207 protein-coding genes, 4 tRNA genes and 5 pseudogenes (2 of these 216 cut by a window edge) are annotated in these 230,686 nt (G+C 69.0%); 59 read left to right on the forward strand and 157 right to left on the reverse strand.

The features are described from left to right. The 9 genes from G6N14_RS08265 to mutA all read right to left on the reverse strand — a co-directional run. Positions 1–2,701: the 5' portion of a type I polyketide synthase gene (locus G6N14_RS08265; protein ID WP_085137931.1), read on the reverse strand. Its footprint begins 2,066 nt before the window's first position; only the first 2,701 of its 4,767 coding nucleotides appear in the window; the start codon lies at positions 2,699–2,701; its stop codon lies beyond the left edge, outside the window. A gap of 19 nt (positions 2,702–2,720) precedes the next feature. Then, complete coding sequence (locus G6N14_RS08270) at positions 2,721–3,515, reverse strand: beta-ketoacyl reductase (RefSeq protein ID WP_163787098.1); 795 nt, start codon at positions 3,513–3,515, stop codon at positions 2,721–2,723. A gap of 69 nt (positions 3,516–3,584) precedes the next feature. Continuing rightward, complete coding sequence (locus tag G6N14_RS08275; protein WP_163787100.1) at positions 3,585–7,964, reverse strand: type I polyketide synthase; 4,380 nt, start codon at positions 7,962–7,964, stop codon at positions 3,585–3,587. A 40-nt stretch (positions 7,965–8,004) separates the two neighbouring features. After that, positions 8,005–9,762: an AMP-binding protein gene (locus tag G6N14_RS08280; protein WP_085134654.1), complete on the reverse strand. Its 1,758-nt coding sequence runs from the start codon at positions 9,760–9,762 to the stop codon at positions 8,005–8,007. Positions 9,763–10,310: 548 nt separating this feature from the next. Continuing rightward, positions 10,311–11,027 (reverse strand): thioesterase II family protein, encoded by a 717-nt coding sequence (locus G6N14_RS08285; RefSeq protein WP_085134630.1) that lies wholly within the window; start codon positions 11,025–11,027, stop codon positions 10,311–10,313. 75 nt (positions 11,028–11,102) lie between these two features. Next, positions 11,103–12,368: an esterase/beta-lactamase LipL gene (gene lipL / locus G6N14_RS08290; RefSeq protein WP_085134629.1), complete on the reverse strand. Its 1,266-nt coding sequence runs from the start codon at positions 12,366–12,368 to the stop codon at positions 11,103–11,105. 76 nt (positions 12,369–12,444) lie between these two features. Beyond that, positions 12,445–13,434, reverse strand: a complete 990-nt coding sequence (gene meaB / locus G6N14_RS08295) for a methylmalonyl Co-A mutase-associated GTPase MeaB (protein ID WP_085134628.1) — start codon at positions 13,432–13,434, stop codon at positions 12,445–12,447. Then, positions 13,435–15,735, reverse strand: coding sequence for a methylmalonyl-CoA mutase (scpA, locus tag G6N14_RS08300; RefSeq protein ID WP_085134627.1), 2,301 nt, complete (start codon positions 15,733–15,735; stop codon positions 13,435–13,437). Positions 15,736–15,740: 5 nt separating this feature from the next. Further along, positions 15,741–17,645, reverse strand: coding sequence for a methylmalonyl-CoA mutase small subunit (mutA, locus tag G6N14_RS08305; RefSeq protein WP_085134626.1), 1,905 nt, complete (start codon positions 17,643–17,645; stop codon positions 15,741–15,743). Between the two features lie 164 nt (positions 17,646–17,809). Here mutA and G6N14_RS08310 point away from each other — a divergent pair, with 164 nt between their 5' ends. Further along, a complete protein-coding gene (locus G6N14_RS08310) occupies positions 17,810–18,592 on the forward strand; it encodes a TVP38/TMEM64 family protein (RefSeq protein ID WP_234808826.1) in 783 nt (260 codons plus the stop codon). Positions 18,593–18,777: 185 nt separating this feature from the next. After that, on the forward strand, positions 18,778–19,458 hold the full coding sequence (locus G6N14_RS08315) for an MIP/aquaporin family protein (RefSeq protein WP_085134624.1): 681 nt from the start codon (positions 18,778–18,780) through the stop codon (positions 19,456–19,458). 10 nt (positions 19,459–19,468) lie between these two features. Here G6N14_RS08315 and G6N14_RS08320 read toward each other — a convergent pair whose 3' ends face one another. The 3 genes from G6N14_RS08320 to G6N14_RS08330 are packed head-to-tail and all read right to left on the reverse strand — an operon-like array spanning position 19,469 to position 21,446. Continuing rightward, positions 19,469–19,852: a DoxX family protein gene (locus G6N14_RS08320; RefSeq protein ID WP_085134623.1), complete on the reverse strand. Its 384-nt coding sequence runs from the start codon at positions 19,850–19,852 to the stop codon at positions 19,469–19,471. Next, the gene (locus G6N14_RS08325; RefSeq protein ID WP_085134622.1) at positions 19,849–20,997 is read right to left on the reverse strand and encodes an SPFH domain-containing protein; all 1,149 of its coding nucleotides are present in this window, start codon (positions 20,995–20,997) and stop codon (positions 19,849–19,851) included. The genes G6N14_RS08320 and G6N14_RS08325 overlap by 4 nt, the downstream gene beginning before the upstream one ends. Before the next feature lie 14 nt (positions 20,998–21,011). Further along, positions 21,012–21,446, reverse strand: coding sequence for an NfeD family protein (locus tag G6N14_RS08330; RefSeq protein ID WP_085134621.1), 435 nt, complete (start codon positions 21,444–21,446; stop codon positions 21,012–21,014). Between the two features lie 79 nt (positions 21,447–21,525). Between G6N14_RS08330 and G6N14_RS08335 the strand changes: the two genes are divergently transcribed. After that, positions 21,526–22,356: an Rv1486c family protein gene (locus G6N14_RS08335; RefSeq protein ID WP_085134620.1), complete on the forward strand. Its 831-nt coding sequence runs from the start codon at positions 21,526–21,528 to the stop codon at positions 22,354–22,356. A 12-nt stretch (positions 22,357–22,368) separates the two neighbouring features. Here G6N14_RS08335 and G6N14_RS08340 read toward each other — a convergent pair whose 3' ends face one another. The 9 genes from G6N14_RS08340 to G6N14_RS08380 all read right to left on the reverse strand — a co-directional run bounded on the left by G6N14_RS08340 (position 22,369) and on the right by G6N14_RS08380 (position 31,249). Further along, complete coding sequence (locus G6N14_RS08340; RefSeq protein WP_085134619.1) at positions 22,369–23,397, reverse strand: ferrochelatase; 1,029 nt, start codon at positions 23,395–23,397, stop codon at positions 22,369–22,371. 12 nt (positions 23,398–23,409) lie between these two features. Then, positions 23,410–24,219 carry an NADH-dependent enoyl-ACP reductase InhA gene (inhA, locus tag G6N14_RS08345; RefSeq protein ID WP_085134618.1) on the reverse strand — a complete coding sequence of 270 codons (810 nt, stop codon included), beginning with the start codon at positions 24,217–24,219 and terminating at the stop codon, positions 23,410–23,412. Positions 24,220–24,251: 32 nt separating this feature from the next. After that, the gene (gene fabG1, locus G6N14_RS08350) at positions 24,252–24,995 is read right to left on the reverse strand and encodes a 3-oxoacyl-ACP reductase FabG1 (protein WP_407663089.1); all 744 of its coding nucleotides are present in this window, start codon (positions 24,993–24,995) and stop codon (positions 24,252–24,254) included. 97 nt (positions 24,996–25,092) lie between these two features. After that, positions 25,093–26,100, reverse strand: a complete 1,008-nt coding sequence (locus G6N14_RS08355; protein ID WP_085134616.1) for a VWA domain-containing protein — start codon at positions 26,098–26,100, stop codon at positions 25,093–25,095. A gap of 28 nt (positions 26,101–26,128) precedes the next feature. Continuing rightward, positions 26,129–27,040, reverse strand: a complete 912-nt coding sequence (locus tag G6N14_RS08360; RefSeq protein ID WP_085134615.1) for a DUF58 domain-containing protein — start codon at positions 27,038–27,040, stop codon at positions 26,129–26,131. A gap of 62 nt (positions 27,041–27,102) precedes the next feature. Further along, positions 27,103–28,218 (reverse strand): chaperone MoxR1, encoded by a 1,116-nt coding sequence (moxR1, locus tag G6N14_RS08365; RefSeq protein WP_085134653.1) that lies wholly within the window; start codon positions 28,216–28,218, stop codon positions 27,103–27,105. 133 nt (positions 28,219–28,351) lie between these two features. Then, the gene (ripB, locus tag G6N14_RS08370; RefSeq protein ID WP_109559722.1) at positions 28,352–29,053 is read right to left on the reverse strand and encodes an NlpC/P60 family peptidoglycan endopeptidase RipB; all 702 of its coding nucleotides are present in this window, start codon (positions 29,051–29,053) and stop codon (positions 28,352–28,354) included. A 10-nt stretch (positions 29,054–29,063) separates the two neighbouring features. Continuing rightward, on the reverse strand, positions 29,064–30,494 hold the full coding sequence (gene ripA / locus G6N14_RS08375) for an NlpC/P60 family peptidoglycan endopeptidase RipA (protein WP_085134614.1): 1,431 nt from the start codon (positions 30,492–30,494) through the stop codon (positions 29,064–29,066). Positions 30,495–30,742: 248 nt separating this feature from the next. Continuing rightward, the gene (locus G6N14_RS08380; RefSeq protein ID WP_308214859.1) at positions 30,743–31,249 is read right to left on the reverse strand and encodes an Rv1476 family membrane protein; all 507 of its coding nucleotides are present in this window, start codon (positions 31,247–31,249) and stop codon (positions 30,743–30,745) included. Between the two features lie 177 nt (positions 31,250–31,426). On the opposite strand from G6N14_RS08380, the gene G6N14_RS08385 reads away from it, so the two are divergent. Next, positions 31,427–34,261, forward strand: a complete 2,835-nt coding sequence (locus tag G6N14_RS08385) for an aconitate hydratase (protein ID WP_179960818.1) — start codon at positions 31,427–31,429, stop codon at positions 34,259–34,261. Positions 34,262–34,273: 12 nt separating this feature from the next. Further along, positions 34,274–34,837, forward strand: a complete 564-nt coding sequence (locus G6N14_RS08390) for a TetR/AcrR family transcriptional regulator (RefSeq protein ID WP_085128862.1) — start codon at positions 34,274–34,276, stop codon at positions 34,835–34,837. A 65-nt stretch (positions 34,838–34,902) separates the two neighbouring features. Here the strand turns inward: G6N14_RS08390 and G6N14_RS08395 are convergent, their stop codons facing one another. The 4 genes from G6N14_RS08395 to trxA all read right to left on the reverse strand — a co-directional run bounded on the left by G6N14_RS08395 (position 34,903) and on the right by trxA (position 38,099). Further along, positions 34,903–35,103, reverse strand: coding sequence for a helix-turn-helix domain-containing protein (locus G6N14_RS08395; RefSeq protein WP_085134612.1), 201 nt, complete (start codon positions 35,101–35,103; stop codon positions 34,903–34,905). Between the two features lie 115 nt (positions 35,104–35,218). After that, positions 35,219–36,856 carry an ABC-F family ATP-binding cassette domain-containing protein gene (locus G6N14_RS08400; protein ID WP_085134611.1) on the reverse strand — a complete coding sequence of 546 codons (1,638 nt, stop codon included), beginning with the start codon at positions 36,854–36,856 and terminating at the stop codon, positions 35,219–35,221. A 20-nt stretch (positions 36,857–36,876) separates the two neighbouring features. Then, positions 36,877–37,698, reverse strand: a complete 822-nt coding sequence (locus G6N14_RS08405; protein ID WP_085134610.1) for an enoyl-CoA hydratase — start codon at positions 37,696–37,698, stop codon at positions 36,877–36,879. A 26-nt stretch (positions 37,699–37,724) separates the two neighbouring features. Beyond that, on the reverse strand, positions 37,725–38,099 hold the full coding sequence (trxA, locus tag G6N14_RS08410; protein WP_085134609.1) for a thioredoxin: 375 nt from the start codon (positions 38,097–38,099) through the stop codon (positions 37,725–37,727). A 156-nt stretch (positions 38,100–38,255) separates the two neighbouring features. Between trxA and G6N14_RS08415 the strand changes: the two genes are divergently transcribed. Together G6N14_RS08415 and G6N14_RS08420 are read left to right on the forward strand one after the other, a co-directional pair. Then, positions 38,256–38,897 carry a DUF5666 domain-containing protein gene (locus G6N14_RS08415; protein ID WP_085134608.1) on the forward strand — a complete coding sequence of 214 codons (642 nt, stop codon included), beginning with the start codon at positions 38,256–38,258 and terminating at the stop codon, positions 38,895–38,897. 307 nt (positions 38,898–39,204) lie between these two features. Beyond that, positions 39,205–39,414, forward strand: coding sequence for a hypothetical protein (locus tag G6N14_RS08420; protein WP_085134607.1), 210 nt, complete (start codon positions 39,205–39,207; stop codon positions 39,412–39,414). A 105-nt stretch (positions 39,415–39,519) separates the two neighbouring features. Here G6N14_RS08420 and G6N14_RS08425 read toward each other — a convergent pair whose 3' ends face one another. From G6N14_RS08425 to G6N14_RS08460, 8 genes are all read right to left on the reverse strand, one after another. After that, positions 39,520–40,344, reverse strand: coding sequence for an MBL fold metallo-hydrolase (locus G6N14_RS08425; protein ID WP_179960819.1), 825 nt, complete (start codon positions 40,342–40,344; stop codon positions 39,520–39,522). A 2-nt stretch (positions 40,345–40,346) separates the two neighbouring features. Beyond that, positions 40,347–40,688 carry a metal-sulfur cluster assembly factor gene (locus G6N14_RS08430; RefSeq protein WP_085134606.1) on the reverse strand — a complete coding sequence of 114 codons (342 nt, stop codon included), beginning with the start codon at positions 40,686–40,688 and terminating at the stop codon, positions 40,347–40,349. Continuing rightward, on the reverse strand, positions 40,685–41,224 hold the full coding sequence (sufU, locus tag G6N14_RS08435) for a Fe-S cluster assembly sulfur transfer protein SufU (RefSeq protein ID WP_109559720.1): 540 nt from the start codon (positions 41,222–41,224) through the stop codon (positions 40,685–40,687). The genes G6N14_RS08430 and sufU overlap by 4 nt, the downstream gene beginning before the upstream one ends. Further along, positions 41,187–42,464, reverse strand: a complete 1,278-nt coding sequence (locus G6N14_RS08440) for a cysteine desulfurase (protein WP_085134604.1) — start codon at positions 42,462–42,464, stop codon at positions 41,187–41,189. The genes sufU and G6N14_RS08440 overlap by 38 nt, the downstream gene beginning before the upstream one ends. Position 42,465: 1 nt before the next feature. Next, the gene (sufC, locus tag G6N14_RS08445; protein WP_085134603.1) at positions 42,466–43,257 is read right to left on the reverse strand and encodes a Fe-S cluster assembly ATPase SufC; all 792 of its coding nucleotides are present in this window, start codon (positions 43,255–43,257) and stop codon (positions 42,466–42,468) included. Positions 43,258–43,291: 34 nt separating this feature from the next. Further along, a complete protein-coding gene (gene sufD / locus G6N14_RS08450; protein WP_085134649.1) occupies positions 43,292–44,413 on the reverse strand; it encodes a Fe-S cluster assembly protein SufD in 1,122 nt (373 codons plus the stop codon). 71 nt (positions 44,414–44,484) lie between these two features. Then, positions 44,485–45,927: a Fe-S cluster assembly protein SufB gene (gene sufB / locus G6N14_RS08455; protein ID WP_085134602.1), complete on the reverse strand. Its 1,443-nt coding sequence runs from the start codon at positions 45,925–45,927 to the stop codon at positions 44,485–44,487. Positions 45,928–45,994: 67 nt separating this feature from the next. Then, a complete protein-coding gene (locus tag G6N14_RS08460) occupies positions 45,995–46,810 on the reverse strand; it encodes a helix-turn-helix transcriptional regulator (RefSeq protein WP_085134601.1) in 816 nt (271 codons plus the stop codon). A 139-nt stretch (positions 46,811–46,949) separates the two neighbouring features. Here G6N14_RS08460 and mptB point away from each other — a divergent pair, with 139 nt between their 5' ends. The 4 genes from mptB to G6N14_RS08480 are packed head-to-tail and all read left to right on the forward strand — an operon-like array spanning position 46,950 to position 51,426. After that, complete coding sequence (mptB, locus tag G6N14_RS08465) at positions 46,950–48,704, forward strand: polyprenol phosphomannose-dependent alpha 1,6 mannosyltransferase MptB (RefSeq protein WP_085134600.1); 1,755 nt, start codon at positions 46,950–46,952, stop codon at positions 48,702–48,704. After that, complete coding sequence (locus G6N14_RS08470) at positions 48,701–49,639, forward strand: ABC transporter ATP-binding protein (protein WP_109559719.1); 939 nt, start codon at positions 48,701–48,703, stop codon at positions 49,637–49,639. The genes mptB and G6N14_RS08470 overlap by 4 nt, the downstream gene beginning before the upstream one ends. Beyond that, the gene (locus G6N14_RS08475; RefSeq protein ID WP_085134599.1) at positions 49,636–50,433 is read left to right on the forward strand and encodes an ABC transporter permease; all 798 of its coding nucleotides are present in this window, start codon (positions 49,636–49,638) and stop codon (positions 50,431–50,433) included. Before G6N14_RS08470 ends, G6N14_RS08475 begins: the two co-directional genes overlap by 4 nt. 57 nt (positions 50,434–50,490) lie before the next feature. Further along, the gene (locus tag G6N14_RS08480; RefSeq protein WP_085134647.1) at positions 50,491–51,426 is read left to right on the forward strand and encodes a COX15/CtaA family protein; all 936 of its coding nucleotides are present in this window, start codon (positions 50,491–50,493) and stop codon (positions 51,424–51,426) included. Here G6N14_RS08480 and G6N14_RS08485 read toward each other — a convergent pair. Next, a complete protein-coding gene (locus G6N14_RS08485) occupies positions 51,382–52,092 on the reverse strand; it encodes a DcsG N-terminal domain-containing protein (RefSeq protein WP_085134598.1) in 711 nt (236 codons plus the stop codon). The genes G6N14_RS08480 and G6N14_RS08485 overlap by 45 nt on opposite strands. Before the next feature lie 31 nt (positions 52,093–52,123). Between G6N14_RS08485 and G6N14_RS08490 the strand changes: the two genes are divergently transcribed. Further along, positions 52,124–53,107 (forward strand): quinone oxidoreductase family protein, encoded by a 984-nt coding sequence (locus G6N14_RS08490; protein ID WP_085134646.1) that lies wholly within the window; start codon positions 52,124–52,126, stop codon positions 53,105–53,107. On the opposite strand, the gene G6N14_RS08495 is transcribed toward G6N14_RS08490, so the two are convergent. Together G6N14_RS08495 and G6N14_RS08500 are read right to left on the reverse strand one after the other, a co-directional pair. Then, the gene (locus G6N14_RS08495) at positions 53,104–54,714 is read right to left on the reverse strand and encodes a PPE domain-containing protein (RefSeq protein WP_085134597.1); all 1,611 of its coding nucleotides are present in this window, start codon (positions 54,712–54,714) and stop codon (positions 53,104–53,106) included. The two genes, G6N14_RS08490 and G6N14_RS08495, sit on opposite strands and share 4 nt — an antisense overlap. A gap of 83 nt (positions 54,715–54,797) precedes the next feature. Further along, complete coding sequence (locus G6N14_RS08500; protein WP_085134596.1) at positions 54,798–55,721, reverse strand: heme o synthase; 924 nt, start codon at positions 55,719–55,721, stop codon at positions 54,798–54,800. A 207-nt stretch (positions 55,722–55,928) separates the two neighbouring features. Between G6N14_RS08500 and tkt the strand changes: the two genes are divergently transcribed. From tkt to G6N14_RS08540, 8 genes are all read left to right on the forward strand, one after another. Next, positions 55,929–58,025 (forward strand): transketolase, encoded by a 2,097-nt coding sequence (gene tkt / locus G6N14_RS08505; RefSeq protein WP_085134595.1) that lies wholly within the window; start codon positions 55,929–55,931, stop codon positions 58,023–58,025. Positions 58,026–58,067: 42 nt separating this feature from the next. Next, complete coding sequence (gene tal, locus G6N14_RS08510; RefSeq protein ID WP_085134594.1) at positions 58,068–59,180, forward strand: transaldolase; 1,113 nt, start codon at positions 58,068–58,070, stop codon at positions 59,178–59,180. A gap of 4 nt (positions 59,181–59,184) precedes the next feature. Then, on the forward strand, positions 59,185–60,741 hold the full coding sequence (gene zwf / locus G6N14_RS08515; protein ID WP_085134593.1) for a glucose-6-phosphate dehydrogenase: 1,557 nt from the start codon (positions 59,185–59,187) through the stop codon (positions 60,739–60,741). Continuing rightward, positions 60,738–61,649, forward strand: coding sequence for a glucose-6-phosphate dehydrogenase assembly protein OpcA (gene opcA / locus G6N14_RS08520; protein ID WP_085134645.1), 912 nt, complete (start codon positions 60,738–60,740; stop codon positions 61,647–61,649). Before zwf ends, opcA begins: the two co-directional genes overlap by 4 nt. Then, a complete protein-coding gene (gene pgl, locus G6N14_RS08525; protein WP_085134592.1) occupies positions 61,646–62,392 on the forward strand; it encodes a 6-phosphogluconolactonase in 747 nt (248 codons plus the stop codon). Before opcA ends, pgl begins: the two co-directional genes overlap by 4 nt. Positions 62,393–62,469: 77 nt before the next feature. After that, the gene (locus G6N14_RS08530) at positions 62,470–62,865 is read left to right on the forward strand and encodes an ATPase (RefSeq protein WP_085134591.1); all 396 of its coding nucleotides are present in this window, start codon (positions 62,470–62,472) and stop codon (positions 62,863–62,865) included. 100 nt (positions 62,866–62,965) lie between these two features. Continuing rightward, positions 62,966–63,592 carry a TetR/AcrR family transcriptional regulator gene (locus tag G6N14_RS08535; protein WP_234808825.1) on the forward strand — a complete coding sequence of 209 codons (627 nt, stop codon included), beginning with the start codon at positions 62,966–62,968 and terminating at the stop codon, positions 63,590–63,592. Positions 63,593–63,616: 24 nt separating this feature from the next. After that, on the forward strand, positions 63,617–64,735 hold the full coding sequence (locus G6N14_RS08540; RefSeq protein WP_085134589.1) for an oxygenase MpaB family protein: 1,119 nt from the start codon (positions 63,617–63,619) through the stop codon (positions 64,733–64,735). A 34-nt stretch (positions 64,736–64,769) separates the two neighbouring features. Here G6N14_RS08540 and secG read toward each other — a convergent pair whose 3' ends face one another. The 5 genes from secG to G6N14_RS08565 form a co-directional block, all read right to left on the reverse strand. Next, a complete protein-coding gene (secG, locus tag G6N14_RS08545) occupies positions 64,770–65,003 on the reverse strand; it encodes a preprotein translocase subunit SecG (protein WP_085134588.1) in 234 nt (77 codons plus the stop codon). Between the two features lie 43 nt (positions 65,004–65,046). Then, positions 65,047–65,832, reverse strand: a complete 786-nt coding sequence (tpiA, locus tag G6N14_RS08550; protein ID WP_085134587.1) for a triose-phosphate isomerase — start codon at positions 65,830–65,832, stop codon at positions 65,047–65,049. Further along, positions 65,829–67,076 carry a phosphoglycerate kinase gene (locus G6N14_RS08555; protein WP_085134586.1) on the reverse strand — a complete coding sequence of 416 codons (1,248 nt, stop codon included), beginning with the start codon at positions 67,074–67,076 and terminating at the stop codon, positions 65,829–65,831. Before G6N14_RS08555 ends, tpiA begins: the two co-directional genes overlap by 4 nt. Positions 67,077–67,083: 7 nt before the next feature. Beyond that, entirely contained in the window at positions 67,084–68,106 is a 1,023-nt protein-coding gene (gene gap / locus G6N14_RS08560) for a type I glyceraldehyde-3-phosphate dehydrogenase (RefSeq protein WP_085134585.1), read from the reverse strand. A gap of 103 nt (positions 68,107–68,209) precedes the next feature. Continuing rightward, complete coding sequence (locus G6N14_RS08565; RefSeq protein ID WP_085134584.1) at positions 68,210–68,818, reverse strand: hypothetical protein; 609 nt, start codon at positions 68,816–68,818, stop codon at positions 68,210–68,212. A 118-nt stretch (positions 68,819–68,936) separates the two neighbouring features. Between G6N14_RS08565 and G6N14_RS08570 the strand changes: the two genes are divergently transcribed. Next, on the forward strand, positions 68,937–69,512 hold the full coding sequence (locus G6N14_RS08570; RefSeq protein WP_085134583.1) for a TetR/AcrR family transcriptional regulator: 576 nt from the start codon (positions 68,937–68,939) through the stop codon (positions 69,510–69,512). A gap of 29 nt (positions 69,513–69,541) precedes the next feature. On the opposite strand, the gene G6N14_RS08575 is transcribed toward G6N14_RS08570, so the two are convergent. From G6N14_RS08575 to G6N14_RS08615, 9 genes are all read right to left on the reverse strand, one after another. Further along, on the reverse strand, positions 69,542–71,269 hold the full coding sequence (locus G6N14_RS08575) for a DUF3556 domain-containing protein (protein ID WP_085134582.1): 1,728 nt from the start codon (positions 71,267–71,269) through the stop codon (positions 69,542–69,544). Between the two features lie 128 nt (positions 71,270–71,397). Beyond that, positions 71,398–72,375 (reverse strand): DNA-binding protein WhiA, encoded by a 978-nt coding sequence (gene whiA, locus G6N14_RS08580; protein ID WP_109559723.1) that lies wholly within the window; start codon positions 72,373–72,375, stop codon positions 71,398–71,400. After that, the gene (locus G6N14_RS08585) at positions 72,372–73,445 is read right to left on the reverse strand and encodes a YvcK family protein (RefSeq protein ID WP_085134580.1); all 1,074 of its coding nucleotides are present in this window, start codon (positions 73,443–73,445) and stop codon (positions 72,372–72,374) included. The genes whiA and G6N14_RS08585 overlap by 4 nt, the downstream gene beginning before the upstream one ends. 58 nt (positions 73,446–73,503) lie before the next feature. After that, the gene (gene rapZ / locus G6N14_RS08590) at positions 73,504–74,439 is read right to left on the reverse strand and encodes an RNase adapter RapZ (RefSeq protein ID WP_085127795.1); all 936 of its coding nucleotides are present in this window, start codon (positions 74,437–74,439) and stop codon (positions 73,504–73,506) included. Then, on the reverse strand, positions 74,436–76,397 hold the full coding sequence (gene uvrC / locus G6N14_RS08595; RefSeq protein ID WP_085134579.1) for an excinuclease ABC subunit UvrC: 1,962 nt from the start codon (positions 76,395–76,397) through the stop codon (positions 74,436–74,438). The genes rapZ and uvrC overlap by 4 nt, the downstream gene beginning before the upstream one ends. Before the next feature lie 63 nt (positions 76,398–76,460). Next, positions 76,461–76,949 (reverse strand): PH domain-containing protein, encoded by a 489-nt coding sequence (locus G6N14_RS08600; protein WP_407663090.1) that lies wholly within the window; start codon positions 76,947–76,949, stop codon positions 76,461–76,463. Beyond that, complete coding sequence (ribH, locus tag G6N14_RS08605) at positions 76,946–77,428, reverse strand: 6,7-dimethyl-8-ribityllumazine synthase (RefSeq protein ID WP_085134578.1); 483 nt, start codon at positions 77,426–77,428, stop codon at positions 76,946–76,948. The genes G6N14_RS08600 and ribH overlap by 4 nt, the downstream gene beginning before the upstream one ends. After that, positions 77,429–78,706 (reverse strand): bifunctional 3,4-dihydroxy-2-butanone-4-phosphate synthase/GTP cyclohydrolase II, encoded by a 1,278-nt coding sequence (locus G6N14_RS08610; protein ID WP_085134643.1) that lies wholly within the window; start codon positions 78,704–78,706, stop codon positions 77,429–77,431. A 95-nt stretch (positions 78,707–78,801) separates the two neighbouring features. Next, positions 78,802–79,419 carry a riboflavin synthase gene (locus G6N14_RS08615; protein ID WP_085134577.1) on the reverse strand — a complete coding sequence of 206 codons (618 nt, stop codon included), beginning with the start codon at positions 79,417–79,419 and terminating at the stop codon, positions 78,802–78,804. A gap of 96 nt (positions 79,420–79,515) precedes the next feature. On the opposite strand from G6N14_RS08615, the gene G6N14_RS08620 reads away from it, so the two are divergent. Both G6N14_RS08620 and G6N14_RS08625 read left to right on the forward strand, forming a co-directional pair. Further along, complete coding sequence (locus tag G6N14_RS08620; protein ID WP_085134576.1) at positions 79,516–80,214, forward strand: LppX_LprAFG lipoprotein; 699 nt, start codon at positions 79,516–79,518, stop codon at positions 80,212–80,214. Next, complete coding sequence (locus G6N14_RS08625) at positions 80,214–81,767, forward strand: MFS transporter (RefSeq protein ID WP_085134575.1); 1,554 nt, start codon at positions 80,214–80,216, stop codon at positions 81,765–81,767. Before G6N14_RS08620 ends, G6N14_RS08625 begins: the two co-directional genes overlap by 1 nt. Before the next feature lie 11 nt (positions 81,768–81,778). Here G6N14_RS08625 and ribD read toward each other — a convergent pair whose 3' ends face one another. From ribD to G6N14_RS08660, 7 genes and pseudogenes are all read right to left on the reverse strand, one after another. Next, complete coding sequence (gene ribD / locus G6N14_RS08630; protein ID WP_085134574.1) at positions 81,779–82,810, reverse strand: bifunctional diaminohydroxyphosphoribosylaminopyrimidine deaminase/5-amino-6-(5-phosphoribosylamino)uracil reductase RibD; 1,032 nt, start codon at positions 82,808–82,810, stop codon at positions 81,779–81,781. Next, positions 82,807–83,484, reverse strand: coding sequence for a ribulose-phosphate 3-epimerase (gene rpe, locus G6N14_RS08635; protein ID WP_179960820.1), 678 nt, complete (start codon positions 83,482–83,484; stop codon positions 82,807–82,809). The genes ribD and rpe overlap by 4 nt, the downstream gene beginning before the upstream one ends. A gap of 5 nt (positions 83,485–83,489) precedes the next feature. After that, the gene (locus G6N14_RS08640) at positions 83,490–84,905 is read right to left on the reverse strand and encodes an RsmB/NOP family class I SAM-dependent RNA methyltransferase (protein ID WP_085134573.1); all 1,416 of its coding nucleotides are present in this window, start codon (positions 84,903–84,905) and stop codon (positions 83,490–83,492) included. Further along, positions 84,902–85,843, reverse strand: coding sequence for a methionyl-tRNA formyltransferase (gene fmt, locus G6N14_RS08645; RefSeq protein WP_085134572.1), 942 nt, complete (start codon positions 85,841–85,843; stop codon positions 84,902–84,904). Before fmt ends, G6N14_RS08640 begins: the two co-directional genes overlap by 4 nt. A 49-nt stretch (positions 85,844–85,892) precedes the next feature. Continuing rightward, positions 85,893–87,311: a bifunctional aminoglycoside phosphotransferase/ATP-binding protein gene (locus tag G6N14_RS08650; RefSeq protein ID WP_085134641.1), complete on the reverse strand. Its 1,419-nt coding sequence runs from the start codon at positions 87,309–87,311 to the stop codon at positions 85,893–85,895. Positions 87,312–87,406: 95 nt separating this feature from the next. Beyond that, positions 87,407–88,294 carry a universal stress protein gene (locus tag G6N14_RS08655; RefSeq protein ID WP_085134640.1) on the reverse strand — a complete coding sequence of 296 codons (888 nt, stop codon included), beginning with the start codon at positions 88,292–88,294 and terminating at the stop codon, positions 87,407–87,409. A gap of 228 nt (positions 88,295–88,522) precedes the next feature. Then, positions 88,523–89,046: pseudogene (locus tag G6N14_RS08660) on the reverse strand (PEP/pyruvate-binding domain-containing protein); the annotation flags it as partial. 129 nt (positions 89,047–89,175) lie between these two features. Between G6N14_RS08660 and G6N14_RS08665 the strand changes: the two are divergent. Further along, the gene (locus G6N14_RS08665) at positions 89,176–89,979 is read left to right on the forward strand and encodes a universal stress protein (RefSeq protein WP_163787102.1); all 804 of its coding nucleotides are present in this window, start codon (positions 89,176–89,178) and stop codon (positions 89,977–89,979) included. A gap of 6 nt (positions 89,980–89,985) precedes the next feature. Here G6N14_RS08665 and G6N14_RS08670 read toward each other — a convergent pair whose 3' ends face one another. From G6N14_RS08670 to G6N14_RS08680, 3 genes are all read right to left on the reverse strand, one after another. Further along, positions 89,986–91,707: a sensor histidine kinase gene (locus G6N14_RS08670; RefSeq protein WP_085134570.1), complete on the reverse strand. Its 1,722-nt coding sequence runs from the start codon at positions 91,705–91,707 to the stop codon at positions 89,986–89,988. A 165-nt stretch (positions 91,708–91,872) separates the two neighbouring features. Further along, positions 91,873–92,718, reverse strand: coding sequence for a 1-phosphofructokinase family hexose kinase (locus G6N14_RS08675; RefSeq protein ID WP_085134569.1), 846 nt, complete (start codon positions 92,716–92,718; stop codon positions 91,873–91,875). Between the two features lie 29 nt (positions 92,719–92,747). Then, a complete protein-coding gene (locus G6N14_RS08680) occupies positions 92,748–94,784 on the reverse strand; it encodes an erythromycin esterase family protein (RefSeq protein ID WP_085134568.1) in 2,037 nt (678 codons plus the stop codon). Between the two features lie 303 nt (positions 94,785–95,087). On the opposite strand from G6N14_RS08680, the gene G6N14_RS08685 reads away from it, so the two are divergent. The 4 genes from G6N14_RS08685 (at position 95,088) to G6N14_RS08700 (ending at position 98,255) form a co-directional block, all read left to right on the forward strand. Then, entirely contained in the window at positions 95,088–95,525 is a 438-nt protein-coding gene (locus tag G6N14_RS08685; protein WP_407663164.1) for an Hsp20/alpha crystallin family protein, read from the forward strand. Between the two features lie 217 nt (positions 95,526–95,742). Further along, a complete protein-coding gene (locus G6N14_RS08690) occupies positions 95,743–96,726 on the forward strand; it encodes an Acg family FMN-binding oxidoreductase (RefSeq protein WP_085134566.1) in 984 nt (327 codons plus the stop codon). Positions 96,727–96,735: 9 nt separating this feature from the next. Next, positions 96,736–97,587 carry a universal stress protein gene (locus tag G6N14_RS08695; protein ID WP_085134565.1) on the forward strand — a complete coding sequence of 284 codons (852 nt, stop codon included), beginning with the start codon at positions 96,736–96,738 and terminating at the stop codon, positions 97,585–97,587. Positions 97,588–97,625: 38 nt separating this feature from the next. Next, entirely contained in the window at positions 97,626–98,255 is a 630-nt protein-coding gene (locus G6N14_RS08700) for a response regulator transcription factor (protein WP_085134639.1), read from the forward strand. A 5-nt stretch (positions 98,256–98,260) separates the two neighbouring features. Here the strand turns inward: G6N14_RS08700 and G6N14_RS08705 are convergent, their stop codons facing one another. Then, positions 98,261–100,204, reverse strand: a complete 1,944-nt coding sequence (locus tag G6N14_RS08705; protein ID WP_085134638.1) for a primosomal protein N' — start codon at positions 100,202–100,204, stop codon at positions 98,261–98,263. A gap of 176 nt (positions 100,205–100,380) precedes the next feature. Between G6N14_RS08705 and G6N14_RS08710 the strand changes: the two genes are divergently transcribed. Then, positions 100,381–101,727 (forward strand): alpha/beta hydrolase, encoded by a 1,347-nt coding sequence (locus G6N14_RS08710; RefSeq protein WP_085134564.1) that lies wholly within the window; start codon positions 100,381–100,383, stop codon positions 101,725–101,727. A gap of 13 nt (positions 101,728–101,740) precedes the next feature. Here G6N14_RS08710 and G6N14_RS08715 read toward each other — a convergent pair whose 3' ends face one another. Beyond that, positions 101,741–102,481: a lysoplasmalogenase gene (locus tag G6N14_RS08715; RefSeq protein ID WP_234808824.1), complete on the reverse strand. Its 741-nt coding sequence runs from the start codon at positions 102,479–102,481 to the stop codon at positions 101,741–101,743. Here G6N14_RS08715 and G6N14_RS08720 point away from each other — a divergent pair. From G6N14_RS08720 to G6N14_RS08730, 3 genes are all read left to right on the forward strand, one after another. Further along, positions 102,462–103,397 carry an alpha/beta hydrolase gene (locus G6N14_RS08720; RefSeq protein WP_085134562.1) on the forward strand — a complete coding sequence of 312 codons (936 nt, stop codon included), beginning with the start codon at positions 102,462–102,464 and terminating at the stop codon, positions 103,395–103,397. The two genes, G6N14_RS08715 and G6N14_RS08720, sit on opposite strands and share 20 nt — an antisense overlap. Positions 103,398–103,404: 7 nt before the next feature. Continuing rightward, on the forward strand, positions 103,405–103,791 hold the full coding sequence (locus tag G6N14_RS08725) for a VOC family protein (RefSeq protein ID WP_085134561.1): 387 nt from the start codon (positions 103,405–103,407) through the stop codon (positions 103,789–103,791). Between the two features lie 71 nt (positions 103,792–103,862). Next, positions 103,863–105,356: a flavin-containing monooxygenase gene (locus G6N14_RS08730; protein WP_234808823.1), complete on the forward strand. Its 1,494-nt coding sequence runs from the start codon at positions 103,863–103,865 to the stop codon at positions 105,354–105,356. A 27-nt stretch (positions 105,357–105,383) separates the two neighbouring features. Here the strand turns inward: G6N14_RS08730 and metK are convergent, their stop codons facing one another. The 14 genes from metK to pyrR form a co-directional block, all read right to left on the reverse strand. Then, on the reverse strand, positions 105,384–106,595 hold the full coding sequence (gene metK / locus G6N14_RS08735; RefSeq protein WP_085134637.1) for a methionine adenosyltransferase: 1,212 nt from the start codon (positions 106,593–106,595) through the stop codon (positions 105,384–105,386). 205 nt (positions 106,596–106,800) lie between these two features. Next, positions 106,801–107,403 carry a TetR/AcrR family transcriptional regulator gene (locus G6N14_RS08740; protein WP_085134559.1) on the reverse strand — a complete coding sequence of 201 codons (603 nt, stop codon included), beginning with the start codon at positions 107,401–107,403 and terminating at the stop codon, positions 106,801–106,803. Then, positions 107,400–108,764 (reverse strand): hydroxysqualene dehydroxylase HpnE, encoded by a 1,365-nt coding sequence (hpnE, locus tag G6N14_RS08745; protein ID WP_085134558.1) that lies wholly within the window; start codon positions 108,762–108,764, stop codon positions 107,400–107,402. The genes G6N14_RS08740 and hpnE overlap by 4 nt, the downstream gene beginning before the upstream one ends. 96 nt (positions 108,765–108,860) lie before the next feature. Continuing rightward, positions 108,861–110,108 carry a bifunctional phosphopantothenoylcysteine decarboxylase/phosphopantothenate--cysteine ligase CoaBC gene (gene coaBC, locus G6N14_RS08750; RefSeq protein ID WP_085134636.1) on the reverse strand — a complete coding sequence of 416 codons (1,248 nt, stop codon included), beginning with the start codon at positions 110,106–110,108 and terminating at the stop codon, positions 108,861–108,863. 28 nt (positions 110,109–110,136) lie between these two features. After that, complete coding sequence (rpoZ, locus tag G6N14_RS08755) at positions 110,137–110,457, reverse strand: DNA-directed RNA polymerase subunit omega (protein WP_046315229.1); 321 nt, start codon at positions 110,455–110,457, stop codon at positions 110,137–110,139. A gap of 67 nt (positions 110,458–110,524) precedes the next feature. Continuing rightward, complete coding sequence (gene gmk / locus G6N14_RS08760; protein WP_046315231.1) at positions 110,525–111,127, reverse strand: guanylate kinase; 603 nt, start codon at positions 111,125–111,127, stop codon at positions 110,525–110,527. A 7-nt stretch (positions 111,128–111,134) separates the two neighbouring features. Beyond that, complete coding sequence (mihF, locus tag G6N14_RS08765) at positions 111,135–111,452, reverse strand: integration host factor, actinobacterial type (RefSeq protein WP_003932123.1); 318 nt, start codon at positions 111,450–111,452, stop codon at positions 111,135–111,137. Positions 111,453–111,916: 464 nt separating this feature from the next. After that, entirely contained in the window at positions 111,917–112,750 is an 834-nt protein-coding gene (gene pyrF / locus G6N14_RS08770; RefSeq protein ID WP_085134557.1) for an orotidine-5'-phosphate decarboxylase, read from the reverse strand. After that, positions 112,750–116,091, reverse strand: coding sequence for a carbamoyl-phosphate synthase large subunit (gene carB, locus G6N14_RS08775; protein WP_085134556.1), 3,342 nt, complete (start codon positions 116,089–116,091; stop codon positions 112,750–112,752). Before carB ends, pyrF begins: the two co-directional genes overlap by 1 nt. Next, positions 116,091–117,215 (reverse strand): glutamine-hydrolyzing carbamoyl-phosphate synthase small subunit, encoded by a 1,125-nt coding sequence (carA, locus tag G6N14_RS08780; protein WP_085134635.1) that lies wholly within the window; start codon positions 117,213–117,215, stop codon positions 116,091–116,093. The genes carB and carA overlap by 1 nt, the downstream gene beginning before the upstream one ends. A gap of 78 nt (positions 117,216–117,293) precedes the next feature. After that, positions 117,294–117,812, reverse strand: a complete 519-nt coding sequence (locus tag G6N14_RS08785) for a PH-like domain-containing protein (protein WP_085134555.1) — start codon at positions 117,810–117,812, stop codon at positions 117,294–117,296. Further along, positions 117,809–119,101 (reverse strand): dihydroorotase, encoded by a 1,293-nt coding sequence (locus tag G6N14_RS08790; protein ID WP_085134554.1) that lies wholly within the window; start codon positions 119,099–119,101, stop codon positions 117,809–117,811. The genes G6N14_RS08785 and G6N14_RS08790 overlap by 4 nt, the downstream gene beginning before the upstream one ends. Further along, positions 119,098–120,093 carry an aspartate carbamoyltransferase catalytic subunit gene (locus tag G6N14_RS08795; protein WP_085134553.1) on the reverse strand — a complete coding sequence of 332 codons (996 nt, stop codon included), beginning with the start codon at positions 120,091–120,093 and terminating at the stop codon, positions 119,098–119,100. The genes G6N14_RS08790 and G6N14_RS08795 overlap by 4 nt, the downstream gene beginning before the upstream one ends. Continuing rightward, a complete protein-coding gene (gene pyrR / locus G6N14_RS08800; RefSeq protein ID WP_085134552.1) occupies positions 120,090–120,662 on the reverse strand; it encodes a bifunctional pyr operon transcriptional regulator/uracil phosphoribosyltransferase PyrR in 573 nt (190 codons plus the stop codon). The genes G6N14_RS08795 and pyrR overlap by 4 nt, the downstream gene beginning before the upstream one ends. A gap of 355 nt (positions 120,663–121,017) precedes the next feature. Between pyrR and G6N14_RS08805 the strand changes: the two genes are divergently transcribed. After that, a complete protein-coding gene (locus G6N14_RS08805) occupies positions 121,018–121,281 on the forward strand; it encodes a DUF7199 family protein (protein ID WP_085134551.1) in 264 nt (87 codons plus the stop codon). Between the two features lie 142 nt (positions 121,282–121,423). Beyond that, positions 121,424–122,626: a serine hydrolase domain-containing protein gene (locus G6N14_RS08810; RefSeq protein WP_085134550.1), complete on the forward strand. Its 1,203-nt coding sequence runs from the start codon at positions 121,424–121,426 to the stop codon at positions 122,624–122,626. Positions 122,627–122,633: 7 nt separating this feature from the next. On the opposite strand, the gene G6N14_RS08815 is transcribed toward G6N14_RS08810, so the two are convergent. From G6N14_RS08815 to G6N14_RS08845, 7 genes are all read right to left on the reverse strand, one after another. Further along, on the reverse strand, positions 122,634–123,272 hold the full coding sequence (locus G6N14_RS08815; RefSeq protein WP_085134549.1) for an FMN-dependent NADH-azoreductase: 639 nt from the start codon (positions 123,270–123,272) through the stop codon (positions 122,634–122,636). A gap of 2 nt (positions 123,273–123,274) precedes the next feature. Beyond that, entirely contained in the window at positions 123,275–124,435 is a 1,161-nt protein-coding gene (locus G6N14_RS08820) for an acyl-CoA dehydrogenase family protein (RefSeq protein ID WP_085134548.1), read from the reverse strand. 33 nt (positions 124,436–124,468) lie between these two features. Then, positions 124,469–125,038, reverse strand: coding sequence for a TetR/AcrR family transcriptional regulator (locus G6N14_RS08825; RefSeq protein ID WP_085134547.1), 570 nt, complete (start codon positions 125,036–125,038; stop codon positions 124,469–124,471). 81 nt (positions 125,039–125,119) lie between these two features. Continuing rightward, complete coding sequence (locus G6N14_RS08830; RefSeq protein WP_085134546.1) at positions 125,120–127,861, reverse strand: aminotransferase class I/II-fold pyridoxal phosphate-dependent enzyme; 2,742 nt, start codon at positions 127,859–127,861, stop codon at positions 125,120–125,122. A 74-nt stretch (positions 127,862–127,935) separates the two neighbouring features. Further along, the gene (gene nusB / locus G6N14_RS08835) at positions 127,936–128,472 is read right to left on the reverse strand and encodes a transcription antitermination factor NusB (protein WP_085134545.1); all 537 of its coding nucleotides are present in this window, start codon (positions 128,470–128,472) and stop codon (positions 127,936–127,938) included. 2 nt (positions 128,473–128,474) lie between these two features. Further along, a complete protein-coding gene (efp, locus tag G6N14_RS08840; protein ID WP_085127836.1) occupies positions 128,475–129,038 on the reverse strand; it encodes an elongation factor P in 564 nt (187 codons plus the stop codon). 13 nt (positions 129,039–129,051) lie between these two features. After that, positions 129,052–130,173, reverse strand: a complete 1,122-nt coding sequence (locus G6N14_RS08845; RefSeq protein ID WP_085134544.1) for an aminopeptidase P family protein — start codon at positions 130,171–130,173, stop codon at positions 129,052–129,054. Between the two features lie 33 nt (positions 130,174–130,206). On the opposite strand from G6N14_RS08845, the gene G6N14_RS20650 reads away from it, so the two are divergent. Beyond that, positions 130,207–130,914 carry a B-4DMT family transporter gene (locus G6N14_RS20650; protein ID WP_109559717.1) on the forward strand — a complete coding sequence of 236 codons (708 nt, stop codon included), beginning with the start codon at positions 130,207–130,209 and terminating at the stop codon, positions 130,912–130,914. On the opposite strand, the gene aroQ is transcribed toward G6N14_RS20650, so the two are convergent. From aroQ to G6N14_RS08920, 14 genes are all read right to left on the reverse strand, one after another. Continuing rightward, positions 130,875–131,324 carry a type II 3-dehydroquinate dehydratase gene (gene aroQ, locus G6N14_RS08855; protein ID WP_085134543.1) on the reverse strand — a complete coding sequence of 150 codons (450 nt, stop codon included), beginning with the start codon at positions 131,322–131,324 and terminating at the stop codon, positions 130,875–130,877. The two genes, G6N14_RS20650 and aroQ, sit on opposite strands and share 40 nt — an antisense overlap. Then, entirely contained in the window at positions 131,321–132,418 is a 1,098-nt protein-coding gene (aroB, locus tag G6N14_RS08860) for a 3-dehydroquinate synthase (protein ID WP_085134634.1), read from the reverse strand. Before aroB ends, aroQ begins: the two co-directional genes overlap by 4 nt. A gap of 5 nt (positions 132,419–132,423) precedes the next feature. Continuing rightward, entirely contained in the window at positions 132,424–133,029 is a 606-nt protein-coding gene (locus G6N14_RS08865; protein WP_109559716.1) for a shikimate kinase, read from the reverse strand. Positions 133,030–133,084: 55 nt separating this feature from the next. Next, positions 133,085–134,311, reverse strand: coding sequence for a chorismate synthase (gene aroC, locus G6N14_RS08870; RefSeq protein WP_179960822.1), 1,227 nt, complete (start codon positions 134,309–134,311; stop codon positions 133,085–133,087). Positions 134,312–134,422: 111 nt separating this feature from the next. Continuing rightward, positions 134,423–134,803: a hypothetical protein gene (locus G6N14_RS08875; RefSeq protein ID WP_085134542.1), complete on the reverse strand. Its 381-nt coding sequence runs from the start codon at positions 134,801–134,803 to the stop codon at positions 134,423–134,425. A 185-nt stretch (positions 134,804–134,988) separates the two neighbouring features. Beyond that, entirely contained in the window at positions 134,989–135,408 is a 420-nt protein-coding gene (locus G6N14_RS08880; protein WP_085134541.1) for a prepilin peptidase, read from the reverse strand. Positions 135,409–135,418: 10 nt separating this feature from the next. Beyond that, on the reverse strand, positions 135,419–136,255 hold the full coding sequence (locus G6N14_RS08885; RefSeq protein ID WP_085134540.1) for a shikimate dehydrogenase: 837 nt from the start codon (positions 136,253–136,255) through the stop codon (positions 135,419–135,421). Continuing rightward, positions 136,233–137,486: an endolytic transglycosylase MltG gene (locus G6N14_RS08890; RefSeq protein ID WP_085134539.1), complete on the reverse strand. Its 1,254-nt coding sequence runs from the start codon at positions 137,484–137,486 to the stop codon at positions 136,233–136,235. Before G6N14_RS08890 ends, G6N14_RS08885 begins: the two co-directional genes overlap by 23 nt. Continuing rightward, positions 137,479–138,006 carry a Holliday junction resolvase RuvX gene (ruvX, locus tag G6N14_RS08895; RefSeq protein ID WP_085134538.1) on the reverse strand — a complete coding sequence of 176 codons (528 nt, stop codon included), beginning with the start codon at positions 138,004–138,006 and terminating at the stop codon, positions 137,479–137,481. Before ruvX ends, G6N14_RS08890 begins: the two co-directional genes overlap by 8 nt. Further along, positions 138,003–140,699: an alanine--tRNA ligase gene (alaS, locus tag G6N14_RS08900; protein WP_085134537.1), complete on the reverse strand. Its 2,697-nt coding sequence runs from the start codon at positions 140,697–140,699 to the stop codon at positions 138,003–138,005. The genes ruvX and alaS overlap by 4 nt, the downstream gene beginning before the upstream one ends. An 85-nt stretch (positions 140,700–140,784) precedes the next feature. Further along, positions 140,785–141,195 (reverse strand): secondary thiamine-phosphate synthase enzyme YjbQ, encoded by a 411-nt coding sequence (locus tag G6N14_RS08905; RefSeq protein ID WP_085134536.1) that lies wholly within the window; start codon positions 141,193–141,195, stop codon positions 140,785–140,787. A 56-nt stretch (positions 141,196–141,251) separates the two neighbouring features. Then, positions 141,252–142,196 (reverse strand): HpcH/HpaI aldolase/citrate lyase family protein, encoded by a 945-nt coding sequence (locus G6N14_RS08910; protein ID WP_085134535.1) that lies wholly within the window; start codon positions 142,194–142,196, stop codon positions 141,252–141,254. A gap of 15 nt (positions 142,197–142,211) precedes the next feature. Then, positions 142,212–143,396, reverse strand: coding sequence for a CaiB/BaiF CoA transferase family protein (locus G6N14_RS08915; protein WP_085134632.1), 1,185 nt, complete (start codon positions 143,394–143,396; stop codon positions 142,212–142,214). An 8-nt stretch (positions 143,397–143,404) separates the two neighbouring features. Further along, positions 143,405–144,763: an LLM class flavin-dependent oxidoreductase gene (locus tag G6N14_RS08920; protein WP_085134534.1), complete on the reverse strand. Its 1,359-nt coding sequence runs from the start codon at positions 144,761–144,763 to the stop codon at positions 143,405–143,407. Positions 144,764–144,831: 68 nt separating this feature from the next. On the opposite strand from G6N14_RS08920, the gene G6N14_RS08925 reads away from it, so the two are divergent. Beyond that, positions 144,832–145,491: a GntR family transcriptional regulator gene (locus tag G6N14_RS08925; protein ID WP_085134533.1), complete on the forward strand. Its 660-nt coding sequence runs from the start codon at positions 144,832–144,834 to the stop codon at positions 145,489–145,491. A 26-nt stretch (positions 145,492–145,517) separates the two neighbouring features. Here the strand turns inward: G6N14_RS08925 and G6N14_RS08930 are convergent. The 3 genes and pseudogenes from G6N14_RS08930 to G6N14_RS08940 all read right to left on the reverse strand — a co-directional run bounded on the left by G6N14_RS08930 (position 145,518) and on the right by G6N14_RS08940 (position 149,032). Further along, positions 145,518–146,839, reverse strand: a pseudogene (locus G6N14_RS08930) (replication-associated recombination protein A). A 51-nt stretch (positions 146,840–146,890) separates the two neighbouring features. Beyond that, positions 146,891–148,001 (reverse strand): annotated as a pseudogene (locus tag G6N14_RS08935) (NDMA-dependent alcohol dehydrogenase). 188 nt (positions 148,002–148,189) lie between these two features. Continuing rightward, the gene (locus tag G6N14_RS08940; protein ID WP_085134532.1) at positions 148,190–149,032 is read right to left on the reverse strand and encodes a DUF3097 domain-containing protein; all 843 of its coding nucleotides are present in this window, start codon (positions 149,030–149,032) and stop codon (positions 148,190–148,192) included. A gap of 436 nt (positions 149,033–149,468) precedes the next feature. Between G6N14_RS08940 and G6N14_RS20845 the strand changes: the two genes are divergently transcribed. Continuing rightward, positions 149,469–149,810, forward strand: a complete 342-nt coding sequence (locus G6N14_RS20845) for a transglycosylase family protein (protein WP_163787304.1) — start codon at positions 149,469–149,471, stop codon at positions 149,808–149,810. A 6-nt stretch (positions 149,811–149,816) separates the two neighbouring features. On the opposite strand, the gene G6N14_RS08950 is transcribed toward G6N14_RS20845, so the two are convergent. Beyond that, positions 149,817–150,230: a PaaI family thioesterase gene (locus G6N14_RS08950; RefSeq protein ID WP_085127850.1), complete on the reverse strand. Its 414-nt coding sequence runs from the start codon at positions 150,228–150,230 to the stop codon at positions 149,817–149,819. 46 nt (positions 150,231–150,276) lie between these two features. Continuing rightward, positions 150,277–152,046: an aspartate--tRNA ligase gene (aspS, locus tag G6N14_RS08955; RefSeq protein WP_085127851.1), complete on the reverse strand. Its 1,770-nt coding sequence runs from the start codon at positions 152,044–152,046 to the stop codon at positions 150,277–150,279. A gap of 108 nt (positions 152,047–152,154) precedes the next feature. Between aspS and G6N14_RS08960 the strand changes: the two genes are divergently transcribed. Both G6N14_RS08960 and G6N14_RS08965 read left to right on the forward strand, forming a co-directional pair. After that, positions 152,155–153,249, forward strand: a complete 1,095-nt coding sequence (locus G6N14_RS08960; protein ID WP_085134530.1) for an ESX-1 system-associated protein — start codon at positions 152,155–152,157, stop codon at positions 153,247–153,249. A 122-nt stretch (positions 153,250–153,371) separates the two neighbouring features. Beyond that, positions 153,372–154,287: pseudogene (locus G6N14_RS08965) on the forward strand (IS481 family transposase). A gap of 205 nt (positions 154,288–154,492) precedes the next feature. On the opposite strand, the gene G6N14_RS08970 reads toward G6N14_RS08965, so the two are convergent. From G6N14_RS08970 to G6N14_RS08985, 4 genes are all read right to left on the reverse strand, one after another. Continuing rightward, entirely contained in the window at positions 154,493–154,777 is a 285-nt protein-coding gene (locus tag G6N14_RS08970; RefSeq protein ID WP_163787104.1) for a WXG100 family type VII secretion target, read from the reverse strand. A gap of 22 nt (positions 154,778–154,799) precedes the next feature. Then, positions 154,800–155,099, reverse strand: coding sequence for a WXG100 family type VII secretion target (locus G6N14_RS08975; protein WP_085133792.1), 300 nt, complete (start codon positions 155,097–155,099; stop codon positions 154,800–154,802). Positions 155,100–155,185: 86 nt separating this feature from the next. Next, positions 155,186–156,379 carry a PPE family protein gene (locus G6N14_RS08980; protein ID WP_085133793.1) on the reverse strand — a complete coding sequence of 398 codons (1,194 nt, stop codon included), beginning with the start codon at positions 156,377–156,379 and terminating at the stop codon, positions 155,186–155,188. 14 nt (positions 156,380–156,393) lie between these two features. Continuing rightward, positions 156,394–156,693: a PE family protein gene (locus tag G6N14_RS08985; protein WP_085133794.1), complete on the reverse strand. Its 300-nt coding sequence runs from the start codon at positions 156,691–156,693 to the stop codon at positions 156,394–156,396. Positions 156,694–157,183: 490 nt separating this feature from the next. Between G6N14_RS08985 and ypfJ the strand changes: the two genes are divergently transcribed. Both ypfJ and G6N14_RS08995 read left to right on the forward strand, forming a co-directional pair. After that, complete coding sequence (gene ypfJ, locus G6N14_RS08990; RefSeq protein WP_085133795.1) at positions 157,184–158,059, forward strand: KPN_02809 family neutral zinc metallopeptidase; 876 nt, start codon at positions 157,184–157,186, stop codon at positions 158,057–158,059. Positions 158,060–158,116: 57 nt separating this feature from the next. Beyond that, the gene (locus G6N14_RS08995) at positions 158,117–158,470 is read left to right on the forward strand and encodes a gamma-glutamylcyclotransferase family protein (RefSeq protein ID WP_085133796.1); all 354 of its coding nucleotides are present in this window, start codon (positions 158,117–158,119) and stop codon (positions 158,468–158,470) included. 12 nt (positions 158,471–158,482) lie between these two features. On the opposite strand, the gene G6N14_RS21360 is transcribed toward G6N14_RS08995, so the two are convergent. The 3 genes from G6N14_RS21360 to G6N14_RS09010 form a co-directional block, all read right to left on the reverse strand. Then, complete coding sequence (locus G6N14_RS21360) at positions 158,483–158,812, reverse strand: Rv2576c family protein (protein WP_085133809.1); 330 nt, start codon at positions 158,810–158,812, stop codon at positions 158,483–158,485. 309 nt (positions 158,813–159,121) lie between these two features. Then, complete coding sequence (hisS, locus tag G6N14_RS09005) at positions 159,122–160,387, reverse strand: histidine--tRNA ligase (protein ID WP_085133797.1); 1,266 nt, start codon at positions 160,385–160,387, stop codon at positions 159,122–159,124. After that, positions 160,384–161,061, reverse strand: a complete 678-nt coding sequence (locus G6N14_RS09010; RefSeq protein WP_046320610.1) for an MBL fold metallo-hydrolase — start codon at positions 161,059–161,061, stop codon at positions 160,384–160,386. Before G6N14_RS09010 ends, hisS begins: the two co-directional genes overlap by 4 nt. Positions 161,062–161,170: 109 nt before the next feature. Between G6N14_RS09010 and G6N14_RS09015 the strand changes: the two genes are divergently transcribed. Then, the gene (locus G6N14_RS09015; RefSeq protein WP_085133798.1) at positions 161,171–162,046 is read left to right on the forward strand and encodes a peptidylprolyl isomerase; all 876 of its coding nucleotides are present in this window, start codon (positions 161,171–161,173) and stop codon (positions 162,044–162,046) included. Between the two features lie 85 nt (positions 162,047–162,131). Here G6N14_RS09015 and G6N14_RS09020 read toward each other — a convergent pair whose 3' ends face one another. The 6 genes from G6N14_RS09020 to yajC all read right to left on the reverse strand — a co-directional run bounded on the left by G6N14_RS09020 (position 162,132) and on the right by yajC (position 170,718). Continuing rightward, positions 162,132–164,456, reverse strand: a complete 2,325-nt coding sequence (locus G6N14_RS09020; protein ID WP_085133810.1) for a RelA/SpoT family protein — start codon at positions 164,454–164,456, stop codon at positions 162,132–162,134. Positions 164,457–164,567: 111 nt separating this feature from the next. Further along, entirely contained in the window at positions 164,568–165,110 is a 543-nt protein-coding gene (locus G6N14_RS09025) for an adenine phosphoribosyltransferase (RefSeq protein WP_085133799.1), read from the reverse strand. Further along, positions 165,107–166,765 carry an ABC transporter substrate-binding protein gene (locus tag G6N14_RS09030; RefSeq protein WP_085133800.1) on the reverse strand — a complete coding sequence of 553 codons (1,659 nt, stop codon included), beginning with the start codon at positions 166,763–166,765 and terminating at the stop codon, positions 165,107–165,109. The genes G6N14_RS09025 and G6N14_RS09030 overlap by 4 nt, the downstream gene beginning before the upstream one ends. 6 nt (positions 166,766–166,771) lie before the next feature. Further along, a complete protein-coding gene (secF, locus tag G6N14_RS09035; protein ID WP_085133801.1) occupies positions 166,772–168,064 on the reverse strand; it encodes a protein translocase subunit SecF in 1,293 nt (430 codons plus the stop codon). A 4-nt stretch (positions 168,065–168,068) separates the two neighbouring features. Further along, entirely contained in the window at positions 168,069–170,177 is a 2,109-nt protein-coding gene (gene secD, locus G6N14_RS09040; protein ID WP_085133802.1) for a protein translocase subunit SecD, read from the reverse strand. Between the two features lie 232 nt (positions 170,178–170,409). After that, positions 170,410–170,718 carry a preprotein translocase subunit YajC gene (gene yajC, locus G6N14_RS09045; protein WP_085133803.1) on the reverse strand — a complete coding sequence of 103 codons (309 nt, stop codon included), beginning with the start codon at positions 170,716–170,718 and terminating at the stop codon, positions 170,410–170,412. A 174-nt stretch (positions 170,719–170,892) separates the two neighbouring features. Here yajC and G6N14_RS09050 point away from each other — a divergent pair, with 174 nt between their 5' ends. Further along, the gene (locus tag G6N14_RS09050; RefSeq protein WP_085133804.1) at positions 170,893–171,213 is read left to right on the forward strand and encodes a hypothetical protein; all 321 of its coding nucleotides are present in this window, start codon (positions 170,893–170,895) and stop codon (positions 171,211–171,213) included. A gap of 35 nt (positions 171,214–171,248) precedes the next feature. Further along, entirely contained in the window at positions 171,249–172,592 is a 1,344-nt protein-coding gene (gene gabT, locus G6N14_RS09055) for a 4-aminobutyrate--2-oxoglutarate transaminase (RefSeq protein WP_085133805.1), read from the forward strand. A 9-nt stretch (positions 172,593–172,601) separates the two neighbouring features. Here the strand turns inward: gabT and ruvB are convergent, their stop codons facing one another. From ruvB to G6N14_RS09075, 4 genes are all read right to left on the reverse strand, one after another. Continuing rightward, on the reverse strand, positions 172,602–173,651 hold the full coding sequence (ruvB, locus tag G6N14_RS09060) for a Holliday junction branch migration DNA helicase RuvB (RefSeq protein WP_085133806.1): 1,050 nt from the start codon (positions 173,649–173,651) through the stop codon (positions 172,602–172,604). After that, entirely contained in the window at positions 173,648–174,238 is a 591-nt protein-coding gene (gene ruvA / locus G6N14_RS09065) for a Holliday junction branch migration protein RuvA (RefSeq protein ID WP_085133807.1), read from the reverse strand. Before ruvA ends, ruvB begins: the two co-directional genes overlap by 4 nt. Then, a complete protein-coding gene (gene ruvC / locus G6N14_RS09070; protein ID WP_085133808.1) occupies positions 174,235–174,792 on the reverse strand; it encodes a crossover junction endodeoxyribonuclease RuvC in 558 nt (185 codons plus the stop codon). Before ruvC ends, ruvA begins: the two co-directional genes overlap by 4 nt. Before the next feature lie 130 nt (positions 174,793–174,922). Next, on the reverse strand, positions 174,923–175,678 hold the full coding sequence (locus G6N14_RS09075; RefSeq protein WP_163787107.1) for a YebC/PmpR family DNA-binding transcriptional regulator: 756 nt from the start codon (positions 175,676–175,678) through the stop codon (positions 174,923–174,925). Between the two features lie 670 nt (positions 175,679–176,348). Between G6N14_RS09075 and G6N14_RS09080 the strand changes: the two genes are divergently transcribed. Together G6N14_RS09080 and G6N14_RS09085 are read left to right on the forward strand one after the other, a co-directional pair. Then, positions 176,349–177,287 (forward strand): bile acid:sodium symporter family protein, encoded by a 939-nt coding sequence (locus G6N14_RS09080; RefSeq protein WP_085136859.1) that lies wholly within the window; start codon positions 176,349–176,351, stop codon positions 177,285–177,287. Beyond that, on the forward strand, positions 177,284–179,509 hold the full coding sequence (locus tag G6N14_RS09085; protein WP_085136860.1) for an arylsulfatase: 2,226 nt from the start codon (positions 177,284–177,286) through the stop codon (positions 179,507–179,509). Before G6N14_RS09080 ends, G6N14_RS09085 begins: the two co-directional genes overlap by 4 nt. Positions 179,510–179,726: 217 nt before the next feature. Here G6N14_RS09085 and G6N14_RS09090 read toward each other — a convergent pair. From G6N14_RS09090 to G6N14_RS09215, 26 genes and pseudogenes are all read right to left on the reverse strand, one after another. Next, a pseudogene (locus tag G6N14_RS09090) lies at positions 179,727–180,576 on the reverse strand (IS481 family transposase). A 108-nt stretch (positions 180,577–180,684) separates the two neighbouring features. Continuing rightward, on the reverse strand, positions 180,685–181,683 hold the full coding sequence (eccE, locus tag G6N14_RS09095; protein ID WP_085133735.1) for a type VII secretion protein EccE: 999 nt from the start codon (positions 181,681–181,683) through the stop codon (positions 180,685–180,687). Further along, a complete protein-coding gene (mycP, locus tag G6N14_RS09100; RefSeq protein WP_085133736.1) occupies positions 181,680–183,092 on the reverse strand; it encodes a type VII secretion-associated serine protease mycosin in 1,413 nt (470 codons plus the stop codon). The genes eccE and mycP overlap by 4 nt, the downstream gene beginning before the upstream one ends. Continuing rightward, positions 183,089–184,486, reverse strand: a complete 1,398-nt coding sequence (eccD, locus tag G6N14_RS09105; protein WP_109559635.1) for a type VII secretion integral membrane protein EccD — start codon at positions 184,484–184,486, stop codon at positions 183,089–183,091. The genes mycP and eccD overlap by 4 nt, the downstream gene beginning before the upstream one ends. A 40-nt stretch (positions 184,487–184,526) precedes the next feature. Next, positions 184,527–188,492, reverse strand: a complete 3,966-nt coding sequence (eccCa, locus tag G6N14_RS09110; protein WP_163787109.1) for a type VII secretion protein EccCa — start codon at positions 188,490–188,492, stop codon at positions 184,527–184,529. Beyond that, positions 188,489–190,099: a type VII secretion protein EccB gene (eccB, locus tag G6N14_RS09115; RefSeq protein WP_085135940.1), complete on the reverse strand. Its 1,611-nt coding sequence runs from the start codon at positions 190,097–190,099 to the stop codon at positions 188,489–188,491. Before eccB ends, eccCa begins: the two co-directional genes overlap by 4 nt. Continuing rightward, positions 190,096–191,937, reverse strand: a complete 1,842-nt coding sequence (gene eccA / locus G6N14_RS09120; protein ID WP_085135939.1) for a type VII secretion AAA-ATPase EccA — start codon at positions 191,935–191,937, stop codon at positions 190,096–190,098. Before eccA ends, eccB begins: the two co-directional genes overlap by 4 nt. A 50-nt stretch (positions 191,938–191,987) precedes the next feature. Next, positions 191,988–192,953: a TauD/TfdA dioxygenase family protein gene (locus tag G6N14_RS09125; RefSeq protein WP_085135938.1), complete on the reverse strand. Its 966-nt coding sequence runs from the start codon at positions 192,951–192,953 to the stop codon at positions 191,988–191,990. Positions 192,954–193,077: 124 nt separating this feature from the next. Further along, a complete protein-coding gene (locus tag G6N14_RS09130) occupies positions 193,078–193,365 on the reverse strand; it encodes a WXG100 family type VII secretion target (RefSeq protein ID WP_085135937.1) in 288 nt (95 codons plus the stop codon). Between the two features lie 17 nt (positions 193,366–193,382). After that, a complete protein-coding gene (locus tag G6N14_RS09135) occupies positions 193,383–193,676 on the reverse strand; it encodes a type VII secretion protein EsxS (RefSeq protein ID WP_085135936.1) in 294 nt (97 codons plus the stop codon). A 44-nt stretch (positions 193,677–193,720) separates the two neighbouring features. Then, the gene (locus G6N14_RS09140; RefSeq protein ID WP_085135935.1) at positions 193,721–195,310 is read right to left on the reverse strand and encodes a PPE domain-containing protein; all 1,590 of its coding nucleotides are present in this window, start codon (positions 195,308–195,310) and stop codon (positions 193,721–193,723) included. A 143-nt stretch (positions 195,311–195,453) separates the two neighbouring features. After that, positions 195,454–197,037 carry a PPE domain-containing protein gene (locus G6N14_RS09145; protein ID WP_085135934.1) on the reverse strand — a complete coding sequence of 528 codons (1,584 nt, stop codon included), beginning with the start codon at positions 197,035–197,037 and terminating at the stop codon, positions 195,454–195,456. A gap of 1 nt (position 197,038) precedes the next feature. Beyond that, positions 197,039–197,347: a PE family protein gene (locus G6N14_RS09150; protein ID WP_085135933.1), complete on the reverse strand. Its 309-nt coding sequence runs from the start codon at positions 197,345–197,347 to the stop codon at positions 197,039–197,041. A gap of 1,258 nt (positions 197,348–198,605) precedes the next feature. Next, complete coding sequence (locus tag G6N14_RS09155) at positions 198,606–199,361, reverse strand: YebC/PmpR family DNA-binding transcriptional regulator (protein WP_163787107.1); 756 nt, start codon at positions 199,359–199,361, stop codon at positions 198,606–198,608. Positions 199,362–199,412: 51 nt separating this feature from the next. Next, the gene (locus G6N14_RS09160) at positions 199,413–200,774 is read right to left on the reverse strand and encodes an ABC1 kinase family protein (RefSeq protein ID WP_085134398.1); all 1,362 of its coding nucleotides are present in this window, start codon (positions 200,772–200,774) and stop codon (positions 199,413–199,415) included. 77 nt (positions 200,775–200,851) lie between these two features. Further along, entirely contained in the window at positions 200,852–201,448 is a 597-nt protein-coding gene (pdxT, locus tag G6N14_RS09165) for a pyridoxal 5'-phosphate synthase glutaminase subunit PdxT (protein ID WP_085134399.1), read from the reverse strand. Further along, positions 201,445–202,290: an acyl-CoA thioesterase II gene (gene tesB, locus G6N14_RS09170; protein ID WP_085134400.1), complete on the reverse strand. Its 846-nt coding sequence runs from the start codon at positions 202,288–202,290 to the stop codon at positions 201,445–201,447. Before tesB ends, pdxT begins: the two co-directional genes overlap by 4 nt. Positions 202,291–202,297: 7 nt before the next feature. Next, positions 202,298–203,215, reverse strand: a complete 918-nt coding sequence (gene pdxS / locus G6N14_RS09175) for a pyridoxal 5'-phosphate synthase lyase subunit PdxS (protein WP_085134401.1) — start codon at positions 203,213–203,215, stop codon at positions 202,298–202,300. A 105-nt stretch (positions 203,216–203,320) separates the two neighbouring features. Beyond that, positions 203,321–204,334, reverse strand: coding sequence for an alcohol dehydrogenase catalytic domain-containing protein (locus G6N14_RS09180; RefSeq protein WP_085134402.1), 1,014 nt, complete (start codon positions 204,332–204,334; stop codon positions 203,321–203,323). A 62-nt stretch (positions 204,335–204,396) separates the two neighbouring features. Then, on the reverse strand, positions 204,397–205,446 hold the full coding sequence (locus G6N14_RS09185; RefSeq protein ID WP_085134403.1) for an NUDIX hydrolase: 1,050 nt from the start codon (positions 205,444–205,446) through the stop codon (positions 204,397–204,399). Continuing rightward, positions 205,446–206,570, reverse strand: coding sequence for a glycosyltransferase family 4 protein (locus G6N14_RS09190; RefSeq protein WP_085134404.1), 1,125 nt, complete (start codon positions 206,568–206,570; stop codon positions 205,446–205,448). Before G6N14_RS09190 ends, G6N14_RS09185 begins: the two co-directional genes overlap by 1 nt. Continuing rightward, positions 206,570–207,514: a phosphatidylinositol mannoside acyltransferase gene (locus G6N14_RS09195; protein ID WP_085134405.1), complete on the reverse strand. Its 945-nt coding sequence runs from the start codon at positions 207,512–207,514 to the stop codon at positions 206,570–206,572. The genes G6N14_RS09190 and G6N14_RS09195 overlap by 1 nt, the downstream gene beginning before the upstream one ends. Further along, the gene (gene pgsA, locus G6N14_RS09200; protein WP_085134406.1) at positions 207,511–208,176 is read right to left on the reverse strand and encodes a phosphatidylinositol phosphate synthase; all 666 of its coding nucleotides are present in this window, start codon (positions 208,174–208,176) and stop codon (positions 207,511–207,513) included. The genes G6N14_RS09195 and pgsA overlap by 4 nt, the downstream gene beginning before the upstream one ends. Next, positions 208,173–208,754: an ATP adenylyltransferase gene (locus G6N14_RS09205; RefSeq protein ID WP_085134407.1), complete on the reverse strand. Its 582-nt coding sequence runs from the start codon at positions 208,752–208,754 to the stop codon at positions 208,173–208,175. The genes pgsA and G6N14_RS09205 overlap by 4 nt, the downstream gene beginning before the upstream one ends. Next, a complete protein-coding gene (thrS, locus tag G6N14_RS09210; protein WP_085134408.1) occupies positions 208,751–210,817 on the reverse strand; it encodes a threonine--tRNA ligase in 2,067 nt (688 codons plus the stop codon). Before thrS ends, G6N14_RS09205 begins: the two co-directional genes overlap by 4 nt. A 93-nt stretch (positions 210,818–210,910) precedes the next feature. Further along, the gene (locus G6N14_RS09215; RefSeq protein WP_085134409.1) at positions 210,911–211,525 is read right to left on the reverse strand and encodes a PaaI family thioesterase; all 615 of its coding nucleotides are present in this window, start codon (positions 211,523–211,525) and stop codon (positions 210,911–210,913) included. A 64-nt stretch (positions 211,526–211,589) separates the two neighbouring features. Here G6N14_RS09215 and G6N14_RS09220 point away from each other — a divergent pair, with 64 nt between their 5' ends. Next, the gene (locus G6N14_RS09220; protein WP_085134410.1) at positions 211,590–212,093 is read left to right on the forward strand and encodes a DUF1990 domain-containing protein; all 504 of its coding nucleotides are present in this window, start codon (positions 211,590–211,592) and stop codon (positions 212,091–212,093) included. A gap of 4 nt (positions 212,094–212,097) precedes the next feature. On the opposite strand, the gene G6N14_RS09225 is transcribed toward G6N14_RS09220, so the two are convergent. The 5 genes from G6N14_RS09225 to fdxA form a co-directional block, all read right to left on the reverse strand. Further along, positions 212,098–212,988, reverse strand: coding sequence for an NAD(P)H-dependent flavin oxidoreductase (locus G6N14_RS09225; RefSeq protein ID WP_085134507.1), 891 nt, complete (start codon positions 212,986–212,988; stop codon positions 212,098–212,100). A 65-nt stretch (positions 212,989–213,053) separates the two neighbouring features. Continuing rightward, positions 213,054–213,392: a cupin domain-containing protein gene (locus tag G6N14_RS09230; protein WP_085134411.1), complete on the reverse strand. Its 339-nt coding sequence runs from the start codon at positions 213,390–213,392 to the stop codon at positions 213,054–213,056. Between the two features lie 45 nt (positions 213,393–213,437). Next, a complete protein-coding gene (locus G6N14_RS09235; protein ID WP_085134412.1) occupies positions 213,438–213,863 on the reverse strand; it encodes a hypothetical protein in 426 nt (141 codons plus the stop codon). Then, positions 213,860–214,594: a helix-turn-helix transcriptional regulator gene (locus tag G6N14_RS09240; protein WP_085134413.1), complete on the reverse strand. Its 735-nt coding sequence runs from the start codon at positions 214,592–214,594 to the stop codon at positions 213,860–213,862. Before G6N14_RS09240 ends, G6N14_RS09235 begins: the two co-directional genes overlap by 4 nt. Further along, entirely contained in the window at positions 214,591–214,935 is a 345-nt protein-coding gene (gene fdxA, locus G6N14_RS09245) for a ferredoxin (RefSeq protein ID WP_085134414.1), read from the reverse strand. Before fdxA ends, G6N14_RS09240 begins: the two co-directional genes overlap by 4 nt. A 232-nt stretch (positions 214,936–215,167) precedes the next feature. Here fdxA and G6N14_RS09250 point away from each other — a divergent pair, with 232 nt between their 5' ends. Then, positions 215,168–215,974 (forward strand): enoyl-CoA hydratase/isomerase family protein, encoded by an 807-nt coding sequence (locus G6N14_RS09250; RefSeq protein WP_085134508.1) that lies wholly within the window; start codon positions 215,168–215,170, stop codon positions 215,972–215,974. Between the two features lies 1 nt (position 215,975). On the opposite strand, the gene G6N14_RS09255 is transcribed toward G6N14_RS09250, so the two are convergent. Beyond that, on the reverse strand, positions 215,976–217,661 hold the full coding sequence (locus G6N14_RS09255) for an acyl-CoA synthetase (RefSeq protein WP_085134415.1): 1,686 nt from the start codon (positions 217,659–217,661) through the stop codon (positions 215,976–215,978). 123 nt (positions 217,662–217,784) lie between these two features. Here G6N14_RS09255 and G6N14_RS09260 point away from each other — a divergent pair, with 123 nt between their 5' ends. Further along, positions 217,785–218,441, forward strand: a complete 657-nt coding sequence (locus G6N14_RS09260) for a DedA family protein (protein ID WP_085134509.1) — start codon at positions 217,785–217,787, stop codon at positions 218,439–218,441. A 107-nt stretch (positions 218,442–218,548) separates the two neighbouring features. Further along, positions 218,549–219,169 carry a hypothetical protein gene (locus G6N14_RS09265; protein WP_085134416.1) on the forward strand — a complete coding sequence of 207 codons (621 nt, stop codon included), beginning with the start codon at positions 218,549–218,551 and terminating at the stop codon, positions 219,167–219,169. A gap of 14 nt (positions 219,170–219,183) precedes the next feature. Here G6N14_RS09265 and G6N14_RS09270 read toward each other — a convergent pair whose 3' ends face one another. Together G6N14_RS09270 and G6N14_RS09275 are read right to left on the reverse strand one after the other, a co-directional pair. Next, positions 219,184–220,686, reverse strand: coding sequence for a carotenoid oxygenase family protein (locus G6N14_RS09270; RefSeq protein ID WP_234808812.1), 1,503 nt, complete (start codon positions 220,684–220,686; stop codon positions 219,184–219,186). Positions 220,687–220,898: 212 nt separating this feature from the next. Further along, positions 220,899–220,970, reverse strand: a tRNA-Val gene (locus tag G6N14_RS09275). A 159-nt stretch (positions 220,971–221,129) separates the two neighbouring features. Between G6N14_RS09275 and G6N14_RS09280 the strand changes: the two genes are divergently transcribed. The 5 genes from G6N14_RS09280 to G6N14_RS09300 all read left to right on the forward strand — a co-directional run bounded on the left by G6N14_RS09280 (position 221,130) and on the right by G6N14_RS09300 (position 223,181). Beyond that, positions 221,130–221,202 (forward strand) — tRNA-Gly (locus G6N14_RS09280). Between the two features lie 30 nt (positions 221,203–221,232). After that, positions 221,233–221,303: transfer RNA gene (locus tag G6N14_RS09285), tRNA-Cys, on the forward strand. A 17-nt stretch (positions 221,304–221,320) separates the two neighbouring features. Beyond that, positions 221,321–221,395, forward strand: a tRNA-Val gene (locus G6N14_RS09290). Positions 221,396–221,816: 421 nt separating this feature from the next. Next, positions 221,817–222,566, forward strand: coding sequence for a Clp protease N-terminal domain-containing protein (locus G6N14_RS09295; protein WP_085134418.1), 750 nt, complete (start codon positions 221,817–221,819; stop codon positions 222,564–222,566). A 78-nt stretch (positions 222,567–222,644) separates the two neighbouring features. Then, positions 222,645–223,181: a hypothetical protein gene (locus G6N14_RS09300; RefSeq protein WP_085134510.1), complete on the forward strand. Its 537-nt coding sequence runs from the start codon at positions 222,645–222,647 to the stop codon at positions 223,179–223,181. A gap of 1 nt (position 223,182) precedes the next feature. On the opposite strand, the gene zapE is transcribed toward G6N14_RS09300, so the two are convergent. Continuing rightward, entirely contained in the window at positions 223,183–224,274 is a 1,092-nt protein-coding gene (gene zapE, locus G6N14_RS09305; RefSeq protein ID WP_085134419.1) for a cell division protein ZapE, read from the reverse strand. Between zapE and G6N14_RS09310 the strand changes: the two genes are divergently transcribed. The 4 genes from G6N14_RS09310 (at position 224,273) to msrB (ending at position 228,439) form a co-directional block, all read left to right on the forward strand. Further along, entirely contained in the window at positions 224,273–225,055 is a 783-nt protein-coding gene (locus G6N14_RS09310) for a pyrimidine reductase family protein (RefSeq protein ID WP_085134420.1), read from the forward strand. The genes zapE and G6N14_RS09310 overlap by 2 nt on opposite strands. Before the next feature lie 40 nt (positions 225,056–225,095). Then, positions 225,096–226,649 carry an alpha/beta fold hydrolase gene (locus G6N14_RS09315; protein WP_109559708.1) on the forward strand — a complete coding sequence of 518 codons (1,554 nt, stop codon included), beginning with the start codon at positions 225,096–225,098 and terminating at the stop codon, positions 226,647–226,649. Between the two features lie 65 nt (positions 226,650–226,714). Further along, a complete protein-coding gene (gene aftC / locus G6N14_RS09320; protein WP_085134511.1) occupies positions 226,715–227,989 on the forward strand; it encodes an arabinofuranan 3-O-arabinosyltransferase in 1,275 nt (424 codons plus the stop codon). A gap of 42 nt (positions 227,990–228,031) precedes the next feature. Beyond that, a complete protein-coding gene (gene msrB / locus G6N14_RS09325) occupies positions 228,032–228,439 on the forward strand; it encodes a peptide-methionine (R)-S-oxide reductase MsrB (RefSeq protein ID WP_085134422.1) in 408 nt (135 codons plus the stop codon). A 7-nt stretch (positions 228,440–228,446) separates the two neighbouring features. On the opposite strand, the gene hemQ is transcribed toward msrB, so the two are convergent. The 3 genes in view from hemQ to hemE are tightly spaced (at most 34 nt apart) and all read right to left on the reverse strand, a layout consistent with a single transcriptional unit that may run on beyond the window. Then, positions 228,447–229,148, reverse strand: coding sequence for a hydrogen peroxide-dependent heme synthase (hemQ, locus tag G6N14_RS09330; RefSeq protein WP_085134423.1), 702 nt, complete (start codon positions 229,146–229,148; stop codon positions 228,447–228,449). A 34-nt stretch (positions 229,149–229,182) separates the two neighbouring features. Beyond that, a complete protein-coding gene (locus G6N14_RS09335; RefSeq protein WP_085134513.1) occupies positions 229,183–230,547 on the reverse strand; it encodes a protoporphyrinogen oxidase in 1,365 nt (454 codons plus the stop codon). Next, a protein-coding gene (gene hemE, locus G6N14_RS09340; RefSeq protein WP_085134512.1) for a uroporphyrinogen decarboxylase crosses the window boundary here: on the reverse strand, positions 230,541–230,686 show its final stretch. Its footprint extends 916 nt past the window's final position; the window shows 146 of its 1,062 coding nt (coding positions 917–1,062); its start codon lies off the right edge, out of view; its stop codon occupies positions 230,541–230,543. The genes G6N14_RS09335 and hemE overlap by 7 nt, the downstream gene beginning before the upstream one ends.

Genomic DNA, 230,686 nt, shown 5'->3' on the forward strand with positions numbered 1-230,686 from the left:
GGGCGCTGACCTCGACGAACGTCGTGTAGTCGGCTGCCGCGGCCGCGACTGCCTGAGTCAGCATCGCCGGCTTGCGGACATTGTCCACCCAGTAGTCGGCGTCCAGGATCGGCATGCCACCGGCCGGCATGGCGGCTTCGGTCACGGTCGAATAGAACGGGATGGTGGCGACTTCGGGCGTCAGGTGCTCCAGTGCCGCGCGCAGCTCCGGCAGGATCGGGTCCATCAACGCGGTGTGCGAGGCCACCTCCATGTTGACCCGCCGGGCGAACTTGTTCTGGCCGCTCACCGCGGCGATGACGGCATCTACCGGCGACACCGGCCCGGCCACGACGGTCTGCTTCGGTGACAGGTATCCCGCCACGCTGACATCCGGGTAGCCGGCCAGCAGCTCCTCGGTGGTCGCAGCGTCCAGGTTCAACGAGGCCACCGCGCCCTGCCCGGCCTGCCGCGACATCAGCGTCGAACGGGCGGCGATGACCCGGAATCCGTCGGCCGGGCTCAACGCACCGGCCACCACCGCGGCCGTGACTTCGCCCATGGAGTGACCGATGACGGCGTCGGGGTGCACGCCGTAGGAGCGCCACAGCTCGGTCAGCGCCAATTGCAGCGCCATCAGGACGGGCTGCACCTGCGCGTCTCCGCTGACCGGTTCGCCGCCGGAGATCACCTCCCACAGCGAGAACCCGACGTGTTCGACGAACGCCGGTTCCAGCACGGCCAGCGCCCGGGCGAACGCCGGCTCGTCGGTGAGCAGTTGCCGGCCCATGCCGGCCCAATGGGAGCCCTGGCCGGAGTAGACGAACACCGTACCGGGGCCGCACGGGCCGTCGTGCGGACCGACGACGCCGCACCCCGGCTCGTCGAGCGAGCTGCCGTCGGCCAGTGCCCGCAACCCGCGGATCGCCGCATCGCGGTCGCGGGCGCATACCGTGCCGAACAACGGTTGCCGGGCGCGGTGATGGTTGAGCGTGTGCGCGACGTCGGCAAGTGCCACCCCGGAGCCGTCGCCGGCCAGCCAGTCGGCCAGCTCGCGTGCGGTCGCCGAGATCCGTTCGGGGGTGCGCCCGGAGACCACCAGGGTGGTGACCGCCGGGTCTGCTTCGCGCGCGGCGACCCGAGCGGTCGGAGCCTGCTCGATGACCACGTGGGCGTTGGTGCCACCGAACCCGAAGGATGAGATCCCGGCCCGCCGCGGGTGATCCGATGACGGCCAGTCCTGCTGTTCGGCAACGACCTTCAAGCGCATCTGGTCGAAGGTGATGTGCGGGTTCGGCGTGTTGAAGTGCAGGTTCTTCGGAATCGTCCCGCGCTGCACCGCCAGCACCGCCTTGATGAAGCCCACCATGCCCGCAGCGGCCTCGAGGTGGCCCATGTTCGACTTCGCCGCCCCGATCAGCAGCGGGGACCCCGGGGAGCGACCCCGTCCCAACACGGTTCCCAGCGCCTTCGCCTCGATCGGATCACCCAGCAGGGTTCCGGTTCCATGGGTTTCGACGTAGTCGACCTCCTGCGGCGCGATCCCGGCGTCGGCATAGGCCGACCGCAACACCGCCATCTGGGCAGCCGGGTTCGGCGCGAGCAGACCGTTGGAGTGTCCGTCCTGGTTGACAGCCGAACCCCGCACCACGGCCAGCACCCGGTCGCCGTCGCGGCGGGCATCGGACAAGCGCTTGAGCACCACCACGCCGCAGCCCTCGCCGCGCACGAATCCGTCGGCGTCGGCGTCGAACGCGTGGCACGCCCCCGTGGTCGAGAGCGCCCCGCTCTGGTCGAAGCCCCGGAACACCGCCGGGGACATGAGCAGGTTCACCCCGCCGGCGATCGCGGTCTCGCTTTCCCCGCTACGCAGACTCCGGCACGCCAGGTGCAGTGCGACCAGCGAGGACGAGCACGCGGTGTCCACCGTCACCGACGGACCACGCAGATCCAGGAAGTAGGACAGCCGGTTGGCGATGATGCTCAGCGCCCCGCCGGCGTTGCTCCAGGCGTCCACGCCGGTCAGGTCGGCCGACGCGTGGCAGCCGTACTCGGTGATGCTGGCGCCGACGTACACGCCGGTCTGGCTTCGGCGCAACGAGGTCGCCGGAATGCCGGCGTGCTCCAGGGCTTCCCACGCGACTTCGAGCAGAAGTCGCTGCTGCGGGTCCATCTTGACCGCTTCGCGGCTGGAGATCTCGAAGAAGTCGGCGTCGAACGCGGCGATGTCGCGCAGAAACGATCCCCAGCGGGTGGTGCGGGCGATCGCGTTGCCGGTCTCCGGCGAGCCGTCGTCGAAGGGCTCCCAGCGATCGGCGGGCACTTCGGTCACCGCATTGCCGCCGTCGATGAGGAACTGCCAGAAGGCGTCCGGTGAGTTGATGTCGCCGGGGAACCGGCAACCCAGGCCGATCACGGCAATGGGCTCGTCGGTGCCGACGCGGCCGGGTTCGGGGGTCCACTCTTCGTCTGCGGCTTCGGGCTCCAGCAGGAACCTGGCCAGTTCCGCCACCGACGGGTGCTGCCACAGTTCCACCGGCGACACTTTGCGGCCGAGAACTTCGGACAGTTCGCCGCAGAGCACCACCGCATCACGGGAACCGACGCCCAGGTCGTTGAGCGACGCGTCGAAATCGATGTCCTCGAGGCTGCAGCCGATGTTGGTGACCAGGTAGTCGGCCAGCCAGTGGCGCAGGCCCTCTTCGTCAAACGCTGCGGTCATGCGGAGAACTCGATTCCCACTAGATCCCGTCCCATCCGGCCGGAGCCGACTCCACGCTGTCGAACAGCTCATCCAACACACTGTCGGCAGAGTCTGGCAGGTCGTCGTCGGCGGGGGCCACGCCACCGCCGGAATCCTCCTGCGGAACCAGCTTGCCGGCCAGGTGCGCTGCCAGCGCCGCGGTTGTCGGGTGGTTCCACAACATGGTCGCCGACAGCTCCAACCCCACCAGCGCTTCGATGTCGCGCCGCACCGACATGGCCATCACGGAGTTCAGACCGAGTTCGGCGAACGGCCGGTCGAGCTGCAGTTCAGCCTCCGACATGCGAAGTTCCCGTGCCAGGATGGCGCGCAGCTCGACCTCCAGCTCGCTGACGACTTCGTCGGCGGACAGCTGGGCCCAGTCACGGACCGGTCCGCCGGCAGGATCGGACGCGCCCGACTGTCCCACCGAGGGCAGCGGCACCATCACGACCTGGGCGAGGTCGTAGTGCTCGGCGTGATCCCAGGCGGCGAACGCCTCCGCGGGAGTGATGGGCCGCGAGCCCATCCGCTCGAGTTCGTGCAGCACCACATGGGCCTCGGCACCGAAGCCCAAGCCCTTCCAGGCCACCCAGTCCAGGCTGACGCTGTGGCAGCCGCGCTGGTGGCGGGCACGGGCGAGCCCGTCCAGATAGGCGTTGGCACTGGCGTAGGCGCCCTGGCCGGGCACCCCGAAGACGGCGCCCGCGGCCGCGGTCATGTAGAAGAAGTCCAGGCTCTTGGGCGGGAAGAGCTCGTGCAGCACCTGGGCACCGGCGACCTTGGGCCACATGGTGTCCTGGCCTCGACCTCGGCGGAGCAGCCGCGGCCGGCTCGGCCCGGCCTGGTGCCGCGGTCCGGGTCAGCGGCCGAGCCGGGAGCCGAGTCGACCGCCCACCTCGGTGACGCCTCCACGGTGACGCCGGCGGTGCCGGATCGCGAGTGGCGGCCGGCCCCAGTCCGGCGGGCGGGCAGGGCTGCGGCGGCGCAGGCGCCGGGCGCCGCGGTCGGCCAACCACCCGGCCATCAACAGGCCGAGTGCGCCCATTCCGCCGGTGATCAGATAGGTGCCGTCGGGCTGGCACACCGTGGGTTCGCGCTGCGCCGGGCCGGAGATCGGGGTGAACGCCGTGCTGCGGATCTGGCCGTCGCGCAGCACCAGGATGGACTTGGCCGGCGTGCGCAGAATGCCCGACAGCACCGCGGCGTCGCCGGCGGAGACGTCTGCGGCGGCCAGGTCCACCAGCCCGCCGCACAGTTGCGGTTGCTCCGCCCGGATCACCCCGGCCATACCCCACAGGCAGCTTTGCCGCACGGCCGCATGCGAGGCCGCCTCGTAGACGCCGCGGGTGACGATCCACAGAGCGGGCGGGCGGGTGTCGCGCTGCGCCAGGGCCGCCACCAGTTCGGCGACCTCGCCGGCCAGCCGCGAGGCGCAGTCCAGATCGGATTCGCCGGCAGGGCCCGGGTCCGCGACGTAGACGACGGCCTGGGCCTCGGCGAGCCCGGCTGCCTGGTGCCCGGCCGCGGTCAGTGCGTCACGCAGGCCGGTGGCGGCGGCGCTGTCGCCGATCACCGTCAGGGTGCCCGGTTCAGCCGGGTTCTCCGGTGCGGCATCCCAGGGCTGCCAGTCGATTGCGTGGGCGATCGAACTCGGGTCGTCGGCTGGCCGCGCCGCACTGAGCGCGGTGTAGCGCAGCCCGCGCACGTCGATGCATCCCGTGCCGTCGCCGGTGGTGAGGGCGATGTCGACGACAAGCTCACCGGTGCCGCTGTCACGGCGATGCACGGTGACTCCGGCCCGGCCGTCGGCGGGCGCTGTGCGGAAACGGATGGCGTCGACCGTGGCGGGCACCATCAGTTCGGGATCGGCGTCGTCGACCATGCGGGCGACGTGCAGTGCGGCGTCGAGCATCGCGACCGTGGGGGTCTGCTCGGCCGTGAGGTCGGCCCGCAGTTGCCCGGAGGTGGATCGACCGGACGTCACCGTCCACTGGAACGGCCGGCCTTCGCTGCCCCAGGTGAGCCAGAACGCACTCACCGCGGCGTCGTCGAATTCCGTTCCGCTGTGACCATTGCTGAGGGCGGAATCGGCCGGGGACCAGTCTGATTCGTCGCCTGCGGTGATCCGTGCACTGAGGTGCCTGACCCAGCGTGCCTGTGGGTCGTCGCTCACCGCTCTCGACGACACCGTCACGGTTTCGGCGTCGGCGACCACCTGGACGGTCCGTGGCCGGTCGAGCACGATCGGGTGTTCGAAGCGAATGTCGCTGACCGCCGATTGCCCGCTGACGTGCAACGCGGCATCCGAAACCGTCTGCAGCAGGACCGATGCCGGCACCAGCTCGACCCCGTTGTTGCGATGGCTGCCGGGGTAGGGCTTGTTCTCCGGCGACAGCCGGGCTTGCCACAGGTGCACCGCCGGCGTGCTGCCGATCGCGATGTGGGTGCCGAGCAGCACACCGGGCGCTGGCGCAGATTCGGCTGCGGTGACGGCGTTTTCGAGGTCCAGCCAGTGCCGGGTGTGCCGCCACGGCGTGGCCGGCAGCGCCGGGTAGGGCCCGGCCGGGTGCGGCAGGTCCCGTGGGCTGACCGGGTGTGCGCTGTTGAGGTGCTGATGGAAGACGACGGTGTCGTCGCCGTCGCGCACCAGAGTCGCGATGCTGCAGTGCGGCACCGCGTCCAGGATCTCGTCGATGGTGTGGGTCAGCAGGGGGTGCGGGCTGATCTCGATGAACGTGCCGTACTTGTCCCCCGCGGCGGCGACGGCCTGGTTGACCAGTGCGGGTTTGCGCACGTTGGCCGCCCAGTAGTCCGCATCGAGCACCGGTGTGGGACCGGCCGGGTCGACGACGGTGGAATAGAAGGGAATCTGCGGGACCTGCGGCCGCAACCCGGCCAATTCGGCCCGCAACTCCGCGAGAATCGGGTCCATGAACGCGGTATGCGAGGCCACCTCCATATTGACCCGCCGCGCAAACCGCTCGGCACCGGCCACCGCAGCGATCACCGCATCCACCTGCGCAGGAGCACCGGCCACCACCGTCTGCCGCGGCGACAGATACCCCGCCACCTCCACACCGGGATAACCGGCCAACACCTCCTGGGCGGCTGCGGCATCCAACTCCAGCAACGCCACCGCACCCTGACCGGCCTGCCGCGACATCAACGACGACCGCACCCCGATCACCTGCAAACCCTGCTCGGGCGTCAGCGCCCCGGCCACCACCGCCGCCGACACCTCCCCCATGGAATGCCCGATCACCGCATCCGGAACCACCCCATAGGCACGCCACAACGCCGCCAACGCCAACTGCAGCCCCATGATCACCGGCTGCACCTGAGCATCACCGGAAATCTCCCGGCCCTGCTCAAGCACCTCACACAGCGAAAAACCCACCTGCCGGACAAAAACCGGCTCCAACTCCGCCACCGCGGCAGCAAACGCCGGCTCCTCGGCCAACAACCGACGACCCATCCCCACCCAATGCGAACCCTGACCCGAAAACACAAACACGGTTCCCGGTCCCGGCAGTACCGCCGCGGGTTCCACCACGCCCGGCGCGGACTCGCCTGCTGCCAGCGCGTTGAGCCCCGCGATGGCCTGCTCGGTGTCCCGGGCGGCAACGGTGGCGAATTTCTGGTGGCGGGTCCGATGGTGGTTGAGCGCGTGTGCGACGTCGGCCAGGGTGGCGTCGGCGCCGTCGGTGGCCAACCACTGCGCCAGCACCCCCGCGGTCGCCGCGATCCGCGCCGGCGACTTACCCGAGACCACCAACGTCGTCACCGGCCCCGAAGCCACCGACTCCCCACCAACACACCCCGACCCCGGCGGAGCCTGCTCCACAATCACATGCGCATTAGTGCCCGACACCCCAAACGACGACACCCCCGCCCGACGCGGACGCGACACCGCAGGCCACGCCATCGCCTGCCCAGCAACCTCAAACTTCGACGCCCCCACACCCGCATTCGGCGTCAACTCCGAAAAATTCAGATGCCGCGGGATAAAACCCCGCTGCACCGACAACACCGTCTTAATGAACCCCGCCACACCCGAAGCCGACTCCAGATGCCCCACATTGGTCTTCACCGACCCCAACACCAACGGCGCCGACGAACCCCGCTCACCAAACACCGCCGCCAACGCATCCAACTCAATCGGATCACCCAACGCGGTACCGGTCCCATGCGCCTCGACATAGTCGATATCACCGGGCTCCAACCGCGCCGCCGCCAACGCAGCCCGCACCACCTTCTGCTGCGCCGGACCCGACGGCACCGTCTGACCACTCGACGGCCCATCCTGATTCACCGCCGAACCCCGCACCACCGCCAGAACCCGATCACCATCACGCTGCGCATCCGACAACCGCTTGAGCACCACCACCCCAGCACCCTCAGACCGCACATACCCATCGGCAGCAGCATCAAAAGTCTTGCACCGCCCATCCGGCGCCAACATCCCCCACCGCGACGTCGCAATACTGTTCTGCGGAGCCAAAATCAAATTCACCCCGGCAGCCAACGCCTGATCCGACTCCCGACGCCGCAAACTCGCACACGCCAAATGAATCGTCACCAACGACGACGAACACGCCGTATCCACCATCAACGCCGGACCATGCACACCCAAGAAATACGACAACCGACCCGCCGCAAAATTCGGCGCATTACCGAACGAAAAATACGGATCAGCATCACGCGGCCCCAACCGCTCCGCAGCCAACACCGCATAATCACTGGTCGTCACACCCACAAACACACCAGTGGACGTACCGCGAATAGCCTCCCGGGTAATCCCGGCATGCTCCAACGCCTCCCAGGTCACCTCCATCAACAACCGCTGCTGCGGATCCATCGCATCAGCCTCACGCGGCGAAATACCAAAAAACTCCGCGTCAAACTCCGACGGATGCCACCCCGACAAAAACCCGCCCTCACGAGAACAAATCGTCCCCGGCACCGAATGATCCGACGAAAACAACGCATCGGCATCCCAGCGATCCGCCGGAACCCCAACAATCCCCGAACCCTCATCACACAACAACTGCCACAACGCCGCCGGACCATCCACCCCACCCGGCAGACGACACCCCAAACCCACCACCGCGATCGGCTCGCTGTCCCCCGCCTCGGCAACAGCCAACCGCGCCGTCAGATCATCAATCTTGCGCAGCGCCTCAGCAACAATCGCCCGACGATCCGGACCCCCCACCGACGCAGCACTCTTCTCGCTCAACTCAACCTCCCCGTGAGCCACGCGAGCAGCTCGTCATCTGTCATACAGACCGAGCAGTCGCATCCAGTCGCTCGAACCCATCCCGCTGATAGATCTCCACACAGCTGGAGCGACGAATCTTTCCGCTGGTGGTGATCGGGATGGCGCCCGGCGGAACCAGGACCAGGTCCCCGCTCACCAAGCCGTGCGCCTTGGACAGCGCGGCGGTGACCTTACGTCGAACCTCGGTCAGCCGATCCAGGATTTCCTCCTCGGATCCCCCCTTGTTCTTCAACTCGGCGATCGTGACGAGCTGCTCAGACTCGCTGTTCGGGATCGAGATGGCCGCGACGCGCCCCCCGGTGATCTCCTGGACGGTGGCCTCGATGTCGTCCGGATAGTGGTTGCGCCCATCCACGATCAGCAGGTCCTTGATTCGCCCGACGATGTACAGTTCGCCGCCGGAGATGACGCCGAGGTCACCGGTCATCAGCCAGGGTCCCTGCGGCGTCCCGGGCGACGGGTTGACCAGCTTGCCGCCGAAGGTCGCCTCGGTGGCTTGCTGGTTGTGCCAATAGCCGGCCGCGACGTTGGGGCCGTGCGCCCAGATCTCGCCTACCTTCCCCTCGGGGTTCTCGGTCTGGGTTTCCGGGTCCACGATACGCACGGTGCACGCGCGTGGCACCCCGCAGCTGACCAGTTCGACCCCGCCTTCGGCCCCACCCGGCTCGGCCGTGCCGGCCGCCAGCTTGGTGTAGTCGAAGCGCGCGGTCGGCGGCGGGTTGCCGGGAGCGTTGGAGGTGAGGTAGACGCTGGCCTCGGCCAGCCCGTATCCGGGCCGCAGCGCCGCCGGGTTCAGGTCGAACTTGGCGAACCGGTCGACGAACCGGCGCAGCGTCGCGGCGTGAATCCGCTCGGCTCCGAAGCAGAAGGTGTGCACGTTGCCCAGGGTGAGCCCGGCCATGTCCTCGTCCGAGGTCCGCCGCACGGCCAGCTCATAGGCGAAGTTCGGCCCGCCGGTGAAACCGACCGGGGCCTTGGCCAGCTCTTGCATCCACCGGGAGGGCTTGGCCAAAAACGCCATGGGGCTCATGTGCACCGTGTGCACCTGCAGCACCATCGGGTAGATGACGGTGCCGAGCAGACCCAGGTCGTGGTAGAAGGGCATCCACGACACCACGTTGAGCTCCGGCGGTGCCATGCCGCCGGTCAGCTCGAAGGTGTCCGAAGCCATTTGCACCATGTTCGAGACGGCGTTGGTGTGCGTGACCATGACACCGGCCGGGGTACGAGTCGAGCCGGACGTGTACTGCAGGAACGCGACCTTGGTGTGCGCGGTCGCCGACGGCGCGAACGCCGGCTCGGAGTCCAGGTCCAGGGCGTCGATCTCGATGACCACCGGAGTCTTGCCGGCCAGGCCCTTGATGGAGCTGGCGATGTCGCCGACAGCCGCCGTCGTCGTCAGGATCGCCGTCGGCGAGCTGTCGCGCAGGGCCGCCGACACCCGCTCGTCGTGCACGCCGAACATCGGCACCGGCAACGGCACGGCGATCATGCCCGCCTCGAGCGCACCGTAGAATCCGACGACGTACTCCAGGCTCTGCGGGGCCAGGATCGCGACCCGGTCGCCCGGCGACGCGCAGGTCGCGAGTTCGGCAGCAACCACGCGCACCCGGTTGCGCAGCTGGGACCACGTCAGGGTCTCCCGGTAGCCGGCAGGGTCGACGTCGTAGTCGATGAAGGTGTAGGCCGCGGCGTCCGGCTTGTCCCGTTCCAGGTTCGCCAACAGGGTCGGGATGTGCGTCTCATATGCCGACATTGCGTTGTCTTCTCCTTGTGCTGTCAGGTCCGTGACCCCCACCTGCGGAGCGCTTCGCCCCGCAAAGGTGTCCGAGCTGACGGTTTCGCTGTGCACGGTCCCTGCACAACGGGGGTATGCAATTGGGTGAGCGACATTTAGGGATGCTTCCCCCGCGAGATCAGACGTTGCGAGCACCCCAAACGGAATTGCTCAGCTGAATACGTCAACCCCAGCGCAGGTCGGTTGCTGGCCGTGCCGAGCCAAGACGGGGGCGGGGACCTCCAGGCGCCGAGATCGCCCGGCAGCCATGGCCGGTGCGGAGGATTCGATCATCGACACGGGTACCCCTTCTGGATGTTGGAACCTTCGCAAGAACTCCTTGGACCCCGACATCCCAGGTGTTTCCCTCCCGCGGAGGCTATCACGGACGCACAGCTGACAGGCAATTTGTGGCTGCCGAGCAGCGCAGATACAGCAGTCCGCCATAGTAGCGGAGAACTCATTACCGCACCACCGATGTCGCCCGTGACGGCGGCGAATCCGGGACTGCGTGCCGGGCTGAAATGTCAGCGCTCAAGCAGTCGCGCGAGCTTGTCCTCGATGTCGCCGACCAGTTCGGGCAGGTGTTCGTTGAGGTAGAAGTGGTGACCGGGCGCGGTGAAAACTCGCGCACTGAACTCCCCGGTGGTGCGCTGCGCCCAGGGCCCCACTTTTTCGTCGGTCGCGACGTCGTCTTCGTCACCATGGAAGGCGAAAATGGGGCACGACACCTGCGCCTCCGGCGGGCAGTCGTAGTTCGCGATGGCTTTGAGGCCGCGCAGGGTGGGCAGAATCTTGGCCGCGAACTCCTCGTTCTCCAGGAACTCGGGGTTGACCCCCGTCATCGAGCTCATCGCATCCAGCAGGCCCCGGTCGGACTCGGGGATGTTGTCGTAGCCCGCCCGACCCGGAGCACCGGCGGCCGAGACGAACAGGGCGGCGATCCGGTGGCCGTCCGCCTCGAACCGGCGCGCGACCTCGAACGCCAGCAGCGCGCCCATGCTGTGTCCGAAGAAGACCACCGGCCCGTCGGAGGCCGTGGGCGGCGCGACGGTCTTGCAGACCTGGTCGGCGAGGTCTTCGATGCTGGTGAAAGCGCCGAGGTCATGCGTTCCGCCCTTGCCGGGGTACTGCACGCCGATCCGTTTGACGTCGGTGGTGAACGCCTTGGAGAACCCGACATAGTACTGCGGCGATCCGCCGGCGTGCGGGAAGATATAGAGCTTCGGCGTGCGGTCAGTCACGCGCCAACCCTACCGGCGGCCCGCCGTACCTCCGGGACTCCCCGGCCCTGGACCGGCCCACCCGGGGCGAGGGCGCTAGCCGGTTGCGGCGTCGCGCTGCGCGAACGGCTCCCCCAACTGCGGCACCGGGGTGTAGCCCTTCCGGCGTGCCTGGGCCGCGCCCCGGCGAATCAGCGCCGCGGTGGCCACGAAACCGCCGTGGTCGACGCCGATGAACGGGGTCAGCAGCCGGTTGTGCACGAAACCGATCGCCAGCCCGGACGCCGGGTCGGCCCAGCCCATCGAACCGCCCAGCCCGACGTGGCCGTAGCCGGGCAGCGCCGAACCGAACGGAACCGCGTGATAGCCCAGGTGGAACGCCAGCGGGATCACGACCGTGCGGTCCAGCTGCAAGGAGCGCCGGCCGCTCAGGCCGTCCACGATCCGCCGCGACAACAACTGGGTGCCGTCGATCTGGCCGCCGTTGGCCAGTGCGCCGTACAGGCGGGCCAAGCCGCGCGCGGTGGCCACCCCGTTGACGGCGGCGGCTTCGGTGTCCAGCAGCGGGATGTCGCCGCGCACCGCGTCCATCACGCCGGGGAAATAGATCGCGCCGAAACCCCCGTAGGGCAGCAGCGCGGCGGCCTTGGGCGCCAGCAGGTTCACCACCCGGTTCGATCGGCTGCGCTGGGGCATGATGATCTCCGCGGCCCGGGTCGGCGCGTCGACCGGCGGACGGCCCAGGTGCAATCCGTCGATTCCCAGCGGCCCGGCGAGCTCGGAGCGGAACAGCTCCCGCATGCTCATACCGGTGACGCCCCGGGCCAGCCCCGACAGCAGCCACCCATAGGTCAATGCGTGATAGGCGGGCTTTCCGCGTTCGGGCCCCGGGGCCGCCGCGGCCATCCGCGCCTCCATCGCCCGGTGGTCCAACAGGTCCGCCCTGCTGACACCGTTGAGGTGGGTCAGCCCGGCCCGGTGCCCCATCAGCTCGCGCACCGTGATCGCGGCCTTACCCCGGGCCGCGAACTCCGGCCAGTACCGGGCGACCGGCATGTCGTAGTCGATGAGGCCGCGGTCGACCAGCCGGTGGATCACCGTCGAGGCCGCGCCTTTGGTGGCCGAGAAGACCATCGCTCCGGTGTCGGCCGACCAGGGAACCCGTCCCGCCCGGTCCGCCCAACCGGTCCAGACGTCCACCACCGGCTTACCGTCCAGGTACACAGCCAAGGCGCCGCCGCCGAAGCGCCGGCCCGGGAACGCCGCCGCGAAGGCACGCACCGCCCAGGAGAAGTTCGGGTCGGCCGCGCCGCGTATGTTCGCCGGCAAACCTGCGGCAGAGCCCTGGAAAAACTGTGTCATAGCTGGCAATCTACTCCGCCGGAAGGCTGCCATAAGTCGAATTACCGCAACCGACAGATAGATTCGTCTGCGACGCCTAGTCCCAGACCGCCTCGAGGATGCGCTGGGCCGCCAGCGCGGGGGTCAGCTCCCCGCTGAGTACTTGTTGTTCCACTTCGGTCCGCACTGCGCGCACCGCGGGGGCGGACAGCGCGCGTTCGAGCACCGCGTCGCGCACCAGCTGGTGTGTCCACTCGACCTGCTGCGCCCGTCGCCGGGCATCGAACTCGCCGGCGTCGATCAGCGTCTGCCGGTGCCGCTCCACCGTCTCCCAGAATTCCGCCACCCCGGTGCCCTCGATTGCGCTCATGGTCAGCACCGGAGGTCGCCAGAGCGTCTCACGCGGGTAGATGAGCCGGATCGCTGCCGACAATTCCCGGGCGGCGGCCCGCGCCTCGGTGAGGTGGTGGCCGTCGGCCTTGTTGACCACCACGATGTCGGCAAGTTCCAGGACACCCTTTTTGATGCCCTGCAACTGGTCCCCGGTGCGGGCCAACGTCAAAAAGACGAAGGTGTCGACCATGTTGGCGACGGTGACCTCGGACTGGCCGACTCCGACGGTCTCGATCAGGATCACGTCGAAACCGGCGGCCTCCAACAGCACCACCGTCTCGCGGGTGGCCTTGGCGACCCCGCCCAGGGTTCCCGAGGTCGGTGACGGCCGGATGTAGGCGCGTTCGTGCGCCCCGAGCCGCTGCATGCGGGTTTTGTCCCCGAGGATCGACCCGCCGGTACGCGTCGACGACGGGTCGACGGCCAGCACCGCCACCCGGTGCCCCGCTTCGACGAGGTGCATTCCGAGCGCTTCGATGGTGGTGGACTTACCCACACCGGGAACACCGGTGATGCCCACTCGACGTGCCCCGCCGGCATCCGGCAGCAGAGCCAGCAGCAGTTCCTGCGCCTGCTGACGGTGGTCGGGCCGGGTCGACTCGACCAGGGTGATAGCCCGGGGAAGCACGGAGCGGTCCCCGGCACGCACCGCCGCCGCCAGCTCGGCGACGGTGTCGGACATGTTGTCGGCCATCTACGCGTGGTCTGCGGCCGGTCCTGCCGGGTCGGAGAGCTCATAGCCCCGCCGGGCCGCGAGCGTGTGCAGCAGGTCCACCGCGGCGTCGGCGATCACCGTGCCGGGCGGGAAGATCGCGGTCGCCCCGGCGGCATAGAGCTCGTCGAAGTCTCCGGGCGGGATGACCCCGCCGACCACGATCATGATGTCGGGCCGGCCCACCTGCGCCAGTGCGTCACGCAACGCCGGCACCAACGTCAGATGGCCGGCGGCCAGCGACGACACCCCGACCACGTGCACGTCGTTGTCGGCGGCCTGGCGTGCCACCTCGTCGGGGGTGGAGAACAGCGCGCCCACGTCGACGTCGAACCCGATGTCGGCGAACGCGGTGGCGATCACCTTCTGGCCACGGTCGTGCCCGTCCTGGCCCATCTTGGCCACCAGGATGCGGGGCCGGCGGCCGTCGGCCTCGGCGAACTTCTCGACCAGGGCGGTTGCGCTTGCGATGTTGCTGCCCTTCCCCACTTCGTCACGGTAGACGCCGGAAATCGTCCGGATCTCGGCCTGGTGGCGACCGTAGACCTTTTCCAGCGCGTCGGAGATCTCTCCGAGTGTCGCCTTGGCCCGGGCGGCGTCGATGGCCAGCGCCAGCAGGTTGTTGCCCAGGCCGTCTGGGTCTTCAGCCCCGGCCTGCCCCGAACTGGTGCCGGCCGCGCGGGTCAATTCGGCCAGCGCGGCCTGGCAGGCCGCCTCGTCGCGTTCGGCGCGCAGCTGCTCGAGCTTGGCCAGCTGTTCGGCGCGCACCCGGCTGTTCTCGACCTTGAGCACCTCGATCTCTTGGTCCTCGGCCACCTGGTACTTGTTGACCCCGATCAACGGCTGGCGCCCCGAGTCGATGCGGGCCTGGGTACGCGCCGCGGCCTCCTCGATACGCAGCTTCGGGATGCCGTCGCTGATGGCCTGCGCCATTCCGCCGTGCGCCTCGACCTCGGCGATGTGGGCCCGGGCCCGCTGGGCCAGCTGATGGGTCAGCCACTCCACGTAGTAGGACCCGCCCCACGGGTCGATCGGCCGGGTGGTGCCCGACTCCTGCTGCAGCAGCAGCTGGGTGTTGCGGGCAATCCGGGCGGAGAAGTCGGTGGGCAGCGCCAACGCCTCGTCGAGGGCGTTGGTGTGCAGCGACTGGGTGTGGCCCTGCGTGGCGGCCATCGCCTCGATGCAGGTTCGGGCGACGTTGTTGAAGACGTCCTGGGCCGTCAGCGACCATCCCGAGGTCTGGGAATGCGTCCGCAGCGACAACGATTTCGCGCTCTTGGGGTCAAAGCGGGCGACCAGCTCGCTCCACAGCAGCCGGCCCGCACGCAGCTTGGCGACCTCCATGAAGAAGTTCATCCCGATGCCCCAGAAGAACGACAGCCGGGGCGCGAACTTGTCGATGTCCAGGCCGGCGTCCAGACCGGCCTTGATGTAGTCCACGCCGTCGGCCAGCGTGTAGGCCAACTCCAGATCGGCCGTGGCGCCCGCTTCCTGGATGTGGTAGCCGGAGATCGAGATCGAGTTGAACTTCGGCATCTTGGCGCTGGTGTAGGCGAAGATGTCGGAGATGATCCGCATCGAGGGTTTCGGCGGGTAGATGTAGGTGTTGCGCACCATGAACTCTTTGAGGATGTCGTTCTGGATGGTGCCGGCCAGTTTCTCCGGCGGTACACCCTGCTCCTCGGCGGCAACCACGTACAGCGCCAGAATCGGCAGCACCGCACCGTTCATGGTCATCGAGACGCTCACCGCGCTCAGGTCGATCCCGTCGAACAGCTGCCGCATGTCCAGAATGGAATCGATTGCCACTCCGGCCATTCCGACGTCACCCTGGACCCGCGGGTGGTCCGAGTCGTAGCCCCGGTGGGTGGCCAGGTCGAAGGCCACCGACAGACCCTTCTGGCCGGCCGCGAGGTTGCGGCGGTAGAAGGCGTTGGAGTCCGCCGCGGTGGAGAATCCGGCGTACTGACGGATGGTCCAGGGCTGGTTGACGTACATCGTCGGGTAGGGCCCGCGCACGAACGGGGCGTCGCCGGGGAAGCTGTCCAGCGGGTAGCCCTGCGCAACCGCGGCGGCCCGGTCGGCGGCGGTGTACACCGGCTTGACCGCGATACCCTCCGGGGTGTCCCATTCCAGCTGTTCGGGAGCATAGCCGTGTGCGGCCGCGGCGCCCGCGACGTACTCGGCGACCGCTTCGGCGGTAACCGGGTCGGCGGTGCGCTCGCCGTGCAGGGCGACGTCGGCGAAGCTGCCCAGGGTGTTGTGCGAAGTGCTGGCGGTCATGGCGCTCAGGCCCCCAATCGGGTCAGTAGGTCCGACAACACCGCTACGGCATCGACCTTCATCGTCAGGTAGTCGTCCGGCCGGTTTTCCGGATCGCCCTGGTCTGCCACGGCCTTCGCCGGGCCGGCCAGGTAGACCCGGCCGATGCCGGCGGCTCGCGCCGCCCCGACCACCGCGGCGGCTTCGTCGCCGTAGCGGGCGTCGCTGCCGCACAGCACCGCCACATCCGGCGAGCCGGCCTGCGCCGCAGCCGCGGCCACCTGCTCGGCGCCGACCGTTCCGGGGTTGATCGCCGCGATGCCGCCGGACGCCAGCAGGTTGGTGGCGAAGGTGGTCCGGATGTTGTGTTCGGCCATGGGCCCCAGCGGCAGCAGCAGCACCTGCGGCCGGGCACCGGTGCGCGCCAGGTAGGCGTCGGAGCGGTCGCGCAGAGCCTCGAACTGCGCCGCGTAACGCCGCAGGGCCGCCGGGTCGGCGGTGGCTGCCGCGGCCGGCAACGGCGGCTCGTCGAGGTTGGGGTACTCGTTGACCCCGGTGATGGCGCTGCGCCGGTGGGCCACGTTCTCGGCCCGGGCGGCGGCGACTGCAGCGATCCGCTCGCCGAGGTGCTCGCGGGCGGCCTGGAATCCGCCGAGTGCCTCGATCTCCTGGAACTGCCGCCACGCCTGCTGCGCCAACTGCTCGGTGAGGTCTTCGACGAACCAGGATCCGCCGGCGGGGTCCAGCACCTGGCCCAGGTGCGACTCCTCCAGGAGCAGCAGTTGGGTGTTGCGCGCGATCCGCCGGGAGAACGTCGCCGAGGTGCCCGGCTGCCCGCCGGGGATCGCGGTGTCGAACGGCCAGACCAGCACGGTGTCCGCGCCGCCGACACCGGCGCCGAAGGCGGCCAAGGTGGTGCGCAGCATGTTCACCCAGGGGTCGCGCTGCGTCATCATCGCCAGTGAGGTCTCGGCATGAATCAGGGCGCCACCGGCTTCCGGTGCTCCGGCCACCTCCGCGACCCGCGCCCAAAGCTGGCGCGCCGCACGGATTTTGGCGATGGTGATGAACTGGTCATCGTCGGCGGCGATCCGGAAGCTGATCTGGCGGGCGGCGTCGGCCACCGTCAGGCCGGCTTCGGTGAGCAGACGCAGGTACGCGACCGCCGCGGCCAGTGCGCCCGCCAGCTCGTCTGCGGCACCGGCGCCCAGGTTGTGCAGGCCGGGACCGTTGACGGCGATGGCCCGCACGCCCTGGCGCTCGGCGCAACGCGTCGCCACCGCGACCACGTCGTCGGTCGACGGCGCCGGACGCTGCGTCAGCGGCGCGGTCAGCGGATCGGCACCCAGGTCCACCGACAGGTTGGCCCGATCGCCCGGTTCCAGCGCGTCGACCAGGGCCAGCATGGTCTCGGCCGCGGCGGTGTAATCGCCGGCGCCCGCTCCGTCGAGGAGCACCGGCACCAGGCCCAGGTAGACGTCGTCGAAGACCTGCCGCAGCTCCGCGGCCGGCACGCCCTCCTCGCCGACCCGCAGGACCAGGGCGCTGGCGCCCTCGGTCAGCGCCGTCAGGACTGCCGCGTTGGTGTCGGCGGCAGAACCCGAGCCATGGGGAAAGGCCTCGGCGACCTTCCATCCGGTGTTGACGTCGCGGGTGGGGTCGGCGCCGCGTACGAAGGGCCACTGGCCGGGCAGGGGCTGCTCGGGCAGCGCGTCGAACGAGGTGTAGAGCGGACGAATGGCGAATCCGCCGTCGCCCGCCAGCCCCTCGACAGGGGTGTCCAGCAGCCGTTCGGGCTCACCGCCGGTCTCCGCCTCGATGTCGGCGGCTTCGCGGCGCGTGCTCTTGGCCAGCACACCGGCAACAGCGGCACGCCAGCGGGCCCGGGCCTGCTCCATACCGGCGGGGTCGGCGGACACGTCGATTGACACCGGAAACTCCTGTGGTTACTTGCGGGTAACTCTCGAAGTGCTACCCGACATGTGTCAACCAGGCTAAATGATCCCGATCGGCCGACACGGACGAGGTATGCCCACCGGCGAAACTCCATTTGAGCGACGCAATGCGTTCACCGACGGCCCGTAGTCTTGCTGCCGTGAGGACCGCCGCGACCCGATTCCCACACGTGCTGCGCGGCGCGTGGTCGACCTTCATCGCCACCGCGCGCCAGGTCGCCCTGCGGCGGCTGGCGCTGACGACGGCGGTGGTTGTGAGCCTGCTGGCGGTGGCCTGGCTGGTTCCGGTGCCGACCGCGGTCCAGCTGCGCGACTGGGCGCAGACGCTGGGGCCGTGGTTCCCGGCGGCGTTCCTGGTGGCGCACACCGTCGTCACGGTCTTCCCGTTCCCCCGGACCGCCTTCACGCTGGCCGCCGGTCTGCTGTTCGGACCCTGGCTGGGAGTCGTCCTGGCCGTGGTGGCCAGCGCACTCAGCGCCGTGGGAGTGCTGATCCTCATGCGTGTCTTCGGCTGGCAGCTGAGCCGGGTGGTCAACCATCCCCGCCTCGACTCGCTGGACGCCCGGTTGCGCCGGCGCGGCTGGCCGGCGGTCATATCGCTGCGCCTGATTCCGGCGATCCCGTTCTCGGTGATCAACTACGCCGCGGGCGCCTCGGCGGTGCGGCTGGTGCCCTACACCCTGGCCACCCTGGTCGGGCTGCTGCCGGGGACGGCCGCGGTGGTGGTGCTCGGGGATGCCCTGACCGGAGACGTCAGCCCGGTGCTGTTCGCGGTGTCGGCGTGCACCGCCGCGGTCGGGGTGTCGCTGCTGGTCTATGAGGTGCGCGCGCACCGGCGGGAGCAACCGGCCGGGCCGGGCGCTCCGGTCGATGCTGCGGCGGGAAGCGATGCCCCGGTGACCTGTCCGTCGGGCCACCGCTGAACCCCGGCAGCCGGCCGGGCCGGGGGAAACAACACGGGGCGCTGCGCATTCCGGCAACAATTCGGTGTAAGGCCGTCCGGCTGTGATCGCCGGCAGTACCCGCCGTCGTTACAGTCGATTACGTGCCCTGGGCCGGCACGACAGCAATTCGCAATGTGCTCGACGCAACTGAAGGGACCGGATCAATGGCTGATCGCAGCGCTGCGGTGCGTAAATATCTGACCGAAATGATCGGGACGTTCGTATTCATGTTCGCGGTGCTGGGAATCGTCTTGTCCGGCACCGACTGCGTTGCCGCCACCGCACTGGGCATCGGCTCGGTGCTGATGGTGATGGTCTACGCCAGCGGGCACATCTCCGGTGGCCATCTGAACCCCGCCGTCTCGGTTGCGGCGTATCTGCGGGGCGCCCTGCCACTGTCAGACCTGGGCCCCTACATCGTTGCGCAGCTGGTCGGCGCGCTGGCCGCGTTCAGTGTGGGCTTCGGGCTCTGGCACGACAAATATGCCGGCGGGGCACTTGACCTGACCGGCAACCTGTGGCCGGCGTTCCTGGCCGAACTGGTCTTCACCTTCGCGCTGTGTTACGTGGTGCTGCACACCGCCACCAGCAAAGACAGCGCCGGCAACAGCTTCTACGGCCTGGCGATCGGGTTCGTGGTGGCGGTCGGCGTGATTGCGGTGGGCGCCATCTCCGGCGGCGCATTCAACCCCGCCATCACCTTCGGCCTGATGCTGTCGGGGGTCTTCGCCTGGAAGTACCTCTGGGTTTACCTGATCGCCCAGCTTCTCGGCGCGGTCGCGGCCGCCTACGCCTACAAGGCCACCACCCTCGACGAGCACACCGCCGCAACCCGGCGGGGATAACCGCCCGAACCTAGGGCTCGACGGCTCGGACCCCGCCACCGGTGGGGTGCGGGCCCTGGATCGTCATCGCGGCGAACACCATCAGCAGCAGCACCGCGGGAACGATGTTGGCGATGCGGTTGCGCACCCGCAGGTGGATGCCGAGCGCCCCGGCGAAGTACAGGGCCAGCAACCCGGTGGTGAGCCGCGCGACGGCCGGGAAACGGAACACCGCCGCCAGCCCCAGCGCGGTGGCCGCCTTGGCCACCGGAACCGCCCAGCGGACCTCGGCGGGAATCCGCATCGCATCCATGTTTTTGGCCACATACGGCACCGGAACCGCCGACGCGACCGCATCGCCGGCGAGAAACGCCGCCAGCGCTGCGTAGCTCGACCGCGCCGTCAGCGCCCTCACGCCAGACCGGGATCGAGTTGTGGCGGCAGCACGCCACCCTCGACCGGCTTGCGGGCATCGGCCTCGGCCTTGGCGACCGCCTGGGCGATCGCCGGATCGGTCTTGGTGGTGAACCAGTCGGCGACCTCGTCGCTGTCGTCCTCGTGCCGATTCGAATGATCGTCGACGGGGGACGGCTGGTAGCGGAAGACGCCGTCTTCGCCGGGTGCGCCGAGCAGTTTGGTGAAGCCCTGCAGGGCGGTGCCGAAATCACTGGGCACCACCCACACCTTGTTGGCCCCACCTCGCGCCATCTCCGGCAGCACCTGCAGGTACTGGTAGGCCAGCAGTTCCGGGGTGGGCCGGCCGGCCTTGATCGCCGCGAACGTCTTCTCGATCGCTTTAGCCTGTCCTTGGGCCTGCAGGTAGGCGGCGGCCCGCTCACCCTGGGCCCGCAGCATCCGGGACTGCCGTTCACCTTCGGCGGCCAGTATCGCGGCCTGCTTGGCACCTTCGGCGGTCAGGATCTCGGACTGCTTCTGACCCTCGGCCTGCTTGATCGCCGCCTCGCGCTGGCCCTCGGCGGTCAGGATCATGGCCCGCTTCTCGCGGTCGGCCTTCATCTGCTTCTCCATCGACGCCTGGATCGACGGCGGCGGATCGATGCTGCGCAGCTCCACCCGGGCCACCCGCAGGCCCCAGCGGCCGGTCGCCTCGTCGAGCACCCCGCGCAGCTGGCTGTTGATCACCTCGCGCGAGGTCAACGTCTGCTCCAGCGTCATCCCGCCGACCACGTTGCGCAGCGTGGTGGTGGTCAGCTGCTCCACGCCGACGATGTAGTTGCTGATCTCATACACCGCGGCCTTGGGATTGGTGACCTGGAAGTAGACGACGGTGTCGATGTTCAGAGTCAGGTTGTCCTCGGTGATCACCGGTTGTGGTGGGAACGAGACCACCCGCTCGCGGAGGTCGATGCGGGCCCGCACCCGGTCGATGAACGGGACCAAAAGGGTCAGCTGACCGCTCACGGTGCGGCTGTAGCGGCCCAGGCGTTCGATCACCGCCGCCTCGGCCTGCGGGATCAGGGCGACCGATTTGGCCACCACGATCACCGCGAACACCACCAGCACGGCCAGCAATAACAGCCCGGTTGTGACGCCTTCCATGACGATTCCTTTCGTTACACGATCTTGCCGACCACCGCGGTGGCCCCGTCGATGTGCATCACGGTGACCTGCTCCCCCGGTTCGAATACGTCACCGTCGGTGAGCGCTCGGGCGGTCCACACCTCACCGTTCAACTTCACCCGGCCGGCGTGCAGTTCGACACGGTCGAGTACCAGGGCGGTCTTGCCCTGCAGCGCCAGCACCCCGGTTTCGTCACCCGTTCCCACCCACATCCGGCGGCGCAGCGCGGGCCGTACCAGCACCAGCAACAGCACCGATACCACCAAGAACACGGCGCCGTCGGTCCACAGCGGCCAGTCGGTCAACGCACTGGCGACCGCCGCCGAGAGCGCACCGCCGGAGAGCATCAGCAGGAACATGTCACCCGTGAGGGCCTCGGCTCCCGCGAGCCCAAGTGCGAAGACCAACCAGATCAGGGCAGTCGGCATGCGGTCAGAATAGCCCGAGAACCAGCCGAACCTGTGCGGTCCGACAGGGACGAACCAGACAACTACACTGCGGTGCATCATGTGGTGCCCGAGTACTTCGCTGGCGGTGTGGGCCAACGCCTGGCTGGCGGGCCTGGCCGCCCCCGATGACGTGTTGGACGCCCTCTCGGCGTGGGCACCGATGCAGGCGGTGTCGACCTGTGACGTGATCAGCATCGGCGAGGCCGCGGTGCCCTGGGCCGGGGGCGCCGGTGGCGGCGCGGCCGCACTGCTGCAATTGGTGCGGGGCGCCGGCACCGCGGCCGGCGACGGCATCCGGCCGGTGTTTCCGGTACCCGGCGATGTCCGGGGGCTGCCGGCCGGGACGTCGTTTCAGCGCGAGGCGATTCTCGCCGGTGAGGCCGTTGTGATCGGTTCGGCCGACGCCGCGCCCCCGATCGGTCTGGTGCCGGCCTACTACGAAGACGCCGACGACGAGTCCGCCGCCGAACTGTGCTGGACCGCCTTCCCGCTGACCGGCATGCCGGCCGCCGAACACCACGATCTGGGCGAGGCCGAGTACGGGCTGCGGTCTGCCATACGCAGCGCCACCGAGGTGCTGGGATCCACCGGTTCGCGGTGGGCCGACTACGGCGTGGAGGACCCACGACTGCAGGTCGAACAGTTGGTCGAAGCCGTACTGCTGCACCGGATTCCCGAGCACGCCCCACCTCGTGCGGTCCGCGTTCTGCACAGCGCCGCGCACGTCGAGGCGATCCTGACCGTCAGTGCCGATCTGCTTACCGCGAGCGCACAGTCGGCCGCCGCGGTCCAGCGCGCCGTGGATGCGGTTGCGCCGCTGACCGCCGTGGTTCGTTCGGCGCGCAGCGCCGCGGTGACGGCGATCCTGCACTCGGCCTGGCAGCGGTAGCCGCCCGGGCGATCAGCTGTCCGGCGCCACGATCGCGGCGCAGTGCGCCGAACCGCACGACGCGCCGTTGACCCCGAACCCGCAGCCCAGGCCTTCTGAACCCGCGGCCCGTTGCGGCCCGGCACCGTCGCGCAGCTCCTCGATCAGGCTTCGGGCAAGCCGGGCCAGCCGGTTGTCCGCGTTCGGGGTGGCCGCCCGTGCGTAGGCGATACCGGCCGCCTGCGCCTGGGCCCGGACCTGCGTGTCGAGGTCCCACACCACCTCGATGTTGTCGCTGAGAAAGCCGATCGGGCACAGGATCACCGCAGGGACACCGGAATCGGCCAACGTCGCCAGGTGCGCCTCGACGTCGGGCTCCAGCCAGGGCACCTGCGGCGGGCCGGACCGCGACTGCCACACCTGGTCGTATTCGGGATAACCCGCAGCCGCGGCGACCAGCCGCGTGGCGTGTGCGACCTGGCGGCTGTAGAGCTGCGGACCGTAGCGCTGGTCGGCGCGCACCGGGATCGAATGCGCGGTGAACACGAGCCGGGCGCCCGGTCGCAGCTCCGCGGGCAGGCTGTCGGCGGCGACGGCGATCGCCTCGGCGAACATCGCCACGAACAACGGGTGATCGAAGTACTGGCGCAGCTTCACCAGCTCCGGGGCGCCCTCGCCGGCAGCCCGCCGCGCTCGGGCGATGTCCTCGGCGTACTGCTCGCAGCCGGAATATCCGCCCCACGCCGAGGTCGCAAACACCGCGGCGCGCCGCACGCCGTCGGCGGCCATCGCAGCCACCGTGTCCTCGACATAGGGCTCCCAGTTGCGGTTGCCGAAATACACCGGCAACCCGGGCAGTTCGGCGCGCAGCTCGTCGGCCAACGCCCGGTTGATGCCGTTGATCGGCGAGACACCGCCGAAGTGCAGGTAGTGCTCGGCGACGGCGTCGAGCCGGGCCGGGGGCACACCACGCCCCCGGGTGACGTTCTCGAGAAACGGCCGCACCTGCTCCGGGCCTTCGGGACCGCCGAATGAGAGGAGTAAGACGGCGCCTACATCCATCCGCCGTCCTATCTACAGCAACTGGGTGTGCGCGCCGCCGTCGGCGTAGACAACCGTTCCGGTGGTGGCCGGCAGCCAGTCGGACATCAGTGCGCACACCGTCTTGGCCACCGGTGTCGGGTCTTTCATGTCCCAGCCGATCGGGGCCCGCTGGTCCCAACCCTCTTCGAGCAGGCGGATCTGCTCACCGGCGCCTTCGCCGAGCGCCCCGCCCACGATCGCGCTCATGGCCAAGGTCCGGATCGGCCCGGCGGCAACGAGATTCGAACGCACACCGAGGGGTCCTGCTTCTCGCGCGACGAAGCGATTCACCGACTCCAGGGCGCTCTTGGCCACCGTCATCCAGTTGTAGGCCGGCATCGCCCGGGTCGGATCGAAGTCCATGCCCACGATGGAGCCGCCCGCGTTCATGATCGGCAGCACCGCTTTGGCCAGCGACGCATAGGAATACGCCGAGATGTGGATGCCCTTGGCCACGTCCTCGTAGGGCGCGTCGAAGAACGGGTTGACGCCCATGCCGGTCTGCGGCATGAATCCGATGGAGTGCACCACGCCGTCGAGCTTGTTGCCCTCCCCGATCACCTCGGTGACGCGTGCGGCCAGCGTGTCGAGGTGCTCGTTGTTCTGCACGTCGAGTTCCAGCAGCGGCGCCGGCTCCGGAAGCCGGTCGATGATGCGCTGGATGAGCCGCAGCCGGTCGAACCCGGTGCAGACCAGCTGGGCGCCGGCCTCCTGGGCGACCTTGGCGATGTGAAACGCGATCGAGGAGTCGGTGATGATCCCGGTGACCAGGATCCGCTTGCCTTCGAGAATGCCTGCCATTGAAGTTCCCTATCTTGGTCTCTGAACGGTTCTTAGTGGCCCATGCCCATGCCGCCGTCCACGGGGATGACCGCGCCGGCGATGTAGCCGGCGTCCTCCGAGGCCAGGAAGCTCACCGCCCCGGCGACCTCCTCGGCGGTGCCGACGCGCTTAGCCGGGATGAACTCCAGGGCGCCGGCCTGAATCCGTTCATCGAGCGCGCGGGTCATCTCGGTGTCGATGTAGCCGGGGGCAACGACGTTGGCGGTCACGCCTGCCTTGGACAGCTCCCGCGAAATCGAGCGGGCCATACCGATCAGGCCGGCCTTGGCGGCCGCATAGTTGGCCTGATTGCCGATGCCCCACATGCCCGACACCGACCCGATGAAGATGATCCGGCCGAAGCGCTTGCGCTGCATGCTGCGCGACGCGCGCTGAGCCACCCGGAACGCCCCGGTCAGGTTCGCGTCGATGACTTCGGTGAACCGCTCCTCGGTCATCCGCATCAGGAAGGCGTCCTTTGAGATACCGGCGTTGGAGACCAGCACCTCCACCGGACCCTGGTGCTCTTCGACTTCCTTGAACGCACGGTCCACGGCGTCGTTGTCGGTGACGTCGCACACGACCCCGAACAGTCCCTCGGGGGCCCCGGAGCCGCGGTGGGTGACCGCCACCTTGTGGCCGTCGGCGGCGAGCCGCTGCGCGATCGCCAAGCCGATGCCCCGGTTTCCGCCGGTCACGAGGACCGAACGAGACACGAATGGCGGCTTTCCGGTGGGCGTTTCACTGTCAGTCACCGGCATAACCTATCAGTGCCCTCGCTTGACTCTGCGCTCACCAAAGCGCCCACTCGCACTTTTGCCTGGTGGCCGCAGAGTCAACGAGGAGGTGGGGTCAGGCGGGCAGCCGGCGGTTGAGCAGCAGCGCCGCCAGCGCGGCCAGCGCCAGGACGAACGTGCCCAACCGCAGCCAGCCGGTGCTGGCATCGCCGCGGATGGTCTCGAAGCCGATCTGGTCCTGCAAGGTGGCGTAAACCTCTTTGAGCTGGGCCAGGCTGGAGGCGGTGTAGGCGGTGCCGCCGGACAGATCGGCGATCTTCTTCAACGAGTCGTCATCGACCGGGACCGGCTGGCGCTGCTCGTTGATCTCGACATAGCCGTAAGCCGTGCCGAACGAGATCGTCGAGACCGGCACCCCTTGATCCTTGGCTGTGCGCGCCGCGGTGAACGCCCCCTTGGGGTTGTCGGGATTGGACGGCACCGTCTCCTTGCCGTCGGACAGCAGCACGATCCGGGCCGGCGGCGGGGTGTCGCCCCCGCCGATGACGGCCCCCACGGTGGCGATCGCCTGCAGCGCGGTGAAGATGCCTTCGCCGGTCGCGGTCCGGTCCGCCAGTTGCAGTTTGTCGATCGCGGCCTTGGTCGCCTCGCGGTTGGTCGTCGGTGAGGTCAGCACGGTCGCGGTGCCGGCGTAGGCGATCAGGCCCAGGTTGATGCCGGCGGTCAGCTCGTCGGCGAACTGCTTGCCGGCTTCCTGCGCGGCGGCCAGCCGGCTGGGCGAGACATCGGTGGCCCGCATCGACTGCGAGACGTCGATCACCAACATCACCACCGCGCGGTTGCGCGGAATCCGGACGTCGTGCGTGGGGCCGGCCATGGCGATGGTGAACAGCACCATCGAGGTGACCAGCAGGATCGCCGACAGGTGCCGCCAGCGCGTCGGCGTCTTGGGCGCCACGCTTTCCAGCAACTCCATGTTGGCGAATCGCAGAATCCGGCGGTGCCGCGCCACCTGCATGACGACGTACAGCGCGACCAGACCCAGGATCACGAGCAGGAACAGGAAGAACCACGGGTGCGCGAAGCCCGACAGCGTCATCGGCCCCAGGAGCGGCAATGTCATAGCAGACCTGTCTGGTTACGGGTCGAGGTCACGGTGTACCCGCCAGCGCGCCGCGCCGGCGTGACTCGACGAATCGGACAATGTCGGCGATCCAGTCCCGGTCCGTCCGCAGGCTCAACAGCGGTGCGCCGCAACTGCGGAGCGCACGCGCGACGTCGGCGCGGTGGGCCACGGCTGCCCGGGCGAAATCGTCCCGCAGCTTGGCGTCGATGGTGAACTCGCGGGTGATCCCGGTTTCGGTGTCCTGCAGCACCACGTCGCCGACGTCGGGCAGTTCCACGTCGCGCGGGTCGAGCACCTCGACGCCCAGCACCTCGTGCCGGGCGGCGACCGCCCGCAACGGGCGCATCCAGTTGATGGGGCCCAGGAAGTCGCTGATGATCACCGCCATGCCCCGCCGCCGCTCGGGCCGGCGCAGCGCGTCGATGGCCGCCGCCAGGTCGCCGCGAACCCCCATCGGGGCCCGGGGTGTCGTGGCGATGGCGCGCAACAGGGTCTGCTCGTGGTTGCGCCCGGACCGTGCAGGCACCCGTACCACGCGCTCGCCGTTGGCCACCAGCGCTCCCAGCCGGTTGCCGCCACCGCTGTTGAGATAGACGATGGCCGCTGCCGCGGCCACGGCCAGATCACGCTTCTCGCACCCGGCGGTGCCGAAGTCCATGCTGGCCGACATGTCCACCACCAGCCAGGTCTCCAGCTCGCGGTCGGCGATCATCTGCCGGACGTGCGGATGGGTGGTGCGGGCCGTGACCGACCAGTCCATCCGTCGCACGTCGTCGCCCGGCTGATACAGCCGGGATTCGCCGGGCTCGGAACCGGGGCCGGGAATCAAGCCCAGGTGGTCGCCGTGCAGAACGCCGTCGAGCTTGCGCTTGACGGTCAGTTCCAGGGTGCGCAGTGCCGCCCCCAGCTTGGGGTCGCGGATCTCTCCGCGCAGCATCGACGGCGGAGCGGTGCTGGTTCCGGCAGGCTGCGACGATCCAGCCCCGGTGTCGGGCTCGCTCACCGACCGCCGGCCACAGCCGCCGCGGTCGGGGCACCCGGTGCCGGCGAGTGCTGCTGCGGAACGGCGTTCACCTGCGGCAACGGCACCGTCTGCAGCAACCGGTTGATGACGATCTCCGGGGTGATCTCATCGGCGAGCGCGTCGTAGGACAGGACCAGCCGGTGCCGGAGCACATCTGGAATGACCTCGATGACGTCCTGCGGGATCACGTAGTCGCGACCGCGGACCAGGGCCAGCGCCCGGGACGCGGCGATGATGCCCAGCGAGGCGCGCGGCGACGCGCCGAACGACAGCCAGTTCTTCACATCCGGCATGCCGAACTGCTCGGGTTGGCGCGTCGCGGTGATCACCCGCACCACGTAGTCCACCAGGGCGTGGTGCACGAAGTTGTTGGCCGCCAGGGTCTGCAGCCGCACCAGGTCGCCGGTCCCGAGGATCTGCTTGGGCTCCGGCGGCGTGACGCCCATCCGGTAGATGATCTCGCGCTCTTCCTCCGGCGAGGGGTAACTCACGTTGATCTTGAACAGGAAGCGGTCGCGCTGGGCCTCGGGCAGCGGGTAGACGCCCTCGTGCTCAATCGGGTTCTGCGTCGCCATCACCAGGAACGGGTTGGGCAGCGGGAACCTCTTGCCGCCGATGGACACCTGACGCTCTTGCATGACCTCCAGCAGCGCCGACTGCACCTTGGCCGGCGCCCGGTTGATCTCGTCGGCCAGCAGGAAGTTGGCCATCACCGGACCGAGTTCGGTGTCGAACTCCTCCCGGCCCTGCCGGTAGATTCGGGTGCCGATGATGTCGGTGGGGACCAGGTCCGGGGTGAACTGGATGCGCGCGAAGGAGCCGCCGACCACGCGGGCGAATGTCTCCACGGCCAGGGTCTTGGCGACGCCGGGCACACCTTCGAGCAGCACGTGCCCCTTGGCGAGCAGGCCGACCAGGATGCGCTCGACGAGCTGGTCCTGGCCGACGATGACGCGCTTGACCTCGAAGATGGCCCGCTCCAGCGTGTGTACGTCGGCGGCGAGCCCGCTACCGCCGACTGTGCCTGGCTCGGCACCGGCCGAGCCGGGGAAACCGCTGGCGCCCGCGGGCGTCCCATCCGATGACGTCATCGACAAATCCTCCACAAAGGTCGGTCAGACACAACTGCTTGCACGGCACACCGCCGAGGGGGCGGCGTTGTGCCCTCGTTTCACTATTCCAGGGTTCGAAGCATCCGTCGACGCCAAGCCCGGTCCCGGCGCGTCAGTACTCGATGATCCGGGTCAGATACGGCGTCATCCCGGAGGTCCGCACCGGGCTGACGACCACCTTGCCGGCACTGCCGGAGGCCTCCAGCATCTTTCCGCCGCCCAGGTACATGGTGACGTGCTGGCCGCCGCCGGGGCCGTAGAACATCAGGTCGCCACGGCGGGCCTGGCTGGGCGGAATGTGCCGGCCGGCGTTGTACTGGTCGCCCGAGTACCGCGGGATGAGGACCCCGACACCGGCGAATGCGTAGCGCATCAGGCCCGAGCAGTCGAAACCGACCGTGCCCGCGCCGGAGTCGACGCCCTTGCTGGGACCGGTGAGCGAGCCACCGCCCCAGGAATAGGGCACCCCCATCTGCGCTCCGCCGCGACGGATGACGTACTCGATGGCCTGCTTGCCCTGCACCCGCTTACCGGGCGCCACATTGCCGGTGGCTTCGTCGCCGACATTGAACCCGAGGCCGGCCAGGAACTTGCGGCCCAGGTCCATGGTGGTCTGGGTGGCCTGGGCGGTGGCCTGCAGCGACGCGTTGGCGATCGCCAGCGGATCACCGGGTGCCCCGGCGCTGATCGTCGCCGGCAGCGTCGGGTCCCAGCCGGGATCGGCCGCCGCGGGCCCGGCCAGACCCAGCATCACCGGGATCGCCACCACCAGCGATCCGATCAGACGAGATAGACGTAGTGCACTCAATCGCATTGCTCCGCCGTCAGTATTCGATGTATCGGACTACGAAGGGCGTCATGCCGCTCTTGCGCACCGGCGATACCTTCACCACCTGGCCCACGTCCGGGGCCTCGAGCATCAGGCCGTTGCCGAGGTACAGCGTGACGTGCTGGCTGCCGCCGGGACCATAGAAGATGACGTCGCCGCGCCGCGCCATCGCCGAGGGGATCTGGCGGCCCATCTTGTACTGCGAACCGGAGTAGTGCGGCAGCTTGATGCCCACTCCGGCGAACGCGTAGAGGATCAGACCGGAGCAGTCGAAACCGACCGTGCCGGAACCCGAGCCGATACCGCGGCCGGGTCCCGCGGCGGTGCCACCGCCCCACGAGTACGGCACGCCACGCTGCGAGAGGGCGCGGCGGATCACGTATTCGGAGGCCTGCTTGCCGTATACCCGCGGGATCTTGCCGTTGTTGATACCGGTGTCGTCGGGCTTGGCCAGGCCCAGCGACTGCAAGAATTTCTGGCCCAGGTTCGCCGTCACCTGCGCCGAGGTCTGCGAGATACCCAGCACCTGGTTGATGACCGCGATCGGGTCGCCGGGGATGTTCGCGCTGGGGATCATCGGCAGGGTCGGGTCCCAGGGGCCGTCCCACCGCTGGGGCTGTTGGGTGTTCGCCGGGCCGCCGCCGGGCGCGCCGGGATTGCCCCACCGGTCACCGGCGGGGGCGCCGGCCGGCGCCTCGGGTTGCGCGTGACCACGGGCGGCCACGAGCTTGGCCTGGGCCTCGGAGCGGCGTGCCGCCAGCCGGTCTATCTCCTGCTGTTGTTCGGCGAACTTGCGCTGGGTGCCGGTGAGCGCTGCCACCGCGGCATCCTGGCTGGACTGCGCCTGCGCCACCGCCTGGTCGGCATTCTGCTTGGCCAGCCGGGCAGCCGACTCCTTGTTGACCTGCTCGGTGCGGGCCCGTTTGAGGTTGTCCAGCGCCTGCTCGGAACTGAGCGCGAGCAGCTGGCCGGCCGCCGCCGTGGCGATCATGTCGGTGGGGTTGGCGGCGGTCAGATAGCTGTCCGAGGGGCCGTTGACGTAGGTCGAGGCGGCGAAGGTGTTGAACCGGCGTTGCGCGGCGGCGATGGCGGCGTCGGCGTCGGCGATCGCGCGGTGGCCTGCCTCCACCTCCTGCTTAGCGGCGTCGGCTTCCTCGCGCGCGGTCTGCAGATCCACCAGCGCTTTGTTGACGCCTTCCTTCTCCTCGGCGATCTGCGCGCCCAGGTTCTGCAGCTGCTGGTTGGCGTCGGCGACGTCGGCGATCAGCGCGGCGATGCCGTCGGGGTCACGGGCGGGTTGCGCGGCTGCCAGCCCCGGGGTGCCCAGCAGGATGGCAGCACTGAGCACCGACACCGTCAAGGGTCGGGCGAACCGGGCCACCCGCGGGAATGCAGAGCCATCGGAGCCACAGCGGATGCGTCTCATTCGGCTTGGATCTCCTCGGACTCAGGCAGGCGCCGTGCTTCCACCGGCGGTACAAGCACAGGAGCAACACCTACATCAGTTGCGCCTTTTGAGACCATACGTCACATCAGTCACGGGAGAACCGTTCGTAACAAACTACATTATTGTAATTAAGCGGCTTGTGACCATTTAGTGACCTGAGGCATTTTCAAGGCCGCCGGCACAGCACAATTCCCCACCCGGGGCGGGGCGGGGCGCAGGGGTTACCGCTACTGCGCGGCGGTGGGGCGCTCGGCAGCTTTTCTGCTGCGTCGCTGCAGGAATCGGGTGCCGACGGCCGCGGCCGCCACCCCGATCAGCAGGACCACCGTCATCCCCGTCCAGGGCAGGTCGGGGGTGGTCAATTCGTGCAGGAAATTCTGCGCCGACGTAACCGGGTCGCCGGTTTTGGCGTGATCTTCGGCGGCCTCCAGTTTTGCCCGGTGAAACTGGCCGCTGTAACTGCCGACATAGTTATTACTGAGCACCAGGACGGTGGCGTCGGGATAGTCATAGCCCACCACGGTGGCCACGTCGCGCAGTGCGGTGTCCATCCCCGGGTTGCGCGCCACCTCGATGATCTTGAGGTCGATCCCGTCGTGGGCGGCCTGCGCCACCACCTCGCGCAGCGCCGGCACATCGGCCGCCGGCGCGCTCACACCGTCGGCCGCCACGGCCACCTTGACCAGCGCCATGCAGTCATCGGGCGGGGTGGCGGGGTCGAGTCCGACGGTGATGCAGAGCTCGCCGGGGATGTAGGCCGGCGGGTGCTGGATCGTCACGGAAGATGACGGTATCAACCCCCGTCAGGTGAGGTGTACCTTACTTTATACAGGACAATCGTACTGTTAGAGTTGTCCCGCCCGTCGGCGCGGACCCGTCGATGGATGAGGACTCGATCTCGGGGAGTTGAAGTGAGCAGCAAAGATTCGGTGAATTCGTTCGGGGCGCGCGACACTCTCACCGTCGGCGACCAGAACTACGAAATCTTCCGCCTCGACGCCGTGCCCGGCACCGAGAAGCTGCCCTACAGCCTTAAAGTGCTCGCCGAGAACCTGTTGCGCACCGAGGACGGCGCCAACATCACCAAGGATCACATCACCGCGATCGCCAACTGGGACCCGGCCGCAGAGCCCAGCATCGAGATCCAGTTCACCCCGGCCCGGGTGATCATGCAGGACTTCACCGGGGTGCCCTGCGTCGTGGACCTGGCCACCATGCGTGAGGCCGTCACCGCCCTGGGCGGCGACCCCAACAAGGTCAACCCGCTCTCGCCCGCCGAGATGGTCATCGACCACTCCGTGATCCTCGACGTCTTCGGCACCGCCGACGCCTTCGAGCGCAACGTCGAGTTGGAGTACCAGCGCAACGCCGAGCGCTATCAGTTCCTGCGCTGGGGTCAGGGCGCCTTCGACGACTTCAAGGTCGTCCCGCCGGGCACCGGCATCGTGCACCAGGTCAACATCGAGTACCTGGCGCGGACCGTCATGGTGCGTGACGGGAAGGCCTACCCGGACACCTGCGTGGGCACCGACAGCCACACCACCATGCAGAACGGCCTGGGTGTGCTGGGCTGGGGCGTCGGCGGTATCGAGGCCGAGGCCGCCATGCTGGGCCAGCCGGTGTCGATGCTGATCCCCCGCGTCGTCGGCTTCAGGCTGACCGGCGAGATCCAGCCGGGCGTCACCGCCACCGACGTGGTGCTCACCGTCACCGAGATGCTGCGTAAGCACGGCGTGGTCGGCAAGTTCGTCGAGTTCTACGGCAAGGGCGTCGCCGAGGTGCCCCTGGCCAACCGCGCCACCCTGGGCAACATGAGCCCCGAATTCGGTTCGACCTGTGCGATCTTCCCGATCGACGGCGAGACCATCAACTACCTGCGCCTGACCGGCCGCAGCGACGAGCAGCTCGCGCTGGTCGAGGCCTACGCCAAGGCGCAGGGTATGTGGCACAACCCCGACCACGAGCCGGCCTTCTCCGAGTACCTTGAGCTGGACCTGTCCACCGTGGTCCCCTCGATCGCCGGCCCCAAGCGTCCGCAGGACCGGATCCTGTTGTCGGAGAGCAAGACCGCCTTCCGCAAAGACATCCACAACTACGTCGAGGAACAGCACCCGGCGCCGGAGACCAAGCTCGATGAAGCCCTCGAGGAGTCCTTCCCGGCATCCGACCCGGCCTCGCTGTCCTTCGCCGACGACGGTGCCGTGGACGTGCAGTCCGCCGCCAACGGCGCCGAGGGCCGGCCGAGCAAGCCGATTCGGGTCACCGGCGAGCGCGGCGAGTTCATCCTCGACCACGGCGCCGTCGCGGTCGCAGGTATCACCTCCTGCACCAACACCTCCAACCCCTCGGTGATGATCGGCGCCGCGCTGCTGGCCCGCAACGCCGTCGAGAAGGGCTTGTCCTCCAAGCCGTGGGTCAAGACCAACATGGCCCCCGGCTCGCAGGTCGTCACCGACTACTACGAGAAGGCCGGCCTGTGGCCCTACCTGGAGAAGCTCGGCTTCTACCTGGGCGGTTACGGCTGCACCACCTGTATCGGCAACACCGGCCCGCTGCCCGAGGAGATCTCCAAGGCGGTCAACGAAGAAGACCTGACCGTCACCGCGGTGCTGTCGGGTAACCGCAACTTCGAGGGCCGCATCTCCCCCGACGTCAAGATGAACTACCTGGCCTCCCCGCCGCTGGTGATCGCCTACGCCCTGGCCGGCACCATGGACTTCGACTTCGAAACCGACTCCCTGGGCAAAGACAAAGACGGCAACGACGTCTACCTGCGCGACATCTGGCCCTCGGCCCAGGAGATCGACGACACCATCAAGTCCGCGATCAACCAGGACATGTTCCGCAAGTCCTACGCCGACGTGTTCGCCGGCGACGACAACTGGCGCAACCTGCCGACCCCGGACGGCGACACCTTCGCCTGGGACGAGTCCTCGACCTACGTGCGCAAGGCCCCCTACTTCGACGGCATGGGCCTGGAGCCCGAGCCGGTCTCCGACATCAAGGGCGCCCGGGTGATGGCGCTGCTGGGCGACTCGGTCACCACCGACCACATCAGCCCGGCCGGCCCGATCAAGCCCGGCACCCCGGCCGCGGACTATCTCGACGCCCACGGTGTGGCCCGCAAGGACTACAACTCGCTGGGCAGCCGCCGCGGCAACCACGAGGTCATGGTTCGCGGCACCTTCGCCAACATCCGCCTGCAGAACCGCCTGCTGGACACCATCGGCCTGGAGGGCACCCAGGGCGGCTACACCCGGGACTTCACCCAGGAGGGCGGCCCGAAGGAGTTCATCTACAACGCCTGCATGAACTACCAGAAGGCCGGCATCCCGCTGGTGGTGCTGGGCGGCAAGGAGTACGGCTCCGGCTCGTCACGCGACTGGGCGGCCAAGGGCACCACGCTGCTGGGCGTCAAGGCGGTCATCACCGAGTCCTTCGAGCGCATCCACCGCTCGAACCTGATCGGCATGGGTGTGATCCCGCTGCAGTTCCCGGCCGGCGAGTCCGCCGCGTCGCTGGGTCTGGACGGCACCGAGATCTTCGACATCGTCGGGATCGAAGAGCTCAACGCCGGTAAGACGCCGAAGACGGTCAAGGTCACCGCCACCAAGGACAGTGGCGAGAAGGTCGAATTCGACGCGGTGGTGCGCATCGACACTCCTGGTGAGGCCGACTACTACCGCAACGGCGGCATCCTGCAGTACGTGCTGCGCAACATGCTGAAGTCGGCCAAGACCGCGTAGTCGGCGATCACCATGCCCAGGGTCAGCGAGGATCACCTGGCGGCCCGGCGCCGCCAGATCCTCGATGGCGCCCGGCGCTGCTTCGCCGCCTACGGCTACGACCAGGCGACGGTGCGGCGACTCGAGCAGACCATTGGGCTGTCGCGCGGGGCGATATTTCATCACTTCCGCGACAAGGACACGCTGTTTTTCGAACTGGCGCGCGAGGATGCGCAGCGCATGGCCGATCTGGCTTCCCGCGAGGGCCTGATCGGCGTCATGCGGGACATGCTCGCCGCACCGGAGCAGTTCGACTGGCTGGCCACCCGGCTCGAGATCGCCCGCAAGCTGCGCCACGATCCGGAGTTCGGCCGCGGCTGGGCGGAGCGGTCAGCCGAATTGGCCGCTGCCACAACGGATCGCCTGCACCGTCAGAAGCAGGCCGGCCGACTGCGCGACGACGTTGCCGGCGACGTCTTGCACTGCTACCTGGACCTCGTGCTCGATGGGCTGGTTGCGCGGCTGGCCTCCGGCGAGGATCCGCAGCGCCTGTCGGCGGTCCTCGACCTGGTCGAGGACTCGGTGCGCCAGAGCTGATTTCGGCTACCGGACGCAGGCAGCGCCCCCCCGCCCGCGGAAAGCCGCCCGCCGGCCCGCTCGGGTCAGCGCGAGCGCGTCCGGTGGTTGGGACCACCGCGACTGCGCATCACCGCGCCGGACTCCCGCAGCATGCTGTGTATCGATCCGTACGAGCGCCCGGTCGACGCCGCCAGCGTGCGGATGCTCGCCCCCCGCTCGTAGGCGTTGCGCAACTCGACCAGCTGACGGTCACGTAGCTTGTTGGATCTCGTCGTCGTTGCCACGTCCCCACACCATCCCCTCGCCGCCTTGACCACTTCAGCGTAGGAAGACAGCCCGGCGCGGGGGCGGGTTTGGCACAAATGCGGGCAATCGGCACGGCCGGGCCCAGACGGGGCGCTAGGCCAGCTCGATCAGGTCGCGGTAGTCGGCCGACCAGTGGTCCTCGGTGCCGTCGGGCAACAGCACCACCCGCTGGGGGTCCAGCGCTTCCGCCGCTCCCGGGTCGTGGGTGACCAGCACCACCGCGCCGGCGTAGCTGCGCAGGGCGTCGAGCACCTGCTCGCGCGACGCGGGGTCGAGGTTGTTGGTCGGCTCGTCGAGCAGCAGAACGTTTGCGGTGGACGCCACCAGCCCCGCCAGTGCCAGCCGGGTCTTCTCGCCGCCGGAGAGCGTGCCGGCCGGCTGGTCCAGCTGCGGCCCGGTGAACATGAACGCGCCCAAGAGCCCACGCAGATCCTGCTCGGAGGTGTCCGGGGCCGCATGGACGATGTTCTCCCACACGGTTGCGGCGTTGTCGATGGTGTCGTGTTCCTGGGCGAAGTAACCGATCTTGCATCCGTGACCGGGCTCGAGCTGGCCGGCTTCGGGCGTTTCGACACCGGCCAGCACGCGCAGCAGCGTGGTCTTCCCGGCGCCGTTGAGCCCCAGCACCACGACCCGCGAACCGCGGTCGATGGCCAGGTCGACACCGGTGAACACCTCCAGCGACCCATACATCTTGGTCAGACCACTGGCCATCAGCGGAGTCTTGCCACACGGGGCCGGGGTGGGGAACTTGATCCTGGCGACCTTGTCGGCCACCCGTTCCTCATCGAGGGCTGCCAGCATCCGGTCGGCGCGACGCAGCATATTCTGCGCCGCAACCGCTTTGGTGGCTTTGGCGCCCAACTTCGCGGCTTGGCTGCGCAGCGCGGCGACCTTGCGTTCGGCGTTGGCGCGCTCCCGGCGGCGGCGTTGCTCATCGGTGGCTCGCGCGTCGAGGTACTTCTGCCAGCCCATGTTGTAGACATCGGCTTCGCCGCGCACCGCGTCCAGGAACCACACCCGGTTGACCACGTCGGCCAGCAGGTCCACGTCGTGACTGATCAGCACCAGTCCCCCGCCGTGGTTCTTCAGAAAGTCACGCAACCAGCCGATCGAGTCCGCATCCAGGTGGTTGGTCGGTTCGTCGAGCAGCAGGGTGGTGTTCGAGCCCGCTCCACCGGAACCGCCCTCGCCGGCAGCGAACAGGATCCGGGCCAGCTCCACCCGGCGGCGCTGGCCGCCGGACAGGGTCCGCAGCGGCTGGGTCAGCACCCGGTCGGGCAGGCCGAGGCTGGTGCAGATCCGGCCCGCCTCGCTCTCGGCGGCGTACCCGCCGAGCGCGGCGAAGCGCTCTTCGAGCTGGCCGTAGCGACGGATGGCCCGGTCGCGCTCGGCGTCGTCGACGACCTCGGCCATCAGGACCTGCTGCTTTTCCAGGTCGACCAGGATGGTGTCGAGGCCCCGCGCCGACAGGACCCGATCGCGGGCCAGCACCTCGAGGTTGCCTTCCCGGGGGTCCTGCGGCAGATAGCCGACTTCCCCGGTACGGGTGATGGTGCCGGCGTAGGGCTCACCCTCGCCGGCCAGGATGCGCAGCGTGGTGGTCTTGCCGGCCCCGTTGCGGCCGACCAGGCCGATCCGGTCGCCGGGCTGCACGCGCAGCACCGAGCCGACCGCGTCGAGCAGGGTGCGCGCTCCGGCGCGGACCTCCAGGTCCGTTGCGGTGATCACGCATCACTCCTGTCGTGCTGTTACTTGTCGTCGGTGAAGACCGGTGGGCGCTTTTCGGCGCGCGCAGCGACGGCTTCCTCGAAATTGCTGGTCAGCAGGCGCACGTAGAGCTGCCCAAGCCCCTCGGCCTGCATGTGCCCCTCCAGACTACCGGCGTCGAGTCCGCTCCAGAGCGTCCGCTTGGTCAATTCCACCCCGGGCCGGGAGAAACCGGCGATCCGCTCGGCCATGGCGTAGCAGGTGTCGAGCAGATCCGGCAGGTCCACCACCTGGGAGACCAGCCCGATTCGCTGCGCCTCGGCGGCATCGACGTCGCGGCCGGTGAGCATGATCTCGAATGCCCGCGACGCTCCGATCGCCCGGGGCAACAGATAGCTCAGCCCCAGCTCACTGGCTGTGAGCCCGTTGTTGATGCCGGCGGCCCGGAAATAGGCGTCCGATGCGGCGACCCGGATATCGGCGGCCAGGGCCAGGCACAGACCACCCCCGATGGCCGCCCCGTTGACCGCGGCGATCACCGGCTGGTGCAGGCGCCGCAGCGCCAGGATGATGTCGTCGAGCACTTCCATGGATCGCAAGCCGAACGCCGGCCGGGTCAGCCCGGCCACGTGCGGCACCGATCCCGCGGACTTGTGGTCGGCACCGGAGGAGAATCCCCGGCCCGCCCCGGTGAGCACCACCACCCGCACCGAGTTGTCGTAGCTGATTTCGGCGAGCGTTTCGCGTAGCGGAACCATGACGTCAAACGCCATGGAGTTCATCCGCTCCGGGCGGTTGAGCGTGATCAGGGCGACGTGCGGGCGCGGACGGTCGACGACGACGAACTCGGATGCGGTAGCCACCGGTGCACGCTATCGCGTGCGGGCGCTCACACCTGGTCGGGCTTGCTCTGGGCGGCCTGCTCGGCCAGGGCTGCTTCCACGTCGAGATCCTTGACCTGCTGCACCAAGTTCTCCAGCGCGGCGGCCGGGAGCGCGCCGGCCTGGTTGAACACCAGCGTGCCGTTCTTGAACGCCATCAGGGTGGGGATGGAACGGATCTGGGCGGCAGCCGCCAGCTGCTGCTCGGCTTCGGTGTCCACTTTGGCGAATACCACGTCGGGGTGCTTCTCGGACACGGCCGCGAAGGTCGGTGCGAAGGACCGGCACGGGCCACACCAGGAAGCCCAGAAGTCGACAAGGACGATGTCGTTGTCGGCGATGGTCTCTTGGAACTTTGCTGCGGTGAGGTCTTGGGTTGCCATGCATGGGTCAACGCCGGGACACCCCGCCGTGTTCCCGCCCCGCCGCGGCCCTGATCACACCGGTCCACAGCGGGCTCACAGCATGGATATAGCTGCCCGCTAACTCCACCGTCGACGGTGATAGCACTGCCCGATGTCAACGAACGGAGATCGCCGATGTCCCCTCGCCCGAGCACCCCTGGTCCGACGATCCGCGCCCTGGCCGGCGCGACGGCACTGTTCGCCGGGGCATTGTTCGTCCCCGCGCTGGCACACGCGCAGGGCGACCGGGTGATGGGCACGGTTTCGTCGGCTTCGGGCACCGGCTTCGAGGTGACCGGGCCGAACGGCCCGACCGCCGTGGCGGTGACCGACAGCACCTCGGTCTACGAGTCGGTGCCGGCCCAGCGCGGCGAGATCACCGTCGGCAGCTGCATCAAGGCCGGCGGTGCCGCCGCCGACGAGGGCCCCCTCACCGCGAAGTTCGTCTCGATCAGCACCACCGTCGACGGCGCGTGCCCGCAGCGGCCCGCGGCCGCGGGCGACGGCACCGCGCATCCGGCATCGCATCGCGGCGTGCGCGGTGTGGTCGAGTCCATCTCCGGTGACACGCTCACCGTCAGCGGCCCGTCCGGGCCCGCCACGGTGACCGTCGACGACGCCACCCGCTTCCGCAGGACGGTTGCGGTCAGCGCGCCGTCGATCAGCGCGGGCAAGTGCGTCGCGGCCGGCGGGACCACCGACGACCAGGGCGTGCTGCAGGCCAAGCGGGTCACCGTGTGGGCGGCCAACGGCGACTGCCTCGAGCGGCCGGCGTAGCGGCCGGCCGCAGGTACTCGGTGGCGGGCTCGCGCGCGCCGGACCGCCGTTACCTCGTCATGGTGCATACCGGGTCAGACAACGTCCGAGATGCCTGATTGACGAAGGTCTGCGGGCTGCACGTTACCGCCACTGCTTACCCGGCACCTTCCACGCTCCGCGCCGCCGGTGGTCTGGCGTCCACAAAACGCGCCTATGCCATCCCTAACAGTTCCCCGTTATCGAATTGTGAACTACGGTTCCGATAACGGGAGGGGTGTTTCGTTGAGGGACCAGGGCGAAGCCGCCGGGCGCCAGGCCGCCCACGGTGCATAACGTCGCAGCGATCGTGGCCATCGTCTCCTTTTCGGGGCCGGGCCTGCTGCTCGTCGGGGGCGCGTCGGTGGTCATGCTGATGGAGCTCCGGCAGCGGCGGCGTGCGGCGTCGCGGCGAGGTGTCGCACCGGAGAAGACCGACCGCACCGGAGACTTCGACGCGCTGCCCGATCACCGCGACACCCCCAGAGCCGCCGAGTAGTGGCACCCGGACGAACTGATCGGGCCGGATGGCCCCGACGTGTTCGATCCGGGGCGTCAGTCGGCTTCGCCAGCACGCCGGCTGGTCGTCACGTGTCCGACCGCGTCAGGTGAGGTCGTCGTGGTCGCCCCGCGCCCACGCTGCGTGTCGGTCTGCCGAGAACCGGACTGCGGCCACCGCATCGGTGTCAATGGTGTTGGTGTGCAGCCCGTAGATGCGGTCGAAGCGCAACTGCTCCATCGTTGCGGCCATCCGCTGGGCGACCGCAGCCGACAGCGGAACCCGGTTCGGATAGCTGCGCAGGAACGCCACGGTGCGCCGATCGGGGTTCGGGAAGACGGTATCGCCGACCAACAGCACCCCGCGCCCGTCGGCACCGGCGTCCCAGCACGCGACGGAACTCCCCGGAAAGTGGCCGCCGACCTGAATCACGGTCAACCCGGGTGCGAGCTCGAGGCGCCCGGACCAGTATCGGATCGACGGATCCGGACGCATCACCCATTCTTTGTCCGCGGCGTTGACGTACACCGGTACCCCGCCGAGTCGCCGGCCCCATTCCACCTGCGCCCCGAACATGTGCGGGTGGCTGGCGACGACACCGAGCACCGGGCCCTGCTCGAGAGCAGCGGCGACCGCGGCGTCATCGACGAATCCCGAAGGATCCCAGAGCATGTTGCCGCTGGGCGTGCACACCAGCTTGCCCAGCTGACCGATACCCAGCGGCGGGTTGCTGCCGATCCCGATCAGCCCGGGTTCCAGTTCAAAGGCGTAGGACTGCATCCCCTCGGCGACCAAACCGTCCAACGTGGCCCAGTGTTGACCGTCCGCCGGCACCCATTGCCGATCGTCTGCACAGATCGCGCACACCTGCGGCGTGGCATCGTGCTCGACACCGCAGGTCCGGCACAGCCAGAACTCGGATGTCGGCACGCTCAGACCGTGAAACCGACTGCGCGCATCATCTCGCGGCCCTCATCGGTGATCTTGTCCGGTCCCCAGGCCGGCTCCCAGACCCAGGACAGATCCACCTTCTTGACCAGACCGGAGCCCACGGTGGCGTTCTCGATCTGCTCGGCGATCATGTCCTGCAGCGGGCAGGCCGGCGACGTGAGCGTCATGGTGACCACGGCGGCCGCGCCGTCGTCGTCCTGGCGGATCGACAGGTCGTACATCAGCCCCAGGTCGACGACGTTGATGCCGATCTCGGGGTCGATGACGTCATGCATCGCTTCCTCGACTTCGGCGAGCAACTCGTCCGGTCCCAATTCGCTCATCGATTCATCTCCTGGGTTGAGACACTGACAGATGCCAACGTCTGTTCTTCTGTCTTCGAAAGCGTTTGTGCCAATGCATCTTTGAACGCCATCCAGCCGAGCAGAGCGCACTTGACCCGCGCCGGGTACTTGGCCACCCCGGCGAAAGCGATGCCGTCGCCGAGCACCTCCTCGTCGCCTTCCACGGTGCCCCGCGAGGACACCATCTCGTGGAAGGCGTCGAACGTCGCCAACGCCTGCGGCACGGTCAGACCGATCACCTGCGAGGCCAGCACCGAGGTGGCCGCCTGCGAGATCGAGCAGCCCTGCCCGTCATAGGAGACGTCGGCGATGCGTTCACCGTCGGATGACAGCGCCACCCGCAGGGTCAGCTCGTCGCCGCAGGTGGGGTTGACGTGGTGCACCTGGGCGCCGAACGGCTCCCGCAGGCCGCGGTGCTGCGGATGCTTGTAGTGATCGAGGATCACCTCTTGGTAGAACTGCTCAAGCCGCAAGGTCTCACACTCCCCCGAAGAATTCCACGGCCCGGCGAACACCCGCCAGCAGGCGCTCCACCTCCTCGCCGGTGTTGTACACCGCGAAGGACGCTCGGGCAGTGGCCGCCACGTTGAACTTGCGATGCAGCGGCATGGCGCAATGGTGGCCCACCCGGACCGCGACGCCGTCGTCGTCGAGCACCTGACCGACGTCGTGCGCGTGCACCCCGTCGATCACGAACGACACCGGCGAACCGCGATCGAGCGTGGTCGCCGGCCCGACGATGTGTACGCCGGGGATCTCGGCGAGCCCCTCGAGTGTGGCGGCCACCAGCTGCTGCTCGTGGGCCGCCACCACGTCCATTCCGATGGCGTCGAGGTAACGAGCGGCCGCGGCCAGCCCCACCACCTGCGAGGTCATCGGCGTACCGGCTTCGAAGCGTTGCGGGGCAGGGGCGTAGGTGCTCGAGGCCATGGTGACCGTCTCGATCATCGACCCACCGGTGAGAAACGGAGGCAGTGCCGCCACGAGCTCACGCCGCCCGTAAAGCACACCGATCCCGTTGGGACCCAGCATCTTATGCCCGGAGAACGCCGCGAAGTCGACGCCCAGGGCATGGAAGTCGACCGGCTGGTGCGGAACGGACTGGCAGGCATCGAGCACCGTGAAGGCGCCGACGGCGCGGGCCCGCGAGACCAGTTCGGCGACCGGGGCCAGCGCGCCGGTCACATTGGAGTGATGGGTGAAAGCAACAACTTTGACGCGCTCGTCGAGCTGCAGCGAATCCAAGTCGATGCGCCCGTCCGGTGTCGCCTCATACCAGCGCAGTGTCGCACCGGTGCGTCGTGCCAGCTCCTGCCAGGGAATCAGGTTGGCGTGGTGTTCCAGCTCCGTGGTGACGATCACATCGCCGGGGCCGACGGCCTGCTCGAAGCGGTTGTCGCCGAGCACATAGGACACCAGGTTGAGCGACTCCGTGGCGTTCTTGGTGAAAACCAGCTCGTCGGGATGGGCGCCGACAAAGCGGGCGATCGCCGACCGGCCGTCCTCGTAGGCGTCGGTGGCCTCTTCCATCAGCTGGTGCGCCCCACGGTGCACCGCACCGTTGGAGGTCAGCAGGAACTCCCGCTCGGCGTCGAGCACCGGCAGCGGACGCTGCGAGGTGGCGCCGGAGTCCAGATAGGCCAGCCGGCTTCCGCCACGCATGACCCGGTTCAGGATCGGGAAATCGGCCCTGATCGCCTCCAGGTCCGGCGCCGCAGGACCCCTGACCGACAACGTCGTTTCCGACGCCGTCATGTCAGGCTCCCGCCCCTGCCGCCGGTTCGTGAGTGAAGCGCTCGTAGCCGTTCTCCTCCAGCTCGTCGGCCAGCTCGGGGCCACCGGACTCGACGATCCGCCCGCCGGCGAAGACGTGCACGAACTGCGGCTGGATGTAACGCAGGATTCGGGTGTAGTGGGTGATGACCAGCACGCCGCCGTGCTCGGTCTCCTGGTAACGGTTGACCCCTGCGCTGACCACCCGCAGCGCGTCGACGTCCAGACCGGAGTCGGTCTCGTCGAGGATCGCGATCTTGGGCTTGAGCAGGCTCAACTGGAGGATCTCGTGGCGCTTCTTCTCGCCACCGGAGAAGCCCTCGTTGACGTTGCGTTCGGCGAACGCGGAGTCGATGCCCAGCTCGGCGAACGCCGCGCGCTGCTCCTTGATCCAGGTCCGCAGCTTCGGTGCCTCTCCGCGCACGGCGGTCACCGCGGTCCGCAGGAAGTTCGACATCGACACCCCCGGCACCTCGACCGGATACTGCATGGCCAGGAACAGCCCCGCGCGCGCACGCTCATCGACGGTCATCGCCAGCACGTCCTGGCCGTCGAGGGTGATCGACCCGGACGTCACGGTGTACTTGGGGTGGCCGGCGATCGCGTAGGACAGCGTGGACTTGCCCGACCCGTTCGGCCCCATCAGGGCATGCGTCTCACCGGAGTTCACCGTCAGGTCCACACCGTGCAGGATCGGAATGTCGGCCACGCTGTCGTCGCCGGCGCCGCCGGGCGACACACTCACATGCAGGCCCTTGATTTCCAGTGTGCTCATTGCTGATTCGTGTCCTTAGCTGATGCGTTGAGATTTATTTGTTCTCGGTGACCGCGAGTTCACGCTCGACGGCTTCGGTGAGGCGCTCCTGCACGGCCGGAACCGGGATCTTGGCGATGATCTCGCCGAAGAAACCGCGGACGATCAGGCGCCGGGCCTGTTCTTCGGGGATGCCGCGGGCCTGCAGGTAGAACAACTGGAGGTCGTCGAATCGTCCGGTCGCACTGGCGTGTCCGGCCTGCACGATCTCCCCGGTCTCGATCTCCAGGTTGGGTATCGAATCGGCCCGGGCGCCGTCGGCCAGCACCAGGTTGCGGTTCACCTCGAAGGTGTCGGTGCCGACCCCGCTCGCGCGGATCAGCACGTCGCCGACCCAGACGGTGTGGGCGTCGGGCAGTCCGGAGCCGGCATCGCCCTGCAGGGCTCCTTTGTAGAGCACGTTGGACCGGCAGTGCGGCTGAGCGTGGTCGACCAGTAGCCGCGATTCGAGGTGCTGACCGGCGTCGGCGAAGTACAGGCCGAGCAGTTCGGCGTCCCCGCCCGGGCCGTCGAACCGGACCCGTCCGCTCAGCCGCACCAGTTCCCCACCCAACAGCACGGCGCTGTGCCGCAACACGGCATCTTTGCCCAGCGCCGCGTGGTGGGCGCTGACATGCACCAGGTCCGCGGCGCCGTCGGCGATCCACACCACGGTCAGCTGCGCGCCGTCGCCGACCACGAATTCGACGTTGTCGGCGTAGGTTCCGCTGCCCCGCACGTCGATCACGACGGTGGCCCGCGACAGTTCCTCGGCGCGCAGCTGCAGGTGGCCGTAGGCCGTCGCTGCCGTGCCGGGGCCCGTGACGGTGATCGCGATGGGCTCCTCGACGTCCGCACCCTTGGGCACGGTCACCACGGTTGCATCGCGGAACGACGAGAATGCTTGTGCGGCGACCCTGTCCGCTGGAACGCCCGCCGCGCCGAGCCGGTCGTCGCCGCGCGGGACGATCTCGGTCCGCGCCACGCCGGCGCCCTGGACTTCGATTCCGGCGGAGGCGTCGGCGGCCGCGGAGCCGTCGTGCAGCCCGCGCAGCCGGCGCAGCGGCGTGAAGCGCCAGGCCTCGTCGCGGCCCTGCGGCACCTCGAAGGCCGCCACGTCGAAGGAGGTGAACTGCATTCCCTTGTGGACGCCTTCGGCCGCGGCGGTCAGGCCGCCCGGCGAGGCGGGCCGTACTTCAGTCGAGGCCACTAGCCCACCGAGCCTTCCATCTGCAGCTGGATCAGCTTGTTGAGTTCCAGCGCGTACTCCATCGGGAGCTCCTTGGCGATCGGCTCGATGAACCCGCGCACCACCATCGCCATCGCCTCGTCCTCGGTCAGACCGCGACTCATCAGGTAGAACAGCTGGTTCTCGCTGACCTTGGACACGGTCGCCTCATGGCCGACGGTGACGTCGTCCTCACGGATGTCGACGTAGGGGTAGGTGTCGCTGCGGCTGACGTTGTCCACCAGCAGCGCATCGCATTTCACGCTCGACTTCGCCCCGTGTGCGCCCTTGTGGATCTCCACCAGCCCGCGGTAGGAAGACCGGCCGCCGGCGCGCGACACCGACTTGGAGACGATGTTGCTCGAGGTGTTCGGCGCCAGGTGCAGCATCTTGGCGCCGGTGTCCTGGTGCTGGTCCTCGCCGGCGAATGCCACCGAGAGCACCTCGCCCTTGGCGTGCTCGCCGGTCATCCAGACCGCCGGGTACTTCATGGTGACCTTCGAACCGATGTTGCCGTCGACCCATTCCATGGTTGCGCCCGCCTCGGCCCGGGCCCGCTTGGTGACCAGGTTGTAGACGTTGACCGACCAGTTCTGGATGGTGGTGTAGCGGCAGCGGCCGCCCGGCTTGACCACGATCTCCACCACCGCGGAGTGCAGCGAGTCCGAGGTGTACACCGGCGCGGTGCAGCCCTCGATGTAGTGCACGTAGGCGTCTTCGTCGATGATCATCAGCGTGCGCTCGAACTGGCCCATGTTCTCGGTGTTGATCCGGAAGTAGGCCTGCAGCGGGATGTCGACGTGTACCCCCTTGGGCACGTAGATGAACGATCCCCCGCTCCACACGGCGGTGTTGAGCGCGGAGAACTTGTTGTCGCCGGCCGGGATCACCGTGCCGAAGTACTCGCGGAACAGCTCCTCGTGCTCCCGCAGTGCGGTGTCGGTGTCGAGGAAGATGACGCCTTGTTCCTCAAGGTCTTCGCGGATCTTGTGGTAGACGACCTCGGACTCGTACTGGGCCGCCACACCGCCGATGTAGCGCTGCTTCTCCGCCTCCGGGATGCCCAGCCGGTCATAGGTGTTGCGGATGTCGTCGGGCAGGTCGTCCCAGGTCTGGGCCTGCTTCTCGGTGGAACGCACGAAGTACTTGATGTTCTCGAAGTCGATGCCGGACAGATCCGAGCCCCAATGGGGCATCGGCTTCTTCATGAAGGTCCGGTAGGCCCGCAGCCGGGCCTGCAGCATCCATTCCGGCTCGTTCTTCTTCGCCGAGATGTCGCGCACCACGTCCTCGGACAGGCCACGCTGGGCGGCGGCGCCCGCGACATCGGTGTCGGCCCAGCCGTATTCGTACCGGCCCAGCGACGCGATCGTCTCGTCCTGGGTCGGCTCCGCTGCGGCGGTGGCCTCCGGTGTGAGTGTCATGATGACGCTCCTTCGGTGCTCGTGATGGCTTCGGCGCAGGGTGTGCGGCGAAGGTCGATCGGTGCTGCTAATGCTGTTTTGTGACGGCCCCGACCGCGCTGGACTTGCCGGCCTTTCCAGCTTTGGCGTTGCGGTTGGTCAGCGGTACATGCGTGGTGCAGACGTAGCCGCCGTCGGCGATGGTTGCCAGCCGTTGCACGTGCGTGCCCAGGACCTCGGCCATCGCCTGTCGCTCGGCGCGGCACAACTCCGGGAACTCCTTGGCGACGTTGGCCACCGGGCAGTGGTGCTGCAGAATCTGCACGCCGGGAACCCCGCCCTGAACCCGTGCGGTGGTGGCGGCGTACCCGGCCTCGGTCAACGCACCGGCGATACGTTGCGCGGTGGCTTCCAGGTCGCCGTCGTCTTCGGCGCCGTCAGTTGCCGCGGCCGCAACATTGCCCAGGATCGCGTCGATGCGCTGCCGGGCGAAGTCGACAACCGCGTCCTCCCCGCCGATCTCGCGCAGTTGGCGCATGGCCGCCACCGCAAGGTCGTCGTAGCGGTGCCCCAGCTTGCTGCGACCGGCCTCGGTGAGCTGAAACCGCTTCGCCGGCCGCCCGCGGCCCACTTGCTGCCAGGATGCCGCCGCATGTGCCTCGGCGTCGCCCAGCTCGATCAGGGCGTCGAGGTGGCGGCGTACCCCTGCCGCCGACAGGCCCAACCGGGCCCCGATCTCGCCCGCGGTGATCGATCCGGACTCCATGAGCAGGCGCACCACCGCGTGCCGGGTGTCATGGCCGCCCGCGAGTTCGGCGGCCACCGGGTCGCCTATCGCAACCGCATCGCCGGAGCCGGCCCCGGCGGCATCGGTTGCGGCCTTCACCCCGGCCTCGAATTTCACAACACCAGTGTGACGCAATTCCAGGGCTCGGTCTACAAAGGGTTGCCTCAGTTCGGCCCCGCTCGGCCGTTGCGCTGGTCACACTGCGCCCGCAGCCCGGCGGGCCCGGTCATGGCAGGGCGGCCGTTACGCTGCTGGGATGGCAGCCCGACGGCATTCGTTGAGCTCGTCGATCGCGCATCTGCACGGCGACGAGCGCACCGTGGGCTCCCCGCTCAACTCCGCCGAGCTGGTCGCACTCCGACGAACCCGGCTCTTCGGCGCCACCGGAACGGTCCTGATGGCGATCGGGGCGCTGGGCGCCGGGGCGCGGCCGGTGATGCAGGACCCGACTTTTGGGGTCCGGCTGCTCAACCTGCCCTCGCGGCTGCAGACCGTGGCCCTGACCATGACCACCACCGGCGCGGTGATGATGACGCTGGCGTGGCTGATGCTCGGCCGGTTCGCCCTGTCTTCTTCGCCGGACTCCTCCGCACCTCGTACCTCGGTGCATCGTCGTCCGACGGGGGGCAACCGACGGATGTCGCGCAGCCAACTCGATCGCACCCTGCTGCTGTGGATACTGCCGCTGCTGGTCGCCCCGCCGATGTACAGCAAGGACGTCTACTCCTACCTGGCCCAGAGCCAGATCTCCCGGCTGGGCCTGGACCCCTACCGCGTGGGCCCGGCACCGGCCCTGGGGCTCGACCACGTGTTCACGCTGTCGGTGCCCAGCCTCTGGCGGGAGACCCCGGCGCCCTACGGGCCGCTGTTCTTGTGGATCGGCCGGGGAATCTCGGCGCTGACCGGCGAGAACATCGTCACCGCGGTGTTGTGCCACCGGGTGGTGGTGCTGATCGGGGTCGGCATGATCATGTGGGCGGTGCCCAGGCTGGCGGCGCGCTGCGGGGTGGCCGAGGTCAGCGCACTGTGGCTCGGCGCCGCCAATCCGCTGCTGCTCATGCACCTGGTCGCCGGGATCCACAACGAGGCCCTGATGCTCGGCCTGATGCTCACCGGCACGGAATTCGCCCTGCGCGGGATCACCACCGCCCAGCCGCTGCTGCCGCGCCCGACCCAGGCAGTCCCGCTGACCCTGCGGGACTGGGTGCCACTGGCCGAACTTGTCACCGGCGCCGTGCTGATCGCGCTGTCGTCGCAGGTCAAACTGCCGTCACTGCTGGCGCTGGGCTTCGTCACGATGGCGCTGGGCTGGCGGCTGGGCGGCGATCTCCGCGCGTTCGTGCTGGCCAGCACCAGCATGACCACCCTGGCCGCGGCGGTGATGGGTTTGATCGGCTGGGCCAGCGGGCTGGGTTTCGGTTGGGTCTTCACGCTCGGCACCGCCAACGTGGTGCGCAGCTGGATGTCCCCACCGACGCTGATCGCCCTCGGCACCGGTCAAGTCGGCATCCTGCTGGGCCTGGGCGACCACACCACCGCAGTGCTGTCGCTGACCCGTGCCATCGGCGTGCTGATCATCGGGGTGCTGGTGGTGTGGCTACTGCTGGTGGTGTTCCACGGCCGGCTGCATCCGGTGGGCGGGCTCGGCGTCGCACTGGGCATCACGGTCCTGCTGTTCCCGGTCGTGCAACCGTGGTATCTGCTCTGGGCGATCATCCCGCTGGCCGCCTGGGCGACCCGGCCGAACTTCCGGATCGCCGTGATCGCAGTCACGCTGGTGGTGGGCATCTTCGGCCCGACGGCCAACGGCGATCGCTTTGCGCTGTTCCAGATCCTGGACGCCACCGTGGCCAGCGCAGTCGTGGTGCTGGTGTTGTTGCTGTCGACCTACCGGCGACTGCCGTGGCGTGAGTTGCCGGCCCAAGCCGAACGCCCGAAGGACGACGCACCGGCCGTGGAGCCCACCCCGCGCCCGGCCGCTGTCACCGACGCCTACGCTGATTCTCCGTGAACTCAGCTGTCGCGGTGCGCTTATGCGGGGTGCGCAAGCGCTACGGGGCCGGTCCGTCTGCGATCGAAGCGGTCGCCGGCCTGGATTTCGAGGTCCGGACCGCCGAAGTGTTCGCCCTGCTCGGGCCCAACGGTGCCGGCAAGACGACCACGGTCGAGATGTGCGAGGGCTTCGTCCGCCCCGACGCCGGGACCATCGAGGTACTCGGCCTGGACCCGGTGGCCGACAACGACCGGCTTCGCGCACGCATCGGGGTCATGCTGCAAGGCGGCGGCGCTTACCCGGCCGCCCGCGCCGGCGAGATGCTCAAGCTGGTGGCGTCATATTCGGCCAACCCGCTCGATCCGCAATGGCTGCTGGACACCCTCGGCCTGACCGATGCGGCGCGCACCACCTACCGGCGGCTCTCCGGAGGCCAACAGCAACGACTCGCCTTGGCCTGCGCCCTGGTCGGCCGCCCGGAGCTGGTGTTTCTCGACGAGCCGACCGCAGGCATGGACGCCCACGCCCGCCTGCTGGTGTGGGAGCTGATCGACGCGTTGCGCCGCGACGGCGTGACGGTGGTGCTGACCACACACCATCTGCGCGAGGCCGAAGAACTGGCCGACCGGCTGCTGATCATCGACCACGGCGCCGTGGTTGCCGCAGGCACCCCGGCGGAGTTGACGCGCAGCGGCGCCCAGGGACAGCTGCGGTTCACCGCACCGCCGCGGTTGGATCTGTCGTTGCTGGCCACGGCATTGCCGGAGGGTTATCGGGCCAGCGAAGTGCTGCCCGGCGAATACCTCGTCGAGGGGTCGGTGGACCCCCAGGTGCTCGCCACGGTGACGTCCTGGTGCGCCCGGCTGGACGTGCTGGCCACCCAGCTGCGGGTGGAGCAGCGCAGCCTGGAGGACGTGTTCTTGGAACTGACCGGACGGGAGCTGCGCCCATGAGTCGCACGAACACCGAACAGGTCTTCGCGCCGGGCACCTTCGCCCCCGACCCGCGTCCGGCCGCCGTGCCCGCGATGCTGGCCGCACAGTTCCGGTTGGAGCTGACCCTGCTGCTGCGCAACGGCGAGCAGCTGCTGTTGACCATGTTCATCCCGATCACGCTGCTGATCGGACTCACCGTGCTGCCGCTGGGCCCGTTCGGCGAGGGACACGCCCAGCGCGCCACCACCGTGCTGCCGGTGATCATGTCGCTGGCGGTGATCGCCACCGCGTTCACCGGGCAGGCGATCGCGGTGGCATTCGACCGGCGTTACGGGGCCCTCAAACGTCTGGGCGCCACCGCGCTGCCGGTGTGGGGCATCATCGCCGGCAAGTCCCTGTCGGTGGCCACCGTGGTCCTGCTGCAATCCGTGCTGCTCGGGGCCATCGGCGCCATCTTGGGCTGGCGGCCGACGGTGGCGGGCCTGTGCCTGGGGGCGGTGATCATCGCCCTGGGGACCGCCTGCTTTGCCGCCCTGGGTCTGCTGCTCGGCGGCAGCCTGCGTGCCGAGATCGTGCTGGCCGGTGCCAACTTGATGTGGTTCGTGTTCGGCGGCTTCTCCGCCTTGACCGTGGAGACCGAACTGGTCCCCGGCGCGGTCCGCTGGCTGGCCCGACTGACCCCCTCGGGGGCACTGACCGAAGCCCTGGCCCAGGCGCTGAGCGTCTCCGTCGACTGGTTCGGCATCGCGGTGGTGGCGGCCTGGGGCCTGCTCGCCGCCGTCGGCGCGGTGCGCTGGTTCCGCTTCAGCTGACCTACTACGGGATGTAGTTACCGATCCTCTACGATCAGGCCCGTGGGACGGTTCCTGATGCGCCTGGTGGACCTGCTGCCCGAACCGGGCCTGCGCACCCAGCGGTGGCTGGCCGCCGCGGTGGTCTTCACCCAGGGATTCATCTCGGTGACCGGCGCCGTCGTCCGCGTCACCGCCTCCGGTCTGGGCTGCCCGACCTGGCCGCAGTGCTTCCCGGGCAGCTATGTTCCGGTCGCGGTTTCGGAGGTGCCGCGGATTCATCAGGCCATCGAATTCGGCAACCGCATGGTCACCTTCGCGGTCGTGATCACCGCGGCACTGGCCGTGCTGGCCGTGATCCGGGCCCGGCGGCGCACCGAGGTACTGGTCTACGCCTGGCTGATGCCCGGGTCGACGGTGCTTCAGGCGGTGATCGGTGGGATCACCGTGCGCACCGGCCTGGCATGGTGGACGGTGGCGGTGCACCTGCTGGTCTCGATGCTCATGGTGTGGCTGGCGGTGCAGTTCTACGCCAAGGTCGGCCAGCCCGACGACGCCTCGGCGGTGGTGGTCCATCGGATCCCGGCGCCGTTGCGGGCCCTCACGGCGCTGTGCGCCGTCGCCCTGGCCGCGGTGCTGGTGACCGGCACCCTCGTGACCGCCGCCGGCCCCCATGCCGGCGACAAGAGCGCGGCCCGCACGGTGGCCCGCCTCAAGGTGGAGATCGCCACCCTGGCCCACCTGCACGAGTCGCTGCTGATCGGGTTCCTCGGGCTACTGGTCGGCCTGGCCTTCGGGCTCGCCGCAGTGCACGCGGCAAAGCCGGTGACCCGCCGGCTGGCGCTGGTGGTCGTACTGGCGTTGGGCCAGGGGCTGATCGGTGTCGTTCAGTACTTCACCGGGGTGCCGGCCGTGCTGGTCACCCTGCACGTCGCGGGCGCGGTACTGGTCACCGGCGCGACCGCGTCGCTATGGGCGTCGCTGCGCGAGCGGACCCAGCCCCAGTCGCTCTAGCGCCGCGGCCACCTCCACGGCGAACCGGCGCTGCGCCCGGTCGCGTTCCTCGGAAGCGAGCTCGTGCCAGCCCAGGTCCGGCGCAATCAGATCCAGGCTCACCAGGCGCGCATCGGCTGCCGTGCCGGCAACGTCGGCGCGTGCGTAGAGCAACTCCTCGATCCGGATGCTCAAGCGCTCGGCGGCCGCCCGCAGTGCCCACCGCCCGACGTCCCACAGTTCGAAATCCGGGTCCGAGCCGGCGGCGCCGAAGGCATGCGACCGGCCGGCGCCGAAGAACACCAGGGTGCTCAGCTCGTCCGGCCGCCCGCCCGCCGCCGTCGGCACCCCGTCGCACTGCAGGTCCGCGAGATAGCGGCGGTTGGCGTTCCAGGCGACGGCTTCCGGCGGATTCAGCAGGTGCGCCACCCGGGTGGTCCAAGCCAGGAATTCGGCGTGCCGCGCCGGGTCGCCGGCTGTGCGCAGTATCACCAGGTCGGCTTCCAGGGTTTCCGGATCGTCCCAGGCCAACAGCCGGGCATGCAGCCCCCGGTGCCGTAACGCCGCGACCAGGCCGGCGTCGCCTTCGGCGGCCGCCGACTTGTGCGCACTCTCGTGATGACCGCGCCGTGAGTCGACCGCCAGCACGATGCGCGGGTGGAAGATGTCGGGCCGGGCCAGCTTCATGCAGACCTCACACTCGGAGATGATAGTCACCATGTACGCCGTGGAAGTGGCCGCGACCGGCGGCCCTGAGGTCTTGAACTATGTCGAGAAGCCACAGCCCTCCCCTGCCTCCGGACAGGTGTTGATCCGGGTCGAGGCCGTGGGGGTCAACTTCATCGACACGTACTTCCGCTCGGGCATCTACCCCGCCGAACTGCCGTTCGTGGTCGGCAATGAGGCCGCGGGCACGGTGGCCGAGGTCGGCGTGGGAGTGACCGCGCTGCGCGTCGGCGACCGCGTGGTGACAGCGGCTGCCACCGGAGCTTACGCCCAATACTGTACGGCGCCAGCGGCTTTGACCGCACCGATCCCCGACGGCCTGGACGCCGGGGTGGCCGCCGCAGCGCTGCTGAAGGGCTTGACGGCGCACTATCTGATCACGTCGGTGTATCCGGTGCAGCCCGGCGACACCGTGTTGCTGCACGCCGGCGCCGGTGGTGTGGGGTTGATCCTGACCCAGTGGGCCACCGCGCTGGGCGCCCGGGTGATCACCACGGTCTCGAGTGCGGACAAGGCACGGTTGTCCCGGCAGGCCGGTGCCGTGGAGGTTCTCGACTACCCGGGCGCGGGTCCCGAGGAGGCGGCGGCGTTCGGCGCCGAGGTCAAGGCGTTGACCGATGGCGGCGTGGTGGCCGTCTACGACGGGGTGGGTGCGGCGACGTTCGATGCCAGCTTGGCCAGCCTGGCCGTGCGGGGCACCCTGGCGCTGTTCGGCGCCGCCAGCGGTCCGGTGCCGCCGGTCGACCCCCAGCGGCTCAATGCGGCGGGTTCGGTCTACCTGACGCGGCCCAACCTGGCCCACTTCACCCGGACCGCCGCCGAGTTCACCTGGCGTGCCGGCGAGCTGTTCGAGGCGATCCGCAAGGGCACCATCGCGGTGACGGTGAGCCGGCGCTACCCGCTGGCCGACGCCGCCCAGGCGCATCGGGACCTGCAGGGCCGCCGCACGGTCGGTTCCCTGGTGCTCGAGGCCTAGGAGCCGTCCCAGGTCTCGGGCAGCAAGGGCAGCCGCGGGCCGTCGTCCAACTCGGCTGCGGCCAGGTGGGTCAGACCGGTGGGCGGGGGCTGGCCGGTGCCCGCGGCCCCGGCGCGGCCCAGTTCGCCGGCGCCGCGACCCGACACCGGGGCCGGCTCCCAGTCCGGGGTCACCCCGACCGTCAGGTCCATGGCTTCATTTCCGTGGCCGGGGCGGGTCACGCGTCGCCGCTGGCGCCTGGTCCGCGCCTGCGCGGCTGCGACGGCCGGGCTGGTCTCTGAAGTCGGGCGCTTTTTCTGGGCGCCCTCCGCCGCCTTGGCGTGCGCTCCGATGCCCGAGCCGTAGTCGATGCGGGGTCCGCCTCCGATCAGGTAGGGGTACAGCGGGAGGCCCGCCGGCGGGGCGGCCGGCGGCGTTGCCGCCGCGGGCGCCGGAGCCGCAGGGGCCGAAGTCCCGGCGGGCGGCGCCCCTCCCGGTGGCAGTGCGGCCGCCACCGCCGGGGCACCGGCGGTCACCATCGGGGGGCCGGCCGCCGGGCTCACCGGACCGGCCGCAGCAGCAGCAGCACCCGGTACGGCAACCGGCTGCGCCAACCCGGCCAGGCCGGACAGGCCGCCGACAGGTGCCACCATCGCACCCGCCGCGGCGGCCATCGCCGCCGGCTGGCTTACCGCCTGCAGCAGCTGAGCGATATGGGTCGGCCAGTCGAACAACACCAGGGCCACGAAATACTGCAGCGCCGGGATGATCTGAGTCGGGTCCTGGGTGATCATCAGGAAGTCCTGGTACAGCTCCAGCGTTCGCGCGAGGTACCAGATCGGTTGGGTGGCATCGGCGTAGAGCTCGTAGTCCAGGCCGTTGATCGCTCCGGCGGCTGGGTCCCAATTGATCCCGAAGTTCTGCAGGAAATCCGCCACGGCGGTCGTCACGGCATTGGAGATGGGATCGAGCCCTGGCCTGCCGGACTCTATTCCCAGGCTCTTCAGCAGCGGCTCGAGGAAATCGAGTAGTCCCTGCAGCGGATTCTCGGTGATCGGCTGTGACGGCCACACCGACGAGGCCGCCGCCGGCCGCTGGATCGGGGCCGCCGGGGTGACGGTGTGGGTCGCTGCCATCGAGGCCTCAGAAGCCACCTGATAGGTCGCCATGGTGGTGGCGGCCTGCACCCACATGCGGAAGTAGTCGGCCTCGTTGGCGGCGATGGGAATGGTGTTGATCCCGAAGAAATTCGTGGCCACCAGCACCGCATGGGTGGCGTGGTTGGCCGCCAACTCGGCCGGCGTGGGCATCGCCGCCAGCGCGGCGGTGTAGGCCGCTGCCACCTCCTGGTGGGCGGCCGCCATCCGGGCGCCGTCCGCGCCGGCGCGGTACAGCCACACAAGATAGGGCTGGTGGGCCGCCTGGTACTGCTCAGCGGCGGCGCCGCGCCACAGCCCCGCGGACACCGCTGCAAGTAGTGCGGTCAGGTCCTCGGCGGTCGCCGTGTAGAGCGCACTCAACGACGACCACGCGCCCGCGGCGGCGAGCAGCGGACCGGGCCCGGGACCCGCGCTGAGCAGCGTCGAGTGCACCTCGGGAGGAGACGCCATCCACGCCGGGCCCAACATAAGGATTCACTGTAGCGAATCTATAGTTTCGGGTCACCGAACTCCCGGGGAGAAACCGCGGGGATGCGCCGGGTCGGCGAAACCTAGAACAGGGTGGGCAGACCGATGGCGGAGTCCACCGCCAGTGCGCAGAAGACCAGCGCCAGGTAATTGTTCGACTGCAGGAACAGCCGCAGCGGCTTCACCGGTTCACCCCGGCGCACGCCCGCATAGAGCTGGTGAGCCATCACCAGGAACCAGGTCCCCGCCAGCACCGCGACCGCCGCGTAGAGCCATCCGGCGGCGGGCACCAGTGCCAACGTCGCCAGCACGGTCGCCCAGGTGTAGACCACGATCCGGTGGGTGACCACGTGCTCGCTGGCGACCACCGGCAGCATGGGCACCCCCGCCGCCGCGTAGTCCTCCTTGTAGCGCATCGCCAGCGCCCAGGTGTGCGGCGGCGTCCAGAAGAAGATCACCAGGAACATCACCAGTGCCTGCCAGCCGATGGTGCCGGTGACCGCCGACCAGCCGATCACCACGGGCATGCAGCCGGCCGCTCCGCCCCACACCACGTTCTGCGAGGTACGCCGCTTGAGCATCATCGAGTAGACCAGCACGTAGAACGCGATGGTGGCCATCGCCAGCAGACCTGAGATCAAGTTCGTGGTAGACCACAGCCACACGAACGAGCCGGCACCGAGCGCCAGGCTGAACACCAGAGCGCTACGGGTGGGCACGGCGTCGCGAGCCAGCGGGCGGAGCGCCGTGCGCTTCATCACCTTGTCGATGTCGGCGTCGACGACGCAGTTCAGCGCATTGGCACTGGCGGCGGCCAGCATCCCGCCGATCAGCGTGTTGAAGATCAGCAGCGGATTGACCGCGCCGCGGTCCGCCAGCAGCATCGCCGGAATAGTCGTGACCAGCAGCAACTCGATGATCCGCGGCTTGGTCAGGGACAGATACGCCAACAACGTGTTGCGCATGGCGCGTATTCGGCGCGGCTGAGCGCGCTCCCGAATACTCACGTGATGACTCCTAGGATGGCAGCTGCGACGCCAGCTTCTACTACGGACGATGGTAGACCGCCTGGCGAGGTCGTCCGAATCGCAGGGTCGATTCCTTGCGAATCCACACCACTACCGGACCTGCAATACCGCACACGCTCGCATTAGGCTGAGACCGAAGCCCGGCTTGTTCTGAAGACCTATCGCGAAGATGAGGACCGTACGTTCGTGACCACTGCTGCAGAGATCTCCGCTCTTACCCGCCCGCACCACCCCGGCGACTGGGCCGAGATCGACTCCCTCGCCGTAGACACCGCCCGGGTGCTGGCGGCCGACGCGGTGCAGAAGGTCGGAAACGGCCATCCGGGCACCGCGATGAGCCTGGCGCCGCTGGCCTACACGCTGTTTCAGCGGGTGATGCGCCATGACCCGGCCGACACCGCATGGCTGGGCCGCGACCGGTTCGTGCTGTCCTGCGGGCACTCCAGCCTGACCCTCTACATCCAGCTGTACCTGGGTGGCTTCGGGCTGGAACTGGCCGACATCGAGGCACTGCGCACCTGGGGGTCCAAGACCCCGGGCCACCCGGAGTTCCGGCACACCAAGGGGGTGGAGATCACCACCGGACCGCTCGGCCAGGGACTGGCCTCAGCGGTCGGGATGGCTATGGCCGCACGCTATGAGCGCGGACTCTTCGACCCCGATGCCGAACCCGGGACGAGTCCGTTCGACCATTTCGTCTACGTGATCGCCTCCGACGGCGACGTCCAGGAAGGCGTCACCAGTGAGGCCTCGTCGCTGGCCGGCGTCCAGCAGCTGGGCAACCTCATCGTGTTCTACGACCACAACAAGATCTCCATCGAAGACGACACCGCGATCGCGTTCTGCGAGGACACCGCGGCCCGGTACCGGTCCTACGGCTGGCACGTTCAGGAGGTCGAGGGCGGCGAGAACGTGACCGGCATCGAGGAGGCGATCGCGGCGGCCAAAGCCGTCACCGACAAGCCGTCGTTCATCTCGCTGCGCACCATCATCGGCTTCCCGTCGCCGGGCAAGATGAACACCGGCACCATCCACGGTTCGGCGCTGGGCGCCGACGAGGTCGCCGCCACCAAGACCGCGCTCGGCTTCGACCCGGACAAGAGCTTCGACGTCCGCGAGGACGTCCTCACCCACACCCGCCAGCTGGTGGGGCGCGGCAAGCAGGCACACGCCGAATGGCAGGAGCAGTTCGAAGCCTGGGCGGCCCGCGAGCCGGAGCGCAAAGCCCTGCTGGACCGGTTGCTCGCCGGGCAGCTGCCCGAGGGCTGGGATGCCGAGCTGCCGTCCTGGGAGCCGGGATCCAAGGCTGTCGCCACCCGCGCCGCATCCGGCAAGGTGCTCAACGCGCTGGGCCCCAAGCTTCCCGAATTGTGGGGCGGATCAGCTGATCTGGCGGGCAGCAACAACACCACCATGGACGGCGTCAAGTCCTTCGGGCCGGCGTCGATCTCCACCGGCGAATACACCGCCGACCCGTACGGCCGCACCCTGCACTTTGGTATCCGTGAGCACGCGATGGGCGCGATCCTGTCCGGGATCGTGCTGCACGGGCCCACCCGGGCCTACGGCGGCACCTTCCTGCAGTTCTCCGACTACATGCGGCCCGCGGTGCGACTGGCCGCGCTGATGGACATCGACCCGATCTACGTCTGGACCCACGACTCGATCGGGCTCGGCGAAGACGGCCCCACCCACCAGCCGATCGAGCACCTGGCGGCGTTGCGCGCCATCCCCCGGCTGTCGGTGGTGCGGCCCGCGGACGCCAACGAGACGGCCTACGCCTGGCGCACCGTGCTGGCGCGCGGCGCCGACAGCGGTCCGGTCGGTTTGATCCTGACCCGGCAGAACGTGCCGATCCTGGAGGGCACCGACGCCGAGGGCGTGGCGCGCGGTGGGTACGTGCTGGGCGGTCTCGACGCCGAAACCGACGAACCCGACGTGCTGCTGATCGCCACCGGCTCGGAGGTGCAGCTGGCCGTCGAGGCGCAGAAGCTGTTGGCGGACAAGGACATCATCGCGCGCGTGGTGTCGATGACGTGTCTGGAATGGTTCGAGTCGCAGCCGGCCGACTACCGCGACGCGGTGCTGCCGCCCTCGGTCTCGGCTCGCGTGGCCGTGGAGGCCGGAATCGCGCAGTGCTGGCACAAGATCGTCGGCGACACCGGCGAGATCGTGTCGATCGAGCACTACGGCGAGTCCGCCGATTACCAGACTCTTTTCCGCGAGTTCGGTCTGACCGCGGAGGCCGTGGTCGCGGCCGCTGAGAGGACCCTGGAAAACTGACGTCGATCGCCCGCACAGCGGTCGATTGAGAAGGAGCGCAACATGACTCAGAATCCCACGCTTGCCGCTCTGAGCGCCGCCGGCGTATCGGTGTGGCTCGACGACCTGTCCCGCGACCGGCTGAACTCGGGCAACCTGGCCGAACTGGTCGCCACCCGCAGCGTGGTCGGGGTGACCACCAACCCGACCATCTTCCAGAAGGCGCTGGAGAAAGGGCACGCCTACGACGGGCAACTGTCCGAACTGGCCGCCCGTGGCGCCGACGTGGACGCGGTGATCCGCACCGTCACCACCGACGACGTCCGCAACGCCTGCGATGTGCTGTCCGCGGCATGGAAGGCCTCCGACGGCGTGGACGGGCGGGTCTCGATCGAGGTCGATCCCCGGCTGGCCCATGACACCGACAAGACCGTCGCCCAGGCGGTCGAGCTGTGGAAGATCGTCGACCGCCCCAACCTGTTCATCAAGATTCCCGCCACCCGGGCGGGGCTGCCGGCCATCACCGCAGTGCTCGCCGAGGGGATCTCGGTCAATGTCACCCTGATCTTCTCGGTCGAGCGACACCGCGAAGTGATGGACGCCTACCTCGCCGGTCTGGAGGCCGCCGCGGCTGCCGGGCACGACCTGGCCACCGTGCACTCCGTGGCGTCGTTCTTCGTGTCGCGGGTGGACTCCGAGATCGACACCCGGTTGGAGAACATCGGTTCGGCTGCGGCGCTGACACTGCGCGGCAAGGCGGGCCTGGCCAACGCGCGGCTGGCCTACGCCGCCTACGAAGAGGTGTTCGGCGGCGAGCGTTTCGCCGCGCTGGCGGCCCGGGGCGCACGCGTCCAGCGGCCTCTGTGGGCCTCGACCGGGGTCAAGAACCCGGACTACCCGGACACCCTCTACGTCACCGAGCTGGTTGCGCCCCACACCGTCAACACCATGCCGGAACCGACGCTGGAGGCGGTGGCCGACCACGGCGTGATCTCCGGCGACACCGTCTCCGGAACTGCGACGGCCTCCCAGCAGGTCTTCGAGCAGCTCTCGGCGGTGGGCATCGACCTGCCCGACGTTTTCGAGGTGCTGGAGTCCGAGGGCGTCGAGAAGTTCGAGGCGTCCTGGGCCGAACTGTTGGCCGCCACCGCAGGGCAGCTGAACGAGGCCAAGTGATCTGATGGCCGGGGGCGGGGCAGGGCGCAAAGACCCCGCGGGGTGGCAGAACCCCCTGCGGGACAAGCGAGACAAACGCCTGCCGCGTATCGCCGGCCCGTGCGGCGTGGTGATTTTCGGCGTCACCGGCGACCTGGCCCGCCGCAAGCTCATGCCGGCCATTTACGACCTGGCCAACCGGGGGCTGCTGCCGCCGGCCTTCGCGCTGGTGGGCTTCGCCCGCCGGGACTGGGCCGACGAGGATTTCGCCGAGGTGGTCTACCAGGCCGTCAAGCAGCACGCCCGCACCCCCTTCCGTCAGGTGGTGTGGGATCACCTGGCAGCGGGATTCCGTTTCGTGACAGGCACGTTCGATGACGACGAGGCATTCGCGCGGCTGGCTCAGACCCTGGAAGCCCTCGATGCCGAACGTGGCACCGCGGGCAATCACGCCTTCTACCTGTCGGTCCCGCCGGCAGCCTTTCCGCTGGTGTGCGAAAAGCTGCACTCCACCGGGCTGGCCCGCCCGCGGGACGGCCGCTGGAGCCGGGTGGTGATCGAGAAGCCGTTCGGTCACGACTTGGCCAGCGCGCGCGAACTCAACGCGGTGGTCAACAGCGTGTTCCCGGAGGAGTCGGTGTTCCGGATCGACCACTACCTGGGCAAGGAGACGGTGCAGAACATCCTGGCGCTGCGCTTCGCCAACCAGCTGTTCGACCCGATCTGGAACGCCCACTACGTCGATCACGTGCAGATCACCATGGCCGAAGACATCGGCCTGGGCGGACGCGCCGGCTACTACGACGGCATCGGCGCGGCCCGCGACGTGATCCAGAACCACCTGCTGCAACTGCTGGCGCTCACGGCGATGGAGGAGCCGGTGAGCTTCTCCCCCGCTGAATTGCAGGCCGAGAAGATCAAGGTGCTCTCGGCCGTGCGGCTGGCGCAGCCGCTGGACGAGACCACGTGCCGCGGCCAGTACGCCGCCGGCTGGCAGGGCGGCGAGCACGTGGTGGGCCTGCTCGACGAAGACGGGTTCGCCCACGATTCACGGACCGAGACCTTTGCGGCGATCACCCTGGAGGTCGACACCCGACGCTGGGCCGGCGTCCCGTTCTACCTGCGGACCGGCAAGCGCCTGGGCCGGCGGGTCACCGAGATCGCGCTGGTGTTCAAGCGTGCGCCGCATCTGCCGTTCGACGACACGATGACTGACGAACTGGGTACCAACGCCGTGGTGATCAGGGTGCAGCCCGACGAGGGAATCACCATGCGGTTCGGTTCCAAGGTCCCCGGCCATCTGATGGAAGTCCGCGACGTCAACATGGACTTCTCCTACGGATCGACGTTCTCCGAAGATTCGCCGGAGGCCTACGAGCGCCTGATCCTGGATGTGTTGCTGGGCGAGCCGTCCCTGTTCCCCGTCAATGCCGAGGTCGAATTATCTTGGGAGATACTCGATCCGGTGCTCGAGAATTGGGCCGAAGACGGCAAGCCCGAACCGTATCCGGCTGGCAGCTGGGGGCCCAAGGGGGCGTTCGAGATGCTCAGGCGTTCCGGCCGGGAATGGCGGCGCCCATGATTGTCGAGCTGCCAGACACCTCGACCAACGCCATCAACAAAAGGCTCGACGAGCTGCGCGAGCAGGTCGGCGCGGCTACCACGGGCCGGGTCCTGACCCTGATCATCGCCCTGGGCAACGACGCGCTGCTCGACGAGTCCATCGCCGCGGCCTACATCGCCAGCCAGGAGCACCCCAGCCGGGTGATCGTGGTGATCACCGGAGAAGCCGACTCCGGCTCGGCTCGCCTGGACGCCGAGCTGCGGATGCTCGGTGAGGCCGGCGGCGGCGAGGTGGTGGTGCTGAGGCTGTACGGCCCGCTGGCCGGACACGCCGACGCCGTCGTCACGCCGTTCCTGCTCCCCGACATCCCGGTGGTCGCGTGGTGGCCCGACGTCGCCCCGGCGGCACCGGCCGCCGATCCGCTGGGCGCCTTGGCGTTGCGGCGGATCACCGACGCCACCAACGCCTCCGACCCCCGGGCCGCGATCCGAAGCCGCCGAGACGGCTACACCGCCGGAGACACCGACCTGTCGTGGAGCCGGATCACCTATTGGCGCGCGCTACTTGCCTCGGCCCTGGATCAGCCGCCGTACGAGCCGATCCGCTCGGCGGTGGTCTCCGGACTGGCGACCGAACCGGCCCTGGACATCCTGGCCGGCTGGTTGGCCAGTCGCATCGACGGGCCGGTACGACGTGTCGTCGGCGCTTTGCGGATCGAGTTGATGCGTGACAGCGAGATCGTGTCGCTGAGCCGTCCGCAAGAGGGCGTGATCGCGACCTTGAGCCGCACCGGCAGGCCCGAGGCCCTGGTCCCGCTGCCGCGCCGGGTGACCGCGGAATGCCTCGCCGAGGATCTGCGCCGGTTGGACCCCGACGGTGTTTACGGAGCCGCCCTGACGGGCCTTGAGGAAGTGGAGTACCTGTGATCGTTGCGACCTACCCCGACGCCGATGCGCTGGTCGCCGCCGCCGGCGACCGCCTGGCCGACGCGGTGGAGGCGGCCATCGCCGCCCGGGGCCGGGCACTGGTCGTGCTGACCGGCGGCGGCAACGGCATCGCGCTGCTGCGCCGCCTGGGCGAGCATGCCGCACGGATCGACTGGGCACGCGTGCACCTGTTCTTCGGTGACGATCGCTTCGTTGCGGCGCACGACGCCGATCGCAACGACAAGCAGGCGCGCGAGGCGCTGTTGGGCCGGATCGAGATCCCGGCGGAGAACGTGCACGCGATGCCGGCCAGCGACGGCGCGTACGGCGACGACCTCGAGGCCGCCGCGCAGGCCTACCAGGAGGTGCTGGCGGCCCAGGCCGATGCGGGCCAACCCGCGCCGGAGTTCGACGTGCACCTGCTGGGTATGGGTGCTGAGGGCCACGTCAACTCGCTGTTCCCCGACACCGCTGCCGTCCGGGAGACCACGCGCATGGTGGTGGGGGTGAGCGATTCGCCCAAGCCGCCGCCGCGCCGAATCACGCTGACCCTGCCGGCGATCCGGCGCTCGCGGGAGGTGTGGTTGGTGGTTGCCGGGGAGTCCAAGGCCGAGGCGGTGGCGGCCGCGATGGGCGGCGCGGACCCGGTGGAGATTCCCGCCGCCGGTGCGATCGGCCGTGAGCAGACGGTGTGGCTGCTCGACGAGGCGGCCGCTTCGCTGCTGTCCGGGCAGCCTTCCTAGCCCGCGGCCGGCTTTCTGCTCGGCCGGGTTGCGACGCATCCGGCGATCGCCACAAGCCGCGCCCGTCGGCGGTCATAATGAGCGCTATGGCAGACAGAACCCCGGGAAACGGCACCGAACGCAAGCGGCTCAAGACCTTGGCTCAGGCGGCGCTGAACGCCGATGTGACCGTCGGCCAGCTTGAAGATGTGCTCGGTGGACTGGGCGGCACCATGAACGAGCTCAACAGTTCCCTGGCCAGTCTCAACGCCACGATCGAACGCCTGGGCAGCGGCCTGGACCATCTTGAGTCGACTATGGCCAGCCTGGATGACCTGGCCCGCCGGCTGGTCACCCTGATCGAGCCGGTGGAAGCCATCGTCAACCGGATCGACTACCTGGTAGCCGTCGGCGAGACCGCCATGTCACCGCTGTCGATGACGGAGAATGCGCTGCGCGGGATGCTCAACGCCATGCGCAACCGGATGCGCTGAGCGGCCACGGGCTCACCGCGGAGGCATTGCCGGCCGCCGCGCCAGGCTCACCCGTGAGCAACTTTTCTACAATGGTGAAGGATTTTGCTACATTGATGTAGTGACTGTCGCGGCCAACCACCGGGAGCGCGCCGCGCATCTGGGCCCGGAACGCCGCCGGCCCCTGGTACTGGATGCAGCGCTGGCCATCGCGGCCGCCTCTGGTACCACCGCGGTGACCATCGGCGCCGTCGCCGAGCGCCTGGGCGTCACCCGCCCGGTGGTGTATTCCTGCTTCCCAGACCGGGTCGCCCTGATCAAGGCGCTGGTCGAGCGCGAGCGCAACACCATGGTGGCCCGACTGCTCGACGCACTGCACACCGCCCGGGGCGATGATCCCGAGGCTGCCTTCATCACCGGCTACCAGCACCTGTTGCACATGGTCGACGAGCATCCCGACACCTGGCGGCTGATCTTCGCGGTCAGCCCAGATCCCTCGGTGGCCGACGTGGTCGCAGAGGCGCGCCAGGCCGTCGCGGCCAGCGCCACCCGCTGGATCGCGCCGGCGCTGCGCACGTGGTGGCAGACCGCCGACCTCGATCGCAAGCTGCCCGTTCTCATCGAACTGTTCATGTCGGCCGGTGAGGCCGCGTCGCGCTCCTTGTTGGACGGCCAAAGCGACTGGACCGCCGACGATCTCGGCATCTTTTACGGACGAATCATGTGCAGCGCATTCCGCGCGGCATGAAGCCGCACCGATAGGGGGAAACCAATGAAACAACACCGCACCACGCAGGTACCGGCGCGGACCGAGACCACCGGCGGCTCATTGCGCTCGGTGATCACCCGGGTCCGCCGGCGCGACTACCAGCCGCTGCTCGACTACGGGGTGTTCGGGCCGGATTCGGTGTCGTGGCGGGTATGGACGTACCCGACCACTCCCACCGTCGCGATCAGCCGAGCAGTGGTGATCGAAGAGCTGGACCCGTTCTTGACGGCGACCGTCAACGCCACCGGCCGGATCTACAACCAGCCCCGTGTCCGCCTGGAGCGCACCATCGCATACTTCGCCACGATCGCCATCGGCGATTCACTTTCAGCGGCCAAGGCGGCCGAGACGCTGACGAAGGTGCACGCGCACGCCGGCTGCGTGGAGCCGGTGTCGGGGGTGTGGTCAGACCCCAACAATCCCGACCAGCAACTGTGGATTCTGGTGACCGGCTGGCATTCGGTGCTCTACGCCTACGAGACCTACGGGCCGGGCAAGCTCTCCGAAGCCGATGAGCGCAGCTACTGGGCCGACTGCGCCAAAGCCGCGGAATTCCAGACCATCGACCCGGCTGCGGTGCCGCGCACCCGCGAGGAGGTTCGGGACTACTTCCGGCGAATGCGGCCCCGGCTGGCCGCCAGCGAGGCGACTCAACACGCGATGCAGCACCTGATGAACGCCGAGGTGTTCCTGCCCGAACTGCCCCGGCTGCTCACCCCGGTGAAGTGGCCCGCTCGCATTGTGTTGCGCGCCGGCGTCATCCGGATGCTTCCCCGGTGGCAGCGCGACCTGGCCAACACCCATCAAAGCGCCGTGACCGACTGGTTGATCCGGCCGATTCTGCGGGGCGCCATGGCGGTGATGGCCCGGCCCAAGGTCGCCATGCTCGCGCTGCGCTTCCTGAGCCCGTCGACCGTGCCGATCGCCGCACCGGCGCTGCTCGGCATCCCGCCGGTCACCGCACAGACCGTCACCCCGGCGCAGGCGTTCGCCCGCCACGGCATCGCGACGCCCAAAGCGCTCTACGAGCAGTTCAGATCCGGCCAGGACATCGTCATGCACCGGCCTTCTGCCCCGCTGCCGGTGCCGCCTTCGGGCGGCAGCCAGCCCCAGCCGGCTTAGGCCGGCTGGGGGCAGGAGTCGGCTGGGGGCAGGGTCAGGCGTATTTGATCAGCAGGCCCACCGCGACGATGGAGGTCAGCCAGATCGCGATGACGAAGTAGGTCAGCCTGTCCAGGTTTTTCTCGACCACGGTCGAGCCCGACAGGCTGGACTGCACGCCGCCGCCGAACAGAGTCGACAGGCCGCCGCCCTTGGCGCGGTGCAGCAGCACCAGCAGAATCACCAGCAGGCTGGTGATCACCAAGAGAATCTGCAGCGTCAAGATCATGCCGTCACCCTACCGTTCGGCCGGCGCTTCCCCGGCGTCTGGGTCACGGCAGCGGCCCGCCGGCAGCCAGCGCCGCCAGCATCGCGAACTGCTCACCGTCCAGCGAGGCACCGCCTACCAGACCGCCGTCCACATCGGGCTGGCCGATGAGTTCGCCGATGTTCTTGGCGTTGACCGAGCCGCCGTAGAGCACCCGGACGGTGTCGGCGGCCTTGGGTGAGGCGAGCTTGCCCAGTTCCGCGCGCACCGCCGCGCACACCTCCTGCGCGTCGGCGGCGCCGGCCACCCGGCCCGTGCCGATCGCCCACACCGGTTCGTAGGCGATGACGCTGGCACCGATCTGCTCGGCGCTCAACCCGGCCAGCGAACCCCGCAACTGCTCCAGACAGTATTCGACGTGGTTACCGGCCTCCCGGATCTCCAGGTGCTCGCCGATGCAGATGATCGGGGTGAGGCCGTGCTTGAGGGCGGCGGCCGCCTTCGCGGCGACCAGTGCGTCGTCCTCGCCGTGGTAGCTGCGTCGCTCGGAGTGCCCGACGACCACGAAGGTGCAACCCAGCTTGGCCAGGAACGCACCGCTGACCTCACCGGTGTAGGCGCCCGAATCGTGCTGGGAGAGATCCTGGGCACCGAAGGTCAGCCGAAGCTTGTCCCCGTCGACCAGGGTCTGAACGCTGCGCAGATCGGTGAACGGCGGCAGCACCGTGACGTCGACCTTGTCGAAGTACTTGTCCGGCAGCGCGAAAGCCACCTTCTGCACCAGGGCGATGGCCTCGAAGTGATTGAGGTTCATCTTCCAGTTGCCGGCGATCAGCGGCTTACGACTCATTGCGACCCTCCGGTTGCGAATCCGGTCTCCAGGACCTGCAGACCTGGCAGTGGTTTGCCCTCAAGGTATTCCAGGGACGCGCCGCCGCCGGTGGAGATGTGGGAGAAACCGTCCTCCGGCAGGCCCAGCGCCCGTACCGCCGCGGCGGAGTCACCGCCGCCGACAACGCTGAAGGCGCCTTTGGCTGTGGCGTTTGCGATCGCTTCGGCCACTCCCCTGGTGCCGGCCTCGAACGCCGGGAACTCGAACACGCCCATCGGCCCGTTCCAGAAGACGGTCTTGGCGTTGCCCAGCAGGGCGGCGAACCGCTCCACCGAACCCGGACCGATGTCCAGGCCCATCTTGCCGTCCGGGATGGCGTCCGCGGCCACCACCTCGCCGGTGGCGGCTGCGTCGAACTTGTCGGCGACGACGATGTCCACCGGCAACCGCAGCACGTCGGCGTAGTCGTCGAGCAGTTGCCGGCAGGTGTCCACCATGTCGGCCTCCAGCAACGAGGTGCCGACCTGTTGCCCCTGTGCCGCCAGGAAGGTGAAACACATGCCGCCGCCGATCACGATGGAGTCGGCTTTGGTCGCCAGCGACTTGATCACGCCCAGCTTGTCGGAGACCTTCGATCCGCCCAGCACCACGGCATAGGGCCGCTCGGTCGACTCGGTCAGCTGCTGCAACACCTGGATCTCCGCGGCGACCAGCGTCCCCGCGTAGGCCGGCAGCAGCGTGGCGATGTCGTAGACCGAGGCCTGCTTGCGGTGCACCACGCCGAACCCGTCGGAGACAAAGGCCCCCGGCGAGCCGTCCGGCGCGGCGACCAGCTCGGCCAGTTCCCGGGCCAGAGCCAGCCGCTCGCCGTCGTCCTTGCTGGTCTCGCGCGGATCGAAGCGGATGTTCTCCAGCAGCAGCACGTCGCCTTCGGTCAGACCTTCGGCGCGGGCCAGGGCATCGGTGCCGACCACGTCACCGGCCAGCTGAACGTGCCGGCCCAACTGCTCGCTGAGCGCGGCCGCGACCGGCGCCAGCGACAACTTGGGGTCCGGCCCGCCTTTGGGCCGCCCCAGGTGCGCGGTCACCACGACCTTGGCGCCGGCGCCTACCAAGGCACGCAGCGTGGGCACCGATGCGGTGATCCGGCCCAGGTCGGTGATCTTTCCGTCGTCGAGCGGGACGTTCAGGTCGGAGCGCACCAGCACGCCCCGACCCGAAACACCCTCGGCGATCAGGTCTTCGACTGACTTGACGGCCACGATCGCGTTACAGCGACTTGCCGACGAGAGCGATCAGGTCGACCAGACGGTTGGAGTAGCCCCACTCGTTGTCGTACCAGGAGACCACCTTGGCCTGGTTGTCGATGACCTTGGTCAGCCCGGCGTCGTAGAGCGACGAGTGCGGGTCGGTGACGATGTCGCTCGACACGATCGGCGCGTCGTAGTACTTCAGGATGCCCTTCATCGGGCCCTCGGCGGCAGCCTTCATGGCGGCGTTGATGTCTTCGACCGACGCCGACTTGCTCAGTTCGGCGGTCAGGTCGGTGACCGAGCCGGTGGGGATCGGCACCCGCAGCGCGTAGCCGTCCAGCTTGCCCTTGAGCTCGGGCAGCACCAGGCCGATCGCCTTGGCGGCACCGGTACCGGTGGGCACGATGTTGATCGCGGCGGCGCGGGCGCGCCGCAGGTCGCTGTGCGGACCGTCCTGCAGGTTCTGGTCCTGGGTGTAGGCGTGGATGGTGGTCATCAGGCCCTTGACGATGCCGAACTCGTCGTTGAGCACCTTGGCCAGCGGGCCGAGGCAGTTCGTGGTGCACGAGGCGTTGGAGATGATGTTCTGGCTGCCGTCGTACTTGTCGTCGTTGACGCCCAGCACGATGGTGATGTCCTCGTCGGTGGCCGGCGCGGAGATGATGACTTTCTTGGCTCCGGCGTCCAGGTGACCCTTGGCCTTGGCGGCGTTGGTGAAGATGCCGGTGGACTCGACCACGACGTCGACACCCAGGTCACCCCAGGGCAGGGCGGCCGGGCCTTCCTTGACCTCGAGGGCCTTGATCTTGGTGTTGCCGACGACGATGGTGTCGTCGCCTTCGAGGCTGACCTCGTGGGGCAGCCGGCCCAGGATGGAGTCGAACTTCAGCAGGTGCGCCAGGCTGGCGTTGTCGGTGAGGTCGTTGACCGCAACGATCTCGATGTCGGTGTTGTTGCCCAGGGCTTTCTGCGCGTCCAATGCCCTGAAGAAGTTCCGCCCGATGCGGCCGAAGCCGTTCACGCCTACCCGGACCGTCACTGCGCTCTCCTTGTGTCTATAAGCCGACCGATGTGCTTTCCAGGCCAGCCTAGTGGGCGGGCCGCCGGTAGCGCGCAGGTGCCTCAGCGCCGCCCGGCGCCGGCTACCCTACGCCGGCCAGCTGGGGAAGCAGATGCTCGAGCTGGCCGACCTCTTCGATGTTGTGGCGCACCCAGGCACGGACCATCGCATCGGGAAAGCGGCGCTGGGCGTACCGGTTCAGCGGTGACAGCAGCGGCCCCCTGGCTCCGATATCCATGACGCTGACGTAGTGGTTCCCCTCCGTGCACGCCGACCAGGTGTGTTCCAGCTGGAGAACGGCGACTCCGGCCATGCGCTGGACCAGCCGTATCCCGGTTTCGTCGAGCTTCTCCACCCGATCGGTGACATCCACCGTGAAGGCCGGATCAGCGCCGAACCGTTCGACGATGCGAAACCGTGCGCCCTCGCCGGCTCCTCCACCGGGCGCCGGGCGAGCGAGCTCCCACCGAATGTGATCGATCGGATGCCACGCCAGATAGCGGTTGATCACCGCACCGCCGTACTCGATGGTGCCGTCGATGTGCCGAAACCAGTCCAGCAACATGGGCGGAGTCACCCCCGCCAGCGGGCGATGGTCGATCGTGACTCGGCGCCGGCGGTGGGGCCCGGCGGTGTAGCGCACCGTCGCGGTATCGACACGTCGTAGCGGAAAAATCACCGGGCGTTCCATGACCGCTCCCATCAAGATACGATAACGTTTCTTAAGGGAACGGTACGGCGCAACCGTAAGAAACGCAACCGTTTCTCGCCGGCGGGGCCGAAGCGGATCGTAGAGAAAGGGCAGGCAGATGGCCGAGCAGCGTCGACACGGCACCGAGCTGGAGGCGGCGATCGAAACCGCAGTCCTCGACTTGCTCGCCGAGCACGGGCTCGCAGCCGTCACCATGGAGGCGGTTGCCGCCCGCGCCAAGACCAGTAAGCCCGTGCTGTATCGCCGCTGGCCCGATCGCCGCGCGTTGATTCGCGACGTGCTGCTGCGCGCGGCGGTTGCCACGATTCCGCATGAGGACACCGGCAGCTACCGGACGGACATGCTGGCCATCCTGCGGGGCTGGGCCCAGCTGTTCACCGGTCCGCAGTCCGCTGCCCTTGCCTCGGTGGTCGCGGCGATGACATACGACGCCGAGCTCGCCGCGGAATTTCGCGGCGGCGTCATCGAGTGGCGCAAACAAGAGATGGCCGCACTGCTTTCCCGTGGCATGCAACGCGGTGACGTGCGGGCCGACGTATCGATCGAGATCGCGCGTGAACTCGCCCAGAGCGTGCTGTGGCACCGTCTTCTGATCTCCGGGGATCCGATCACCGATGAGCTGATCACCGAGCTCGTCGACGACGTGCTCGTCCCCTATGTCAAGCCGCGCTGACGCCGGCTCGGCGCGCAGACCGGACGCAACTATCGGGGGATGGTCCGGACCGGGAGCTCGTCGCCGGCTTCGGGCCATGGTTGACGGGACAGCATGTCGGCCACAGCCACGTAACCCACCTCGATCAGCCCGGACTTGGCGTCGACGATCCGGTAAGCCTGCTCGCGCCGATGGATGGGCTGGCCTTCGAGCACGATCACCCGCAGGTCGCCCTCGGCGAATCGGCAACGGCGCTGCACCGCCGCGAGCAGCTGCTCGTTGTGCAGGTGGCCTTCACCGAAGTTCCAGCCGATCAGCGGGCCGGCGATGATCTCGCCGTCGCGGATGTTGTAGTCGGCCACGTTGTCGACCGCGCGGGGCAGTAGGCCGTTGAGGGCACGGCCTTGCAGGTGCATGGCGCGGAATGCGCCCGGGACCTTGTCGGCCACCAGGTCGGCGGTGGACTGGTCGTAGAACTTCGCCAACTGGCTGATGACCAGCGCCGAGCTCTTGACGACGTTGGCCTCCACGACGTCCTCGGTACCGGTGCGGAAGCACCAGAAGCTGGACGCCCAGTTTCCGGCGTAGTACCGCATCGCCGGCAGGAAGGAGATCTGCTGCGGAAACATGTTCCCGGCCACCGGAATCACCACCAGCCCGGTGAACAGAATCGCCATCAACAGCGGCGATCGCAGGTCAAAGACGCTGATCTCGGGGTGCTGGCCGAACAGGAAGAACAGCGAGAAGAGGAAGAACACGTTCCACTCCAGCGGGACGCCCATCGGCAGGTTGGACAAGATGTTGAGATGGAAGATCACCATGAAGGCGATCAGGAACCACCGCCACGGGTGATCACCGGCGACCAGCACCAGCAGCGCCGGTACCACGAATTCGGCGGTGGTGCCACCGACGTGCGCCATCAGCTGCGGTATCCGGGTGGGGCGCAGGTCGTTGCGGTAATCCCGGTACATCAGGTGTTTGACCCGGGTGAAGATCTTTGCCCGCAGCAGGGCGTTGTTGCTCGTCATCACCGCAACCACGTAGGGAAAGTGGTGGTTGAGTTTGGAAGTGGCTGCGCCCCACCACAACCCGAGAATGATGAGTTTGAATGCGGCCATCTGGTCGACGTAGGGAAAGAAGAAGACCAGCAACGTCAGGCCGTAGTGCTCGGCGCGGGCGGCCAGGAAGATCGTCTTGTCCCGCAGGCCCAGCAGGACCAGGGCGATCACCAGCGGAGCCACCGACACCGGGTCGAGCAGGCCCGGTCCGGGATCGCCCTGCCCGGCAGACCGCAACGTCCAGATTCCGGCAGCCAGCACGGCTGCGTAAAGCCCCACGTCGACAGCCGTGCGGGTGTCGCCACGAGTGAACGGGACTTTGTCCGGCCACGGCGGCAGCCGGATCGTCTTGGGCCGCAACCAGTACAGGACGCCGCCGATGGGCGGCCAGAATCGGGCGGTCAGCGGACCCGACCCGCAGCCCAGGCCCAGGACCTCGAACAGCAGACTGAAGACGACGAGCTTCTGGTAGACGATCGGCTGGGTCCACCATTCGGCGATGCGGCCCAGACCGCCCAGGCCCGGAGTCAACCCGATCACCGCCGCCGCGCCCACAGCGTAGGCCGCGATCTTGAGCAGATAGATCAGGTAGACCCCCGAGGGGGTGCCGAAGCCCTGTTCGACCCAGTGCCTGCTGCAGACCCGGATCCGGGTCGGCCAATCGGTGCTGCGCCACGTGGCGGGGTCGACGTCGGGAACCGACGGTTTGATGAACCCCATACTGCCCTCACTCCCTGCCGTGTGCCCGTTCTGTTATAGCGGCAAGAGCAGGCCGGTGATGGGCGTTCGGACGGGTCCGGGCTTGCCCGCGGCCCCGCTGTGCGGGCGGTGGGCGCAGACGCGCGCGGCTAGGCGTCTTCGAGCAGTTCGGGGGTGACCGCGGACTCGGTGTCGGGAATGCCGTCCTGCTTGGCCTTGCGGTCAGCCATCGACAGCAGCCGCCGGATGCGCCCCGCCACCGCGTCTTTGGTCATCGGCGGGTCGGCCAGCCGGCCCAGTTCCTCCAGCGAGGCCTGTCTGTGCTCGACCCGCAGCCGGCCGGCCGAGGCCAGGTGCTCGGGCACGGTGTCGCCGAGGATCGCCAGCGCCCGTTCCACGCGTGCCGCCGCCGCCACCGCCGCCCGCGCGGAACGGCGCAGGTTGGCGTCGTCGAAGTTGGCCAGCCGGTTGGCGGTCGCACGCACCTCGCGGCGAATCCGACGTTCCTCCCAGACCAGCCGCGTGTCCTGGGCGCCCATCCGGGTCAGCAGCGCCCCGATCGCCTCACCGTCGCGAACCACCACGCGGTCGGCGCCGCGCACCTCGCGGGCCTTGGCGGTGACGCCGAGCCGGCGCGCCGCACCGACCAGCGCCAGCGCGGCCTCCGGACCCGGGCAGCCGACCTCCAGCGCCGACGAGCGGCCCGGTTCGGTCAGTGAGCCGTGTGCCAAAAACGCGCCCCGCCAGGCAGCTTCGGCGTCGGCGACGCTGCCACCGACGACCTGGGCGGGCAGGCCGCGCACCGGGCGCCCGCGCAGATCCAACAGCCCGGTCTGGCGGGCCAGCGCCTCACCGTCCTTGGTCACCCGCAGCACGTAGCGGGTGCTCTTGCGCATTCCGCTTGCCGACAGCACGTGCACGATCGCGCTGTAGCCGTACAGGTCGAAGATGTCCTTGCGCAGCCGCCGCGCGATGACGCCCAGGTCCACCTCGGCCTCCACCACCACCCGGCCGGCCACGATGTGCAGGCCGCCGGCGAAGCGCAGCAGCGCCGCGACCTCCGCGCGGCGGGCGCTCACCGAACTGACCACGAGACGGCTCAGCTCGTCCTTGACTTCGGCCGTCATCGCCACGACTTGTCACCTCCCGGCCCGAGCCCGCTCGGTCCACTCACGCCGGTTTGCCGGCCCCCGCCCTCGGACTGCATCGCCACCGGGGTCGGAACTGCCAACGTCGACGCGCTCCGAACCCCGTCCAGCGCCGCCGCCAACTTTCCTGGGTCATGTAAAGGTGTACCAGGTCGGGCGACGTCGACGAACCGAACCTCCGCCGCGAACAGGGTGGCGGCCCGCCGCAGCTGTTCGCGCTCGCGTTCGCTGGGCACCCGGCCCGCGTCGATGATGATGTGGTCCACGGTGAATCCCGGCGAATGCTGGGCCAGGACGTGCAGGTGGCGTTCCACGGAGAAGCCCGCGGTCTCCCCCGGTTCGGCCACCAGATTGAGCACCAGGGCGCGCCGGGCCGTGGTGGCCTGCAGAGCCGAGGCCAGACCCGGCACCAGCAGGTGCGGGATCACGCTGGTGAACCACGAACCGGGCCCGAGCACCACCAGGTCCGCGGACATGATGGCGTCCACCGCTTGCCGGGTGGCCGGCGGGTTACCCGGCAGCAGCCGGACCCGGCGCACCTTGCCCGGGGTGGTCGCCACCGCCACCTGACCGCGGATCAGCCGGAACAGCCGCGGGTCGGCTTCCAGCCCCGACACGTCGGCCTCGATCTGCAGGGCGACCGGGCACATGGGCAACACCCTGCCCTTGACGCCCAGCATTCGGCCCAGCTCGTCGAGGGCGGCCACCGGGTCGGCGAGCACCTCGTTGAGACCGGCCAGCAGCAGGTTGCCGATCGGATGACCCGCCAGCGCGCCGCTGCCGCCGAAGCGGTGTTGCAGCACGGTCGCCCACAGCTGGCCCATCGGGGTGTCGGAAGCCAGCGCCGCCAGTGCCATGCGCAGATCTCCGGGCGGAATCACGTCCAGCTCGCCGCGCAGCCTGCCCGAGGAGCCGCCGTCGTCGGCCACGGTGACCACCGCGGTGACGTGCGGGGTCAGCCGGCGGGCGGCCGACAGCGTCGCATACAGACCGTGTCCCCCGCCGAGCGCGACGATGCTCGGGTTGCCACGCGCGGGTTCAACGCTCACTGGCGCCGCTCCTCCTCATCGCTCCGCAAGCTCCGCTCTGCATCGTCGCCGGCGCAACTCATTCGCGGCCCAGATCCCGGTGCAGCACCCGTACCGACAGCGCGTCACCGGAATCCTGGGCGTCCAGCAGGCGCGCCAGGGCCTCGGCGATGGCGACACTGCGGTGCTTGCCGCCGGTGCACCCGATGGCCAGGGTCATGTAGCGCTTTCCCTCTCGTCGGTAGCCGCCGACCACCAGGGTCAGCAGCCGGTGGTAACTCCTGAGGAACTCGTCGGCGCCCGGCTGGCTCAGCACGTAGTCGCGCACCGCCGGATGCTGCCCGGTGTGCCGGCGCAGTTCGTCGACCCAATGGGGGTTGGGCAAAAAGCGCACGTCCATCACCATGTCGGCGTCCATCGGCAGGCCGTACTTGAACCCGAAGGACTCGACGGTGATGGATGTCGGAGCGCTGACGGCGTCTCCACCGAACATCTCCTCGATACTCTCCCGCAGTTCGCGAACGCTCAGCACCGAGGTGTCGATGACGAGGTCGGCGGCGGCGCGAACCGGCGCCAGCATGATCCGCTCGGCGGCGATGCCCTCGGTGAGGGTCTGCTGCCCCTGCAGCGGGTGACTGCGGCGGTTGTGTTCATAGCGCCGGACCAGCACGTCGTCGCCGGCCTCCATGAACAGCACGCGGGGATTGATGCCGCGGGTGGCCAATTCGGTGCGTACCGAGTCCAGGTCCCCGGTGAATCCGGCCGAGCGCACGTCCATCACGACTGCCAATTGGGTGATACGCGAGCCCGCCGCCAGGCCCAGGTCCACCATCCGGGTGATCAGGTCCGGGGGCAGGTTGTCGGCGACATACCAGCCCAGGTCCTCCAATACCTTCGCCGCGGTGCCGCGACCGGCGCCGGACAGTCCGGTCACCAGCACGACGTCGATTCCGGCGCCGTCGCCTGGGCCGGCGACGTCGCGCGCCCGCACGCCTTTCGGTGATTCCGTGGTCATCCCGACATCCGTTGCTGTTCAGCGGCGCCCGTCGCGCCGTCGGCTCCCAGTGCCTCGAGTACGGCGGCGGCGGTCGCCGCACCGATCCCCGGGATCGAGGTGAGTTCCTCGACGGTAGCCCGTTTGAGTCGGGCCACCGATCCGAAACGGGAGATCAGCACCTTGCGCCGGTGCTCGCCGAGTCCGGGCACCGAGTCCAGCACCGATTCGGTCATCCGCTTGGACCGCTTGCTGCGGTGGTAGGTGATGGCGAACCGGTGCGCCTCGTCGCGGATCCGCTGCAGCAGGTAGAGCCCTTCGCTCTGCCGGGGCAGGATGATCGGGTCCGGTTCGGAGGGCACCCACACCTCCTCGAGTCGTTTGGCCAGGCCGATGGTCGCCACGTCGGTGATGCCGAGCTCGGCCAGCACCTCGGCGGCGGCATTGACCTGCGGCGCACCGCCGTCGACGACATAAAGATTCGGCGGGTAGGCAAATTTGCGGGACTTTCCTTCCGGAGCAAGGACTTCGGTGTCGTCCAAGTGTCGCCGGAACCGTCGCCGGGTGACCTCTGCGATCGAGGCCACATCGTCGGACCGGCCCTGACCTGCGGCCTCCCGGATCGCGAAGTGCCGGTAGTCGGACTTGCGCGGCAATCCGTCCTCGAACACCACCAGGGATCCGACCACGTCGGTGCCCTGCACGTGGCTGATGTCGACGCACTCGATGCGAAGTGGAGCGTCGGGCAGGCCCAGGGATTCCTGGATATTCTGCAGCGCAGCCGACCGTGCGGTGAAATCCCCGGCACGCTTCATCTTATGTTGCTGCAGAGCGTCTTTGGCGTTGCGCTCGACCGTCTCGGCCAGTACCCGCTTGTCGCCGCGCAGCGGCACCCGAAGCGAGACGCGCGAACCCCGCAGAGTGGACAGCCAACTGGTCAGCTCCTCGGCGTTGGCCGGCAGACAGGGCACCAGGACCTCGCGCGGTACCGGGTTGGTCGGCTCGTCGGCTGCGCCGTCCAGCTCGGCCTGATCGCCGTAGAACTGCGTCACGAACTGCTCGACCATGGCTTCGGATGAACTCTCGGGGTCGGCGGGGTCGCCGGGCTTCTCGACGATCCAGCCGCGCTGTCCGCGCACCCGCCCGCCGCGGACGTGAAACACCTGGACAGCCGCTTCGAGTTCGTCGTCGGCGAACGCCACCACGTCGGCGTCGGTGCCGTCGCCGAGCACCACGGCCTGCTTCTCCAGGGCCCGCCGCAGCGCCGCGACGTCGTCCCGCAGGCGTGCGGCCCGCTCGAAGTCGAGGGCGTCGGAGGCGGCCAGCATCTGCTGCTCGAGACTGCGCACGAGCCGGTCGGTCTTGCCGGCCAGGAAATCGCAGAAGTCGTCCACGATCCGCCGGTGCTCAGCAGCGCTGACCCGCCCGACGCACGGCGCGGAGCACTTGCCGATGTAGCCCAGCAGGCAGGGCCGGCCGATCTGCTGGTGGCGCTTGAACACCCCGGCCGAGCATGTCCGGGCCGGGAAGACCCGCAGCAGCAGGTCCAGGGTTTCCCGGATCGCCCATGCGTGCGAGTAGGGCCCGAAATAGCGCACGCCTTTGCGGCGGGGTCCGCGGTAGACCATCAGCCGGGGGTATTCCTCGTTCAAGGTGACCGCCAGCACGGGATAGGTCTTGTCGTCGCGGTAGCGGACGTTGAAGCGCGGATCGAACTCCTTGATCCAGTTGTATTCCAGCTGGAGTGCCTCGACTTCGGTGTTGACCACCGTCCACTCGACCTTGGCGGCGGTGGTCACCATCTGGCGCGTCCGCGGGTGCAGCCCGGCGATGTCGGCGAAGTACGACGTCAGCCGTGGCCGCAGGCTTTTCGCCTTGCCCACGTAGATGACCCGGCCATGGGGGTCGACGAATCGGTAGACGCCGGGCGCGAGGGGAATAGAGCCGGGCGCCGGACGATAGGTCGCAGGGTCTGGCACGGTAACCAGGCTAGCGTGCGGCTTCTGCCCGGCGAGCAGACACAGAATCGCACTCGAAGAGCCTCAAGGGTGCGATTCTGTGTCTGCTCGCGGCGGGGCGGGCCGATAGCGCGCCATCAGGGCCCGGAGCGTTCGCATGGCCTCCACGGCGTGTTCCTTGTCGGCCGACTGGATGGCCACCAGGGGAATGTATTCGTCGTCAGGCAACTCCAGCCTGGCCCAGCGCTTGCCCGGCGGAAAGGTGACGCCCACCACCTGCGCCCAGGGAATCAACCGGTCACCGAGCGCATTGCGCACCGACACCCCGGATTCGCCGACCCGGACGCGCGCCCGCGTCAACAGCAACAACGCCCCGGCCACGATGAGGCCCAGCACGACGACTGCCACCCGGTCGTAGGTGCGAAAGATCACCCCGCTGGCGCGGATCGTCAGCAGCATGCTCACGACGACGTGGATCGTCACGATCAGGATCGCGACCGTCCACAGGCCGTAACGCATCACGCGCGGGCGCACCTCGAGATCCCACTGCGGGGACCCGGACGGGCCCGTCACGGCGCCGCGCGCAGCTCGCGCAGGGTCAGCGCCGTACTGAGCGCCGCGGCAGCCGCCTGAGCGCCCTTGTCCTCGGTGGAATCCGGCAGTCCGGCGCGGTCCAGCGCCTGCTCCTCGTCGTTGACGGTGAGCACGCCGTTGGCCACCGGGGTGGCGGCATCCAGCGAAACCCGGGTCAGGCCCTGCGTCACCGCGTCGCACACATAGTCGAAATGCGGTGTGGCGCCCCGGATCACCACACCCAGGGCTACGACCGCGTCGTGGTTGCGCGCCACTTCCTGCGCCACCACGGGAATCTCGATCGCGCCGAGCACCCGCACCACGGTCGGTTCGGGGATGCCGGCGTCGGCGGCCACCTTGCTGGCCCCCGCCAGCAGCGCGTCACAGATACGGGTGTGCCACGTACTGGCCACGATGGCCAGGCGCACGTCGGAGGCGTGGAGCGCCGGGATTTCCGGGACCCCTGCGGCTGGGCTCATCTACAGCGCTCCGCCGAATTCACCGGGCAGCTGCGCGGCGTCGTCGAAGTCGTCGAGTCCGGTCAGGTCGTGGCCCATCCTGTCGCGTTTGGTCAGCAGGTAGCGGATGTTCTCGGAGTTGGCGCGAACCGGCAGCGGCACGCGCTCGATGACATGGAGACCGTAGCCGTCGAGCCCAACCCGTTTGGCCGGGTTGTTGGTGAGCAGCCGCATCGAGCGAACGCCGAGATCGCTGAGGATCTGCGCCCCGATCCCGTAGTCGCGCGCGTCGGCCGGCAGCCCCAGTTTGAGGTTGGCGTCGACGGTGTCGTCACCGGCGTCCTGCAGCTGGTAGGCCTGCAGTTTGTGCAGCAGGCCGATCCCGCGGCCCTCGTGCCCGCGCATGTAGAGCACCACCCCGCGGCCCTCGTGCGCCACCATCGCCAGCGCGGCGTCCAACTGCGGCCCGCAGTCGCAGCGCCGCGACCCGAACACGTCACCGGTCAAACACTCCGAGTGGACGCGAACGAGCACGTCGTGACCGTCGTTGTCGGGTCCGGCGATCTCGCCGCGGACCAGCGCGACGTGCTCGACGTCCTCGTAGACGCTGGTGTATCCGACCGCCCGGAACTCACCGTGACGGGTCGGGATACGGGCTTCGGCGACGCGCTCGATGTGCTTTTCGTGCTTGCGCCGCCACTCGATCATGTCGGCGATGGAGATCAGCGCCAGGCCGTGCTCGTCGGCGAAGACCCGCAGCTCCTCGGTCTGGGCCATCGCGCCCTCGTCCTTTTGGCTGACGATCTCGCAGATCGCGCCGGCCGGCTGCAGGCCGGCCATCCGGGCCAGGTCGACCGCGGCCTCGGTGTGACCGGGCCGGCGCAGCACCCCACCGTCCTTGGCCCGCAGCGGCACCACATGGCCGGGACGGGTGAAGTCGTCGGCCGCGCTGGCCGGATCGGCCAGCAGGCGCATGGTCGTCGCGCGGTCCGATGCCGAGATCCCGGTGCCGATGTTGTCCTTGGCGTCGACGGTCACGGTGTAGGCGGTTCCGTGCTTGTCCTGGTTCACCGCATACATGGGCAGCAGGCCCAGCCGGTCGCAGATCGCGCCGTCCAGCGGTACGCACAGGTAACCGGAGGTGTAGCGCACCATGAACGCCACCAGCTCGGGTGTGGCCTTCTCGGCGGCGAAGATCAGGTCGCCTTCGTTTTCCCGGTCTTCGTCGTCGATGACGACGACGGCCTTTCCAGCCGCGATGTCGGCAACCGCCCGCTCGACGGTGTCCAACTTCGTCATCTGTGTCACCTTGTTTTCGCCATCGGGGAGCACCCGGACGGCGCTACCTGCCCGTCCAGTATGAACCACCCCGGAACCACGGTTCGCTCCGTGACTCATTCCGTGGGCATTGTCACCAGCCGTTCGACATATTTGGCGATCACGTCCACTTCCAGATTGACCAGCGCACCGACCGGGGCGCGGCCCAGTGTCGTCAGTTCCAGGGTGGTAGGAATCAGCGAGACTTCAAAGTAATCTCCGGCGTCTGCGGCGTCGCGGCCCAGCCCCGACACCGTCAGCGAGGTGCCGTCGACGGTGATCGAGCCCTTCTCCACCACGTAGCGCGCCAGGGCGGCCGGCAAGCCGATGCGCACCACCTCCCAGTGCTGGCCGGGGGTGCGGGCCAATACCCGCCCGGTGCCGTCGACATGCCCCTGCACGATGTGCCCGCCCAGCCGGCTGCCCAGCGCTGCTGCCCGCTCGAGGTTCACCGCACTGCCGACCTGCAAAGACCCCAGGCTGGAACGCTCCAGGGTCTCGCGCATCACGTCGGCGCTGAAGCGACCGCCGGGCTGCACCTCGACCACGGTCAGGCACACCCCGTTGACGGCGATCGAGTCGCCGTGGCGGGCATCGGAGGTGACGGTGGGCCCCTGGATGACCAGGCGCGCAGCGTCGGCGAGGTCCTCGCGGCCGACCAGCTCGCCCAGCTCCTCGACAATTCCGGTGAACATCACAACAGGCTAGCGACGGCCACCGCCGCGGCGGACTCGGGCGCGTCGGCCGTCGTTGTCTACGCTGCTCCGCCTCGGCCGGGCGGCCTCTATACGATGTCCCCCATGCGCAGACTTCTCATCGCCCTGGCCACCGCGACCACCGCTGCCGCGCTGCTGGCCGGCTGTTCATCCAAGGACGCCGGCGGTCCGCTGCCGGACGCGACGACACTGGTCGCGGAATCGGCGACCACCACCGCCAACCTCCAGAGCGCACACCTGGCACTGACCGTGACCGGCCAGATCAAGAACCTCCCGGTCAAGACCCTCGAGGGCGATCTGACCACCCAGCCGGCCACCGCCGCCAAGGGCAACGCGACGATCATGATGCTGGGCTCGGACGTCGACGCCAAATTCGTGGTGATCGACGGTGACCTCTACGCCGCGATCACCGGTGACGACTACGACAACTACGGCGCCGCCGACAAGATCTACGACGTGGCCGCGATCCTGAGCCCGGACAAGGGCCTGGCCAACATGCTGGCCAAGCTGAGCGACACCCAGGCCGTCGGCCGCGACACCATCAACGGTCAGAAGGCCGTCCGGGTCACCGGCAACGCCCCCGCCGACGCCGTGAACTCCCTGGCCCCGCAGCTGAAGGCCACCGCGCCCACCCCGGCCACGGTGTGGATCTCCGAGGACGGCGATCACCAGCTGGTGCAGGCTCAGCTCGACCCCAGCGCGGGCAACGCCATTCAGATGACCCTGTCGAATTGGAATGCCCCGGTCACGATTGAGAAGCCGGCGGGAGCGTAATGGCAGTCAACCGCCGGCTCGCGATCAGCGCAGGTAGCCTGGCCGTCCTGCTCGGTGCCCTCGACACCTACGTCGTGGTCACGATCATGCGCGACATCATGGCTCCGCAGCCGGCCGGTGTCGGCATCCCCATCAACAAGATTCAGCAGCTCACCCCGATCATCACCTGCTACCTGCTCGGCTACATCGCGGCCATGCCGCTGCTGGGACGTGCCTCCGACCGGTTCGGCCGCAAACTGCTGCTGCAGGTAAGCCTGGCCACGTTCGCCGTCGGTTCGGTGGTGACGGCACTGGCCGGGGATCTGACGACCTTGGTCGCCGGGCGCACCATTCAGGGCATTGCCAGCGGCGCCCTGCTGCCGGTGACCCTGGCGCTGGGCGCCGACCTGTGGTCGCAGCGCAATCGTGCCGGCGTGCTCGGCGGGATCGGCGCCGCCCAAGAGCTCGGCAGCGTGCTGGGCCCGCTGTACGGCATCTTCATCGTCTGGGCGCTGCGGGACTGGCGCGACGTGTTCTGGATCAACGTGCCGTTGACCGCGGTCGCCATGCTGATGATCCACTTCAGCCTGCCCTCACGCGCCGATGCCGAGCAGGACGACACTCCCCCCGAACGCGTCGACGTGGTCGGGGGCCTGCTGCTGGCGGTGACGCTGGGGCTGGCGGTGATGGGTCTCTACAACCCCGAGCCCACCGCCAAGCAGGCCCTGCCGGACTGGGGTCCGCCCCTGCTCGTCGGCGCGGCGGTGGCCCTGCTGGCGTTCGCGGTCTGGGAGCGGTTCGCCCGCACCAAACTGATCGACCCGGCCGGCACCCGGTTCGGCCCGTTCCTGGCGGCGCTGGGCTCCTCGATGTGCGCCGGCGCGGCGTTGATGGTGACGCTGGTCAATGTCGAACTGTTCGGGCAGGGCGTGCTGGGCATGACCCAGAACGAAGCGGCCGGCCTGCTGCTGCGGTTCCTGATCGCGCTCCCGGTCGGCGCCCTGGTGGGCGGCTGGATCGCCACCCGCGTCGGGGACCGACTGGTGGCGTTCGTCGGTCTGCTCATCGCCGCCGGCGGCTACGCGCTGATCTCGAAGTGGCCCGTCGACCTGATCAACTACCACCACAACGTCTTCGGTGTGGTCAGCCTGCCCGCGTTGGCCACCGACCAGATGCTGGCCGGTTTCGGGCTGGGCCTGGTGATCGGCCCGCTGACCTCGGCGGTGATGCGCGCTGTTCCGCCCCGCGAGCACGGCATTGCCGCCTCGAGCGTGGTGGTGGCCCGGATGACGGGCATGCTGGTCGGGATGGCGGCGCTGTCGGCGTGGGGGCTCTACCGCTTCAACCAGATCCTGGCGAGCCGGCCCAAGGCTGTCGGCGACACACTGGCGGAGAAGATGCTGCACAAGGCCGCCAACTCCAAGGTGGCCTTCGCCATGATGTACGGGGAGATCTTCTGGATCACCGCGATCGTCTGCGTGGTGGGCGCGGTGCTCGGGTTGCTCATCGGCAGCAACAAGGTATTCGCCGAGGACCCGGAGCTGCCGGCGCCGGAAGCCGCCCTCGCGCGCTGAGCCGCGGTGCGCTAGTGCGGCACCAGGCTCAGCAGCAGGTCGGGACCGATCTGCTCCATGGTGTCGAAGCGCCAACGCAGCGCCCGGGCGATGTTGGGCACGCCCACGTCGTCGACCGCGGTGACCGGTCCGCCCAACAGTATCGGTGCCACGTAGGCCAGGATCCGGTCGATGGCCCCGGCCCGCAGGAAGGCGCCGGCCAAGGTCGGCCCGCCCTCGAGGAGCACATCGGTGCGGTCGGAGAGCGCCCGCAGCACTTCGGCCGGGTCATGGGTGCGGATCACCATGGTGCGCGAGTCGTCGTTGAGCACGCGGGCGTCCGCGGAGATCTCGCGTCGGCCCACCACCACCCGCAGTGGCTGACGATCGGCGAGGGTGCCGTCGGGAAGCCGGGCGGTCAGCGTGGGGTCGTCGACGAGCACGGTCCCGGTGCCCACCACGATGGCATCGGCCGCGGCCCGGCGGCGGTGCAGGTCGGCTCGGGCCGCTTCGCTGGTGATCCACTGGCTGGAACCGTCGGCGGCCGCGCTGCGCCCGTCGATGCTGGTGGCGTACTTCCAGGTGACGTGCGGTCGGCCGGTGCGCTGCTTGTGCAGCCATTCCCGTAACGGACCGGTGGTGACCGCCTTGGCCTGCACCCCGGAGATCACCCGCACGCCCGCCTCGGCGAGCCTGGCGGCACCGCCCGCGGCGGCCGGGTTGGGGTCCTCGACGGCGTAGATCACCTGCGCCACCCCGGCCGCCAGCAGGGCGTCCACGCACGGCGGGGTCTTGCCGTGGTGATTGCACGGCTCCAGGGTGACGACGGCCGTACCGCCGGCGCTGAGTTCGCCGGCCCGGCGCAACGCCACCACCTCGGCGTGAGCCTCTCCGGCCGGGCGGGTCCCGCCGACGCCCACCACCGCGCCGTCGCGGTCCAAGATGACCGCGCCTACCGGCGGATTGGGGTATGTGGCGCCTTTGACTCGTTGGGACTGCTCGATCGCCAGCAGCATCGCGGCATCGTGGTCGACGGCGTGCTCGGCGGCCGGCTTAGCACTCATGCGCGCAGATGAGGTGACGCCGCCAGGGCCTGACGACGCAGCGATTCCACGGCGGCACCCGGATCGGCCGCGCTGTAGACGGCCGAGCCGGCGACGAAGCAGTCGACACCGGCCGCGGCGGCTTGTTCGACGGTGTCGGCGTTGATCCCGCCGTCGATCTCCACCAGGATGTTCAATTCCCCGGAATCGACGAGCTTGCGCACCGCCCGTACCTTGCTCAGCACCTCGGGGATGAACGACTGCCCGCCGAAGCCCGGCTCGACGGACATCACCAGCAGGGTGTCGAAATCTCGCAGGATCTCCAGGTAGGGCTCCAGCGACGTGCCGGGTTTGATGCTCAGTCCGGCCTTGGCGCCGGCAGCCCGGATGTCGCGGGCCACCGCGACGGGGTTGTCGGTGGCCTCGGCGTGGAAGGTGACGTTGTAGGCGCCGGCCTCGGCATACGGCGGCGCCCACCGGCCGGGGTCGTCGATCATCAGATGGCAGTCCATAGGGATGTCGGTTGCCGCCAGCAGGCTTTGCACCACGGGCAGGCCCAAGGTCAGGTTCGGTACGAAGTGGGCGTCCATCACATCGACGTGCAGCCAGTCCGCGCCCTTGACGGCGGCGGCCTCATCGGCGAGGCGGGCGAAATCGGCCGACAGGATCGACGGCGCGATCATGGGTCGTGACATGGGCTTTAGAGTACTTGTAGGGCCGCAGCGAACATGGCGTCGGTGCCGTGTCGGTGCGGCCACAGCTGCACATGCGGGCCGTTTCCGAGGGCATCGGCGGGCGCGAACAGCTCCCGGGTGTCCAGGGCACGCACCGGGTGCCGGCGCACGGCGTCGGCCACCACCCCCACCGTCTCGGCCAGGTGCGGGGAGCAGGTCGCATACAGCACCACTCCCCCCGGCCGGGTCAGTCCGATTGCCGCGGCCAGCAGCTCGCGCTGCAGCTTGGCCAGGACTGGGATGTCGGCGGGCTGCCGGCGCCAGCGCGCTTCGGGCCGCCGGCGCAGGGCGCCCAATCCGGTGCACGGCACATCCACCAGGGCCCGGTCGAACCCGGGCTGCAGTCCCGAGTCGCGGCCGTCGGCGGTCAGCACCTCCACGTTCAGGCCACGGGTGTTCGCGCTGACCATCGCGGCGCGGTGCGGCGCCTGCTCCACCGCGGTCACCCGCGCCCCGGACTGGGCACCCAGCGCCGCCAGCAGCGCGGTCTTGCCGCCCGGTCCGGCGCACAGATCGAGCCACCGGCCGGTGTCGTCTTCGACCGGAGCCAGCGCGCACGCCCGGGCCACCAGCTGGCTGCCCTCGTCCTGCACCAGTGCCTGACCGGCCCGCACCGGCTCGAGTTGCCCGGGGTCGCCGCCGGGCAGGTACACCGCATACGGCGAATACCGGCCCACTTCGCCGCCCACGGCGGCGGCCAATTCCGCTGCGGTCAGGACACCGGGCCGGGCGGCCAGATGCACCCGGGGACGCTCGTCGTCGCTGGCCAGCACCGCGTCGAGTTCACCGGCGTCGGCGCCCAGCGCGTCGGCGAACGCCTGGGCGATCCAGCGCGGATGGGCGTGCACGAAGGCGGCGTGCCCGATCGGGTCGGCTTCGGCGCTCGGCGCCAGTTCCGCGGTCCAGGATTGCTCGTCGCGCGTGCTGATGGTGCGCAGCACGCCGTTGACGAAACCCGCTCGGGCGGAGTCGAACTCGATGGCCGCCTGCTCGACGGTGGTGGATACCGCGGCATGCGGTTCGACCCGGGTGCGCAACAGTTGGTAGCTGCCCAGGCGCAGCAGGTCCAGCAGCACCGGGTCGATGGTGTCGGGTGAGCGTTGCGCAGCGGCGCCGATGATGGCGTCGAGCAGGCCGCGGACCCGGCAGGTTCCGTAGGTCAGTTCGGTGGCGAAAGCGGCGTCCCGGCCGGTGATTCCGCGCTCGCCCAGCAGCGCCGGCAACGCCAGGTTGGCGTAGGCGTCGCGCTGCGAGACCGCCTGCAGCACGTCGAAGGCGGCGCGCCGCGCCGGGTCCAGCGGCCTGCGGCGGGGTTTGCGCGGGCCGGTTTGGGGGCGCTGCGGCCGATCACGCTGCGGCCGGCCGCGCTGCGGTCCGGTCATGACGCCCGCACCTCGGAGCCGAGCCGGGCACCACGCGCCCAGTCGGCGGCGTCCATGAGCTTCTTACCCGGTGGCTGCACCTGTCCCAACCGCACCGGTTGCGAGCCCGTGCCGACCCAGATGTCGCGGCGGCCGGCGTGGATGTGGCCCGGCGCCAGCTCGCTGCGCCCGTCATCGGTGGATTCGGCGATGGTGACCGGACCGACTTTGACGCGCAGGTCGCCGATCATCGTCCACGCCCCGGGGTTGGGGGTGACGGCGCGGATTCGCCGCTCGATCACCGCGGCCGGCAACTCCCACTGCACCCGCGCGTCCTCGACACTGATCTTGGGCGCATAGCTGACGCCGTCGCGCGGCTGCGGCACCGCCTGCAACGCCCCGTCTTCGATACCGTCCAGGGTCGCCGCCAGCAGTTCGGCTCCGGAGACCGCCAGCCGGGCCAGCAGCTGCTCCGCGGTGTCGTCGGGCCGGATCGTCTCGGTCGCGACGCCGTAGACCGGCCCGGAATCCAGCTCCGGCTCGATGCGAAACGTCGTCGCGCCGGTGACCGCGTCGCCCGCCGCGATCGCGGCCTGCACCGGGGCCGCGCCCCGCCACGCCGGCAGCAGCGAGAAGTGCAGGTTGACCCAGCCGCGCGGCGGTACCGCCAGCAGGGCGTCGCGCAGCAGTGCCCCGTAGGCGACCACCGGACAACACTCCGGCGCCAGTTCGGCCAGCTCGGCGACCGACTCCGGCGCATTGGGCCGGACCGGCCGCAGCACCGGAATGCCGTGGTCGAGGGCCCGGAGGGCCACCGGCGAGGGCTGCGGGCGGCCCCGTCGGCCGGCTGCCGCGTCGGGCCGGGTCAGTACCGCGACCACATCGTGGCGTGGCGAGTCGATCAGCCGCTGCAACGACGGCAACGCGGTGTCCGGGGTGCCGGCGAAGACGATGCGCACCGGGCCAGTTTAGGGAAGCCTCCCGTGGCGGCGACGGCTGCCGCAGCACTCACTGCGGATCGATCACGGCGCGCCAGAGCTCGTGGGCCTCCCGCACGCAGTCGTCGAGTGGTCGCGCCGTATCCACCCGATGCGCGCCGGGCCATCCGAACTCGTGGGCGCCGAGCGCCACCGCGATCTGCGGCGTCGCGTCGGAATTGCCCGGGGCCCTGGTTCTGACGCGCTGGGCCGCGACGTCTGTGGGCAGCACGCACTGGATCTCGGCGATCGCCGCGTGCGTGTCGTCGGCCAGGCGGCGGGCCTGGGCGCGCACTCCCTCTTCCCGCCAGGTGCCGTCGAGGATCACCGATTGGCCGTTGCGAAGGCAGCCGCCCGCGCGCCGCAGGATCTCCGCGTAGACCGCGGCGACGTTGGCCGGTGCGTACAGCCCGGCGTCGAGGTCGCCCGGCCGGCCGCGCAGCTGTCCGGATCCGTGCAGTTCCTTGCGCACGTCGTCGGTGGAGAGCACCGCGGCCCCGACCCGCGCAGCGAGCTCGCGGGCCAGGGTCGACTTCCCGGTTCCCGGACCGCCGCCGACGAGCACCAGGCGGGTGGCCCCGTCCTCGAGGTGGCGTCGGGCGATGGCCAGGTGCTGCGTCGCAGCTGCGCCGGCTCCCGGCTTGCCCTGACTCAGCCGTACGCAGTCGACCTTGGCGCGCACCACGGCGCGGTAGGCGATGTAGAAGTCGCGCAGCGACGCCGGCGCGGTGTCGCCGCAGCGGCCGGCGTAGTGCGCCAGGAAGGAGTCGCCGAGGTCTTTGCGCCCGAGGAACTCCAGGTCCATGGCCAGAAAGGCGGCGTCGTCGATGCGGTCGAGGTAGCGCAGTTCGTCGCTGAACTCCAGGCAGTCCAGCAGCACCGGGCGGTTGTCCGTCCAGAAGATGTCGTCGGCGAGCAGGTCGGCATGGCCGTCGACGATGCGGCCCTCCTCGATCCGCCGGGCGAACAACTCCGACCGCCCCGCGAGGTATGCGGCAGCCAGATCCTGGACGCGGCGCACCGATTCGGCGGACACCGCGGTACCGGCGTGGTCGTTCAACGTGGGGAAGTTGTCGAACCACCGGCGGTAGATCGCCTCGGGGGTGCCCTGCGCGTCGATCTCCGGGTCGTGCGGCGAGCGGTCGTGGAAGTCGGCCAGCACTGCGGCGATGACGTCGAGCACGTGCTCGACCTGCCGGCCGCGCTTGACCAGCGAAGCCAACCGATCCTCGTCGCGGTAGCGGCGCATCACCACGAGCGGTTCAGCGGCCCCGCCGGCGGGGTCGCTGAGGTGCGCGACACCGAAGTAGGCGTCGGGGGCCAGCCGGCTGTTGAGCCGGACTTCTCGCGCGCAGGCCTCCTCGCGCTGTTCGACGGTGCGGAAGTCGAGAAAGTCGGTCTGCAGCGGCTTCTTGGCCTTGTAGGCACGATCGCCGGCCAGGATGACCACGCCGGAGTGTGTCTCGTGGGCCGCGACCGCAGGCGCGGCACCCGCCCCATCCGCGCCGCCGAGGGCGGCCGAGGAGGCGTGCGCGTCGCCGGAGGTCACGTCGCGGCGGGCCGGACCACGATCACCGGGACCCTGGCGGCCTGCACCACCGCCGAGCTGACCGAACCCAGAAGCTGGCTGGTGAAGCCACCGCGCCCGCGACTGCCGACCACCACCAGTTGAGCCTGTTCGCCGGCCTCGACCAGCCAGCGGGCCGGGTGGTCACAGACCACTCGCCGCTCGACGGTGACGTCCGGGTACCGCTCCTGGTGGCCGGCCAGGCGTTCGGAGAGGATTTCGTGTCCCTGGACTTCGTAGTCACGTCGGTCCATGTTGAGCAGCGGCATGACCTTGATGTCGCTCCAGGCGTGCAAGGCCACCAGCGGCACCCCGCGGAACGAGGCTTCCTCGAAGGCCAGCGCGGTTGCCTGCTCCGACGCGGGCGAACCGTCGATTCCGACCACCACGGGCGCGTCGTCGCTGTGCGCTCGACCGGCACGGATGACCGCGACCGCGCCCTGGGCATGGTGAATGAGGCTGGTGCTCACCGAGCCCAGCAGCAGGCGGCCGATGGCACCCAGGCCGACCGAGCCGACGACGGTCATCCAGCTGCCCTGAGCGGCGTCGATCAACGTCGAGACCACCGGGGCGTAGGCCGCCTCGGCACGCACCTCCGGTGCTGCGGCGTCGCCCCGGTTGGCGTCGACGACATCGCGGGCCTTCGCCAGTACCTTTTTCGCCTCATCGGCCTGCCAGTTGGGAATGCCGTCGGTGACCGGGCCGGGAGGCCAGCCGGCTTCCAGCGGGGTCACCACATGCAGCAAGGTGATCGGCTGGCCGCGCATGACCGCTTCCCGCGTCGCCCAGGCCACCGCCGCGTCGGATTCCGGTGATCCATCGACCCCCACCACGATTCCGGTTTTCGTCGTCCCGACTTGTGCCATCACAGCCCTCCCAACAGATTGAGCACTGGGCCGACCGGCCAGTTCTGCCGTTGAAGTTACTGCGGCCGGACTGATTCGGCAGGGGTCATTGGACCCCAATCCACGGTTCGTTGGCCCATTGGCACCTGCCACCACCGGTTCTTCACGAGCGGCCCAGGGCGGACTCCAGCAAGAGCCGGCGTTCTGCGGCGGCCACCGTACGCCGGGTCGCCTCGACCGCATCCGGGTTGACTGTTCGGCGGCGATCATCTCCTGAACCACCACCGCCATGGCGGGCTCCGCGTCGAATCCTCGGCTCGCTCGGTAGCTGACCACCCTCGGCGTGAAAAGCGATGCCCAGCAACGCTCAACGCCATGAACCAGAGCGTCGTCGCCGGCGACATTGGTGAGCGACTGGTTCATGCCGGCGAATGAGGCGTCCCGCCCGTCTTCGCCGGTCGCCGAAGAACGCACCGCGACAACCCGGTTCGCTCCGAGCCGGTGGTAGGCGGCCAGGAGTTGCCGGCGAACCGGATCTGAGACACCAGCTTTGGCGACCAAATGCTGCATCCGCTGACACAATTCGGCCAGCGCAGCGCTCATCGATGCGCTGGAGAGCCCGGCGGTGCAGGGCAGCCACCTCGGTGTCGCCCCGCTTGCAGCGAAACCAGGTAGCCGCTGCGCAGCAGCACAAATCCCGGGGGAACCGGAAGACCCGCGTTGACCAGTTCGCCCAGATTGGGCCCTTGCCACCGCCGCAGCTTCGCCGGAATTGGGCCCCAACTCCGCGCAACCCCGCTGGAAAGGGACCATCGCCGACCTTTCGGGGGCCAACGGCCCTCTGGGAAATGTCCGCAGCTGCGTAGCGTCGCGTGACGAACCCGGTCAGCGGAAGGATGCCGATGAGCGAATCGATGTCATCACAGTCGGTCGTGGTCGGCATCGATGGTTCGCAGGCGGCCGCCCATGCGGCGACGTGGGCGGCTCGTGAGGCCAGCGCGCGCGGCCTGCCCCTGCGCCTGGTTCACGTCATCGCCGAGGAAGCCGCCGAAGCCGCGCCCACACAGCCGGATCTGGGCGTGGAGTACGCCGAAACGGTGCTGCGCGAAGTCGACCTGCTGCTCCGGGAGAATGCGTCCGAGCTCAAGGTCGAGACCGCGATGCCGCATGGGCCGCCCGGATCCGCCCTGATCGACGAATCACGCGACTCGGCAATGGTGTGCGTGGGCTCCGTCGGGATCGGGTGCTTGAGCCGCGCGATCTTCGGGTCGACCGCTGCCGAACTGGCGCAGGGCGCGCACTGCCCGGTGGCAGTCATCCGCGCCCACGGTGGCACGGGCGCAGCGCGGGGCTGGATCGCGGTCGCCGTCGATCACACCCCGGGCGACGACCTGCTGCTGGAGCACGCATTCCGGGAAGCGCAGCTACGCGATGCACCGATCCTGGCGATAGAAAGCCAGCCGTGGCGGCGCGTCGGCCGGCACACTCTTCGGATCGAGTATTGGGCATCGCGTTACCCCGGGGTGCGCATTCGGCTCACCCCCCTGCGGCGCGGACTACCGGACGCGCTGGGCCAGATCGGCGAACCCGTCCAGCTCGCGGTCATCGGGAAGCACGACGCCGACGATGTGCCCCGGATCGTGGGCCCGCCCGACGTTGGTGTCAGCGAACCGGCCGGGAGCTCGGTGCTGGTGGTGCGCGACTGAGACCGGCTAACGGCCGGCCAGCGGGGCGCTCCAGTGCACGCGGGTTCCTCCTTCGGGCTGCGAGCTGATCTTGCAGGCACCGCCCAGAAGTTGGGCGCGGGTCACCATGTTGGCCAGGCCGCTGTGGCGGTGGTTGTCTGCCGGGATGCCGTGCCCGTTGTCGGTGATGACGATGTTCAGACTGTCGGTCACGCTGATCTCGACGCTGACCCGAGTGGCCCCGGAGTGCCTGCAGGCATTACTGACCGCCTCCATGATCACGGCCTCGGCGTGCTCGGCCAGTTCGTCGGTGATGAGCGTCACCGTTCCGTCGACGCGCACAGTCGCGACGATGGTGCGATTCTCCGTCAGACGCGCGACCTCGTCCTGAACGCGTTTCTGAAAACCCCCGTCAAGCGCCGCCCGGGATTTGAGCCGGAAGATCGTCGTTCGGATCTCGGCGATGATGGTCTGCAGATCGTCGATCGTGGCGTCAAGCCGGGCGACGACCTCCGGTGAATGCGTCAGGGCCAGCGTGCCCTGCAGGTCCAGCCCGGCGGCGAACAACTGCTGGATGACGTGATCGTGCAAGTCGTGGGCGATACGTTCGCGGTCGGCAAGAATGTCGCGTTCACGGGCCCAGGCACGCCCGCGGGCCACCACAACGGCGACGGCGGCGCGATGCGCGAAGTCATACACCAGGTCCAGGTCCGCCCCGTCGAAAGCGCGGTGATTCTCGTTGCGGGCGATCGCGAGCACTCCCAGCGTCTCCCCGTCGGAGCGCAGCGCTACCACCACGACCGGGCGCTGTCCGACATCGGTGAACCCGGGGATCGGGATGTCGAGGGCTTCGGTGATCAAGGGCCTGCCGGACCGCAAGACGCTGCCGGTGGTGGAGCCGTCCACCGCGATCTCCTGGCGGATCACCTCGTCGGCGTTGAGTCCGGCGGCTGCGGCCACGGTCAGGGTTCCGACGTCGGCAATGGGTAGGCTCGCGTCAGCCGGAACCATCACGATCGCCTGCTCGGCCGAGGCGAGCTCGCAGACACGCTCGGCGATGATCTGTAGTGGCTCTGATCGCATCGCCGGTCCGGTGGAGTCCGAAAGCAGCGCGGTGGTGATGTCGCGGCTGGCCTCGATCCAATGCGCCGACGCGCGCAGGTGTTCCACCATGCGAGCGTTGTCGACGGCGACCGCTGCCGCGGTCGCCAGGGCGACGGCCACCTTTTCGTCGGACTCGGCGAATGTGCGGCCCGGCTGCTCGTGGGTCAGGTAAAGGTTGCCGATCAGGACACCCGAGGTGATGAGGGGCACGCTGAGCAGCGCCCGCATCGGGGGATGGTGTTCGGGGAACCCGACCGCGGCCGGGTGCGCGGTCAGGTCAGCCAGCCGCAGCGGCTCCGACTCGACGAGTGAGGCGTCCAGGACGCCCTTGCCGATGGGCAGATGGCCGATCCGGCGGATCGTCTGCTCGTCGAGGCCGGCGTGGATGAACTCGATCAGATTGCCCTGCGGACCGCGGATCGCCAGGGCGCCGTAGCGCGCCGAGGTCAGCTTCATCGCGGCCACGACCACCCGGTGAAGCGTGGTGTTGAGGTGGAGGTCGGAGCCCATCTCAAGGATCACCGCGAGCAGATGCTCCATCTGGTCCCGCGTGACGGCGAGCTCATCGAGCTGGTGATGCATGCGGTCGATGAGGGAAGGATCTCCGAGCCCCCGGAACGCCGATTCGCTGTCTCCGCCGTCCATCCGACCCAATTCTTTCCGCGGAGCGAATAGCTTGTGCCTGCAAACCGTGCGCACGCCGCAACACGGGCACACGACCGTCCAGCAATATGCTGGCACAAACCACGGCCGGCAGGCGATACCTTGCTGTCCTGGCTGCTCACGGCAGGCGCGCCGGGCCCCTCGGGCCTACGCTGAGAGTCCGATGACCTCGCTGGGCTGGGCAACCAGGGCGAACAGGTTTTCCACCGCCGAACGGCTGCACACCGCGGTATCCGGTGTCATCAGCATCGCCGCACCCGCCGCAATGCCCCACTGGACTGACTTGACCAGCGGCCAGCCCCGACTCAGGCCGAGGGCGATCGCGGCGACCATCGCGTCGCCGGCACCGACCCCCCTGCCTCCCCGCATCCGGACGGCGGAGAATCGGTAACTGCCTGCAGGAGCGGCAAGTAATGCTCCCTCGGCCCCCAGCGACACGACCACCGCAGCTGCCCGTCGCTGCTCGAGAATCAACGGGACTCCCGCATGCCGGCACACGTCGGCAACACGCTGGTAGTAGTTGCCGGGCACGCCGGGCGGAAGGCTGCCGCTCGCCACGACGAGCCCCGCCGAGGCGGTCGCCGCGCGGAGCTGGACCAAGCAGTGCACCTGTTCGGCGAACGTCATTCGGGCACCGGGCAGCACGAAGCGATACTGCCCTCCGGTGCTTTGCTCGTCGATGGTGAAGCTCTCCCGGGTCGGCTCGGCGATCGGGACGCGGTCGAAGGGCACGCGGGCCTGTTCCAGCAATGCCGTGACCAACCCGCCGCTCGGTCCGCCGGCGGCCAGTATCGCCAAGACGGGTGCACCGAGAACGTGCGCGATGCGGGCGACGTTGACACCGCCCCCGCCCGGGTCATAGCGGGCGGGCCGGCAGCGCAGCTTTTCGGTCGGGCGCACCCGGTCGATGCTGGTGGTGATGTCGAGTGCGGGATTCAACGTCAATGTGACGATCCGCGTCGCTCGAACCGCGGGGCGGGCCGGAGTCTTCATGATCAACAGTTTCCGTTCGTCCGCGACGGCTACAGACCGCTCGGATAGGTCTCGGGAGTCTGGCCGGAGACCCAGAGGCTCGTCACCTCCAGCGGCTCTAACGCGCGCGTCTGATCGATGTGGATGATCGCGTCGAACTGGTCGGACGGCCGGACATGGAAGTAGTGACTTTGCCGCTCGGTCGCGGGTTGATAGATCACTCCGATGGCGCGACCCAACCGCACCGCTTCAAGCGGATCGGCGGCAGGCACCGCCGGCATGGGCACCAGGAACGCCGGCTTTCCGGTGGCATGGAAAAGATCTTCGATGCTGCCGGGCAACGCCGGGCGGACCACTTTGCGTTCCGCCGGGCCGCCCCACTCGCTGGCGGCGGTCACCGTGCCCGAATAGGTGCTGAACCCGATGAGGCGCACCTGGTCGTTGTGACGCTCACGGACCAGCTGACCGAGGGTGAGCTGGCCGTCACCGGCCATCTCGGTGGCTCGGGCGTCCCCTACGTGCGAGTTGTGCGCCCAGACCACGATGCGGGCCGGTGCGGCGGCGTCGCGGCCGCGGTCGGCATGGGCCAGCAGCGCCTCCAGGGTCTGAGCCATGTGCCGGTCGCGAATGTTCCAGGACGAGACGCGTCCGCTGAACATGGTCCGGTAGTACTCCTCGGCGTTGCGGACGGTTTGGGCGTTCTGCAACGCGTAGAACAGTTCGTCTTCAGCGACCGGTCCGTCCCGCTGCACACAGTTCGCCGCGTCGCGCTGCATTTCGATCAGTTGCGCCACCGCTTCGCCCTCGCAGGAGGGGCCGGCGCCGAACGCCGCACCGAATCCGTACGCCTGGCCGTCGTCGGCGCAGGCATGGTCGAAGCAGGCGTAGCGGGCGCGGGCCCGCTCCGCCGCGACCGGGTCGACGGAGTCCAGGTAGGTGATCACTTCCTCGATCGAGCGATGCAGGCTGTACAGGTCAAGCCCGTAGAAGCCGGTTTCGCGCCGGTCGGCCGACCTGCGGTCCCGGTTGTGGGCGCGCAGCCAATCGACGAATTCGGCGACCACGGCGTTGCGCCACATCCAGGCCGGGAATCGCTGAAAGCCGCTCAGCGCGGCATCGGCGGTCTGGTCCTCGCCGAGGCCCCGGACGTAGCGGTTCACCCGGTAGGCATCCGGCCAATCCGCCTCGGCGGCCACCACGCAGAAACCCCTCGCTGTGATCAGCCACTTGGTGATCTCGGCGCGGGCGGCGTAGAACTCGTGCGTGCCGTGCGAGCTTTCGCCGATCAACACGATGCGCGCGTCGCCGATCAGCTCTTCCAGCGCAACCTGTGGCGGGACCCCGGCCGGTGCCTCCACAGCGACACCGCCGACGACCTGCGCGGCGGTCGGCGCCGCAGGTGCCTGGTGCCGGGTGGTCGAGGCGGCCAGGAGCCGGCAGACCTCTTCGTCGGTGACCTGGGCGAAGTCCCAGAACGATTCGCCGACGGCGAAGAAGGGGGTGGGCATCGTGGCGCAGACCACCTCGTCGACCAGGCCGGCGAACTCCCGGCAGGTCGATTCGGGGGCTGCCGGGACGGCGACGACCAGACGGGCCGGTTCGGCGTCCCGCAGCGCCTGCACCGCGGCGAACATGCTCGCGCCGGTGGCCAGCCCGTCGTCGACCAGGATGACGGTCCGGCCGGCCACGTCGCGGGGCGGGCGATCACCGCGATAGGCGGCCTCCCGGCGGACCAGCTCCCGGCCTTCCCGGTCGGCGATGTCGCGTAGCTGTTGCGGCGTGATCTTCAGGGCGCGCACCATGTCGTCGTTGACCACCACGCGGCCGCCACTGGCCAGCGCGCCCACCGCGAATTCCTCGTGGCCCGGCGCTCCGAGCTTGCGCACGATGAACGCGTCCAGCGGGGCCTGCAGAGCCGCCGCGACTTCCCAGGCGACCGGGATTCCGCCGCGCGCCAGGCCGAGGACGATCACGTCGTCACGGTCGCGGTAGCTGTCGAGCAGATCGGCCAGCACCTGGCCGGCTTCGGTGCGGTCACGAAATATTCGCCGCGGTTGCCGCCTTCGGACTTCGGCTGCCCTCGTCATCGCAGTTCACCGGTCATGGCGCCATCTCCGATTGGTCTAGAACTGACAACACTGATCTGACCCAGTGGGGGCCAGGTCGGGGAAGGGCATGAGGTCCCGATTCCACGGGGCCGTTTGTCGAAGGCTGTCGGAACCGTTGCGCCCCGGAGGCCACAACCATGAATTTTGTCGCCGGCGCAGGACGCCGGATTCGTCTGGATGACGACGAAGACCCCTACGGCGTGGGGACTTCCGGCCCTGCCCGCGGGCAGCACATGCGAGTCGAATCGAGAGATCCACCAGACCGCCAAAGATCCGAGGACCATCATGAAGAACCTCCCCGCCAACGCTTCGCGCCGTTCCCTGCTTCCGGGGCTGTCGGAGCTGTTCAGTGGATTTCCGTCCTGGGCCGGTCCTTGGCCCATGCCGGAAGGACACCTCATCCGCCTCGAAGACCAGGTGGAAGACGGGCACTACGTCGTGCGGGCCGAACTACCGGGTATGGATCCCGCCAAGGACATCGACATCACCGTCCGCGACGGACGCCTGACGATCAAGGCCGAGCGCACTGAGAAGAACGAAGGGGAAGGGCGTTCGGAATTCGCCTATGGCTCCTTCGCCCGATCCGTCTCGCTTCCCCCCGGCGCCGATGAGGAAGACATCAGCGCCACCTACGACAAAGGCATTCTCACGGTCTCGGTGGCCCTTCCCAAGCCGGCCAAACCAGCCGAGAAGCACATCAAGGTCAAGGCCGCCAGCTGACGCGGCGCAGGACATCTCGGATCCGCTGCGCCGGCCCGGACAGCGGACAGCGCCCGCCGCAAGACGACACGGCAGCGCGGGTGCCGGAGCCTCGACCTCGGGGCACCGGCACCCGGTGGGCGCTGGGCCGATCGGCGCTCCGCTGAGGACCAACGGCCCTAACACCGGCTCCGGGCGTCGCAGAACTATTGAGTCCAGGTGCAGATCGGAGGTCGAGATGCTCACCGTGCGGGTGGAAACCGAGGCCGTCAAGGATGCCGTGCGCGCGGCATGCCGCGCCCCGTCGCTGCACAACATCCAGCCGTGGCAGTGGGTCCTGGAAGCCGACCGCCTGCAACTGTTCCTCGACGAGAGCCGGGTCCTGCCGTCCGATCACGCGGGGCGGGAGGCGACTATCGGTTGCGGCGCGGCGCTGGACCATCTTCGGGTGGCGATGGCCGCAACCGGCCTGCATGCCAACGTCGATCGCTTTCCCAATCCCAACAATCCCAACCATCTCGCATCGATCCAGTTCGACAAGATGAGCTATGTCACCGAAGGCCACCGATGCCGGGCAGCGGCGATCTGGGTACGGCGCAGCGACAGGCTGCCGTTGGCGCCGCCGCCCAACTGGGTGGCCTTCGAGCCGCTGCTGCGGTCCCGCCTTGACGAATACGCCGTCGACCTCGACGTCCTGCCCGAGAAGTCCCGCCCCCGACTGGCCTACGCGTCGCAGTTCGCCGAATCGCTGCGGCTCTACGACGCGTCCTACCACGCCGAGCTACACCGGTGGACAACGCCATTCCAAACCTCCACGGGCGTCTCGTACAGCTCCCTGCCCTCTGACGCAGAAGGCGGCCGGGTCGATGTCGGTCGTGCCTTTCCCGGAGTGCACCACGGTGATCGACGGACACAGATCCAGCGTGATCAGGCGACCATCGTGGTGCTGTCCACGCGATCGGATGCGCGCGCCGACGCGTTGCTCGTCGGCGAGGCCCTCTCGGCCGTCCTTCTGGAGTGCACCATGTCCGGCCTGGCCACCTGTCCGCTGACTCATCTCACCGAAGTTCAGGTGACCAGGGACATTGTCGAGACGTTGGTGGGCCGCAACGCCTTTCCTCAGATCCTCGTCCGGATCGGACAGGCACCCGGCACCGAGGAACCCTTGCCCCGCACGCGGCGCCGGCCGCTGTCCGACGTGCTGTCCATCCACGGCGGGTAGTGGGGGCTCATGTTCGCGTCATCGGCTGCCCCCCGCGTCGTCGTCGGTGTGGACGGATCACGTGCCGCTCTCAAAGCCGCCTACTGGGCTGTCGACGAAGCGCTCGACCGCGAGCTCCCGCTGGGGCTGTTGTGCGCAGTCGACTCCGGCTCCCCCGGCGCGAACGCGGCGGCTGCGGCCGAAACAGCGGTGCGCAGCGCCATGGCGGCGATCGAGGCCCTCGACCGGCCGCCCAAGCTGGAAGCCGAGATCGTGCACCGGCGGCCGGTGACCGCACTGCTGCAAGCCTCGCGATCCGCGGCGGTGATCTGCCTCGGCTCGATCGGGTTCCATCACGAGCCGGGCAGCCGGATCGGATCCACCGCCGCCGCCGTGGCGACCTCGGCGCACTGCCCGGTCGCCATCGTGCCACGCACCTTCACCGCCCGAACGGCCCAAGCCGGACTGGTCCTGGCGGTGGTGGACGGTTCCTCGGCCGGCGACGGCGTCTTGGAGCTCGGCGCCGCCGAGGCACGAATGCGCGGCCTGCCGCTGCACGTCTTCGCACTGCCGCAGCACCGCCCGGCAGCACCGGGCGAGTCCGACGTGCCGTCCGACCCGCCGCTGCCCACCGCCGTCGAACGCTGGATATCCCGTTGCCGGCGGGAGCACCCGGACCTCGATGTGGAATCGGTCGGTTATCACGACGGTCTGCTCAATTGCTTTGAGCGCCTGCAACGCAGCGGCTCGGCGATCCAACTGGCGGTGGTGGCACCGCGCCGGCCCGGCCCATTGGACGTTCTGCTGGCTCCGGCGGGCCGGGCGGTCGTGGAATCCGCCGGCAGCGCCGTGCTGGTCTGCGATCGGACGTGGTGGTTGTGACCGCCGGCGACGGTGCTGCCGCTACCGGGTCAGACCAGCTGAAAGTCTTCCTGGTCGACGATCACGAGGTGGTCCGGCGCGGGCTGATCTCCCTGCTGAGCTCGGACCCCGGCCTGACCGTGGTGGGCGAAGCCGAAACCGTGCGGGAGGCCTTGGCCCGCATTCCCGCACTGCTGCCGGACGTTGCCGTGCTCGATGTGCGGTTGCCCGACGGCAACGGCATCGAGCTGTGCCGTGAACTGCTGTCCCGGCTGCCCGCTCTGCGGTGTCTGATGTTGACCTCGGACAGCTCCGAGGAAGCCGCGTTGAACGCGATTCTGGCCGGCGCCAGCGGTTACGTCGTCAAGGACATCCGGGGCATGCAGCTGGCCCAGTCGATCAAGGATGTCGGCGCCGGCTGCTCGCTGCTGGACAACCACGCGGCGGCGGCGCTGATGGTCCGGCTCCGCATGGGTGCCCAGGCTCCCGACCCCCTGGCCAAGCTCACCGAGCAGGAACGGGCCCTGCTGGCGCTACTGGCCGAGGGGCTGACCAACAAACAGATCGCCGAGCGCATGTACCTGGCCGAGAAGACCGTCAAGAATTACGTCTCGCGTCTGTTGGCCAAGCTGGACATGCAGCGGCGCACCCAGGCGGCCGTTTTCGGCTCGCGCCTGTCCGGCCCTTGACACTGCTACCCGACGTGCAGCGGATCGATCTGGACCCGCACCGGGTGGTGCGACCCCCGCGCACTGAGCACACCGACGCCGTGGCGCAGCGCTGCGGCCAGCGCCAAGCCGTGGTCGCGGCCCACCCGCACCAGCATGCGGATGATGCTCAGCTCCTCGGGGACACCGGCCGGCCGGCGCACGCCCGGCGGTAGCGGCACGGGCCCGAGCAGGTCGGCGCCGTCGGGCAGGCGGGTCTGCTCCAACAGCGCCGTCACCGAGGCCGGATCGCCGTCGAGGGCCGCGAGGTGCACCGCGGGCGGCAGGCCCACCTCGGCCCGGGTGGCCAGTTCGGCATCGGCGTGGCCGACCGGGTCCCACCGGATGAGTGCCTGCACGGTGGGAATCGAGGAGTCGGCGACCACCGTCACCTGGCCGCCCGAAGCCTGGTCGCGCACCAGGGCAGACGCAGCCATCCAGCGCCGCAGCGTGTCTTCGGCGGCACGCAGATCCTGACGGCCCAGCAACGCCCAGCAGTCCAGCAGCAACGCCGCCCCGTAGCCGCGCGGGGCGCGGGGCTCGGCGCCGGGTGTGGCGATCACCAGGGCCGCGCCGTCCTCGATGGCGTCGACGATGGTGTCACCGGCGGACGTGACGACCGGGGTGCCCGGGAAGGCTCGGCCCAGTTCTTCGGCGGTTCGCCGGGCACCGATGACGACCGCCCGCACGGCATCGGACCCGCAGCGCGCACAGCGCAGTGCCGGGTCCTGGCGACCACACCAGCGACAGACGGCCGCACCGCCACGTTCCGGCAGCGACAACGGTCCGGTGCAGTGCCGGCAGCGGGCGATCGTGCGGCAGCGGGCACAGGCCAACGACGGCACGTAGCCGCGGCGGGGCACCTGCACCAACACCGGCGCCCCGGCGGCCAGGGCACTGCGCGCGCTCGCCAGCCCCACGGCCGGAAGCCGCGCGCTGCGGGCGGCGGGGTCGCGCTGCTCGGCGTACCCGGTATCGTCCAGGGCCACCACCCGCGGCCGGGCCGCCCGCAGCACCGCGCGCGGTGCCACCACGTCGTGCGCCCACCCACTGGTCACCAGCGCGTGCGCCTCGGCGGTACGGGTGAGTCCACCGATCAGGGCGGCACAGCCCGCCAGATGGGCACGCAGCATCGCGACCTCGCGCGCATGCGGATAGGGCGCCCGCGGCTCGGCCAGGGAATCGTCGCCGTCGTCCCACACCATCACCAGGCCCAGATCGGCCAACGGGGCGAAAACCGCGCTGCGCGTGCCGATCACCAGCCGCGCGTGGCCGCGCAGTACCGACAGCCACCGCCGGTAGCGGGTGGCCGGGCCCAGGCCCGCGGACAGCGCCGCGACCGCCGACTCCTCGACTCGTGCGGTCACGGCCCGGTGCAGCGCATCGACGTCGCGCTGATCGGGCACGATCGCCAGCGCGGTGCGCCCGGCCCGCATGGTCGCCGCGGCGGCGTCGACGAAGCGCTCGGTCCACGATTCGCCCGGCAGCGCCTGCCACACGGCGCGCGCGGCGCGGCCCTCCCCCAGCGCGGCCAGCCAGGATGCGCCCGCGCCGTAGCGTTGCCAGCCGGCCGGGTCGACCGGGGCGAGCACGGGCGGCTCGGGCGGCGTCGTCGCTTCGCGTTCCACCCGGGCGTGCCGCGGCGGTACCGCCAGGCGCAGCACGTCGGCCCGGCTGCCGGCATAGCGCGCGGCGACGGCCTCCACCAGTTGACGGACTTCGCCGGTGAGCACCGGTTCGTCCGAGACCACCCGCTCCAGCCGGCCCAGCCGGCCGACGTGGTCGGTGTCGGCGCGGCGTTCCCAGATGAAGCCGTCGACCAACCTGCCATGAAAGCGAACCCGCACCCGCGCCCCGGGCCGGGCCTCCTGCGATTGCTCGGGCGTGACCAGATAGTCGAACTCGCGGTCCAGATGCGGAACCGAGAGCATCGGCAGCACCCGGGCCACCGGCTCGCCGGTGGCGCCGGTTTCGCTGCGTTCGCTGTCGACGCTCACCACGCAGGTCTAGCAGACGCCGCCGACCCCGACAGCCGGTGGATCGCCGGTGGAACGGGTTGTGCATCGGCGTACACATCACCGGCGGCGCCCAATTACGTTGCTGCGGTATGCCCGACCAGTGTGGCGCCCATAGCCGCGCCGCGCGCGGCGCGGAATCCGGCCTCGCCGCGCGGTTGCGCATCGCCGCGGTGGCCGATCAGTTGCTGGTCGCGACGGTGGCCGACGCCGCCGGGCACGCCCGCAGCGGGCTCGCGCACCTCGATGCCCTCGGCGCGCAGCTCCGCGCCGCGCTGGCCGATCCTCCGGCGTCGGCGTGGGACTGCCCGGCCGGCCGCCGCGAGTTCCAGCTCGTGCTGGCCGCCAAGGCCCGCGACATCGGCCGGGTGATCGCCGACGCCGCGACGCACAACCGGCTGCAGGCGGCCATGATTCGCTCGGCCGGTGCCGGCTACGGGTTACCGGCCCGAGTGCGCGATCGGATCAACCGGCAGGCACTGGCCGACGACATCCGGCACGCCGACGGCGATGCGCACCGGGGCGGGGCTCGGTACGAGAACGCGCTGCGGGTCCGCGACGCGCTCGCAGCCCACGGCGGCACCGGTGCCGAATCGGTGCTGTTGCTCACCTATGAACCGGCGGCGTTCGATGGCCGGGGACGGGCCGCGATCGCGATCGGCGATCCCGACACCGCCGACAACACCACCGTGCTGGTCCCCGGGGTACACAGCAGCGTCCGCAGCGGCTACCTGTCGCGCCCGGAGGGGCGAGACGTCTACCGCGAGGCGACCCGGGCCGATCCCGAGCGCACCAACTCGGTCATCCTGTGGATGGGCTACCGCGCTCCAGACAGTCTGCTGGACCCCGCCGTGGCGCAACCGTTTTCCGCCCGGGCCGGCGGTCGCCTGCTGGCCGCCGACCTCAACGCCCTGGCGGCGTCGCACATCGGCGCCGCCCACGTCACGGTGGTGGGCCATTCCTACGGCTCCACGACGGTGGCCGATGCGGCGGCCGGCGCCGGTCTGCGCGCCGACGACGTGGTGCTCGTGGGATCGCCGGGAACCGACCTGGCGCGCAGCGCCAACGACTTTCACCTACCGGCATCAGGGCATGTGTACGTGGGGGCGGCATCCTCGGATCCGGTCACCGGATTCGGCGGTCAGCCACAACTGAGCCTGCCGGGAACGTCGACAACCGTGGGGCTGGGCGCCGACCCGGCGGCCGACGGCTACGGGTCCACCCGCTTCAAGGCCGAAGCCCGCGGGGCCGCGTTGCCCGCGACCGGCCACAGCAGCTACTTCGATCCCGACGGCGAGTCGCTGTTCAGTATCGGCGACATCGCCTCCGGGCACGGCGACGCGCTAGCCAGCCACCACATGACCGCACCGCACCGGAGGCGGCTGCCGGCCTTCGATCCGGAGCGGCTGCGACCCGGGACCGGCGGCCACCGGCATTGACCGCCAGCGGATTTCAGATCGCGGACGACCTCGCGGCGTCGCTCGACCGGCCGAAGAAGAACCCGGCTGTGATGAGCAGTTGAGCTGCGGCATAGGTCCACCAGATCGGCACCTCCAGCAGTTCGTTGCCCAGCACGAACTTGCTGGCGCCGATCATGGCGTCCGACGCCGCAAAACACACCGCTCCGATCGCGGTCCAGTGGGTGGGCAGCTTCGCCAACAGGGCGACGCACACCATGGCGCCGAGCACCCCGACGTAGACCACCACCGGCACGGTCATACCCTCGCGCGCCAAACCGGGCCAGAACCACGCCAGCAGCACCAGGCAGCTGGCAATGACCAGCCCCGGCCCGATCAGCCGCCGCCGCGACACCACCGCCAGGGGCACCAGCGCGCCGAGATAGCACAGGTGCGCCACCAGAAATGCGGTCAGTCCCGCCACGAAAGACGGTTCCCACCAAGGGATCGCCAATAACCAGTCACCGGTCGCCGAGAAGATGAGCGCCGGGATCAGCCAGCGCGCCTCCCGCAGGATCGGGTGTACCGCCGCGGCGAAGGCCAGCAGCACCGCCATGGACGCCTTGAAAGCCGGCTGACCGACCCATTGCCCGGTCAGCTCCTCCCCGGGCCCCGAACGCAACGCCACCACCGTCAGGAAGATGCCGTAACCCACGCCCAGCCATCCGGCCGCGGCCCAGCCGGTGAAGACGCGACGGGTTGCGTACGGTGTTTCCATGCCAGCAATCGACCCCATAATCCTGAAGGTACTGGACGCCGTGCCTTTCCGACTAACCCTCGACGACGGTGTCGTCGCGGCGCGCCGAGCGATGCGCGACCTGCCGCGCCGCCCGGTGCATCCGGACCTGCCCGCCGAGGACCGGGTGATCGAAGGCCCGGGCCGTGATCTGCCGATCCGCATCTACCGGCCCGCGGGCACCGAGTCCGGTGCCGCGCCGGTCGTGGTGTTCTTCCACGGCGGCGGTTTCGTCGCCGGCGACCTCGAGACCCACGACGGGACCGCCCGCATGCATGCCGCCGGCGCCGGCGCGGTGGTGGTGTCGGTGGACTACCGGCTGGCCCCCGAACACCCGTTTCCGGCCGCGGTGCACGACGCGCTGGCGGCGGTCGAGTGGGTGGCGGCACACGCCGGCGAACTGGGCGTGGACCCGGCCCGGCTGGCGGTGGCCGGCGACTCAGCCGGCGGTAACCTGGCCGCGGTGGTGGCCCAGCTGGCCCGCGACGCCGGCGGACCGGCGATCGCGTTTCAGCTGCTGTGGTACCCGGCGACCACCTACGACGGCAGCCTGCCGTCGTTCACCGAGAACGCCCAGGCCCCGATCATCGACAGCAAGGCGATCGCGGCCCTGACGCTGGCCTACGCCGGGCACGTCGATCTGACCGACCCGCCGCCCACCCTGGCTCCGGCGCGGGCCGCGAATCTGGCCGACCTGCCGCCGGCCTACATCGCGGTGGCCGGCCACGATCCGCTGCGCGACGACGGCATCCATTACGGCGAGCTGCTGGCCGCCGCCGGGGTCCCGGTCCAGGTACACAACGCCGAGACGATGATTCACGGTTACCTGGGTTACGCCGGGGTCATTCCGGCGGCAACCGAGGCCGCCGATCGCGGGCTGGCCGCGCTGAAGGCGGCCCTGAGCGGGACGGCCTGACGGTCCGATGCGGCTGAACCAGGTCACCGTCGGCAGCACCGACCTGGACCGCGCCGAGTGGTTCTACCGCCTCCTGGGCTTGCAGCTGATCGTCAAGACAGCGGACTATCTGCGGTTCGAATGCCCGTCGGGCGGCAGCACCTTCTCGGTGGCGCGCGTCGGTGAAGTGCCGGCCGCCGAACAGGTGACCATCTATTTCGAGGTCGATGACGTCGACGAGAACTACCAGCGGTTGCGCGCATCGATCGAGTTCACCCAGGCGCCGGCCGACATGCCGTGGCTGTGGCGGGAAGCCCGGCTGCGCGACCCCGACGGCCACCGGCTGTGCCTGTTCCACGGCGGTGCCGCCCGGCGTGATCCGCCGTGGCGCCTGCCACCGGAGGATTTGCCCTAACACCGCCCCGGCCCCGCGGCATGCGCGCTACCGTCGACCTCGATCGACATCGGCGACGAGGAGCATCAGACGTGACCGAGGAGCCCGACCACGAAGTTGTGATCGTCGGCGCCGGATTCTCCGGCATCGGGGCGGCGATCAACCTCGACCGCGCCGGATTGGCGGACTATGCGATTCTCGAGGCCGGCGACGGCGTGGGCGGAACCTGGCACTGGAACACCTATCCGGGTATCGCCGTGGACATCCCGTCGTTCTCCTACCAGTTCTCCTTCGAACAGAGCGCGCACTGGTCACGCACGTATGCCCCCGGCCGGGAACTGAAGGCCTACGCCGAGCACTGCGTCGACAAGTACGGTCTGCGCTCCCGAATCCGGTTCGCCACCAAGGTGCTTGGCGCAACATTCGATGAAGACCGCGGCTGCTGGCGGGTACAGACCGAATCGCGGGGATCCCGCGGCGAGGTCAGCGCCCGGTTCCTGATCAACGCCAGCGGAGTTCTGACCACCCCGAAGCTGCCCGACATCGCCGGTGTCGACACCTTCGCCGGGGTGCGCATCCACACCGCACGCTGGGACCACTCGCAAGATCTGACCGGCAAGCGCGTGGCGGTGATCGGCACGGGCGCCTCTGCGGTACAGGTGATTCCGGAGATCGCACCGGCCGTCTCGTCGCTCACGGTGTTTCAGCGGACCCCGATCTGGTGTTTTCCGAAGTTCGATATGCCGCTGCCCAGCCCGGCCCGCTGGGCGATGCGCCTTCCCGGCGGCAAGGCGCTGCAACGACTGGTCAGTCAGGCCTACGTCGAGGCGACCTTCCCGATCGCGGCGCAGTACTTCACGGTGTTTCCCCTGGCCAAGCGGATGGAGGCTGCCGGGCGGGCGTTTCTGCGCCGGCAGGTGCACGATCCGCAGCTGCGTGAGCAGCTCACCCCGCGCTACGCCCCCGGGTGCAAGCGGCCCGGCTTCCACAACAGTTACCTGTCGACCTTCAACCGGGACAACGTGACGCTGGTGGTCGACCCCATCGACCGGATCACCCCCACCGGGGTCGTGACCGCAGACGGAGCCGCGCACGAAGTCGATGTCCTGATCCTGGCCACCGGGTTCAAGGTGATGGACAGCGACACCGTTTCCACCTTCGCCGTCACCGGGGCGGGCAGGCAGACCTTGAGCCGGTACTTCGAGGAGAACCGGCTGCAGGCTTACGAAGGGGTCAGCATCCCCGGGTTCCCCAACATGTTCAGCGTGTTCGGCCCCTACGGCTACGTCGGCTCATCGTATTTCGCGCTCATCGAGGCCCAGACCCACCACATCGTGCGATGCCTGAAAAGCGCGCGCAGCCGCGGGGCGAGGCGCATCGAGATCTCCGAGGCGGCCAATGCCCGCTACTTCGACGAGATGATGCGCAAACGGCACCGGCAGATCTTCTGGCAGGACAGCTGCCAGTTGGCCAACAGCTACTACTTCGACAAGAACGGCGACGTTCCGCTGCGGCCCGCCACCACGGTCGAGGCCTACTGGCGCAGTAGGCACTTCGACCTCGACGACTACCGGTTCAGCGCCTGAGAATCCACGGCGCGCGGCTCACCCCCGTCAGATGGCGCGCTTGAGGTCCTCGACCTTGTCGAGCCGCTCCCACGGCAGGTCGATGTCGCTGCGGCCGAAGTGCCCGTAGGCCGCGGTCGGGGCGTAGATCGGCTGCAGCAGCTCCAGGTCGCGCACGATAGCGCCGGGCCGCAGGTCGAACACCTCGCCGATGGCCTTCTCGATCTTGACCGGGTCGACGGTCTCGGTGCCGAACGTCTCGACGAACAGGCCCACCGGCGCCGCCTTGCCGATCGCGTAGGCGACCTGCACCTCGACGCGCTGCGCCAGGCCCGCGGCGACGATGTTCTTGGCCACCCAGCGCATCGCGTAGGCCGCCGAGCGGTCCACCTTCGACGGGTCCTTGCCCGAGAACGCGCCGCCGCCGTGCCGTGCCCAGCCGCCGTAGGTGTCGACGATGATCTTGCGGCCGGTCAGGCCGGCGTCGCCCATCGGCCCGCCGACGACGAACTTGCCCGTGGGGTTGACCAGCAACCGCACGTCGGAGATGTCCATGGTCTCGTGGGCCAGATCGGCCAGCACCGTGTTGATCACCTGGTCGCGGATGTCGCCGGCCAGGGTCGTTTCCAGATCGATGCCGTCGGAATGCTGGGTGGACAGCACCACCGTGTCCAGCCGAACCGGCACGTTGTCCTCGTACTGCACGGTGACCTGCGTCTTGCCGTCCGGGCGCAGGTACGGCAGCGTGCCGTCCTTGCGGACCTCGGTGAGCCGGCGCGCCAGCCGGTGCGCCAACGCGATCGGCAGCGGCATCAGCTCCGGGGTGTCGGCGATCGCGTAACCGAACATCAGGCCCTGGTCGCCGGCGCCCTGCGAGTCCAGCGGGTCGGCCGCGCCCTCGACGCGGGCTTCGTGCGCGGTGTCCACGCCCTGGGCGATGTCGGGCGACTGAGCACCGATGCCGATGTTGACACCGCAGGTGGCGCCGTCGAAGCCCTTGTCCGACGAGTCGTAGCCGATCTCCAGGATGCGCTCGCGCACGATGTTGGTGATGTTGGCGAACGCTTCGCGGGCGGTGGTGGTCACCTCGCCGACCACGTGCACCTGGCCGGTGGTGACCAGGGTCTCCACCGCAACCCGTGAGCGGGGGTCATCGGCGAGCAGTGCGTCGAGCACCGAGTCGCTGATGGCGTCACAGATCTTGTCGGGGTGGCCCTCGGTCACCGACTCACTGGTGAACAGCCGTCCCTTATCGCTCACAATGTCGCCTTCCGGGTTATCGATCACACGTTCGCTCGGGCAAATATAGCTATGCGGTCCTCGGGACAGCCTGGCAGCCCGGTGCCTCATCCCCCACGGCGAGCACCTGAACGAATCGCCCCTGCGAGCGCCCACTCTACCGCCCGCTGCGCACGCCGCCACTCGGGGTTGAGCCGCCGGGCACCGGGCCTGGGGCGCCGCCCGATCACGGCGCCGCCGTCTCCACGCGCACCGCCCAGCCCACCAGTGACCGCAGATAGCGCAGCACCAGTTCGTCGGGGTAGGCCTGCGGGTCGGTGAGATGCAGCAGCGCCAGCTCCTCCAGGGACGACAGCAACAGCCGCGCCGTCGCGCCGCCGGCATCGACGGGGCGGCCCACCAGCCGCGACAGCCGCCCTGCGGCGAGGTTGCGGGCATACCGGCGGCCCAGTTCCGTGCGGGCCTGCAACTGCGGCGGGGCGCCGGCGGGCGGGCTCAGGATGATGCGCCAGCTGGTGGGCGCGGCTTGCAGGTAGGCCAGGATGCCGCGCCCGAGCGCGTCCGGGTCGTCGGCCGGCGGGCCCTCCACACTTTGCATCCCGGCGAACGCAACCCCGGACTCGCGCTCCAGCAGGGCCGACATCAGCCCGGCCAGGTCGCCGAAATTCTGGTACACCACGGTCCGGGTGACCTCGGCGGCACGGGCCACCCGTTCGATGCTCACCGCGGCGAATCCCTCGGCGGCGACGATGTCACGGGCGTGGTCGAGCAGTTGCGTCCGCCGGGCCTGCGCCGACATCCGCCGCCGTGGCTCCGGCCGGGCGTTCATCTGGGGTCCGGCAGCTCGAGCAGCAGGTCCACGGCCCGCGCCGCGCTCTGTGCGGCGCTTTCCATGGTCGCCGACCAGTCGGCGCGGGTCCAATCCCCGGCGAGCACCAACCCGGGAACCGACGTGCGCTGGTCCGGGCGCAGCCCATCGGTGCCCACCACCTGCGAGAAGGTGGCTTTGGGCATCTTGACCACCTGCGCGGCAACCACATTGGCCTCCGCGGCAGCGGGATAGTAACGGCGCAGCAGGTCCATCTGCTCGGCCACGATCTGCTCGTTGGACCGGTGAATCTGTTCGTAGGCGCCGCTGGTGGTCAGGCAGTACAACCAGGCGCCGTCCGGCTCGCGGCGATGCATCCGCTGGCGGTCGAACACCTCATCGATGACACCGGTGCCGCCGATTATCGACTCCATGGCCGCTTCGGTTCCCAGCGGCCGGTCCAGGTAGAGGTTGGTGCTCACGATCGGTGTGTAGTGCAGCTTCTCCGCCGCGGCGTAGATCTCGGCGTGCTCGGGCAGATCGTCGAGCAGCCCGGCGATATTGGAGTTGGGTACCGCGCACACCACCGCGTCGGCCGGCACTTCGGTGCCGTCCGCCAGCACGACGGCGCGCACCGCGTTGTCCTGCACCACGATTCGACGGGCCACGGCCCGATAGCGCACCTCGACGCCGTGCCGGTCGAAAACGTCGAGCGCTCCCGAGATGTAGAGGGTGTCCAGATCGGTGGTCGGGTAGCCGATCGTCACCGCCCTGCGATGGCGCAGTCCGAGCCGGATGCCGGTGGCGAGCACGTCGGCGAAGACCTTGGCCGAACCCCGATCCACCGGCTCTGCGGCGATCCCCAGCGCCAGCCAGTCCCACACCGCCTCCCGTGCGCGGGCGGGCATCCCGACTCGCCGAAGCCACTTGTCGGTGCTGAGATTGGGCAGGTCTGCGGGCTGAAACAGCGCCTCGCCCGCCAGACGCACGGTCGCCACGGCGGTGCGCAGCCGGTCGACGAGGCCGGCCTCGGGGTGCGGCCCGAACAGCGACCGCACCGCCCCGATCCCCCGGGTCACCATGGGGGTGCTGGCCCCGCCGGGCCAGCGCAGCGTTCCGCCGGTCGGAAACTCCACCATCGAGCGGGTGCCGACGCTGGTCAGGTAGCGGAACAGGTGCTCGTAGCCGCTGGCGATCACGTGCTGACCGTTGTCGGCGGGGTCGGTGATTCCCGGCACGCTCATCGCCTGGGTGCGTCCGCCGAGCCGCCCGCGCCGCTCGAGCAGCGTCACCTTCTTGCCCGCCTCGGCCAGCCACACCGCCGAGGCAAGGCCCGCCAGGCCGCCCCCGATCACCACGTAGCGTCGATCGTCCACACCCAGCTCCTCTCGAATAACTTACGAATCGAAAGTTATCCCACCGGGGGCTGGGTGATCAATGGTTGCGCGCTGGGCCGGCCGACGCCGTCGCCCCGGGCGTCACTCGCGATGGCCGCCGAGGAACGCCGCGACGGCGTCCACGATGCGGCTGGCCATCAGGGTCTTGGACCCCGGCTCCAGGGCGGACTCGGCGCCGTCGGCGGCCAGCAGCCACCCGTCGTTGTGGTCCACCTCGAAGGCGCGGCCGTCCCCGACCGCGTTCACCACCAGCAGGTCGCAGCCCTTGCGGTGCAGCTTCGCGCGGGCGTGGAACAGCACGTCGCCGTTCTCGTCGCCGGTCTCGGCGGCGAACCCGACAATGGCCCGCATATGGGGCAACTGGCCCTCGGCGCGCGCCCGGACCGCGCCGGCCAGCACGTCGTCATTGCGGACCAGCTCGATGGTCGGCTCTCCGGCGCTGTCGGGCCCCTTCTTGATCTTGGCCTGGGCCGTGCGGGCCGGCCGGAAGTCGGCCACGGCCGCCGCCATCACCAGCACGTGCACCTCAGGGGCGTGCTTGGCCACCGCGTCCTGCAACTGCTGGGCGGAGCTGACATGTACGACATGAACGCCGGCCGGATCTACCAGCCCGGCGGTGTGCGCGGCGATCAAGGTGACCTCCGCGCCGCGCTGGGCTGCCACCCGGGCCACGGCGTAGCCCTGCTTGCCCGAGCTGCGGTTGCCGATAAACCGCACCGGGTCGATGGGCTCACGGGTGCCGCCGGCGGTCACGAGCACCTTCTGGCCGGCCAGGTCATAGGGCAGCGCGTCGGCCCGCTCCAGCAGCAACGAGGCCAGCGTCGTGATCTCCTCGGCCTCGGGCAGCCGGCCCGGGCCGGTATCGGCGCCGGTCAACCGGCCCGACGCGGGCTCAAGGACGACCGCGCCACGCTGCCGCAGCGTCGACACGTTGCTGGCGGTGGCCGGATGCTGCCACATCTCGGTGTGCATGGCCGGGGCGAACAACACCGGACAACGGGCGGTGAGCAGGGTGGCGGTCAGCAGGTCGTCGGCGCGGCCGGCGACAGCGCGGGCCAGCAGGTCCGCGGTGGCGGGCGCCACCACCACCAGGTCGGCCTGCTGGCCGATCGCGACATGGGGGACGCCGGGGACGTCGTCGAATACTCCGGTGTGGACCGGCTGGCCGGACAGCGCCTCGAAGGTGGCCGCCCCGACGAACCGCAGCGCAGACTGCGTCGGTACCACCCGTACGGAATGGCCCGCCTCGGTCAGCTGCCGGACCACGGTGCACGCCTTGTAGGCGGCGATGCCCCCGGAGACACCGACGACGACCCGCTTCTGGCCCATCGGCACGACCCGCCCTGCCCGGCTCGGACTACTCGCCTTCGGTGTATTCGAGCAGGTCGCTGTGGATCTCGCGCAGCGCGATCGACAGCGGCTTCTCCTGCAGGCCGGGCTCGACCAGCGGCCCGACGTACTCGAGGATGCCCTCGCCGAGCTGGTTGTAGTAGTCGTTGATCTGCCGCGCCCGCTTGGCGGCGTAGATCACCAGGGCGTACTTGCTCGACGCACGCTGGAGCAGCTCGTCGATGGGCGGGTTGGTGATGCCGAGCGGCGTGTCGTAACCGCCGATCAACGCCGGGTCGAACGTCTCGGCGTCGGTCGCCACGGCCGAGTCGGTCTGCGAAGTACTCACGTAAGAAAATCTCCTGAAGCTCGTTGGCGAAGGGCGGGTCACGCCTGCTGGGTGTCGTCCGGGTAGATCAAACCGCGCCCGGGGCGGAATCCACCAGCAAGGATACCAATTCTGAGCAGGCGGTTTCCAATCGACTGTTGACAACCACCGTGTCGAAGTCGCCCTGTGCCGCCAATTCGGTGCGTGCGGTGGCCAGCCGGCGTTGCATGACGTCGGCGGACTCGGTGCCGCGGCCCACCAGCCGGGCCTCCAGCGTCTGCCAGTCCGGCGGGGCCAGAAACACCGTCACAGCCTCCGGCAGGGCCTTTTTGATGGCCCGGGCCCCGGCCAGGTCGACCTCGATCAGCACGGGCCGGCCACAGCGGGTGGCCTCGGCGACGGGGGCGGCGGGCGTACCCGACCGCTGCAGGCCGCCGTGGATGTCGGCCCATTCCAGCAGCGCGTTTTCCTCGATAAGCCGGTCGAACTGCGCCGGCGTGACAAATCGGTAGTCGACGCCGTCCACCTCGCCGGGCCTGGGGGCCCGGGTGGTGGCCGACACACTGAAAAACAGGTCCGGTACCCGCTCGCGCAGGCACCGGACCACGCTCGACTTACCGACCGCGGATGGGCCGGACAGCACCACTACGCGTCCCGCGCGCGTGCTGCCCGGCCCTCCACCGGTATTCACTGCCGCGTCAGGAGAAGTCGAACTTCTCCAGCAGCGCCTTGCGCTGCCGGTCGCCCAGGCCGCGCAGCCGGCGGGTGGGGGCGATCTCCAGCTCGGTCATGATCTCCTGCGCCTTGACCTTGCCGACCTTCGGCAACGCCTCCAGCAGCGCAGACACCTTCATCTTGCCCAGGACCTCGTCGGTCTCGGCGTCCTTGAGCACCTGCTTGAGGTTGGTGCCGCCACGCTTGAGCCGGTCCTTGAGCTCCGCTCGGGCCCGACGTGCGGCTGCCGCCTTCTCCAACGCAGCGGCGCGCTGCTCGTCGGTCAACTGGGGAAGGGCCACGATTCCTCCGTCTCGTCATCATCGACACCGTCGATGTTTTCCTTGTCCCGGCCAGGTACTCCGGCCAGAGACGACGACCGTACCCACGCCGTCTGACGAAATCTAACCCCACCCCCCGATTACGGCTACAAATGCGCAGCGTATGGCGGCTGAACCCGACCCTCGTCCCGTCCTCGGCAGCGGCCCCGCCGACCGGGCCGCCGACTGCTGACGAGCACCGAAACCGGACCGCAAAAACGGCTTCTAGCTGGGGTTTCCCATAGGCTCCGGGAGACCGTCGCGCTGCGCTGCACACACCGGCGCACGACGCCGGGCGGACCTGCCGAACCCGGGTGCCATCGAATTGGTGCCGCACGGCGTGTCGCGCGTGTCGCAGCCGGGCCAACTACACCCCGTAGTTGCCCCCGCGGGGCACGGGCGTTACCGAACCAGGGCCCGCCCGGCCCGGCCGCCCTGCGGTCGCGTCAGCCGGCCGCCAGGTACGCCACGGCGTCGCGCAGCCGCTCGGCCGCGGCGCGCAGCGGCCCGACGTCGGGCCCGGCGCGCAGCACCTCGCGCGACACCGCCGGCAACAGGGTGCCCGGGGCGGCCCCTCCCAGCCCCGCAAGCGCCTCAGGACGGCCGCCCTGGGCCCCGACGCCCGGAACCAGCACCGGCCCGCCCAGGGCACTCAGATCGGGCACCTCGCGCAGCGTGGCGCCCACCACGACCCCGATCGAGCCCAGGGTGGCAGCACCCTGCGCCCTGTTCGCCTGCGCGGCCGCGTCGACGATCGCCTGCGCCACCGTGCGCCCGTCGGCGCCCTGGGCGCGCTGCACACTCGCCCCCTCCGGGTTGGAGGTGGCCGCCAGCACGAAGACCCCGCGCCGGTGGTCGGCGGCGGTCTCCAGCAGCGGCCGCAACGATCCGAAGCCGAGGTACGGCGAGGCCGTCACCGCATCGGCGGCCAACGGCGACTCCCCCGCCCACGCGGCCGCGTAGGCGGCCATCGTGGTACCGATGTCGCCGCGCTTGGCGTCGGCCAGCACCAGCACCCCGGCCTCGCGCAGCGCCGCGATGGTGCGCTCGAGCACGGCGAACCCGGCCGAGCCGTACGCCTCGAAGAACGCCACCTGCGGCTTGACGACGGCAAACCCGGCGAAGGCGCTCACGCAGCTCTGGCTGAACGCCTCCAGGCCCTCCGGCGAGGCGGGCAGGCCCCACGCGTCCAGCAGTTCGGGGTGCGGGTCGATGCCCAGACACAGCGGTCCGCGTTGCGCCGTCGCCGCGGCCAGCCGGGCGCCGAACCCCGCCGCCACTAGTGCCCGCCGAGCGTGCTGTGCAGTTCCTGCAGGGAACGCACCCCGATATCACCCCGGATGCCGGCCTCGATGCCCTGCACCGCCGCGGCCGCACCCTGCACGGTGGTGATGCACGGGATGTTCACGCTGACCGCCGCCGCGCGGATCTCGTAGCCGTCCACCCGCGGGCCGGAGTTTCCGTACGGGGTGTTGATCACCAGGTCCACCTCACCGGCCCGGATGGCGTCCACAGCGGACAGGGCCGGACGCGACGGGCTGGGCTCCTCGAAGTTCTTGCGCACCACATCACAGGGAATGCCGTTGCGGCGCAGCATTTCCGCGGTCCCCTCGGTAGCCAGGACCCGAAAACCCAAGTCGGCGAGACGCTTGACCGGAAAAACCAGGGACCGCTTGTCGTGGTTGGCCACCGAGACGAAAACCGTGCCCTGGGCCGGCAACGAACCGTAGGCGGCGGTCTGGCTCTTGGCGAACGCGGTGCCGAAGTCGCGGTCGATACCCATCACCTCGCCGGTGGATTTCATCTCCGGACCGAGCAGCGAGTCGATGCCCGAGCCGTCCGCGCGGCGGAAGCGGTGGAACGGCAGCACGGCCTCTTTGACCGCGATCGGGGCGTCCGGGCCGACGTTGGCCCCGTCCCCGGTCGCCGGCAGCAGACCTTCGGCCCGCAGCCCGGCGATGGTGGCGCCCAGCATCACTCGTGCGCAGGCCTTGGCCAGCGGCACCGCGGTCGCCTTGGACACGAACGGGACCGTGCGACTGGCCCGCGGGTTGGCCTCCAAGACATAGAGCACGTCGTCTTTGAGCGCGAACTGCACGTTGAGCAGCCCCACCACGCCGACACCGTGCGCAATGGCTTCGGTGGCGCGGCGCACCTTCTCGATGTCGCTGCGCCCCAGCGTCACCGGCGGCAACGCGCAGGCCGAGTCGCCGGAGTGGATTCCGGCTTCCTCGATGTGCTCCATGATGCCGCCGATGTAGACCTCGGTGCCGTCGCACAGCGCGTCGACGTCGATCTCGATGGCGTCTTCCAAGAAGCGATCGACCAGCACCGGGTGCTCCGGGGACAGCTGGGTGGCGCGGGTGATGTAGCCGCGCAGGGTCTCCTCGTCGTAGACGATCTCCATGCCCCGTCCACCGAGCACATAGGAGGGGCGCACCAGGACGGGATAGCCGATGTCGGCGGCAATCCTGCGGGCCTGCTCGAAGGTGGTCGCGGTGCCATACCGCGGCGCCGGCAGACCGGCCGTCGTCAGCACGTCGCCGAAGGCTCCACGGTCCTCGGCCAGATCAATGGCCTCCGGACTGGTTCCGACGATGGGAACCCCGGCGTCGGCCAGCCGCTGGGCCAGCCGCAGCGGGGTCTGCCCGCCCAGCTGCACGATCACGCCGACCACCCCGGGACCGCCCTGACCGGACAGCTGCTCGGCGTAGTAGACCTCGAGTACGTCCTCGAAGGTCAGCGGCTCGAAGTACAGCCGGTCGGCGGTGTCGTAGTCGGTGGACACCGTCTCGGGGTTGCAGTTGATCATCACGGTCTCGAACCCGGCCTGGCTCAAGGTGATCGCGGCGTGCACGCAGCTGTAGTCGAACTCGATTCCCTGACCGATCCGGTTGGGACCGGACCCCAGGATCAGCACCTTGGGCCGTTGGTTCTGCGGTGCCACCTCGGTCTCGGCGGCAGGATCGAGCTCGAAAGTGCTGTAGTGATACGGCGTCTTGGAATCGAACTCCGCGGCGCAGGTGTCGACCGTCTTGAACACCGGGTGGATGCCCAGTCGGGACCGCAGCAGCCGCACCCCGTCCTCGCCGGCCAGTTCCGGGCGCAACACCGCGATCTGATGATCCGACAGACCGCTGTATTTACAGCGGCGCAGCAGGTCGGCGTCGAGCACCGGGGTGTCGACGACCTCTCCGCGCAGCGCGACCAGCCCGTTGATCTGTTCGACGAACCATGGGTCCACCCCGGAGGCCTCGGCGACCTGTTCCACCGACGCGCCCAGGCGCAGCGCCAACTCGATGTCGTAGAGCCGGCCCTCGGTGGGGACCCGCAGGCGCGCCAGCACGTCGTCGACGGTGCCTTCGGGGTCCGGTTTGGTCCAGAACCCGGCACGATCGGTCTCCAGTGAGCGCATCACTTTGCCCAGCGACTCGATGAAGTTGCGTCCCAGCGACATCGCCTCGCCGACCGATTTCATGGTGGTGGTCAGCCGCGGATCGGCGCCGGGGAACTTCTCGAACGCAAACCGCGGCGCCTTGACCACGACATAGTCCAGGGCCGGCTCGAAACAGGCCGGGGTCTCCTTGGTGATGTCGTTGACGATCTCGTCGAGGGTGTAGCCGATCGCCAGCTTGGCGGCGATCTTGGCGATCGGGAAACCGGTCGCCTTCGAGGCCAGCGCGCTCGACCTCGACACCCGGGGGTTCATCTCGATCACGATGAGCCGGCCGTCTTGGGGGTTGACCGCGAACTGGATGTTGCAGCCGCCGGTGTCCACGCCGACTTCGCGCAGGATGGCGATGCCCAGATCGCGCATGCGCTGGTATTCCCGGTCGGTCAGGGTCATCGCCGGTGCGACGGTCACCGAGTCTCCGGTGTGCACGCCCATCGGGTCGACGTTCTCGATCGAGCAGACCACGACGACGTTGTCGTTGCCGTCGCGCATCAGCTCGAGCTCGAACTCCTTCCACCCGTAGATGGACTCCTCGATCAGGACGTTGGCCGTCGGTGAGGCGGCCAGGCCGTCGCCGGCCATCCGGGCCACCTCGTCGAGGCTGGCCGCCAGGCCCGATCCCAGACCGCCCATCGTGAAGGAGGGCCGGACGACCACGGGAAGCCCGAGTTCGGCGACGGTCTCCTCGACCTCGGCCATGGTGTAGCAGACCCGGGAGCGGGCCGACTCGCCACCGACCTTGGCGACGATGTCCTTGAACTGCTGGCGGTCCTCACCGCGCTGGATCGCCTCGAAGTCGGCGCCGATCAACTCGACGCCGTAGCGCTCCAGCACCCCGTGCTCGTGCAGAGCCACCGCGGTGTTCAGGGCGGTCTGCCCGCCCAGCGTGGCCAGCAGCGCATCGACCTTGTTGCCGCGCTCGGCCTGCTGGGCGAGCACCTTCTCGACGAACTCCCAGGTGATGGGCTCGACGTAGGTGTTATCGGCGTACTCGGGGTCGGTCATGATGGTGGCCGGGTTGGAGTTGACCAGGCTCACCTGCAGGCCCTCGGCCTTGAGCACCCGGCAGGCCTGGGTCCCGGAGTAGTCGAACTCGCAGGCCTGGCCGATCACGATCGGCCCGGAGCCGATCACCAGAACGTGCTGCAGATCGGTACGGCGCGGCATTACTTCTCCCCTGCCATCAGGTCGACGAACTGGTCGAACAGGTACTCCGCGTCATGCGGTCCGGCGGCGGCCTCGGGGTGGTACTGCACCGAGAAGGCCCGCCCGTCGACGAGCTTGACGCCCTCCACGACGCCGTCGTTGGCGCAGGTGTGGCTGACCACCGCCGGCCCGAAGTCGGTGTCGAAGCGCTGGCCGGCTTCGCCCTCCAGTGCGAAGCCGTGATTCTGCGCGGTCACCGCCACCCGGCCGGTGGCGTGGTCCATCACCGGGATATTGATGCCGCGATGCCCGAACGTCATCTTGTAGGTGTTCAGCCCCAGCGCGCGGCCCAGGATCTGGTTGCCGAAACAGATTCCGAAGAGCGGGATTCCGGCTCCGAGCACCTCACGGGTCAACGCCACCGCTGCCTGCGCGGTGGCCGGGTCCCCCGGCCCGTTGGACAGAAAGACGCCGTCGGGCCGCAGCTCGGCGATCTGCGCGAAGTCCACCGACGACGGAAGCACATGGGTGCGGATTCCCCGTCGGGAGAAGTTGCGCGGCGTATTGGTCTTGATGCCCAGATCGATCGCGGCGATGGTGAAGCGGCAGTCGCCGTCGGGTTGCACCACATAGGGCGCGTCCGTGCTGACCTGCGCGGCCAGATCGGAGCCCAGCATCGGGGGCTGCTCGCGAACCCGGTTCACCAGTTCATCCGGCGATGCCAGCGCGTCGCCGGAGAACACCCCGGCGTTCATGGACCCGAAATTGCGCAGGTGGCGCACCACGGTACGGGTGTCCACCCCGGCGATACCGACGATGCCCTGGCGTACCAGCTCGTCTTCCAGCGTGCCGGTGGCCCGCCAGTTCGACGCCCGCGGCGACGGATCGCGCACCACGTAGCCCGCCACCCAGATCTTGTCGTCGCGGCTCTCGCCGTCCTCGTGGTTCCAGCCGGTGTTGCCGATCTGCGGGGCGGTGGCCACCACGATCTGCCGGTGGTAGCTGGGGTCGGTCAGCGTCTCCTGGTACCCCGACATCCCGGTGGAGAACACCGCCTCGCCCAGGGTCTGTCCGACGGCCCCGAACGGTATGCCGGTGAAGGTCCGTCCGTCCTCGAGAACCAGCACCGCACGCGCGTTAGCCAATTGCGCCACTCCTGTTCATCACTACGTCCCCGTCGCCGGCTCCCAGCCGGGGGTGCCCCCATCTCAGCGGCGCACGCATCACTCGTCTTCTTCTGTCCAGCGGCGGTGTTCGGCGCGGTCGTCCGCGCGGAACCCGGTGTCGATCTCGGTACCCGACGGCAGCCGCCAGCGGATCGCCAGCACGCCGTCGTCAGGCCGGTGGGGCAACGCCGGTATGGTGCGCCCGGCGATGCCGCGCTCGGTCCGCACCGCGACCACCGCGTCCTGGGGGATCCAGATGGGCCGGGCGCCGCTGCGCTGCACCATGATCCCCTCGGGGTAGCGGGTCAGCACCGCCTTGGTGCGGTAGCCGAGGTCGCCGGCCACCACCCGGTCGTTCCACTTCGGGGCCAGGGTGCAGCCCAGGTACTGCCCGCGGGTGGCCGCCACGGTGGGCGAACCCACCGTGTCGGGCACCGACGGCAGCGAGCCGATCAAGGCGTCCTGCAGCTGGCCGCGGTGACGCCAGCCACGCACCATCAGCCGGATCACCACGCCGATCAGCACCACCAGCACAAAAGCGAAGACCAGCGAACCGATCAACGTGGGGGTGTTCATGCCGGGCTCTTCCCGTCCCGGGCGGTGATCCGGCCGCGCAGCAAGGTGGCGGTGACGGTCGCGGGCAGGGCCATCTCCTCATAAGGAGTGTTGGCCGAGCGACTGGCCAGCTGTGCGCCGGCGACCACCCAGGTGCTGTCGGGATCGACCACCGTGAGGTTGGCCGGCTCGCCCACTTCCAGGGGGCGGCCCTGATCGGGCAGACCGACGATCTGCGCCGGCCGCTCGCTCATCACCCGGGCGACGTCGCGCCAGGTCATCAGGCCGGTCTGCACCATCGTGGCCACCACGACCGACAGCGCGGTCTGCAGGCCCAGCATGCCGGGCCGGGCCACCGCGAACTCGCAGTTCTTCTCGTGTTCGGCGTGCGGTGCGTGGTCGGTGGCCACGCAGTCGATGACACCGTCGGCCAGCGCCTGCCGCAGTGCGAGAGCATCCGAGGCCTCCCGCAGCGGCGGGTTGACCCGGTTGCGGCCGTCGTAGTCGGCCAGCCGGCTGTCGTCGAGCATCAGATGATGGGGGGTGACCTCCGCGGTCACCGAGATGCCCTGCGCCTTAGCCCATTTGAGCAGTTCGACCGTGCCGGCCGTGGAAGCGTGGCAGATGTGCAGTCGGGCACCGGCGTCGCGGGCCAACAAGGCGTCCCGGGCCACGATCGACTCCTCGGCGACACGCGGCCAGCCGGCCAGCCCCAGCCGTGCGGCGTTGGGTCCCTCGTGGGCGACCGAGCCGACGGTCAGCCGGGGCTCCTCGGCGTGCTGGGCGATCAGCACCCCCAGACCGGTCGCGTACTCCAGCGCGCGGCGCATCACCAACGGGTCGGCTACGCAGACACCGTCGTCGGAGAACATCCGCACCCCCGCGACGCCGGCCGCCATCATGCCCATCTCGGTGAGCTGCGTGCCGCCGAGGCCGACGGTGACCGCACCCACGGGATGCACATCGACCAGGCCGATCTGTTGTCCGCGCTGCCAGACGTGGTCGGTGACCACCGGCGAATCGGCGACGGGATCGGTGTTGGCCATCGCGAACACCGCGGTGTAACCGCCCAGAGCCGCTGCCGCCGAGCCGGTTTCAATGTCTTCGGCGTACTCGCGGCCCGGTTCGCGCAGGTGGGTGTGCAAGTCGACGAAACCGGGCAGCAACACCTGACCCGGCGCGTCGATGACCTCGCAGTCGTCCGGCGCCGGCAGACCCGGACCGATCGCGGCGATCTGGCCGCCCTGCACCAAGACGTCCACCTGGTCGCCTTCGCCGTAACACCGCACTCCGCGGATCAGCACGCTCACGGCGCCCCCTCCCCTGCCGAGCCGGCTTGCACTGCGGGCCCCACCGTCTCGTTACCCACCAACAGGTGGAACAACACCGCCATCCGCACATGTACCCCGTTGGACACCTGTTGCAGCACCGCCGATTGCGAAGAGTCCGCCACCGAGGAGGAGATCTCCATGCCGCGCAGCATCGGGCCGGGGTGCAGGACCGCGGCGTGGTCGGCGAGCAGCGCGCGGCGCTTCTCGCTCAATCCGTAGCGCACCGAATACTCCCGCGCCGAGGGGAAGAATCCGCCGGTCATCCGCTCGGCCTGCACCCGCAGCATCAGTACCGCGTCGGCGGCGGGCAGCTCCGCGTCCAGGTCGTGACTGACCGTCACCGGCCAGTCGGCCACCCCCACCGGCAGCAGCGTGGGCGGCGCCACCAACACCACCTCGGCGCCCAGGGTGGACAGCAGGCGCACGTTGGAACGGGCCACCCGGCTGTGCACGATGTCACCGACGATGACGATGCGGCGTCCGTCGATTTCGCCGAGGCGCTGCCGCAGGGTCAGCGCGTCCAGCAACGCCTGGGTGGGATGTTCGTGGGTGCCGTCACCGGCGTTGATCACGGCGGGGCCGGTCTCACCGGTGCCCGGGGCGCCGGCGGTCCACTCCGAGAGCAGATGCGCCGCACCCGAGGACGGGTGGCGGATGATCAGCGCGTCGGCACCGGCGGCCCGCAACGTCAACGCGGTGTCGCGCAGCGACTCCCCCTTGTTGACCGAGGATCCCGACGCCGAGACGTTGATCACGTCGGCGCTCATCCACTTGCCGGCCACCTCGAAGGAGACCCGGGTCCGGGTGGAGTTCTCGTAGAACATGGTGATCACGGTGCGCCCGCGCAGGGTGGGCAGCTTCTTGACCTCGCGGCCGACCAACGCCTGGGCGAAGCGGTCCGCGTCGTCGAGGATGGCGGTGGCCTCATCGCGGCTCAGGTCGGCGGCGGCCAGCAGGTGCCGGGCACTCATCGGCTGATCACCACCTGATCGCGACCGTCGTGTTCGGCCAGCAGCACGTGCACGCTTTCGCCGCGCGCGGTCGGAACGTTCTTGCCGACGTAGTCGGCGCGCACCGGCAGTTCGCGGTGCCCCCGGTCCACCAGCACCGCCAGCTGCACGAGGCGGGGGCGCCCCACGTCGCGCAGCGCGTCCAGCGCGGCCCGCACCGAGCGGCCGGCGAACAGCACGTCATCGACCAGGATCACGCAGGCATCGTCGATGCCGCCCGCCGGGATCGACGTGGGCTCCAATGCCCGCGGGGGCTGTCGCATCAGGTCGTCGCGGTACAAGGTGATGTCCAGCGCGCCGTAGCCGACATCCACCCCGCAGAACTCGTTGATCTTCCCGGCCAGCCGCTGGGCCAGGATGACGCCACGGGTGGGAATGCCCAACAGCACCACCCGCGGGGCATCGGGCCTGTCGGGGTCGTCGAGAGCGGTCTTCTCGATGATCTGATGTGCGATACGAGAAATGGTGCGACCCACATCCGCCGAGGACATCAATTCCCGGTCGGTGCTGGAATTACCGACAGCGCCCATGCGAAACCGCAGGACCTCCTTCTCCGCCTCGCGGGACGGATCATTAAAGGGGCTTTGTCGAGGCTACGTCTCCGCAATCTCGGATTCCGAGGGTAACAGCCTGTCACCTCTGAACGTAACCGCACACCACCGAGGCAGAGCACAACGATGGTCGAAACAGCAGCGCCGTCGAATCGACGCGCCTGGAGGCGGACCGGCCAAGCCGGCGGACGGCACACAGGAAGACAACTTCGGGCGTCCTGCTCTAGCGTTCGCCGGTGGCGAAACAGCACAGCCGGTTGTTCGAGCCGGTGCTTGGGTTCATGGCAGACCCCGGCCTGAACCTGGTCTGCACCGAGACCGAGAGGACCATCAGATGGTTAGAGCAATCACCGCCCTGGTGCTGACCGCCGGGGGGCTGGCTCTGATTCCGGCCCAGCAGGCCGAGGCTGTGCCCTGTTTGCACCGAGGCAGGCAGCACGTCGTCCAACACGCCAACGGAAACGTGGACGCCGACTCCCGCTGGCACGTCCTACGGGGCGAGGCTCCGACCTGCGATACCGGCGGAGGCGCCGCGAGCACCGAGGACACCTGGGAGCGTCGCCAGGACGACATCGACCGGGAGCGTCACGGCTGGTGACGCAAAAAGCATTCTGGCTTCGTCCAAACCGGCGCGTTCGACCTCTTGCGGGGTGATCACCCAGGGGTATCCGGCGGCCTCTCCACCATGCCGGCTCGCCTGGCGCCCGCACTGCGGCCGGCTCCGCCGCTAACCTGTCCGGGTGAATCTCGATCCGAACCAGGCATCCCTGCGCGAAGCGTGCGACACCGGACTGCTCGCCGGTGTGGTGACCCTCGTCTGGCAGCGCGGCTCGGTGCTGCAGGTCAACGAGATCGGGTATCGCGACGTCCGGGCCGGACTGCCGATGACCCGCGACACCGTCTTCCGGATCGCCTCCATGACCAAGCCGGTCACCGTCGCCGCGGTGATGACCCTGGTGGACGCGGGCCGGCTGGCGCTCACCGACCCCATCGCCCACTGGCTGCCGGAGTTTTCCGCGCCGCGGGTGCTAGCCGGCCCTTCCGGTTCGCTCGAGGCGACCACGGCGGCGCGCCGAGCGCTCACCGTCGAAGATCTGATGACGCACCGCTGCGGCATCGGCTACGGCTTCTCGGTGCCCGGGCCGATCGCACGGGAGTACCAGCGATTGCCCTTCGGCCGCGGCCCGGAGGCCTGGCTGGCGGCGCTGGCCGCGCTGCCCTTGGTGGATCAGCCCGGTGAGCGGGTGACCTACGGGCACGGCACCGACGTGCTGGGCGTGCTGCTGTCACGGGTCGAGGGAAAGCCGCTGCCGCAGGTGCTCGAGGAGCGGATTCTGGGACCGCTGGGCATGACCGACACCGGTTTCTGCGTGACGCCGCAGGCGCGCGGCCGTGGTGCCACCATGTACCGCCTGGACGGAGACGTGCTGCGCGACGACGCGATGGGGCCGATGCCCATCCGCATGCCGGCGTTTCCCAATGCCGGCGGCGGTTTGATGTCCACCGCCGACGACTACCTGGCGTTCGCCCGGATGTTGTTGGCCGACGGCGTGTTCGAAGGCACCCGGGTGCTGTCGGCGAAATCGGCGCAGGCGATGCGCGCCGACCGGCTCACCGCCGAGCAGAAGCGACACTCGTTTTTGGGTGCGCCGTTCTGGGTCGGCCGCGGGTTCGGGCTGAACCTGTCGGTGGTCTCCGACCCGGCGAAATCGCAGCCGCTGTTCGGACCGGGCGGGGCCGGTGCGTTCGGTTGGCCGGGCGCCTACGGAACCTGGTGGCAGGCCGATCCGGCCGCCGACCTGATCCTGATCTACCTGATCCAGAACTCGCCGACGTTGGCACCGGATGCGGCGGCCGCCATCGCCGGCAACACGTCGGTCGCCAAACTGCGGGTTGCCCAGCCGAAATTCGTCCGCAGGACCTACGCGGCGCTGGGTTTGTGACGCCGGCTCAGCCAGCGCCGCCGGCAAGCCCGGCGCCGGCACGGCGGGCCGTTTCCAAGGCGGCTTCGCGCATCTGGGCGCGCTCCTCGGCGGTCCACCGCGTGGTCGGCTCGACCACCAGTGTCTCGACGGTGTAGCCGAGCATGGTGAACACGTACTCGAGGTAGGGCCGCTGAAAGTCCTGCAGGTCGGCCCGGTTGCCGTCGTAGGCGCTGGAGCGGGTCAAGATGAGTTGAACCGGTTTGCCGGCGCCCAGCGTCCCCACGTGCTCGCCGCGCTCGTTGACGGTGAAGCTGGCCATGGGCTGCACGATGATGTCGATCCATGCCTTGAGGGCGTGCGGCACATGCCAATTCCACATCGGCGAGGAGATCACCAGCCGGTCGAACTGGCGGACCCGGTCGATCTCGGCCAGCACGTCCGACCAGACCTGCTTCTGCTCCGGCGTCCGGCGTTCGCCGTAGAGGGGGGCGAACTTGGCGAACGCGGCCTCCCGCCCGAACACCAGCATCTCCTCGCTCCACACCGAGAACCGCTCGACGTCGCCGACCGCGGCGCTGGGTGCGGCCTGCAGGAAGGCCTCTGCCAGCGCCGAGGACAGCGAATGTTCTTCTTTGGGGCTTGCCCGCACCCACAGCGTCTTCATCGTCAGATCATCGAGATCGGCGATATCTTCACGCCCGCCTCGAGCGCGCCGGCCAGCTCACGCGCCACGTCATAGTCGAACACCACGTGTCCGCAGATGACGTCGACGTCGCGTTTGGCGCGCTGCATCGGGTTGGTGACGAACTGCGCGCTGGCCCCGGAGGCTTCGAGCAGATCGGCGATCACGGCGCGGGATTCGTGGACGATGTGGGCGGCGGCCGCGCGCGCGTCGGCACGCGCGGAGCGGCTGATCCGCTCCCGGGCGTCCACGGCGTCCTGAATCCGGCCGACGGTGTCGTCGAGCAGCCCGCGCAGGGCGCGCAGCCGAACCCGGGCGTCGCCGAGGCGGATCTGGGCGGCCGGCTGGTTCTTCTGCGCGGCACCGGAATAGGCGAGCACGCGTTGTGTCAAACGCTCGGCGAACAGGTCCGTGACCCATTCGGCCGACCCGAGGGCGGGCATCGCCGCGGCCAGCGCCAGCGCCGGCACCATCGGCCATCGATACGCCGACGCGTCGTGCAGGTCGGCGCCCGGGGCGGTGCCCGAGTAGATGTCGACGACCTTGACCAGCCGGTGCGCCGGGACGAACACATCGTCGATCAGCACGTCGTTGGAGCCGGTGGCCCGCATGCCCGCGGTGTGCCAGACGTCCTCGACCCGGATGTCGGTGGCGGGCAACAACACCAGGGCCGGGTAAGGGGCGTCGTCGGGTCCGCAGATCGCCCCCACCATGATCCAGTCGCATTCCATCACCCCGGTGGCCCACGACCACCGCCCGGAAAGCCGGATGCCGTCGCCGTCGGGCACCCCGCGGCCGGTCGGCGCCAGCGGCGCCGGGCACAGCACCGGCCCGCCGGCGAACACCTCGTCCTGGGCCTGCTCGCCGAAGAGCGCCAGCATCCAGTTGTGCAGCATGTAGAACCCGAGCGTCCAGGCGCTCGACGCGCAACCGTGGGCCATGCGCCGAATCGGGTCGAGGATCTCGGGGAACTCGGCCTGCCGGCCGCCGTAGCGCGCCGGCAGGAGCAGACCGGCAAGCCCCGAGGTGCGGAAGTCCTCGACGGTCTCGGCCGGCAACTGGCGCAGCTCTTCGGCTGCCGCGGCGCGCTGCGCCAGGCGCGAGACGAATTCGTCGGTCAACTCGGGTGCGGTCGTGGTCGTCATGCCCGGACCGTACCATACCTTTTGGTATGGTTGTCAGTGCCGCAGCATCACATCCAGGAACTTCTCCCGGCGGCCCGCCGCGCGCGGGCTCGGCGCCGAACCGGACAGGTGCAGAAAGCCGATACCGGCGGCGAAGGTGGCGTTGGCCCGCATATCGGCCTCCTCGGGCGCGAAGCCCTCATCGAGGAACACCTGCCGGACCGCGTGCAGCACCCGACGGTCCGAGCTGGCCACCGCCGAGGCGACGGCCTCCTCCGATCGCGCCCATTCCCGCATCGCGCGTTCGAGGATCCAGTGGCCGGGGCTCACCAGCGCGGTCATCATGTGCGACAGGCGCTCGCGCGGCGGCAGCGACGAGAGCGCATCGAAGTCGCCGCGGTCTTCGTCGCGCACCGCCGCCCAGGTGTCCACCATCGCCTGCCGATAGGACTTCATGTCGGTGAAGTGCCAGTAAAAGCTGCCCTTGGTGACCCCGAGCCGCCGGCACAGCCGGTCGATGGTCAGCGCCTTGACGCCGTCCTCGGCCAAAATCCGGAACCCGGCCTGCACCCAGTCCTGCGCGGACAGCCGATTGCCGCCGCGCGCACCGTCCGTCGTGGCCATGCCGAGTCAGCGTAGTGACCGCAGGCGCTTCCGGCGCGGCTGCCCGTGCGACGCCGCTGCCCCGCGGCCGGAACGGCCGTACTAAGCACCCGCCTGGACAGCCCGGGTGTAGCGGTCCAAGGCGTCCTGGGTGAACACCGCCAGTCCCAGTTCGGGGTTGTAGCCGTGGATCTCCTTGACGTCGAGTTCGGCCAGGAAGTACAGGATCTCCTTGGAGATCACCTGACCGGGAACCAGCACCGGGAAGCCCGGCGGGTATGGCACGACGAAGGTGGTCGACACCAGCGTCTTGCCGTCCGCGACCCGGCGACCGGCATCCCCGAGCAGCACATGCTCGCGGTCGGTCTCCTCGTAGCCGTCGTAGAACGCCGCGCGCATGTCGCCGATCGGGCTGCTGGTGCCGCCGGGGCGGAAGGCCGGCGCAAACGCGCTGAAGTCCGGCAGCGGCGGCAGGTCCTCGGTGATCTCGGTGATCCGGCGGCGCTGCAGGGCGCGGTCGTCGGCGCCGGCCGTGGTCCAGGCGCGATCGAGTTCGCCCGCGACCCGTCGCAGCGCGTCGAGCAGATAGTGCACGCTCGACCAGGTGACCCCGATGGTGAAGATCAACAACACCGAGTTGATCGATGTCTTGTTGATCTGGATGCCGAACCGCTGCATCAGGACCTTCTCGCGGAAGTCGTAGCCGGTCATCCCGGTCTTGCCGACGTAAAGCGTCACCCGGGTCGGGTCGAGGACGAACTCGTCGGACCGCCACGCCTCGTTCCACGACCCCAGCGCCCCCTGGCGCACCTCCCGGTAGGAGCTGACCGTGGACTCCCGGAATCGATCGGGAACCAGGTCGCTCTCGTCGAGGATGTGGAACCACTTGCCGATCAGTCGGTCCTTGCGGACCCGGTGGCGAAACACCAGCGCCATGTCGTACACCCGCCGCACCATGTCGAAGCCCTCGATATCCACCTGGCGGCGGGCCAGGTCCAGGGATGCGAGCAGTTGCTGGTTGGGCGAGGTCGAGGTGTGGGTCAAAAACGCCTCGGCGAAGGACTCCCGGGCCAGCGCGTTGAAGTCCTGGTCGCGGATATGGATCATCGACGCCTGCCGCAGCGCCGACAGCGATTTGTGCGTCGAGTGGGTCGCATACACCCGCACCCGCGCCGACGGGTGCGGCAACAGACGGTGCTCGCTCCACTGGTCGCGGTCGATGCCTTCCATGCGGTCGTGCCACGCCTGATACTCGCGGGCGTAGTGGGCTGAGCCCAGGGTGGCCTCCAGCCCTTCGGCGGCCACCATCGCGGTGCGCTGGCGAGCCCACGGCACCGCGGTGGCGAACGCGTACCACGCCTCGTCCCACAGGAAGCAGATGTCGGGCTTGATGGCCAGGATCTCTTCCATCACCCGGCGTGGGTTGTAGACGACGCCGTCGAAGGTGCAGTTGGTCAGCAGCAGCATCCGGACGCGATGCAGCTGGCCGGCGGCCTCCAGGTCGAGCAGGGCGCGTTTGATGGTGCGCAGCGCCACCGCCCCGTAGATCGCGAACGGCGCCAGCGGATAGGCATCCAGGTACAGCGGGTAGGCGCCGGCCAGCACCAGCCCGTAGTGGTGCGACTTGTGGCAGTTCCGGTCGATCAGGACGATGTCACCGGGCCGGGTCAGCGCCTGCACCACGATCTTGTTGGCCGTCGAGGTCCCGTTGGTGACGAAGTAGGTGTGGTCGGCGTTCCAGGTTTTGGCGGCCTTGTTCATCGCCACCCGGATAGTGCCGTGCGGGTCGAGCAACGAGTCGAGGCCGCCGGAGGTCGAGGAGGTCTCGGCCATAAAGATGTTGCGGCCGTAGAACTCTCCCATGTCCTGCAGCGTGCGCGAGTTGAAGATGCTGGCGCCGCGCGCCACCGGAAGCGCGTGGAACTGGCCGACCGGCTCGGCCGCATAGGCACGTAGGGCATCGAAAAACGGTGTGGCGTAGCGCTTTCGGATACCGGCAAGCACTGTGCTGTGCAGGTCGGTGACATCGTTGAGCCGGTAGAAGCTGCGGTCGTAGACGTCCGGCTCATCTTCGGTGTCGGCGGCGATCGACTCGTCGGTCAGCAGGTACAGGTCGATGTGCGGGCGCAGCAGGCGCATCCACTCACCGCATTCGATGGCGTCGCGACCGCCCCCGGCGCCCACCGCGTCGTCCTGCGCGCCCAGCAGCGTGGTCATCAGCGGCACGCGGTCACGCGACCGCAACGGCAGGTCGTGGCGCACGATGGCGGCCTGGATCTCACCGTTGAGCGCTACCGCGGTGACGGCGTCTTCGACGCTGGACACCACCAGCAGTTCGATCTGTACGTCGTCGTCGGGGTTGCGCAGCCGGCGCAGGTTGTCGGCCAGGCTCTCGGGCGCATCCGGCGGCGAGTCGTCGGCCAGCAGCACCGTGTAGAACTGCTGCTGGCGGGCTTGGGCCACCAGTTCCTGCTCGGAGAGCGGCAAGCCGAGATCGAACAGCGCCGCCCGGTCGCCGTAGTCCGACAGCAGCCGCACCACCAGCGATACCCGCTCGGTCAGCGACACCGTCGCCAGCGACTCGACGTGATCGCGGAAGGCGGCCAGGTTCGCCGCGCCCGGAAACAGCCAGTACCGCTCGTAGGCGCCGAGCCGGTCGAGCAGGCGTTTGACCCGCGCGACATGGTGGGTGGTGTCCAGCCCGGCCCGGTTGGCCTCGGCCAGTTGCCGGCAGGCGTCGTCGAGCAGGTTCCAGGTGTCGACCCGTGAGTACGACGGGTTGGCCACCGCCGCCAGCGCCGATACCCGCAGTCTCCGATTCGGTGCGTCCCAGCCCTCGACCATAGGGCCAGTGTGCCTGCGCCACGGCGGCACGGGGCGCTTTCGCCCGACGTCCACCAGCCGCCGCTGACTGCGCTTCAGTCCTGCGGGTCGGACTCCGCGGCGGGCTCAGCTTCTTGCGCGTCGGCTTCGGCCGGCTCGGGCGCGGTGGTCCCGCGGACCGCCAGCGACGCCGCCCGCAGTTGCGGCGTCACCAGCATCACCTGACCGAGCACGCCGTTGACGAAGCCCGGCGAGTCGTCGGTGGACAGCTCCTTGGCCAGCTTCACCGCCTCGTCGACGGCCACCGGTTCGGGCACGTCGTCGGCGTGCAGCAGCTCCCAGATCGCCACCCGCAGGATCGCGCGGTCCACGGCCGGCAGCCGCTCGAGCTTCCAGCCCTGCAGGTGCGAGGTGATCAGGTCGTCGATATGCGCGTTGTGCTCGGTCACCCCGCGGGCCACCAGCACGGTGTAGGGGTGCAGCGGGGAGACGTCGGGCTGCTCCCTGGCCAGCTTCGACCGCAACTCGGCGCCCTGGGCCGGGGTCAGGCCCCGGGCCTCGGCCTCGAAGAGCAGATCGACCGCGCGCTTGCGGGCCTGATGCCGGCCCTTTACCGGCTTGCCAGCGGGCATGGTCAGGAGTTGACCCGTCCCAGATAGCTGCCATCGCGGGTGTCGATCTTCAGCTTGTCTCCGGTGTTGATGAACAGCGGCACGTTGATCTGGGCGCCGGTCTCCACGGTGGCCGGCTTGGTGCCCGCACTGGACCGGTCTCCCTGCAGGCCGGGCTCGGTGTGGGTGACCACCAACTCGACGCTGACCGGCAGCTCCAGGTACAGCGGCACCCCGTTGTGGAAGGCGATCTGCACCAGCATGCTCTCCAGCAGGTAGTTGGCCGAGTCACCGACCAGCGACTCCGGCAGCGGGTGCTGCTCGTAGTCTTCGCTGTCCATGAACACGAAGTCGTTGCCGTCGCGGTACAGGTAGGTGGCGTCGCGGCGGTCGACGGTGGCGGTCTCCACCTTCACGCCCGCGTTGTAGGTCTTGTCGACCACCTTGCCCGAGACCACGTTCTTGAGCTTGGTGCGGACGAAGGCCGGGCCCTTGCCCGGCTTGACGTGCTGGAACTCGGTGATCTGCCAGAGCTGGCCGTCGATCACCAGCACCAGCCCGTTTTTGAAATCAGCAGTTGAAGCCACGGGTTTACGTCTCCTAGAGGATGGTCAGTTCCTTGGGGAACCGAGTCAGCAGGTCCGGGGGTGTCCCGGCGGGCGCTGAAGGTCCACCGCCTACCACCAGCGTGTCCTCGATGCGGACGCCGCCACGATCGGCCAGATAGACGCCGGGCTCTACGGTCACCACAGCACCGGCAAGCAGTGTACCGTCGGCCGTCGCATTGATTCCGGGCGCTTCGTGAATTCGCAGCCCCACCCCGTGCCCGAGGCCGTGCCCGAAGGTCTCGGCGTAGCCGGCTTCGCCGATCACCGTCCGCGCGGCCGCATCCACCTCGCGCAGTTGCGCACCCGGGCGCAGGGCCTCCCGGCCGGCCCGCTGCGCGGCCTCGACCACCGCGTAGATCTCCCGCTGCCAATCGGCGGGCGGCCCCAGCACGAAGGTGCGGGTCATGTCCGAGTGGTAGCCGGCCACCAGCGCCCCGAAGTCGATCTTGACGAAATCGCCGGCAGCCAGCACCGCGTCGGTGGGCCGGTGATGCGGGATCGCCGAATGCGGACCCGCCGCCACGATCGTCTCGAACGACGGCGCGTCGGCACCGTGGTCGAGCATCAAGGCCTCCAGTTCGCGGGCGACGTGGCGCTCCGAACGCCCCGGACGCAGGCCGCCGCGCTCCACCAGGTCTGTCAGGGCCGCGTCGGCCGCCTCACAGGCCAATCGCAGCAGGGCCACTTCACCGGCGTCCTTGACCTCCCGCAACGCCTCCACCGTGTTCGAGGCCCGGACCAGCTCGACGGGCCTTTCGGTGGCGGTCGCCGGCAATGCCGCCGCCAGGGCGTCGAATTGGTCCACGGTCACCACATGCGCCTCGAAGCCGACCCGGCGGGCCCCGGCCGCCGCGGCTTCGCCGATCAGGTGGCGCGCGCCGCTGCGTTCGATGGCGAGGTGCAGGTCGGGTGCCTGCCGGGCGGCCTGGGTGCGGTAGCGGCCGTCGGTGGCCAGGACCGGTGCCCGATCGTCGGCGTAGACCAGCAGCGCGCCGGCCGAGCCGGTGAATCCGGACAGATAGCGCACGTTGATCAGGTCGGTGACCAGCATCGCGTCCAAGTCCAGGGCTGTGATTGCGGCACTGAGACGCGCCCTGCGGGAGGAATGTGTCACGCGGTGTGACGGTACTCGCTACGCTGTGGCCCCATGAGCAAGTGGTTTCGGCGTGGACTGGTCTTCGCCGCGGTGATGGTCGTGGTCCGCCTCATCCAGGGGGTGTTGATCAATGCCTTCGAAGCGCAGGCGGGTCTGATCAGCCTGGTGCTGATGATCTTGTTCGCGATCGCCGTGTTCGTCTGGGGTCGTTCCGATGGCCGCGAGGACGCCAAGGCCGAAGCCGACCCGGACCGGCGCAGCGACCTCGCGATGACCTGGCTGGGCGCCGGACTGGTGGCCGGGCTGCTCAGTGGATTCGTCTCGTGGGTTATCGGCCAGTTCCACAAGGGGCTCTACATCAGCTCGTTCTTCAACGAGCTGACCAGCTTCGCGGCCTTCACCGCACTGCTGGTGTTCGTGGTGGCGGTGGCCGGCGTGGCGCTCGGCCGTCGTGCCATCGACAAGGAGTACGAGAAGCACCCGGAGCGCCGCCCCATCCCGGCCGCTGAGGCCCAGAGCCAGCCGACCGACGTGTTCGCCACCGTCGGGGCTCCGGTTGTCGCTGCCGAGGAGACCGACGCCGTATCGGCCGAGACCGCGCCCGAGGCGACGTTGGCCGGCCCCGCATCGGGCTTCACCACCGAGGAGTTCCCGGCCGACGCCGATGCCGAGGCCACCACCGAGTTCCCGGTGATCAAGGACGACGGCGCCGCCGCGGCTCAGTCCGACGACTCGGCGGCCGACGACTCCGCCAAGTAGCGCAACGCCAGCAGATAACCGCGCACGCCGAGGCCGACGATCACCCCGTCGGCAACCGGGCTCAGGTAAGAGTGCCGCCGAAAGTCCTCGCGCGCATGCACATTGGAGATGTGCAGTTCGATGAGCGGGGCGCGCAGCTCGGCACAGGCGTCGCGCAGCGCCACCGAGGTGTGCGTCAGTCCGCCGGCATTGAGAATCACCGGTTCGGCGGCGTCGGCCGCGGCGTGAATCCAGTCCAGCAGCTCGGCTTCGCTGTCGCTCTGGCGCACCACGACCTCGACCCCGAGCTCGGCCGCTTCCCGTTCGATCAGCGCCTGCAGGTCCGCATAGCTGGTGCTGCCGTAGACCTCCGGCTCACGCCGGCCCAGCCGCTGCAGGTTGGGTCCGTTGATGACGTTGACCCTGCTCATCGTCGCTCCAATCGGAAGCGCCGCCCCACCTCGTCGTAGGCGGCGGCCAGCAGCATCGGGTCGGGACCTTCCAGCCGGCCAGGCTTGGCCAGTCCGTCGAGTACCACGAACCGGAGCACACCGGCTCGAGTCTTCTTGTCCCCCATCATGTATTCCAGCAGCGCCGGCAGCGCGTCCTCGTAGTAGCTGACCGGCAGTCCCAGCGACAACAGGATCGAACGATGCCGATCGGCGGTCGCGTCATCCAGGCGTCCGGTGATGCGGGCCAGTTCGGCGGCGAACACCAGCCCGACCGACACCGCGTCGCCGTGGCGCCATTGGTAGTGCTCCAGGGCTTCGATGGCGTGCGCCAAAGTGTGCCCGTAGTTGAGGATTTCGCGTAGGTCCGACTCTTTCTCGTCGGCTGCGACCACCTCGGCCTTGACGGTGATCGCCCGCCGGATCAGCTCGCCGAGCACCTCGCCCGCCGGATCCATCGCCGCGGCGGGATCGGCCTCGATCAGGTCCAGGATCACCGGGTCGGCGATGAAGCCGGCCTTGACGATCTCCGGCATGCCCGCGACGATCTCGCGCTTCGGCAACGTCGCCAGCGTGGCCAGGTCGACGACCACAGCGGCGGGCTGGTGAAAAGCCCCGACCAGGTTCTTGCCCGCTTCGGTGTTGATGCCGGTCTTCCCGCCGACCGCGGCGTCCACCATCGCCAGCAGCGTGGTGGGCACGTGCACGATCGAAATGCCGCGCAACCAGGTCGCCGCGGCGAATCCCGCGACATCGGTCGCCGCGCCGCCGCCCAGACTGACCAGTGCGTCGCGGCGGTCCAGGCCGATGCGCCCCAGCACGTCCCAGATGAATCCGAGCACCTGCAGGGACTTACCGTCCTCGGCGTCGGGAATCTCGATGCGGTGCGCCTCGATCCCCTTGTCGGCGAGGTAGGTTCGGATGCCCTCCGCGGTCGCCTCCAGCGTCGGCTGGTGCAGGATCGCGACTTTGTTTCGCCCGGCGAGCAGCCCGGCGAGATCACCGAGCAGGCCTTTGCCGATCACCACCGGGTACGGCGGGTCGGTCGCCACCGTCACGGTGATGGGCTCGGGTATGTCGGTCACTTGCGTCCTCCGGTCTGTCGGGCGGCCAGGGTGGCGGGCGTGGGCGGCGCCCCGGCGGGTGCCGGCGGCGGCGGGGTCGTTCGGCCGGTGGTCGCGCCGGCCTCCAGCCGAGACACGATATAGCGCACCACTGCCCCCGGGTTGCGCCGGTTGGTGTTGACCCGGATCGTCGCGAGCCGCCGGTACAGCGGCACCCGCTGCGACATCAGTTCGCGGTACTTCTCCGCCCGGGCGGGACCGGCGAGCAGCGGCCGGGCCGTGCTGCCCCCGGTGCGCCGGATGCCTTCGGCGGCGCTGATCTCCAGGAAGACCACCGGATGTCCGGCCAATGCGTCACGCACTCCGGGTGTGGTCACGGCTCCCCCGCCGAGTGACAACACGCCGGGGTGCTCGGCCAGCGCCTCCCGAATCACCTCTTCTTCGATACGGCGGAACTCCGGCTCGCCGTCGGTGGCGAAGATATCGGCGATGATCCGCCCGGTGCGGGCTTCGATGGCGGCATCGGTGTCGAGGAACTCCACATCGAGGGCCTTGGCCAGGCGCCGTCCGATGGTGGACTTGCCCGCCCCGGGCAACCCCACCAGAACCGCTCTGGGCGTCACCGCCGCCGCCGATGCAGAACGGAGTGATCAGAAGAGGGCGGCGTGTGCACGGCGCCTACCCCGATGCCAAATCCTGGTCGGCGACCGGCACCCGCTCGGCCACCGAACGGCGATAGCCCTCGATGTTGCGGCGGGTTTCGGCCAGCGAGTCGCCGCCGAACTTGGCCAATGCGGCACGTGCCACCACCAACGCCACCATGGCTTCGGCCACCACACCGGCGGCCGGTACCGCGCACACGTCCGAGCGCTGGTGGATTGCGACGGCTTCCTCGCCGGTGGCCATGTCCACGGTGGCCAGGGCCCGCGGCACCGTGGAGATCGGCTTCATCGCCGCACGCACCCGCAACGGCAGGCCGTTGGTCATTCCGCCCTCGAGGCCGCCGGCCCGGTTGGTGGAGCGCATCACGCCGTCCGGACCGGGGTACATCTCGTCGTGCGCTGCGGTGCCCCGGCGGCGAGCGGTGGTGAAGCCGTCGCCGATCTCGACGCCCTTGATCGCCTGGATCCCCATGATCGCCGCGGCCAGTTGGCTGTCGAGGCGGTCATCGCCGCTGGTGAAGGAGCCCAGTCCGATCGGCAGGCCGGACACCACCACCTCGACCACGCCGCCCAGGGTGTCGCCGTCGGCCTTGGCCGCCTCGATCTCGGCGATCATGGACGCTTCGGCCTGCCCGCAGAACGCGCGCACCGGGCTGGCGTCGATGGCGGCCAAGTCCGCCGGTTGCGGCACCGGACCGTCGTAGGGTTCGGACGCGCCGATCGAGATCACGTGGGAGATCACCTGCACCCCCAGAGCCTGGTCCAAAAACGCCCGGGCAATGGTGGCGGCGGTGACGCGTGCGGCGGTCTCGCGGGCGCTGGCACGTTCGAGCACCGGGCGGGCGTCGTCGAAGCCGTACTTGAGCATGCCCGCGAAGTCCGCGTGGCCGGGCCGGGGCCGGGTGAGCGGCGCATTGCGAGCACCGCCCTCGCCGGCCAGCACGGCCGGGTCCACCGGATCGGTGGACATCACCGTCTCCCACTTGGGCCATTCGGTGTTGCCGATCTCCACGGCGATCGGACCGCCCAGCGTGACCCCGTGACGCACCCCGGACAGCACGGTGACCGTATCGGCCTCGAACTTCATCCGCGCCCCGCGGCCATAGCCCAGCCGACGGCGGGCGAGCTGCCCGGCGATGTCGGCCGAGGTGACGGTCACCCCGGCGACCATGCCCTCGACCATGGCGACCAGCGCGCGACCGTGTGATTCCCCGGCAGTTATCCAACGCAACACGTGTCTCATCTTCCCATGCCGGTCAGGCCCACCCGGGCTTGGAGGAGTTTACGGTTGCGGACAGGCACTCCCGGGGCCACACGAACCGGCAGGAGGCCCGGTTTGCACGCGCAGGGCGGCTCAGGAACCGTTTTTAAGGATCAGGTAGGTGACGGCATCCGGGCCGTTGCTCGGCGAGGTCACCGCTTTGAGCTGGCTGCCGGCATTGCCGACCACCCCATCGAGGATCTGGTCGAAATCCTCAGCGGTTGCCTCGGGATCGATCAGCACCAGCGGAGAATCGCCGGGCGACACGGCGGTATTCGGATCCAGCAGATAGCCGCCGAACGCATCCGCGTTGGCCGACGAGGTCTGCGCAAACAGGTCCAACCACTGCACGGTTGCGTCGGTTCCCTCGGCGCTGGACAGCTGAACCGCCGGCACCTGCACGTCAGGCAGGGACGGCGAAGCCATGTTGCTGGCCAGAACGGTGCCGCCGACGACCGCACCAGCAGCGGCCACACCCCCAATTACAGCTCGCTTCACGGTCACCCCCTCTTGGCTACACCCGGTAAACAGCAGGTCAGTACTGTTGATATTAGCTAAAAATGGGCTGAGCGGCAAACATATCCTGGCAAGATCACATTCGCCGTTAATTTGCTTTCCCTCAGTTCAGCACCCGGATGTACCCCGCGATCAGTGAGCGTTCAGCGCATTCCCAGGCCGGTTGCCACCGCGCTTGCCAGGCACATCGAGGGCCCGTGCGCGACGGTCCGGCCGCCGCGCGCCAGCGCCGTGTACAGCCCGCACAGCCCGGTCAGCAGCGGCGCCGACACCGCGGCCAGCAGCCATACGTCGGCCCCGAAGGAGCCGGTGAGCGCCCCCAGCCCAACCGCCAGCTTCACGTCGCCGGCCCCCAATCCGTCCGGCGCGACCAGGTGCACCACCAGATACACCCCGGTCAGCGCTGCCGCACCGGCCAGCGCGGCCGGCCCCCGCCCGGCCGCGAACGCCACCGCGGGCACCGCCACGGCGGCGGGCAGCGTCAACCAGTTCGGCAGGCGGCGTTGCCGGAGGTCATAGCCGCTCAACAGCGTCAGCCATGCCACGACCAGGCCCGCCACCATGGCGTCATGCTCAGGCCGGCTCAGCGATCGCGCAAGTCATCTCCGCGCGGGGCGCAGGCCGGCCGGTGAACAACTCGACCTGGGTGAACGCCTGGTGCAGCAGCATCTGCAGGCCGCTGATCACGGTTCCCCCGGCGGCGCTGACGGCAGCCGCCAGCGGCGTGGGCCACGGGTCGTAGATCGCGTCCAGCAGCACCGGCACCCCGGCCAGCACCGGCGCGTACCGCGCGGCGACGTCGGCCGGCAGCGTGCTGACCATCACCGCGGCCGCACCGGCCGCCTGGGCCAGGGCCGGGTCGTCGAGGGCACAGAAACGAGCCGACACGCCCATCTCGGTCGCCAGGGCAACCAGCCGAGCAGCCTTGTCGGGGTTGCGGGCGGCCACCGTGATGTGGCCGACTCCCAGTTCGGCCAGGCCCACCACTGCGGCCGGGGCGGTGCCGCCCGACCCCAGCACGACGGCCTCCCCGGACACCGGCCCGGCCGTCCTCAGCGCCCCGGCCACCCCGTCGACGTCGGTGTTGTCGGCCAACCACCCGGTCGCGGTGCGTACCAGCGTGTTCGCCGAACCGATGCGCTCGGCGCGCCGGGTCCGCTCGTCGGCCACCGCCAGGGCCGCGAACTTGCCCGGCATGGTGACCGAGAGTCCGACCCATTCCGGCCCGAGGCCGGCGACCAGTGCCGGCAGTTCCTGCGCGCCGCACTCGATGCGCTCGTAGGTCCAGTCCTGCAGGCCCAGGGCCCGGTAGGCCGCCAGGTGCAGCTGGGGCGAGCGGGAGTGGGCGATCGGCGAGCCCAGTACCGCGGCCCGGCGCGGTCCGGGCTCAGCGGGAACTGTCGAGGACACCGTTGTCCAGCGCCATCTCGATATTGTTCAGGTGCTGCTGATAGTTGTGGGTGAACAATGTGGTGCCGTCCTTGTCGATCGTCACGAAGTACAGCCAGTCTCCGGGTTCCGGATGCTCGGCGGCGTTGAGGGCGTCTCTGCCCGGCGAGCAGATCGGCGTGGCCGGCAGTCCCTCGGAGGCATAGGTGTTCCAGGGCGTCACCTTGGCGCGGTCGGCATCGGTGGTGGCCACCTCCTGGCGGTCCAACGGATAGTTGACCGTCGAGTCGAATTCCAGCCGCTGCGGCACCGCCAGCCGGTTGTCGATGACCCGGGCCACCTTGGCGAAGTCGTGCGGAAGCGCCTCCCGCTGCACCAGCGAGGCCACCACCAGCATTTCGTAGGGGGTCATGCCCAGCTGCTCGGCGATGGCGGGCAGGCCGGAGCGGTCCAGCTCGGCGCTGCTCTGGCTGATCAGCTTCGCCAGCACGGTCGACGCCGTCGCGGTGGGATCCACGTTCCAGGTGCCGGCGGTGATCAACCCCTCGATGCGGCGGTGGTCGTGCCCGAGCCTGGTGACCGGCCCCAGCGCCCAGCCCGGGACCGACAGGGCCTCGGGAGTCTCGTGCTCGGCGGCGCGCCGCAGCTCTTGAACCGTCAGGCAGTGCCGCTCGCCGTTGAGCTCCAGACAGCTGGCCTCGGCGATCAGCGTGAACAATCCAGCGGTCACCCGCTCGGTCTTCATGTCGGTGGTGTCGTCGAGCTGGCGCCCTTCGGGAATTACCAGCTTGCCTACCCGGTTCGCCGGGTCGGTGAGCTGCCGTACCGCGCTGGCGGCCGGGATCTCGGTCCGCAGCCGGTAGAACCCGGGTTGGATCGCCGCAATGGCGGAGTTGCCCTGCGCAGCACTGAGGAAGGTCGCGACGTCGGCGATCACCCCGGCATTGCGCAGCGTCTCGCCGACCGCGGTCGTGTAGTCGCCCTCGCGGACCTCGATCAGCACCTGAGGGCCGCCATCGCCGGTGAAGTCGACCACCGGACCGCGCGCGTGCCACAGCTTGGAGCCCACGAACACCGCGGCGATCAGCACCAGGGCAACCGCCCCGATGCCAAGACCGCGGACCAGGCGGCGCTGCCGGTTGCGCTGGCGCCGCGACCGACTGTCGCGGGCCCGCTCGGTCCGGCTCATCCGGCGCCGCGGCGGCCCGACCGCTGCCGGCTTGATTCGCTTCCCCGCCTTGGCGTCAGACATCGTCGTCCTCCGTCGGCATGGCCGAGCCGGTCAGAGCCCGGCGCTGGTCGAGCCAGCTCTGCAGGATCGTCACCGCGGCCGCTTGGTCGATCACCGACCGCTGCCGTTTGGAGCGCACACCGGCCGCGTGCAAGTCACGCGCCGCGCTGACGGTGCTCAGGCGCTCGTCGGCCAGCCGCACCGGGGCGCGCCGGCCGCGTTGCGCCAGCACCCGGGCCAGGCTGTCGGCCACGGCGAGGGCGTCCTGCGCGGCCGACCCGGTCCGGTCCGCCAGGGTCCGGGGCAGGCCCACCACCACTTCGACCACGTCGTATTCGTCGGCCAGGTCGGCCAGCCGGCGCAGGTGCGATCCGGACGAGTGCCGCCGAACGGTCTCCACCGGGGTCGCCAGCAGGCCGTCGGGGTCGCAGCAGGCCACCCCGATACGCACGCTGCCCACATCCACCCCGAGCCGCCGGCCGCGGCCGGGATCGTCCGGCCCGCCGGGCCGGTCCGGGCTTCGATGGTGGGGTGAGGTCACGCCGGCGCGCTCCGGGCGACCGCCGCACGGAGCGCCGCCAACGCGGCATCGATTCCGCCGGGGTCCTTGCCGGAGCCCTGCGCCAAGTCGGCCTTGCCGCCGCCGCGGCCCGAGACCGCCGCCGCCACATCCTTGACCAGATCGTCTGCGCGCAGCCCGAGTTCCTGCGCGGCGGCGTTGGCGGCCACGACGTAGGGCACGCTGTCTTCGCCGTCGGCGATCAGTGCCACCACAGCGGGCTCCTGCCCCAGCTTGCCGCGAATATCGCCGACCAGCGACCGCAGGTCGCCGGCACCGATACCCGCGGGCATCCGCTGCGCCACGAGACGGACGTCACCGACCTTCTCGGCGCCGGCCGCGGCCGTCGAGGCCGCCGCCCGCGCATTGGCCAGCCGGACGCGGTCCAGTTCCTTCTCGGCCGCGCGCAGCCGTTCCACCAACGTCGCCACCCGCGCGGGCACTTCCTCGGAGGGCACCTTGAGCGAGGAGGCCAGGCCGGCCATCAGCGCACGCTCCTTGGCCAGATGCCGGAAAGAGTCCAGCCCCACGTAGGCCTCGACGCGGCGCACCCCGGAGCCGACCGAGGATTCGCCCAGGATGGTCACCGGGCCGATCTGCGCCGAGCTGCCCACATGCGTCCCGCCGCACAGCTCCAGGGAGAAGGGGCCGCCGATCTCGACGACCCGCACCTTCTCCGGGTAGCGCTCGCCGAACATCGCCATGGCCCCCATGGCTTTGGCCTTCTCGAGATCTTCGGTGAAGGTGTGGACCGCGAAGTCAGCCTGTACGGCCTCGTTGGTGACCTCCTCGACCTGGCGGCGCTGCTCATCGGAGAGCGCCCCCTGCCAGTTGAAGTCGAACCGCAGATAGCCCGGCCGGTTCAGCGAGCCGGCCTGAACGGCGTTGGGCCCCAGCACTTGCCGCAACGCGGCGTGCACCATGTGGGTGCCCGAGTGGCCTTGGGTGGCACCCTTGCGCCAGGTGGGGTCGACGGCTGCGGTGACCGTGTCACCCTCGACGAACTCGCCGGACTCGACGTTGACCCGGTGCACGAACAGCGTCTGAGCGATCTTCTGCACGTCGGTCACCATGGCCTTGGACGGCCCGGAGGTGATGGTGCCCACGTCGGCGATCTGCCCACCTGCTTCGGCGTAGAGCGGGGTGCGGTCGAGCACCAGCTCGACGCGATCGGGGTGCCCCCCGACGCCGGCCGTGTCGTGGGACACCACGGGCACCCGCTTGCCGTCGACGAAGATGCCCAGAATGCGGGCGTCAGTGGTGAGCGTGTCGAACCCGGTGAACTCGGTGGGTCCGGCGTCGATCAGCTCCCGGTAGGCGGTCAAGTCGGCGTGCGCGTGCTTGCGGGCGGCGGCGTCGGCCTTGGCGCGCCGGCGCTGCTCGGCCATCAGGGCGCGGAAACCGGACTCGTCGACCTGCAGTCCGGCCTCCGAGGCCATCTCCAAGGTGAGCTCGATCGGAAAACCGTAGGTGTCGTGCAGGGTGAAGGCGTCGCTGCCGGACAGCACCGTGACCCCGGCGGACTTGGTCGCCGCCGCTGCCTCGTCGAACAGCTTGGATCCCGACGCCAGGGTCCGGTTGAACGCGGTCTCCTCGGCCACGGCGATCCGGCTGATCCGGTCGAAGTCGGTGACCAATTCCGGATATGAGGGCCCCATGGCGTCGCGCACGGTGGCCATCAGGTCGCCGACTATCGGTCCCTCGATACCCAGCAGCTTGGCCGAGCGGATCACCCGGCGCAGCAGCCGGCGCAGCACATAGCCACGGCCGTCGTTGCCCGGGCTCACCCCGTCGCCGATCAGGATCGCCGCGGTGCGGGAGTGATCGGCGATGATCCGATAGCGCACGTCGTCGGCGTCGTTGCCGGTGTTATAGCCGCGCGGCGCCCGGGTCGCGACCAGGTCGATGACCGGGCGGACCAGATCGGTCTCGTAAACGTTGTGCACGCCCTGGAGCAGGAAGGCGACCCGTTCGATCCCCATCCCGGTGTCGATGTTCTGGCGCGGCAGCGGTCCGAGGATCTCGAAGTCTTCCTTGGAGGTGCCCTCGCCCCGCTCGTTCTGCATGAAGACGAGATTCCAGATCTCGATGTAGCGGTCCTCGTTGGCCACCGGGCCGCCGTCGACACCGAACTCCGGGCCGCGGTCGTAGTAGATCTCCGACGACGGTCCGCAGGGTCCCGGGATACCCATCGACCAGTAGTTGTCGGCCATGCCCCGGCGCTGGATCCGCTCGAGCGGCAGTCCCGCGATCTCCTGCCACAACGCGATGGCCTCGTCGTCGTCGAGATAGACCGTGGCCCACAGCCGTTCCGGGTCCAGCCCGTATCCGCCGTCGTCGAGGCTGTTGGTCAGCAACGTCCAGGCCAGCTCGATGGCGCCGCGCTTGAAGTAGTCGCCGAACGAGAAGTTGCCGGCCATCTGGAAGAAGGTGTTGTGCCGGGTGGTGATGCCCACCTCGTCGATGTCCGGGGTCCGGATGCACTTTTGGATGCTGGTGGCAGTGGCATACGGAGGGGTCTGTTGGCCCAGGAAATAGGGCACGAACTGCACCATGCCCGCATTGATGAACAACAGGTTGGGGTCATCAAGGATGACCGAAGCGCTCGGCACTTCGGTGTGGCCCGCTTTCACGAAGTGATCGAGGAAGCGCTTCCTGATCTCGTGTGTCTGCACTTTACTTTCGCTTCCCGCCGTCTCGCCCGTTTCGACGGCACTACAGTACCGGTCTGCCGATCGTCGCCTCGGCAGGCAAGGATCCTCAGGTGGCGTCGGCACCGACAAAGCTCAGTCGCACGCTGCGGCGAGGGTTGTCGCGGTTGAGGTCGACCAGGACCACCGACTGCCAGATTCCCAGAAGTGGCTCGCCGTTCGCCACCGGAACGGTGATCGACGGCGCCACGATCGCCGGCAGCACATGATCGGCCCCGTGTCCCGGCGACCCGTGCGCGTGGCGATAGCGCTCGTCGCGCGGCAGGAGTCGCTCGAGCGTGTCGACCAGGTCGGAGTCGGACCCGGCGCCCGTCTCGATGATCGCCACTCCCGCCGTCGCGTGCGGCACAAAGACGTTGCACAGCCCGTCGCCGTGGCCGGCGCAGAACGCGCGCACCTGCGCGGTCAGGTCGACGGTTTGGCGCCGGGAGGTGTCGACATCGAGCACTTCGGTGTTCACGCCGTCCAGAGTAGGAGCTCGCCTTCGTACCGCGAGCAGACACAGAGTCGCACGATTTACCCGGTGATCACGCGATTCTGCGTCTGCTCGGCTGGGTCAGTGCCCCCAGTGATCAGGGCGACCCGCGCCAGGGTGTTCTGCGCCATCTTCAGGTGCGCGGCGTCGACCAGCACGCCGTCGACCCCCACTGCGCCCAGCCCCTTCGCCTCGCCCTCGCGGTAGGCGGCCATGTTGCGTTCAGCCAGTGCGATCTCCTGGGCGGTCGGCGAGAACACCGTGTTCGCGACCGGAATCTGGGTGGGATGGATCGCCCACTTGCCGGTGAAGCCATACAGCGACGACCGGCGGGCTTCGGACTCGTAGCCGTCCAGGTTTGCGTAGTCGGGGTAGGGCGAGTCGATGGCTTCGATGCCGGCAATGCGGGCTGCTACCAGAACCTTGTTGCGGGCGTAGTGCCAGAAGTCGCCCGGGTAGTCCCAGATCGGCACGAAGTTGGTGTCCACCCGCGCACCCTGGGACAGCGAGAAGTCGCCGACCCCGAAGATCAGCGCGTCGATCCGCGGGCTGGCCTTGGCGATCTCCTCGGCGTTGGCCAGCCCCTCGACCTCCTCGATGAGTACCTCGAGGCGGATCTGGCGTTCCAGACCGAGTTTGGCCTCCAGCTGGGTGAGCAGCAGGTCGACCCACCAGACATCACGGGCCGTGCAGGCCTTGGGGACGACGATGGTGTCCAGGTTGTGGCCCGCGGCGGTGACGACCTCGATGATGTCGTCGTGGCACCACTGGGTGTCCAGACCGTTGATCCGGATGGCGCGCGCGGTGCGCCCCCAGTCCAATTCGTTCAGCGCGGTGATCACCTTGGCGCGGGCACCGACTTTCTCGGCGGGCGCGGTCGCATCCTCCAGGTCGAGGAAGACAAGGTCGGCCTGTGAAACAGCCGCCTTGGCGAACATGTTGTCGTTGGCAGCGGGTACGGCCAACTCGGAACGGCGCAACAGCATGGGCGATCTCCTTACTCACAACACGCCGCGGGCATGTAGGTCGTCGATGTCGGATGTGGTGAGGTCGAGCAGTTCGCGATAGACCCCGGTGTTGTGCTCCCCCAGGCGCGGGCCGAGGTGTTCCACTCGCCCGGTCGCGTCGGAGAAGCGCGGCACCGGGGCCTGGACCGTCATGGCGCCGAGTTCGTCGTCCTCGACTTGGACAAAGACTTCGCGGTGCGCCAGCTGCTCGTCGGCGATCAGGTCCGTGATGTCGTACACCGCCGCGGCCGCGACCTGTTCGGCGTCGAACACCGCCATGGCGTCGTCCAGGGTTTTGGTCGCCACCCAGTCGGCGACCACTTGGTCGACTTCTCGAGCACGGGCCAGCCGGCGCTGCGGGTCGCTGAAATCGGCGTCGTCGACCAGATCGGCGCGCCCGATCGCCCGAAACACCCGTAGCGCCAACGCCGGTGAACTGCCCGACATGGCCAGCCAGCGGCCGTCTGCGGTGCGGTAGGTGTTGCGCGGCGCCGAGATGTCCCAGCGGTTGCCGGCGCGGGTCGGCACCAGCCCGAGTTGGTCGTAGCCCAGCAGGGTCTGCTCCAGCAGGCGGGCCAGCGGGTCGATGAGGTTGACGTCGATCAGCTGACCCGAAGCACCGTGCACGTCGCGGTGGTACAGCGCCATCATCACCGCGTAGGCGGCGTTCAGCGACGCGACGCCATCGGCCAGCATGAACGGTGGCAGAGTGGGTGGGCCGTCGGTCTCACCGGTGATGTTGGCGAACCCGCTCATGGCCTCACCGAGGGTGCCGAAGCCCGGCCTGTCACTCTTTGGACCGGAGAGCCCGAAGCCGGTGATGTGCAGCATCACGATTCGGTCATTGACCGCGCGCAACGCCTCGTAGTTCAAGCCCCACCCGCGCAGGGTCCGCGGACGGGTGTTGGCGATCACCACATCGGCGTGGGCCACCAGCTTGCGCACCAGTTCCTGGCCTTCGGGCAGCCGCAGGTTGCAGGTGATCGAACGCTTGTTGCGCGACACCGACTTCCACATCAGCCCGACGCCGTCGCGCTGGTTGCCCCAGCTGCGGATCGGATCCCCGGAACCGGGTTGCTCGACCTTGATGACGTCGGCACCGAACTCGCCGAGGTAGGTGGCCACCAGCGGCGCCGCTGCCAATGTGGCCAGATCGAGCACCCGGATGCCGGCAAGCATCGAGCCCGTCATGCCGGGACGGCGGCCGCGACGGGCCGGGGCAGGCCCAGATGCTCACGCAGGGTGTTGCCTTCGTAGTGGGTGCGGAACAGTCCGCGACGCTGCAGCTCGGGGACCACCATCCGGACCAGGTCCTCATAGGATCCCGGCGAATGCGTGGCGGCCAAGACGAAGCCGTCGCAGGCGCCGCCGTGGAACCACTCCTGCATCTGGTCGGCGACCTGGGATCCGGTGCCGACGAAGCGCGGTCCCTGCAGCAGCGTGGCCCGGTGCCCGGCCAGGTCGCGCAGCGTGACGGTGTCACCGCCAATGTGGGTGCGCAGGTTCTGCACCAGTCCGCGGATTCCCGACACCGAGGCGATCAACTCGTCGGTGATCGGATCGTCGAGGTTGTGCTGCGCGAAGTCATAGTTCATCAGCTCGGACAGCAGCGTGAGCGACGCCATCGGGTGCACCAGGCCGTTGAGCAGGCTCTGTTCGCGGTCTTTGGCCTGGGCCTCGGTCTCGCCGACGACCGCGTAGGCCATCGGGCAGAGCTTCACCGTGGCGGGATCACGACCGGAGTCACCGATGCGTTCCTTTTGGTCGGCGTAGTGACTGCGCGCCACCTCGATGCCCGGGTCTCCGGTGAAGATGAGATCCGCCCAGCGGGATGCGAAATCGCGTCCCCGCCCTGACGATCCGGCCTGCAGGATCACCGGACGGCCCTGCGGGGTACGCGGCACCGTCAGCGGGCCACGCGAGGAGAAGTACTCGCCGATGTGGTTGAGTTCGTGCACCTTGGCCGGGTCGGCGAAGATGCCGGCTCCGCGGTCCGCCACGATCGCGCCGTCTTCCCAGGTGTCCCAGAGCCCAGCGACAACGTCGAGGAACTCGTCCGCACGGTCGTAGCGTTCGTCGTGGCTGAGATGGCTTTCCAGACCGTAGTTGTGGGCCTCGCTGTCATTGACCGAGGTCACCACGTTCCACGCTGCCCGGCCACCCGACAGGTGGTCGAGGCTGGCGAAGGTGCGGGCCACGTGGAACGGCGGGTAATAGGTGGTGGAGTACGTGGCACCCAGGCCGATCTTCGAGGTCGCCTGGGCGAGAACGCCGAGCACGACGGATAGATCCAGCTTCACCGGCCGCGCTCCGTAGCGAACCGCTTCGGCGACCGAACCGCCGTAGATGCCCGGCATCGCCAGTCTGTCGTCGAAGAACATCAGATCGAAACAGCCCTCTTCGAGCTGCCGCCCGATCTTGGCGTAGTAGGAGGCGTCGAGGTAGCCGTGTTCGGTGGCGGGGTGGCGCCACGATCCGGCGTACACCGAGGCGTTGCCGGCTTGCATGAAGGCGACCAGCGCCATGCGGTCGGTCCGTTTCGTCATGCCCCATGCCTATCATCTGATATATCAGATATCAACTATTGGATTTCAGAGCGTGTACGATTCGCCTTGTGGCGGCCAACAATGTCGACATCGGGGGCACCGTGCGCGAGCGCGCGGCCCGCGAGCTGCGCAATCGCATCCTCACCGGCGAGCTCGCGCCCGGAACCCGCCTCGACCTCGACGCCATCACCACGGAGTTCGCCACCAGCCGCACGCCCGTGCGCGAAGCCCTGCTGGAGTTGTCCTACGAGGGCCTGGTGGAGGTCGCGCCGCGCAGCGGTGTCACGGTGATCGGGATTCGCCCCGAGGACGTGCTGGACAGTTTCACCATCCTGGGCGTGCTGACCGGCCAGGCCGCTGCCTGGGCCGCCGAGCGGATTTCCCCAGCCGACGTCGAGCGCCTGCGGACGCTGGTCGCCGAAGTCGAGGCCCTGCGCGGCTCGGACGCCATCGGCGACGCCAACTGGCAGTTCCACCAGGAGATTCATCGGGCCGCGCATTCGCCGCAGCTGCTCAACCAGATCAGGCACGCGGCGCGCGTGGTACCGACCAACTTCCTGACGGTGTTTCCCGAGCATGAGCACCATTCGCTGGAAGACCACCGCAAACTCGTCGCGGCGCTGGCCGCCGGTGACGCTGAGACATCGCGCACCATCGCCGAGCAGCATGTGCTCGACGCCGGGCGCTCGTTGGCCGATTGGCTGGGCCAGACCGGCTCAACCGGCTGACGAAAAACACGCGAGGTTCGCGCTGATCAGCGGCGGCGGATGATCGCGCGCAGCCGCGCCAGGCGCCCGCTGATCTCGCGTTCGGCTCCCCGGCCGGTGGGCTGGTAGTAGTCCACGCCCACCAGATCGTCGGGCGGATACTGCTGCGGCACCACGCCGTCGGGATGGTCGTGGGCATAGCGGTAGCCCACCGCGTTGCCCAGCGACTGAGCTCCCGTGTAGTGACCGTCACGCAGGTGCGGCGGAACCGGGCCTGCTTTACCGGACCGGATATCGGCCATCGCCGCGCCCAGCGCGGTGGTCACCGCGTTGGACTTCGGAGCGGTCGCCAGGTGCACCGTGGCGTGCGCCAAGCTCAGCTGCGCCTCGGGCATACCGATCAGCGCGACGGTCTGCGCCGCGGCGACCGCGGTCTGCAGCGCCGTCGGATCGCCCATCCCGATGTCCTCACTGGCCAGGATCATCAGCCGGCGCGCGATGAACCGCGGGTCCTCACCGGCAACCAGCATCCGGGCCAGGTAGTGCAACGCGGCGTCGACGTCGGAGCCGCGCACCGATTTGATGAACGCGCTGATGACGTCGTAGTGCTGGTCGCCGTCGCGGTCGTAGCGCACCGCGGCCTGGTCCAGCGAACCCTCGACGATCTCGGTGGTGACCCGCTCGCCGGCCTCGGCCGCCACCTCCAGCGCGGTCAAGGCGCGGCGGGCGTCGCCGGCTGCCAGCCGTACCAGCAGGTCGACGGCGTCGGGTGTCACCTCGATGCGCCCACCCAGGCCGCGGTCGTCGTCGATGGCGCGGCGCACCAGGGCGGCGATGTCGGGTGCGCCCAGCGGTCGCAGCTGCAGGATCAGCGACCGGCTCAGCAGCGGAGCGACCACCGAGAACGAGGGGTTCTCGGTGGTGGCCGCCACCAACAGCACCACGCGGTTTTCAACCGCCGCGAGCAGCGCGTCCTGCTGGGTCTTGGAGAACCGGTGCACCTCGTCGATGAACAGCACGGTCTGCTCGCCGTACTGTCGATCACGACGCCGGCGCTCAACGCCGAGAGCGCCTCGAATCGCCGGCCGGTCGCACCGGAGATCAGTGAGGCCAGCGTGGTCTTCCCAGTGCCCGGCGGCCCGTAGAGGATGACCGAGGCCGCCCCGGACCCGTCGACCAGCCGCCGCAGCGGAGAACCCGGCCCCAGCAGGTGGTCCTGCCCGACGACCTCGTCCAGCGTCGCCGGGCGCATCCGCACCGCCAGCGGCGTGCTCGGGCCGGTCGCCGCACGTTGCGGCGGTGTCCCGGCGACCCCGGCTGAACCGCCGGGCTCGTCCGGCGGTCCCAGGTTGAACAGCCCGTCGGACACGACTTCAGGCATACCACGTACCCCCGCTGCCCGCCCCACCGGCGCCGTGACTCAGCGGTGCACGATCACGCCGCGGATGTTCTTGCCGTCACGCAGGTCCTGGTAACCCTCGTTGACCTGCTCGAGGGTGTAGCGGCGGGTGATGAGCTCGTCGAGCTTGAGCTGCCCGGCGTCGTAGAGGCGCAGCAGCCGCACGATGTCGTACTGCGGGTTCGCCCCTCCGAACAGCGTGCCTTTGATCGTCTTTCCGAACAGCGCCAGCATGGTGCCCGACACCTGCACATCGAGGTCCTCCAAGCGGGCCATCGCCGCGATGACCACGGTGCCGCCCTTGCCGACGGTGTTGATCGCGGCGGTCGTCACGGCCTCACCCAGGTCGCCGACGGTGATCAGCGCCTGGTCGGCCATCTGCCCCCAGGTCAGCTCGGCGATCTTGGCCATCGCCTCATCTGCGGTGGCGAACGCATGCGTGGCACCCAATTTCAAGGCGGTCTCACGTTTGAACTCCACCGGGTCGACCGCCACCACATACTTTGCACCGGCGTGCGCGGCGCCCTGTACGGCGTTGATGCCGACCCCGCCGATGCCGTAGACCACCACGGTGTCACCGGCGCGCACCCCGCCGTCATAGTTGGCTGTCGCCCAGCCGGTAGGCACTCCGCAGCCGGCCAGCACCGCGGTTTCCAGGGGCAGCCAGTCGTCGACCTTGACCACCGAGTGCTGCGAGACCGTGGCCCGCTCCGCGAAGGTGCCCAACATGCAGAACCCGCCGTAATCGGTTCCACCCGAGTGGAACCGGAAGCTGCCGTCGGGCATACAGCCCTGCAGGATGGTGGCGCCCATGTCGCACAGGTTCTGCCGGCCGGTCGAGCAGTACCGGCAGGCCCCGCAGCTGGGGATGAAGCAGCAAACCACGTGATCGCCGGGTTTGACCTTGGTGACCCCGGGACCGACATCCTCGATGATCCCCGAGCCCTCGTGCCCGCCGACGATCGGGAACCGGGACGGCCAGTCACCGTCGGCCAGGTGCAGGTCCGAATGGCACAGTCCGGCGGCGACGAAACTTGATCAGCACCTCGCCCGGGCCGGGCCCGTCGAGGTCGAGCTCCACGATCTCGAATGGCTGGTTGGGCGCATGGGCCACGGCGGCAATTGTTTTCATGGGCACATCCAACCGGCTCGGCGAGCTCCAACGGCCCCGTTCAGCGGAATATCCACCTCTCCTGCGTCGAGGCTCGCTAACCGCCGGGTTCGATTCGGCGGTCCAGCGTCACCTCTCCTGCGTCGAGGCTCGCTAACCGCCGGGTTCGATTCGGCGGTCCAGCGTCACCTCTCCTGCGTCGAGGCTCGCTAACCGCCGGGTTGCGTCACGAAGTCGATCAGTTCCTCGACGCGGCCGATCAGCTCGGGCTCCAGATCGGTCCAGTCCCGCACCCGGCTGCGGATGCGTTGCCAGGCGGCCGCGATGTCGGCCTGCCCGCCGTGCGGCCAGCCCAGGGCGTCGCAGATGCCGTGCTTGAACTCCACGGTGCGCGGGATCTTCGGCCACGCCCGCAGCCCCAGTCGCGCCGGCTTCACCGCCTGCCAGATGTCGACGTAGGGATGCCCCACGATCAGGGTGTGGGCGCCGCCCGGCCCGCGGCGCACCGTCTCGGCGATGCGGGTCTCTTTGGATCCGGCGACCAGGTGATCGACGAGCACGCCGAGGCGGCGGCCGGGTCCGGGCCGGAATTCGGCCACGATTGCCGCCAGATCGTCGATACCGCCGAGGTACTCGACCACCACTCCCTCGACGCGCAGGTCCTCGCCCCAGACCTGTTCGACCAGTTCGGCGTCGTGGCGGCCCTCCACATAGATCCGGCTGGCCAGCGCGACCTTGGCACGCGCTCCGGGCACCGCCACCGAGCCCGACGCCGTGCGGGCCGGCGGCCGGGCAGCGGCCGGCCGGGGTTCGGTCAGGATCACCGGCTTGCCGTCGATCAGGTAACCGGGGCCGACGGGAAAACCGCGGGTACGCCCGTGCCGGTCCTCCAAGTCCATCCGTCCGTAGGCGACTCGCACGACGGCGCCGACGAAGCCGCTCTGGGCGTCTTCGACCACCATGCCGCGTTGCACCGGGACCTCGACCGAGCGGCTCTTGCGGGCGGTGTGCGGGTTGTCGGCGAGGATGTCGGATCCATAGCGGTCTGCCACCCGAGGCAGCCTAGGGGCGCACGGGCGCGCTGCGGGTGAACCGGGCGCGCGATTCAGGCGATTTTTTCCGGACGGGCCGGGGCCAGCGTTCAGCGCCTCAGTTGTCACTCTCGACACAACAGCCACTTGAGTAACAGCATTCACTCAATAACTTCTTAATTTCTAAGAGATCTCTCGCAACATACGTAACAATAACAACTCAGTTAACTAGAACATCTCTTATCACTTTTGACCCAATAAGAACAATAAACTCATTTGCATCATTAGGTAACTAAAATGTGTTTTTTTATCATTCATCGCGTTATGCTCTGAAACCTCATTGATATACACCTATCACGGAGGTTGTGATATGTACCGGAACACGGCACGGCGTGTCGTGCGGTTCGGACGCCAACGGCTGACTTGGGCCACGTCCGGGCTGATCACCGGGGGGATCATGGGCACCATGCTGTCCTCGGCGGGGGTAGCCCACGCCGACAATATGGCGATCGGCTGGGACGCGGTCGCACAATGCGAATCGGGCGGGAATTGGGCCGCCGACACCGGGAACGGCTTTTACGGCGGACTGCAGTTCAAACCGTCGACTTGGCGCGCATTCGGCGGGGTGGGGTCACCGGCCAAGGCAACCCGGGAGCAACAGATCGCCGTAGCCAACCGAGTCCTCGACGAGCAGGGCCCCCACGCCTGGCCGAAATGCGGGCCGGGCCGAGTATTTCCGTCATCGGTCAAAGGCTGGGTGCCGCCGGCCATGCGCCAGCTGCTCAAGCCGTTCTGGTGAGCGCGCCTACCGCGCCTTAGCCGCCAGCACCGCCTGGGTTTGGGTGACCCGGGCGACGAGCCCGCCGTCGTCGTCGCCGAGATCGGTCTGCACCACGATGGTGCTCCGCCCGACATGCAGCGGAACGCTGGTTGCCGTCACCGTGCCGTCCCGTACCGCGCGGAAGAAATTCGTCTTCGACTCGATGGTCGAGGTGGCGGCGCCCCGCGGCAGGTTCATGACCGCGCAGACCGCGCCAGCCGTGTCGGCGAACGCCATCAGCGCTCCCCCGTGCAGCATGCCACCGGTGGTGCAGCGCTCCGGCGCCCACGCCATGGTCGCACGCACCAGTTGCGGTGCCAGTTCGGCGAATTGGATCTGCAGGACGGCCGCGAACGGCATGTTGGCGACAACCAGTCGGGCGTACTCAGCCGAATCCATGCCTGCCAGCTTCGGCCACGGTGGGGGCGGTGTCCAGCGGGTTGCCTCAGCGCTGCTGAGGCACCGCGTCGATCCCGGCTTCCTTGCGCTGCGCCGCGGTGATGGGCGCCGGAGCGTCGGTCAGCGGATCGATTCCACCGCCGGACTTGGGGAACGCGATGACCTCGCGGATCGAGTCCACGCCGGCCAGCAACGCCACGACCCGGTCCCAGCCGAACGCCAGCCCGCCGTGTGGCGGAGCGCCGAAGCTGAAGGCGTCCAGCAGAAATCCGAACTTCTCGTTGGCCGCCGCCTCGTCGATTCCCATCACCTTGAAGACCTGCTGCTGGACATCGCGCCGATGGATACGGATAGAACCGCCACCGATCTCGTTGCCGTTGCAGACCACGTCGTAGGCGTCCGCGAGCACCGAGCCGGGGTCGGTCTCGATGCGATCGGCGTGTTCCGGCTTGGGCGAGGTGAAGGCGTGGTGCACCGCGGTCCAGGCTCCGGAGCCGACCGCCACGTCACCGGCGGCGGTGGCGTCGTCGGCCGGCTCGAACAGTGGCGGGTCCACCACCCACGTGAACGCCCAGGCGTTCGGGTCGATCAGGTCCAGACGCCGGGCGATCTCGCCTCGAGCCGCCCCCAGCAGTGCCCGGGACGGCTTGGCCGGCCCGGCTGAGAAGAAGATGCAGTCCCCCGGCGCGGCACCGACGTGCCCGGCCAGTCCGGCCCGTTCGGCATCGGTGAGGTTCTTGGCCACCGGACCGGACAGCTCCCCGTCCTCGCCGACCAGCACGTATGCCAGCCCCTTGTGACCGCGCTGCTTGGCCCACTCCTGCCAGCCGTCCAACGTTCGGCGCGGCTGCGATGCCCCGCCCGGCATGACCACCGCCCCCACGTAGGGAGCCTGGAACACTCGAAAAGTGGTGTCGGAGAAGAACTCTGTGCACTCCACCAGTTCCAGTCCGAAACGCAGATCGGGCTTGTCGGACCCGAACCGGCGCATCGCCTCGGCATAGGTGATGCGGGGCAACGGCAGCGGCAGATCGTAGCCGATCAGGGCCCACAGCGCCTTGAGCACCTGCTCGGCGACGGCGATCACATCCTCGGCGTCGACGAAGCTCATCTCCAGGTCCAGCTGGGTGAACTCCGGCTGGCGGTCGGCCCGAAAATCCTCGTCGCGGTAGCAACGGGCGATCTGGTAGTAGCGCTCCATGCCGGCCACCATCAGCAGCTGCTTGAACAGCTGCGGACTCTGCGGCAACGCATAGAACGAGCCGGGCTGCAGCCGCGCCGGGACCAGGAAGTCGCGGGCGCCCTCGGGCGTGGAACGCGTCAGCGTGGGAGTTTCGATCTCGACGAAGTCGTGCTCAGCCAAAACCGCCCGGGCCGCCGCGTTGGCCCGGGAACGAAGCCGCAGCGCGGCGCCGGGACCGTCTTCGCGACGCAGGTCCAGGTAACGGTGCTTGAGCCGGGCCTCCTCACCGGCCGACTCATCGAGCTGAAACGGCAGTGGCGCGGCCTCGTTGAGCACAGTCAGCGCAGTGGCGTTCAGTTCGATGGCCCCGGTGGGCAAGTCCGGATTCTCATTGCCCTCGGGCCGGACCTCGACAACACCGGTCACCGCCACACAGAACTCGGCCCGCAGCCGGTGCGCCTGCTCAAGCACAGCGGGGTCACGGAACACCACCTGTGCGACTCCCGAAGCGTCACGCAGGTCGATGAAGATGACCCCGCCGTGGTCGCGCCGGCGCGCCACCCAACCGGCAAGCGTGACGCTGCGCCCGGCGTCGGTGGCCCGCAGTGAGCCGGCGTCGTGGCTGCGCAGCACGAATACCCCCTTGGCGATGGATGGTTCGGTAACGTTTCGACCGCCGCCAAGTCTAGAGCCACGTTGTCGCCCTGCCCCGCGCCGGTCGGTGCTTTAAGCTGGCTCACTGTGACTAACGGGACCGATGACCTCGACTTCGACTACGACGACGACGAGGACGAGGTCTATGACGACGAAGTCGCTGAGCCCAAACAGAACAAGAGCCTCAAGTGGGGCCTGGCCGCCGTTGTCGTGCTGGCCGTGGTCGCACTGGTCCTGGTCGGGGTGGTGCTGCTGGGCGGCGACCCCGGCAAGAGCACGCTGGACGGCTCGACCTCCAGCCGTAACGCGGCCGCTGCGGGCATCGCCAGCGCGGATGACACCGGGCCGGTCTCGATCATCATCAACGACCCCAGCTGCACCGCATGGGTCTCGATCAGTGGCAATTTGTCCAGCACCTTGTCCATGCTGGGACACGGCCACTGGAATGAGCGCGACCAGTCCATCCCGGCATCGGCGTGGAACGACGACCAGAAGCGGGAGTACATGGCCGCCGGGCAGGTGGTGCGCAATGCCGCCGCCCAGACCGTCGGCCTGGTGAAGCTGACCCCGCATCGGGTGATGCGTGAACTCTACGAGCAGTTCATCGCCTACGCGCGAACCTTCGTCGAGCACATCCCCAGCTACACCGAGCGCGACGCCGCCCTGGCCGGGACCGCGCACAGCGCGGCGTCGGCGCTGGCGGCCATCTGCGGGGCCGCCAACAACGGCTCGGCGGCTGCCCGCGGACCACTGGTCGAGGCGCAGGCCTCCCCCACCAAGGTCGCTTCGCCGGGCAATCCCGCCAACCCGCAGCGCTACCTGACCGGGTCGAACTCGGTGTGCGCGGATTGGAAGGCCACGCTGGACAAATTCGGTGCCGACGCCGCCGAGTGGCACGGCATGGATCCCACCATCCCGGCGACGTACTGGAACCCGCAGCAGAAGGCGATCAACCTGGCAGTCGGGCCCGTCATGATCAGCCTGGCCAACAAGATGCAGCAGCTGGGCCGGCGCAGCAATAACCCCACCCTGCAAGACTTCGCGGAGTTGTCCGCGCAGTACCGGCGGGCGTTCGTGCTGGCACTGCCGACCTACGACCCCTCCGACAACTCGTTGGCCAACGCCGCGACCTTCCTGTCCACCACGGTGCTGGGGGCATGTGCGTCGACAGCTATCAGCTAACTACAGACAGCTAGCTGTACTGACCACGGACGTTGGTGACGGCGTGGTGAGGTGACAAGACGAAGACCTCCGAGTGGAGTGCGAGCTGTCTAAGGAACGCAGTGCTCACTTCGGAGGTCTTCGTGGTTCACCGTAATGCCCCTTTGTCGGAAACCGGTCGTCTACGGCTGGCTCGTTGCATCGTCGATGACGGTTGGCGTTGCGCCGTGCTGCAGAGCGCTTCCAGGTGTCGGTGAACACCGCCGCACGTTGGGCGGGCCGTTATCGCGACGATGGCGCGGTCGCGATGGCCGATCGCAGCTCACGGCCTCATCGCAATCCGAATCGCACGCCCACGCGTACCGAGCGGCGCATCATCGGAGTTCGGGTCACCCGGCGGTGGGGGCCGGCGCGCATCGGCTACCTGCTCGGGGTGCACCCCTCGACGGTGCATCGGGTGCTGACCCGCTACGGCATCGCCAAGCTGCGCTGGCTTGACCGCGCCACCGGACGCGTCGTGCGGCGGATGGAGTCGTCGCGCTGTGGCGATCTGGTCCACGTCGATGTCAAGAAGCTGGGCAAGATCCCCGCCGGCGGCGGCTGGCGCATGCTGGGCCGTACGGTGGGCAATCGCAACGCCCAGGCCGACAAGTCCCGCGGCTGGCCTACTCCGAACTGCTGGCCGACGAGCGCAAGGAGACCGCCGCCGGGTTCTGGGAGCGAGCAAATGCCTGGTTCGCCGAACGCGGTATCACAGTCCGGACGGTGTTGACCGACAACGGATCCTGCTACCGATCACATGCCTTCCGCGATGCGCTCGGCCATATCGAACACCGCCGCACACGACCGTATCGACCGCAGACCAACGGCAAAGTGGAGAGATTCCACCGAACCCTGGCAGACGAATGGGCCTACGCGCGCCTCTACACCAGTGACACGGAACGTTGCCAGGGGTACCCCCGCTGGCTACACACCAACAATCACCACCGCGGCCACACAGCACTCAGCGGTCAACCACCAGCCAGCCGTGTACCTAACCTCTCTGGTCAGTACAGCTAGCTGCATCGCCCCGGTGAACCGGGGCGCGTGCCGGCGGCGTCCGCACTCCCCGGCACGCGTTCAGCGGCGCGCACCCCCGGGACTGCCGAACGCCCGAAACCGGGTGGCTCTCGCACGGTCAGGCCCCCGAAACCAGGCCCCCGAAATGCACGAAACCGGCGCAGCCTCTGTGGGCTGCGCCGGCTTCGTGAGGGCTTGCTGGGGTTCAGGCCCAGCTGGAGCCGACCGACGCGTCGGTGTTGGCCATGTTGTTCCCGGCGGTCTGCACCTTCTGACCGTGGGAGTTGGCCTGCTCGTAGATCACCGCGAAGTTGCGGCCCAACTGCGCCACGAACTCCTGGCAGGCCACCGAACCGGCGCCGCCCCAGAAGTCCCCGGCAGCCAGCACGTCGTGCACGATCGCCTGGTGCTCGGCTTCCAACGACGCCGCCTGGGCACGAATCAACGCACCGTGGGCATTGATATCACCGAACTGGTAGTTAATCGACATCTGCGTGATTCTCCCTCTTGCTCTAGCTGCCCGACAGGATCTGCTGCGACGCAGCTTCCTGCTGCTCGTAGTGGTTGGCGTCGCGGATCAAGCCGTCGCGCACGCTGTGCAACATGGTCACGATGTTGCGAAACGCGGTCTGCATCTGACCCATGGTGTCCAACGACGTCCGCTCCGCCAGACCACCCCAGCCGGCACCCGAGATGTTGGTCGACGACGCCCACATCCGGCGAGCCTCGTCCTCAACGGTCTGCGCGTGCACATCGAACCGGCCGGCCATCGCACGCATCGCGTCCGGGTCGGTCATAAAACGTGTTGCCATGATTCTTTCTCCCTACTTGCTCGAAATTCGTTGTGGTAGCCGGGCGCCGACCCGGCAGACACGGGTGTGTGTTGTGGCCCCTTCCGCTACCCGCCGGCCGGCGAACGGGGCATAACCTTGGGGGCTTTGGCGGCGACGGCACCCAGTCCGCGTCCGGCCATCGCGCCCATCAGCGCGTTGCCGAACGGGCCGCCGGGCAACCCTCCACCCGCCGACATGGCCTGGACGGGTGCGCTGACCGTGGTGGCCGGCAGCACTGGGGCGGCACGGACCATGCCGTCGGCCGCCATCGACCAGGCTTGCGGCACTTTGAGCGCGCCCATCGAGGCGGCCTGCCCGAGCTTGGCGGAGATGGCGCTGGTGGCCGAGCTGAAGTGGCCGGCCAGCACGCCGACCGCGCCTTGCAGCTTGTCGTTGACGAAGTCGCCGATCTGGGTCATCAGGGTGCCGGCGCCGCCGGCGCCCGTCTGTCCGGCCAAGGTGCCCGCGGTTCCGGCCGCACCGCCCATCCTGGCGAACTGCATCAGCATCGGCAGGAATCGCACCAGCATCATCGCGGGCCCGGACATCGTGTTGACCGGCGACATCATCGAGGCGATGGTTGTGGCCGCAACCTTGTCGCCGAACATCGCCGAGGGCAGGCCGACGGCGTCGATCAACCCACCGACGGTGGCAAGGTCATAGCCCGAGGGCGGGGTGACCGGGACGCCGGTCCCGGGAACCGGACCACCCTCAGCCGATCCCGGCGTGGTCGCCAATGCAGACTGCGGCGGCGGCGAGACCTGCTGCAGGGCATTGTTGTTGGCCTCGGCCGCGGCACTGTAAGTGTCCATCGCGGCGCCGTCGGTCGCCCACATGACCTCGTACTGGGCCTCCGTGGCCGCGATCGCCGGCGTGTTCTGGCCGAAGAAGTTGGTCGAGATCAGCGCCAGCAGCATCGCCCGGTTCGCCACGATCGCCGGGGGCGGCACCGACGCGGCACGGGCCGCTTCGAACAGCCCGGCGGCCTGGGTGGCCAGACCAGCGTTGGCCGCGGCGGTGGCCGCAGCCTGCTCCAACCAGACCACATAGGGAGCGGTCGCGGCGGTCGCCGAAGCAGAGCCGATACCGGTCCACGTCGAGTCCAGGTTGGCGATCACCGAGTGGGTCGCCGTGGCCGTCGTGACCAACTCGGCAGCCAGTTGGCTCCATGCCTCTGCGGCTTGAAGCAGCGGAGCCGAGCCCGGGCCGGTATAGATCAACCCGGAGTTGATCTCCGGCGGAAAGATACTGAAACTCATCGATGCGCCCCGCTTCAGCCGGCGGCCGCTGCGTTGACGGCCTCGGTGAGGGCGTAGGCGTTGGCGTTGCTGCTCAGGGTGGCCACGATCTGCTGGTGCACTGCAGTCGCCTGCGCGCTGACCTCCTGGAACAGCGCCCCGTGCGCCCCGAACTGGGCAGCGGTGATGGCCGACACCACATCGGCGGCCGGCGCGACCACCCCTGTCGTGGGCGCGGCAGCGGCTGTGACCCCTGCGGCCATGGAGTCGCCGATTCCGGAAAGGCTTCCGGCGGCCGCCGTCAGAAACTCTGGCTGAGCGGTAACGAACGACATTGTTCCTCCTGGGGGTCGTGCAAGGCGTCTCTGGGGGGATGTTTGATATTCGAAGTTAGCGTCAATACTTGACGTACGTCACTCTAGCGGACAGTTGTAATAACGGTCTGATAAAGCTGTGGCTGCAGTGACGAACGGCAACTCGGCGCCGGGGCAAAGCACGGGCCCAAGGAGACGGGTTGAGACGTTCACCGCGCAGACGACCTCTCTAAAGAGCTGGGCAGATAGCTGGCGGGCCGTCGCGGGGGGGTTCCACTGCGGCCGGATGCAGACCGTAACACCGGCGCGAACATGGGGTACAGCGCCGCGACAAACATTCAGTAAAGCTTTGGGATCTGGTCAGACAACGCTGGATTCGCTTAGCCAGAGCGTGGGATTGGCCCTATCCAACCCGCCGAAGCAGCCCTGGGGCCGGGCGCCGGTGTGCAAAGCTAAGGTGCCCCATCGGTCGGCCGCCGCCGGCCCCACGGACAACCCCACGGAGCGTGCGATGACCTTCAACGAGGGTATGCGGATCGATACGAGCACCACCTCCTCGGGCGGCGGCGGCCGCGGCATCGCCATCGGCGGCGGCGTGGCCGGACTGGTGGTCCTGGTGGTGGCTCTGTTGCTGGGAGCCGATCCCGGCGAAGTCCTGAGCCAGCAGCCGGTGGATTCCGCGCAATACAGCGCGCCGGGATTCGATCTCAACAAGTGCCGCACCGGGCAGGACGCCAACAAATATGTGCAATGCCGGGTGGTCGCGACCGCCAATTCGGTGGACGCGGTCTGGTCGGACCTGATGCGGGGCTACACCCGGCCGCGGGTGCAGCTGTTCAGTGGACAGACGTCCACCGGCTGCGGGGCTGCCACCAGCGCGGTAGGGCCGTTCTACTGCCCGGTGGACCAGACCGCCTACTTCGACACCGACTTCTTCACTGTGCTGGTGGACCGATTCGGTTCCAGCAGCGGACCGCTCGCGCAGGAGTACGTCGTCGCCCACGAATTCGGACACCACGTGCAGAACCTGCTCGGCGTGCTCGGCCGGGCCCAGCACGGCGCGCAGGGCCCCACCGGTGCCGGTGTCCGCACGGAACTGCAGGCCGACTGCTATGCCGGCGTGTGGGCCCACTATGCGTCGGTGACCAAGCAGGAAGGCACCGGCGTGCCGTTTTTGGAGCCGCTGACCGATGCCGACATCCGCGACGCCTTGTCGGCGGCGTCGTCGGTGGGCGACGACCGCATCCAGCAGGCCGCGACCGGCCGGGTCAACCCGGAGTCCTGGACGCATGGCGCATCGACGCAGCGTCAGCACTGGTTCACCGTCGGCTACCAGACCGGCGACCCCGACAAGTGCGACACCTTCGCCGCACGTGACCTGGGCTAGCCCCGACGCAAGCCGGGAAGCGTTCCCGCCGTACCCCGGCGCCGGCCCGGCGGCGTCATGGCTGACCGATCCGCGGTGAACACCGAACTGCTGTTCTCCTACGGCACGCTGCAGCTTGCGCAGGTGCAGCGCAGCACGTTCGGGCGCGAGCTCGACGGCCGGCCGGACGCGATCGCCGGCTACGAGCTCGACTACGTCACGATCACCGATCCCCACGTGGTGGCGGTCAGCGGCAGCGACCGCCACCCGATACTGCGCCCCGCGCCAGGCGCATACGTGGCCGGCACCGTGTTCGCGATCAGCGCCGCGGAGCTGGCCGCCGCCGACGACTACGAAGTCGACGTCTACCGGCGAATCGCGGTTCCGCTGCGCTCCGGCGCGCGGGCCTGGGTTTATGTGTTCGCCGACTGAATCGGAGCTAGCTCACCACGGCCGGGTGGCGCAGGAAACGCCGCTGCCCCCCTGCTGCGACACCACCACCTCGCCGTCGACGGCGATCTCGCAGTGAAACTCCGGGTTGATCCGCAGGCCCCCACTGGCGGTGACCAGCGCCCACTGGGCGGGATCGGCCAGCGTGGTGGTGTAGACCACCGGCTCGCCGCCGGCGATCGGCACGCGGACGGTCTCGAGGTACTCCGCGGAGTTGGCGTTGTAGGCCGCCATGCTCGGCGGATCGGTCTTGATGTAGGAGATGTTGCCGGTCAGGTCACTGGTGGCGGTGATGGTGTAGGTGACCTCGTGCCCGCCCGCCACGCCGAGCTTCGGGGCTTCGGCTGAGGGCTCGGACGCATTCTCGGTCGGCGTGGCGGCCGGGCTGGGGGTCGGGCTGGCGGCCGGGCTGGGGGTCGGGCTGGGCGCCGCCGACTCCGCCGAGGATTCTGTCGAGGGCTCCGGCTCCGCCAATGCCGTCGGCTGGCCGCAGAGCAGTCCGCCCGCCGTCACCAAAAGCACTGCGCCGAGCCCGGATGTCGCCTTTTGCATCATCGTCATACCCGGAAACGGTACCGGAGTGCCGTCTACGACGAGGGCCGGCAAACGCAAGTCACCGATGCGTTGGCCGCGTCAGCCGCCGCTCACGCGGGCCCGGACCTGGGCCACCACGTCCTCGATCGCGACGTCGACCTGCTCGCCGGTGGTCAGGAGTTTGACGCCGACGGTGCCGGCCTGCAGATCGCGGTCGCCGGCGACGAGGGCCACCACGGCCCCGGAACGGTCGGCCGCCCGCATCGCGCCTTTGAGACCGCGGTCCCCGTAAGCCAGATCCACCCGCAGCCCGGCCTCGCGCAGGCGAGCGGCGATCACCGCCAACTGCAGCTTGGCAGACTCGGAAAGCCCCACGCCGAACACGTCGCAGCGCGTCGAGCGCCCCACGGTTTTACCCTCGGCGGCCAGCGCGAGCAGGGTGCGGTCCACACCCAGGCCGAAGCCGATACCGGACAGGTCCTGCCCGCCCAGCTGCCGCATCAGGCCGTCGTAGCGGCCGCCACCGCCGATCCCCGACTGCGCGCCCAATCCGTCGTGCACGAATTCGAAGGTGGTCTTGGTGTAGTAATCCAGACCGCGCACCATCCGCGGATTGATGACGTAGGGCACCTGCAACGCGTCCAGATGCGCCAGCACGGTGTCGAAGTGCGTCCGGGCGGCCTCCGACAGGTGCTCGAGCATGAGCGGGGCGTCGGCGGTCATCTCCCGCACATGTGGGCGCTTGTCGTCGAGCACGCGCAGCGGATTGATCTCGGCGCGGCGGCGCGTCTCCTCGTCCAGGTCCAGGCCGAACAGGAACTGCTGCAGCAACTCCCGGTAGGCGGGCCGGCAGGTGTCGTCACCCAGCGAGGTGATCTCCAGCCGGAAGCCCTCCAGGCCCAGGGAACGGAACCCCTCGTCGGCGACGGCGATCACCTCGGCGTCCAGCGCGGGATCGTCCACGCCGATAGCCTCGACCCCGACCTGTTGCAGCTGCCGGTAACGGCCGGCCTGCGGCCGCTCGTACCGGAAGAACGGACCGGAATAGCAGAGTTTGACCGGCAATTGGCCCCGGTCCAGTCCGTGCTCGATCACGGCGCGCATCACGCCCGCGGTGCCCTCGGGCCGCAGGGTCACCGAACGCTCGCCCCGGTCGGCGAAGGTGTACATCTCTTTGGAGACCACGTCGGTGGACTCCCCCACCCCGCGCGCGAACAGGGCGGTGTCCTCGAAGATCGGCAGCTCGATATCGCCGTAGCCGGCGCGGCGAGCGACCGCCAACAGGCCGTCGCGAACCGCGACGAAACCGGCGGAGGCCGGCGGAACGTAATCGGGCACCCCTTTGGGTGCGGCAAACGTGCTCACGCGCTCAGCCCTTCCAGGAACGGGTTGTTACGGCGCTCGGCACCGATGGTGGTCTGGGGTCCGTGACCGGGTAACACCACGGTCGCGTCGTCGAGACACAGCAACTTCCCGACGATCGAGGTCAGCAGATCGCGCCCGCTGCCACCGGGCAAATCGGTGCGTCCCACCGAATTCTGAAACAGTGTGTCACCGCTGAACACCACCTCGGCGGCGTCGCCTTCGACCCGGAAGATCACCGAACCGCGGGTGTGGCCGGGCGTATGGTCCACGGTCACGGCGGTGTCGCCCAGGCCCAGCACCGCGCCGTCGCGATCCAGTTCGATCAGCTGCCGGGGCTCGGTGAACATCACCTTGCTCAGCACACCGAACAACGCCTGCCCGGGAACCGTTCCGAACGAGCGCACGGGGTCGGTGAGCATGTAGCGGTCCTCGGGGTGGATGTAGGTGGGGCAACCATAGGTGTCGGAAACCTTCTGCGCCGACCAGATGTGGTCGATGTGACCGTGGGTGAGCAACACCGCCGCCGGCGTCAGCCGATTCTCGTCGAGAACGCGCCGCAGCCTGGCCATCGCGCGTTGTCCGGGGTCGACGACGACGGCGTCCGCACCCTGCCGCGGCGCCACCACGTAGCAGTTGCACGCCAGCATCCCCGCGGGGAATCCGGTGACCAACACGCCGACCAGTTTCCCATTGCGCGCCGGTCCGGCGGTGACGCGGGCAGCCTAGACGCGCTCTGGCACACTTGAGGGCCGACTCAACCAGCAAGCCAGGAGGTTACTGCCGGTGCCCACGAACTCCGAACGACGTGCCGCCGCCAAGCGCAGTCTGGACCGACAACTTGAGCAGCGCGCCGAGGCAGCCCGCAAGCAGCGCCGGCTGCTGATAATCCTCGGCGCCGTGGCGGCCGTACTGCTGATCGCCGGGGTGGTGTTCGTCGTGCTGCGCGACGACGACCCGGGCAATGTCAACGCCGGCGGCTCGTCGGGATCGGAGACGTCGCAGGCCGACTCCCCGGCCGCCGCCGCCGGGAAGCTGCCGAAATTCACCGCGTCGCCCCAGCTGGGCGCCGACTGCCAGTACCCGAAGGGCCGGCCGGCCACCAAACCCGTCGATCCGCCCCGGTCCGGCAAGGTGCCGACCGAGCCGGCCGAGGTGAGCGTGTCGATGATGACCGACCAGGGGCCCATCGGCCTGATGCTCGACAACGCCCAGTCCCCGTGCACGGTCAACAGCTTCATCAGCCTTGCCGCCAAGGACTTCTTCAAAGACACCCAGTGCCACCGGCTCACCACGTCGCCGACGTTGAGCGTGCTGCAGTGCGGGGATCCCGCCGGCGACGGCACCGGCGGCCCGGGGTATGAGTTCGACAACGAATACCCCACCGACCAGTACGCCCCGGGAGATCCCGCGGCCCAGCGCGCGGTCACCTACCCCCGCGGCACCGTGGCGATGGCCAATGCCGGCCCGGGCACAAACGGCAGCCAGTTCTTCCTGGTGTACAAGGATTCGCTGCTGCCGCCGCAGTACACGGTGTTCGGCCGGATCCAGGACGACGGGCTGGCCACCCTGGACAAGATCGCCGCGGCCGGGGTGCAGGGCGGCGGCGAGGACGGTCCGCCCGCAACCAAGGTGACCGTCAAGTCGGTGCAGGCCGACTGACGGCGGCGACGGCTCGCGACCAGGGCCGCGTATTCCCCGGAATCTGCGGCCCCGGTTGCCCGCCGGGGCGGTTGGCCTGGCGCGGCTATGCCGCTGAGGTCACCCGGTAGACGTCGTACACACCCTCGACGTTGCGGACCACGTTGAGCAGGTGCCCGAGGTGTTTGGGGTCGCCCATCTCGAAGGTGAACCGGCTGATCGCGACCCGGTCGCGGGAGGTGGTGACCGAAGCGGACAAGATATTGACCTTCTCGTCGGCGAGCACCTTGGTGATGTCCGAGAGCAGCCGATGCCGGTCGAGAGCCTCGACCTGGATCGCGACCAGAAACACCGAGGAAGGCGACGGCGCCCACTTGACCTCGATGATCCGCTCGTCCTGCTGACGCAGCGCGCCGGCGTTGGTGCAGTCGGTGCGGTGTACCGACACCCCGCCGCCTCGCGTGACGAAACCCATGATCTCGTCACCGGGCACCGGGGTGCAGCACTTGGCCAGCTTGGTCAGGACGCCGGTGGCGCCGGGAACCGCCACGCCGACGTCGTCGGAGTGCCGCTCGCGGCGCGGGAGGGTCAGCGGGGTGGAACGCTCGGCCAGATCCTCTTCGGCCTGGTCCACCCCGCCCAGTTGCGCCACCAGTCGCTGCACCACGTGTTGCGCCGAGATGTGGTTCTCGCCCACTGCGGTGTACAGCGCCGACACGTCGCTGTAGTGCAGTTCGCGGGCCACCGCCGCCATCGACTCGCCGTTGACCAGGCGCTGCAGCGGCAGGCCCGCCCGGCGCACCTCGCGCGCCATCGCGTCCTTGCCGGACTCCAGCGCCTCCTCGCGGCGCTCCTTGGCGAACCACTGGCGGATCTTGGCCTTGGCACGCGGGGACACCACGAACTGCTGCCAGTCCCGCGACGGCCCGGCGTTCTGCGCCTTCGAGGTGAAGACCTCGACCACTTCCCCGTTATCCAGCTTGCGTTCCAAGGCCACCAACCGGCCGTTGACCCGAGCGCCGATACAGCGGTGACCGACCTCGGTGTGCACGGCGTAGGCGAAGTCCACGGGCGTGGAGCCGGTGGGCAGGGTGATCACGTCGCCCTTGGGGGTGAACACGAAAATCTCTTTGACCGCAAGGTCGTAACGCAGCGACTCGAGGAACTCGCCCGGGTCGGCCGCCTCCCGCTGCCAGTCCAGCAGCTGACGCATCCAGGCCATATCGTCGATCTCGGCAACGCTATTCAGATGCGGAACACCGTTGCGGCCCTTGGCTTCTTTGTAGCGCCAGTGCGCCGCGATGCCGTACTCGGCGGTGCGGTGCATCTCCCGGGTGCGGATCTGGATCTCCAGCGGCTTGCCCTCCGGGCCGATCACGGTGGTGTGCAGCGACTGGTAGACCCCGTAGCGCGGTTGGGCGATGTAGTCCTTGAACCGGCCGGCCATCGGCTGCCACAGCGAGTGCACGACACCGACCGCGGCGTAGCAGTCCCGGATCTCGTCGCACAGAATCCGCAGGCCGACAAGGTCGTAGATGTCATCGAAGTCGCGGCCCCGCACGATCATCTTCTGATAGATCGACCAGTAGTGCTTGGGCCGGCCCTCGACGGTGGCGGTGATCTTCGACTTCGCCAGAGTGTTGACGATCTCAGCGCGGACTTTGGCCAGGTAGGTGTCCCGCGACGGCGCCCGATCGGCGACCAGGCGCACGATCTCCTCGTAACGCTTCGGGTGCAGGATCGCGAAGGACAGGTCTTCAAGCTCCCACTTGACGGTGGCCATACCCAGCCGATGCGCAAGGGGCGCAATGACTTCCAGTGTCTCGCGCGCCTTGCGGGCCTGCTTCTCGGGCGCCAGGAAGCGGATGGTGCGCATGTTGTGCAGCCGGTCGGCGACCTTGATCACCAGCACGCGGGGATCCCGCGCCATCGCGATCACCATCTTGCGGATGGTCTCGGCCTCCGCGGCGGTGCCCAGCACCACCTTGTCCAGCTTGGTCACCCCGTCGACCAGGTGGGCGACCTCGTCACCGAACTCGCCCCCCAGCGCCGCCAGGGTGTAACCGGTGTCCTCGACGGTGTCGTGCAGCAACGCGGCCACCAGGGTGATGGTGTCCATGCCCAGCTCGGCCAGAATGGTCGCCACAGCCACCGGGTGGGTGATGTAGGGATCCCCCGAATGGCGTAGCTGGGTGGCGTGGCGTTGCTCGGCGACCTCATAGGCACGCTGGAGCAGAGCCAGATTGGCCTTCGGATAGTACTGCCGGTGCACCGCCACCAGCGGCTCCAGCACCGGGCTCAGCGCCCCCCGCTGCGCCGTGATGCGACGGGCGATCCGGGCCCGCACCCGCCGGGAGGCGCTGGTGGGGACCTTGAGCAGGTCGGTGCGCTCGGTGGGCGAATCCTGGGCAACCGCCTCCGAGACCGCAATCGGCTGGCTTGTGTCAGCGCTGGACCGATCGCGGTCGGAGCCCTGACCCAAGCCCTGCTCCAAGCCTTGTTCAGGGCCCACTGTGCTCACCTCCGACCACGAGAATATCGGCTAAATCAGGTGCAGTCGTTCGAGCCGCAGCGGAGCCACGGCGGCTCGCCCGCCCAGCCCGGCCAGCTCCAGCACCACCGCCGCCGCGACCACCTCGGCTCCTGCCCGGGTCAGCAACCGCCGCGTTGCGGCCAGGGTACCGCCGGTGGCCAGAACGTCGTCGAGGATCACCACACGCCGGCCGGCCAGGTCGACTCCGTCCGCGGGGATCTCCAACACCGCGGTGCCGTACTCGAGCTGGTACCGCTCCGAGAGCACCGGCGGCGGCAACTTGCCGCCCTTGCGCACAGCCAGGGCCCCCACCCCGAGCCGGTCGGCGACCGCCCCGGCCAGCAGGAAACCGCGGGCGTCGATGCCGGCCACCAGGTCTGCTCCGGCGGCGGCCCGCGCCAGGGCATCGGTGACCACCGCCAGGCCCGCCGCGTCGGCGAACACCGGGGTGAGGTCCTTGAAGGCGACTCCCGGCGTGGGGAAATCCGGCACCTCGCGGATCAGCGCCGCGATGATCTCGCCGGCGCCCGCCGCCGACTCCGCGTTGCTCACTGTTTGAGCTCCCAGCGGTCCATATTCCAGCCCGCGCCCCACCGGGTGGGGTTGGCCGCCACACCGTAGGTCTTCTTCGACGACAACAGGGTGCGCTGCTGGCGGTAGAGGGGCAGCGTGGGCATGTCCGCCCACAGCACGGGGGCGCTCTCGCCCAGGAGCCGGACCATCTCGGTGGGGTCGGCTGTGACGGCCAGGGCCGAGATGATGCCGTCGATCTGATCGTTGTGGTAGCCGGACAGGTTGTTGCCGTTGCCGCTGAACAGCTCGTAGGCGTCCACGGCCGAGGATCCGCTCGAGCCGCTGCCGGTGGAGCCCCCGGTACTGGCGAGCAACACGTCGATGCGCCCGTCGCGCAGCGCCTGCGGGCCGATGCTGTCGGCGGCCACTTCGGTGACGCTGACGCCGGCCGGCGCGCACGAGGCGGTGATCGCACCGACCACCGCCGCCAGGCGGGTGTTGGGACCGCGGTAGCCGATGCGCACCGCCAGCGGCCTGCCGTCCAGCGCATCACGGGCCGCGTCGGGGTCCGCGCGGGCGAACTGCTGGGCCTCGGGCACGTTCTCGGCCTGGTCGAAGGCGTCGTCGATGGCGGTGTTGAGCCGGGAGTTCACCACCGGAAGACCCGCGTCGCCGGCGATGACGTCGCGCGGGGTGCACAAGGCCACCGCCCGGCGTGCCGGTGTCTCCGAGAGCGGGCCCGTGGGCGCGAAGATGAGCTGTTGGATGCCGCCGGACGGGCTGTCAGTGCTGTCGTAGTCATCCGGGGGGATCAACGACCCGGCGGAGCCGGTCGCCATGTCGACGACCTCGATGACGCGCTTGTTGACCCGCTCGGCGATGTCGGCGGTCTGCGGCCAGACCGTGACCCGCTTGGTGACCGGCTTGGCGCCCCACCACAGGTCATTGGCCACCAGCACCACCGCGCCGCCGTCCAGCACCGAGTCGATTCTGTAGGGCCCCGACGACGGAAATTTCCGCAGGTCGGCGTTGTGGTCGAGCTGCCAGGTGGTGTTCCAGGCCTCGGCGATCCGGGCGATCACGTCCTCGGCGGGGCCGAGCCTGCCCAGCACGGCATCGGTGGTGTTAACACCGAGCTTGTCGCTGATGATGTGCGACGGCATCATCGAGGTCGCGGTGAACAGTTCCTCATAGTCGACGATGTTGCGATCCGGGAAGAACGACACCCGGGCCTTCTTGGTGCCCGGCTGGCATTCGATGTTCTCGATGTCGAGGTAACCGGCGCGGCTGGCGGCGTCGAATCCGGCGAACCGGCCGGACTGGGCGGCCCACGCGAGCACCAGGTCGTCGCAGGTGATGGGCTCGCCGTCGGAGTACACCGCCGCGTCGGAGATCTGGTAGTCCAGCACCAGCGGGGCGCGACCCACCACCGAGATGCTGCCGAAGTCGTGGTCGGTGACGATCTGACCGTCCGGGCCGTGATAGCCGAAGCCGATCAGCGTGCGGGAGAAGGCCTGCGGCCCCGCCGACGCGGCGCCGGCCACGGTGGTGCTGTTGTAGGTGCTCAGTCCGCCGTCAACGGCGTAGTCGATCTGGTCGACGGTGGCACTGGTGCACGACGGCACCGACGCGACGCCGAGGCCGGTGGCGATCGCCACCACCCACGCCGCAGCGCGCCGACAGCGGACCGCCATCGCCGGTTACCGGCCGGCGCCTGGCTTGCCGGTCGGACGCTGGCTGCGCCGGCTGGTAGGCCGGGCCGGCTTTGCCCCGGGGGTCGGGGCTCCCGGAGCCGTTGACACCACGACCTGCTCACCATCGTCTCCGGCGGGCTCGGCGCCGTTGTCGCTGTCGGAATCCTCCGCACCGTCGGCAGCCGCCGGCCCGGCTTTGGACCCGGCCGCGGCGTTGCGCCGCCGCATCACCCGGCGGTTGTGGTTCTGCACCAGCTCGGTGCGCTCCCGCAGGGTCACCAGCAGCGGTGTGGCCAGGTAGATCGACGAATAGGTACCCACGACCACGCCGACGAGCTGCACCAGGGCGAGGTCTTGCAGGGTTCCCACCCCCAGCAGCCACACCGCGACCACCATCAGCGACATGATCGGCAGTGCCGAGATCAGGCTGGTGTTGATCGACCGCATGAAGGTCTGGTTGACGGCCAGGTTGGCTTCCTCGGCGTAGGTGCGCCGGGTTTTGTGCTCGAACCCGCTGGTGTTCTCCTCGACTTTGTCGAACACGATGACGGTGTCGTAGATGGAGAACCCGAGGATGGTCAACAAGCCGATGACGGTGGCCGGCGTGACCTCGAACCCGACCAGGGAGTACACGCCGGCGGTCACCAGGATGTCGAAGACCATCGACACCATCGCCGACAGCGTCATGAACCACTCGTAGCGCACGGTGATGTACAACGACGCCAGCAGCAGGAACACCACCAGCGCGATCACCGCCTTCTGGGTGATCTGCCCGCCCCAGGTCTCCGAGACCGCCGAGTCGCTGATGGCCTGCTTGCTGGGCTGCCCGTCGGGGCCATTCGGCTGGAAGGCCTCGAACAGGTCGTCGCGCAGCTTCTCGGTCTGTGCGTTGGTGAGCGTCTCAGCGCGGATCTGCACCGTCGCGGAGTTGCCGTTGCCCACCACGACCACCGATTCGGGGCTGGTGCCGACACTCTTGCGGAACACCTCTTCGACCTGCGTGACCGAGGTGTCGCCGCGGGGGAACGAGACCTTCGTGCCGCCGGCGAAGTCGATACCGAAGGTGAAGCCGCGGACGAGGATGCTGACGATGGCGATGGCCACCATGGCGCCGCTGATCGCGTACCACATCTTGCGGCGGCCGATGACCTCGAACGCGCCGGTACCGGTGTAGAGCCGGGACAGGAAGCTGTGCTCGGGCGCCTTGGGCGCTACCGCGGTGCGCTTCTTGGCGGGCTGGGCCGCGGCCGCGTCCTTCTTTGCGGGCTTCGCGGCGCTCTTGGTGCTCGGTTTGGCCATCTGGCTATCCCTGTCCCGTCGACTGGGCGGTTACCCGCGTGCGCGCTTTGGCTCCGGACTTGCCGCTCGTTCCGCCTCCCGATTTCGCCACCGCCCGCCGCTCACGTGCCACCTGCTGGACCGCCCCGAGACCGTTGTAGGACGGTTTGGCCAGCGTCGGCGACTTGGAAGCCAGGTAGACCAGTGGCCAGGTCACCAGGAACACCACCACCAGGTCGAGGATCGTGGTCAGCCCCAGCGTGAAGGCGAAGCCCTTCACCTGGCCCACCGCCAGGAAATAGAGCACCGCCGCGGCCAGGAAGGTGACCGCGTTGCCGGACACGATGGTCTTGCGGGCTCGCGTCCACCCGCGTGGTACGGCCGACCGGAACGAGCGGCCCTCACGGATCTCGTCCTTGATGCGTTCGAAGAACACCACGAACGAGTCCGCGGTGGTGCCGATACCGATGATCAGACCGGCGATACCGGCCAGGTCAAGCGTGTAGTTGATATAGCGGCCCAGTAGCACCAGGATCGCGTACACCATGGCTCCGGCCACCACCAGCGACAGCGCGGTCAGCACGCCGAGCACTCGGTAATAGAGCAACGAGTAGACCAGCACGAGCACCAGACCGATCGCACCGGCGATCAGACCCGCCCGCAGCGAGGTCATGCCCAGCGTGGCCGAGACGGTTTCGGCTTCCGAGGATTCGAACGACAGCGGCAGCGATCCGTACTTCAACACGTTGGCCAGCTGACGCGCGCCGTCCGGCGTGAAGCCCGGCGAGCCGCCGGTGATCTGGGTCCGGCCGCCGGGTATGGCTTCCTGGATCTGCGGTGCGCTGACCACCTGGGAGTCCAGCGTGAACGCGGTCTGGGTGCCGATGTGGGTGGCGGTGTAGTCGGCCCACACGTCGGCAGCGCCGCTCTTGAACTGCAGCTGCACGATGTTGGAGCCGCTGCGCTGGTCCATACCCGAACTGGCGTCGGCGATCTGGTCGCCACTGATGATCGACGGCGCGAGCAGGTAGGCGGTCTGCTGGTCCTGCGAGCAGGTGACCAGCGGCAGGTCCGGGTCGTCGTTGCCCGCGAGGATGTCCTCTTTGTCGCAGCGTCCCGCCTGGATCTGCAGGGCCAGCGCCTGCACTACCTTGTTGTCGCTTTGCCGCAGCCGCTTCTCGGCGGCGATCCGAGCCGCCAGACCCTGCGCCTCGTCGCCCTGACCGGGCAGCCCGGGCAGCCCAGGCAGGCCGGGAAGACCGGGAAGACCGGGCAGGCCGGGGAAGGCAGGACTCGGTGCGCCGGGGGCCGGAGCGTTGGGCAACGATCCCGGTACGCCCGGTTCCGGGGCGGTCGCCGAGGTGCCGGGAGTGGGTTCGTCGGAGCCGGTACCACCCGGGGTGGGCGTCGGCTCCTGCGGGAAGGGCCGCGGCTGGGCGGCCGGGGCGGAAGGCTGCTGCGGAACGGCAGCGCCGCCCCCACCGAACAGGCCTTGCCCGCCCGCACCACCGAACAGGCCTTGCCCGCCCGCGCCTGGGCCGCCGGGCAGGGTCTGGCCACCCGTGGCCGGCGAGCCGGGCTGGCCGGAAGGCAGCCCTGGCAGGCCGGGAAGCTGCCCGGCGCCGCCGCCGGCACCGGGAGGCAGGCCGGGAAGGCCGGGGATGCCACCGCCGGCACCGGGAGGCAGGCCGGGAAGGCCGGGCACGCCGCCGCCGAGACCGGGCATCCGGCCTGCGGCCTGGGCCGCCTCCTGTACCGAAACCCCGTTGATCACCGGACGGATGTAGAGCCTGGCCGTCTGGCCCAGGGTGCGGGCCTCGTTGCCGTCGCTGCCCGGCACCGTGATGACCAGGTTGCTGCCGTCGATGATGACCTCGGAACCCGAGACCCCCAGCCCGTTGACCCGGGCACTGATGATCTGTTGCGCCTGGTTGAGCGCTTCCCGGGTCGGCGCGGAGCCGTCCGGGGTACGTGCGGTCAGCGTCACCCGGGTGCCGCCCTGCAGGTCGATACCCAGCTTGGGCTCGGCGAGCTTGTTTCCGGTCAGGAAAACCAGCAGGTAGACGCCGATGAGCATTGCCAGGAACACCGCCAGGTTGCGGGCAGGGTGCACCGGAGCCGAAGGCGATGCCACGTTGTTTCAGTCTCCTTCGCTCTTTGCGCACTGCGCGCTGGTGATCCTCGGGGCCGGCCCATACCCGGGCGGCCCGCAGCGATCAGTACCACTGCACCCGCAAAAGGGTACGTGCCCGGCTGGCCGACGCAATCGTTGGGCGGGCGTTCCGCGCGTCGGGTGCGTGTCCGGCAGTCCGGACGGCGCCGGCCCGCCGGGAATGCCTGGGCCCCGGTCCGCGGCCGGTGCCGCGTCAGGCGCCTTCGACGGCCTGCTCGACCGGCGCGTCTGCGGTGAGCTCCTCCGGCTCGATCTTGTCCCGCACGGCCAGCTTCATCCAGGTGGTCACCACACCCGGCGCGATCTCCAGGTCGACATAGTCCTCGGTGATGCCGGTGATGGTGGCCTGCAGACCCGATGTCGTGTGCACCCGGTCACCGACCTGCAGCGACTCGTGCAGGTCGATGGTGGCCTGCATAGCGCGCTTCTGCCGCCGCGAGGCAAAGAACATGAACGCGCCCATGACAAGGAGCAGCGGCAGGAAGGCAACCATGTTTTCCATAACGACAACCGATCTTTCGACTTGTTCGAATGAGTCTTCGGCACCGGCCACCCGAGGTGTGGCGGGCCCATACGATGCCACCAGTGTGCCACTGTGTCCGGCGACCGCGCGTCGGCACCATCGCCCACCGCTTAGGCTGTCGGTGAACGGGGGCAGTCGAGGGAAGGTTGGCCGATGAGGAACTTCGCGTGTGGGCTGGCGACCGCCGTCGCCATGGCAGCGGCTCCCCTGGCGCTGGGCGCACTTGCCATGCCCGCCGTGGGCTCTGCGGAGCCGCTGAACTGCCCGGCCGGCCAGTACTGGGAGCCGAGCACCAACACCTGCATGCCCCTGGGCCAGGGGCCGACACCGCTGGGCTGCCCGGGCGGCCAGTACTGGGAGCCGAGCACCAACACCTGCATGCCGGTGGGGCAAGGGCCGACACCGCTGGACTGCCCGCCCGGCCAATGGTGGAACCCCTTCGGCGACGCCTGCCGGCCACTCGGCCAGCTCTGAGCCGCGGTCAGGATCGCCGAGAAAGGCCCTCCACCATGACCGTGCCGCCGCTGCAGAGCCGCCACCTGGCCACCGAGATCCCCGGTCCCGGCTCGGTGCAGCTGGCGCGTCGCCGCGCGGCGGCCGTGGCCCGCGGGGTGAGCAGCACCCTGCCGGTTTACGTGGCCCGGGCCGGCGGCGGGGTGGTGGAGGATGTCGACGGCAACCGCCTGATCGATCTGGGCTCGGGTATCGCGGTGACCACAGTGGGCAACGCCGCCCCCCGCGTAGTGGACGCGGTGCGGCGTCAGGTCGCCGAGTTCACCCACACCTGCTTCATGGTGGCGCCCTATGAGGGGTATGTGGCCGTCGCGGAAGCCCTGAACCGGTTGACCCCCGGTCAGTTCGAGAAGCGGTCGGTGCTGCTCAACTCCGGTGCCGAAGCTGTGGAGAACGCCGTCAAGATCGCCCGGTCCTACACCCGCAGACCGGCGGTGGCGGCGTTTGAGCACGGTTATCACGGCCGCACCAACCTGACGATGGCGCTCACCGCCAAGGCGATGCCGTACAAAAGCGGGTTCGGCCCGTTCGCGCCCGACGTCTATCGCGCACCGGGGTCCTATCCCTACCGGGACAGCCTGATCGACGCAGAGCTGGCCCGCGACGGCCGACGGGCCGCCGAACGCACCATCGGCGTCCTGGAGAACCAGATCGGCGCCGACAACCTGGCCGCGGTCGTGATCGAACCCATCCAGGGTGAGGGCGGGTTCATCGTCCCGGCACCCGGATTTCTGCCCGCGCTGCTGGCGTGGTGCCGCGACAACGGTGTGGTGTTCATCGCCGACGAGGTGCAGACCGGCTTCGCCCGCACCGGGGCGATGTTCGCCTGTGAGCACGAGGGGATGGCACCCGATCTGATCTGCACCGCCAAGGGCATCGGCGGGGGGATGCCGTTGGGCGCGGTCACCGGGCGAGCCGACATCATGGACGCTCCGCACGTCAGCGGGCTGGGCGGCACGTTCGGCGGCAACCCGGTCGCCTGCGCCGCAGCGCTGGGGGCGCTGGCTGCCGTCGAGGATGACGACCTGGTCGGACGCGCCGGGCAGCTGGAACGACTGATGTTCCAGCGGCTGAAGCGCTTGCAGGCCGACGACGATCGGATCGGCGACGTCCGTGGGCGCGGCGCCATGATCGCGATCGAGCTGGTGCGGCCCGGCACGAGCGAACCGGATGCCGAGCTGACCAAGGCACTGGCCGCGGCGTGTCATCGCGCCGGGGTGATCGTGCTGACGTGCGGCACGTCCGGCAACGTGGTGCGGCTGCTGCCGCCGCTGACCATCAGCGACGAACTGCTGTCCGAGGGCCTGGACGTCCTGGCCGGCGAACTCGGCCGGCTCTGACCGGCTGCCCTACTCGAACAAGCCCTGCTGCCCGAGGCCGCCGGCACCGGCCGGCGGCACCATGCCCAGATGTGTCCAGGCCGCCGGTGTCGCCACGCGGCCCCGGGGGGTGCGTGCCACCATCCCGGCGCGCACCAGGAAGGGCTCACAGACCTCTTCGACGGTGGTGGCTTCCTCGCCCACCGCAACGGCCAGCGTGGAGACCCCGACCGGACCTCCGCCGAAGCTTTTGGTCAGCGCCGACAGCACGGCGCGGTCCAGCCGGTCCAGGCCCAGCTCGTCGACGTCGTAGACCGCCAGGGCAGCTTTGGCCACGTCGCGGGTGATCACACCGTCGGCCCGCACCTCGGCATAGTCACGCACCCGTCGCAGCAGTCGGTTGGCGATGCGCGGCGTCCCCCGCGACCGGCGCGCCACCTCCGCGGCCGCCTCAGGGCCCAGCTCGATCCCGAGGATCTTCGCCGAGCGCGCCAGCACCCGCTGCAGCTCGGCCGGTTCGTAGAAATCCATGTGCGCGGTGAAACCGAACCGGTCGCGCAACGGGCCGGTGAGCGCGCCGGAACGGGTGGTGGCACCGACCAGGGTGAACGGCGCCACTTCCAGGGGAATCGAGGTGGCGCCAGGGCCTTTCCCGACCACGACGTCGACGCGGAAATCCTCCATCGCCAGGTAGAGCATCTCCTCGGCGGGCCGCGCGATGCGGTGGATCTCGTCGATGAACAGCACGTCGTGCTCGACCAGGTTCGACAGCATCGCGGCCAGGTCTCCGGCACGTTCCAGTGCCGGCCCCGAGGTCAGCCGCAACGAACTGCCCAGCTCGCTGGCGATGATCATGGCCAGCGACGTCTTGCCCAGGCCGGGCGGTCCGGACAGCAGGATGTGGTCCGGTGTGCCGCCACGGTTTTTGGCGCCCTCGAGCACCAGCTGCAACTGCTCGCGGACGCGGGGCTGGCCGATGAACTCGGCCAGGCTGCGTGGGCGCAGACCGGCGTCGATGTCGCCCTCGCCGACGGTCAGCGCCGGGGACACCTCGCGGTCTTCATCGCCGGACTGGCTCACTTGGTCTTCCCCAGCCGGCTCAGCGCGGTCCGCAACACCTCAGAGGTGCTCGCGTCGGGATTGTCGGCCAGGACCTTGTCGGTGGTCTCCTCGGCCTGCTTTGCGGCGAAGCCGAGCCCGATGAGGGCTTCGATCACCGGTGCGCGCACCGCGTGACCGCTGACGACGGCGCTGCCAGAGGCGGCCACCGGGCCGATCTTGTCGCGCAGTTCCAGCACCAGGCGCTCCGCTCCGCGCTTACCGATGCCGGGCACCCGGGTCAGCGCAGCGACGTCCCCGTCCGCGAGCGCCCGGCGCAGGGCGGCCGCGTCGTAGACCGCCAGGGTCGCCAAGGCGATCTTGGGTCCGATACCGGAGACCCCGATCAGCGTGAGAAACAGATCGCGGGCCTCGGCGTCGGGGAAACCGTAGAGCGTCATGGAATCTTCCCGAACGATCATCGCGGTGATCAGCCGGGATTCACCGCCGCGGCGCAGCATCGACAAGGTCGCCGGGGTTGCCATCAGCTTGTAACCCACCCCGGCGGCCTCGATCACCGCATGATCGAGCGCGATGTCGATGACCTCGCCGCGCACCGACGCGATCATGCGCGGGCCGCCTTGAGCTTGGCGGTGTACTTGCGGCGCTGTTCGGCGGCCAGCGCCTCGGCCGCAGCCATCCGGGCGATCATCGGGGCCCGCCAGCAGTGGCAGATCGCCAGCGCCAGCGCGTCGGCGGCATCGGCGGGGGTCGGCTTCTGCTGCAGGCCGAGAATCCGGGTGATCATTGCAGTGACCTGCGCTTTGTCGGCCGAGCCGTTGCCGGTCACCGCCGCCTTGACCTCGCTGGGGGTGTGAAAGTGCACGGGGATGCCGCGGCGCGCGGCCTGTAGCGCGATCACCCCGCCGGCCTGCGCGGTGCCCATCACGGTGGAGACGTTCTGCTGGGCGAACACCCGCTCGACCGCGAGGACATCCGGCCGGTGGGTGTCGAGCCAGTGTTCAGCGGTGTCACTGATGGTCAGCAGCCGCTGCGGCAGCGCCTGATCGGCCGGGGTGCGCACCACGTCGACATCCAAGGCGATGACCTGACGGCCCGTCCCGCCCTCGACCACCGACAGCCCACACCGTGTGAGCCCGGGGTCGACACCCATCACCCGCATCCGAGTCCTCTCCCGCTCCGAACAATTGTTCGACAGCTTAGTGGGGATCGGCACACAGGACGGATGCGACACGCGGCGGCCCGGCACCCCCGGCCGAGGTCACTCGTGGGCGGTGCGGCCTGCTGCGGGTTTATTCGGCTTCGAGGGCGGCCAGCACCTCATCGGACACATCGACATTGGTCCACACGTTCTGCACGTCGTCACTGTCCTCAAGCGCCTCGACCAGCTTGAACACCTTACGAGCCGCCTCGACATCGACCGCCACACTCACCGACGGCACAAAACTGGCCTCCGCCGACTCATAATCGATCCCCGCCTCCACCAGCGCCGAACGCACCGCCACCAAATCCCCCGGCTCCGACACCACCTCGAAGCTCTCCCCCAGATCATTGACATCCTCAGCACCGGCATCCAACACCGCCGCCAACACGTCATCCTCGGACAACCCGTTCTTATCCAAGGTCACCGTGCCCTTACGACTGAACAGATACGCCACCGACCCCGGATCGGCCATCGCCCCACCATTGCGCGTCATCGCCACCCGCACCTCACTGGCAGCACGATTACGGTTGTCGGTCAAACACTCGATCAACACCGCCACCCCATTCGGCCCATACCCCTCATAGGTGATCGTCTGATAATCCGCCCCACCGGCTTCCTCACCAGCACCACGCTTACGCGCCCGCTCAATATTGTCATTGGGCACCGAGTTCTTCTTCGCCTTCTGAATGGCATCGAACAACGTCGGATTACCCGACGGATCACCACCACCAACCCGCGCCGCAACCTCGATATTCTTAATCAACCGCGCAAAATTCTTCCCACGACGCGCGTCGATGACCGCCTTCTTGTGCTTCGTGGTAGCCCACTTGGAATGGCCGCTCATCGATCACCTACCTCACTGTCGCAAAAAAAATCGGCGCGACGAGTCTACGCGCGCCCTTCGTTACCGCCTGCGGACAACGTGGGCGTGCGGCCCGATCCCCCGCTTCCCGGACGTTGGGTCATGCCCGGCGTCGCGATTCGACTCAAAAAGATTTCAGCCTGCGCCGCCCTGCGGTCCGCTGTAGCCAGCCGGTGCACAGCACCGCAGGGCCGAGGCGCAGACGCCCACGATGGTCGGCATCCGCGCTCGGGCCGGTAACCCGATGCGGCGCGAGGCCGCGGCGCGGCGCGGTGCCCGCCGGGCAGCACCGATCCACTGGCCATAATGGCCCGCGCTGCCTTATTTCCGTTGCAGCACAGGGCTTTCGCTCTGCCGATCGATCTGTATGCCGACGACCGCGCTGCCCTGCTCGGCATCTCCGAGGCCACGTCCCGACCCCCTGAGACCACCGGCGTACCGGCGCCGCCGGTCAGCCAACCCGAACCACCAACGGCGACGGCGGGGCCCGAATCGGTTTGCTGGGCCAGTCGCTTTCACCTTCGGAGCCGCCGCACGCCCAGGGTCGAAGACCGGCCGGTTGAGGCAAGCTGAATGGCCACTGCATCTTTGCGCCGGCGCCGGGGACCGCTTGACCGTCACGGCGTCCGTGCACCAACACCGTGGAGCGCCGATGGACAACCGGTTCTTTCCCTTGGTCGTCGTGACGGCCATGCTCGCTCTGGGAATGACCCTGACCGTCGCGGACTTCCGGCGCGCAGCCGCGCTCAAACGCCCACTGGTGGTGGCCCTGCTCTGCCAGGCGCTGGCGCTGCCGGCGCTGTGCCTGCTGATCGCCGAGGCGTTCAGCCTGCCGGCGAAGCTTTCCATTGGCCTGATGCTGATATCCGCAGTCCCCGGCGGTCTGCTGGCGAACGTGTTCAGTCACTTGGTGAATGGCGATCTGGCCCTCAATCTCACCCTCACCGCGATCAACGCCGTGCTGTCCATCGCGTCGCTGCCGGCAATTCTCGCGTTCTCGATCACGTGGTTCACCGGCGAGGGACGCAGCATCCCGCTTCAGTTGGACAAGTTCGTCGCGGTCGTCGGACTGGTGCTCATCCCCACCGCGATCGGGGTCGCGATCCGGGAACGCTTCCCCGGTCTGGCCCGCCGGCTCAAGCGGCCAGTCCGGGTCTCCGCCGGGGCGCTTCTGGTGGCCGTCTCCGTGGCGGCGATCGTCGGCGGACGAACGACGGTGTCGAACAACCTCGGCGCACTCAGCGGAGCGGTGGTGACGTTCTGCACCGTCAGCCTGACCGTCGGCTATCTCGTGCCGCGCTGGATGAAACTCGCCCCGCGCCAGGCCATCGCCATCAGCCTCGAAATCGGCATGCACAACGCGATGGTCGCCACGGCTATCGCGCTGAGCCCGCAACTGCTCGACAGCGCCGAAATCGGCACTGTCCCGGCGCTGTACGGGGTCATCGCTCCGGTTATCGCTTTGTTGCTGGTAGCCACGGTGCGCCGAGTCGATCCGGCATACCGGCAAGACCGCCGATCCCCGACCGACTCCACCGACAGCGCGGCAACTGACTATCAGCACCTCGTCACGAAAGGCGACACCCCATGAGCCAGCTACAGCGCCCGCCGCAGGACGCACCCAACGTCGTGGTGATCCTGCTCGACGACCTCGGCTTTGCCCAATTCGGCTGCTACGGATCGGATATCTCGACACCGACGATCGATCGTCTGGCCGCCGGCGGCCTGCGCTACAACCGGTTTCACGTAACGGCCCTGTGTTCGCCGACTCGTGCCGCGCTGTTGACCGGCCGCAACCACCACGCGGTCGGGATGGGGTTCCTCGCAGACCTGCCCACCACGCATCCGGGCTACACCGCGCACATTCCCCGCTCGGCGGCCACCCTGCCGCGGATCCTGCGTGACGCGGGATGGAGCACCCTGGCTACCGGCAAGTGGCATCTGGTGCCACGCGGTGAACGTGGCCCGGCAGGGCCTTTCGACCAATGGCCGCTGGGATTGGGTTTCGACCGCTACTACGGTTTTCTGCGGGGCGACGCCAATCAATGGGCACCCGTACTGGTCCGCGACAATTCGTTCGTCGAGCCGCCGGCCCGGCCCGATGAGGGCTATCACCTGACCGAAGACCTTGCCGACGAAGCGATCCGCATGATCCTCGGTCAACAGGCCAGCGCCCCCGGCAAACCCTTCTTCCTCTACTTCACCCCGGGTGCCATGCACTCGCCGCATCACGTGGAGCGCTCCTGGGCAGACGCCTACGCCGGCAGGTTCGACCAGGGATGGGATCGCTGGCGCGACCAGCTGTTCGCCCGGCAAGTGGCGTCCGGAGTCATCCCGGCCACCACGACGTTGACGCCGCGGCCGTCCTGGGTTCCCGCCTGGGACACCCTCAGCGCCGACGAGCGCCGGCTCTATGCCCGCATGCACGAGGTCTACGCCGGCTTCCTCAGCCACACCGACGCGCAGATCGGCCGTGTGGTCGATGTCCTCGAACGAATCGGGGTGCTCGACAACACCCTGATCCTGTTGCTGTCCGACAACGGCGCCAGTGCCGAGGGCGGCGTCTCCGGAACGGTCAACGAGCACCGGTTCACCCACCGGATCCGTGACGACCTCGCCGAGAACCTCGCGCAACTCGACGACTGGGGCGGGCACCGCAACTACCCGCACTACGCATGGGGATGGGCCTGGGCCGGCAATACGCCGTTTCGGCTGTGGAAGCGCTACACCTGGCTCGGTGGTACGCGCGTGCCGTTCATCGCCCACTGGCCCCGGGGCATCAGTGAGGGCGGCGGCGTGCGTGGGCAGTTCGCCCACGCGATCGACGTCCTGCCGACCGTGCTGGACGCCTGCGGCCTCACCGCCCCGGACTCCGTGGACGGCATCCCCCAACAGCCCATTCAGGGCGCCAGTCTCCTGCCTTCGTTCACCGATCCTGCTGCACCCAACCCGCGTTCGGTGCAGTACTTCGAGATGATGGGGTCGCGGGCGATCTTCGCCGACGGCTGGAAAGCCACCACCGACCACGTGTCGTTCGGCGTCATGGATGAAGACGAACTGCTTCCCGGCAGCCGCGACTTCGACACCGACCAGTGGTCGCTGTTCCGCCTCGACGAGGACTTCTCGGAGTTCCACGATCTGGCCGACCAGCATCCCGACGTCCTCGAGCAGCTCAAGCAGCAATGGTCGGATGAGGCGGCGGCCAACAATGTGCTTCCGCTGCTGGACTCCCTGATCGGGCGGCTTTCGGCCGCGGCACAGCCGCAGTACCCGATAGGACTCAAAGCCACGTTGTATCCGCAGGCCGGCCCTGTTCTCGACGAGGCACTGCCGATGGTGGCAGGCGGCGGACACCTCCTCGCCGATGTGGACGTGCCGCAGGACACGCCCAGCGGGGTCCTGTTCGCCATCGGCGATCGCAACGGCGGCCTGGCCGCCTACGTCATCGACGGAACGCTCCGTGTCGCCGTCGCACTGCCCAGTGGACTTCTGCAGCTGCGGTCAGAGCAGCAACTGCCGACGGGACGCCACCTTGTCGGTTGCGTACTGCGCCTGGTGGACGGCGGAGCCGCTGTGGACGCGGTGGTCGACGGCACCGTCGTCGCGACCGCCCAGGCAGACCATGGGCTGCCGTTCATCTGGCAGCACGGCGGCACGCACCTGACCCTCGGCTACGACCGCGGCCTGCCGGTGGCCGACGATTACCAGCCACCGTTTGCCTGGAACGGGACGTTGCATGCCGTCCACGTACAGGCCGGCCAAGCCGAACTCGACCAGATCGAGGCGCTGCGCATCGCACTGCAGTCCGACTAGGTGCTGCGGTTCATGCCGTTTGTAGACGCTTCCTGAAGGGTCCGTCCGTGACCCACGGTAAAGCTCCGTTGTCCGTTGACGGCCGTCGTCGGTTCGTTGCTCGATGTGCCGATCGTCCGGTTGCTGTCAACGGCAACTGCCCGCGTAGCCGCTGCGATGCAGATCTAGCGGGACTGGGCTCCTAAAGGGGGTCAACCGCTTCCGTCGCTTCGCTGCGCTAGCTGTACTGACCAGAGAGGTTAGGTACACGGCTGGCTGGTGGTTGACCGCCGAGTGCTGTGTGGCCGCGGTGGTGATTGTAGGTGTGTAGCCAGCGGGGGTACCCCTGGCAACGTTCCGTGTCACTGGTGTAGAGGCGCGCGTAGGCCCATTCGTCTGCCAGGGTTCGGTGGAATCTCTCCACTTTGCCGTTGGTCTGCGGTCGATACGGTCGTGTGCGGCGGTGTTCGATGTGGCCGAGCGCATCGCGGAAGGCATGTGATCGGTAGCAGGATCCGTTGTCGGTCAACACCGTCCGGACTGTGATACCGCGTTCGGCGAACCAGGTATTTGCTCGCTCCCAGAACCCGGCGGCGGTCTCCTTGCGCTCGTCGGCCAGCAGTTCGGAGTAGGCCAGCCGCGGGACTTGTCGGCCTGGGCGTTGCGATTGCCCACCGTACGGCCCAGCATGCGCCAGCCGCCGCCGGCGGGGATCTTGCCCAGCTTCTTGACATCGACGTGGACCAGATCGCCACAGCGCGCCGACTCCATCCGCCGCACGACGCGTCCGGTGGCGCGGTCAAGCCAGCGCAGCTTGGCGATGCCGTAGCGGGTCAGCGCCCGATGCACCGTCGAGGGGTGCACCCCGAGCAGGTAGCCGATGCGCGCCGGCCCCCACCGCCGGGTGACCCGAACTCCGATGATGCGCCGCTCGGTACGCGTGGGCGTGCGATTCGGATTGCGATGAGGCCGTGAGCTGCGATCGGCCATCGCGACCGCGCCCGGCGCAACGTCCAACCGTCATCGACGATGCAACGAGCCAGCCGTAGACGACCGGTTTCCGACAAAGGGGCATTACGGTGAACCACGAAGACCTCCGAAGTGAGCAGTGCGTTCCTTAGACAGCTCGCACTCCACTCGGAGGTCTTCGTCTTGTCACCTCACCACGCCGTCACCAACGTCCGTGGTCAGTACAGCTAGCTGGCTGCGGCATCGGCCGCAAGGCGCTGCGCGGTAGTGCTGGGCCAACGAAGCGGGCTCAACCACTGCGCGCCCGCGGCGGCGTGGCCGTCGAGCCGCTGGCCCGATGACGGGTGCAGCGCTGCCAGCGACGCCCGGTGGTTTCCGACTTGGGGCCCCAGCCCCGACAGCGGCCCACCGGGGCTCGGCGGGGCGCCGGTACGGAATGCGGTGGCCAGCGCCAGCGTCTGCTCATCGCCGGATCCTGAGATCTCCAGTACCGTCCATGTCTCGGGCGTCGGGTATGCCCAAACCTTCGAGAGCAGATCCGATACATCCTGGCCGGATGTAACACGATACGCGGCAAGGTGATCCCCGTTTTCCTGAACAACGGCGTGCCAGGTCTCACGCGAGCCCGCGGCATCCAGTCGTGGAATGTCGTCGGGCTCGACAGGGGTGGCCACCCAACCGGCTTCACGGAGATGATCGGCCAGGCGGCGCGCCGCGACGGCGGCGGTCTGGTGCAACGGTATTTCCGGTGAACGTGCCTGCAGCGCAGCGAGATTGTCGACGGCCGAAAAGGTCAGCCCGATCCACGTGGCGCGCTCCCGGGTGCCGGCGTGGTCCCCAACGTCTCGGCTGGTCACCCGGATCGCGTCCGCGTGCAGGCCGTAACGGTCCAGGTAGCCGGCGATCAGCGGCAAGGGAAGCAGGTCGGGGTCCTCCGCCGGCGCCGCGACGGCCAGCAGCGCGGTGACCCGGGCTTCGGTGCCCGGTCTGCGCGCTCTGCGTACGCCGCGTTTCGGACGTTTGATCGTTGCCCAGCGCCGGAGAAGCGTGGTCACCGGCAGCCCGCGCCGGCGAGCCAAGGCCACGGCCACCACGGCCAGGCCGATGCCGAGCACCCAGCGCTCGCGCGCCGTCTGCCAGGGGTACGCCGTCGCAGCGGCGACCGCCACGAACAGCACCAGCGTGATCCGCCCGGTTCCCGGCGACGATGATCGGTGCGTACTCACAGGGTGGTCTCCTTTCTGCGGCGCGCCGTGATCGCGGCGGCGCCTACGGCCAATCCGAGCACCGTGATGCCGCCGAATGCGACAAGCTGCGGCGTGCGGTCTTTCGGTGCTGGTTGCGGTGGCGCGGCTACCCGCTTCACCGGCTCCGTGTTCGGGACGGATCCGGCGGGCAGGTGCCATGTCAGCGCGGCGACGGGGTCAACAGTTCCGGCACCGAGCAGGTTGGACGGCGCGCGAGCCGTGTCTCGCGCGGTGGCGGTGATCCGGTGAATCACCTGCGCTGCGTTCAGCTCCGGGTACCTGCTCCGGATCAGCGCCGCGACACCGGCCACGTATCCGGACGCGTACCCGGTTCCGCTGAGCGGCACCGGTTTCTGCCGAGGACCGGGCAGCCCGTTGGCCAGGCCACCGTCGTCGCGGTTGCTCACGGAGACGATGTTCTCCCCCGGCGCGGCGACACCGACCCACGGGCCGGCCATGGTGAATGCGGAGGGCTGGCCGTTGGGGGCCACCGATCCCACCGACAGCACATAGGGCTGCCAGGACGACGGGATCGACACCGAGGTGACGCTCGACCATCCACGCGGGTCTTCCGGCCGACTCAGATCGGTCAGCGCGTTGGACTGGCAACCCGCGGCACCCGGGGCCGACCCGGTAGCGCCGCTGTCACCGGCTGCGGCGACCACGACAGCGTCTTTGTCGACCACCGCATAGCGGATCGCCGCACCCAGTTCGGTCTGGTCGATGTCGCGGTCAGCGGCCAAGCAGTGCACTGCCGAGACGGCGATCACCCGCGCACCCAGGTCCGCGGCGTGCACGATCGCCCGGCTCAGCGCCGCCACATCGAAAGCTGCCTGGGCCAACTCGGGGTCGCCACTCGCTGCAGCCGGGCTGAACTTGGCCGACGCGGCGCGGAGCGAGACCAGCCGTGCCGCGGGCGCGACACCGGCGAAGCCGTCGTCGCCGGGTTGTCCGGCTACGAGTCCGGCGATCAGTGTTCCGTGTCCGTCGCAATCGGTGAGGCCGTCGGTGGTACCGACATAGTCCCCTCCCGGCTCGACGGCCGGCAGCCGCGGCCCGAGCCGTACGCCGGTGTCGATAATGGCCACTGTCTGGCCCTCACCCCGAGAGAACTGCCACGCCGCCGGCAGATCGAGTTGGCGCAGCCCAGCGGTGGCATCTGTGAGATCACCTCCGCCGATGATCTCGGTAGTGCTGCACTCGCTGTTCTGCCGGGTGGCCTGCACGGGACCCGGAGTCCCGCTCGGCGGTACTGCGCCGGCATCAATGGTCGGCGGGGTGATCGCCATGACCGGCGGGGCTGTCCACAGCGCCGCGACGAGGACTCCGGCAAGCCCGGCCAATCGGACCGCCCTCGACACCCCCCATACCGGGCCCGAAGGGCTCATCGATTGAGCGCCCAGCTGAAGATGCCGACGAAGTAGGCGACCGCAGGGATCAGCGATGCGTCCAGACCGGAGGCGAGGAAGCCGACCAGTCGACGCACCGGCAGCGAATAGCTGTGTGGATCAGCGACTGCCGGAACCGCAGCGGCCAGCACCCATACCGCTGCCAAACCGGCGAACGCCGCTACTGCGATCAACGCGGCCAGGTAGCGGCCGGTCGCAGCGTAGAGCACGGCCAGCGCCGTCGCCACCAGGAAAGGCTGGGCCAGCAACCAGGATTTCCCGGCCACCGAATCCCATACCCGGGCACGGAGCGCGGCGGCGGCCACGCTGGCGATGACCACGTACCACCCCCACGACGGGGCGGCTTCCGGTCGAGCGGCGATCGCGAACGCACCGAGAGCACCGAGCAGCACTCCACCGGCGATGAATCCGGTCTGGTACTGCTCGCCGGCCGCCACCCGGCGAGGCAGATCCTCGAGCACGCGCAGTGACGGAGCCGACGGGGTCGGATCGCCCGGTGCCGGGATGGCGGGCAGCGGGAACCGCGCCCACAGCGCGGACAGATGCGGGGCCGAGACGGTGAGCAGCAGGGCCAGTACGACCAGTCCCCCGCCGATGCTGCTCAGTGGCAGCGCCCATAACGTCTCGACCGCGGCCGCCAGCGCGACGCCGGCGCCGACCACGCTCGTCGCAGTGAAGAATCCGAGATCACGGCGCGAACCGACGACAACGATCAACGACCACGCCGCAACGCCGGCGGCACCCAGCGTTACCTGTGCGGGCCCGAACGGCCCCGGCACCGCCAAGGTCAGCGCCGCGGCGATGGGTGCCAGCGCGGCGATCGACAACACTGAGTTGTGCGGTGGACGAACGACCAGCGCGGTCAGTGCGGTGAGCGCGGCGACTGCGCCGACGGCGATCAACCCCGTAGGGGCTCCGGTCGCCAACCGATGTGTCACCGCCAGAGCCGTTGCCAACACAATCAATCCGACGATTGTCGCCAATGCCCCCGCCCGGACATGCCCCTGTTCCCAGGGCTTGCGCCGGGAGCCTGAGAAGATCACCGCGGCGTCGGCGATGTCTTCGACGATCCCCGGCGCAGACGGCCCCGCGGGCACCGGCTGCAGGGCCAACAGGTCCCCGTCGACCACGCCGACGGTGTCCAGGCTGGCGTCCAGGCTGAACGGTGCACCACCGATCGGCGCGAGGGTGAGCCGGTCGAGGGCGGTGTCGTCGCCGCTGCCGTCAACCTCATCGGAGACGGACGGCACCACCAGTCGCTGAACGGTGGGCAGGATTTCGCGTAGCGGCAGGTCGGCGGGCACAGCGATCTCCGTCAGCCGGCTCTCGGCCAGGACGGCTATCCGCACAATCGGTATCACAGCGTTGGCCATCACGGGGTCCTCTGCTTCAGAAGGGACATGGGTTCTTCTCCTAGCGCGTCAAGGTTGGGCTGAAGTGCGGGTTGACTAGTTGTAGGTAGGTGGGTTCGTCGTTGTCGTTGAGCAGGATTGCGCGGCCTGCGGGCAGGCGGGCGAAGCGTTGGCCGCGGATCTTGCCGCTGTCGGCGGGGTTGCCCGACAGCATCAGGGTGGTGGCCTGCAGGTCGTTGAGGCGCCGCAGCAGCGTGTTGGTCATCAGGGCATGCCCGGAGCCGGTGGCCCGGCCGGTGACGATGACCCGCAACCCGAGATCGCCTGCTTGGGAGAGCAGTTCGATCAGGGTGGTCCACGGCCGCTGCCCGGCGTAGGGCCCGGTCAGGGCCGGGCTGTCGGGGATGGCGTCGACATCGTCGATGAGCAGGTAATGGGTGTGACCTTCATAGCGCCAGGCGGCCAGATCCGCCGCCGACAAACCGGCCGGGGGCCGCCGGGAGCCGATCAACGCTGAGAGGCCCAGCATCGCCGGGATCACCCGATCCACATTGGCGGTGTACTCGTTGTCGTCGAACAGCGGTTCGTCGACCAGATGCAGGCGCCGATCGATGACGGTGAACGCCACCTGCTCGCCGCTGGAGTGCTCCCGCACGGTGCGGATGATGTGCCGCAACAAGGTGGTCTTGCCGGACTTGGCATCCCCGAGCACCAGCAGCAACGGGTTGGCGGTGAAGTCCACCTGCACCGGGGCCAGGTCCTCTTCGCGGACCCCGATGACGATGCGTTCCGGTGCCGGGTAGATCGGGCCGACCTCCTCGGGGGCCAGGTTGGTCGGCAGCAGACGCACCGGGGGTGCGGCCAGCCTGGGATGGCGGGCATTGATCGCCGCGATCTGGCCCAGATCGGGTTGGGCGATCAAGAAGTGCTCAGCGGCCATGGTCAGACCCCGGCCGGGCTGGTTGGCCGGCACCGCCTCCGCGGGCCGCGTCAACGCCCCGGCGACCCGCACATTGCTGTCGCGGGCGTCGTGGAGTTTGAGTTCCAGACGCATACCCAGCCCGTCACGCATCGCCAAGGGCACCTCCAGCCAACTGGGGGTGGTGACCACCACGTGGATGCCGTAGGCCAGCCCGACGTTGACCAGCTCGGTCACCTTGGCCAGCAACGGGTTGCGGGTGTTGAACGCATCGGTGTTGTCGCGGCTGAACGCATACAGGTTGTCGATGACCAAGAACACTTCACCGTAACCGTCGTTGAGGGCACCGATACTGCCGTCACGGAACGCTTCCCGCTGCTGACGGGCGGTCAGCAGTTGCTCGAGTTCACCGAAGGTCCGCCGGATCCGCTCAGGCTCCAGCCCCGAGGCGACACTGCCCACATGGGCCAGATCCTGCAGGGCCCGCAGCTGCCCGCCGCCGTAATCGAGGACATAGAAACTGACCTCCCGCGGGGAATGCAGCTGCGCGGCCGACAGAATGAACGTCTGCAACGCGGTGGTCTTGCCCGACTTGGGGCCCCCGTGAATCAGCAGGTTGCCCGACGCGGAGCGGGCATCGAAGACCAGCGGGTCCCGACGCATGTCGAACGGCTTGTCGATCTCCCCCAACGGCCAGCGCAGCTGCCGCGCCCCGATGCCCGCCCCGGCCAAAGTCTGCGCCAGCGGAATCGGCTCATCCAGCGGCGGCAACCACAACGGCGGGGCCTGCGGCCCATACCCGGCCAACTGATCCCCAATGGTGGCGATCAGCTTGCGGGGCGGACCCAGCACCTCATCCTCGGCCTCACCGACCACCACCGTCTCCGCACCGGAGTCCACCGCGGCAGCGGTGAACAACTTCGGCTCCGGCAGGGCATGCATCACCACCGACCGTGCCTGGCGCGGCGGGTCATAGATCCCATCGACATAGGTGGAGCGGAACTTGATCGGCGCCGCCCCCGGAGCGGGCACCAAAAAGCCCTCACCTTTGTGCTCTTTACCCGACTCGATGTGATAGGCGTCCTCGACACCGATGATCTGCCGCGACACACTCGGGCTCGCGACCTTCAACCCGATCCGATACGAGGTGTTCTTGTCGATGTCTTTGATCTTGCCGACATCCAAAGTCTGCGACGCGAACAGAATATGGATCCGGAACGAGCGGCCCTTGCGGGCCACATAGTCGAACAACTCCGCATACTCCGGGTGATCGGCCAGCATCAACGTGAACTCATCGGCCACGATGAACAACGTCGGGATCGGCGCCAGATCATGGCCGGCCGCGATCGCCGCCTCATACTCGGTCACCGAGTTAAACGCACTGCCCTGCACCCGCCGGCCGGCCTCACGCAGCAACAACTCGCGGCGCGCCACCTCCCCACGCAAGGTGTCGGCGAACCGATCGGCTAGGGACTTCTTCTCGGCCATATTCGAGATGACCGCCACCACCTGCGGGAAATGCCGGAAGATGTCCGCGCCGGCCTCCCCCTTGAAGTCGGCGTAGATCACGATCAGCCGATCGGCCGAATGCGTGGTCAACAACGACAACAGGATCGACATCAACGTCTGCGACTTACCTGAGCCGGTCATGCCGATCATCAACCCGTGCGGGCCCATCCCGCCCTCGGCCTCATCCTTGAGATCGAAGTACAACGGCTCACCGGTCGCGGTCACCCCGATCGGAACCCGCAACTCCTCCTCGCGGCTACGCGGCGCCCACAACGCCGGCACATCCAACCGCGAGGCATCGGCGATCCCCAACAACGTGGTGAACGTCGCCCCCCGCGTGCCCGCCGACCGCAACCCGGCATGCGTCGGATTGGAATCCCAGCGCGACAACCGCCGCGCCACATGCGCAGCCTCCGCCGCCCCCAACGAGTCCGCGGCATCGACCCAACGCTGCCAGCCGGCCCCACCCTGCCACCGATCCAACGCCACCCCACCGGCGGTGACCCGCAGGATCGGGCGTTCGGGATCGGCGTACTGCTCGCGATGCGGCGCCACCGCCGCCCGTTGCACCACCGTCACCCCGGCCCGCGCGGCCCCCAACACCGAACCCGCCACATCGAAATCCGGGTCATCGACAATGACCAGCAGATGCCGTGCCGTCTCACCCGCCTCACCGGTGAACGCCGGACGCGACGCCAACTCCGGCGCCAACAACCCCACCAACTCCGCAGCAGTCGAAGCCAGGTAGCGGGCCGGGCCCACCCCATCGACAGAGCCGGCGATATCGGCATGCGGCAACCACTTCAACCACGACCACGCCGGCGACTCCAACTCCGGCGACGCCAACGCCACCCCCAACACCGTCGGGTCATGCCACGTCACCGCCTGAGCCACCCACGCCCGCAACGCCGCCCGCACCTCATCAGCGCCGTCCTCACCCTCACCGAGCACCGTGACCCGCGACACCTTCGCCACATCCAGCCCCACCGGCACATCACGCACCGTGCGCTGGGTGTCCAACAACGACCGCAACGCCGAATGCGAGACCGGCTCCAGATCAATCTCATCGGCGATATCGGCCACCCGCACCGCACTGGCCAACGGCACCGCATGCCGGCCTACCCGCACCACCAGGAAATCCTCGTCGTGCGGATCGCGCTCCCACTGCCGCCGCGAACCCGGCGCCGCCACCAAATCCACCGGATCCGGATGCGACCACTCCGCCGCCGCCCGCTGCTTAGCCGCCGCCCCGCGAATATTGTCCCGAACCACCGACAGATACCGCAGATAATCAGCCCGCTCAGCATCGATCTCAACGGTGCGAGTCTTCTTATCCCCACCCCGATAAATCCCCGCCGCCGCCACCAACAACGCAAACGGGAAGAACAACATCACCGGAGACACCAACCGCATCCCCGTCGCGACCATGGCAATCACCATGCCCACAATCAACGCCACGATCACCACCGGCAACGCCCGCTGCAAAAACGACGCCGGCACCAACCGCGGCAACTCCGGCGGCGCCTCCACCGTGATCGCACCCCGATCCACCGGCGGCACCGGCAACCGACGACGCGCCTCAAAAATCAAACGACTCATCGTGACTCTCCCACATTCGACACCACGCCCAGCTCACCAACCACACGACGACCCGGACGCGGATCCGGCGGCAACCCGTCATGAGCCAACAACGCATCAGCCCGCGACAGACTCGGCCCCGCGGCAAACTGCGACAGCACCGACCACGGCACCGGCAACACCGGCCCACTCAAACCCAACGCCGACACCGTGTCAGCACCGGCACCGCCAGGGCCGCCTTCGGTGCTGAGGCCGTACCGCACACCGGTATCGGAGATCCAGAACAGCGATCCCGCCGGCTCCGAGGCCGGGGCCTGACCGACGGCCTGGGCGACATAGCCCAGGCCGGGCGTCAATGCGACGCGGGCGGCGGTACGGCCAACCCCGGCCCCCACCAGATCCAATGTCGGAACACCCTCGCGCAGCGGCAGCGTCGAACCCGACAGCAACGTCAACGAACTGGTGCTCGCTCCCGCGGGCTTACTCCACTGCGCGCACGTCACCGGCGCCGACACCCCATCGACCACATGCAGCGGCTTGTCCGGGAACCGTGACACATCCAACTGCCGCGACACCGGCAACCGCGCAATGTCGTCAGCACCCAACACCGGCGGCCGCTCCAAACCGTGCGAATCAGTGTTACGCAACACCGCCGCAAGCACCCCGGAAATCGGCTGCAAACCGTCTTCCAAAACCGCGTAGTACTGGCGAACGGCATCGGAATTGTCCCCGATCTCGTGCGCGACGACGACCCCGCCGACGGGCACCGGTTCCGGCAGCCCATACCGCGGCGGAACTCCTGCCTCAGGAATGGCAGGCGGTACCAACGCCGGTGCCTCGGGGATCGCATTGAACAATCCAGAGGCGATCGGGCGGGGCTTCACCGCACCCGCATCCAGGCCCAGGGCGGCGGTGATGGCGCGGTCGGCCAGGTCGATCCGGCTGCGCTTGCCGTCCCACAGCAGCCACGTCCCAGAACCGTTGTCGGCCAACACCGCGCGCTCAGCGCCCAGCGCCGCAGCCCGAGAGCCACTGCTGTCCAACGGCCCCGCGATCACCGTCACCCCGACAGCCGAACCAGAAGCCGCGTCGCACACCGTCCACTCCGCATCGGTTTCGGTGCTTTGCACCGTGCGCTCGGGTGCACCCGGAATTCCCAACAGGTTGCCTCGCGGGAAGCTGTCCAATACAGCCGTCTTCACGGCTGTGGGGTTGGCCGGACGCCCGGCGATCAGGCGCGCCGACGTCAGGTTCAACACCGGGTGCAACTGCTCCCCGACCCGCACGTACAGCGCCGAGGTGGCGCGGTCGGACAGTATGACATCGTTGCCGGCCGATCCACCGGGGCGGATCAACGACAGGACAAAGCAGCCGGCCAAACCGGCTACCAGCAGAACCGCCCCCATCAGCACCGCACGCGACTGCGCGCGCAGCGGCTCCACCAGCATCCGGGTGTCGTGCAGGGCAAGGCCGGCGGCGATCCGCCGCACAAGAAATCGCCATCCGCTGACCTGATGTTTGGTGACGAATCCGCGCCGGTACTCCACCCGGTCGGGGTTGTCGTTGACCGGGGTGCGCGAGGCGAACGAGCGCCGCTCCTCTTCCGGGTGATCGAACGGGGCGCTCACGCCTTCACCTCCAGGCCCAGACCGCGCAGCAACGGCGCCACCGAGTTGCGAACGTCGTCAGCTGTGATCGTCATGAGCTCCTCATCGGTGAACGTCTCTGTGCCGGCGTGCTCGGAGTGGTCCAGCCGGAACTCGCGCTCCTCCTCGGAGCGTTCGACGAGGTTTCGCACGAACCGGCCGTTGCCGGCGATGTCGAGGCTGCGGCGGGCGACGCCGTTGGCGTCGGGGTGCGACGCCTCGGCCAGCTCCGCGAACAGCGCCTGCAAGTCCTGCTGCGCGGCAGGATCGAACACGCTGTCGCGGTGCTCGGCCATCACCGTTGCGATCTCGACCAGCTCCGCCGCCGTGTAGGACGGGAAGTCGATACTGCGGCTGAACCGGGAGCGCAGACCCTCGTTGGTGTCCAGGAACCGGTCCAGGTCAGCCCGGTAACCTGCGATGATCACCACCAGGCGGTCACGGTCGTTCTCCATGCGCGCCAGCAGGGTGTCGATGGCGATCAGACCGAAGTCGTTCTTGGCGCCGGTGGCCACCAGGGCGTAGGCCTCGTCGAGGAACAGCACACCGTCGAGCGCACTGTCGATGACGGCGTTGGTCTTGGCCTCGGTCTCACCGATGTGCTGGCCGATCAGGTCGGCACGATGCACCTCGCGAACATTCTCCTTCTTCAGCAGCCCCAGACCGCAGTAGATCTTCGCCACCACGCGGGCGATCGTGGTCTTACCCGTCCCGGGAGGACCGGCGAAGACCAGGTGGTGGGCGCGCTGAGCGACGGCCAGCCCATGCTGCTCACGCCGGATGGCCATCGCCACTGAACTTTTCAGCCGCTGAACCTGGTCCTTGACCTCCTCGAGGCCGATGAACTCCGACAGTTCGCGCTCTGCCTCCGCCAATAGTTCGGCCTTGCGCTCTTGCGCGCCGGGATCGATGAAGTCCGATTCGGTCGGCTCGGTGGCGGGGTCCCACGGATCGGTGCGCGCGGCGATCCGGTCAGCGGTGGTGGTGACGATCCCGAAGCTGTGGTCCAACAGGGCCTCTTGGATCTGGTCGTTCTCCGGGTTGGCGGCATAGAGGTCCTGCAGCACCTCGGCCGCGGTCTCCTCATCGTCCTGCGCGCGCAGGATCAGCCCCTTGGCAAACGCCCCGTCCGTGGCCGCGACCGCGATCGGCCCCTCCGGCTCCTCCAGGTAGGACAACGCCGGCGCATACATGCCCAACCGCGCCAGCGCGGTGCCGAGCGCGATCTTGGCGGCATGGGAGAACAACGCATCCAAGTCGGTGTCGTTGACGATCGGGGTCAACAGCTTGACGACATCCGACCATCGCTCGGCGCGATAGTGGATCACCGTCGCGATCCAGCGGGCGTCACGGAAGTTCGGCCGGCGCTCGGCGATCTCGGTGGCGAGCCGGTACGCCTCTCCGTAGCGGCCGGCCGCTGCCAGCGCGCTCGCGTATGCCAGCTGGAAGTCGTGGGGATCGGTGGCACGGAACTGCAGGTACAGGCCAGAGTCGTAGGTGAAACCCAGCGCACCCTGCTGTAGGTCCAGGCGCCGCTGCAGAGCGCCCAGGGTCGGTGCGGTACGCCACACCGCTTCCAGCGCGCGTGCTGAAGTGTCTCCAGCCGCTGCCAGGCCCACCCACGCATCGCATTGCTCATGGGCGACCCGAGTCAGCGCCGCGAAGCCGGTGCGGGCAGCGGCCAGGTCGGCGGGCCGTTTCCGACCGTGGACCGCGATGCCCAGCGCTCGACTGCAGGTGGCAAACCGGCTGACGATGTCTGCATCCACCCGGGTTGTGCGAGTACGTGCCTCCAGCACGCCTACGTCACGGTTACTCATCCTCGAATCACTTCCCACTCAAAGCTGTACGGCCCGGCTCGAACGGTGGCTTACGCCACCGCTCGAGCTTCTCCGATAACGGAATACGCCGAAGCGTCACCCTGGAAGACGCGGCTGCGTTCGCCCTTGACGCTGACCGGAATGTCGCCGGCAAGGGTGATTCGGTGCAACCGCCGGTGCTCCTGTCCGAAGTCGGCGACTCCGTAGTGCTGGGTGGCGCGGTTGTCCCAGATGGCCAGGTCGCCCAGTTGCCAGTTCCACCGGATCGTGTTCTCGGGACGGGTGATTCGCTCCTGGAAGAGCTGGAAGAGCACGCGCGACTCGGAGCTCTTGACGTCGGAGATTCGCTGCACGAAGTTACCCAGGAGCAGGGAACGTTCCCCGCTCTCGGGGTGCACCCGCACCACGGGGTGCTGCGTCTCGTACGTGGTGGAGTTGAACGTCTGGATGTAGTTCAGGAACTCCTCCGACTTCAGCAGTTCGGCATACTTCTCGAGCTGCTTGGAGTCCGTCAGATCCAGCTGCGTGTAGTCGAAGGCGTTGCTGTGCACCGCCCAGAGCTCGTCCGCCAGCCGTGCCAGCGGCTCGGGCAGCTCCTGGTAAGCGGTGACGGTGTTGGCCCACAGTGTCGTCCCGCCGTAGGACGGCAACTCCACGGCCCGCAGCAGTGATGCCTTGGGAACGCGGTCCACGAACGTGACGTCGGTGTGCCAGCTGTTGGCGCTGGTGCCGCCGAAGGAGTCGATGGGAAGAATCGCGCCCTCGCCCTTCAGCAGCGGATGCGGGGCCGTCGGGGTGCCCAGCAAGTTAGCGAACTCGGCCTGACTGGCATCGTCGAGATGGTGCTGCCCACGGAAGAAGATGACCTTGTGGGCCACCAAAGCGTCGTTGATCGCGGTGACGGTCTCGTGGTCCAGGTCACCGCCCAACCGGACTCCGTCGATCCGGGCACCGATGTATTCCCCGAGTTTCACCACGTCCAAGTCGGCGCGGGTGGACAACGATTGGCTGGACATAAAACTTCTCCTTTATTGGTCTGGCTGGTTCATGAAAGAGTCGAGCCGGCGCGCGGTAATCCGGCGCGTCTGCTGGCCTAATGCGTTTCGGCGGAATTATTTTCGAATGAGATCGGGCCAGATGTCAGCCCCAGCGGGCAGCCTCGGCAGTGTCGCGGGCCAGCATCGCCAAGGTGTTGGTCTCATGGGTGGTGGCCATCGCACGGTAGACCAGCACCAACTCCTCCATGGCCTGATTCCACTGCGCCTGCCACGCCTGATACGTCGTACCCGTATCGCCCTGCCATGCCGCCGACAATGCCGCCTGCTCAGCGGCGATATCAGCGCCGACGGCTTGCAACGTCGCTGCGTGCCCATTCATCTCCCCAGCGTGCGCAAGCATCGCCGGGTAGTTGTACAGAATCTGTGACATCACTCAATCCCTTCTGCTCAGAACCCGGTGTAGGTGCTCGCCGCGGCCGCATCGGCAGCCACGTAGGTACCGCTGGCATCCGCCAGATTGGCCTGAGCCAGATCCAGCAACACGTTCACGCGCGCCGCCAAGGCCACAAACCGGGCGTGCGAACCCTGAAACGCTGCAGCCGCCTCACCCAGATGAAACGCCTGCGCCGCCAACGCCGTTTGTTCTGCCTGCGCCATCGTCGACCGCATCAACGCCGCCTTGGCACCGAATGCCGACTCCGACGCCACCAACTGCGGAATATGCGCATCCAACAGACTCATCGCTTATCTCCTGTCCACTTCGATTGCCTTGTGTTCACCGACCCTCAACTCTCTTCGTTATCTGCGGCTCCTTCAGTCGATGGACCGGTCCAGCTGGCCGGCAACAGTGGCTCGCTGGGAACGTCATTGAAGGAGTCGCGGACCAGGGTGGCCAATCCCGCCTCTTGCACACCGTGTTTGACGATGTTTCCGCCGAACCCGATCGCACCCGCGCTCCCCTGCGAAGCGATCGGGCTGCCGCCCGCCGGCGATTCCCATTCGGCGTCCACTTCGACGTTCATGTCGGCGAATTGGTGTCCGTGATCACGAATCTGCGTACGCCGTCGCCGCCGCGCCCGTGAGGCTCGTCGCGCCGCCGACTCCTCTGCCGCCGAGTCCGACGCCGGACTCTTCGCCTGCGCGCCGGTGCCGGTTCCGGTCCGGTTGTTCGAATCGAATCCGACACCGGGACCGCCGCCGAATCCGATCATGTACGGAAAGGCGAATCCAGCGGCGGGAGCAGCCGCTGCGGGCGCCGGCGGAGATGCCCCGCCCGGAGCGCTGGCCGGAGGAGCGGCTGCCGGGGACCCGGTGGCCGGGACGGACCCGGCCACCACGCTCACCACGTGCCCATGCGAGCCCGTCGTGACCGGCGCGGCGGGGGCTGCTGCAACTTCAGCGACCGCGTCGATCATCATGGGCAGCGCGAACGGCCGCGGCAGGGCTGCCAGGGCCGAAAGCGCGCTCAGGCTGGCAAACGGCGAGGCAAGGCTGGAGGAGATCGCAACGCCCAGCTCGATCGCGGTCAGCGGATGCGCCAGCAACCACGGTGCGAGGGTCACCGGGTTGAGCAGCAGCAGCGCTACTTCGGGGTTCTCCGCAAAATTAGCGACGATGTAGTCGATCTCCTGGATCTGAGTCAACGTGTTCTTGAGCCAGTACGCCAACGTCAACGGGTTGGTGTAGGCGTTATAGGGCAGGCCGTCGATGGTGCCCGTCACCGGATCCCAGCGGAGGCCGAAGACCGCATGCACCACGTCGGAGATGCCTTCGAGGAAGGGATCGGTCCATCGGCGGGCAGGGTCCCACGGGTCCGACGAATCCGCGGCACCCGCCGAGGCGAGGATCGCCGGCGCCGCAGGGGTCGGCGGGATCGACGCGGCTGCGGCGCCGGCGACCGCCTGGTAGGTGCTCATCGTCGTGGCGGCCTGGACCCACATCCGCGCGTAGTCAGCCTCGTTGAGCGCGATCGGAACGGTGTTGACCCCGAAGAAGTTCGTCGCCAACAACACTCCGTGCGCGGCGTGATTGGCGGCCAGTTCGGCCATCGTGGGCATCGCCGCCAACGCGGTGATGTAGGCGGCCGCCACGCTCTCATGCTGGGCGGCCGCCGCGGCACTGTCGGCGCTGGCCTGCGTCAGCCACGCCAGGTAGGGAGCGTGTGCGGTCACGTAGGTTTGCGCGCTCGGCCCTTGCCACACCCCGGCCTGTACCGCAGCAAGCACCTCACCGAGTTCGGTGGCTGCTGACGCGTACTCTGCGCTCAGCGCTTTCCACGTCCCGGCCGCGGCCAGCACCGGACCCGGACCCGGGCCACTGCTCAGCAGCGTGGAATGGACCTCCGGCGGCAACGCCATCCACGTCGGGGCGGTCATGTCAGCCGCCCCGGTTCGGACGGCTCAGGCCGCCGCTCGATCCCCAGCGCCGATTCCGCCCCCAACGGCGCAACCGGCGCATCCAACAAACTCACGGTCTATCTCCATTTCGACGTTGATTGCCTTGCTTCACCCACGGTCAGTCACTGCGGTGGTGACCCACCTGCCCCGTTGCTGGACTGACCGGTCCAGGTGCTCGGCATCAACGGCTCAATGGGAAGACCATTGAAGGAATCACCGGCGAGGGTGGCTAAACCTGCCTCTTGCGCATCGTGTTTGACAACACCGCCGCCGAAGCCGCGTTGTCCCGCGCCCCCCTGGGAGGCGCTCGGACCGTCATCCGGCGTCTCCCACTCCGGGTCGGCATCCATGTCGGCGTACTGGCGCGCCTGCTCATTCAGCTGGGCACGTCGGCGCCGTCGGTTCCGGGCCTGCCGCCGCGCCGCCGACTCCTCCGCGGCGGAGTCCGAAGCCGGGCTTTTCGCCTGCGCGCCGGTGCCGTTTCCGGTCCGGTTGTTGGTATTGAATCCGACTCCGGGACCGCCGCCGAAACCGATCATGTAGGGGAACACGGCACCCATGCCCGCCGCCGCCGGGGCAGCCGGCGCCGGTGCCGATCCGGCCGGGGCGCTCGCCGGCGGCGCTGCCGCCGGGGACCCCGTCGCGGGCACGGATGCGGACACACTCACCAGATGCAGGTTCGAGCCCGTCGTCACCGGCACGCCCGGCGCCGAAGCGGTCTCGGGAACCACGTCGACCAGAAGGGGCAGGTCGAACGGCCGCGGCAGGTTGGCCAGGGCGGACAACGCACTGAGGCTCGCAAACGGTGCGGCAAGGCTCGCGGAGATCGCGGCGCCCAACTCGATGGCGACCAGGGGATGCGCCAGCAGGAATGTCGCGAGGTTCGCCGGGTTGAGCAGGAGCAGCGCCACTTCCGGGTGCAGTCCCACGTTGCTGATGACGTAGTCGAGCTCCTGGATGAGGGTCACCGTGTTCTTCACCCAGTACGACAGGGTCAGCGGGTTGACATGCACCGAATAGGGCAGCCCTTCGACGGTGCCGGCCGCTGGGTCCCAGCTGATCCCCACCCACCGCAGTACCTCGGCGATACCTTCCAGGAACGGGTCGGTCCAGGTGTGTGCGGGACCCCACGGGTCCGCCGCATCCGCCGATCCAGCTGAGGCCTCCGTCTTGAGGATCGCCGGCGCCGGAGGGGTCGGCGGCGCCGACGCGACCGCGGCACCCGCGACCGCCTGGTAAGTGCTCATCGTGGTGGCCGCCTGAACCCACATTCGCGCATAGTCGGCCTCGTTGAGCGCGATCGGGACCGTGTTGATCCCGAAGAAGTTGGTCGCCACCAGTACCCCGTGAACGGTGTGATTGGTGGCCAGTTCCGCCAGCGTCGGCATCGTTGCCAACGCGGCGGTGTAGGCGGTGGCCACGGTCTCGTGCTGGGCGGCCACCGCGGCACTGTCGGCGGTCGCCTGCGTCAGCCATGTCAGATAGGGCGCATTCGCGGCCGCGTAGGACTCCGCGCTCGGCCCCCGCCACGCGCCGGCTTGAACCGCTCCCAGCACCTCGCTCAGTTCTGCTGCGGTCGCTGCGTATTCGGCGCTGAGCGCATTCCATGTCCCGGCCGCCGCCAGCACTGGGCCAACGCCTGGCCCGCTGCTCAGCAGTGTCGAATGCACCTCCGGGGGCAGTGCCATGTACGCCGGAGCGGTCACGCTAACCGCCCCAACTCGGATAGACCGACGCCGCGACGGCGTCACCGGCGGCGTAGTTGAGCCCCGCCTCGCCGACACCGATACCGGACCGGCCCAGCTCTGCCGTGCCGTGAGTTGCGATCTCGACATGCCGTCCGCCGAAGAGGCTCAACGCGAGCGCGCTCTGCAGCGACACCGGGTCGGCCGCCGGGGGAACCACCGCGGTGATGACGGGCGTGGCGCCGGCGTGTACAGCGGCCAGCCGGGCGGTCAGTGCCTCCACGCGGGCGCAGGCGGCTTCCAGTCCTTCGGGGACGACATGTAGTGCCATGACGCATCTCCTTTCGCACTGGACGACAAACCCGGGTGGTTGGCCTGGTGAGTACTCATACGACACCAGGAACCGCCCTGTGTCGATGCCGACGTCAGCCTTGCTCGACGCGCTGAGCGGGACGACAGTCACCGCTCGCTCCCTTGCTTAATTTTGTTTATGTTGTGGCACAACGGTTTTCATAAGGCGCCGAGGTCTGAACTGAGCGCTCGCCGCGGCTGCGGCCAGTTTGAATCAGCAGGTGACGAAAGTCCCACCGGCACTTGGATTATCGAAAACACGTCAGCGTCGTTCCTCGCAGAGCGGCCAGCTGAGGCGCGCTACGGAAAGTCGAACGCTTGATATCGAGATGATGCCGCTGAGGGACGAAAACTGTTGCACTGTCGACTATTACGGTCACACACACGCTCACGCAACGCGGATCGAACCGCTCGCGCGCACGACAGCACGAAGCAATGATGCCTTGGACGGCATAAGGATTCGCAGCGATCAGCTGCTCGGGACCGTTCAGCTGGTCGCAACCAGCACTCGGGCCACGCAACGTGCCGCCGGATCGCCGGTAGGAGGCAGGTTTGGGGAAGAATCTGGGCCCGCAAACGGTGCCTTTGAAACAAGACGTGACGTAGTGATCACGCAGGTATCGCGACCAGTAGCCGCGTAGGGTCACCTAACGCCTGACGCCTCGTCAGATGTCAGAGAAAGTGGCGGCGACATCGCCACTGGCGATTCAGCTGCCGATCCCGCGACATTTCGCAGGCAGGAAGGATTGTGCCGGCGGCCAGCGTCAAAGCGGCCATCAGGACCTCCGTGGATGGGCAGATCGGTTTCAAGCCCGGCGCGCCGCCACGACGCGCACTCGCTCATCAAACGACTACTCCGATGTAGTGCGGCCAGCGTAGCGATGTGACTGACAAAGGCGCAACAGACACCGGAAGCGACGAGGACGCGTCGGCGGCACGCCAGGAATCCGTCCCTCCCATCGAGAGCAAACCTTGTGAGTTATGTCTACGACAGCCGCGATGACAAACGTTCCGACCGGCTCGCTGCGGCCAATGCCATTGCGCTGCAGGCTGGTTGACATTTGTTCGAGCAGTCCTTGCGCTCAGCGACCGGAATCGACGACGCCCCACGTGCCGGCCAGCGGCAAACCCTCACCGCGGAAATGGCGCGGATGCTCGGTGCCAGCCCCGAAGGCGTGTACCGAATTGCATTCCCAGTGAGCTGAAAGTTGTCTTTCCGAGTGCGGCTACGGCCGGGTTTATTCGGCTTCGAGGGCGGCCAGCACCTCATCGGACACATCGACATTGGTCCACACGTTCTGCACGTCGTCACTGTCCTCAAGCGCCTCGACCAGCTTGAACACCTTACGAGCCGCCTCGACATCGACCGCCACACTCACCGACGGCACAAAACTGGCCTCCGCCGACTCATAATCGATCCCCGCCTCCACCAGCGCCGAACGCACCGCCACCAAATCCCCCGGCTCCGACACCACCTCGAAGCTCTCCCCCAGATCATTGACATCCTCAGCACCGGCATCCAACACCGCCGCCAACACGTCATCCTCGGACAAACCGTTCTTATCCAAGGTCACCGTGCCCTTACGACTGAACAGATACGCCACCGACCCCGGATCGGCCATCGCCCCACCATTGCGCGTCATCGCCACCCGCACCTCACTGGCAGCACGATTACGGTTGTCGGTCAAACACTCGATCAACACCGCCACCCCATTCGGCCCATACCCCTCATAGGTGATCGTCTGATAATCCGCCCCACCGGCTTCCTCACCAGCACCACGCTTACGCGCCCGCTCAATATTGTCATTGGGCACCGAGTTCTTCTTCGCCTTCTGAATGGCATCGAACAACGTCGGATTACCCGACGGATCACCACCACCAACCCGCGCCGCAACCTCAATATTCTTAATCAACCGCGCAAAATTCTTCCCACGACGCGCGTCGATGACCGCCTTCTTGTGCTTCGTGGTAGCCCACTTGGAATGGCCGCTCATCGATCACCTACCTCACTGTCGCAAAAAAAATCGGCGCGACGAGTCTACGTGTCAGTCCTGCCCACGCGCCGGGGGCTGCTGCGGCGGGAAAAACCCGGGCACCCAGCGCTCGATCAGCGCCGCGTAGTCGACGCGCGCGTCGAGCTGCACCGCAACCCCCAGCAGGCCGCCCAGCGTGCGCAGCAACATCACGTAACCCGCTGGCAGCGTCATCTGCCGCGCCATCTTGAAGCGGTCGGCGAAGCCTTCCGCCATGGGATCGGTGGTGACCAGCGCCGACTTCTGGAACCACTTGCGGGTGAAGTGGAACTCCCCCGAGCGCAGCGGGTCGATGTAGGGCCACAGCGGCTGCATGTACTCCACCAGCTGTTCGGCACTCAGCTCATAGTCGGCGGGCATGAATCCGAGCTTCTTGAGCAGCCGGATCGCCTCGTCCCACTGCTCGTCTCGCGCCCAGCACAGCAGTTCGGCGAACTCCGGCGGAATACCGCCGGGGTGTTCGGCCACCGCGCCGAAGTCGATAACACTCAGGCGTCCGTCGGGAAGCAGGATGAAGTTGCCCGGGTGCGGGTCGGCATGCACCAACCCGGCCCGCGCCGGTGAGCTCAAGGCGAACTCCAGCAGCAGCGCACAGGCCGAGTCGCGTTCCTGTTGGGTGCCGCCGCTGATGACCGCCGACAACCGCCGGCCCTCGACCCACTCCGAAACGATGACCTTCGGCGCGCTGGCGATAACCGCCGGGACGAAGAATTTCGGGTCATCGGCGTAGGCCTTGGCGAAGGCACGCTGGTTGTCGGCCTCCTGCCGGTATTCCAGCTCCGCTTCCAGGGTGTCGTTGATCTCCGAGACCACCCGGTCCACGTCGGCCCCGGGCACCACCTGCTTGGCGACCCAGTTGAATCGCTGAATCAGTTTGAGGTCGGCGCGCAGCGCCTCGTCCGCACCGGGATATTGGATCTTGACGGCGACGTCGCGCCCGTCCTTCCAGACCGCCCGGTGCACCTGCCCGATGCTCGCCGAGGCGGCGGGGGTGTCGTCGAAGGACGCGAAGCGCTCCCGCCACTTGGTGCCGAGCTGGGCGTCGAGCACCCGGTGCACCTTGGCCGCCGGCAGCGGTGGGGCTTCGCTCTGCAACTTGACCAGCGCCTCGCGGAAGGGTTCGGCGAACTGCGGAGGAATCGCGGCCTCCATCACCGACAGCGCCTGGCCGACTTTCATCGCGCCGCCCTTGAGCTCGCCGAGCACCTTGAACATCTCGTCGGCGGCCTTTTCCAGAAGCTCGGCGTTGACCTCGTCCTTGGACTTGCCGGTCATCCGCTTGCCCACGCCCAAGGCGGCCCGGCCCGCTACCCCGGCCGGGAGGCTCGCCAGTTTCACTGCGCGGCGAAATCCGCCCCGCGCCAGATCTGCCATGACCCCATCATGCCTGGCCGGCGCCGGAGGCGGTATGCCCGGGCACCCCTGGGGTGCCCGCGCGGCCCGCAAACCCCTCAGGCCGCTCCGGTGACGATGTCGACGAAAAGGCCGTGAACGCGGCGGTCGCCGGTCACCTCCGGGTGAAACGACGTGGCCAGCACGCTGCCCTGCCGCACCGCGACCGGATGCCCGGCGGCCTGGGCGAGCACCTGCACGCCGTCACCGACGCGCTCCACCCAGGGCGCCCGGATGAACACCGCGTGCACCGGCTGCGCCAGGCCGTCGAAGTCCAGGTCACCTTCGAAAGAGTTCACCTGCCTGCCGAAAGCGTTGCGCCGCACCGCCATATCGATACCCGATAGCGGAATGGCGGCGCGGCCCGGCACTCCGGCGTCGATGATCTCGCTGGCCAGCAGGATCATGCCCGCGCAGGACCCATAAGCCGGCATCCCCTCGGCCAACCGAGCCCGCAGGGGCTCCACCAGCTCCAGCTCCCGCAACAGGTGGCTGATCGTGGTCGACTCGCCGCCGGGAATCAGCAGCGCGTCCACCGCGTCCAGCTCCGGGCGGCGGCGTACCGGCACCGGGTCGGCGCCGACAGCGCGCAGCGCCGCGAGGTGTTCCCGGACGTCGCCCTGCAGTGCGAGCACGCCGATCTGCGGGCCGCTCACCGTTCGGTCGGGGCAGATCCGGACGGGAACCGGGTCAGCCCCTCCTGCATGACCGCTGCCACCAGGTCGCCGGACCGGTTGTAGATCTTGCCCTGGGTCAGCGCCCGGCCGGCCCACGCCGACGGCGACGACTGGTCGTAGAGCAGCCATTCGTCGGCCCGGAAGGGCCGCATGAACCACATCGCGTGGTCCAGGGACGCCACCTGCAACTGATCGCGCACGTCGGGGTGAATCGACCAGGAGGCGCCCAGCAGCGTCAGATCACTCATGTAGGCCAGTGCACAGATATGCAGCACCGGGTCGTCGGGCAGCGGATCGCGGTGACGGAACCAGACCTGCTGCTCGGCGGCCCTGCCGGCAATTCCCGGCAGCTGTTCGGGCGGCACCCGGCGCAGATCCCATTCGGCGAACGCTTTGAAGCCTTCGTCGTCGAAGGCCTTCATCGCGCCGATGTCGGGCAGATCCTTCGGATCGGGAGCGTGCGGCATCAGATCCTGATGTTCGATGCCCCGCTGCCCGCGCTGAAACGACGCCGACATGTTGAAGATGGTGTTGCCGTGCTGGATGGCGTCGACCCGCCGCGTGCAGAACGAACCGCCGTCGCGCACCCGCTGGACCAGAAAAACCGTGGGCGCCTTGGCGTCTCCCGGCCGCAGGAAGTAGCCGTGCAGCGAGTGGACGCCGAAGCTCGGATCCACGGTGCGCACCGCCGAGACCAGGGCCTGCCCGGCGACGTGCCCGCCGAAGGTGCGCTGATTGTCATCGGAATGCGGACTGAACACACTTCCGCGGTAGATGTCGACCTCGAGCTGCTCGAGATCGAGGATCTCTTCGATTGCCACGAGGTGGTTACCAGCCGCGTTCGGCGAGCCGGTGCGGCGCAGCGATGTCCTCCACGTTGATGCCGACCATCGCCTCGCCCAGGCCGCGCGACACCCTGGCCAGCACGTCCGGGTCGTCGTAGAAGGTGGTCGCTTTGACGATGGCCGCCGCGCGCGCCGCCGGGTCCCCGGACTTGAAGATTCCGGAACCGACGAACACGCCTTCGGCGCCGAGCTGCATCATCATGGCTGCATCCGCCGGAGTGGCGATCCCGCCGGCGGTGAACAGCGTCACCGGCAGCTTTCCAGCCCGTGCCACCTCGGCGACCAGCTCATAGGGCGCCTGCAGTTCCTTTGCGGCAACGAACAATTCGTCTTCGGACAGCGACGAGAGCCGACGGATCTCGCCGCCGATGGCTCGCATGTGGGTGGTGGCGTTGGAGACATCGCCGGTGCCGGCCTCGCCCTTGGAGCGGATCATGGCAGCGCCCTCGGTGATCCGGCGCAGCGCCTCACCCAGGTTGGTCGCACCGCACACGAAGGGCACGGTGAAGCGCCACTTGTCGATGTGGTGGGTGTAGTCCGCGGGGGTCAGCACCTCGGACTCGTCGATGTAGTCCACCCCGAGGCTCTGCAGGATCTGCGCCTCGACGAAGTGCCCGATCCGTACTTTGGCCATCACCGGGATGGTGACCGCCGCGATGATGCCCTCGATCATGTCCGGGTCGCTCATCCGCGAAACCCCGCCCTGGGCCCGGATGTCGGCCGGTACCCGCTCCAGGGCCATCACCGCGACCGCGCCGGCGGCCTCCGCGATGCGTGCCTGGTCAGGCGTGACGACATCCATGATGACGCCGCCCTTGAGCATCTCGGCCATGCCGCGCTTTACCCGCGCAGTACCCGTTTGTCCGTCGGGTGCCGAACCGTTCTGCGCCGCGCTGTCCACTGAATACTTCTCCTTGCTGGCCACTGATACCCGCTCAGTGTAGTGGGCTGCCGCCAGCCGTTTTCCCGCTGATAACCGCTACGGTGCCGATAACGGCCCCGCCGGTCACATCGTCAAAACCATCCGGTAGCGCGCCTGCCCCTGCTCCATGGCGGCATATGCCTGCGCAGCCTGGGCCAACGGCCGCTGTTCGATGCGGGCGCGCACCCCGGAAAGCACCGCGAAACGCATGGTCTCCTCGACGTCTCGGGCAGTTCCCGACGGGTGACCGGTGACACTGATCCCCGGGGTGATCAGCTGGGCGGGGGCGATGGGCAGCGGATCGGCGGTGACGCCGATGATGACCAGTTCGCCCCGCGGCGCCAGCCCCCCGAGGGTTTCAGCCATCGCGCGCGAATTGGCCGCGGTGGCCAGCACCACCGCGACTCCGCCCAGCGCGGCCATCGCCTCGGCGACGTCGCCTGCTGTGGAGTCGATGTAGTGGTGTGCGCCGAGGGCATAGGCGTCGGCGACCTTGGCGGCACCGCGAGCGATCGCGATCGTCTCGAAACCCATGGCCCTGGCGAACTGCACGCCCAGATGCCCCAAACCGCCCAGGCCGAGCACCGCGACACGGTCCCCGGGCAGCGCCGCGGTCGAGCGCAGCGCATGGTAGGTGGTGACACCGGCGCAGCCCATGGGGGCGGCCTCGACGAAGGACAACTCGTCGGGGATCCGGGCCAGTGCGCTCACCGGAACGGTGACCGATTCGGCGTAGCCGCCGGGGTAATGCCAGCTGGGCACCTGGCCGTTGACGCAGTGGATGAAATCGCCCTTGCGGCACGGAATGCAGTGGCCGCAGTTGCCGCCGAACCAACCGACCGCGACCCGGTCACCGACCTGCCAGTCCGTCACGCCCGCACCCAGCTCGGCGATGGTGCCGGCGATCTCGTGCCCGAGCGTCACCGGCCAGGTCATCCCGGGGAAGCCACCGTTGACAAACACATGATCGGTGCCGCAGACGCCACAGGCGGCAACAGCGATGCGAACGTGGCCGGGGCCTGGCGGTTCGGTCTCGACATCGACGAGTGTCAGCGGGGCATCGACTGACGCCACGTGAACAGCGCGATGTGTCGGCATGCAGGCCTCCCGAGGTTGCGGAGCTGATTCGCCCGAGGCCTGCTCAGCTTAAGCCGCGCCGGTCAGGAAATCCGGCGAAGACCGGCATCGGCACCGACGTCGCCGTCGGCCAGGCGCGCCACTTCGGCCAGGCGGTCGCCCAGTTCCAGCGGGTAGACGGTCTCCCCCGCGGCGGCCAGCGCCTTGATCTGTGCGGCATCACACCATCGGTGACCGCGCAGGTAGCGGTGTTCCAGCCGGGTGCGGCCCGCTCCGGATGGTTCGAATCGCGCCGTGCGGTAGGCGAAGAAGAACTCCTGGCTGTCCAGGCGCTCGCCGTTGAACTCGAACACGGCGTCACGGCGCCAGATCGGCCCCACCAGCTCGCCCGGATCGACCCGCAGACCGGTCTCCTCGCCCAGCTCGCGCGCCGCCGCGTCGGCAAGGGTTTCGTCGGGCCGAACCTGGCCGCCGATGGTGAACCACCAGCGCGGCACGGGGTTCGCCGGGTCCTCGGCCAGGGCGGGATCCTGGCCGCACAGCAGCAGCACCGATCCGGCTTCGTCGAGCAGCACCACCCGCGCCGAGACGCGGGGCCGCAGCACACCCCGACCGCCGTGGGCAACCATGCCCGCCCGCTCGACGATCTCGAAATAGGTTGGCATCGGCGCGGTTCCACCCAGGTGCAGGGCCCGGACCAAGGGACGCTCACGCAATGCCACGGTGTCGCGGACCGCGTCGTTGTGGAACCGGCGGGCCAACAGCACCCGGGCTTCGGCGTCGGCCAACTCGGCCACCATCACATGGGGCAACGACTCCGCATCGACCATCGCAAGCTCGGCCGACAGTGCGTTCTCGGCGGCCTCCCGCGCAGCGCGCGGTGCTCGCTCGGCGACATCGGCCAAGGCGGCCAGCCGCCGGCCGGCCACATCGTCGCCGTAGGCGTCGATCGCGATCGCCCGGGCCACCACCGCCCGGCGTGCCAGCGCCCCGTCGAGTGCCTGCCAGGACAGATCGCACCGCACGTGCAGCCGGTTGAGCCGGTTGGCGGTCTGGTAGGCCCAGGCCACCGCGGCGGCCAGGACCGCCACCCCGGTCAGCACCAGTATGGTCGCGACGATGGTCAACGGCATCAGTCGCCCACCGTGACCTTGCTGCCCACCCCGGCGACCGTCTCGTAGACCCGGATGATCTGGTCGGCCACCACCGGCCAGTCGAATCGGCGCACCGCCTCAGCACCGGCGGCTACATAGGCGGCCCGCAGCGCGTCGTCGTCGAGAAGCTCGATCAGGGCGGCGGCCAGCGCCTCGTGGTCGTCGACCGGCACCAGCCGGCCCGCCTGCCCGTCGTTGAGCACCCTGCGGAAGGCGTCCAGGTCGCTGGCGACCACCGCGGTACCGGCGGACATCGCCTCGGCCAACACGATGCCGAAGCTCTCGCCGCCGGTGTTGGGTGCGCAGTACACGTCGGCACTGCGCAGCGCCGATGCCTTCTCTGCGTCGTCGACCTGCCCCAAGAAGCGCAGATGTTTCGCCAACTTGCCTGCGGCACGGCACAGTTCGTCTTCATCGCCCCGCCCGACAATCAGCACTTCGACGTCGCGGTGCGTCTCCGCCAGGGCTGGCAGCGCTCCCAGCAGCACCGCCATACCCTTACGGGGTTCGTCGTAGCGGCCCAAGAACAGCACCGTTCGCCCCGCGCGCGGATAGCCCGGCAGTGGCTGTGCCGCCGCGAAGGACGCCACATCCACCCCGTTGGGGATTTCCACCGCGTCCGAACCCAGGGCCTCCATCTGCCAGCGCCGGGCCAGGTCGGACACCGCGATCCGGCCGATGATCTTCTCGTGCATCGGACGCAGCAGTGCCTGCACCACACTGAGCGTCAGCGACTTGGTCGTCGAGGTGTGAAACGTCGCCACGATCGGCCCCTCGGCCACGTTCAGCGCCAGCATCGACAGGCTGGGGGCGTTCGGCTCGTGCAGGTGCAGGACATCGAAATCACCGTTGGCCAGCCACTTTTTGACCTTTCGGTGCGCAGCCGGGCTGAACTGCAGCCGGGCCACCGAGCCGTTGTAGGGAATGGCAACCGACTTACCGCCCGAGACCACGTAATCGGGCAGGGTGACATCCGGGGAGGCGGGCGCCAGCACGCTGACGTCATGTCCACGGGTCCGCAGCACCTCCGAAAGCTGCAGCACATGAGCCTGCACCCCGCCCGGCACATCGAACGAGTAGGGGCAGACCATGCCGATACGCATCAGGTCTCCCCCAAGCGGGCCCGTCGCGATTCGGGCAGGTCGGCGATCCATTGCGGCTGCATCATGTGCCAGTCCTGCGGGTAAGCCGCGATGCCCTCGGCGAACTTGTCGGCCAGCGCCTGGGTGATCACGCCCACGTCCCCGCTGTCGCAGTTCAGCGGGGCGCCGATGTCGATGCCCCAGCCCGCGCCGTCGAACCAGCAGTGTGCCGGCAACAGCGCCGCGCCGGTAGCCAGAGCAAGTTTGGCCGGGCCGGCCGGCATCCGAGTGGTTTCGCAGAAGAACTCGACCGGTACTCCGTTGCGCGTTAAGTCGCGGTCCGCCATCAGAGACACCAGGCCATTGCTTGAAAGTCGTTCGGTGAGGATTTCGAACGGCGGCCGGGCTCCCCCGGACAGTGGTATCACCTCGAACCCCAGGCTCTCCCGAAAGGCCAGGAACCGCCGGTAGAGCGATTCGGGTTTGAGGCGTTCGGCGACGGTGGTGAAGCCGCCGTAAGTCTGGGCCAGCCATACCCCGCCCATGTCCCAGTTGCCACTGTGCGGCAACGCCAACACCGCCCCCCGGCCGGCCGTCAGTGCCGCGGTGATGTGCTCGTTTCCCCGCACCGATGCGTCCAGCTGCGCCGCCACCGCCGCGTGGTCCATGGCGGGTAGGCGGAACGCCTCTCGCCAGTACCGGGCGTAGGACGCCAGCGAGGCCCGCATCAGCTCCGCCGGCACCTGCGACGGATCCACACCGATGATGCGAGCCAGGTTCTTGCGCAGCTGTTCTGGCCCCCCGCCGCGGGCCGCGTACAGCGCGCCGGCGTCGAAAGCGTTGCGTGCGACGGCTTCCGGCATCGCGCGTACCAGCATCCAGCCCGCGGCGAATCCGGCGTCGGTGGCCCAGGCGTCCAACTGACTGAGCCCGGGAACTCGCAGGCCGCTCGGGATGAGGGTCACGATTCGGAGGTTTCCTCGCCGTCGGACACCCGCGGCAGCGGCTCCACGGCGCCCGGTGAGGTGCGCACGGTGTGCAACCGCTGGGCGCAGGTGATCAGGCTGGCCACGGCCAGCAGCCACATCGCCACGGGCAAAGCCCACGGCAGCGGGAATACCGGCAGGCCGGATAGGCCGGCTCCGACCAGCACGATGATCAGTCGTTCGGGGCGTTCGATGTAGCCGCCGTCGCCCCGCAGTCCGCTGGCCTCCGCCCGGGCCTTGATGTAGGAGATGACCTGCGATGTGACCAGGCAGATCAGGGTCGCCACCACCAGCGGGGGGTTGCCCAACCCGAACGCCGCCCACCAGGCCAGCCCGCAGAACACCGCGCCGTCGCTGATGCGGTCGCAGGTGGCGTCCAAGACCGCGCCGAACGCGCTGCCGCCGCCGCTTTCCCGGGCCATCGCCCCGTCGACCATGTCGAAGTGCACGAAGAACCAGACCACCAGGGTCCCGGCGAACAGCTGGCCGGTGGGAAACAGCGTCAGCGCCGCGATCACCGCGCCGGCGGTGCCCACCATGGTGACGATGTCGGCGGTGAGCCCGGCCCGCAGCAGGCATCGCGCCACCGGCGTGGTGATCCCGGCGAACGTAGCCCGCGACAGGAACGGCAGTCTGCTCATTGCTGTTTGACCCACTCGTCGGCGAGCAGCCGGCGGGTGTCGCGCAACAACTGCGGGATCACCTTGGAACCGCCCACGATCGTGATGAAGTTCGCGTCACCGCCCCACCGCGGCACCACGTGCACGTGCAGGTGCTCGGCCAGCGAACCGCCGGCCGACTCGCCGAGATTGAGCCCGACGTTGAACCCGTGCGGGTGGGATACGGCTTTGATGACCCGGATCGACTTCTGGATGAACGCCATCAATTCGGCGCCCTCCTCGTCGGTGAGGTCTTCGAACTCCGAGAATCGCCGGTAGGGCACCACCATCAGATGCCCGGGGTTGTACGGGTAGAGGTTGAGCACCGCGTAGACGTGCTCGCCACGCGCCACCACCAGACCGTCCTCGTCGGACATCGCCGGGATATCGGTGAACGGTTGAGTGGACCGCGCAGACGCCCCGGACTCCGCGCGCTTGAGCGGCGCCTCGGCCAGATAAGTCATCCGGTAGGGCGTCCACAGCCGTTGCAGCCGGTCGGGTTCACCGACGCCGGTGTCTATCAGCTCCGCCGGCGCATCCTTGTCCTGGTCTCCGCTCATGGCGTCTCGCTCGCCGTCAGGCGCGCCCGAAGCGTCTCCGCGGTCGGCGCGGTGTTCTCGCGTGCCGCGATCCAGCCGGCAATGGCCGCCACCGCCTGCTCGCGCGGGACCCCGTTGATCTGGGTGCGATCCGCGAAGCGGAAGCTGACCGCTTCGGCCTCGACGTCCCGGTCGCCGGCCAGCAGCATGAACGGGACCTTCTGGTTGGTGTGGTTGACGATCTTCTTGGGCATCCGATCGTCGCTGGCGTCCACCTCGACCCGAACGCCGTGCCGGCGCAGCTGGGCGGCCAGGTCTTCCAAGTAGGGCACGTGTTGGTCGGCGACCGGGATGCCGACCGCCTGGATCGGCGCCAGCCAGGCCGGGAAGGCACCGGCGTAGTGCTCGGTCAGCACCCCGAAGAACCGTTCGATGGAACCGAACAACGCCCGGTGGATCAGCACCGGCCGCTGGCGGGTTCCGTCGGAGGCGGTGTACTCCAGTTCGAAACGGTCCGGCATGTTGAAGTCGAGCTGGATGGTCGACATCTGCCAGCTGCGCCCGAGGGCGTCCTTGACCTGGACCGAGATCTTCGGCCCGTAGAACGCCGCACCGCCCGGGTCGGGCACCAAGGTCAGCCCGGAGGCCTCGGCGACCTCGCGCAGCGTGTCGGTGGCCTCCTCCCAGACCTCGTCGGAGCCCACGTACTTGTCCGGGTCCTTCGTGGACAGCTCCAGGAAATAGTCGTCCAGGCCGTAGTCGGCGAGCAGGTCGAGCACGAAGCGCAGCAACGAGGCCAGCTCGTCGCGCATGCTCTCCCGGGTGCAGTAGATGTGTGCGTCGTCCTGGGTCATCCCGCGCACCCGGGTGAGCCCGTGCACCACACCGGAGCGTTCGTAGCGGTAGACGCTGCCGAACTCGAAGAGCCGCAACGGAAGTTCGCGGTACGAGCGTCCGCGCGACCGGAAGATCAGGTGGTGCATCGGGCAGTTCATCGGCTTGAGGTAGTAGTCCTGGCCGGGTTTGCGCAGGGTGCCGTCTTCGGCGAACTCCGCGTCGATGTGCATGGCCGGATACATGCCCTCGCGGTACCACTCCAGGTGCCCGGACGTCTCGTAGAGCTCGGACTTGGTGATGTGCGGGGTGTTGACGAACTGATAGCCCGCCTCGATGTGCTTACGCCGCGAGTACTCCTCGAGCTCGCGCCGGATGATTCCGCCTTTGGGGTGGAAAACCGGTAGGCCCGAGCCGATCTCGTCGGGGAAGCTGAACAGGTCCAGTTCGACCCCGAGCTTGCGGTGATCGCGCCGCAGTGCCTCTTCGATCAACTCCAGATGGCTGTCCAGCGCCTCCTGCGATTCCCATGCGGTGCCGTACACCCGTTGCAGGCTGGCGTTGTTCTGATCGCCGCGCCAGTAGGCCGCCGATGAGCGGGTGAGTTTGAAGGCGGGGATGAACCGCGTGGTCGGGATGTGCGGCCCTCGGCACAGATCGCCCCAAACCCGTTCCCGGGTACGGGGGTTGAGGTTGTCGTAGGCGGTGAGCTCGTCGCCGCCGACCTCCATGATGTCCGGGTCGTCGGCCTTGCCGAAGTCGGCGGAGACCAGCTCCAGCTTGTAGGGCTCGCCGGCCAACTCGCCGCAGGCGGCGTCCTTGGACTCATACACCCGCCGGGAGAAGAGCTGCCCTTCCTTGATGATGGCGCGCATCCGCTTCTCCAGCTTGGCCAGATCTTCGGGAGTGAACGGCTCCGGCACGTCGAAGTCGTAGTAGAAGCCGTCGGTGATCGGCGGCCCGATACCGAGTTTGGCCGCCGGGAACAGATCCTGGACCGCCTGGGCCAGCACGTGCGCGCAGGAATGCCGGATCACGCTGCGGCCGTCGTCGGTGTCGGCGGCGACCGGGGTGACCTCGGCGTCAGCGGCGGGCGTCCAGCTCAGGTCGCGCAGCCGCCCGTCGGCGTCGCGCACCACCACGATGGCGTCCGGTGCGCCCCGTTCGGGCAGGCCCGCCGCGCGCACCGCTGCGGCCGCGGTGGTCCCGGCGGGAACCCGGATCGGGACGGGCTGTGCGGGCGCGCTCATGACGTGGTCTCCAAGGGGGTGCTAGGGGCTAGAAACGTCCGCGACCATGCTATCGGGGGGGCTGTGGGCGAACCGTTCGGGAGTGCACCGCCGTCATGGTTGACCGGGTTTGAGCACCACGAACAACGCCTCGCCGTCGGCCAGCACGGTGTCACCGTCGCAGAGTGTGGTCTCGACAAAGATCTTGCGGCCCTCGGTCCTGCTCACCCACGCCCGGACCTGCAACTCTTTCTCGATCGGGACGATCTGGCGGTAGTTGACGTGTAGGTAGGCGGTGCGCTGGTAGTCCCCGCCGGTCAGCATCCAGGACGCGGTACCCAACACCGAGTCGAACAACAGCCCGATAGCCCCGCCGTGCGCCGCACCGTTGCGGCCCAGGTGGAATCGCCGGAAGCGGGCCCAGCCGCTCAGCCGCCGCTCGCCGTCCCGCTTCAGCTTCATCGGCACCGCCAGCACATTGCCGCGCATGGGCAGGTCCAGCCGGCGACCGGACGGCGACGACCACTCGTCGGTGTCGAAGGGGGCCAGCAGCTCACACACGCTCTGCAGGGCGTCGGCAGCCCGGCTGATCACCTCGGCGGGAGCGTCGGCGGCACGGGCATGGTCCTGCAGGGCGCGCACATTGTCCAGGAAGCGGCCGTAGTCCGGCCCGCCCTTCTGGGTCGGTTCGGGCGGATTGAAGCCGCCGCCGGCGTGTGTGGCTGTCATCCCCCTATTTAACGTTCCGGCCAATGCCGGGCGAACGGCGCGCCCGCGGTGGCAAGGTGGGGCCGTGGAATTGAGCACGCTGCGTGAGCTGCCGCTCACCTACCCCGAGGTGGGCGCCACCGCCGGAACGCTGCCCGCCGGCTATCACCATCTGGATCTGAGCGCCCCGATAGGCACGGGCAGGCAACGCTTCGAGGAGGCCGGCGACGCGGTGCTGCGCTGGGGGATGCTCCGCGGCGCCGGCGTCGGGGTACGGGTGAAGGCTGACCGCGAGGTCGCCGAGGTGGACGCCGTGGTGCTGGTTCGCCTGGGACTGATGACCGCACCGTGCCGGGTCGTCTATGTGGTGTCCGAGCCCGACCGGCGCGGCTTCGCCTACGGCACCCTGGCGGGGCATCCCGAATCCGGCGAGGAGCTGTTCGCGGTGCGCTACGACGCCGCCGATGACACGGTGTACGCCCAGATTCGGGCGTTCTCCCGGCCGGCCACCTGGTGGACCAAGGCAGCCGGACCGATCGGGCCCTTTCTGCAGCGCACCATCGCCACCCGTTATCTGCGAGCGGTGTGACGGGTCAAGCCCAGCGCGCCAGCAGCCGTTGCGCCCCGCTGCACAGCTCGTCGATCACCACCGCCACCGGGCGGCTGTCGGTGAGCATGCCGACGCTCTGACCGGCGTCCACCGGGGCGAGTCGCTGATCGCCGTCGGCGATCGCGGCTGCCAGTTCCGATCTCGCATCTCGATCGGCGGCCAGCGCATCCTCATGACCGGCCCAGCGGCCGGTGAAATCGTTGCGCAACACCCGCGACGGGAACCACGCCGGCCAATCCAGACGCTGCCCGACATCGAAGACCCGGGTGGTGATCGTGTCGGTGCCGGTGGCTGCGATCAGCGCGCGGCGGGCACCCTCGCCGGTCAGCGCCTCGGGGCATGCCGACAACACGGTTCCCAGCCAGGCTCCCGCGGCGCCGGCGGCCAGCACAGCGGCCAGGCTGCGCGGCCCGGCGATCCCACCGGCGGCCAGCACCGGAACCTCGACGACCTCCAGAACGGCGTCCAGCAGGGGCAGCGTGGCAAGCCGGATCGCGCCGTGGCCGCCGCCCTCGGCTCCGCGCGCCACCAGCACGTCCACTCCGGCGTCCCGGGCCCGGCGGGCGGTCTCGGCGTCGTAGACCTGGGTGGCAGCCGCAATCCCGGCCCCGTGTGCCCGCTGCACCCAGGAAAGGTTGACGCCGAAGCTGACCGACAGCAACGTCGGGCCGGCAGCCAGCGCCGCCTCCAGTAAGTCGGGTTGGTCGCGGATCACCCAATCCACCAGGCCTATTCCGAACCGGGGCGCGGTGCCCAGCGCGGCCAGTTCGGTCGCCAGCGACGCCGCGGTGGCGGTGCTGCCCATGCCGATCATCCCCAGCCCGCCCGCGGCGGTGACGGCCGCGGCCAGCCGCCCGCCGGCCACCCCACCCATAGGTGCGTTGAGGATCGGCACCCGCAGTCCGGCCCCCTGCGACCAGGAGGTGCGCAGCGGCACGCTCAGTGCGATGCGCTCTTGGCGACGGTCAGCAGCACCACGGAGTCCTTCAGCGACTCCAGCGCATGCCGGGTGCGGGGCAGGGTGACCAGTTCACCGGCCGCACCCTCCCAGGTGTCTGAGCCGGCGGTCAGTCGCACCCGGCCGCGCAGCACCTGCAAGGTCGATTCGCCGGGGCTGTCGTGTTCGGCCAGCGATTGGCCGGCCTGCAAGGCGACCAGAGTCTGGCGAAGGTGGTGCACCGACCCGCCGTAGACGGTGTGGGCGGCTCGGCCGCTGTGGTGCTGGGCCGCCTCGGCGAGCTTCTCGTCGGCCAACGCGTTCAGCGATGTCGATTCCATCGGTACTCCTTCGGCTCGGTGTACGGGGTGGGAGCGTGGGACGGTTCAGCCGGACAACAGCAGGATGCCCATGCCGATCAGCGCGGCAACCTTGATCAGTTCCAGTGCGACATAGGCGTAGTGCGCCCGGGAGCGGGGCGCCTGCAACCCGGCCAGCACCTGGTCGGCCCGGCGGCGCAGGGCTGGGCGCACCGCAAGCACCTGGGCCGACAGCGTCGCCACGGCGACGGCGTAGGCCACGGCGGTACCGACGGGGGGCCGCTGCGCGGCGAAAGCGGCCGCGATCACCGCAGCCAGCAGAAATTCGGCCGAGTTGAGGCCGCGGAAGACCAACCGGCCGATGCCGAGACCGATCGGGACGGTCACGCCGGGCGCCCGAAACCTCAGCGGCGCCTCCAGGAACGAAATCGCGGTCACCATCCCCAGCCAGAGGAAGGTGGCGGCGGTCGCAACGGAGGCGCCGGCGCTCACCCGGTGGACCCTGCGGTGCGCGTCACGCCCGGGGCGGAGCGGGCGACCGGCGTTCCGTTGCCGGCCGCCGGCTTCAGATGCGCCACGCACAGGTCGGGCTCGTGGAAGGGGTCGAGACGATCGACGGTCAGCGGCGATCCCCAGGCTTCCAGCACGCCCTGCATCAATCCCTGATGAATCGGGCAGACCACTTCGGCCGACGTTTGGGCGAGTTCCAGGAACGGGCAATGCCGCAGCCCGAACTGTTCTTCGCCGGTGGTGTCGGGATCGAGGGTCTCGGGCTCGAATCCCATTTCATCGAGCATTTCCAGCAGCTGGCCGGTGGACTCGTCGGGGTCGACGGGTCCGTCCGGGGGTTGCAGGGGGCGCAGGCGCTGTCCCCAGGCCCGGCCCGCGGCCAGCGCCTTGGTGCTGGGATCGGAGTCGGCGGCCAAGCCCATGGTGAGGATTTCGGCGAGCAGCCGGAACCGGCGGGTGCCGCCACGGTCCATCTGCCGGATGGCGCGGAACATCAGCGCCGGCCGGCCCCGGCCCTTGTGATCGGTTGCGGTGTGCTCGACCCGGCCTTCCTCGACCAAGGTGTCCAAGTGGAACCGCACCGTATTGGGGTGCACGCCCAGTTCGTCGGCGATCTGCGCGATGCTCAGCGGTTCGTCAGCGGCCTGTACCAGCCGAAGAACGTCGAGGCGACGTCCTCCCGATGGCGCAGGCGACTTGGCGATGTCGCTCACTCCCCCTGGGGGGGGTAGCTGGCCACCAGCGGAGTGTCGATGCCGAGCGGGCCGATCTTGGCGGCGCCGCCGGGGGATCCGAGGGCCTCGTCGCGCCCCGGCAGGGCCTCGGTGAAGAAGGCCGCGTTGTCGGCCTGGTGCGGCTGGAGCTCGTCGGGGAGGTCATCTTCGTAGTAGATGGCCTCGACCGGGCACACCGGCTCGCAGGCTCCGCAGTCCACACACTCGTCCGGGTGGATGTAAAGGGCTCGCCCGCCTTCGTAGATGCAGTCAACCGGGCACTCCTCCACGCAGGCCCGATCCATCACGTCAACGCACGGCTTCCCGATCACATATGCCATGGGCACAGAGTTTACACAAGGCAATTTGTAGAAACGAGAAAGGCGAACCTAAACGCCCACGGCCGGTTTGGGCGCCCCGCGCGCCCCCGCGCTGGACGGCATTCCCGGCCTGACCGGGCCCGGAAACGGTTGGGCTCGTTGCGGATTCACCGACGCACCGCGCCGGTGGCCGCCGACCGCGTCAAGCCAGCCCTGACGGCGGCGGACCCGGGCGGTCGAGTAGAAACAAATGATGACTGATGCCCCCCGCTACCGTGCCTCTTCCGACTTCCCCAGCCTTCGGTTCGAGCCGGGTGACAACGGCGTGCTGGAGCTGGTGCTCGATGCCCCGGGGCTCAACTCGGTGGGCCCGCAGATGCACCGCGACCTCGCCGACGTGTGGCCGGTGCTCGACCGCGACGACGAGGTGCGGGCCGTACTGGTCCGCGGCGAGGGCAAGGCGTTCTCCGCCGGCGGCAGCTTTGATCTGATCGAGAAGATCGTCGGCGATCATGCCGGGCGGATGCAGGTGCTGCGGGAGGCCCGCGATCTGGTGCTCAACATGGTCAACTTCTCCAAGCCGGTGATCTCGGCCATCAACGGCCCGGCCGTGGGGGCGGGCCTGGTGGTGGCACTGCTGTCGGACATCTCGGTGGCCGGGCGCACCGCCCGGTTGATCGACGGCCACACCAAGCTCGGGGTGGCCGCGGGCGACCACGCGGCGATCTGCTGGCCGCTGCTGGTGGGGATGGCCAAGGCCAAGTACTACCTGTTGACCTGCGAGACACTGCACGGCGAGGAGGCCGAGCGCATCGGGCTGGTTTCCACCTGCGTCGACGACGACCAGGTCCTGGCCACCGCCAGCCGCATCGCCGACGACCTGGCGCACGGCGCCCAGGACGCGATCCGGTTCACCAAGCACAGCCTGAACTACTGGTACCGGCAGTTCGCGCCGGCCTTCGAGACCGCCCTGGGCCTGGAGTTCCTCGGCTTCTCCGGTCCGGACGTGCACGAGGGCCTGGCCGCCATCCGGGAAAAGCGCAAGCCGCAGTTCGGCTGACCTAGCCGGGCACAGCCGCTTGGACGGGTTGCGCGGCGATGGCCCGCTCCCTGGCCCAGCGGTAGTCGGCCTTGCCCGACGGCGAACGCCGAATCTGGGCGCAGAACACCACGGCTTTGGGCAGTTTGTACCGCGCGATGTGGTCGGCTGCCGCGGCGATGATGTCGTCGGGTCCGGCGTCGGCACCTTCGGACAGCTGCACCACGGCGACGACTTCGTTGCCCCACCGCTGGCTGGGCCGGCCCACCACCACGACGTCGTAGACGGCGGGATGGTGCGCGATCGCGGCTTCGACCTCCTCGGCGAAGATCTTCTCGCCGCCGGAGTTGATCGTCACCGAGTCACGGCCCAGCAGGTCGATGCCGCCGTCGGCGTCCCAGCGTGCCCGGTCACCGGGGACCGAATGCCGGACTCCCTCGATGAGGGGGAACGTGCGCGCCGATTTCTCCGGGTCGCCGAGGTATCCCAGCGGCACATAACCCTGCTGCGCCAGCCAGCCGATCTCGTCGTCACCGGGCTGCAGGATGCGGGTCATGTCCTCGCTGACCACCACGGCGCCGGGGTTCGGGGTGAAACGTCCGGTGGAACTCTGGGCGCGACTGGTGGTCTGCCCCATCGCGGCGCCGGTCTCCGAGGAACCCCCGGCATCGAGGATCGACACGTGCGGCAGCAGGCCCAGGATCCGCTGCTTGAGCGGCGCGGTGAACGCCGCCCCGCCGCTGGCCAGCACCATCAGCCCCGACAGTGCGTCGGCCAGCTGGGGGCCGCCGGCCTCGAGCGCGTCGGCGAGCGGGCGGGCGAAGGCATCGCCGACGATCGACAGCGAAATGACCCGTTCCCTGGCCGCCAGTTCCCACGTCACCACCGGGTCGAACCGATCGGTGGCCGCCGACATCACGAACGGCCGCCCGCCCAGCAGCGTGATGAACGCGGCCCACTGGGCGGCACCGTGCATCAGTGGCGCCACCGTCATCGAGCCGGCGGCACCGGCGACCTGAGTGCGGGCGACGATCTCCTCCAGCGTGGCGGGTACGGCGCCGGTACCGAAGGCGCGGCCGCCCATCGCGTTGATGAAGATGTCGTGCTGGCGCCACAGCACTCCCTTGGGCATGCCCGTGGTGCCCCCGGTGTAGAGCAGGTACAGGTCGTCCGGGGACAGCGCCAGGTCCAGCGGCTCCGCGGAGGTGGCGGCCAGCAGTTCTTCATAGCGCACCGCACCGGGCAGCGGCTCGTTGCCGGAGTCGTCGTCGACATGGATCAGCGGTATCGCGGGCAATCGGTCGCCGGCCCGCTGCAGCGCCTCGGCCAGCGTGGGGGCGTAGCGGGCGTGGTAGATGATCGCCTCGGTGGCTGCATTGGTCAGCAGATAGACCAGTTCGTCGGCGACGTAGCGGTAGTTGACGTTGAACGGCGCGACGCGGGCGTGGTAGGCGCCGAGCATGCCCTCCAGATACTCGTTGCCGTTGGCCAGATACAGCGCCAAGTGGCTCTGACCGGATTCATGGGGGGCCAGGTTGCAACGCTCCCGGCGCGCGCCCAAGCCCCGCTCGTGCAGGGCCCGCCCCAGCCGGCGAGCCCGGTCCTCGACCTGGCGGTAGCTCAACCGCCGATCACCGAAGACAATGCAGTCCCGGTCCGGGATGGCCTCGGCGACCGCCGAGAACACTTGGGCGAGATTGAATTCCACTGCCGCTCCTCGATCCGATCCCCAGTGCCTGGGCAGGCGCCCGGCTTACGCTACAAGGTGAAGCGGCGCAGCGCCGACGGCGCCGACGGGCTTTCCCGAGCTCCGTGAGGCATGCTTGGCCGCATGTCGGTGGATATCCTGCTCTACTCGATCCCGCCGGTGCTGGTCTATCTGCTCGTCGGCGGGGTGATCGGCATCGAGAGCCTGGGTGTGCCGCTTCCGGGGGAACTCATGCTGGTGGGCGCCGCGCTGTTGTCGTCGCGGCACGAGCTGGGAGTCGACCCGGTGGGGGTCGCCGCTGCGGCCATCGTCGGGGCTGTCATCGGCGACTCGATCGGCTATTCGATCGGCCGTCGCTTCGGTATGCCGCTGTTCGACCGGCTGGGCCGGCGATTCCCGAACCACTTCGGTCCGGGCCACATCGCGTTCGCGGAGCGGTCGTTCGGCCGGTGGGGCAGCCTCGCGGTGTTCTTCGGCCGCTTCATGGCACTGCTGCGCATCCTGGCCGGCCCCCTGGCGGGGGCGCTGAGGATGCCCTACCGGCATTTCCTGGTCGCCAACGTTGCCGGGGCCATCTGCTGGGCCGGGGGTACCACCGCCCTGGTGTACTACGCCGGCATGGCGGCCGAACATTGGCTTTCCCGATTCTCCTGGGTAGCGCTGCTGGTCGCGGTGCTCGCCGGCCTCATCGGCACCCTCGCGCTGCGGGGACGCATCGGGGCCCACATCGCCGAGCTGGAGGCAACCCATCGGTCCGAGGCGGACGCGGTCCTGGAGTAGTCAGGCAATTGGGGGCGAATAAGGGTTGTCCCCACACCGTGGCCGGAGCATGGTGGAAGGGAGCGGCGGCGCCGCGGGGGCGTCGCCCCGATCGCTCGGAGGCCCCCATGTTCGCGCGCGCAACCACCATTCACGCCCATCCGTCGTTTCTCGATGAGGGGATCACCCATGTCCGCACCGTGGTGATGCCGGCCTTGGCCGGAATGGAGGGCTGCGCGGGGATGTCGATGCTGGTCGACCGCGACGCCGGCCGGTGCATCGTCACGTCGTCATGGCTGGATGAGGACACCCTGCGGGCGAGCGAGGCCGACGCTGCGCAGATGCGCGACCGCGCCACCGAGATCTTCCATGCCACCGCTGAGATCAGCCGCTGGGAGATCGCTGCGGTGCGCCGTGATCACCGGTCTCAGCGCTATGCCGGGGTGCGGGTCACCTGGCTGCGGACCGAACCGGCCGGATGCGATCAAATGATCGACACCTACAAGCTGGCGCTGACACCCGACCTGGAAAATCTCGACGGCTTCTGCAGCACCACACTGATGATTGACCGGCATTCGGGCCGCGCGGTCTCGACCGTGAGCTTCGACGACCGCGCCGCTTTGATCGCCAGTCGCAGCAGTGAGCAGGCCATCTGGGCCCGAGCCGTCAACGAGGCCGGCGCCGAAGTGCTCGAAGTCGCCGAATTCGACTTGGCGATCGCCCACCTGAACGTGCCGGAAATGGCGTAGCCGCCCCGGAGTGCTCAGCTGGCCGGGCGGGCACTGAAATTGCCGTGGAAACCCTGCGGAATATGGTGCGTGAGTTCGGCGCGGGCCACCGGGCCACCGGCGAGATCGCGTGCGTCGAAGACCACCAGGCGTGAGGCGTGCTGCGCGGCCTGGTATTCGACGGTCAGCAGCCACCCGTCGTCCTCGGCGGTGGCGTGCGGCCTGGGCGTGAAGACCGGCTCGCAGAAGCTGTTCCCCTCCCCCTCGGCGGTGTACGTGGTCTCGCTCTGGTCGACCAGGTCCAACTTGGTGATCGAGTCGTAGAACGAACTCAGCCGACGCCGGCTGCTGATGTAGGCGTACCGGTGCGGCTTGCCCTCATAGCCCGGGTGGTGGCGCGGAAACTCGCAGGCCGCTTCGCTCAGCCGGTCGCGGGTCAGGCGCCCGGACGCGGTGATCCGGAACCGGGAAAACTCCGAGGGCGCGTCGTTGAGGCTGCTGGTCTGGAACCGCGCAATGCGTTCCAGCAGGCGGCCGTCGGCGTAGGTGATCGCATCGACAACCACGTCGGAACCGTCGTCATAGGCGTTACTGAGATGGAACTGGAGCACGGCCTCGCACTCCACCCGCCGGACGGCGCCGCCATCGCGAGGGATCAGCACAAACACGCTGCCGCGTTCGGGCCGATAGTGCAGGGCGTCACCGAGGGTCGCGCGGCCCAGGGCGATCGGCACCGCGTCGGGGATGATCGGCGACACCAGGAACACCAGGTAGCGCTCGGTGAGCGCGAAATCGTGCACCATGGCCACATACGGCAGCCGCACCGAGCGGAAGTGGCTCAGGCGGCCGCGGACATCGGTGCGATAGATGCGCAGGTGCGGTCGCGGGATGAACTCGACGCCGAAGTTGAACATCTCCCCGCTGCGCGGGCACAGACTCGGGTGCGCCGAGTAGGAACCCATCCAGCGCAGGCGGCCCCCGAACCGGCGCACCCCGCGGGTCTGCAGCGTCACGGGGTCGATTTCGTGCGGCGGACCGCCCTCCCACAGCGCGTAGAGGTGCCCGGCGTGTTCCACGATGTTGGTGTTGGCCAGATTCGGCGGGATTCTGCCGGCGTTGGCCCACCATCCGCCGGCAGCGGGGGTGCCCAAGTGCCGCGTGCCGGTCTTGCCGCGGTAGTGGCGGGTCCGGACGTAGCGGTTGCGATAGTGCACGCGGCCGCCGCCGATGGTGAACGCCGAGACCATGCCGTCGCCGTCGAAGAGGTGGTGCAATGGCCGCCCGGTGTGGTCCTCCCACCGTCCGGGGCCGTTGCGATACAGCGTCCCGGCCAACTCCGCCGGCAGCGATCCGTCGATCTGGGTCACCGGATAGTCGTATTCGGCCTGTTGCGGCTCGCTCACGCCGAAGCTGCGCCAGTCGGCTTCGGTGAGGCCGGCAAGCCGCTCCATCGCGCGGCGATGTTCGCCGGGGGGCAACGACGCCAGGTACTTCTGCATGGCCGGCCACGCGGCGTTGGGCGTGGGGGTCAACGTCACGGGTACTCCTCACGCGGATCGGCGGCCCTCGTCACCCAGCCGAGGATCATCGACACCCTAGCCCGAAGCGGCCCCGCCCCGACCCTGCCGCGCCGGACCGCCGAAACATCCACGCCGCGGGGCGATTCCATTCATCAGGTGATCTCGCCTCCCGGCGGCCCGAGGCATCCCCCGAAACGAGAAAAGCCACCTGTCGCCAGGTGGCTTTCTTGTGGTCCCGGCTGGGATCGAACCAGCGACCTTCCGCGTGTGAGGCGGACGCTCTCCCCCTGAGCTACGAGACCGGATGAACGAGGACGAACACTAGCACGGCCACCCCCCCGAGCATCAATGCGCAGGGCACTTTTCGCGCGGTTCACCCCTCTGACATGCGGAGTTGTGCTGGCTCACATGTGTCCGCTAATGTTCTGCATCGCGACGGGCGACGATCTCGCCCGTGGCACGCGGATGTAGCGCAGTTGGTAGCGCATCACCTTGCCAAGGTGAGGGTCGCGGGTTCGAATCCCGTCATCCGCTCGAGGGTGTCAAGTGGCATCAACCCCTTGCGGTGGAGTGGCCGAGTGGTGAGGCAACGGCCTGCAAAGCCGTGCACACGGGTTCGATTCCCGTCTCCACCTCCGTCCCAAGGCTCTAAGCGCGGTTAGCTCAGCGGGAGAGCGCTTCCCTGACACGGAAGAGGTCGCTGGTTCAATCCCAGTACCGCGCACCAAGATCGACGCAGCGACGGCTTTGTGGCGGAGTCCGCCATGGACGAACAGGGGCCCCTGCCGCGCACGGATCTACCGTGCCGCGCCCTCGCGGGCAAATACTTCTCCCGGGTTGATTCCCTCCGCTGATCGTCGCCGCAGAGATGCAGGTGAAGGTCATTTTTTAAAAGTCCGACCGATCGCTCAGATCTCGTTTTCCCCGGCCCGCGGAGGCAAAAACGGGTGAGGGCTCGGCGACCCCGACGCCCGCCCGGATGCGTTGGCCGGCCTGAATCGGCTGGGCTGACCACCCGCCAGGTGGTACGCCGCCTGGATTTATCCGCATATTCACAGTCTGCGCCAGGGCCGGGACGGACGACCACCACGGCGGATTGCGTCAACCTGCAGTTGACGCTCCCACGACGTCAACCTAACGTTGACGCCATGGCCGACCCCACTCCCCTCGCGCAATCCGTCCGCCTCGATGACCTCATCAACGCCATCACCGGCGTGCACGACAACCCGCTCGAGCAGTTGACCGACGCGGTGCTGGCGGCCGAACACCTCGGCGAGGTCGCCGACCACCTGATCGGCCACTTCGTCGACCAGGCGCGGCGCTCCGGTGCGTCATGGAGCGATATCGGCAAGTCCATGGGCGTCACCAAACAGGCCGCCCAGAAGAGGTTCGTCGCACGCCCGCAAGCCACCGCCCTCGATCCCGAACAGGGCTTCGCCCGATTCACTCCCCGGGCACGCAATGCGGTGGTGGCCGCCCAGAACGCGGCCAGCCGGGCGCACAGCAGCGAGATCACCCCCGAGCATCTGCTCCTGGGCACCCTTGACGATCCCGACGCGCTGGCCAGCGTCCTACTGACCGCTCAGCACGTCGACCCCGCAGCGGTCGCCGCCGCCGTGGTCATCGAACCCGGCGACACCGAACCGCCCGCGTTGATTCCGTACAGCGGTCCAGCCCGCAAGGCTCTCGAATTGACCTTCCGCACCGCACTTCGCCTCGGCCACAACTACATTGGCACCGAGCATCTGCTGCTGGCACTGCTGGAATCCGAGGACGGCTGCGGCCCGCTGCATCGCACCGGTGTCGACCGGGGCCGGGCAGAAGCCGATCTCACCCGAATCCTGGCGGGGCTCAGCACCAACCAGGCCGCCGCCCCCGGCGAGGAAACCACCGCCTGAGTCAGCCCCCCGGGCCCAAGGCCCCGCGCCCGCCACGCCGATGTGCCATCATGCCCAGAAGCAAACGAAGAGGACATGATGCATCGCTGGATTCTGGCCCTGGTCACCACCGCCGTCACCGCGGTGGCCGCCCTCACCCTGCCGGCGTCTGGATACGCCACGCCGACCACCACCCCCGAGGCTCCGATCGGGCGCCTCGGAGACACGCTGCGCATCTCCTACCGCGATGAGGCGTTCGGACCGATCGTCGCCGATGTCACGGTGCATGACGTGGTGCCCAGCGAGATCCCGCCGGGTTGGGGTGCGAACGGGTCGCCGCGGTGGCGTAACCAGGGCGGCCCCTGGCGAGCGAACGTGACCGTCCACCCGATCTCGGTGCCCAACCCCTACATCATGGCGGCCTCGGTCACCTTCGACGGCGTCACGCCCGGCGGCGACGCCTACGTGTCCAAGCACACCGATGACCCGACCACCCTGGACGCACTGCTGACCAACGCTCCGGCGGGCTCCACCGTCAACGGAGGGGTGTACTGGGATGTCTACCGCGGCTTGGTCACCCACGTGGTGATGCTGTCGCGCAACACCGGCCTGCGCCTGGCGCAGTGGAATCTGTGAGCTAACCCCCGCTGCTGAGCGCGAGCAACCGTGAGGTGGCCCGCAGGTATTTTTTCCGGTAGCCGCCCGCCAGCATCTCGGCGCTGAAGATCTGGTCGAGTTTGGCGCCCGACGCCACCACCGGGATACCGGCGTCGTAGAGCCGGTCGGTGAGCGCCACCAACCGCAGCGCCACATTCTGATCCTCGATGGGATGCGCGTCGGTGACAAACACCGCCGAGACCCCCTCGATCAGGGTCAGATAGCGCGACGGATGCATGGTGGCCAGGTGCGCACACAGCGCGTCGAAATCGTCCAGCGTCGACCCGGGCCGCGCCGCCGCGCGCTGCGTGACCTCCGGGGCCGAGGGCGGTTCGGGTGCCGGGGGCAGGTCCCGGTGCCGATAGTCCGGGCCGTCCACCCGGACAGGGGTGAAAATGCTTGCCAAAGCGTGGATCTCGCGCAGAAAGTCCTGGACCGCAAAGCGGCCTTCGCCGAGCTGTTCGGGCAACGTGTTCGAGGTGGCGGCAATCGAGACCCCGCGCGCCACCAGTTCGGACAGAAGCCGCGACACCAGGGTGGTGTTGCCCGGGTCGTCCAGTTCGAACTCGTCGATACAGACCACGGTGTAGCCACCGAGCAAGTCGATGCACTCGGTGAACCCGAACACCCCGGCCAGCTGGGTCAGCTCCATGAACGTCGCGAACGCCGTCCCCGGCGTCCCGCCGGCGCCGGGCACGCTGCCGGTGTCGGTGATCTCGTGGTAGATCGAAGCCAGCAGGTGCGTCTTGCCGACTCCGAAACCGCCGTCGAGGTAGATACCCACGCCCGGCAACACCTCGCGCTTGCCCAGCAGCTTGCGCCGTCCCGCACGACGAGTCAGTGCCTGCGCGCAGAACTCGGTGCACGCGGTCACGGCGGCGGCCTGGCTGGGTTGCGCCGGGTCAGGCCGATAGCTGGCAAACCTGGCACCTGCGAACGTCGGCGGCGGTTTGAGCTGCGCGATCAACCGTTCCGGGGACACAGCCGGATGCCGGTCCACCAGGTGGTCGATCGACTCGGTGGCGGGATTGGGCACGCACGAACTGTAGTCACATGGTGCAATCGAGGCCATGTCCGACCTCAGCGCAGATCCGGGCTTCACCCTGCTGGGCGCCACCGCGCCCGTCGACGACACGGAACTGGGGCGGCTGTATGCCTACCCCGAGGCCGACGGGCCGCGGCCATGGGTGCGGGCCAATTTCATCGGCAGCATCGACGGCGGCGCAACGGTCGCCGGCACCTCCGGCGGACTGGCCGGGCCCGGCGACCGGTCGGTGTTCATGCTGCTGCGAGCGCTGGCCGACGTCATCGTGGTCGGGGCGGGCACCGTCCGAGTCGAGAACTACGGCGGAGCACGGCTCAGCGTCGCCCAACGGCAGGGCCGCCGCGACCGAGGACAGTCCGAGATCCCGCCGTTGGCGATCGTGACCCAGTCCGGGGCACTGGACCGGGACCTGCGGGTGTTCAACGACACCGAAGTGCCACCGCTGGTGTTGACCTGCACCGCGGCAGCCGCCGATACCCGGCAGAGGCTGGCCGGCAACGCCGAGGTCCTGGACTGCTCCGGCGATGACCCCGAGCGCGTCGATGAGGCCGTGCTGCTGGACGCATTGGCGCAGCGCGGACACCTGCGGGTGCTGACCGAGGGCGGACCGCGCCTGCTGGGGTCATTGATCGAGCATGAGCTGCTCGACGAGCTGTGCCTGACCCTGGCGCCGTATCTGGTCGGCGGCCTGGCTCGCCGCATCGCCACCGGACCGGGCGAGCTGACAACGCCGATGCGCTGCGCACATCTGCTCACCGACGACTCCGGCTACCTCTACGCCCGGTACGTCAAAAGCGCGCGCCTATAAGGTGACAGGCATGACCAGCTCTTCGAGGTTCGCCCGGACCATGGTGGTCACGGCTGCCGCCGTACTGACCGGGTCCGCGCCGCTGCTGGCCGGTTGCGCACCCGGGCTGGCCGCCAACCCGCGGTTCGCGACCAACTCCGGGGCCGGCGCTCAGGGCCAACCCGAATCGACCCCGGATCAGGCCGGGCCGCCCCCGGTCGAGGTGCCCAAGAACGACCTGCCCTGGCATGACTGCACCGCCCGGATGTTCAGCGACGCCGCCGTGCCCGCCACCCCCGGGGTGCGGCTGGACTGCTCCAGCTACGACGCCGACGTCGACCCACTCGGCGGCGGTTCCTCCTCGATCAGCATCGGGGTGGTGCGGGCCCGCTCGGTGCAGACCCCCGGCGACGCCGGCCCGGTGGTGTTCACCACGGGATGGGACCTGCCGTCGTCGCTGCAGCTCCCGATCTGGCTGTCCCGCGCCGGCGCGGACGTGCTCAAGAGTCACCCGATCGTCGCTGTGGACCGGCGTGGCATCGGGATGTCGAGCCCCGTGGACTGCCGCAGCCGCAGCCAGCGCGACGAGATGTGGAACCAGGCCCAGTTCGCCCCCGGCGACGACCCGGTGGCCAATCTGGGCACCATCACGATGGAGGCCACCACCGACTGCACCGACTCCATCTCGCCGGGTGAGTCCTCCTACGACAACACCCACGCCGCCACCGACCTCGAGCGGCTGCGCAGCATCTGGGACATTCCGGCACTGTCGCTGCTGGGTATCGGCAACGGCGCCCAGGTCGCCCTGACCTACGCCGGCTCCCACCCGGGGAAAGTGGCCCGGCTGGCCCTGGACTCCCCCATTCCCCTCGGCGTGGCCGCCGAAGCCGCCGCCGAGCAGCAGGTCAAGGGCCAGCAGGCGGCCTTCGAGGCGTTCGCCGCGCAGTGCGCCGCGGTCAGCTGTGCGCTGGGCCCGGACCCCAAGGGCGCCATCGACGCGATCCTGGACTCCGCCCGCGCCGGACAGGGGCCCGGCGGCGCCTCGGTGGCCGCGGTGACCCACGCGATCGTCACCGCCCTGGGTTATCCCATCGGCGATCGGGTCACCAGCACCAACGAACTGGCCAGGGCGCTGGCGTCGGCCAACTCCGGCGACGCCAACCTGCTGAACAATCTGATCAACCGGGCGCAGGGCACCACCGGCAGCGACGGCCACTTCATCAACGCGTGCGCCGACGCCCTCAACCGGCCCACTCCCGACCGGATCCGGGAACTGGTGGTCGGCTGGGGCAAGCTCTACCCCCAGTTCGGCACCGTCGGCGCCCTGGATATGGCGCAGTGCCTGAGTTGGCCCACCAGCAGCACTCCCGAGCAGCCCAAAGAACTCAAGATCGACGTGCTGCTGCTCGGGGCCCAAAACGATCCGATCGTCGGCGAGGAGGGGGTGGCGGCCACCGCTGCGGCCGTCATCAACGCCGGTTCGGCCAGCAAGCGGGTGATGTGGCAGGGCATCGGCCACGGCGCCGCGGTGTATTCGGCATGCACGCTGCCGCCGCTGATCGGCTACCTCGACACCGGCAAACTGCCCGACACCGACGTCTACTGCCCGGCCTGACCCTGATCCGGACCCGCGGGCCCCGCCCGCGGTACGGTTCGCTGGTGACGGCAGCCGACTCCTTGATGCACCGGGCGGGCACCGCCCTACTGAACGCGTTCCGGCCTCCCACCTCTCCGCCGAGCACCGCAACCGTGCTGCGTTCGGTGCTGTGGCCGGTGGCCATCATGTCGTTGCTGCACCGCTCGATTGTGTTGCCGCTGAACGGCAACATCACCGATGACTTCAAACCGGTATACCGGGCGGTCCTGAATTTCCGGCACGGCCTGGACATCTACAACGAGCATTTCGACTACGTCGATCCGCACTATCTGTACTCGCCCGGCGGCACGCTGCTGATGTCGCCGTTCGGGTATCTGCCCGAGACGCTGTCGCGCTACACCTTCATCGCCACCAACACGATCGCCATCCTGCTCGCGGCCTACCTGCTGCTGCGGATGTTCGGTTTCGGGCTGAGCTCGGTGGCCGCACCGGCCTTGCTGGCCGCGATGTTCCTCACCGAGAGTGTGAGCAGCACGCTGGTGTTCACCAACATCAACGGGGTGATCCTGCTGGCCGAAGTGCTCTACTTTCGCTGGCTTCTCGACGGCCGGGCGAGCCGCCAGTGGTGGGCGGGGGTCGCGATCGGCCTGACCCTGGTGGTCAAGCCGGTCCTGATGCCGCTGCTGCTCCTGCCGCTGCTGAGCCGGCAATGGCGGCCCTTCGTCGGGGCGATCGCAACACCGGTGCTGTTCAACCTGGTGGCCTTCCCCCTGTCCAGCGACCCGAGCAGCTACTTCACCCAGACGGTTCCCTACATCATGGGCACCCGCGACTACTTCAACTCCTCGATCCTGGGCAACGGCGTGTTCTTCGGCCTGCCCTCGGGGCTGATCCTGTTCATGCGGGTGTTGTTCACCGTGCTGGCCGCGCTCAGCCTGTGGCTGCTCTACCGCTACTACCGCACCCGCGACCCCCGATTCTGGATGCTGACCTCCTCGGGTGTGCTGCTGACAACCTCGTTCCTGGTGTTGTCACTGGGACAGGGCTACTACTCGATCGTGCTGTTCCCGTTCCTGATGACGGTGGTGCTGCCGAATTCGGTGCTGCGCAACTGGCCGGCGTGGCTGGCCGTCTACGGCTTCATGACGCTGGACAAGTGGCTGATCTTCCGATGGATGAACATCGGTCGGCCGCTGGACTATTTGAAGATCACCTACGGCTGGTCGCTGCTGGTGATCGTCGTGTGCGCTGTGCTGTGTTACCGCTACCTCGACGCCCGGGAGCAGGGGCGCCTCGACGACGGGATCGACCCGGCCTGGCTGGCGACTCCACCGGCGAAAGCCGCCGCGACGACCTAGCCGCGCGCAGCAGGGCCGCCGCGGTCGGATTACCGTGGGTACATGACGTCTCCCAAGGTCTCCCTCACCGACGATGAGTGGCGCGCGAAGCTCAGTCCCGAAGAGTTCGCGGTGCTGCGCCGCGCTGGTACCGAGCCGCCCAACACCGGCGAATACACCGACACGACCGCCGAGGGCATCTACGAATGCCGGGCCTGCGGTGCGGAGTTGTTCCGCAGCACCGAGAAGTTCCCGTCGCACTGTGGCTGGCCGTCGTTCTTCGACCCGGCCGACTCCGACGCCGTGATCCTGCGCCCGGACAACTCGCTGGGCCGACAGCGCACCGAGGTGTTGTGCGCCTCCTGCCACAGCCATCTGGGGCATGTGTTCACCGGAGAGGGCTACCCCACCCCGACCGACCAGCGTTACTGCATCAACTCGATCTGTCTGCGCCTGGTGCCGCCGTCCTAGCGGGCTGCTACGGCAGCGACGCCACCAACTGCTCGACCTCGACCCGGGGCCCGGTGAAGAACGGGGTTTCCTCCCGGGCGTGCAGACGCGCCTCGGTGTTGCGCAGGTCGCGCATGAGGTCGACGATCCGGTCCAGTTCGGGCGCCTCGAACGCCAGGATCCACTCGTAGTCGCCGAGGGCGAACGCCGGAACCGTGTTGGCCCGGACATCCTTGTACGACCGGGCCGCCATGCCATGCTCGGCCAGCATCCTGCGGCGATCCTCCTCGGGCAGGACATACCACTCCAGCGACCGCACGAAGGGGTACACGCAGACGTAGGCGCCCGCCGGCTCGCCGGCGATGAAGGCGGGCACGTGGCTGCGGTTGAACTCCGCCGGCCGGTGCAGCGCCACGCTGCTCCACACCGGCGCGCACGCCCGGCCCAACGCGGTGCGGCGGAAACCGGCGTAAGTGGCCTGCAGGTCCTCGATGCGCTCGGCGTGGGTCCAGATCATGAAATCGGCGTCGGCGCGCAGACCCGCCACGTCGTAGATACCGCGGACCACCACGCCGCGCTCCTCCTGCTGTTTGAAGAAGGTTGCGGCTTGGTCGGCGATCGCCTCACGGCTCTCCGAGCCCCCGTCGAGTCCGCCCGGATTCACCGAGAACACCGAGAACATCACGTAGCGGATGGTGGAGTTCAGTTTGTCGTAGTCGAGGTGCGCCATGGTCCATATGCTGCCACGGTGCGCGCGCAGAGTTCTACGGCGCCGGGGTGGCGCTGATCACGGCCGCCGCGGCCCGGTCGGCCGCGGCGATGCACGCCGGCACCCCGATGCCGTCGAGGTAGTTACCGGCGACCGCCACGGTCGGCGGCAGCGCCGCACGCAGCCCGGCGATCAGGTCGGCGTGGCGGGAGCGATATTGCGGCATCACCGCAGCCCAGCGCTGCACGCGCACGTCGATCGGATCCACCGTGACCCCGAAGACCGCCTCCAGGTCCTGCACCGACCACCCCAGAAGGTCCGCGTCGGAGGCGCCGATCCGCGAGTCTCCGAACCGGCCGAAGGACAACCGCAGGACCTCCACGCGGCCGCCGTAGCCCCGGTCTCCCCACTTGCGCGAGGTCAGGGTGATCGCCTTTGCATGCAGCCGCTCCCCGGTGGCCACGAGCACCCCGGAGTTGTCCGGGAACGCCGCGCCGGCGGGCACCGCCATGGCGACCACCACCGAGGAGGCGTTGTCGATGCGGCTGGCCGCCGCCGCGGCGCGGGGTGCGAATCCGGTGGCCAACCGCGCCAGCTGCGGCGCGGGAACCGCGACCACCACGCGGTCGGCGCGGTGGTGGCCCCCACTGGCGTCCCGCAACAGCCAACCCTGGCCGACCGGGTCGATCTGGGTGACCGCGGACTGCACCCAGCGCGGCCGAGCGCTGCGCACCAGCGCGTTCACCAACACCTGGTATCCACCGGAGATCGCGCCGAACACCGGAACGCCGGTCGTGGCGGGCAGTGTTCGGCGCACCGCCTCGGTCAGGCTGGGGACCCCCTCGTCGAGCAGGGCGGCCAGCCCGGGGACCGCCGAGCGCAGCCCGACAGTCGCGGCCGACCCCGCGTAGACCCCGCCGATCAGCGGATCGACCGATGATGCGACCACCTGTTCGCCGAACCGGTCGGCAACCAGGGCGCCCAGCGCCGGGTCACTGCCCGGCTCGAATGCCAGCGGGCGGGCGGGTTCACCGGCGATCCGAGCGAGCGTCTCGGCGTCGACCAGTCCGGCCATCGACGCCGGCGAGGACGGAATGCCGCTCACGGTGTCCGCCGGCAGCCGGTGCAGCAGCCGGTTGCGGTACAGCAGCGGCCGCACCCCCGTCGTACCGCGCTGCCGGTCGGCCAGCCCGAGCTCGGCCAGCAGGGCCGGCACCTCGCGCCGGCGGGCGATGAACGCCTCGGCCCCCACGTCGACGCTGAGTCCGCCCAGGCTCTCGGTCCGCAGCAGTCCCCCGAGCCGGTCGGCGGGATCGAAGATAGTGATGTCGGCTGCGTCGCCGAGTGTCGCTCGCAGCCGGTGGGCGGCGGCCAGGCCGGAGATTCCGCCTCCGACGACGCAGTACGACGTGGTCACAATGAGTGAACCAGCGACACCAGGTCGGTCAGCACCCCGGGATCCGTCTCCGGCAGCACGCCGTGCCCCAGGTTGAACACGTGCCCCGCCGCTCCGGCTTGCACCGCGGCCCGGCCGTCGGCGATCACGGCCCTGGCCGCCC

The sequence above is a fragment of the Mycolicibacter hiberniae genome (assembly GCF_010729485.1).
GTDB lineage: Bacteria > Actinomycetota > Actinomycetes > Mycobacteriales > Mycobacteriaceae > Mycobacterium > Mycobacterium hiberniae.

What these genes read in the sequence shown, in the direction of transcription:
- G6N14_RS08270 (WP_163787098.1), bottom strand. Translation starts at nt 3,515, where the DNA reads ATGTGGCCCAAGGTCGCCGGTGCCCAGGTGCTGCACGAGCTCTTCCCG.
- G6N14_RS08280 (WP_085134654.1), bottom strand. Translation starts at nt 9,762, where the DNA reads ATGTCGGCATATGAGACGCACATCCCGACCCTGTTGGCGAACCTGGAA.
- lipL (WP_085134629.1), bottom strand. Translation starts at nt 12,368, where the DNA reads ATGACACAGTTTTTCCAGGGCTCTGCCGCAGGTTTGCCGGCGAACATA.
- meaB (WP_085134628.1), bottom strand. Translation starts at nt 13,434, where the DNA reads ATGGCCGACAACATGTCCGACACCGTCGCCGAGCTGGCGGCGGCGGTG.
- scpA (WP_085134627.1), bottom strand. Translation starts at nt 15,735, where the DNA reads ATGACCGCCAGCACTTCGCACAACACCCTGGGCAGCTTCGCCGACGTC.
- G6N14_RS08315 (WP_085134624.1), top strand. Translation starts at nt 18,778, where the DNA reads ATGGCTGATCGCAGCGCTGCGGTGCGTAAATATCTGACCGAAATGATC.
- G6N14_RS08325 (WP_085134622.1), bottom strand. Translation starts at nt 20,997, where the DNA reads ATGGAAGGCGTCACAACCGGGCTGTTATTGCTGGCCGTGCTGGTGGTG.
- G6N14_RS08330 (WP_085134621.1), bottom strand. Translation starts at nt 21,446, where the DNA reads ATGCCGACTGCCCTGATCTGGTTGGTCTTCGCACTTGGGCTCGCGGGA.
- G6N14_RS08335 (WP_085134620.1), top strand. Translation starts at nt 21,526, where the DNA reads ATGTGGTGCCCGAGTACTTCGCTGGCGGTGTGGGCCAACGCCTGGCTG.
- G6N14_RS08340 (WP_085134619.1), bottom strand. Translation starts at nt 23,397, where the DNA reads ATGGATGTAGGCGCCGTCTTACTCCTCTCATTCGGCGGTCCCGAAGGC.
- inhA (WP_085134618.1), bottom strand. Translation starts at nt 24,219, where the DNA reads ATGGCAGGCATTCTCGAAGGCAAGCGGATCCTGGTCACCGGGATCATC.
- G6N14_RS08355 (WP_085134616.1), bottom strand. Translation starts at nt 26,100, where the DNA reads ATGACATTGCCGCTCCTGGGGCCGATGACGCTGTCGGGCTTCGCGCAC.
- G6N14_RS08360 (WP_085134615.1), bottom strand. Translation starts at nt 27,040, where the DNA reads ATGCTGCGCGGAGAGATCCGCGACCCCAAGCTGGGGGCGGCACTGCGC.
- moxR1 (WP_085134653.1), bottom strand. Translation starts at nt 28,218, where the DNA reads ATGACGTCATCGGATGGGACGCCCGCGGGCGCCAGCGGTTTCCCCGGC.
- ripB (WP_109559722.1), bottom strand. Translation starts at nt 29,053, where the DNA reads ATGCGATTGAGTGCACTACGTCTATCTCGTCTGATCGGATCGCTGGTG.
- ripA (WP_085134614.1), bottom strand. Translation starts at nt 30,494, where the DNA reads ATGAGACGCATCCGCTGTGGCTCCGATGGCTCTGCATTCCCGCGGGTG.
- G6N14_RS08390 (WP_085128862.1), top strand. Translation starts at nt 34,274, where the DNA reads ATGCCCAGGGTCAGCGAGGATCACCTGGCGGCCCGGCGCCGCCAGATC.
- trxA (WP_085134609.1), bottom strand. Translation starts at nt 38,099, where the DNA reads ATGGCAACCCAAGACCTCACCGCAGCAAAGTTCCAAGAGACCATCGCC.
- G6N14_RS08415 (WP_085134608.1), top strand. Translation starts at nt 38,256, where the DNA reads ATGTCCCCTCGCCCGAGCACCCCTGGTCCGACGATCCGCGCCCTGGCC.
- G6N14_RS08430 (WP_085134606.1), bottom strand. Translation starts at nt 40,688, where the DNA reads ATGAGCGAATTGGGACCGGACGAGTTGCTCGCCGAAGTCGAGGAAGCG.
- G6N14_RS08440 (WP_085134604.1), bottom strand. Translation starts at nt 42,464, where the DNA reads ATGACGGCGTCGGAAACGACGTTGTCGGTCAGGGGTCCTGCGGCGCCG.
- sufC (WP_085134603.1), bottom strand. Translation starts at nt 43,257, where the DNA reads ATGAGCACACTGGAAATCAAGGGCCTGCATGTGAGTGTGTCGCCCGGC.
- sufD (WP_085134649.1), bottom strand. Translation starts at nt 44,413, where the DNA reads ATGCAGTTCACCTCCTTCGACGTGGCGGCCTTCGAGGTGCCGCAGGGC.
- sufB (WP_085134602.1), bottom strand. Translation starts at nt 45,927, where the DNA reads ATGACACTCACACCGGAGGCCACCGCCGCAGCGGAGCCGACCCAGGAC.
- mptB (WP_085134600.1), top strand. Translation starts at nt 46,950, where the DNA reads ATGGCAGCCCGACGGCATTCGTTGAGCTCGTCGATCGCGCATCTGCAC.
- G6N14_RS08475 (WP_085134599.1), top strand. Translation starts at nt 49,636, where the DNA reads ATGAGTCGCACGAACACCGAACAGGTCTTCGCGCCGGGCACCTTCGCC.
- G6N14_RS08480 (WP_085134647.1), top strand. Translation starts at nt 50,491, where the DNA reads ATGCGCCTGGTGGACCTGCTGCCCGAACCGGGCCTGCGCACCCAGCGG.
- G6N14_RS08485 (WP_085134598.1), bottom strand. Translation starts at nt 52,092, where the DNA reads ATGAAGCTGGCCCGGCCCGACATCTTCCACCCGCGCATCGTGCTGGCG.
- G6N14_RS08490 (WP_085134646.1), top strand. Translation starts at nt 52,124, where the DNA reads ATGTACGCCGTGGAAGTGGCCGCGACCGGCGGCCCTGAGGTCTTGAAC.
- G6N14_RS08495 (WP_085134597.1), bottom strand. Translation starts at nt 54,714, where the DNA reads ATGTTGGGCCCGGCGTGGATGGCGTCTCCTCCCGAGGTGCACTCGACG.
- tal (WP_085134594.1), top strand. Translation starts at nt 58,068, where the DNA reads ATGACTCAGAATCCCACGCTTGCCGCTCTGAGCGCCGCCGGCGTATCG.
- zwf (WP_085134593.1), top strand. Translation starts at nt 59,185, where the DNA reads ATGGCCGGGGGCGGGGCAGGGCGCAAAGACCCCGCGGGGTGGCAGAAC.
- opcA (WP_085134645.1), top strand. Translation starts at nt 60,738, where the DNA reads ATGATTGTCGAGCTGCCAGACACCTCGACCAACGCCATCAACAAAAGG.
- G6N14_RS08530 (WP_085134591.1), top strand. Translation starts at nt 62,470, where the DNA reads ATGAGCGCTATGGCAGACAGAACCCCGGGAAACGGCACCGAACGCAAG.
- G6N14_RS08540 (WP_085134589.1), top strand. Translation starts at nt 63,617, where the DNA reads ATGAAACAACACCGCACCACGCAGGTACCGGCGCGGACCGAGACCACC.
- secG (WP_085134588.1), bottom strand. Translation starts at nt 65,003, where the DNA reads ATGATCTTGACGCTGCAGATTCTCTTGGTGATCACCAGCCTGCTGGTG.
- tpiA (WP_085134587.1), bottom strand. Translation starts at nt 65,832, where the DNA reads ATGAGTCGTAAGCCGCTGATCGCCGGCAACTGGAAGATGAACCTCAAT.
- G6N14_RS08565 (WP_085134584.1), bottom strand. Translation starts at nt 68,818, where the DNA reads ATGGAACGCCCGGTGATTTTTCCGCTACGACGTGTCGATACCGCGACG.
- G6N14_RS08570 (WP_085134583.1), top strand. Translation starts at nt 68,937, where the DNA reads ATGGCCGAGCAGCGTCGACACGGCACCGAGCTGGAGGCGGCGATCGAA.
- G6N14_RS08575 (WP_085134582.1), bottom strand. Translation starts at nt 71,269, where the DNA reads ATGGGGTTCATCAAACCGTCGGTTCCCGACGTCGACCCCGCCACGTGG.
- whiA (WP_109559723.1), bottom strand. Translation starts at nt 72,375, where the DNA reads ATGACGGCCGAAGTCAAGGACGAGCTGAGCCGTCTCGTGGTCAGTTCG.
- rapZ (WP_085127795.1), bottom strand. Translation starts at nt 74,439, where the DNA reads ATGACCACGGAATCACCGAAAGGCGTGCGGGCGCGCGACGTCGCCGGC.
- ribH (WP_085134578.1), bottom strand. Translation starts at nt 77,428, where the DNA reads ATGAGCCCAGCCGCAGGGGTCCCGGAAATCCCGGCGCTCCACGCCTCC.
- G6N14_RS08610 (WP_085134643.1), bottom strand. Translation starts at nt 78,706, where the DNA reads ATGACGAAGTTGGACACCGTCGAGCGGGCGGTTGCCGACATCGCGGCT.
- G6N14_RS08615 (WP_085134577.1), bottom strand. Translation starts at nt 79,419, where the DNA reads ATGTTCACCGGAATTGTCGAGGAGCTGGGCGAGCTGGTCGGCCGCGAG.
- G6N14_RS08620 (WP_085134576.1), top strand. Translation starts at nt 79,516, where the DNA reads ATGTCCCCCATGCGCAGACTTCTCATCGCCCTGGCCACCGCGACCACC.
- G6N14_RS08625 (WP_085134575.1), top strand. Translation starts at nt 80,214, where the DNA reads ATGGCAGTCAACCGCCGGCTCGCGATCAGCGCAGGTAGCCTGGCCGTC.
- ribD (WP_085134574.1), bottom strand. Translation starts at nt 82,810, where the DNA reads ATGAGTGCTAAGCCGGCCGCCGAGCACGCCGTCGACCACGATGCCGCG.
- rpe (WP_179960820.1), bottom strand. Translation starts at nt 83,484, where the DNA reads ATGTCACGACCCATGATCGCGCCGTCGATCCTGTCGGCCGATTTCGCC.
- G6N14_RS08640 (WP_085134573.1), bottom strand. Translation starts at nt 84,905, where the DNA reads ATGACCGGACCGCAGCGCGGCCGGCCGCAGCGTGATCGGCCGCAGCGC.
- G6N14_RS08655 (WP_085134640.1), bottom strand. Translation starts at nt 88,294, where the DNA reads ATGGCACAAGTCGGGACGACGAAAACCGGAATCGTGGTGGGGGTCGAT.
- G6N14_RS08665 (WP_163787102.1), top strand. Translation starts at nt 89,176, where the DNA reads ATGAGCGAATCGATGTCATCACAGTCGGTCGTGGTCGGCATCGATGGT.
- G6N14_RS08670 (WP_085134570.1), bottom strand. Translation starts at nt 91,707, where the DNA reads ATGGACGGCGGAGACAGCGAATCGGCGTTCCGGGGGCTCGGAGATCCT.
- G6N14_RS08675 (WP_085134569.1), bottom strand. Translation starts at nt 92,718, where the DNA reads ATGAAGACTCCGGCCCGCCCCGCGGTTCGAGCGACGCGGATCGTCACA.
- G6N14_RS08680 (WP_085134568.1), bottom strand. Translation starts at nt 94,784, where the DNA reads ATGACGAGGGCAGCCGAAGTCCGAAGGCGGCAACCGCGGCGAATATTT.
- G6N14_RS08690 (WP_085134566.1), top strand. Translation starts at nt 95,743, where the DNA reads ATGCTCACCGTGCGGGTGGAAACCGAGGCCGTCAAGGATGCCGTGCGC.
- G6N14_RS08695 (WP_085134565.1), top strand. Translation starts at nt 96,736, where the DNA reads ATGTTCGCGTCATCGGCTGCCCCCCGCGTCGTCGTCGGTGTGGACGGA.
- G6N14_RS08705 (WP_085134638.1), bottom strand. Translation starts at nt 100,204, where the DNA reads ATGCTCTCGGTTCCGCATCTGGACCGCGAGTTCGACTATCTGGTCACG.
- G6N14_RS08710 (WP_085134564.1), top strand. Translation starts at nt 100,381, where the DNA reads ATGCCCGACCAGTGTGGCGCCCATAGCCGCGCCGCGCGCGGCGCGGAA.
- G6N14_RS08720 (WP_085134562.1), top strand. Translation starts at nt 102,462, where the DNA reads ATGCCAGCAATCGACCCCATAATCCTGAAGGTACTGGACGCCGTGCCT.
- G6N14_RS08715 (WP_234808824.1), bottom strand. Translation starts at nt 102,481, where the DNA reads ATGGGGTCGATTGCTGGCATGGAAACACCGTACGCAACCCGTCGCGTC.
- G6N14_RS08725 (WP_085134561.1), top strand. Translation starts at nt 103,405, where the DNA reads ATGCGGCTGAACCAGGTCACCGTCGGCAGCACCGACCTGGACCGCGCC.
- G6N14_RS08740 (WP_085134559.1), bottom strand. Translation starts at nt 107,403, where the DNA reads ATGAACGCCCGGCCGGAGCCACGGCGGCGGATGTCGGCGCAGGCCCGG.
- coaBC (WP_085134636.1), bottom strand. Translation starts at nt 110,108, where the DNA reads ATGGGCCAGAAGCGGGTCGTCGTCGGTGTCTCCGGGGGCATCGCCGCC.
- carB (WP_085134556.1), bottom strand. Translation starts at nt 116,091, where the DNA reads ATGCCGCGCCGTACCGATCTGCAGCACGTTCTGGTGATCGGCTCCGGG.
- G6N14_RS08785 (WP_085134555.1), bottom strand. Translation starts at nt 117,812, where the DNA reads ATGAACACCCCCACGTTGATCGGTTCGCTGGTCTTCGCTTTTGTGCTG.
- G6N14_RS08795 (WP_085134553.1), bottom strand. Translation starts at nt 120,093, where the DNA reads ATGAGTGCCCGGCACCTGCTGGCCGCCGCCGACCTGAGCCGCGATGAG.
- pyrR (WP_085134552.1), bottom strand. Translation starts at nt 120,662, where the DNA reads ATGGGCGCTGTCGGTAATTCCAGCACCGACCGGGAATTGATGTCCTCG.
- G6N14_RS08805 (WP_085134551.1), top strand. Translation starts at nt 121,018, where the DNA reads ATGGTTAGAGCAATCACCGCCCTGGTGCTGACCGCCGGGGGGCTGGCT.
- G6N14_RS08815 (WP_085134549.1), bottom strand. Translation starts at nt 123,272, where the DNA reads ATGAAGACGCTGTGGGTGCGGGCAAGCCCCAAAGAAGAACATTCGCTG.
- G6N14_RS08820 (WP_085134548.1), bottom strand. Translation starts at nt 124,435, where the DNA reads ATGACGACCACGACCGCACCCGAGTTGACCGACGAATTCGTCTCGCGC.
- G6N14_RS08825 (WP_085134547.1), bottom strand. Translation starts at nt 125,038, where the DNA reads ATGGCCACGACGGACGGTGCGCGCGGCGGCAATCGGCTGTCCGCGCAG.
- G6N14_RS08830 (WP_085134546.1), bottom strand. Translation starts at nt 127,861, where the DNA reads ATGGTCGAGGGCTGGGACGCACCGAATCGGAGACTGCGGGTATCGGCG.
- nusB (WP_085134545.1), bottom strand. Translation starts at nt 128,472, where the DNA reads ATGCCCGCTGGCAAGCCGGTAAAGGGCCGGCATCAGGCCCGCAAGCGC.
- G6N14_RS20650 (WP_109559717.1), top strand. Translation starts at nt 130,207, where the DNA reads ATGAGCAAGTGGTTTCGGCGTGGACTGGTCTTCGCCGCGGTGATGGTC.
- aroQ (WP_085134543.1), bottom strand. Translation starts at nt 131,324, where the DNA reads ATGAGCAGGGTCAACGTCATCAACGGACCCAACCTGCAGCGGCTGGGC.
- aroC (WP_179960822.1), bottom strand. Translation starts at nt 134,311, where the DNA reads ATGAGACACGTGTTGCGTTGGATAACTGCCGGGGAATCACACGGTCGC.
- G6N14_RS08880 (WP_085134541.1), bottom strand. Translation starts at nt 135,408, where the DNA reads ATGGTGGCGGGCCTGGTCGTGGCATGGCTGACGCTGTTGAGCGGCTAT.
- G6N14_RS08890 (WP_085134539.1), bottom strand. Translation starts at nt 137,486, where the DNA reads ATGTCTGACGCCAAGGCGGGGAAGCGAATCAAGCCGGCAGCGGTCGGG.
- G6N14_RS08910 (WP_085134535.1), bottom strand. Translation starts at nt 142,196, where the DNA reads ATGCTGTTGCGCCGTTCCGAGTTGGCCGTACCCGCTGCCAACGACAAC.
- G6N14_RS08915 (WP_085134632.1), bottom strand. Translation starts at nt 143,396, where the DNA reads ATGCTTGCCGGCATCCGGGTGCTCGATCTGGCCACATTGGCAGCGGCG.
- G6N14_RS08920 (WP_085134534.1), bottom strand. Translation starts at nt 144,763, where the DNA reads ATGACGAAACGGACCGACCGCATGGCGCTGGTCGCCTTCATGCAAGCC.
- G6N14_RS20845 (WP_163787304.1), top strand. Translation starts at nt 149,469, where the DNA reads ATGGGCACCATGCTGTCCTCGGCGGGGGTAGCCCACGCCGACAATATG.
- G6N14_RS08950 (WP_085127850.1), bottom strand. Translation starts at nt 150,230, where the DNA reads ATGGATTCGGCTGAGTACGCCCGACTGGTTGTCGCCAACATGCCGTTC.
- G6N14_RS08970 (WP_163787104.1), bottom strand. Translation starts at nt 154,777, where the DNA reads ATGTCGATTAACTACCAGTTCGGTGATATCAATGCCCACGGTGCGTTG.
- G6N14_RS08975 (WP_085133792.1), bottom strand. Translation starts at nt 155,099, where the DNA reads ATGGCAACACGTTTTATGACCGACCCGGACGCGATGCGTGCGATGGCC.
- G6N14_RS08980 (WP_085133793.1), bottom strand. Translation starts at nt 156,379, where the DNA reads ATGAGTTTCAGTATCTTTCCGCCGGAGATCAACTCCGGGTTGATCTAT.
- G6N14_RS08985 (WP_085133794.1), bottom strand. Translation starts at nt 156,693, where the DNA reads ATGTCGTTCGTTACCGCTCAGCCAGAGTTTCTGACGGCGGCCGCCGGA.
- ypfJ (WP_085133795.1), top strand. Translation starts at nt 157,184, where the DNA reads ATGACCTTCAACGAGGGTATGCGGATCGATACGAGCACCACCTCCTCG.
- G6N14_RS08995 (WP_085133796.1), top strand. Translation starts at nt 158,117, where the DNA reads ATGGCTGACCGATCCGCGGTGAACACCGAACTGCTGTTCTCCTACGGC.
- G6N14_RS09030 (WP_085133800.1), bottom strand. Translation starts at nt 166,765, where the DNA reads ATGGCGGTCCGCTGTCGGCGCGCTGCGGCGTGGGTGGTGGCGATCGCC.
- secF (WP_085133801.1), bottom strand. Translation starts at nt 168,064, where the DNA reads ATGGCCAAACCGAGCACCAAGAGCGCCGCGAAGCCCGCAAAGAAGGAC.
- yajC (WP_085133803.1), bottom strand. Translation starts at nt 170,718, where the DNA reads ATGGAAAACATGGTTGCCTTCCTGCCGCTGCTCCTTGTCATGGGCGCG.
- G6N14_RS09050 (WP_085133804.1), top strand. Translation starts at nt 170,893, where the DNA reads ATGAGGAACTTCGCGTGTGGGCTGGCGACCGCCGTCGCCATGGCAGCG.
- gabT (WP_085133805.1), top strand. Translation starts at nt 171,249, where the DNA reads ATGACCGTGCCGCCGCTGCAGAGCCGCCACCTGGCCACCGAGATCCCC.
- ruvA (WP_085133807.1), bottom strand. Translation starts at nt 174,238, where the DNA reads ATGATCGCGTCGGTGCGCGGCGAGGTCATCGACATCGCGCTCGATCAT.
- ruvC (WP_085133808.1), bottom strand. Translation starts at nt 174,792, where the DNA reads ATGCGGGTGATGGGTGTCGACCCCGGGCTCACACGGTGTGGGCTGTCG.
- G6N14_RS09075 (WP_163787107.1), bottom strand. Translation starts at nt 175,678, where the DNA reads ATGAGCGGCCATTCCAAGTGGGCTACCACGAAGCACAAGAAGGCGGTC.
- G6N14_RS09080 (WP_085136859.1), top strand. Translation starts at nt 176,349, where the DNA reads ATGGACAACCGGTTCTTTCCCTTGGTCGTCGTGACGGCCATGCTCGCT.
- G6N14_RS09085 (WP_085136860.1), top strand. Translation starts at nt 177,284, where the DNA reads ATGAGCCAGCTACAGCGCCCGCCGCAGGACGCACCCAACGTCGTGGTG.
- mycP (WP_085133736.1), bottom strand. Translation starts at nt 183,092, where the DNA reads ATGAGCCCTTCGGGCCCGGTATGGGGGGTGTCGAGGGCGGTCCGATTG.
- eccD (WP_109559635.1), bottom strand. Translation starts at nt 184,486, where the DNA reads ATGGCCAACGCTGTGATACCGATTGTGCGGATAGCCGTCCTGGCCGAG.
- eccCa (WP_163787109.1), bottom strand. Translation starts at nt 188,492, where the DNA reads ATGAGTCGTTTGATTTTTGAGGCGCGTCGTCGGTTGCCGGTGCCGCCG.
- eccA (WP_085135939.1), bottom strand. Translation starts at nt 191,937, where the DNA reads ATGAGTAACCGTGACGTAGGCGTGCTGGAGGCACGTACTCGCACAACC.
- G6N14_RS09125 (WP_085135938.1), bottom strand. Translation starts at nt 192,953, where the DNA reads ATGTCCAGCCAATCGTTGTCCACCCGCGCCGACTTGGACGTGGTGAAA.
- G6N14_RS09130 (WP_085135937.1), bottom strand. Translation starts at nt 193,365, where the DNA reads ATGTCACAGATTCTGTACAACTACCCGGCGATGCTTGCGCACGCTGGG.
- G6N14_RS09135 (WP_085135936.1), bottom strand. Translation starts at nt 193,676, where the DNA reads ATGAGTCTGTTGGATGCGCATATTCCGCAGTTGGTGGCGTCGGAGTCG.
- G6N14_RS09140 (WP_085135935.1), bottom strand. Translation starts at nt 195,310, where the DNA reads ATGACCGCCCCGACGTGGATGGCGTTGCCGCCGGAGGTCCATTCCACG.
- G6N14_RS09150 (WP_085135933.1), bottom strand. Translation starts at nt 197,347, where the DNA reads ATGGCACTACATGTCGTCCCCGAAGGACTGGAAGCCGCCTGCGCCCGC.
- G6N14_RS09155 (WP_163787107.1), bottom strand. Translation starts at nt 199,361, where the DNA reads ATGAGCGGCCATTCCAAGTGGGCTACCACGAAGCACAAGAAGGCGGTC.
- G6N14_RS09160 (WP_085134398.1), bottom strand. Translation starts at nt 200,774, where the DNA reads ATGGCAGATCTGGCGCGGGGCGGATTTCGCCGCGCAGTGAAACTGGCG.
- G6N14_RS09180 (WP_085134402.1), bottom strand. Translation starts at nt 204,334, where the DNA reads ATGCCGACACATCGCGCTGTTCACGTGGCGTCAGTCGATGCCCCGCTG.
- G6N14_RS09185 (WP_085134403.1), bottom strand. Translation starts at nt 205,446, where the DNA reads ATGCCGTTGACCATCGTCGCGACCATACTGGTGCTGACCGGGGTGGCG.
- G6N14_RS09190 (WP_085134404.1), bottom strand. Translation starts at nt 206,570, where the DNA reads ATGCGTATCGGCATGGTCTGCCCCTACTCGTTCGATGTGCCGGGCGGG.
- pgsA (WP_085134406.1), bottom strand. Translation starts at nt 208,176, where the DNA reads ATGAGCAGACTGCCGTTCCTGTCGCGGGCTACGTTCGCCGGGATCACC.
- G6N14_RS09205 (WP_085134407.1), bottom strand. Translation starts at nt 208,754, where the DNA reads ATGAGCGGAGACCAGGACAAGGATGCGCCGGCGGAGCTGATAGACACC.
- thrS (WP_085134408.1), bottom strand. Translation starts at nt 210,817, where the DNA reads ATGAGCGCGCCCGCACAGCCCGTCCCGATCCGGGTTCCCGCCGGGACC.
- G6N14_RS09215 (WP_085134409.1), bottom strand. Translation starts at nt 211,525, where the DNA reads ATGACAGCCACACACGCCGGCGGCGGCTTCAATCCGCCCGAACCGACC.
- G6N14_RS09225 (WP_085134507.1), bottom strand. Translation starts at nt 212,988, where the DNA reads ATGGGTGGGGTGGCCGGCGGGCGGCTGGCCGCGGCCGTCACCGCCGCG.
- G6N14_RS09230 (WP_085134411.1), bottom strand. Translation starts at nt 213,392, where the DNA reads ATGGAATCGACATCGCTGAACGCGTTGGCCGACGAGAAGCTCGCCGAG.
- fdxA (WP_085134414.1), bottom strand. Translation starts at nt 214,935, where the DNA reads ATGGCATATGTGATCGGGAAGCCGTGCGTTGACGTGATGGATCGGGCC.
- G6N14_RS09250 (WP_085134508.1), top strand. Translation starts at nt 215,168, where the DNA reads ATGACTGATGCCCCCCGCTACCGTGCCTCTTCCGACTTCCCCAGCCTT.
- G6N14_RS09260 (WP_085134509.1), top strand. Translation starts at nt 217,785, where the DNA reads ATGTCGGTGGATATCCTGCTCTACTCGATCCCGCCGGTGCTGGTCTAT.
- G6N14_RS09265 (WP_085134416.1), top strand. Translation starts at nt 218,549, where the DNA reads ATGTTCGCGCGCGCAACCACCATTCACGCCCATCCGTCGTTTCTCGAT.
- G6N14_RS09295 (WP_085134418.1), top strand. Translation starts at nt 221,817, where the DNA reads ATGGCCGACCCCACTCCCCTCGCGCAATCCGTCCGCCTCGATGACCTC.
- G6N14_RS09300 (WP_085134510.1), top strand. Translation starts at nt 222,645, where the DNA reads ATGCATCGCTGGATTCTGGCCCTGGTCACCACCGCCGTCACCGCGGTG.
- G6N14_RS09310 (WP_085134420.1), top strand. Translation starts at nt 224,273, where the DNA reads ATGTCCGACCTCAGCGCAGATCCGGGCTTCACCCTGCTGGGCGCCACC.
- zapE (WP_085134419.1), bottom strand. Translation starts at nt 224,274, where the DNA reads ATGGCCTCGATTGCACCATGTGACTACAGTTCGTGCGTGCCCAATCCC.
- G6N14_RS09315 (WP_109559708.1), top strand. Translation starts at nt 225,096, where the DNA reads ATGGTGGTCACGGCTGCCGCCGTACTGACCGGGTCCGCGCCGCTGCTG.
- aftC (WP_085134511.1), top strand. Translation starts at nt 226,715, where the DNA reads ATGCACCGGGCGGGCACCGCCCTACTGAACGCGTTCCGGCCTCCCACC.
- msrB (WP_085134422.1), top strand. Translation starts at nt 228,032, where the DNA reads ATGACGTCTCCCAAGGTCTCCCTCACCGACGATGAGTGGCGCGCGAAG.
- hemQ (WP_085134423.1), bottom strand. Translation starts at nt 229,148, where the DNA reads ATGGCGCACCTCGACTACGACAAACTGAACTCCACCATCCGCTACGTG.